A 229,240-nucleotide genomic window follows, 5' to 3' on the forward strand; every position below is an offset into this window, starting at 1 on the left:
CTTCTTGGCCAGGTCGTCGAACTTGGCCTTGTTGCTCTTCAACTGGGCCAGCAGGTCGTTGGCGGTCTTTTCGTCTTCGACCAGGATGTGACGGACCTTGTATTCCATCTTGCCGGCCTGTTCTTTCTTGATCTTCTCGTACTCGGCCGTGACCTTGGCGTCCGACACCGGGTGCTTGGCCAGGTAATCGGCCATCAGGGCGCGAACCAGGATGCCTTGGCGGGCCAGTTCGATTTCGGTCTGGACGTCGGCCTGCTTGGCGATGCCGCCGGCTTCGGCGGCTTGCACGAAGACCTGGCGGTTGATCATTTCCTGCTTGACCTGTTCGCGCAGTTGGGGCGAATCGGTGGCACCCTGGCTGACCAGCAGCTTGACGAATTGATCCAGGCTCTTCTGCGAAATGGCCTTGCCATTGACGGTGGCGACGTTCTGGGCGAAGGCGGGCACGGCGATGACGCAGGCGGCGGCCAGCATGACGATGCGTTTCATGAATATCCTTTTTACTTTCTATTTGGGAGCCTGGGCATCTAGCGCAAGCGCATGAATCGGATAGGGGATCAAATCTTGTAAATGATGATACACCAGCCGATGTCGCGCCACGGGGTTCAGTCCTGTAAAGCAGGACGCCACGATGTGAACGCGATAATGGCCGGCGCCGTTTTTACTGCCTTCGTGACCGGCATGCAAATGCGAGTCGTCCTGGATGTCCAGGGAAAGCGGTTCCAGGACGGCCAGGCGCTCCCGGATCAGAGTGATGCGGTCGGAGGTTTCTGACATGGCGTTGAGCGTAAAAGTTCCGGCGCGCGCGGCGCGCCATGGGAAGGGGAGGCCGGGCGCCTGGCCCGGCCGCGGACGTCAGGCCTTGGGCGGAGGGGCCGCGCCGTCGTCGGCCTGGATGTGCTTGCCCAGCCAGATCGACTGACCGATGACGAAGACGATCATCAGGCCCATCAGGCCAAAAGCCTTGAAGCTGACCCACTGGGATTCGGTGAAGTGCCCTGAAAACGCCACGTACAGATTGATGGCGCCGGCGAACAGGAAGAAGCCGGCCCAGATCAGGTTGAGCTTGTCCCAGGCGGCATCGGGCAACTGGATCTGCTTTTCCATCAGGCGGCGGATCAGGTTGCGGCCGAACAGCAGGCGCGCGAACACCAGCGCGCCGCCGAACAGCCAGTACAGCACCGTCGGCTTCCATTTGATGAAGACATCGCTGTGCAGCCAGATGGTGGCGCCGCCGAACACCAGGATCACGGTCAGGTTGATCCAGTGCATCGCCTCGGTGGCGCGGCCGGTGACCTTGAGCCAGACGATCTGCAGCACCGCCGCCGCCATGGCCACGCCGGTCGCCACGAAGATGTCGGTGAAGCGGTAGGCCAGGAAGAACAGGAACAGCGGAAAGAGGTCGAACAGGAACTTCTTCATTCTTCTATGGGTTCGAACGTCATCGACAGGGAATTGATGCAGTAGCGCAGGCCGGTGGGCTCGGGGCCGTCGGGGAAGACGTGGCCCAGGTGCGCGTCGCAGACGTTGCACAGCACCTCGGTGCGCACCATGCCGTGCGAGGTGTCGCGTTCCTCGCGCACCCGTTCCGGGTCGAGCGCCTGGAAATAGCTGGGCCAGCCACAGCCGGCGTCGAACTTGGTGTCCGACGCGAACAGCGCGGTGCCACAGCCCACGCAGCGATAGATGCCCGGGGTGAAGGTATTCCAGTAACGCCCGGTGAATGCCCGTTCGGTACCCTTTTCGCGGGTGACGACGTATTCTTCCGGGGACAGCTGGGCCCGCCATTCGGCGTCGGTTTTGCGTACTTTGTCCATATCAGCTCTTGGAGTCCCGATGCCCGAAATGGTTCGGGCATAATCCCGCCCCATGTTAATCGAGTTTGACCAGGCGATTGTATCGACGCCCCAGGCGGAAGTGTTGCGCGGGGTGAGCCTGGCGCTGGGCGGGCGCCGGGTCGGCATCGTCGGCCCGAATGGCGCCGGCAAGAGCACACTGGCGCGGCTGGTCAACGGGCTGGTGCTGCCGACCTCCGGCAGCGTGCGGGTTGGCGGCCTGGATACGCGGCATGAATTGAAGGCGGTGCGCCGCCAGGTCGGTTTCGTATTCCAGAACCCCGAGAACCAGATCGTTTTTCCCATCGTGCGCGAGGACCTGGCGTTCGGCCTGAAGCACCTGGAACCCGACCGCGCGCGGCGCGAGGCCCGCATCGAGGCCGAGCTGGCCGCCCTGGGCGTGGCGCACCTGGCGGACCGCAGCAGCCACACCCTGTCCGGCGGCGAGCGTCAATTGGTGGCGCTGGCGGCGGTGCTGGTGATGCGGCCCGGGCTGGTGGTGTTCGACGAACCCACCACCCAACTGGACCTGCGCAACCGCAACCGCGTGCGTGACGCCATCGCGGCCATGCCGCAGGATGCCATTGTGGTCAGCCACGACCTGGCGCTGCTGGAAGACTTCGAACGGGTGTTGGTGGTTCAGGACGGCGCCATTGCCGCCGACGATGCGCCAGCCGCCGCGCTGCGCTGGTACCGGGACCACTGCGCGTGATCGACCCCCTGTACCTTCCCGGCGACTCGCCGCTGCACCGGCTGCCCGCCGGCCTGAAACTGCTGGCGCTGGCCGCGGCCGGCGCCGGGCTGTTCCTGGTGCGCGATCCCCGTATCCTGGCGGCCGTCTGCGCGCTTGCCGGCCTGCTGCTGTGGAGCGCTGGCGCATCGCCGGGCGGCGTCTGGCGCCAGGTGCGCGGCCTGGCCTGGGTGCTGCTGGCCGTGGGCGCGTTCACGGCCTGGTTCCAGGGCTGGCTGGAGGCGCTGGCGGTACTCTTGCGCATCGCCGCGATGGTCGGATTGGCGTTGGCGGTGACGCTGTCGACCCGCAGTTCCGACCTGATCGCCGTGTGCGAACGCGCGCTGACGCCGTTGCAGCGCATCGGCCTGCTGGACGCCGGCAAGGTATCGCTGGCGTTGGCGCTGGCCCTGCGCTTCGTGCCGGAGATCTGGCGCAATTTCCACGAGATCCGCGAGGCCCAGGCGGCACGCGGATTGGGGGCCAACCCGGTGGCGTTGATCGTGCCGCTGGTGGTGCTGACGCTGAAGCGGGCGCAGGAAGTGGCCGAGGCCATCGACGCCCGCAGCCTGTGACTTGCTTGCGACGTCGTTCCTGATTCCCTGTTCCCTTAGATAGAAAGGGCATTGCCATGAAATCCAACAATACTGTGCTGGTGGCGCTGTTCGCCGCGCTGATCGTGGTGCTGAGCCTGATGCCGCCGATTCCGCTGCCGGGCATTCCCGTGCCGATCACGCTGCAGACGCTGGGCGTGATGCTGGCCGGGGCCATGCTGGGGCCGGGCCGCGGTGCGCTGGCCTGCCTGTTGTACATGGCGCTGGCGGCCATCGGCCTGCCGGTGCTGCCGGGCGGCCGGGGCGGTCTGGGGGCGTTCTTCGGGCCCACGGGCGGCTTCCTGGTGGGAATGGTGGCCGGCGCGTTCGTCACCGGCTGGCTGGCGCGGCGCCTGGCGGGCCGGGCGCCGGGCTTTGGCGGCCAGTTGGCCGGCTGCGTCATCGCCTGCGTCATCGGCGGCATCGTGGTGGTCTACGCCTGCGGCGTGCCGTGGCTGGCGGCGGTCACGCAGATCGGACTGGCCAAGGCCGCGACGGCGGTGGTGGTGTTCGTGCCCGGCGACCTGATCAAGGCCGCACTGGCGGCGTGGGTGGCGGCGCGGGTCGAACGAGTCTGGCCGCTGCGTGACCGCTGAGCGCGGCGCGGCGTTGGCGGCCCAAGGGAATCCCCCAACTGACGCCCGTGGGGCTTTCAAGTACAAGTTCGCCATTAACGAATGCATTTGCTGAATTGTGGTTGCCGTAGCACATCAGGGATTTACCGTAGTTGCGCCAAGTCATCTGATACTGTTTTAACCCTATAATATTTTTTTCTGTATAACTTTAACTAGGCTCGCTTCCGCCTCGACCGGGGCACAAAAGAGCCACCACAGGAGACAAAACATGCGCAAGCACTTCGGCTTGTCCGCGGCCGCCGCCGCCGTTGCCCTGACCCTGCCGCTGCTGGCCAGCGCCCAGGTCAAGGTGGGCGTCACGGTGTCCAGCACCGGCCCCGCCGCGTCGCTGGGCATCCCCGAGCGCAACACCGTTGCGCTGCTGCCCAAGGAAGTGGCCGGCCAGAAGATCGAATGGATCGTCCTGGACGACGCCACCGATACGACCCAGGCCGTCAAGAACTCGCGCAAGCTGGCGTCCGACGACAAGGTTGACGTGCTGATCGGCACCTCGGTCACGCCGGGCTCGCTGGCCATGGTGGACGTGGCCGCCGAAGCCAAGGTGCCGATGATCAGCGTGGCCGCCAGCGCCAAGATCGTCGAACCCGTGGACGACAAGCGCCGCTGGGTCTTCAAGACCCCGCAGAACGACGCGCTGATGGCCGGCGCCCTGGCTGACGCCATGGCCAAGTCCAAGGTCAAGACGCTGGGCTTCATCGGCTTTGCCGACGCCTACGGCGACGGCTGGCTGGACGTGATGCAGAAGGCCGCCAAGGCCAAGGGCATCGAGATCGTCGCCATCGAAAAATACGGCCGCACCGACACCAGCGTGACGGGCCAGGTGCTCAAGCTGGTCGGCGCCAAGCCCGACGCCATCCTGATCGCCGGCGCCGGCACCCCGTCGGCGCTGCCGCAAAAGGAATTGAAGGCCCGCAACTACGGCGGCACCATCTACCAGACCCACGGCGCCGCCAACAACGACGTGCTGCGCGTCTGCGGCAAGGACTGCGACGGCATGTACCTGCCGGCCGGCCCGCTGCTGGTCGCGGCCCAACTGCCCGACAGCAACCCGGTCAAGAAGTCGGCCCTGGCCTACGTCGAGACCTACGAGAAGGCCAACGGCGCCGGTTCGACCAACACCTTCGGCGGCCACATGTGGGATGCCGGCCAACTGGTGGTGGCGGCCTTGCCCGCGGCCCTGAAGACCGGCGCCAAGCCGGGCACGCCGGAGTTCCGCGCCGCCATGCGCGACGCCCTGGAAAACGTCAAGGACCTGGCCGCCTCGCAAGGCGTGTTCAACATGTCGCCGACGGACCACGCCGGTTTCGATGAGCGCTCGCGCGTCATCGTCAAGGTCGAAGGCGGCAAGTGGGTCTACCAGCCCGGCCTGTAATTCCCCTGGATTGCCCGATCCAAGGGCGCTCCTCGGGGCGCCCAAGCAATGCTTCGCACCGGCCTTTCCGGCCGGTGTGTCGTATCAGTGTTCCGGGCGGGGTCGGAACACCAAGAATCAATAAGGTTGTTAGATGGATTCCTCAATTGCGCTGATTCTGCTGCAAGACGGTATCGTCAACGGCGCCATCTATGCCCTGCTGGGCATGGCGCTGGTGCTGGTGTTCGCCGTTACGCGCGTCATATTCATTCCCCAGGGCGAGTTCGTGGCGTTCGGCGCCCTGACGCTCGCGATGCTGGTGGATGGCAAGGTGCCTGGCACCGCCTATCTCTTGCCGCTGCTGGGCGCCGTGTGCCTGGCGCTCGAACTGCTGCGCGCGCTGCGCACCCGCAGCGCGGCAGGCCTGCCCAAGGCGCTGCTGACCTGTCTCGTCGTGCCGCTCGCGCTGCTGTGGCTGACGGTCACCTACACCGCCGCCGGCAATTCCCTGTGGCTCAACATGCTGTTGACGCTGCTGCTGGTGATCCCGATGGGCCCGATGGTCTATCGCATCGTCTACCAGCCGCTGGCCGAGGCCACCGTGCTGGTGCTGCTGATCGTGTCGGTGGCGGTGCACTTCGCGCTGACCGGCCTGGCCCTGGTGTTTTTCGGCGCCGAAGGCTGGCGCACGCCCGCGTTCGTGAGCGGCCAGGTCGACCTGGGCTTCACCACCTGGTCGGCGCAGAGCCTGTTCGTGGTCGCGACCTGCGCGCTGCTGATCATCGCGCTGTGGCTGTTCTTCGGCAAGACGCTGTACGGCCGTGCGTTGCGCGCCACCGCCGTCAACCGCCGCGGCGCGCGCCTGGTGGGCATCAGCACCACCATGTCGGGCAGCCTGACCTTCACGCTGGCCACCGCCATCGGCGCCATGTCCGGCATGCTGATCGCGCCCATCACCACGGTCTACTACGACACGGGCTTCCTGATCGGCCTGAAGGGCTTTGTCGGCGCCATCATCGGCGGTTTGGCCAGCTACCCCGTGGCGGCCGCCGGCTCGCTGCTGGTGGGCGTGCTGGAATCGTTCTCGTCCTTCTGGGCCAGCGCCTACAAGGAAGTGATCGTCTTCACCTTGATTATCCCGGTTCTGGTCTGGCGTTCGTTCAGCACCCATCACGTGGACGAAGAGGAGTAAACGCCATGAACCGCATTCTGCTTGCCGTCTTCATCGTCGTCCTGGCGGGGCTGCCGCTCTTGCCTGTCACGCCCGAGTTCTGGGTGACGCAATTGAACTACATCGGGCTGGCCAGCCTGGTGGTGCTGGGGCTGGTGCTGCTGACCGGCGTCGGCGGCCTGACCTCGTTCGGCCAGGCCGCGTTCGTCGGCCTGGGCGCGTACACCACCGCCTATCTGACCACGCAATACGATGTGTCGCCGTGGCTGGCGCTGCCCGCCGGCCTGATCCTGACCGCCGTGGTGGCGTACCTGCTGGGCGCGATCACGCTGCGCCTGTCGGGCCACTACCTGCCGCTGGGCACCATCGCCTGGGGCCTGTCGCTGTACTTCCTGTTCGGCAACCTGGACTGGCTGGGCAAGCATGACGGCATCGCCGGCATCGAGCCCATCAGCATCTTCGGCATGTCGCTGGCCAGCGGCCGCCACATCTACTACCTGATCTGGGTGTTCGTGCTGCTGGCGCTGTGGGCGACCCGCAACCTGCTGAACTCGCGTCCGGGCCGCGCCATCCGCGCGCTCAAGAGCGGCGCCGGCATGGCCGAGTCGATGGGCGTGAACACGGCCGCCTACAAGGTCGTGATCTTCGTCTGGGCCGCGCTGCTGGCCTGCGTCTCGGGCTGGCTCTACGCGCACATGCAGCGCGCCGTCAGCCCCAGCCCGTTCGGCATCAACTACGGCATCGAGTACCTGTTCATGGCCGTGGTCGGCGGCGCCGGCTACGTCTGGGGCGCGCTGCTCGGCTCCAGCGTCATCCTGGTGCTCAAGGACCAGCTGCAGAACCTGCTGCCCAAGCTGTTGGACACCAACGCCAACTTCGAGATGATCGTCTTCGGCGTGCTGCTGATCCTGATGCTGCAATACGCCCGCAACGGCCTCTGGCCGATCCTGGCGGGCTGGTGGGGCAGCCTCACCGGCGCCGATGGCTCGCGCCGCAACCTGGCCCCGCCCAAGCCGGCGCCGGCGCTGCCGCTGCGCGCGCGGCCGCAAGCCGGGCAGGTGGTGCTGGAAGTGGATGCCATCCGCAAGGAATTCGGCGGCCTGGTCGCCGTCAACGACATCAGCTTCAAGGTCCGCTCGGGCGAGATCATGGGCCTGATCGGCCCCAACGGCGCCGGCAAGAGCACCACCTTCAACCTGATCAGCGGTGTGCTGCCAGTGACGCGTGGCAAGGTCACCTTCATGGGCGAGCGCATCGACAGCCGCTCGGCGCGCGAGATCGCCAAGCTGGGCGTGGGCCGCACCTTCCAGCACGTGCAGTTGCTGCCGGGCATGACGGTGCTGGAAAACGTCGCGCTGGGCGCGCACTTGCGTTCCGACGTGGGCGTGTGGGCGGGCGCGCTGCACACCGACCGCGCGCGCGAAGCGCAACTGCTGCACGAGGCCGCCGAGCAGATCAAGCGCGTCGGCCTGGGCGAATACCTTTACGAGCAGGCGGGCAACCTGGCGCTGGGCCAGCAACGCATCCTGGAAATCGCGCGGGCCCTGGCCAGCGACCCGGTGCTGCTGTTGCTGGACGAGCCGGCCGCCGGCCTGCGCTACAAGGAAAAGCAAGACCTGGCGCGCGTGCTCGAACAGTTGCGCGCCGAGGGCATGAGCATTCTGCTGGTTGAACACGACATGGATTTTGTGATGCGCCTGACCAACCACCTGGTGGTGATGGATTTCGGCACCAAGCTGGCCGAAGGCGTGCCGGCCGAGGTGCAACAGAACCCGGCGGTGCTGGAGGCCTATCTGGGCGGCATCGACGACGACCTGCCCGAGGCCGACCAGGCCAAGCCGGTGTCCGCGGGAGGCGTGCAATGACTTCCTCCAAACCCGTTCTCGAAGTCAGCAACCTGTCGGCCCGCTATGGCAAGGTCGGCGCGCTGGCCGGCGCCACGCTGACGGTTCCGGCCGGCAGCATCGTTACGGTGATCGGCGCCAACGGCGCCGGCAAGTCGACCATGCTGAACGCCATGATGGGATCCCTGCCGCAGACCGGCCATGCGGCCGGCAGCGTGCAGTACGCCGGTACCGACGTGTCGGGCTGGCCGGTCGAGCGCCGCGTCGCCGCCGGCATGTCGCTGGTGCCGGAGCGGCGCGAGCTGTTCGGCAGCATGTCGGTGGAAGACAACCTGCTGCTGGGCGGCTTTCGCCGCTACCGCGCCCGCGAAAGCGGCTGGCGCGATACGCTCAACGAGGTCTTCGACCTGTTCCCGCGCCTGCGCGAACGCCGCGCCCAGCAGGCCGGTACGCTGTCGGGCGGTGAGCGTCAGATGCTGGCGGTCGGCCGCGCGTTGATGGCCAAGCCGGCGCTGCTGATGCTGGACGAACCCAGCCTGGGCCTGGCGCCGCGCATCGTGCGCGAGATCTTCCACATCATCGCGCGCCTGCGCGAGACCGGCGTGGCGATCCTGCTGGTGGAGCAGAACGCGCGCGCGGCGTTGCAGGTGGCCGACTACGGCTACGTGCTCGAAACCGGCGAAGTCATCCTGCATGGCCCCGCACGCGAGCTGGCCGGCGATCCCAAGGTGATCGAGAGCTATCTCGGCCTGGGCAAGGGCGCCGATCAGGCCGAAGCCTGATCGATGCGGCGAGGCGGGCGCGTCAGTCCGCCTCGCGTTCGAACACCGCGACCACGCGGAAGCGTTCGCACACCAGCAGCATATCCGGCGCGTAGCCGCCATTGCGGTCGAAATAGGCGATGTGCTCCGATCGCCAGGCCTCGTAGGGGCCTTCGCCCTCGGCCACGGCAAAGGCCTCGTCCACGTCGTCGAAACGCTGGATCACGACGCTGAGCGTCTCGATGGCGCAGGCCGGGCGGCCGCGGCCGTCCAGCGCCACGTCGCGCCGGCCCGGCTCGGGCACCGGTTCCTTCTCGTCGAAATCGCGCAGCGCGCCACAGGTGGCGGTCTTGGCGCCGGACAGCACCAGCGCCAGCAGTTGATCGGCCAATTCGGGCGAGTCGCCGAACCGGAAGGTCACCGCGTTTTCGTAGGGGGCGGGCGGTTTCACGCTACTGGCATCCATTGCAGGATCAGTTCCTGGCCCATCGCGGGGTCGGAAGTCGAGGGGGCGCCGGTCTCGATGCGCCCGGCCAGGCGTTGGACGGAACCGGGCGCGTCGTCGGCGCGCACGCTGAAGTCGTACCACCCGCCGCTGGCGGCCAGGTTCCACGCCACGGTGGCGCTCAGGCCCGGCGCCAGCGCCGGTTCATGGTGGCCGGCATAGCCATAAGCGTTGGCCTCGACCTGGAAGCCGCGCGCCCGTTCGCCAGGATTGCGCAGCGTCAGGCGCAGCGTCGGGCCGGCGGCGTCACAGGCGGCCTCGACCGCCAGGGGCGCGGGGTCGGCGCGCAGCCGGCCGGCGAGGTGGCGATGAAAGCCGTTGGGGCCCAGCACCCACAGATCGTAGCGCCCGTCGTCGCCTGTCGCCTGCCAGGCATCCTCCAGGTGCTTGCCGGCTTCGACGGTGTAGCGGCGCGGGCCGTCCTCCAGGCGCAGGCGGTCATAGACGTGCAGCACGGCGCCGGCGCTGCCGGTATTGTCGAAACGCAACAAGACCTGGTCGCCCGTCACGCGGGCCCGCGCCGCCAAGGCGTAGGGCAGCGGACGCGACGGGCGCGTGCCGGCCGCCTGCCGCGCCAGCGCGGGCCGCTCGGGCGCGGGCGGCGTGACGGTGCCGGGCAGCGCGGCGGCCCGCGCCGCGCGCGTGGCGGTGGCCGGCAGGCCACGGGTCAGGTCGGCCTCATCGGGCGTGGCGAAATCGAAGATCGAGGTCAGGTCGCCACAGACCGCGCGGCGCCATGGCGAAATGTTGGGCTCGGCCACGCCGAAGCGGCGCTCGACGAAGCGCAGCACCGAGGTGTGGTCGAACACTTCCGAGTTGACCCAGCCGCCCTTGGTCCAGGGCGACAACACGTACATCGGCACGCGCGGCCCCAGGCCGTAGACGCCGTGCAGGTGCGCGGCCGTGTCGTCCTTTTCGGTGCCGGTGACAATCTCGTGGTACTCGCCCGTGGTGTCCACGGTCGACGCGCCCGCCAGCCGGCCGTCGCGGCCGCGCGAGGGCGGGGCGGGCGGCGGCATGTGGTCGAAGAAGCCATCGTTCTCGTCGAACATCAGCAGCAGAACGGTCTTGCTCCAGACCTCGGGATTGGCGGTCAGCGCGTCCAGCACGCGCGCGGTGTAGTCCGCGCCCTGCGCCGGGCTGGAGGGGCTGGGGTGCTCGGAGCCGGCCTTGGTGGCGCAGATCCATGACACCTGCGGCAAAGTGCCATCGAGCACGTCCTGGCGCAGCCCGTCCAGGCCGCGGGTGGTCAGCGCCTTGTCCTTGAGCGCGGCCAGCGCGCCGGGCACGCCGTGATAGGCGTCGCGGTAGGCCTTGAAGCCGGCGGTCGGGTTGAGCGAGTAGTTGTCCGCCATGTCCTGGTAGATGCGCCAGCGGATGCCGGCGCGTTCCAGGCGTTCGGGGTAGGTGGTCCAGGTGTAGGCGCCGGCCGGATCGCCGCCGCCCAGCTTGTTGTAGGTGTTGCCCAGCGCCGGGCCGTGACCGCGCCCCAGGCCGTCGTTGGTGCCGCTCCAGACGAACAGGCGGTTGGTGTTGGTGCCGCCGGTGAACGAGCAATGGTAGGCGTCGCACACGGTAAAGGCGCGCGCCATGGCGTACTGGAACGGCATGTCCGCTTCGGTGTAGTACGCCATCGAATGATTCTTCTTGGCGGCCGGCCACTGGCCCATGCGGCCGGCGTCCCAGGCGTCCTGGGCGTTGGACCAGGTGTGCGGCGTGCTGGCCACGCGCATGGCCTCGTAAGCCGCGCCGGTGTCGAGCCGGAACGGCAGCACGCTGCGCGGCGCGCCCTCGTCGGGGCGGCCGTTGTATTGCGCCCAGACCGTGCGGCGCTCGAAATCGGGGCTGGCGGGCACCGGGATGGGAAAGCGGTCGCCGAAGCCGCGCACCCCGGCCAATCCGCCGAAGTAGTGGTCGAACGACCGGTTTTCCTGCATGAAGATGACGATGTGCTCGACATCTTCGATGCTGCCCTTGCGGCGGTTGGCGGGTATCGCCAGCGCGCGGCGGATGGAGGCGGGCAGCAGCGCCAGGGCGCTGCCGGCGCCGGCGATCGCGGCGCCGCCGCGCAGGAACTCGCGTCGGGAATGCATTGGGTTTCCTTGCGGGGTGTCCTTGTCACGCGGCGCGGTCCCGGCCGGGGCCGCGCATTCCATGGCGCCGGGGGCGCTTATTGCTTGCGCGTGCTTTCGGCGTAGTCCATGTACAGCTTGTGGGCGCGGCGCGCCAGCGGGCCGTATTCCAGCTTGCGGTCCTCGACGCGGTTCACGTGCACCACCTTGCCGTAGTTACCGGACGAGAACACCTCATCGGCGGCCTCGATGTCGGCGCGCGTCAGGCTGCGCTCCTGCACTTGCACGCCATCGGCCTTGAGCAGCGCCAGCACGCGGCGGCGCGTGATGCCGTTCAGGAAGGTGCCGTTGTCCACCGGGGTCGAGACCACCCCATCCTTGGCGATCCACAGGTTGCTGGAGGCGAACTCGGCGATGTTGCCGGCGCCGTCCAGCATGATGGCGTTGTCGAAGCCCTTGTCCATCGCCTCGCGGATGGCGCGCTGGCCGTTGGGATACAGGCACGAGGCCTTGGCGTCGGTCGGCGCCATGTTGGGCCAGGAGCGCGCGAAGCTGGAGAAGCAGGCGGAAAAGCCTTGTTCGCCCGGCATCGGCACCTTGAACACGTGCAGCACGAACTGGGTCTTGTCGGCATCGGGCAGCAGGAAGCCGTCGGCGCAGAAAAACATGGGCTTGATGTAGAGCTCGCTGCCTTCGGGGAACTTGGCCACCGCCTGCAGGCACAGCGCCTGGATTTCCTGCCACGTGATCTGCGGCTTCATCAGCATCTTTTCGGCCGAGCGCACCACGCGCTGGCAGTGCAGGTCCAGGTCGGGCGTCAGGCCGCGGAACGCGCGCGCGCCGTCGAAGACCATGCTGGCCATCCAGAAGGCGTGGTCGGCGGGGCCGAGCAGTTTGGGGTTTTCGGTGGTCCAGTGACCGTTGTGCCAGAACAGGGCGTCCATGGTGAGTCTTCCTTGCGGGGTATCGGATTGGCGCGCTGTTGGCGCCGAAACGTCAGGATACATGAGGCACGGGCTGCTTCACTCGCGGTCCAGCGCCGCCTGCACCCGGTCGGCCGCATCGGCCGGCATCCATTGCCGCCATACGGGGCCGTATTGCTTGAGGAAGTAGCGGGCCGCTTCCTCCGGTTCCTTGCCTTCGGTTTCCAGCCAGCCGAGCGTGGCGTCGATTGCGTCGCGGGGGATGGCGAGCCGGGCCAGAAACGCGGTCAATTGCGGCGCCTCCTTGGCGAAGGCGCTGTTGACGCCGGTGACCACCGGGTTGGGTTTGAATTCGGTGGCCACGGGCTTGGCGCACTTGGGGTCGGTCAGGCAGGTATAGGCGGCCGGGTCGAAGGCCGGCAGTTCCAGCTTGACCAGGTCGAGCGCGCCCACCAGCGCGGTGGGCGTCCAGTAGTAGAAGACGATGTCGCGCTGGCGCTTGTAGGCCGACAGGATGGCGGCCTTCTGCGCGGCGCCCGAGCCGGGCGCGAACAGGTTGTAGTCGCGCTCCAGGCCCAGTGCGCGCAGCAGATTGTCGTTCAAGGTGCCACAGGCCCAGCCGGCCGGGCAGCCATAGATGCGGCCGCGGCCCGGATCCTCGGGATCGGCGAAAACCTGCTTGAAGCGCGCCAGGTCCGCCGCCGATTTCAGGCCGGGATGACGCTGCGCGGTATAGCGCGGCACGTACCAGCCTTCGCCGGCGTCGTAGACATGGCCCAGGCCCTGCACGCGGCCGCTGGCCAGCGCCTTCTTCCAGGCCACCTCGATCTGCCCCGGCCACACCTCCGGCGTGACGTCGACATCGCCGCGTTGCAGGGCGGCCAGCATCGGCAGCGTTTCGCCGATCTCGACACTGGTCTTGCAGCCGTAGCCATGTTCCATCACATAGCGTTCGATACCCGCGAGGACCAGGTTGGATTCCCAGTTCAGGCCGCTGAAGCGGACCGGGCGGTCGACTTCGCAGACCGGCTTGGCGGCGTGCGCCGCGGCCGGCGCGAGCAGGGCGGCGGCCAGGGCCAGGACACCGCGGAAAGCGGCAAGCGTGGGCTTCTTGCGCATGGGAGAGCACCTTTCGGGTTGCGTGCCGGCCATTGTAAAGGCGTGGCCTACCATGCAATCGGGGCCGCGCGCGGCGGCCCCGAGGGTCGGGTGGCGATGCGGCCGGCGGCCGCGCGGATCAGGCGCGCGCCGCGCGCCGCTTCTCGATCAGCGCGCTGATCTCGCCGACGATGCCGCGGCGGAACGCCAGCACGCAGATCACGAAGATCAGGCCGATCACAATGGTCACCGACTCGCCCAGGCGCAGGAACCAGTCGACGCCGGTCAGGCTGGCCATCATCTGGCCGAAATCGCCGACCTTGTTCTCCAGCAGCACCACGATGAAGGCGCCCAGGATCGGGCCGGTCAGCGTGCCGAGCCCGCCGATCAGCGTCATCAGGATCACCAGGCCCGACATCTGCCAGGTCGCGTCCGACAGCGTCGCCGACACGAACACCAGCGTCTTGGTGGCGCCCGCCAGGCCGGCGATGGCGGCCGACAGCACGAAGGCCAGCAGTTTGAAGCGGTCGACGTCGTAGCCCAGCGAGATCGCGCGCGGCTCGTTCTCGCGCAGCGCCTGCAGCACCTGGCCGAAGGGCGAGTGCACCGTGCGCCAGATGATGAAGTAGCCGATGATGAACACGCCCATCACCAGGTAGTACAAGTTCAGGTCTTTCGACAGGTCGATGATGCCCAGCAGCGTGCCGCGCGGCACGCTCTGCAGGCCGTCTTCGCCGCCGGTGAACTTGGCCTGCAGGAAGAAGAAGAACACCATCTGTGCCAGCGCTAGCGTGATCATGGCGAAGTAGATGCCGCTGCGGCGGATCGCCAGCGCGCCCATCGCCAGGCCCAGCAGCGCGGCCACCGCCACGCCGAACAGCAGCCCGATCTCGGTCGGCACGCCCCACACCTTGAGCGCATGGCCGGCCGCGTAGGCGGCGCTGCCCAGGAAGGCGGCGTGGCCGAACGACAGCAGGCCGGTAAAGCCCAGCAGCAGGTTGAAGGCGCAGGCGAACAGGGCATAGCACATGATCTTCATGGCGAAGATCGGATACACCCCGACGAAAGGAAGAATGGCCACCACGATGGCCAACACCGCATAGCCCAGGAATTGACGATTCATTTCTCTTTTCCGAACAGCCCGGCCGGGCGGAGCAACAGGACAATGGCCATGATGATGAAGACGACCGTGCTGGACGCCTCGGGCCAGAACACCTTGGTCAGGCCTTCGATCACGCCCAGGCCCAGGCCGGTGACGATGGCGCCCATGATGGAGCCCATGCCGCCGATCACGACCACCGCGAACACCACGATGATGAGGTTGGACCCCATCAGCGGCGAGATCTGCAGCACCGGCGCGGCCAGCACGCCGGCAAAGCCGGCCAGCGCCACGCCGAAGCCGTAAGTCAGCGTGATCATGCGGGGCACGTTGACGCCGAAGGCCTCGACCAGGCGCGGATTTTCGGTGCCGGCGCGCAGCAGGGCGCCCAGGCGCGTGCGTTCGATGACGAACCAGGTCGCCAGGCACACCACCACCGACGCCGCCACCACCCAGCCGCGATAGTTGGGCAGCACCATGAAGCCCAGGTTGGTGGCGCCGCGCAGCGCCTCGGGCGTGGGATAGGGTTGGCCCGATACCCCGTAGAAGCTGCGGAACAGGCCTTCGATCAGCAGTGTCAGGCCGAAGGTCAGCAGCAGCCCGTAGAGGTGATCGAGCTTGTAGAGGTGCTTGAGCAGCAGTTTTTCAATGAGGATGCCGAACAGCCCGACCACCAGCGGCGCCAGGATCAGCATGACCCAGTAGTTCAACCCCAGGTACGACAGGCCCATCCAGGCGATGAAGGCGCCCAGCATGTAAAGCGCGCCGTGCGCGAAGTTGATGACGTTCAGCAGTCCGAAGATAACCGCCAGGCCGAGCGACAGCATGGCATAGAACGAACCGTTGACCAGTCCCAGCAGCAACTGGCCGAACAAGGCCTGTATGGGGATGCCGAAAATATCAGTCATCTTGTGAAAATCCTGCGCGTACGAAGGGAGGCGGGCAAATTCAGGACGCGACCCGGCCGCGCCGGCCTGGTCGCATCAAGGGGTCGCATCGACGGAAATTACTTCTTGACCAGCTTGCAGGTCGACTCGGACAGCTTGGTGTAGACCTCGTCGCCCGGCAGCGTGGCGACCACCTTGTAGTAGTCCCACGGGCCCTTCGATTCGGCCGGCGTCTTCACCTGCATCAGGTACATGTCGTGGATCATGCGGCCGTCTTCGCGCACATAGCCGCCCTGGGTGAAGAAGTCGTTGATCTTGTTCGACTTCATCCACTTCATGAGGGTGTCGGCATCGTCGGTGCCGGTGGCCTTCACGCCGTTCAGGTAGAACGTGACCGACGAATAGTCGCCCGCCTGCAGCATGGACGGCTTGCGGCCGACCTTGGCCTCGAACTTCTTGGCCCAGGCGCGCGAGGCGTCGGATTGATCCCAGTACCAGCCGTCGGTCAGGTACATGCCCTTGGTCGCTTCCAGGCCGAGCGAGTGCACGTCGTTGATGAACACCAGCAGGCCGGCCATCTTCATCGTCTGGGTCACGCCGAATTCATTGGCGGCCTTGATCGAATTGATGGTGTCGCCGCCCGCGTTCGCCAGGCCCAGGATCTGCGCCTTGGACGCCTGCGCCTGCAGCAGGAAGGAGGAGAAATCGGAGGCGCCCAGCGGTGCCCGCACCTGGCCCTTGACCTCGCCGCCGGCGGCCTTGACCACGGCCATCGTGTCGCGTTCGAGGGCGTGGCCGAAAGCATAGTCGGCCGTCAGGAAGAACCAGCTCTTGCCGCCGTCTTTCACCACCGCCGAGCCGGTGCCGCGCGCCAGCGCCACGGTATCGTAGGCGTAGTGGACGGTGTAGGGCGAACACTGGGCGTTGGTCAGGTCGGAAGCGCCCGCGCCGATGGCGATGAAGGGCTTCTTCTTTTCCGCCGCCACGGCCGCCATGGCCAGGCTGGTGGCCGAGTTGGTGCCGGCGATGATGACGTCGACCTTCTGCTGGTCGAACCATTCGCGGGCGCGGGCCGAGGCCACGTCCGCCTTGTTCTGGTGGTCGGCCGACAGCACTTCGATCTTCTTGCCGTTGACCGCGCCGCCGAAATCCTCGATCGCCATGCGGATCGCTTCCAGACCGGCCTTGCCGTCGATGTCGGAGTAGACGCCCGACATGTCGGTGATGAACCCGATGCGGATGACATCGTCGGAGATGCCTTGTGCCTGGGCGGGGGCCCCGGCAAATCCCAGGCCCGCCATGGTCAGTGCAGCAGTGATGGTGTGCAGCTTCATGGGATGACTCCTCTTCCCTTTGGTATATGGGATGCCGGGAAACCGGCGGGTGACAGGTTGTTTTAGACGCCCAGCAATTCGTTGAGCGTGTCCTGTTTTTCTGAAAGTTCGGCGGCTTCGAAATGCTCGACGATCTGGCCGTGCTCCATGACGTAGAAGCGATCGGCCAGCGGCGCCGCGAAGCGGAAATTCTGTTCCACCATGACGATGGTGTAGCCACGCTGCTTGAGCGCGGTGATCATGCGGGCCAGCGCCTGCACGATCACCGGCGCCAGGCCCTCGGAGATCTCGTCCAGCAGCAGCAGGTTGGCGCCGGTGCGCAGGATGCGGGCCACCGCCAGCATCTGTTGTTCACCGCCCGACAGGCGCGTGCCGGGCGAATGGCGGCGTTCCTGCAGGTTGGGGAACATGTCGTAGATTTCGGTCAGGGACATGCCACCGCCGAGCGAACCCACCACGGGCGGCAGCAGCAGGTTCTCTTCGCACGACAGGCTGGCGAAGATGCCGCGTTCCTCGGGGCAATAGCCCACGCCCAGGTGAGCGATCTTGTAGGTCGGCAGGTCGATGGCCTCGGTGCCGTGGATACGCACGGAACCCTTGCGGGAACCGGTCAGGCCGAGGATGGCCCGCAGCGTGGTGGTGCGGCCGGCGCCATTGCGGCCCAGCAGCGTGACGACCTCGCCTTGCCCCACGCGCATATCCACGCCGTGCAGGATATGCGATTCCCCGTACCAGGCCTGCAGGCCCGAGATTTCCAGTGCCGGGGTACTCATGCGTGCGCTCCTTGCAGTTCGCCGTCGGTGGTGCCCATGTAGGCCTGCATCACGGCGGGATGGCGGGACACTTCGGCGTAGTTGCCCTCCGCCAGCACCGCGCCGCGCGCCAGCACGGTGATGGTGTTGGCGATGGAGGACACCACGTTCATGTTGTGTTCCACCATCAGGATGGTGCGGCCGGCGCTGACGCGCTTGATCAACTGCGTGACGCGATCCACGTCTTCGTGGCCCATGCCCTGCGTGGGTTCGTCCAGCAGCATCAGCTCGGGTTCCATCGCCAGCGTGGTGGCGATCTCGAGCGCGCGTTTGCGGCCGTACGGCAGGTTCACCGTGGTTTCATTGGCGAACGCGCCCAGGTCGACCTGTTCGAGCAGGGCGCGGGCCGGTTCATCGAGCGCGGCCAGGCGCTTGGTGCTCTGCCAGAAATGGAACGACAGCCCGGTCTTGCGTTGCAGACCGATGCGCACGTTTTCAAGCACGGTCAGGTGCGGGAACACCGCCGAAATCTGGAACGAACGGATCACCCCGCGCCGCGCGATCTGCGCGGGACGCTCGCCGGTGATGTCGATGCCGTTGAACTTGATGGTTCCCGAAGTGGGGGAAAGAAACTTGGTGAGCAGGTTGAAGCACGTGGTCTTGCCGGCGCCGTTCGGCCCGATCAAGGCGTGAATCTGCCCCCGCTTGATACGCAAATCGACCCCATTGACCGCGACAAAACCGCGGAATTCCTTGGTGAGGCCTTTTGTCTCCAGGATCGTGTCGTCCATGTCCGCTGTACCGGCGTTGTATTTATTTGGACTCTGCCCGGCGTGCTGCGCAGGCCCCCGCGAGGGGTAAGGAAAATCATGGAAATGCCATGTTTTCTATAAGAGTTGCCGGCGAGTATGCGCACCTCTGAATCAAAATTCCATGAGGGTTTGTCATAGGTTTTGCGGTGCGGAAAGGTGAATTGTCGGATAGCGGACAATTCGCATGGCGGCTGGACGAAAGCCCTATGCCGACACGCAATGCGTTGCAGCAAATCGGTATCGATTGCCATCAGTGCGTCAGCGTGGCGGGCATCGGGGAAAACCCGGTTTTTTCCGCCGCGCGAACGAACATTATGTATAAATTCGCCGCGCCCGGCGCGTGTCTCAGGCCGGCGTTTTATCTTTGAATTCGCACAGATCCGAAATACCGCATTGCGGGCATTTCGGTTTGCGCGCCACGCACACATAACGGCCTTGCAGAATCAGCCAGTGATGCGCGTCCTGCATATATTCGCGCGGCACGAACTTCTCCAGTTTCCGCTCGACTTCCAGAACGTTTTTGCCGGGGGCCAGTCCGGTGCGGTTCGAGACCCGGAAGATATGCGTGTCGACTGCCATCGTGGGCTGGCCGAAGGCCGTGTTCAACACCACGTTGGCGGTCTTGCGGCCGACACCGGGCAGCGCTTCCAGCGCCTCGCGGGTCTGCGGCACTTCGCCGCCGTATTGCTCGATCAGGATGCGGCAGGTGGCGATGGCGTTCTTGGCCTTGGTGCGGTACAGGCCGATGGTCTTGATGTAGTCGGCCAGGCCTGCCTCGCCCAGGTCCAGCAGCGCTTGCGGCGTGCCATATCGCGGGAAGAACTTGCGGGTGGCGATGTTGACCGACTTGTCGGTGGCCTGCGCCGACAGCAGCACCGCGATCAATAGTTGGAACGGCGTGTCGTATTCCAGTTCGGTGGTCGGGTGCGGGTTGGCCGCTTGCAGGCGGGCGAAGATCTCTCGGCGTTTGGCGGCGTTCATGGGCGCGGGGTATTCCGACGGGCGCGGGCTCGCGCCAGCGCGGATTCAATGGCGGCGCGCTTGCGGTCTTCGCTTTGCGCATCATCGGTGACGACAGGCGTGGGCGCGGCGTCGGGCTCTGGGGCCATCAGGCGGGCGTTGGCGGCGGCCAGGCGCTCGACACGCGCCTGATGGCGGCGATGCCGCTGGCGGCCGGCATCGGCGTCGGCAGCGGTCCAGGCGCGGCCGGCGGGTACCATCTGGATGCAATCGACCGGGCAGGGCGCCACGCACAGGTCGCAGCCGGTGCACCAGTCGGGCAGCACGGTGTGCATGTGTTTGTTGGCGCCGACGATGGCATCGACCGGACAGGCCTGGATGCACAGCGTACAGCCGATGCAGTGCGCCTCGTCGATGCGGGCCACCAGCAGCGGGCCGGGCGCGCCGCGGCTCGTATCGAGGGGCAGCGCGGGGGTCTGCAGCAGCGCGGCCAGCGCGGCGATGCCTTCTTCGCCGCCCGGTGGGCAGCGGTTGATCGGGGCGGCGCCGGCGGCGATGGCCTCGGCATAGGGCCGGCAGCCGTCATAGCCGCATTTGGTGCATTGCGTCTGGGGCAGCAGTGCATCGATGCGGTCGGCGAGGGAGCGACAGGACATGGCGTACAGTGAAAAGCGTCAGGCGCCGCGCGGGCGCGAAGCCGGGCGTGCCCGCTCGGGCAGGAAAATGAACGGGGCCGCTCGGGCAGGAAAGTGAACGGGGCCGCTCGGGCCCCGTGGACTACGGTTCGGGAAGGGCCAATGGCCCTAGGCCGACTGCCGGATGAATTCCGCGATTTTAGGACAGATCATTTCGCGCCAGCGGCGGCCCGAGAAAATCCCGTAGTGGCCGCAATTGGGGGCGGTGTAATGCATCTTGCGGTCGGCCGGGATGTTCTTGCACAGCTTGATGGCCGCGCGCGTCTGGCCCTGGCCGGAGATATCGTCCAGCTCGCCCTCGATGGTGAACAGCGCCACCTTCTTGATGTCGGCCGGGCGCACCCGTTGGCCGTCGACTTCCCAGGTGCCGTTGGGCAGCGCGAATTCCTGGAACACCATGCGGATGGTGTCCAGGTAGAACTCGGCCGGCATGTCCAGCACCGCGTTGTATTCATCGTAGAAGCGGCGGTGGGCCTCGGCGTCGCTGTCGTCGCCGCGCAGCAGATCCAGGTAGAAGTCGTAATGCGACTTCATATGGCGGTCGGGATTCATCGCCATGAAGCCGGCATGCTGCAGGAAGCCCGGATAGACCTTGCGGCCGGACCCCGGATAGCGCGGCGGCACCGGGTGGATGACCTGGTTCTCGAACCACGAATAAGGCTTGGTGGTGGCCAGGCGGTTCACCTGCGTGGGCGACTGGCGTGGATCGATCGGGCCGCCCATCATGACCATGCTGCGCGGCTGGCGCGGATCGTTGGCCGAGGCCATCAGCGACACGGCGGCCAGCACCGGCACGGTGGGCTGGCAGACGGAGATCACGTGCACATCCGGCCCCAGGTGGCGGATGAAATCCTGCACATAGCGCACGTAGTCGTTCAGGTGGAACGGGCCGGCCGACAGCGGCACCATGCGCGCGTCGACCCAGTCGGTGACATAGACGTCATGGCCGGGCAGCAGGGCGCGCACCGTATCGCGCAGCAGGGTGGCGTGGTGGCCGGACAGCGGCGCGACCAGCAGCACCTTGGGATCGTCCTGCGGGGCCTGGCGCACGTCGCGGTGGAAGTGCACCAGGCGGCAGAAGGGCTTGTCCAGCACGATCGATTCGGTGACACGCACCGACTTGCCGCTGATTTCCGTGGCGGGCAGGTTCCAGGCGGGCTTCTGGTATTCCTTGCCGATGCGCGTCATCAGCTCGTATCCCGCGGCCATCTGGCGCGAGATCGGGGTGTAGGCAAGGGGGCTGTAGGGGCTGGAGAACAGCTGGGAACCGGCATCCGTGAATGCAGCGAACGGAGTCAGGAAGGCGCGCTGCATTTCGTGCAATTGGTACAGCATTGGGGGAGTCCTTCTGGGTCGTGCGTGTGCCCCGATTATTGCGCCGGGGAGTAACGGTATTTCCAATTTGTCTGACGAAAGCGCCTGAAAACCGGATTTTGTGTTGCAAAAATGCGACCCGTCATCCCTTGGGCACCAGTTTAGGGCGCAATCCGCGGCGATGGGGGGAGGAAAACGGCGGATTTTTGCACTAAGCCGGACGGGCCGGAGGCCCATCCGGAGAGGGGCGGCGGCTCACCAGTAGTTTTCCACTGCCAGATTGCCGGGGATGCCGCGGCGGCCCGGCTTGAAGCCGCGTTCGCCCAGCAGCTTGCGGGCGTCGGCCAGCATGTCCGGATTGCCGCAGAGCATGATCTTGGCGTGCTCCGGGTCCAGGGGCAGGCCCGCCAGGCGTTCCAGCCCGCCGTCGGCGATCAGGGTGGTCAGGCGCGCCTGCGGCATGCCGGGCAGGGCCTCGCGGGTGGCGATGGGCAGGTACATCAGCTTGTCCGGCTCGGCCGCGAACCGCTCGGCCAGGGACGGATCATTGCGCCAGCCTTCGATTTCCTCGCGATAGGCCAGCTCCGCCGCGGTGCGCACGCCGTGCACCAGGACGATGCGGCGATAGGCGCGCCAAACGGCCGGGTCGCGCAGGATCGACAGGTAGGCCGACAGGCCCGTGCCGGAGGCCAGCAGCCAGAGGTCACCGCCGGGCGCGAAGCGTTCCAGTGTCAGGAAGCCGTAGGGCGCTTTTTCGACGTACAGGGCGTCGCCCGGCTGCAGCCGCGCCATGCGCGGGCTGAACAGCCCCTCGGGGACCACGATGGAATAGAACTCCAGCCAGGGCTGGTGCGGGGCCGACACCATCGAATAGGCGCGCCACAGCGTGGGCGGGCCGGCGGGATCCTCGGCGCCCGGCAGACCGACGCGGGCGAACTGGCCCGGCTGGAAGGCATACGCGTCGTCGCGCGTGACGCGCACCGAGAACAGCTTGTCGGGTACCCAGGTATGGACGTGGGTGACGGTCTGGCGCGTGTATTTGGAATCGTCGGTCATCGGCACATCGCGCGGCGCGGGCCGGGGACGGCCGCGCGCTCGCGGATCATTTTTCCAGGTATTGCAGCTTGCCCTGCTTGCCGTTCCATTCGTCGGCGTCGGGCAGCGGCTTCTTGGCGCGGCTGATGCTGGCGAACTCGGGCGAGAGTTCGGCGTTCAGGGCGATGAAGTTGAGTTGGTCCTGCGGCACGTCTTCCTCGGCGTAGATGGCGTTGGCCGGGCATTCGGGGATGCACACGGCACAGTCGATGCACTCGTCGGGGTCGATCACCAGAAAGTTCGGACCCTCACGAAAACAGTCCACCGGGCATACGTCGACGCAATCGGTGTACTTGCACTTGATACAGTTTTCGGTGACAACGTGGGTCATTCTCAGGAACTCCGGGCAGGCGGCATTGTGTCTTGTTGGGCGAATTTTACCCAATGCGCGGCCGATACGTCGCCAATACCCTGTTGACATCGTGGCGCATTGGGGGTTTGCCGTGCCTCGCTATGCTATGGTGTCGCGAAACGATACGCGTAATCATGATAATCACCTCGCTGCTCGACACCGACCTGTATAAATTCAGCATGATGCAGGTGGTGCTGCATCAATTCCCCGCTGCCCAGGTCGAGTACCGTTACAAATGCCGGACACCGGGGGTCGACTTGCGCCCCTACCTGGACGAAATCCGCGAAGAAGTGCACCAGCTTTGCCAGTTGCGCTTCACCGAGGACGAACTTAAATATCTGGGTGGCTTGCGTTTCATCAAAAGCGACTTCGTCGATTTCCTCGAACTGTTCCACCTGCCCGAACGCTGCATCAGCATCCGCGAAGGCGAGGGGCCGGGCGAGATCAGCATCGAGGTCAAGGGCCCCTGGCTGCACACCATCCTGTTCGAGATCCCGGTGCTGGCCATCGTCAACGAGGTCTACTTCCGCAACACGCGCAAGAACCCGGACTGGGCGGAAGGCCGCAAGCGCCTGCAATCGAAGATGCACCTGGTGCTGGACGATCCGGCGCTGGCCGATTTCCGCGTGGCCGAATACGGCACCCGCCGCCGCTTCTCCAAGGTCTGGCACGAAGAGATCGTGTCGACCATGAAGGCGCAGATGGGGCCGCACTTCGCCGGCACCAGCAATGTGCTGCTGGCCAAGCAGCACGAAGTCCTGCCGTTGGGCACCATGGGCCACGAATACCTGCAGGCCTGCCAGGCGCTGGGTCCGCGGCTGCGCGATTCGCAGGTGTACGCGCTGGAGGTGTGGGCCAAGGAATACCGCGGTGACCTCGGCATCGCGCTTTCCGACGTCTATGGCATGGACGCCTTTCTGCGCGATTTCGACATGTATTTCTGCAAACTGTTCGACGGCGCGCGGCATGATTCAGGCGATCCCTTCGTCTGGGGCGAGCGGCTGCTCGAACACTACCGCAAGAACCGCGTTGACCCGCGCGCCAAGACGCTGGTGTTCTCGGATTCGCTGACCTTCCCGCGCGCCATCGAACTGGCGCGCCAGTTTGCCGGGCGCTGCAAGGTGTCGTTCGGCATCGGCACCAACCTCACCAACGATCTGGGCCACGAGCCGCTGCAGATCGTCATGAAGATGGTTCGCTGCAATGGCCAGCCGGTGGCCAAGGTGTCGGATGCGCCCGAAAAGACCATGTGCGACGATCCGGCCTACCTGGCCTATCTGCGCCAGGTGTTCCAGTTGCCGCCCGCCTGACACCGCGGCAGGGTAAAGTTCGCCATTCTTCGTATTGTTCCAACCCGTCAACTCGTCATTAGGGGAATATTCATGAGCAGCATCAAGCGCTTCCACGTCGCCAAGCGCCTGTCGGACATGGCCGTCTACAACGGCGTCGCGTACCTGGCGGGCCAGGTGCCGGACGATGCCACGCTGGACATCACCGGCCAGACCGAGCAAGTGCTCGCGACGATCGACCGCCTGCTGGCCGAAGCCGGCACCGACAAGACCAAGATCCTGATGGCCCAGATCTACGTGGCCAACATGAAGGAATTCGACGGCATGAACAAGGCCTGGGACGCCTGGGTCGCCGACGGCAACTCGCCCCCGCGCGCCACCGTCGAGGCCCGCCTGGCCAATCCCGATTACAAGGTCGAGATCGTCGTCACCGCCGCCGTCGCCTGAACGCCGCATGCACGATGAAAGCCCTCCGGCACGCCGGAGGGCTTTTTTGTTTCCGGGCGTCCGTCGCGGCCGGCACTGGCGCTAACCCGTCGTCAGCAACAGGCCGGCCAGCAGGCCGCCGGCCTCTTCGCAGCGCGCCAGTTCGTCTGCCGCCACGATCTTGGGGGCGGCGATCTGTCCGGGCGTCTGCGCGCCCAGGTTGACGATCAGCGGCGGCATCACGGCGCGCAGGCGCCAGCCAATGCAGATGCGTTCCACCTGGCGCGCCGCGCCGGCGCCGTCGCTGCCGGCGCTGATCAGGCAGGCGTACGGCCGTCCGGGGATGCGGTCGAGCGCGCCGTAGTAGCAACGGTCGAAGAATTCCTTCATTTCGCCGCTCAGGCTGGCCAGGTTTTCCGGCGCGCAGAACAGGAAAGCGTCGCTGCCCAGCATCTCGTCCACCCCGGCGTCCGCGGCGCGGCGCAGGGTCACTGTCAGGTCGTCGGGCTGTTCCAGCAGCGCGGCCGCCGCGATGGCGCCGCGGGCGGCGGCCTCGGCCATCTGGCGGGCCGCGCCGGTGCGCGAATGCCACACGATCAGCAGCCGTTTCATGGGTAGCGCGCCAGGGTGTCCTGGCGATAGTAGGCCCGCAACAGGCCAAACCATTCGGGCAGGGCCTGGGCCATGGGGTAGGGATCGACGAAGAAGTGTTCGGAGCTGACGGCGAAGAACTCAGCTTCGTCGGTGGCGGCATACGGATCCAGCGGCAACTGGCCGTACCAGGCGTCGGCCTGCGCGCTTTCCGGGTCCACATCGTGGGGAATGGCCGCCTCCACCGCGTCCACCGCGGCGATGAAGCGGTCCAGGCTGTCGTCCAGGATGCGGCGCCACTCGCGCGGCTTGAGGTCGCCGTGGGCCGCCAGCGACGGCATGCCGTCGGCTAGGCCCGACTGCAGGTCGAGTTTGTGCGCGAATTCGTGGATCACCACGTTGAAGCCGCCCTCGGACAACTGCGTGTCTTCCCATGACAGGATCAAGGGGCCGCCTTCCCAGGCCTCGCCGGCGGCGTCTTCCAGGTACTCGTGCATTACGCCGTCTTCGTCCATCTGCCTGCGCGGGATGCGAAAGCCGGCCGGATAGACGATGATCTCGTCCCAGCCCTCGTACAGCGTGGGCGTCAGGTTCAGGATCGGCAGGCTGGCCTGGGCGGCGATCGACAGCCGCATGAAGTCGGTTACCTCCAGACCGCGCGCGCCGTTGATGGTCTTGCTGGCCAGCAGCCAGGCCGCGCGCGCCAGCAACTGCGCGGATTCCGTGGCGTCCAGCGCCGCCAGGAAGGGATGGGCGTCCAGCACCTGCCGCCAGAGGGCGGGGGCGATCCGGGCCTGCATCTGCGCCACCTCGGCGGCGCGCGCTCCCCGGCCCTTGAGCCAGCGCAACATAAGCTTGGGTTCCTTGTATATGTGCCTGGCACCAGCCAGGGTTTTCAGCGTTGATTCCTAGTGTAGAGTGTCGGAATCTTCGATTACCGTTCCGCACGACGTTCGCGATGTCCGCCCCGCCCGTACCTGATGCGCCTTCGCCTTTCGACGCTTCCTGGCGACAGGAGGCGGGCGCGGGCCTCGACGCCGGCGGCCTTGCGCTTATCGACCAGGCGGTGGCCTGGTCGGTTCCCCGTTTCGAGGGCCAGCAGGCCCTGACGGGCGAACCGCTGGCTTCGCACGGCGCCGGCGTGGCGCGGATCCTGGCGGGCCTGCACACCGACGCCGCCACGCGCGCCGCGGCCCTGCTGGCGGCCTTGCCCACCGACCTGACCGCGCCGGCCCCCGCGCTGCGCAACGACCCGATCGCCACCGCTTTCGGCGCCGAGGTGGCCCGCCTGGTGCAGGGCACGCGCGCCCTGCTGCGCCTGGGCGTGGTGGCGCGCCAGGCCAGCGACGCCGAGGCGGAAACCGGCTCGCAGAAGGAAATGCAGCGCAAGATGCTGCTGGCCATGGCGGCCGACCTGCGTATCGTGCTGATGCGCCTGGCTTCGCGCCTGCGCACCCTGCGCTGGCATGCCGAAAGCAAGACGCCCTGTTCGACCGCCTTCGCCCGCGAAACCCTGGATCTGTACGCGCCGCTGGCCAACCGCCTGGGCATCTGGCAGATCAAGTGGGAAATGGAAGACCTGGCGTTCCGCTTCCTGGAGCCCGACCGCTACAAGCAGATCGCCCGCCTGCTCGAGGAAAAGCGGGTCGAGCGCGAGGCCTTCATCGCTGGCGCCATCGAGCGCCTGCAGACGGCGCTGGCCAAGCACGGCATCGAGGCCGAGGTCAGCGGCCGGCCCAAGCACATCTACAGCATCTGGAACAAGATGCGGATCAAGCGGCTCGACTTCTCGCAGATGTACGACCTGCGCGCCCTGCGCATCATCGTCGAGGACGTGCGCGCGTGTTACATGGCGCTGGGCATGGTGCACGAAATGTGGACGCCGCTGTCCGACGAGTTCGACGATTACATCTCGCGGCCCAAGCCCAATGGCTACCGCTCGCTGCACACGGTGGTGGCCGACGACGATGGCCGGCCGTTCGAGGTACAGATACGTACCCGCGAGATGCATCAGTTCGCCGAGTACGGCATGGCCGCCCACTGGCGCTACAAGGAGGCCGGCGCCAAGGGCGGGCAGGTGGCCGCCTCTAGCGAATACGACCGGCAACTGGCCTGGATGCGCCAGTTGCTGGCCTGGAACAGCGACGTCGAGGCGGGCGAGGCGCCCGCCGCCGACAAACCCGAAGGCACCCGATCCGCCGCCGGCAAGTCCGGGCCGGGCAAAAGCCGCCATGCGGCCGTCGCGCCCGCGCCGACGGATGAGCGCATCTATGTGCTGACGCCGCAGGCCCGCGTGATCGAGTTGCCGGCCGGCGCGACGCCGGTCGATTTCGCCTATCACCTGCATACCGACCTGGGCCACCGCTGCCGGGGGGCGCGCGTCGACGGCCAGATGGTGCCGCTGCAGACGCGCCTGGCCACCGGCCAGACGGTCGAGATCATCTCGGCCAAGTCCGGCGGCCCGTCGCGCGACTGGCTCAATCCGCAATTGGGCTTCCTGGCCAGTCCGCGGGCCCGCGCCAAGGTGCGCATGTGGTTCAACGCCATTGAACTGCAACAGCGCATCACACAGGGCCAGGCGCTGGTCGAAAAGGAACTGCAGCGGCTGGGCAAGACCGCCATCAACCTCGAACAGTTGGCGCAGAACCTGGGTTTCGCCCGCGCGGATGACCTGTATGTGGCCGCCGCCAAGGAAGAGTTCAGCCTGCGCCAGATCGACGCCGTGTTCCAGCAGCCGGCGCCCGCCGTCGAGCCGCAGCCGGCCGCCCTGCGCCACGCCAGCGCCGGCAGCGCCGAGAAAAGCGGCAAGAGCGGGGTGCTGGTGGTGGGCGTGGACTCGCTGCTGACGCAACTGGCGCGCTGCTGCCGTCCGGCGCCGCCCGACGCGATCGCCGGCTTCGTGACGCGCGGGCGCGGCGTGTCGATCCACCGCAGCGACTGCCACAGCTACCTGGCGCTGGCCGCGCGCGAACCCGAGCGCGTGATCGAGGTGGCCTGGGGCGAGACCCCGGCCGACACCTTCTATCCGGTCGACATCAGTGTGCGCGCGCACGACCGCCCGGGCCTGCTGCGCGACCTGTCCGAAGTGTTCGCGCGGCTGCGCCTGAACGTGGTGGGCGTGAACACCCAGAGCCGTCAGTCGCTGGCCCATATGGTGTTCACGGTGGAGGTGCGCGGCGGTGAATCGCTGGCTCGCGCGCTGGATGCGCTGGCCGAAGTGCCGGGCGTGTCGTCGGCGGTGCGCCGCTAGCCGGGCACGCTCTGGAGCAGACCGCGCGGGGTAGGGCCGCGTTGGCGCGACTTCCCGGGCCGTGGCGGCCCGGGATGCTGCCGGCCGATCTCAGTGGTCCAGGTTCTCGTGGGCGCGTTCGCGCATGAAGAACGACGCCACCAGCCCCAGCGCCACGCCAAACATGACGTAATAGGCCGGCGCCATCGGCGAGCCGGTGGTCTTGATCAGCCAGGTCACGATGAATTGCGCGAAACCGCCGAAGATCATCACCGCCACGTTATAGGCCAGCGACAGGCCCACCGAGCGCACCCGCGCCGGGAACAGCTCCGCCATGACGGTGCTGAACACCCCGAAGAAGGCCGACACGAAGAAGCACACCACGATCTGCACGGTCAGCAGGCGGCCGATCGACGGCGCATCTGACAGCCAGTAGTACAGCGGATACAGCACCACCAGGTAGCCGATCAGCGAGCCGATCACGATGGGGCGGCGGCCGGCACGGTCGGACCAGGCGCCCATGAACGGCGTCAGCAGCACCATCAGCGCCGCGCCCGCCATCTGCACCAGGAAGGTCTGGTTCAGCGGCAGTTTCAGAATCTGGGTCGAGTAGGTCACCAGGTAGGTGAAGGTGATGTAGATCGACACCGTCGCCGTCACCACCAGGCCCACGCCGATCAACGTCTCGCGGGTGTGGGTGCGGACCATCTCGGCCAGGCTCAGGCGCTGCACCTCGCCGCGCGCGGCGGCCTGGCGCTCGTCTTCCTTCATCTGCTTGAAGGCGTCGGTTTCGTCGATGTTGCGGCGAATATAGATGGCGATCGGCACAATCACCAGGCCGAAGGCGAACGGCAGGCGCCAGGCCCAGGCCGCGATCTGCTCTTGCGTGAAGAACTCGGTGATCAGCGTGCCGCAGGCCGCGCCGATCAGCAGCGCCAGCATCTGGCCGGCCATCTGCCACGAGCCGTAGAAGCCGCGCTTGCCATTGGGCGCCATCTCGATCAGCAGGGCGGTCGAGGTGCCGAACTCGCCGCCGGCCGAGAAGCCCTGCAGCAGCCGCGCGATCAGGATGAAGATGGGCGCCAGGATGCCGGCGGCGTGATAGGTGGGCGCCACGGTGATCAGGGCGATGGACACCGCCATCAGCGAGGTCACCAGCACCATGGCCGACTTGCGGCCCTTCTTGTCGCCGTACAGGCCCAGGATGATGCCGCCCACCGGACGCATGAAGAAGCCGACGCCGAAGATCGCCGTGGTCATCAGGATGGCGTTCAGTTCGCTGCCCGGAACACTGGGATCGGTCGGAAAGAACAGTTTCGAGATGATCGGCGTCATGAACGCGAACACCAGGAAGTCATACCATTCGAGGGCATTGCCGATCACTGCCGCCACGATATTGCGCGTGGGAACTGCTTTGTGCTGCACGGTTTCTCCTTGGGGGGCTTGCTGCTTGAAGGCCGTCATTCTAGGCCCAGGCGCGGCTCGCGTCCGGCCCGCGGCGCAGGACGCGGACGCGTCCTGGCTTTACACTCCTGCTTTTCCCCGAGAGAGTTGCTACATGAACGCGCGCACCTGGCTGGAGACGCTGGTCGGTTTCGACACCACCAGCCGAAATTCCAATCTTGCCCTCATCGAGACCGTCCGCGACTGGCTCAAGGGCCAGGGCGTCGAGGCGTGGCTGGCGCACAATCCCGAGCGCACCAAGGCCAACCTCTTCGCCACCCTGCCGGCCCAGGACGGCAACTCGCAGGGCGGTATCGTCCTGTCCGGCCACACCGACGTGGTGCCGGTCGATGGCCAGGACTGGAGCACCGATCCGTTCAAGCTGGTCGAAAAGGACGGTCTGCTGTATGGCCGCGGCAGCTGCGACATGAAGGGTTTCATTGCCGGCTCGCTGGCGCTGGTGCCGGAATTCCTGGCCATGCCGCGCAAGAAGCCGATCCACCTGGCGTTCTCGTACGACGAGGAAGTCGGCTGCGCCGGCGCCCCATACATGCTGGCCGACCTGCTCGACCGCGGCATCCGCCCCGAGGGCTGCGTGGTGGGCGAACCCACCGGCATGCAGGTGGTGGTGGCGCACAAGGGCATCAACCTGTTCCGCTGCAAGGTGCACGGCAAGGCGGCGCACTCGTCGCTGACCCCGCGCGGCTGCAACGCCATCGAATACGCCGCCCGCCTGATCTGCCGCATCCGCGATCTGGCCGACAGCTTCAAGGCCAACGGCCCCTACGACCGGTTCTACGACGTGCCGTTCTCGACCATGACGACCAACCAGATCCGCGGCGGCATCGCGGTCAACACCATTCCCGAGCTGTGCGAATTCACCTATGAATTCCGCAACCTGCCGGGCATGCAGCCCGACCAGATCCAGGCCGAAGTCGAAAAATACGTGCGCGATGAGCTCCTGCCGCGCATGCAGGCCGAATTCGACGGCGCCCGCATCGAGATCGAGACCGGCGCCGCCGCGCCGGCCCTGGAAGCGTCCGAAGAGGCCGCCATCACCCAATTGGTGCGCGCCCTGACCGAGGACCGCGCCACCCGCAAGGTCGCCTACGGCACCGAGGCCGGCCTGTTCCAGGGCATCGGCATCCCCACCGTGGTCTGCGGCCCCGGCCACATCGAGCAGGCGCACAAGCCTAACGAGTTCGTCGCGCTCGACCAACTGGCCGCCTGCGAGACCTTCCTGCGCCGCATGGGGCAGTCGCTCTGACGCCCGGGCGTGGCGCCGGCGGGGCAGGGGACGCCGTCCCCGCCCGCGACCGGCGTCAGGTAAAATGACGGGTTGCAAACCGGATTCGCGGACGGCAGAGGCCGGCCGTGATACCGGGGGAGATGCTTGGTGAAACCTTACGATTTTCCGGATGCCCTGGGCCATTTCGGCCCTTATGGCGGTGTTTTCGTGGCGGAAACGCTGATGCACGCGCTCGACGAGCTGCGCGCGGCCTATGATCGCTATCGTGTCGATCCCGCCTTCCTGGAAGAGTTCAACTACGAACTCAAGCATTTCGTCGGCCGCCCCAGCCCGGTCTATCACGCCCGCCGCTGGTCCGACCAACTGGGCGGCGCGCAGATCTGGTTCAAGCGCGAAGACCTCAACCACACCGGCGCCCACAAGATCAACAACTGCATCGGCCAGGCGCTCCTGGCCAAGCGCATGGGCAAGCCGCGCGTCATCGCCGAGACCGGTGCCGGCCAGCACGGCGTGGCCACGGCCACGGTGGCGGCCCGCTACGGCATGGAATGCGTGGTCTACATGGGCAGCGAAGACGTGCGCCGTCAGGCTTCCAACGTCTATCGCATGAAGCTGCTGGGCGCCACGGTGGTGCCGGTCTCGTCCGGCTCGCGCACCCTGAAGGACGCGCTCAACGAAGCCATGCGCGACTGGGTCACCAACATCGAGAACACCTTCTACATCATCGGCACGGTGGCGGGGCCAGACCCCTATCCGCGCATGGTGCGCGATTTCCAGACCGTCATCGGCAACGAATGCCTGACGCAGATGCCCGAGGCCATCGGCCGCCAGCCCGACTACGTCGTGGCCGCGGTCGGCGGCGGCTCCAACGCCATGGGCATCTTCCACCCCTACATCCCCTACGAGAACGTGCGCCTGATCGGCGTCGAAGCCGCCGGCGAGGGCATGGACAGCGGCAAGCATGCCGCGTCGCTGGCCGCCGGCCGGGTCGGCGTGCTGCACGGCAACCGCACCTACGTCATGCAGGACGCCGACGGCCAGGTCCAGGAAACGCACTCGGTCTCGGCCGGGCTGGACTACCCCGGCGTCGGTCCCGAGCACGCCTGGCTCAAGGACTCCGGCCGCGCCGAATACGTCGGCATCACCGACGACGAAGCCCTCAAGGCCTTCCACGATTGCTGCCGCATCGAAGGCATCATGCCGGCGCTGGAGTCGTCGCATGCCATCGCCCAGGCCGTGAAGATGGCTCCCACGCTGCCGCGCGACGCCGTGATCCTGGTCAATCTGTCGGGCCGCGGCGACAAGGACATGCATACCGTCGCCGAACGTGCCGGTATCGAGCTCTAACATGACGACAACCCGTTCCGATCGCATTGCCGCCGCCTTCGGGCGCACCGCCGAATCCGGCCGTGCCGCGGCCCTCATTCCCTACATCGCCGCCGGCGATCCGTCGCCTCAGACCACCGTGCCCCTGATGCACGCCCTGGTCGAAGCCGGCGCCGACGTCATCGAATTGGGCGTGCCATTCTCCGATCCCATGGCCGACGGCCCGGTGATCCAGCGCGCCGCCGAGCGCGCCATCGCCCAGGGCGTGGGGCTGGGCCGTGTGCTCGATCTGGTGGCCGAGTTCCGCCAGCGCGATACGGCCACCCCCGTGGTGCTGATGGGCTACGCCAACCCGATCGAGCGCATGGGACAGGCCGAGTTCGCCCGGCGCGCCGAAGTCGCGGGCGTGGACGGCGTGCTGGTGGTCGACTATCCGCCCGAAGAAGTGGTCGAGTTCGCCGGCACCCTCAGCCGCCACGGCATCGCCCCGATCTTCCTGCTGGCCCCCACCTCGACCGAAGCGCGTATCCAGGCCGTGGCCCACGTGGCCCGCGGATATGTCTACTACGTGTCGCTCAAGGGTGTGACGGGCGCCGGCTCGCTCAACACCGACGACGTCGCCGAACGCGTGGCGGTGATACGCCGGCACGTGCGCGACATCCCGGTCGGCGTGGGCTTCGGTATCCGCGACGCGGAAAGCGCGCAGCGCGTGGCCCGCGTGGCCGACGCGGTCGTGATCGGCAGCAAACTGATTGAAACCATGGAGCAGGCGGTGGCGAACGCCCCCGCCGCCCAGCAAACCGACGCCGCAGTCGCCGCCGCCAGCGGCTGGCTGCGCACCATCCGGCAGGCGCTGGATCAAGTAAAACGACCGAGCGTGCCGGCCTGAACGGCCTGGCGCGACTTCCTTACGGGATGAAAAAACAATGAGCTGGATCGAAAAACTCCTGCCGCCTCGCATCAACAAAACCAGCGACAGCGGCGCCCGCCGCGTGCCCGAAGGCCTGTGGGTGAAATGCCCGTCGTGCGAAACGGTGCTGTACAGCGAAGACCTGGCGGCCAACCTGCACGTCTGCCCCAAGTGCGATCACCACATGCGCATCGGGGCCCGCGCCCGCATCGATTCGCTGCTCGACATGGAAGGCCGGGTCGAGATCGGCCAGAGCACGCGGTCGGTCGACTCGCTCAAGTTCAAGGACACCCGCAAGTATCCCGAGCGCCTGGCCGAGGCCGTCAAGCAGACCGGCGAGACCGACGCGCTGGTGGTGGTCAGCGGCTCCATCCGTGGCGTGCCCGCGACGCTGGCCTGCTTCGAATTCGAATTCATGGGCGGCTCCATGGGCTCGGTGGTCGGCGAGCGCTTCGCGCGTGGCGCCCAGGCCGCGCTCGACAACAAGACGCCTTTCATCTGTGTCGCCGCCTCGGGTGGCGCGCGCATGCAGGAAAGCCTGCTGTCGCTGATGCAGATGGCCAAGACCAACGCCATGCTGACGCGTCTGTCGGCCGCTGGCCTGCCCTTCATCAGCGTGCTGACCGATCCCACCATGGGCGGTGTGTCCGCCAGCTTCGCCTTCATGGGCGACGTGGTGATCGCCGAGCCCAAGGCCTTGATCGGCTTCGCTGGCCCGCGCGTGATCGAACAGACCGTGCGTGAGAAGCTGCCGGAAGGTTTCCAGCGCGCCGAGTTCCTGCTGCAGAAGGGCGCCATCGACATGGTGGTGGATCGCCGCCAGTTGCGCGAGGAAATCGCCCGTTTGCTGGCCCTGCTGACCAACCAGCCCGCCGACGTCGTCACCGCCGCCTGATCCAGCCTTCCCGGCCTCTGTCCGGGGCCATGAAAAAGCCGCCGCGCACTTGTGCCGGCGGCTTTTTCATGGCCCCGGTTTTCAGCGCCGTGGCAGCGTCATTTTCAGGCGCTGGCGGAACAGTGTTTTTCATGATTTTTGTTGCCTTATTGCGACATGTTGCGAGCCTTCTGGCCCGGTTTTTGCTATGTTCTGTAGTACTGGATAACACTCGCGCGTTGCCGCGAGATGTCATCCCAACAAAATACGGAGTTGCTCCCAATGCAGTCGACGAAGAAGAAAATGCTTGTCCGCCTTGCCGGTTTGGCCCTCGCCGGAGCCGCCACCCTCGCCAGCGCCCAGTCGTCCGAGGGTACCCAGGGCGGGGTGAGCCTGCACTATGGCGTGGGCGACCACTATCAGCGCTTCACCTTGAACTACGAAACGCCCTCGGTCTGGACCTATCAGTTCGGTGGCAACTGGGGCCGCCTGGATCTCACCCCCGAACTCGGCGTGTCGTACTGGCAGGCCAACGGCGACCGCTCGCCCAGCAGCGTGTGGCAACTGAATGCGATCCCGATGTTCCGTTGGTGGACCGGCGAGCGCTTCTACCTCGAAGCCGGTATCGGTGCCACCGTGTTCTCGCGCACGCGCTTCGCCAACGAGAACATCAGCACCGCCTTCCAGTTCGGCGACCACGTCGGCCTGGGTTTTCTGCTGACCCCGAACAACCGCATCGGCCTGCGCTACTCGCACTTCTCCAATGCCAGCATCAAGCGCCCGAATCCGGGCCTGGATACGGTGCAATTGACCTATACGTACCAGTTCTGATCGCCGCGCGGTCCGGCCTGACGAAAACCCTCGGCGACGAGGGTTTTTTTTTGGCCCCGGCCCGCGCCAGTCCCCGGCGAGGGCCACGGCAGGCGCAAAAAAAGCCCCCATCGGACGATGGGGGCTTCTGCTTGCGCGGCTTGCCTCAGTGGCGGGTTTCGACCTGAACCAGCGGTTCATTCGAGACCGGAGCCACCGGCTTGCGTTCGCGGCCCAGGCGGACCGGCGTGTGCGCGGCGGCGATGCGCAGTTGCGTCTGCGCGTGGCGCTCGGGGTCGGTTTCCACCCACTGCAGGCCAGCGGCGTTGACCACATCGTGCAAGGCCTGGGCCTTGGCCGAGGGGGCCGTTGCCGGCACCACGATGGGCTGGGCGCTGGCCGGTGCCGTTTCCGCCGGCATGGCCGGCGTCGCCACCGGGGCCGGGACGGCCTGCGGTTCGACCGGCGCTGCCGTCACGGCCGGTGCAATCACCGGTTCGACCGTGGCGGCTTCCACCGGTGCCACGGCGGGCACGGCCGGCTCGGAAACCTGGCTGGCGGGTTCGACGGCCACCGGCGCGGTCGCTTCGGCAGCCGCGGTGTGGACGGGTTGCGGGGCTTGCGGCTCGAACGAGGCGACCGGTGCCTGCTCAGCCTGAACCGCGGCCGGCACGGCGTCAGCCTGGACGGTTTCGGTCTGTTGCACAGGCGCTTCGGCTTGCGTTGCGGCGGGTTCGGCCACAGCGGCGACCGGCGCGGGCGCGGCGGTCACGTTCTCGGCCTGTTCGCCGGCGTCGTCCTCGGCGCCGTCTTCCAACGGCTCGTCGCTGCCTGCCACGCCGGCCTCGTCCGGGCTGCGGCGGCCACGGCGGCTGCGGCGGCGGCGGCGCTTGCGTTCCGGATCGGCGCCGGCCTCGGCGCCTTCGGCGGCGGGCACGCCATCGGCGATCTGGTCGATGGCCTCGGCGGGTTCGGCCTGGGCATCGGCGGGCTGGCGGGCGGCTTCAGGCAGCGCCGTGGCGACGGACTGGGCCAGCGCGGCCACCATGCTTTCCTGCTCGCTCATCGGCGCGTCGGCCTGGCCTTCCTCACGGCGGTTGCGGCCACGGCCACGACGGCGGTTGCGGCTGGCGCCGGCGTCATCGCCGACCGCTTCCGGCGTGTTGTCGGGACGGTTCGAAGCTTGCGCGGCCTGCACGGTCTGATCGCGTTCGCCACGTTCGTTGCGGTTGTTGCGTTCGCCACGTTCCTGGCGTTCGCCGCGCTCGCCTTCGGGGCGACGGTTGCCTCGGATGTGGTGACGGCCGCCTTCGCCGCCCTCGGCACCTTCCGTGCGCGATTCGCCGCGACGGTTGCGGTTGCGATCCGAGCCATGGCGTTCGCCGCGGCGTTCCTGGCCATCGTGGCGGCCCTTGCCGCGCGAGGGAGCCGCGGCGCGCTTGGCGCCCGCGTCCTCCTGGGCGGCGGCAGGCGCGGCCTGGGTGGCCTCGGCGTTGCCGGTCAACCAGCCGAACAGGCGCTTGAGCAGGCCGGGACGGCTCGCTTGCGCCGGGACGGCCGGGGCGGCGGGCGCCGGGGTGGGCGTCGATACCGGGGCCGGCTGCGAGGGCGTGATGCCCTTGACCAGGGCTTCGGGACGGGCCTTGATCTCGCTTTCGCGCGGCTGCCAGGGGGCGTCCGTGGCCGGGGCCTCGACCAGCTCGAAACTGGTCTTGACTTCTTCCAGGCGCGGATCGTCGTGGCGCAGGCGCTCGATATGATGGTGCGGGGTTTCCAGGTGCTTGTTGGGGATCAGCACCAGGTTGACCTTCAGGCGGGCTTCCATCTTGGTGATGTCGGCGCGCTTTTCGTTAAGCAGGTAGGTCGCCACGTCGACCGGCACCTGGGCGTGAACCGCCGCGGTGTTTTCCTTCATGGCTTCTTCCTGCAGCAGGCGCAGGACGTGCAGGGCGCTGGATTCGGCGTCGCGGATCACGCCGGTGCCGTTGCAACGCGGGCAGGTGATGTGCGAGCCTTCGTTCAGGGCCGGACGCAGGCGCTGGCGCGACAGCTCCATCAGGCCGAAGCGCGAGATCTTGCCCATCTGCACGCGGGCGCGGTCGAAATGGAGGGCATCACGCAGGCGCTGTTCGACGGCGCGCTGGTTCTTGCTGTCTTCCATGTCGATGAAGTCGATCACGATCAGGCCGCCCAGGTCGCGCAAGCGCAGTTGGCGGGCCACTTCGTCGGCGGCTTCCGAGTTGGTCCGCAGGGCGGTTTCCTCGATGTCGGCGCCGCGGGTCGAGCGCGCCGAGTTAACGTCCACCGACACCAGCGCTTCGGTGTGGTCGATGACAATGGCGCCGCCCGAGGGCAGCGTCACCGTGCGCGAGTAGGCCGTTTCGATCTGGTGTTCGATCTGGAAGCGCGAGAACAGCGGGATGTCATCGCGGTAGCGTTTGACGCGCTGAACGTTGTCCGGCATCACCACGCTCATGAACGCGGTGGCCTGGTCGGCGATTTCGTCCGTGTCGATCAGGATTTCACCGATCTCGGGCGAGAAGTAATCGCGGATGGCGCGGATGACCAGGCTGGATTCGAGATAGATCAGGATCGGCGCGGAGTTGTCGCGCGCGGCGCCGTCGATGGCGGTCCAGAGTTGCAACAGGTACGACAAGTCCCATTGCAGTTCTTCGACGTTGCGGCCGATGCCCGCGGTGCGGGCGATGATGCTCATGCCCTGGGGCAGCTCGAGCTGCTCCATCGTGTCGCGCAGTTCCTGGCGGTCCTCGCCCTCGACGCGGCGCGAAACGCCACCGCCACGGGGGTTGTTGGGCATCAGCACCAGGTAGCGGCCAGCCAGCGAGATGAACGTGGTCAGGGCGGCGCCCTTGTTGCCGCGCTCTTCCTTTTCGACCTGGACGATCAGTTCCTGGCCTTCGCGCAGGGCGTCCTGGATGCGGGCGGTGCGGACGTCGACGCCTTCCTTGAAGAAGCTGCGGGCCACTTCCTTGAAGGGAAGAAAGCCGTGGCGGTCTTCGCCGTAGTTGACGAAGCAAGCTTCAAGGCCGGGCTCGATCCGGGTGATGACACCTTTGTAGATGTTGCCTTTGCGTTGTTCGCGGCCGGCAGTCTCGATGTCTAGGTCGATGAGTTTTTGCCCATCGACGATCGCGACGCGTAATTCTTCCTGGTGCGTCGCATTGAACAGCATGCGCTTCATGAGAGGGTTTCTCCGTTGTCATGACGCGCCGATATCGGCGCGTGACCTCGGGCCACTCGGGCTGCGGCTGAAGCGGGCAAGAAGATGCGGACCGTACCTGGGCGGCGCCCAGGCGTATCCGCCGCGGGTCAGGCGGGCACGTCGTGCCGTGGGGCACGGGGTTCTTTCAGCAGGAGGGTCAGCTTCACTGAATGTGGTTTGACGGAAATGTGCTGTGAACGGCAGTTGCGGTCGGATTGGTTGCCTACACGCAGCTGGTGCTTTAAATATGCGACGATTCTTGCAGTGCTTCAAGCCGCTTGCGGCAGGCAACGGACCTGCTGGGACAGCGGGCAAGATGAATGCCACACCACTATCCGGCAGGGCGCGGTTGCGCCGGCGACCAAATGACCCAGGGGTTGAATGAGCAGGCAGTACAATGGCGGCCCACGCGCTCGACGGAGTTGCGTTCTTGAGTTGCATCTCTACGCCAGCGGCTGATTCAGCCCCTTAAGGCTGTCCCGATTATATGTCGCTTTCCGCAATGCGCAAAGAAACTTCCTCCCCTATGGCCCCCCCCTCCGTCCGCATGGTGGAAGTGGGCGCCGAGCACGCCGGCCAGCGCCTGGACAATTACCTGATGCGCCTGTGCAAGGGTGTCCCCAAAACCCATATCTACAAGGCCATTCGCGGCGGCGAAGTCCGGGTGAACAAGGGACGTATCCCGGTCGATTACCGGGTCGCGGAAGGCGACATGGTGCGGATTCCGCCGCTGCGCCTGCCCGATCCGGGCAAGCCCAAGCCGGTGCCGGCCGCCGAATTCCCGGTGGTGTTCGAGGACGACGCGATGCTGGTGGTGGATAAGCCGGCCGGTGTGGCGGTGCATGGCGGCAGCGGCGTGTCCTTCGGTGTCATCGAGCAACTGCGCGCCGCCCGTCCCGAGGCCAAGTTCCTGGAACTGGTGCACCGGCTCGACCGCGAGACCTCCGGCCTGCTCATGGTGGCCAAGAAGCGCAGCGCGCTGCTGGCCCTGCACGCCATGCTGCGCGAGGGGCGCAGCGACAAGCACTACTATGCGCTGGTCGAGGGCGACTGGGTCAACGATCGCCAGCACATCAAGCTGTCGCTGTCCAAGTGGACCACCCAGTCGGGCGAGCGCCGCGTCAAGGTCGATCCCGACGGCCAGACCGCCCACACCATCATTACGCTCAAGCAGCGCTTCGGCCGTTACAGCCTGGTGGACGCCGAGTTGCGCACCGGCCGTACCCACCAGATCCGCGTGCATCTGGCGGCCAGCGGCTTTCCCATCGTCGGCGACGACAAGTACGGTCACGACGAGGTGCGGGCCGAGTTCTCCCGCATGGGTTTTGGCCGCATGTTCCTGCACGCTCACCAATTGACCCTGAACCATCCGCTGACGGGCGAATCGATGACGCTGACGGCCGAGTTGCCGCCCGCGTGCCGGAAAATACTCAAACAACTGGAGTCGGTCTGATATGTCGTATTCGCTGGTCGTGTTTGACTGGGACGGAACCCTGATGGATTCCACGCACAGCATCGTGGCCGCCATCCAGGGCGCCTGCCGTGACCTGGAGCTGCCGGTGCCCTCGGCCTCCGACGCCAGCTGGGTGATCGGCCTGTCGCTGGAAAGCGCCCTGCGCCGCGCGGTGCCGCAACTGACCCAGGCCATGCTGCCGCGCTTCCTCGAGCGTTACCGCACCCACTACCTGCTGCGCGATCCCGAACTGCGCCTGTTCGATGGTATTCCCGAGCTGTTGACCGAGCTGGCCGAGCGCGATGTGCGCCTGGCGGTGGCCACCGGCAAGAGCCGCGTCGGCCTTACCCGCGCCCTGGCCGCGACCGGCCTGGGCCCCATGTTCGATGCCACCCGCACCGCCGACGAGACCTTCAGCAAGCCGCACCCGGCCATGCTGCACGAGCTGATGAGCGAGCTGGACGTCGACCCCGCCCGCGTGGTGATGGTCGGCGATACCTCGCACGACCTGCAGATGGCCGCCAACGCCGGCGTGCATGGCCTGGGTGTGACCTATGGCGCGCATACCCTGAAGGAACTCGAAGGTTGTGGCCCGCAAGCCATCCTGGACAGTGTGCCGCGCGTGCGCGAATGGCTGCTTGGCCGGATCCTCACGGCGGCCGCCTGAGTCGTTTGTGGCGGCCGAGTCGGACGTATTCGCGGGAACGCCCGAGGCCTGCCACGGTCTATCGCTGATCACCGCCGGCGTGGTCGGCGGAATATGATGGGGCCGCGAAACGTCCACCGTTCAGGCAGGGTGCAGTGCCGCGGTGCCGCGCCGGCCCCCAGGAGAATCCCATGCTCATACGCAAGCCCCAAGACATCGTCCCTTCCGACATCACCCCCGAGGCGGTCTGGCGCTCGCGCCGCGACCTGATCCTGCGCGCGGGCGTGGCGGCGGCCGGCCTGGGACTGCCGGGCTGGGCGGCGCGCAGCGCCTTCGCCCAGGGCGGAGCCGCCGGCGTCCTGGCCGGCCAGCCCAGTCCGGCCCTCAGCGTCATGGACAAGCAAACGTCGTTTGCTGATATTACGTCCTACAACAACTACTACGAATTCGGCGTCGACAAGGGCGAGCCGGCGTCCAATGCCGGCAAGCTGCAGACCCGGCCCTGGACGGTCAGCGTCGAAGGCGAGGTCGGCAAGCCGCGCACCTTCGATATCGACGAACTGCTCAAGCTGGCGCCGATGGAAGAGCGCGTCTACCGGCTGCGCTGCGTCGAGGGCTGGTCCATGGTCATTCCATGGGTCGGCTACTCGCTGTCGGCGCTGCTCAAGCAGGTCGAGCCCACCGGCAATGCCAAATACGTGGAATTCGTCACCGCCGTGCAACGCGAAAACATGCCGGGGGTGCGCGCCGCCATCCTCGACTGGCCGTACGTCGAGGGCCTGCGGCTGGACGAGGCCATGCATCCGCTGGCGATGCTGGTGTTCGGCGTCTATGGCAAGGTGCTGCCCAACCAGAATGGCGCGCCCCTGCGGCTGGCCGTGCCCTGGAAGTACGGGTTCAAGTCGGGCAAGTCACTGGTCAAGATCCGCCTGGTGGAAAAGCAGCCGGTATCTTCGTGGATCAAGGCCGCGCCGCAGGAATACGGCTTCTATGCCAACGTCAATCCGGCCGTGCCGCACCCGCGCTGGAGCCAGGCCACCGAGCGGCGCATCGGCGAGGATGGCTTGTTCTCGCCCAAGCGCAAGACCCTGATGTTCAACGGTTATGCCGAGCAGGTCGCGTCGCTCTACCAGGGCATGGACCTGAAGGCCAACTATTGAAGCCGCCCATGGCTGAAGGGGTGGCCGCGTCCGCGGCGCGCAAGTCGCAGTGGTCGGCGCGGGCCGTCGGGCGCGCCAAGCCCGGGTTGTTCCTGCTGGGCCTGGCGCCCTTCGCCCGCTGGCTCTGGCTGGGTTTCAACAACGGCCTGAGCGCCAATCCGGTGGAGTTCCTGACGCGCTCCTCGGGCACCTGGACGCTGGTGTGCCTGCTCGTGACCCTGGCGATCACGCCCTTGCGGCGCCTGACCGGGCAGCCGGCGCTGGTGCGCCTGCGCCGTATGTGCGGCCTGTTCGCTTTTTTCTATGGCGCCATGCACTTCATGGCCTGGGTCTGGTGGGACAGAGGGTTCGATCCTGCCGCCATGCTGCAGGATATCGGCGAGCGGCCCTTCATCGCCGTGGGGTTCGCCGCGTTCGTGCTGATGACGGCGCTGGCGGCCACTTCCACCCAGTGGGCCATGCGCCGGATGGGGCGGCGCTGGCAGCAACTGCACCGCGCCATCTACGCGATCGGCCTGCTGGCAGTGCTGCATTATTGGTGGCACAAGGCGGGCAAGAACGACTTGTCGCAGCCGATTCTTTACGCCGCCGTGCTGGCGCTGCTGCTGGGCTGGCGGCTGGCCGCCTGGTGGCGCCGCCGCCCGCGATGATGCCTGCGCGCGGCCCTGGCACCGCGACGACCGGCGCAGGCTGGTGGCCGCCCTACAGCATGGCCAGCATGATCGCCGCCGTCTCCGCGTCCGGCTGGCCGTCGTGCAGGGCGGGGCGATAGTGCATCTGGAACGCCGCCAGCACATTGAGGGTGGCGCGATCCAGCGTGCCATGCTGCGGGCTGGTGTAGCCCAGGCGTTGCAACTGCTGCTGGAACCAGGCGACGTCCGGCGTACCCTGGGTCTGCAGGCGCGCCAGGTGCGCGGCGGCGCCGGCCTCGTCATACCAGCGGCCGATGCCGGCAGCGGCCAGTTGCTTCCACGGGAACAGGGGGCCGGGGTCGACTTTGCGCTGGGGCGCGATGTCGCTGTGGCCCACCACGTTCTCGGGCGCGATGCCGTTGCGCTGGATGACGTCGCGCAACAGGATCGTCAGTGTGCGGATCTGCCGGTCGCCATAAGCGTGCCAGCGCGGTTTGCCGTCGTCGCCGTCGGTCCAGCCCGGGTTGACGATCTCGATGCCGATGGAGGTGCTGTTCATGGCGTTCAGGCCATACCAGGCGCTTTCGCCGGCATGCCAGGCGGCGCGGGTCTCGTCGACCAGCCGGTAAGCGCGGCCGGGCGAGTCGATCAGGTAGTGGGCGCTCACCTTGCCCTGTGACAGCAGCTTCATCGACAGCGCATCGTCGGCCGAGGTGTAGTGCAGAACCACGAAGCGCACCCGGCTGCTCTGGCTGACCGCGGTGATGGAAGTGTCCAGATTCAGGCCGGCCGGGCCGCGCTGGGCGCACCCGGCCAGGGCCGCGAGGGCCAGGAAAACGGCGGCAGATCGGATCATGGTCAGCGCGCCAGGTACAGGAACAGGGTCGGCATCTTGTCCAGCTGCGGGGCGGGCTGCTTTTTCCAGTCGGCAATGGTGCGCGTGACGATCCATTCGTCGGCGGTGGTCAGCGCGCGGGCGACGCACAGCTTGGTGTCGCCCTTCAGGCTGGCCAGCAGCGTGGCGAACATGGCAGCGTTGCGGTAGGGGGTCTCGATCAGCAACTGCGTCTGATTGTGCCGTGCGGAGTGCTGTTCCCAGGCCTTCAGTTGCTTGGCGCGCTCGCCGGCATCCACCGGCGCGTAGCCGTGGAAGGCGAAGCGCTGGCCGTCCAGTCCGCTGGCCATCAGGCCCAGCAGAATGGAGGAGGGGCCGACCCATGGCTTGACGGTCAGGCCCAGTCGATGGGCGGCGTCCACCACCTTGGCGCCGGGGTCTGCGACCGCCGGGCAGCCGGCCTCGGACACCAGGCCGATCTCGGCGCCCTGGCGCACGGGTTCGAGCCAGGCGTTGATCTGGGCCGCGTCGGTCTTGTCGGTGAGCGTGTGGACGGTGATTTCCTGCAGCGGCCGGCTGGTGCCGATCAGCTTGAGGAAGGCGCGCGCCGTTTTGGCGTTCTCGGCGATGTAGGTATCCAGGCCGCCGGCCAGCGCGCGCACGTCGGCGGGCAGCCAGCGGTCGGGGGCGGCTTCGCCCAGGCCGACGGGAATCAGGTGCAGCGCGCCGCTCATGCGGGCGCTCCCGGGGCGTCCAGGGGATCCAGGCCGAAGCCGGCCAGCATGCCGGTCAGGGCGATCAGCGGCAGGCCGATGATGGCGGTCGGGTCGTCGCTCTGGATGCTTTCCATCAGGGCGATGCCCAGGCTTTCCGCCTTGGCGCTGCCTGCGGTATCGTAGGGTTCCTCGGCGCGCAGGTAGGCGTCGATGGCGCGGTCGGACAGCCGCCGGAAGCGGCAGCGGGTGACGATGTCGGCTTGTTCCACCCGTTGGCCATCAGTGACCGCCAACGCGCTGTGAAATTCCACGATCTGTCCCGAAAGTGCGCGCAATTGCGCCTGGGCTCGCGTAAAATCCCCCGGCTTGCCTATGGGTTGGCCATCCACCGTGGCCACTTGGTCAGAGCCGATGACGACGCTGCCCGGATGCCCGTCGGCCACCGCCATGGCCTTGGCCACGGACAGGCGCAGCGCCAGCGCCGCGGGCGATTCGCCCGGTTGTGGCGTTTCGTCCACATCTGGCGAAATCGCGATGAAGGGCAGGCGCAGGCGGCTGAGCAATTCTTTGCGGTAGCGCGAGCTGGAAGCGAGGATCAGGCTGGGTTGTGAGGGCATTCGATATTTGACGCTGGGACGTAAGTCACGGTATTATCTAACGTTTTGCGGCGTTTTTGCAGGGCAGCATGCTCTTACGGATATAAGGAACCTTGCGAGGAACCTTATGTAGTGCAGGGGCAGAGTGCCCGCGAAATTGCAAGGACAGATCATCAAGCCCATCGACGCATTCGCATTCGCCCATTCGGGCAAGGAAGCGCAAGGCACCATACCTCTTGTGCGGTTGACGCGCGCGGTTGACGGGCTTCCCGAGCAGCCGGCGGGTGATGCCGGGCTCGTGACGTGGTCCGTGCGCGGAGAAATGGGCAAGACCGGGCTGCTGCATGGTCAGCCGCTGCTGCGCATTCATGTGCGGGCGAATCCGGTCGTGGTGTGTCAGCGGTGCAATGAGCCGTTCGCCTACCCGGTGGACAGCGAGGTTCTGCTGCAGCTGGTCAAGTCCGAAGCCGACCTCGATGACGGCAGTTCCCATGGCGATCACGCCGCGGGTTTTGACGACGAGGACGAGGATGGCGGGGACGGCGGCGAGGCGGCAAGCGCAGGAAATGGTTTTGTGTCCAACCAGCCTGAAAAGGTGGTGGGTTCGCATCACTTCGATCTGTTGGCCCAGATCGAAGATGAGCTCATTCTGAGCGTTCCGTATGTGCCCAAGCATGATGTATGCCCGGGCGCGCAGGCCAATGCCGGCGAAGCTCCTCCCGAGGAGCCCGCTGTCAAGCGTCCGTCGCCGTTTGCGGTGCTGGAACAACTGAAGCACAAAGATTGAGATCAACATCGGGCCGCATCGCGTACAATGCGCCCCGTTTCTAGGAGTCATCATGGCCGTTCAACAAAACAAGAAGTCCCCGTCCAAGCGCGGTATGCACCGCTCGCACGATTTTCTGGTGAATCCGTCGACGGCGATCGAGCCCACCACGGGCGAAACGCACCTGCGTCACCACATCAGCCCCAACGGCTTCTACCGTGGCCGCAAGGTCCTGAAGACCAAGGCCGACGAATAAGGCCCCCGGGCCGAACTCGTACTCGGACCATTTCGGCTGAGCGCTGATACCTGGCACCCGTGATACGCATCGCCATAGACTGTATGGGCGGAGACTTCGGTCTGCCCGTCACGATTCCGGCTGCGATCGAGTTCGCCCGGCAATTTCCGGATACCCGGCTATTGCTGGTCGGGCTTCCCGACGCCATCGAAGCGGCGCTCTCCGAGCACCGCGGCGTACCGCTTGATCGCTTCGAGATCGTGCCGGCTTCCGAAGTCGTCACCATGGACGACCCGGTCGAGGTCGCCCTGCGCCGCAAGAAAGATTCCTCCATGCGCCTGGCCGCCCAGTCCGTCAAGGACGGGCGCGCCGACGCCTGCGTTTCGGCGGGCAATACCGGCGCCTGGATGGCCATCTCGCGTTATGTGCTCAAGACGCTGGACGGCATCGACCGTCCCGCGATCGCCACGTCCATTCCGAACCAGACGGGCCGCGCCACCACGGTGCTGGACCTGGGCGCGAACGTCGACTGCACGGCCGAGCACCTGCTGCAATTCGCCATCATGGGCGCCGCGCTGTCGCAGGCGGTGGACCATCGCGACAATCCCACGGTGGGCTTGCTCAACATTGGCGAGGAAGTCATCAAGGGCAACGAGGTCGTCAAGGAAGCCGCCGAGCTCCTGCGCGCCAGCCCCTTGAACTTCTACGGCAACGTCGAAGGCAATGACATTTTCAAGGGCACGGTCGACGTTGTTGTCTGCGACGGTTTCGTCGGCAACGTCGTGCTCAAATCCGTGGAAGGCCTGGCCAAGATGTTGTCCAGCGTCATCCGCGAAGAGTTCAAACGCAATCTGATCACGCTGCTGGTCGGTGCGCTGGCCAAGCCGGTGCTCAATCGCCTGCGCAACCGCGTCGACAATCGCCGCTACAACGGCGCGGCGTTGCTGGGGCTGCGCGGCGTGGTCATCAAGAGCCACGGCTCGGCCGACGCCTATGCCTTCGGCTTCGCGCTGCAACGGGCGCGCGAGGCCGTGGTGAGTAAACTGCTGGAGCGCACCGCTCAGACGGTGGCGCAGATCAACCAGCGCGTACAGTCCGCCTCGGGCGCTTCGGCGCTCGAACCGGGCGCGGCTGGAGACACCGCTTGATGGATACCACAATGAAATATTCCGTGATCGCGGGCACCGGCAGCTTCCTGCCGGAACGCGTGGTTTCGAATGACGCCCTGGCGGCGGAACTGGCGACGCGCGATATCGCCACGTCCGACGAGTGGATCGTCGAGCGCACGGGCATCCGCCAGCGCCATCTGGCCGAACGCGGCGTGACCACCAGCCAATTGGCCACCGAGGCCGCGCGCCGCGCGCTGGCCGATGCCGGCGTCGATGCTGCCGAGATCGACATGATCGTGCTGGCTACCTCCACGCCCGATTTCGTCTTCCCCAGCACCGCCTGCCTGGTGCAGGCCAACCTGGGCGCCAAGGGCTCCGCGGCCTTCGACGTGCAGGCCGTTTGCAGTGGTTTCGTCTACGCTCTGAGCACCGCCGACAGCTTCATCCGTGCCGGCCGCGCGCGTTGCGCGCTGGTCATTGGCGCGGAAGTTTTCTCGCGCATCCTCGACTGGAATGACCGCAGCACCTGCGTGCTGTTCGGCGACGGCGCCGGCGCGGTGGTGCTGAAGGCTTCCGACAAGCCCGGTATCCTGGCCGCGCAGTTGCATGCCGATGGCAGCCAGATGAAGATCCTCAGCGCCGCCGGCAACGTCGCCTATGGCGATGTCACGGGCGATCCGTTCCTGCGCATGGATGGCCAGGCGGTGTTCAAGCAGGCCGTCACGGTGCTGGACCGCTCGGCGCGCGATACCTGCGCCGAAGCCGGCATCGATATCAGCGAGGTCGACTGGCTGATTCCGCACCAGGCCAACGTGCGCATCCTGAATTTCCTGGCGCGCAAGCTAGCCGTGCCGGTCGAGAAGGTCGTCATCACGGTCGACAGCCACGCCAATACCTCGGCGGCCAGCGTGCCGCTGGCGCTGGATGCCGCGCGTCGCGATGGCCGCGTCAAGCCCGGTCAACTGGTGCTGATGCAGGGTGTGGGCGGCGGGTTCACCTGGGGTTCGGTGCTGGCCCGCATGTAAGGACCGGGTCGGCCGGGGTGCGGCACGCCGCGCCCGCCTGGCCGGCAAGTCCGACCTTCCACAGACTCAGAATCAATCCACACGGTCAAACATGAAAATCGCTTTTGTCTTTCCTGGCCAGGGTTCCCAGGCGGTCGGCATGCTGGATGCCTGGTCCGACGTCGCCGCCGTGACCGATACCGTGGCGCGCGCCTCGCAGGCGCTGGGCCAGGATCTCGGCGCCTTGATCGCGCAAGGGCCCACCGAACAGCTCAACCTGACCACCAACACCCAGCCCGCCATGTTGACGGCCGGCGCCGCGTTCTTCGCGGCCTGGCGCGCGGCGGGCGGCCGTAATCCCGATGTTGTCGCCGGCCATAGCCTGGGCGAATACGCCGCGCTGACGGCCGCCGGCTCGCTGGCGCTCGAAGATGCCGTGCGCCTGGTGCGCGTGCGCGCCGATGCCATGCAGGCCGCCGTGCCGGTCGGCACCGGCGCCATGGCCGCCATCCTCGGCCTGGACGATGATGCCGTGCGCGCTGCCTGCGCCTCGGCGGCCCAGGGCGAAGTGGTCGAAGCCGTCAACTTCAACGCGCCGGCCCAGGTCGTGATCGCTGGCCACAAGGGCGCGGTCGAGCGGGCCTGCGAGCTGGCCAAGGCCGCCGGCGCCAAGCGCGCGCTGCTGCTGCCGGTGTCCGCGCCGTTCCATTCCAGCCTGCTCAAGCCCGCCGCCGACGTGCTGGCCGGCGCCCTGGCGGCGGTGACGGTGTCATCGCCCCAGATGCCGGTCATCAACAACGTCGACGTGGCTGCGCCGGTCGAGCCCGCGGCGATCCGGGATGCGCTGGTGCGCCAGGCATGGCATCCTGTGCGTTGGGTCGAAACGTTGCGCGCCATGAAGGCGCAGGGCGTCACGCACGTCATCGAATGCGGTCCCGGCAAGGTGCTGACCGGCCTGACCAAGCGTATCGACCCCGAACTCACCGGCCTGGCCATTACGGATCCGGCTTCCCTCGAGGCCGCGCTGGCCGCGGTCAACGGAAATTAAGACCATGGAAAACACCTCGATCGAACTGCAGGGCAAGACCGCCCTGGTGACGGGCGCGACGCGTGGCATTGGCCGTGCCATCGCCCAGGAACTGGCCGCGCGCGGCGCGCTGGTGGTCGGCACCGCCACGTCCGAAGCCGGCGCCGCCGCCATCACCGAGGCGCTGGCGCCGTTTGGCGGCCGCGGCGTGGTGCTGGACGTGACCAATGCCGAAGCCTGTGACGCCCTGATCGACGCGCTCGGCAAGGAAGGCGGTGGTCCGCACATCCTCGTCAATAATGCAGGCATCACCCGCGATACGCTGGCAATGCGCATGAAAGACGAGGACTGGTCCGCGGTGATCGATACCAACCTGGCATCGGTTTTCCGCCTGTCGCGCGCCGTGCTGCGCAACATGATGAAGGCCCGTTGGGGACGTATCATCAACGTCACCTCGGTGGTGGGTTCGAGCGGCAATCCCGGCCAGGCCAACTACGCCGCCGCCAAGGCAGGCGTTGCCGGCATGTCGCGGGCGCTGGCGCGCGAGCTGGGCAGCCGCAACATCACCGTCAACTGCGTCGCTCCTGGCTTCATCGATACCGACATGACGCGCGCCCTGGGCGAAGCCCAGACCGCGGCCCTGCTGCAGCAGATTCCGCTGGGCCGCCTGGGTTCGCCGGCGGATATCGCCCATGCGGTGGCCTTTTTGTCCGGCCCGCAGGCGGGTTACATTACCGGCACCACCCTGCACGTCAACGGCGGGATGTACATGCAATAAGTCACGAAACGCGCGGGCGGCCCAGGCCGCCGCGCCGCTGCCGGGCAATCGGCGCGGCACCGCGCGGTTCATCCGGAAACGCCGCATATCGGCACTCCTGCGCCGCGATGGCGACAGATCAAGGTGTGCGGTGTTATTTTTGTCACGGCCTGGCGTTTGCAGTACTCTGCGCTTGGCTATAATTCGCGGGATTTTTCCCATTTGGAGATCTGCATGGAAAGCATCGAACAGCGCGTCAAGAAGATCGTCGCTGAACAACTTGGCGTCAACGAAGCCGAGATCAAGAACGAATCCTCCTTCCTTGACGACCTCGGTGCCGATTCGCTCGACATGGTCGAACTGGTCATGGCGCTCGAAGACGAATTCGAGACCGAGATCCCCGACGAAGAGGCCGAAAAGATCACGACCGTGCAACAAGCGATTGATTACATCAATTCGAACGGTAAGCAGTAAGCTCAGCCTATATCTTTCCGGTTGCTCCGAACGCGATTTCGGCGCCGACCGGGAACCAGGGCGGTTTCAGGAATTTGCCGTGTGGTCCACGCGCGGGAAGGGCAGTGATGCCCGACCCGCTGTTGCGTGTGCCGCACGCGCAGCGCATCCCGAAAGCCGCCTTTCTTTTGTCTGTTTGAGGAGTCATCCGTGAAGCGACGAGTCGTCATCACTGGCCTTGGTATCGTGTCGCCTGTCGGCAACGACCTGACCACCGCTTGGGACAATATCGTCAACGGACGTTCTGGCATCAGCCGCATCACCCGTTTCGATCCCTCGGCCATCACCACGCACATTGCCGGCGAAGTCAAGGACTTCGACATCAGCGCCTATATCTCGGCCAAGGAAGCCCGCCAGATGGATACCTTCATCCATTACGGCCTGGCTGCCGGGATGCAGGCCTGGCGCGACAGCGGCCTGGAAGTCACCGAAGCCAACGCCGAGCGCATCGGCGTGATCGTCGGCTCGGGCATCGGCGGCCTGCCGCGCATCGAGGAAACCCAGGTCGAATACATGGCCAAGGGACCGCGGCGCATCTCGCCGTTCTTCGTGCCGGGTTCGCTGATCAACCTGATCTCCGGTCATCTGTCCATCACCTATGGCATGAAGGGGCCCAGCTACGCCGTCGTGTCGGCCTGCACCACGGGCCTGCACTGCATCGGTGACGCGGCCCGCCTGATCGAGTACGGCGACGCCGACGTCATGCTGGCCGGTGGCGCCGAATCGACCGTGTCGCCGCTGGGTATCGGCGGCTTTGCCGCGATGCGCGCGCTGTCGACCCGCAACGATGATCCTCAAACGGCTTCGCGTCCCTGGGACCGCGACCGCGATGGTTTCGTGCTGGGCGAGGGCGCCGGCGTGCTGGTGCTGGAAGAATACGAACACGCCAAGAAGCGCGGCGCGCGCATCTACGGCGAATTCGCGGGCTACGGCATGAGTTCCGACGCGCACCACATCACCGCGCCCGACAAGGACGGTCCGCGTCGCGGCGTCCTCAACGCGCTGCGCAACGGCGGTCTGAACCTGGAAGACGTCCAGTACGTCAATGCGCACGGCACCTCGACGCCCCTGGGCGATAAGAACGAAACCGAGGCCTTGAAGCTGGCTTTCGGCGACCACGCCAAGAAGCTGGTGGTGAACTCGACCAAGTCCATGACCGGCCACCTGCTCGGCGCGGCCGGCGGCATCGAGGCCGTGTTCACGACCCTGGCGGTCTACAACCAGGTTTCGCCTCCCACCATCAACATCTTCAACCAGGATCCGGAGTGCGACCTGGACTACTGCGCCAACGAAGCGCGGCAGATGAAGATCGATGTCGGCCTGTCCAACTCGTTCGGTTTCGGCGGCACCAACGGCTCGATGGCCGTTCGCCGGATCTGATTTGGAAGGCCCGGGCCAGGGGCGCTGGACGTTTCGCGTGCCTGTCTTGCGGCCGCGTGGCGTTGCGGCGCTGTCCGGCCTGGGGTTGGCCGCCGCGGCGGCCAGCCTTGCGACCGCGGTTGCCTGGCTCGGCGCGGCCTGGGCGGCGCTGGTCGCGCTGGCCGCGCTGCTGTTGGCCGCCGGGCTGTTACACTTGGCCCGTCACAGCCTGTCCCCGGTATCCGCCTTGCGCACCGCGGCCGGCGCCGCCTGCTGGCAGGTGCGCCTGCCGGACGGCTGGCGGGACGCGGCGCTGCTCGATCAGCGGCGCGGCCCGGCGTGGCTCACGCTCACCCTGCAGCTCTTGCCCTCCGGGAGTATGGCCTTTAACGACCACCATGTAACTTTCACCGTCTGGCAACGGACGTTGCGACCCGACTGCTGGCGGCGCCTGTGCCTGCTGGCAGGCGCGGCGCGGCGCGCGTCCCCGGCGGTTCGCCTGCGGGAGGCCACATGAGCGAGCGCGAAGTCGACGCCGAGCTCGTCGCGCGCGTCCAGCGGGGCGACAAGAAGGCGTTCGATCTGCTGGTGCTCAAGTACCAGCGCAAGATCCTGCGCCTGCTGGCCCGCATGATCCGGGATCCCGCCGAAATCGAGGACGTGGCCCAGGAAGCGTTCATCAAGGCCTATCGGGCCTTGCCCCAGTTCCGGGGCGAGAGCGCGTTCTACACCTGGTTGTATCGTATCGCCATCAATACGGCCCGAAATTGGCTCGCCTCCCAGGGGCGACGGCCGAGCGCGCCCAATGCGATAGAAACGGAAGACGGTGAAACTTTTAACGAAACCGACAACCTAACCGATATAAGCACGCCGGAGTCCATGGTCGCCAGCCGCGAGATCGCCGAGACGGTGAACGCGGCCATCGAAGAGTTGCCCGAGGAATTGCGCACCGCAATCGTCCTGCGTGAAATCGAAGGTATGAGTTACGAAGACATCGCCCAGAGCATGGACTGCCCCATTGGTACGGTGCGCTCCCGCATTTTCCGTGCGCGAGAAGCCATCGCTACCAAGTTGCGTCCATTGCTGGGCACCGATGCCGAGCGTCGCTGGTAAGGAGTGGCAGTCATGCAGACTACAGCAGCCAAGTCCGTCGCTTCTTCCGAAGCCGCCTGGGAGGAATCCGTTTCCGCCTGGATGGACGGGGAAGAAGCCGACGATATTCTCCCCGGCCTGTTGACCCGCGAAGGGCGGCAGACCTGGGATACCTATCATCTGATCGGCGATGCCTTGCGCAACGCGGATCTGGCGCTGACGCCCAGCGCGAATTTCCACGCCCGCCTGTCGCGGGCGCTGGACGCCGAGCTGCCGATCGTGGCGGCGCCGCGGCGCCGCTCGCCGCTGCGTCTGGGGCTGTCGGGCCTGGCGGTGGCGGCGGCTGTCGCCACGGTGGCGTGGGTGGCCCAGCCGTACCTGGCGGGCGGCTCCCCCGGCACCCAGACCCGCGTGCTGGCCGATGCCAGCGTCAGCGCTGGCGCCGATACGTCGGGCCTGAGCGACTACCTGGAGGCCCATCGCCAGATGGCTGGCCCCAGCGCGGTGCGTCAGGTGTCCTTCGACGTCGGGGCGGGGCGCTGATGGCCCTGGTGCTTCCGACCCGTTGGCCGGTGCTGGGACGGGCTGCCTCGTGGCAGGCCCACCGCGCCGGCTGGTTCGCCGCTACGCTCCTGACCGCATTTCTGGCCGCGCACGATCCCGCGCGCGCCGCCGACACCGCGCCCGCGCCGCAGGGCGATGACGTGGTTCAACTGCTCTCGCGCATTCAGCAGGCGGCGCGCAAGCAGGACTATTCCGGCGTTTTCATGTACCAGCAGGGCGAGATGATCCAGTCCTCGCGCCTGGTGCACGTCCTGGACGGCACCGGCGAGCGCGAGCGCCTCGAGATCCTCGACGGCCAGCCGCGCGAGTACCTGCGCCACAACGAAGACGTGCAGTGCCTGATCCCCGAGCGCAAGACCGTGCTGCTCGAACGCCGCCGCGGGGACCGCTTCCCCGGCCTGTTGCTGGGCGATCCGGCCAACCTGACCGAGCACTACAAGATCCGCACCGAGCCGGCGCTGCACCGCGTGGCCGGCCGCGAGTGCCGGTTGATCACTATCGAGCCGCTGGACAAGTTGCGCTATGGCTATCGCCTCTGTGCCGATGTCGAAACCAATCTGCTGCTCAAGGCCCAGACCCTCAACGCCGCCCGCGGCGTGGTCGAGCAAGTCTCGTTCACCTCGTTGCGCCTGGGGGCCGAGGTCGATCCCAAGTCGCTGGCTTCGCGTTGGAACACGCGCGACTGGAAGGTACTTGAACCCGCCATGAAACCGGTCGACCTGGGCGCGCTGGGCTGGCGCATCCCGGCGCCCAAGGGTTTTGTCGTGGTCATGCAGGTGGCGCGCTCGATGGGGCGCGGCGCGACCGTCAACCAGATGGTGCTGTCCGACGGCCTGGCGGCGATCTCGGTCTTCATCGAACCCTACGACAGCCAACGCGGCCACCATCCGCCCCCTGGCGCGGCGCAACGTGGATCGATTACCGTCTATGGCACCCGTATCGCCGATTACTGGCTGACGGCCGTGGGCGAAGTGCCCGTGGCGACGCTGGAACAATTGGCGGAAGCGACAGAATACGTACCCGTGGCGAACGCTCCGGCGGCCGGCTCGAAATGATGCGCGGCCTCTGCGGCAAGAAGTGATTTCGGAGCAATATATGAAAGCAATGATGGTGTCGAACCCCGCCCTGCGCCGCTTCCTGGCGGCCGCGACGGCGGGGCTCCTGATGTCGGCCGCCCTGGCGCCTGTCTCGCAGGCGCAGACGCTGGCGGCCGACAAGCCCACCCCCACGGTGGCGCTGCCTGACTTCACCAGCATCATCGAAAAGGCCGACCCCGCGGTCGTCAACATCCGCACCACGGCCACCGTGCCGATCCGCGGCGTCGGTCCCGGCGGCAACGATCCGGCGGAACTGTTCCGCTGGTTCTTCGGCCCGGACTTCCAGCCGCCCGGCCAGGCGCCCGGTCCGCGCCAGCGGCCGCAGCCGCAGCAGCCGGAGGAACGCACCGTGCCGCGCGGGGTCGGTTCGGGCTTTTTCATCTCCGACGACGGCTACATCATGACCAACAATCACGTGGTCAGTGATGCAACCGACATCTACGTGACGCTTACCGACGGCCGTGAGTTCAAGGCCAAGGTCGTCGGCACCGACGAGCGCACCGACGTGGCCCTGATCAAGATCGACGCCAAGGACATGACGCCGCTGGTCATCGGTGATCCCAAGAAGCTGAAGAAAGGCCAGTGGGTGCTGGCCATCGGCTCGCCGTTCGGCCTGGATTCCACCGTTACGTCGGGCATTGTCAGCGCCATCGGCCGCGATACCGGCGAATACCTGCCTTTCATCCAGACGGACGTGGCGGTCAACCCGGGCAATTCGGGCGGTCCGCTGATCAACCTGGCCGGGGAGGTCGTGGGTATCAACTCCCAGATCATCTCGCGCAGCGGCGGTTTCATGGGTATTTCCCTGGCCATTCCGATCGACGAAGCGATGCGTGTGGTGGACCAGTTGCGTGCCACCGGCAAGGTTACACGCGGCCGTGTCGGCGTGCAGATCGGCGAAGTGGGCAAGGACGTGGCCGAGGCCATCGGTTTGCCCAAGGCCGAAGGCGCCCTGGTCAGCAGCGTCGAGGTCGATGGGCCGGCCGAGCAGGCCGGCGTGCAGCCGGGCGACGTGATCCTGACTTTCAACAAGGAACCGATCAAGCGCTGGTCCGATCTGCCCCGTATCGTCGGCGAGACCAAGCCGGGCACGCGCGCCGACATGGAAGTGTGGCGCAAGGGCAAGAAGCTGACCCTGGCGGTCAAGGTGGGCGAGATTCCCGTCGACAAGGCGGCACCGGGCAAGAAGGGCGCGCCGCCCGCGCCGGAAGTGACCAATGCGCTGGGCCTGGGCGTGGTCGACGTGCCCGCCGATGTGCAGAAGAAGCTGCGCATCAAGGGCGGCGTACAGGTCAAGGTCGCCGAGGGCGCCGCGGCCAAGGCCGGCCTGCAGGAAGGCGACATTGTGTTGGCCCTGAACGACACCGACGTCACCGGCGCCAAGCAGTTCGCCGAGCTGGTTGGCAAGCTGGACAAGGGCCGCGCGGTCGGCCTGCTGGTGCGGCGCGGCGAGCAGACCCAGTGGGTGGCGGTGCCCGCCAGCAAATAAGGCCCAAGACCGGCTAAAATGGCTGGTTGCCGCAAGAGGGGGCGCCTGGCGCCCCCTCGTTTTTGCCCGGACCACCGCCACAGGCCGCTCTGCGCGAGCCCGGCGGCAGGCGTTCCGGCCGAGTGGCCCAAACCCCGTCAGCCGTGCCTACCCTGGTGGCGGCGTCTTGCGGCAGTTTGCCGAATGTTCCGTCCCTTTTAAACTCAAGCATGCAGCATATTCGCAACTTCTCCATCATTGCCCACATCGATCATGGCAAATCGACCCTGGCCGATCGCCTGATCCAGCGCTGCGGCGGGTTGGCGGATCGCGAGATGTCGGCCCAGGTGCTCGACTCCATGGAGATCGAGCGCGAGCGCGGCATTACCATCAAGGCCCAGACGGCTGCCCTGCACTACAAGGCGCAGGACGGCAAGATCTACAACCTGAACCTGATCGACACCCCGGGGCACGTCGACTTCTCGTACGAAGTCAGCCGCTCGCTGTCGGCCTGCGAAGGCGCGCTGTTGGTGGTCGACGCCTCGCAGGGCGTCGAGGCCCAGACCGTGGCCAACTGCTACACCGCGATCGAGCTGGGCGTGGAAGTGCTGCCGGTACTGAACAAGATGGACCTGCCGCAGGCCGATCCGGAAGGCGCGCGCCAGGAAGTGGAAGACGTGATCGGCATCGACGCCTCGCAGGCGGTGCTGGCCAGTGCCAAGACCGGCATGGGCATCGACGAGATCCTCGAAGCCATCGTCGCGCGCGTGCCGCAGCCCAAGGGCGATCCCGACGCGCCGCTGCAGGCGCTGATCATCGACTCGTGGTTCGACAACTACGTTGGCGTGGTCATGCTGGTGCGCATCGTCAACGGCGTGCTCAAGCCCAAGGACAAGATCCTGCTGATGGCCTCCGGCGCCACTCACCTGTGCGAGCAGACCGGCGTGTTCACGCCCAAATCGCAGCAGCGTCCGCATTTGTCGGCGGGCGAGGTGGGCTTCATCATCGCCGGCATCAAGCAGCTCGAGGACGCCAAGGTCGGTGACACCGTCACGCTCGCGTCCAAGCCGGCCGCCGAGCCGCTGCCCGGCTTCAAGGAAGTCAAGCCGCAGGTGTTCGCCGGGCTCTATCCGGTGGAGAGCTCCGAATACGACCAACTGCGCGATTCGCTCGAAAAACTCAAGCTGAACGACGCCGCGCTGATGTTCGAACCCGAAGTGTCGCAGGCGCTGGGCTTCGGCTTTCGCTGCGGTTTCCTCGGCCTGCTGCACATGGAAATCGTGCAGGAGCGCCTGGAGCGCGAGTTCGACATGGACATCATCACCACCGCGCCGTCGGTGGTGTACGAAGTCGAGCAGCGCGACGGCTCGGTGATCACCGTCGAAAGCCCGTCGCGCATGCCGGAAATCGGCAAGATCGCCGACATTCGCGAGCCGATCGTGAAGGTCACGCTGTTCATGCCGCAGGACTACGTCGGCCCCGTGATGACGCTGTGCAACAACAAGCGCGGCGTGCAGATCAACATGAGCTATCACGGCCGCCAGGTGCACCTGGTGTACGAGATCCCGCTGGCCGAGATCGTGCTGGACTTCTTCGACAAGCTCAAGTCGGTGTCGCGCGGCTACGCCTCGATGGACTACGAGTTCCTCGAATACCGCTCGGCCGACGTGGTGCGCGTGGACTTGCTGATCAACAACGACCGCGTCGATGCGCTGGCCGTGATCGTCCACCGCAGCAATGCGCGCCATCGCGCCCGCGACGTGGTGACGCGCATGCGCGGCCTGATCCCGCGCCAGATGTTCGACGTGGTGATCCAGGCCGCCATCGGCGCGGAGATCATCGCCCGCGAGAACGTCAAGGCGCTGCGCAAGAACGTGCTGGCCAAGTGCTATGGCGGCGACATCTCGCGCAAGAAGAAGCTGCTGGAAAAGCAGAAGGCCGGCAAGAAGCGCATGAAGCAGGTCGGCACGGTGGAAATTCCGCAAGAGGCCTTCCTGGCCATCCTGCAGGTGGAAGATAAATAGAACCCGAGAAGGCGGTTAGCTGATGAGTTGGAACTTTGCCCTGATCCTGTTTGTTCTGCTGGTGCTGACCGGCATTATCTGGGCGCTCGAACTGGCCGTGTTCCGGCGCAGCCGCGAGCGCCGGGCGCAAGAGGCGATGGTGCAGTACGACGCGGCGCTGATCGGCGATTCGCAAGAGGCCGAGCGCCTGCGGCGCGAGGCCGGCGACAAGGCCCGCCGCGTGCCGTGGTGGATCGAATACGCGGTCAGCTTCTTCCCGGTGATTCTGTTCGTGTTCGTGCTGCGTTCGTTCGTGGTGGAGCCGTTCCGCATTCCGTCGGGATCGATGCTGCCGACGCTGCAATCGGGTGACCTGATCCTGGTGAACAAGTTCAGCTACGGCCTGCGCCTGCCGGTGATCGACAAGAAGGTCGTGGACATCGGCAAGCCCCAGCGCGGCGACGTGTTCGTGTTCCGCTACCCCGTGGATCCGGATGTCGACTACATCAAGCGCGTGGTCGGCCTGCCGGGCGACGAGGTGGCGTACATCGACAAGAAGCTCTATGTGAACGGGCAATTGGTGCCGCATGTGCGCGACGGCGACTATTTCGAGCCCGATCGTGTCTCGTATATCGCACAATATAAAGAGAAATTGGGCGAAGTTAGCCACAATATCCTGCTTGATGAGAGCCGGCCGCAGGAATATCGTCCGCAGTACCAATTTCCCAACCTCGGGAACTGCCAATATTCCCGCGATGGGGTACGCTGCAAGGTACCCGAGGGCCAATACTTCGCCATGGGCGATAATCGGGACAACAGTGCCGACAGCCGATACTGGGGTTTCGTGCCGGAATCCAATATCGTCGGGAAGGCTTTCTTCATCTGGATGAATTTCAGCGATCTCAGCCGCATCGGCCGGTTCAACTGATTATGTCGCTAGCCACGCTAGAAAACCGGCTGGATCACCACTTCGGTGATCCAGCATTGCTTGAACAGGCGCTGACCCATCGCAGCCATGGCGCGCGCCATAACGAGCGCCTGGAATTCCTTGGGGATTCCGTGCTCAACTTCGTCGTCGCCGCGATGCTGTTCGAGCGCTACGCAAAGATCGACGAAGGCGACCTGTCGCGCCTGCGCGCCAACCTGGTCAAGCAGGCGTCCCTGGCGGACATCGCCCAGCGGCTGGAACTGTCGCAATACCTGCGCCTGGGCGAAGGCGAATTGAAGAGCGGCGGTTTCCGTCGTCCCTCGATCCTGGCCGACACCGTCGAGGCGCTGTTCGGCGCCGTTTTCCTGGACGCTGGTTTCGATGCCGCCCGCCGTGTGATCGTGCGCCAGTACCAGCCGGTGCTGGCTTCGGTCGATCCCAAGACCCTGGGCAAGGACGCCAAGACCTTGCTGCAGGAATTCCTGCAGGGCCGCAAGCTGGCCTTGCCCGTGTACACCGTGGTCGCCACGCATGGCGCGGCCCACAGCCAGCAATTCGAGGTCGAATGCGCCATTCCGGCGCTCGAGATCAAGGTTACCGCGCCCGGTGCCAGCCGCCGCGCCGCCGAGCAGTCGGCGGCCAAGCTGGCGTTGGAGGCGGCGCAGGCCATCAGCCCGGCGGCCAAGGCCGCCCGCAAGTCGGGCAAGGCGCGCAAGACCGCACAGTTGTCGCTGCCCGTGGCAGTGTCCCAAGAGACTAAATGAGCGATACCCCTTTCCGTACCGGTTTCGTGGCCATCGTCGGCCGCCCCAATGTGGGCAAATCCACGCTGACGAACGCACTGATCGGTTCCAAGATTTCCATCGTGTCGCGCAAGGCGCAAACCACGCGCCACCGCATCCATGGGGTGCTGACGCGCGACCACGAGCAGTTCGTGTTCGTCGATACGCCGGGCTTCCAGACGCGCCATGGCGGCGCCATGAACCGCATGATGAATCGCGTCGTGACGCAGGCGCTGGCCGACGTCGACGTGGTGGTGCATGTGGTCGAGGCCGGCAAGTGGTCGGAGGGCGATGCCAAGCTGCTGCCGCTGCTGCCGGCGCCGGAGCGCACCATCCTGGTCGTCAGCAAGATCGACGCGCTCAAGAACCGCGACGAGTTGTTCGCCTTCGTCTCGAAGATCATGGCGTTGCATCCGTTCGGCGCCGTGGTGCCGGTCAGCGCCACCAAGAACCAGCAGCTCGACCAACTGCTGCAGGAAATCGCCGCGCGGCTGCCCGAAGGCGAGCCGATGTTCGAGGAAGACACCCTGACCGACCGGCCGATGCGCTTCATCGCCGCGGAACTGGTGCGCGAGAAGATCTTCCGCCTGGTCGGCGACGAACTGCCCTACGGCTGTACGGTCGTGATCGAGCAGTGGGAAGAGACCGACAAGGGCGCGCGCATCGCCGCCTGCGTCGTGGTGGAGCGCGACAGCCACAAGCCGATCCTGCTGGGCACTGGCGGCATGCACATGAAGCGCATCGCCTCCGAGGCGCGGCAGGACATCGCCAAGCTGCTGGACAAGCCGGTGCACCTGGAGATCTACATCAAGGTGCGCAAGGGCTGGTCCGACCGCGAGAGTGCGCTGCGCGACCTGGGTTATGAGTAGACGGGCGCCTCGCGTCCAGGATCGCCCGGGATACATGCTCCACGCCACGGCGTGGCGCGAGACGTCCCTCATCGTGCAGACCTTCTCGCGCGACCATGGCTGTGTCGCCATGGTCGCCAAGGGCGCCAAGCGCCCTTATTCCGTGCTGCGCCCGGTGCTGTCGGCGTTCCAGCCGCTGCTGCTGTCCTGGACCGGCAATGGCGAGGTCAAGACCCTGACCCGCGCCGAGATCATGGGGGTGCGCGCCTTGAACGGCACGGCGCTGATGTCGGCCTGGTACATGAATGAACTGTTGCTGCGCCTGTTGCCACGCGAGGATGCCCATCCGTTGCTGTTCGACGCCTATGACATGGCCTTGCAGCAGTTGTCCGGCGGCACGCGGGCGGCCGGCGCGTTGCGCCGTTTCGAATGGACGCTGCTGCGCGAGACCGGCTATGGCGTCGATGAGGCCGAGCCCGACTTCGACGATCCCGTGATCGAGCCCGCCCTGCGGCGCGACCTGCGCGAGCGGCTGGCCGAAAACCTGGCGGGCCGGCCCCTGGCCACGCGCCGGGTGCTGATGGACCTGCAGCGCATCTGAACCCGCGGCGCGCCCGGCCATGACCTTCACGCTCAAACAGGTCGAGACCTTCCGCACCGTCTACGAAACGGAAAGCGTGACCGCCGCGGCGCGCCGGCTGGACGTCTCGCCCGCCACCGTCAGCGCCACGCTGGCCGCGCTGGAGGCCGCCATTGAACTGCGCCTGTTCGAGCGGGTGCGCCAGCGCATGCAGCGCACGCCCGAGGCGACGCTGCTGTACGAGGAAATCCGCCGCCTGAACGTGGGCCTGGAAACGCTGGGCCGCAAGATCCGCGCCATCCGTGGCGCGGCGCAGCCGCGCCTGCGCATTGGCTGTATCCATGCCTACAGCGGGGCGATCGTCAGCGACACGATCGCGCGTTTTCGCCAGCGCTATCCCGACACGCCCCTGTATCTGCAGATCCGCGATTCGAATACCCTGCGCGACATGGTGGTGTCGGGCGAACTGGACCTGGCCGCGGTGGCCGACGAGTCCGAACTCGAAGGCCTGCGCGGGCACCGGCTGGCGAGCCTGCGGGCGGTGGTGGTGTTTCCTGACGGGCATCCGCTGGCGCGGCTGCAGCAGGTCAGCCTGGCGCAACTGGCCCAGGCTGATGTGATCGCGCTCAATGCCGAGGACGCTTCGCGCCAGCGGCTGGACGCGCTGCTGCTGCAAGCCGGGCTGGGGCTGAAGGTAGTCATCGAAACGCCGTATTCAAGCACGGTGTGCCAACTGGCGCTGGCGGGCCACGGCGTCGGCGTCGCCAATCCCGCCACCGCCGTGGGCCTGGAGGCCGCGGGCCTGTGCCACCGGCCGCTGGCGGCGCCGGTGCATTTCGAATGTCACATGATCGTGCACGGCAGCCGGCCGTTGTCCGAGGCCGGCAAGTTCTGGGCGACCTGCCTGCGCGCGGCGCTGGCGCCGCTGGTGGAACGCTACGGTATCAAACGCGGCTGAGGCCGGGCGCAGGGGCGGATCGTGGCTGCGCGCAACGCATGCCGCTAACCGCGGCGGCCGTCCGACGTCAGGATCAACACTACCGACGATTCGGCATCCAGTTGGCCACCGCGCCGCAACCGCGTGACCGCCGCCAGCGCGGCCGCCGATGACAGCTCGGTGGCCAGCCCCATGCGTTCCAGGCGTTGTTGGGCTTGGGCGGCGGCGGCGTCGGAGATCTCGACCGGCGAACCGCCCGAGCGCCTCAGGGCCTCCAGCGATTGCAGTGTGACGGTGCCGCCGGCGATCGAGTACTGATCGGTCGAGCCTTCCCATTGGCCGCGCGCATCGCCGGCGCTGCGCGCGCGCGACAGTCGGGCAAACGGCTCGACCGCGTGCAACCGGGGCAGGCGCGGGATGCGGCCGGCGCGCAGCAAGTGTTGCCAGCCCAACAGGATCCCCCACAGCAGGTCGCCGCGCGCGGTCGGCACCACGATGTCGGTCGGCAGGCCACAGACCGAGAGGATTTCCTGGGCAATGGGCTTGTAGCCTTCGACGCCGTACGGATGCGTGCCCACTGGGGGATTCAGGTAGTTGGTGCCGGCAAAGGCGCCTTGGTTGCGGCACAGGTCCGCCACGTGCGGCCAGCGCGCCAGGCTGTCCTCGAACGTGGTGAGGCGGGCGCCGAAGCGCTGCATGGCTTCGCGTTGCAGGGGCGGGCAGTTGCGCGTGATGGCGATGTTGGCCTGCAGGCCGGCGGCGGCGCAATAGGCCGCCAGCGATACCCCGGCATTGCCGCTGGAGGCGGCGGCCACGCGGGTGGCGCCGGCCAGCCGCGCCCGCGATACGAGTTGCGCCGCCATGCGGTCTTTGTGGCTGCCGGTGGGGTTGGCGCTTTCGCACTTGAGCCACAGTTGTCCGATGCCCTCGGCCTGGGCCAGGGTGCCGGCCTGCAGGCAGGGCGTGTCGCCCTCGCCGAGCGTGACCGGGTGCCATACCGGCAGCTCCATGGTATCGCCCGGCGCCGGGTCGTAGTGGCATTCCAGCGAGGCCGGATGGCCAGCCGCGAGACAGTGCGGACAGCCTTCGGGGTAATCGGCGGGCGGCAGCAGGGCTTCGCAGCGCAGGCAGCGCAGGCCGGACAAGCGGGGGTTCATCTGCATGAGTCAGTACAACGAGGCGAGGGAGTCCAAGGGGAGGGCGGGGGCGACTTGCAGCAGGCAGTCGCCATCGTCGCTGCGGGCGATGGCGCGCAGACAGACGACGGTGCCAGCCTGCGGGCTGGCGAGATCGCGCACGGGCTGATCGGGGCGCGCGGGCTCGATCAATTGACCGATGTGCTGGCCGGCGATGACCGTCTGGCCCAGTTCGACGGCGGGCACGAAGACGCCGCGCTCGCGCGCGCGCAGGGTGGCGACAGAGGGGTGCAGGTCATGCAGTGAGGGGCTTGCGCTGGCCTGGCGTGGCGGGGCGGCCGGCAGCAGGCCAAGTTCGGCCAGGCAGCCGAGCAGGCCATCGCGGCAGCGCTGCACCAGCGCGAGAGAGGTCTCGCGGCCGCCGCCGATCTCGGCGCTCAGTCGCAGCACGCCCAGGCGGCTGGCGGCGGCCGGCAGGGAGCCGCTTTCGGTGCCGCGAAAGAACACGCATTGCGGCAAGCCGAAGGCGCGCGCCAACGCCGGCAGGCGTGCATCGAGCGCGTCGTCGCCGTAGCGCGTGATCACCGACGAGGGCAGGTAGCGCAATGAGGCGCCGCCGCTATGCACATCCACCATAGCCTGGATGCGTGGCAGCAGCCGCGCTTGCAGTGCCGCGGCCACGCTTTCGGTGTAGCCGCGCACCGGCGCGCCGAGGAAGGCGCGATTGAGGTTGCCGTCATCCGAGGGCGACAGGCGGGTGCCGGCCAGCGAGGCTTCGGCGTTGGCCGCGGGCAGCAGGTAGACCGTGCCGCGTTGCAGTATCCCGGGCAGCAGTTGCCACAGTTGCAGGATAGCGGCCTGGCCTTCCCATTCGTCGCCATGTACGCCGGCCAGCAGCGCCACGGCGGGGCCGGGGCCGGCGTCGATCTTCAGCACCGGCACCGTGACATGCCGATAGGCCGAGGCATTGGTGGCCGCGACGCAGGTGAAATCCTCGCGGCTTATCTTGGCCATGAAGCGTCTCCGGCGCGCGAATCGACAGCGGTCAGTCCAGCGTGGTGCCGGCTGCCTTGATGATGTTTTCCCATTTGGGCTTTTCCTTCTGAATCTGGGCCTTGACGTCGTCGGGCGTGCCGCCCAGCGGCTCCTGGGAGCGGCTGCGCAGTTCGCGGGCGACGGCTTCCGACCGCAACGCCGTGTTCATGGCCGCATTGAGCCGCGCGATCACCGCGGGCGGGGTGCCGGCCGGCGCCACCAGCGCGCTCCAGGCCGATTGCTCGTAGTCGGGATAGCCTTGTTCGGCCACGGTCGGCACGTCCGGATTGGAGGCGGCGCGGCGCTTGGTGGTCACCGCCAGCGCGCGCAGACGGCCATCCTTCAGGTTGCCGATGAGGGGCGGCAGGTTTTCCATCATCGCGTCCACGTGGCCGCCCAGCAGGTCGGCCAGTTGGGCCGCGGTGGCCTTGTAGGGGATCTGGCGCACGGCGGCGCCGGTCTGCGCAATGAACAGTTTGACGCCGACCTCGCTGGTCGTGCCGGGGTCGGCCGAGGTCATGGTCAGGCGGTCGGGCTGGGCGCGGCTGGCGTCGATAAAGCTCTTGAGGTCGCGGTAGGGCGAGGCGGCATTGACGACGATGACATTGGGCGTCTCGGCCACCAGGCCGACAGGCGCGATGTCGCGGTCCAGGTCGTAGAGTTGTTGCTTGAAGAGGTAGCGATGCAGCACCAGCGTGCCGACGTGGGCGTAGCCGATGGTGTAGCCGTCGGCGGCCGCGCGCACCAGGGCCTGCGTGCCGATGCGGCCGCCGGCGCCGACACGGTTTTCCACCACCACGGCCTGGCCCAGTACCCGCCCCATCTCCTGGCCGATGAGGCGCGCGGTGATGTCGGCGTTGCCGCCGGCGGCGGCGGGCACGATCAGCGTGATTGGGCGCTCCGGGTAGTCGGCCAGCGCGGGCGGCGCGGTCAGGCAGAGCAACAGGGCGGCAAGGCTGGCGGTGCGTGTCATGGCGATTCCCGGGACGTTGAGGGCTGCGCTATTGTGCGGCGGCCACGTCGGAAAGCCGTTTGGTTTGATTAGATGGATGTTTGAAAAAATCTAAGAATTTGGGGGCGGCTGGCGATCCGCGCGGCGGCCCAGTCCATAGCCGAGCGCCGCGGCCGCCAGGGCGCACAGCGCGCCGAGCATGGCGATCAGCGCCACGCCGTGGCCGAGCGTATCGACGCCGGCCTTGACCCAGCCGCTGGCCGCGTCGCCGGCGCGATAGACCACGGTATCGATGACGTTCTTGGTCTTGTACTTGTCCTCGGGCGAGACGGCGGTGAACAGCATCTCGCGCCCCGGTTTGACCAGGGCGTATTCCCCTACCCGGCGCAGGATCATGGCGCCGGCCAGCACGGCGAATACGGGATAGAGCGCCAGCGCCAGGAAGGCCAGCGCCATCGCCAGTGGCACCGCCGCCAGCAGGAAGCGCACCCCAAGGCGGGCCGCCAGGCGGCTGGTGAGGAACAGTTGCGACAACAGCGACAGGGCCTGGACGGTGAAGTCCAGCGCGGCGAACACACGAATGCGCTGGGCCGTGTCGGTGAACGCGCCTGCCACCAGTCGCGCCTGCTCCATGTAGAGAAAAGTGCTCAGGGTGGCCAGCAGCAGCACCAGGACGGCGATGCCCAGCAGGAAGGGCGACTGGAATATGCGCGCCAGGCCGGCCAGCATGGCGCCGCGAATCGGCGCCGCCAGTTCGGCGGTCTCGGCCTCGGGGCGGGTGGTGGCGCGCCAGCGCAGCAGCCAGCGTTTGAGGGGCAGTGTCGCCGTCAGCAACAGGGCCGACAGCAGCAGCAGGCCCGCGGGGCCCAGCGCGGCGGCCAGCAGGCCGCCCAGCAGCGGCCCGCACAGGCCGCCAGCGCTGGCGCCGGCGGCGATGAAAGCGAACAGGCGCTTGGCCGAGTCCATACGGAACACGTCAGCCATCAGGCTCCAGCCGAGCGAGACCACGACCAGATTGAAGACCGACAGCCAGACATAGAAGCTGCGCGCGGCCCAGACGCTGTCCGGCCGCCAGTGGAACAGCGCGGCGTAGCCGGCCATGGCGAGGGCGAAGGCGGCATAGGCGCAGGTCACCAGCGTGCCACGCGCGACCCGCGCCGACAGCCAGCCGAACAGCGGCACCACCGCCAGCATGGCGAAGAAGGTGGCGGTGAAGAGCCATTGCAACTGGTCGAGGCCGGCCTGGATGCCCAGGGTCTCGCGGATCGGCCGCAGCATGAAGTAGCCGCAGAACAGGAAGAAAAAGAAGGCGCAGCCACAGGCGCCGGCCGCCAGTTCCGCGGCCTGGATTCCCAGCGCTTGCGCCACCCGGTGGCGCCAGGGGGCGGCGGCGCGCATGGCGTCAGTCCAGCAGGGCGGCAATGCGCTCGCGCAGGCCCGCATCGGGCTGGGGGCCGAAGCCGGCGCGCGCGTTGTCCGTCATGTTGGCGGGCTTGGAGGTGGCGGGGATGACGGCGGTGACGGCCGGATGGCCGATGATGAACTTGAGAAACAACTGGGCCCACGAGGTGCAGCCGATTTCCGCCGCCAGCGCGGGCAGCGGCCGGCCCTTGATCTGGCGAAACAGCGCGCCGTCCTGGAACGGCCGGTTGATGAGCACCGCGACGCCGTTGGCCTGGCAGGCCGGCAGCAGGCGTTTTTCGGCGTTGCGGGCGCCGACCGACAGATTGATCTGCACGAAGTCGGGTTTCTCGCGCTCGACCAGTTCGGTGAGTTCGTCGTGGGCGTGATCGGTGTAGTGGGTGATGCCGGTGTAGCGCGTCAGGCCCTGCCGCTTCAGGTCGCGCAACAACGCCAGTTGGTTGTGGGTATCGATCAGGTTGTGCACCTGGATCAGATCGAGCTTGTCCGTGCGCAGCGCGCGCAGGGATTGCTCGATCTGGCGCCTGGCCGCCTCGTGACCCTGGACGCTGATCTTGGTGGCCAGGAACACCAGTGGACGCCGGCTCGGCTCGCGCGCCAGCAGCGCCCCGGTGACGGCTTCCGCCTGGCCGTAGCTGGGGGCGGTATCGATCAGCGAGCCGCGCCCGTCCAGCAGCGCGTCCACCACCTGCGCCAGCGGCGCCAGCGCGGCCGCGTCGGACGGCGATACGTTGAAAGTGTCGGCCGTGCCGAGCCCGACCACCGGCAGCATTTCGCCGGTTGACCAGATGGGGCGGGCCAGCATCGGCTGCCGCGTGGTCAGCGCCCTTGCCGCCCACGGCTGGGCCAGCACGGAAGCGCCGGCGGCGGCTTGCAGGAATCGGCGGCGGTCGGGCATGGTTCGCTCCAATGAAAAAGGGCCTGCATGTGTGTCATGCAGGCCCTTGCGACGGTAGCGCGGCGCGCGCTTATTCGCGGTTGCCGCCGAAGATGCCCAGCAGCATCAGCAGGTTCGAGAAGACGTTGTAGACGTCCAGGTAAATGGCCAGCGTGGCGGACACGTAGTTGGTCTCGCCGCCGTTCACGACGCGCTGCAGGTCGACCAGCATGAACGCCGAGAAGATCACGATGGCCAGCACCGAGATGGTCAGCATCAGCGCGGGCAGTTGCAGGAAGATGTTGGCCAGGGCCGCGACCAGGATGACGACGGCGCCGATGAACAGGAACTTCTGCAGGCCGGACAGGTCGCGCTTGATCGTGGTGGCCAGCGTGGCCATGGTGCCGAACACGATGGCGGTGCCACCGAAGGCCGTCATGACCAGTTGCGAGCCGTTGCTAAAGCCCATCACGAAGCCGAGCAGGCGCGACAGCATCACGCCCATGAAGAATGTGAAGGCGAGCAGCAAGACCACGCCGAGCGAGTTGTTCTTGTTTTTCTCGATGGCGAACATCATGCCGAAGGCGCCCACCAGGAACACGATGGCGGACAGGCCGGGGCTGGCGCCCATGACACGATTGATGCCGGTGTACAGGCCGACGGCCGCGCCCAGCACGGTCGGGATCAGCGAGAGCGCCAGAAGCCAATAGGTGTTGCGCAGCACTTTGTTGCGCACGACCTCGCCCGGCGCGCCGGCGAGGGCGCCGGAACGGTTAAAGGGGGACGGACGATATTCGTTCATGGAGGACTCCTGTGTACGGCAGAAATTGATTTGCCTAGAAGGCTTAGATGCCAAGGATACCTTACAGTTCCCTGAAGAATCCAGTTTTCGAAGGAATTAACGCATCGGTCGGATCCTCTTGAGCCCGCCGTATGACGCCGTTATGGGGACACTTGCGCCGGTTTCAACCTGGTCTGACGTCGCGCAGCACCCGGGCGACGATGCGGGGCAGTTCCTCGTCCATGCGCGCCTGGATCTGGGTGATGGCGTCGGCCAGGGCGGCGCGCATCACCTGCTCGACTTCCGCCTGCAGGCGGGCGGCCAGGATCGCGGGCGGCGGCATGTCGCACGGCGTCGCCGTGGCGGCGTCCGTGTGCAGCGGCGCGCCAAGGTCGTCGACAGGCGCCGTGAGCAACGGGAAATCGTCGTCGCCGGCCGCGGCCGTCAGCACGGGAATGTCATCCTGCGCGACTTCCGTCAGCAGGGGAAAGCCGTCGTTCGGGGTGCCGCCGGCCGGGGGGGCGGGCGGCGACAGCGTCGGTTCGGCCCGCTGGGTCAGCGTTGGAATGCCAGGATCGGATGGGGGGTGGGGCATGGGGGCTCCCGAGGGTCGAGATGGCGCTGCCCGGGGCGGCGCGAGGGTGCATGAAGGGGGTCAGGCGCCCGACTGGCGCTGGCTCAGGTCGTGGCTGTGCGGCGTGTGGCCAGCGCCCTGGTAGACGCGCCAGCGCTGGCGCGCGGCCTGCTTGTCGGCGGGATCGTCGGAGACGATCTCGAGCAGGCGCTCGAAGGCGTCGAAACCGGGCGGGCAGGCGTCGTCGAGATTGAGCAGCCAGGGCTGCGGCTGGCCGTCGACGATGGCGGCCTGGGCCGCCTGCCATGGGTCGCCAGCGGTCAGGATGACGGGGGTTTCGGCCGCCAGCGGATCGTTGGCCAGGACGTGCGGGACGAACGAGGTGTCGTCGAAGGCCCACAGCAGGCGATCAAAGGCCGCCAGGCGCGATCCTTCATTACAGTACACCACCAGCCGCTGTCCCGCCAGGTAGCGCTTGCGCACTACCTGGCAGGCCACGCGCAAGCGGTCGGGCGCGCCGAAAGCGAAGTCGATGCGCGTCATGCCGGTTTCCGTGCGTGGCGGGTCAAGCCTGGTCCAACAGGAATTGCATCAGCAGCGGCACCGGGCGGCCCGTGGCGCCCTTGTCCTTGCCGCTCTTCCAGGCGGTGCCGGCGATGTCCAGGTGGGCCCAGCGGTACGACTTGGTGAAGCGCGACAGGAAGCAGGCGGCCGTGACGGCGCCGGCCGGGGGGCCGCCGATGTTGGCCAGGTCGGCAAAGTTGGACTTGAGCTGCTCCTGGTAGGCGTCGTCCATCGGCATGCGCCAGGCGCTGTCCAGGGCCTGGCGGCCGGCGGACGACAGGGCCTCGGCCAGCGCGTCGTCCTTGGTGAACAGGCCGGTGTTGACGTGGCCCAGGGCCACCACGCAGGCGCCGGTCAGGGTGGCGATGTCGATGACGGTGGACGGCTTGAAGCGCTCGGCGTAGGTCAGCGCATCGCACAGCACCAGGCGGCCTTCGGCGTCGGTGTTGAGGATCTCGATGGTCAGGCCGGCCATGCTGGTGACCACGTCGCCGGGCTTGTTGGCCTTGCCGCTAGGCAGGTTTTCGCAGGCCGGAATCAGGCCGATCACGTCCAGCGGCAGTTCCAGTTCGGCCAGGGCGCGGAACGAGCCGAGCACGCTGGCGGCGCCGCACATGTCGTACTTCATTTCGTCCATGGTGGCGGCGGGCTTGAGCGAGATGCCGCCGGCGTCGAAGGTGATGCCCTTGCCGACCAGCACGATGGGGCCGTCGGACGCCTTGGCGCCTTTCTTGGCGGGCTTGCCGGCATGGCGCAGGACGATGAAGCGCAGCGCTTCCTCGGAGCCGCGCGCCACCGACAGGAACGAGCCCATGCCCAGCGCCTCGACCTGCTTGCGGTCCATGACCTCGACCTTGATCGACTTGAATTCGCGCGCCAGGCGCTTGGCGGTGTCGCCCAGGTAAGTGGGCGTGCAGATGTTGCCCGGCAGGTTGCCCAGGGTACGGGTCAGTTCCATGCCGTTGGCGATGGCGGCGCCTTCGCGCAGGCCCTTCTGGGCCTGCGCGGCGTCGGCACGCTCGACGACCTGCACGATTTTCTTGAGCTTGGGACGGGCGTCGCGGTCCGGCTTGCCGAAGCTGGCATCGTAGTGATAGGTGGCGTTGCCGGCGGCGATGGCGGCGCTGCGGGCGCGGGCGATGACGGCCACGTCGGCGATCGGGTTGGCGACCAGTGTGGACACGCCTTCGGTCAGTTGGGCGGCGACGCACGCGGCGGCAAAGGCCTGTTCGGCCGAGGCGTGGGCGCGGGCCGAGTATTCGTCCTGCTTGCCCAGGCCCACCAGCACCACGCGCTGGGCCGAGACACCCGGCAGGGTACGCAGCACCAGGGTGGAACCGGCGCGGCCGCGGAACTCGTTCTTGACGACGGCGCGCACGGCGCCATTGGAGGCGCGGTCGATCAGGTCGGCGGCGGGGCTCAACACGCCGTCGGCGTAGACCCCGACCGCCAGCGCGGCGGTTTTGATCTGGTGCAGGGAAGCGGAGGTCTGTGTGCTAAATTCCATGAGGGTTTCCCGTGTGCGTCTGTATGATGCGGTCGATTATCCCGCATATTCTCCCATGTCTCTATTCAAACGCTCTGTCGTCAGCGAGATCACCAGTCACGCTGGCGTCGTCTTTTCCACGTTGCTCATCGTCTGGCTCAGCGTGTTGCTGGTGCGCCTGCTCGGTGAGGCCGCGGGCGGCAACATCGGGGCGGACGTCGTGCTCGTGCTGGCCGCGCTGTCCACCATCACGGCCCTGCCGACCATCCTGGCGGTGTCGGTGTTCATCGCGGTGCTCACCACGGTCACGCGCAATTACCGCGAATCCGAGATGGTGGTGTGGTTCGCCAGCGGCCTGTCGCTGGCCGACTGGCTCAAGCCGGTGCTGCGGGTGGCCATTCCCGTGGCCATCGCGGTGGCTGGCCTGACCCTGGTGGCCGCGCCCTGGGCCTATCGCCAGATCGGTGAATACCACGAACGCTTCGAACAGCGCTCCGACCTGTCCAAGGTCACGGCGGGCCAGTTCGCGGAATCGGCGGGCGGCAACCGTGTGTTCTTCGCCGAGGATCCGGCCAAGCCCACTGACGAGCTGGGCAACGTGTTCGCGCGCGAAATCGGGCCCGAATGGCTCAGCGTCCTTACCGCCAGCAGCGCCCACAGCGAAACCCTGCCCAACGGCGACCGTTTCCTGGTGCTGGGCGAGGGCCACCGCTACGACCTGAAGCCGGGCACGCCCGAGATCCGCCTGGTGCACTTCGACAAGTACGGGCTGCGCCTGGAGAGCAAGGGCGGCGACGATCCCGTCGCCGAGGCCCGCGCGGCCGCCGAACGTTCGTCCAAGGCCCGCACCACGCCGCAACTGATGGCCGACAACACCAGCAGCAGTTGGTCGCAAGTGATGTGGCGCATTTCGCTGCCGCTGGCCGCGCTCAACCTGGCGTTGCTGGCGATCCCGCTGGGCGCGGTCAACCCGCGCCTGGGCCGCTCCGGTGACCTGCTCATCGCTGGCCTGGTGGGCCTGCTGTACATGAACCTGATCAACCTGTCGCGCGCCTGGATCTCCAATGGCAAGCTCAGCTTCGGGGTCGGCACGGTGGCGATCCACGTCATCGTCGCCATGTTCACGGCCTTCCTGCTGATGCGCCGCCTGCGGGTCAAGGCGCCCAAGAACAGCTGAGGGGCGCCTGACGGCGCCGGGCGCCGCCACGTAGCGGCCGGCCAGGCGCCCACCGGTCGGATCCGATCCGGGGGCGCCGCCGTGTCGCCGGGATCCGTTGCCGCGCGGCCGTCCTTTACGGCAGGTATTTCATCGTGCCGCGCTTGCCGGCCAGCAGGTCGGCATTCCTGAGCACCGACTTGCGGATGAATTCCCACAGCACCGTCACGCGCTTGAGCTTGCGCAGGTCCTCGTGGCAGTACATCCAGAACGAGCGCGTGATCTTCATTTCGTTTTCCAGCACCGGCTTGAGCCGCGGATCCTGCGCCGCGATGAAGCAGGGCAGGATGGCCAGCGACTGGCCTTGCAGCGCCGCATGGTACTGCGCCACCACGCTGGTGCTGCGCAACACCACGCGGCTGGCCGGCAGCAGATCCTCCAGGTAGCGCAGCCGTTCGCTGAACAGCAGTTCGTCGACATAGCCGATGAAGCTGTGGCTGGCCAGGTCGGCGCGGTCACGGATCGGCGGGTGCCGCGCCAGATACCCGGGGGTGCCGTACAGGCGCAGCGTGTAGTCGCACAGTTTGCTGCAGACATACGGGCCGCGCTGGGGGCGTTCGATGGTGATGGCCAGGTCGGCCTCGCGCTTGGACAGGCTGACGAAACGCGGCACCGGCAGGATGTCCAGCGTGATATGGGGGTAGCGGCGCTGGAAGTCGGCCGCCAGCGGCGTCAGCACGTAGCTGCCGAAGCCCTCGGTGGCGCCGATGCGCAGGTGGCCGGAGAGGGCCTGGCCGATCCCCGACAACGTCTCGCGGGCGCTGTGTACCGTGCTTTCCATCTGCTCGGCGTGCACGAACAGGCGTTGGCCGTCCTCGGTCAGCACGAAACCGGCGCTGCGCGATTTCTCGAACAGCAGGGTGTCGAGTTCGGTCTCCAGCGCGCGGATGCGCCGTGACACGGTGGTGTGTTCGACCCCGAGCTTGCGCGCCGCGGCGCTGACGCGCTGGGTCCGCGCGACCTCCAGGAAGTACCGCAGACTGTCCCAATCCAGCACGTTTTTCGCCTCTGATACGGTTGTGCATTGATGCACAAGGAATGTGCATTTCTGGTGTTGCTTGTTGATTTTCACACATCTACACTGGGTCGGCAGCCCTGGGGGGAATGCTCCGGGAGCCGCGGGCCGCGAAGACGGCGCCATAACGCATAAAACTCAGGAGACAAATCCATGGAATTGCACGCACGCGGGCTGGCCGCAGGCTTGTGTCTGGGCGCAGCGCTGTTGGGCCAGGCGTACGCGGCGGATAAACCGCCCGTGAAGATCGGCATCCTGACCGACATGTCGGGCACCTACGCCGGCATGGGCGGGCCGGGTTCGGTGGCGGCGGCGCAACTGGCCATCGACGATTGCCTGGCCGCGGAATGCAAGGGCATGAAGATCGAGCTGGTGTCGGCCGACAACCAGAACAAGGCCGACGTGGGGGCGGCCAAGGCGCGCGAATGGTTCGACCGCGACGGTGTCACCGCCATCGCCGACCTGACCAATTCGGCCGTGGCGCTGGCGGTGCAGGGCATCGCGCGTGAGAAAAACAAGGTGGTGATGTTCTCCGGCCCGGCCACTACGGCGTTGACCAACAAGGAGTGTTCGCCGGTCGGCTTCCACTGGATGTTCGACACCTATTCGCAGTCGGCCGGCGGCGCCAAGGCCACGGTCAGGGCGGGCGGCAAGTCCTGGTACTTCATCACCGTCGACTACGCTTTCGGCCATTCGCTCGAGGCCGACACGGCCAAGGCGGTCAAGGCGCTGGGCGGCACCGTCGCCGGCAGCGTGCGCCATCCGTTGAACGCGCCTGACTTCGCATCCTATCTGCTGCAGGCGCAAAGCTCGAAAGCGCAGGTGGTGGCACTGGCCAATGGCGGCCAGGACACGGTCAACGCGGTCAAGCAGGCGCGCGAGTTCGGCATCGTGGCCGGCGGCCAGCGTCTGGTGTCGCTGCTGATTTTCCTGTCCGACCTGCGCGCGCTGGGGCTGGAAAGCGCCCAGGGCCTGTCGTACGTGGATGGTTTCTACTGGGATTACGACGACGCCACGCGCCAGTGGTCGACGCGCTTCGAGAAGGCCTTCCGCGGCCTGAAGCCGACCATGACGCAGGCCGGCGTGTATTCCAGCGTGCTGCATTACCTGCGGTCGGTGGCGGCGGCCGGCAGCACCGACGGCAAGGTGGTGGCCGACAAGATGCGCGCGCTGCCAATCAAGGACCCCATCATGCGCAATGCCTCGATCCGTCCCGACGGCCGCGTGATCCACGACATGTATCTGTACGAAGTGAAGAAGCCGTCCGAGTCCAAGGGCGGCTGGGACTATTCCAAGCTGGTGGCCACCATCCCGGCGGCCGAGGCCTTCCAGCCGCTGGCCGATTCGGCCTGCCCGCTGGTGCAGAAGTAAGGCGTGGCGCGCCGCCGGGGCTGCCCGGCGGCGGGCGCGCGAGATCCAAGAACGCGGAGTCCATCCGCATCGACTATGCAGTGTGAGGAGCATCAAATGAGTGAAGTCCCCCGCGTTCCGCTATTGATCGGCGGCAAGCTCGTGCAGTCCAAGACCACCGAATGGCGCGACGTGATCAACCCCGCCACCCAGGAAGTCGTGGCCAAGGTGCCGTTCGCCACGCGCGCGGAACTGGACGAGGCCATCGCCAATTCCAAGGAAGCCTTCAAGACCTGGCGCAACAGCGGCCAGGGCGCGCGCATGCGCGTCATGTTGAAGTTCCAGGAATTGCTGCGCGCCAACACCGCCAAGCTGGCCGAGATGATCACCCGCGAGCATGGCAAGACCTTGCCGGATGCCGAAGGCGAAGTCGGCCGCGGCCTGGAAGTGGTCGAGCACGCCTGCTCCATCGCCAACCTGCAGCTGGGCGAGTACGCCGAGAACGCCGCGTCCGGCATCGACGTCTACACCCTGATCCAGCCGCTGGGCGTGTGCGCCGGCATCACCGCCTTCAACTTCCCGGTGATGCTGCCGTGCTTCATGTTCCCGATCGCGGTGGCTTGCGGCAACACCTTCGTGCTCAAGCCGTCCGAGCAGGATCCGACTGCGTCGCTGTTCCTGGCCCAGTTGGCGCTGGAAGCCGGCCTGCCGCCGGGCGTGCTGAACGTGGTGCACGGCGGTCCGGACATTGCCAACGGCCTGTGCGAGCATCCGGACATCAAGGCGGTGTCGTTCATCGGTTCGACCCGCGTCGGCACCGAGATCTACAACCGCGCCTCGGCCGCCGGCAAGCGCTGCCAGTCGATGATGGGCGCCAAGAACCACTGCGTGATCCTGCCTGACGCCGATCCGGAAGTGGCGCTGAATCAACTGGTGGGCGCGGCCTTCGGCGCCGCCGGCCAGCGTTGCATGGCCTCGTCGGTGGCGGTGCTGGTGGGCGAGGCGCGCAACTGGCTGCCCGATTTCGTTGAGCGTGCCAAGAAGCTCAAGGTCAATTCGGGCATGGATCGCACCGCCGACCTCGGCCCGCTGGTGTCGCCGAACGCCAAGAAGCGCGTCGAAAGCCTGATCCAGAAGGGCGTGGACGAAGGCGCCAAGCTGCTGCTGGACGGCCGCAACCTGAAGGTCGCCGGCTTCGAGCAGGGCAACTTCGTCGGCCCCACGGTGTTCGAGGGCGTGACCGAGAACATGACCATCTATACCGAGGAAATCTTCGGGCCGGTGTTGTGCGTCGTCGGCGTGGAGACGCTGGAGGAGGCGGTCGAGTTCGTCAACCGCAATCCCAACGGCAACGGGGTCGCCTTGTTCACGCAGGACGGCGGCGCGGCGCGCTACTTCCAGAACAACATCGACGTGGGCCAGGTTGGCATCAACGTGCCGATCCCGGTGCCGGTGGCATGGTTCAGCTTCACCGGTTCGCGCGGCTCCAAGTTGGGCGACCTGGGCCCGAATGGCAAGCAGGCGGTGCAGTTCTGGACCCAGACCAAGACCGTCACGGCGCGCTGGTCGGCCCATGCCAAGACCGTGAACACCACGATCTCGATGCGCTGAAAAAGGGACGCCTCGGCCTAAGCTTATATCAATAAGTCATATAACGAGGCGTCCTTATTACTTATAATTGGCCCGTCTATCAGGGGCCAATTCATGAACCTGCAGCAATTTCGTTTTGTGCGCGAAACCATCCGGCGCGACTTCAACCTGACCGAAGCCGCCCGGATGCTCTACACCTCCCAGCCGGGGGTGTCCAAGGCCATCATCGAGTTCGAGGACGAGCTCGGGATCAAGATCTTCGAACGCCATGGCAAGCGCATCAAGGGGCTGACCAAGCCCGGTCTGGCGGTGTCGCAGGTGATCGACCGCATCATGCGGGAGGTCGACAACCTGAAGAAGGTCAGCGACGAGTTCGCGCGCCGCGATGAGGGCGGACTGGTGATCGCCTGCACCCATACCCAGGCGCGCTATCTGCTGCCGCGCGTGATTCCGGCGTTCCGCAAGCAGTTCCCCAAGGTGCACCTGTCGCTGGCCGAAGGCAGCCCCGCGCAGTTGGCCGAAATGGTGCTGCACGAGCAGGCCGACCTGGCATTGGCGACCGAATCGCTGGCGCTGACGCCCGGTCTGGCGACCCTGCCGGTCTACGCCTGGGAGCATACCGTGGTGGTGCGGCCCGACCATCCGCTGGCCGAGCTGACTTCCAGCGCCGCCAAGCGTCTGTCGCTGGCGCAACTGGCCGAATTCCCCATCGTGACTTATGACCGTGCCTTCACTGGCCGCAGCACGATCGACGAGGTTTTTGCCAACCAGGGAATCCATCCGGACATTGTCCTGGAAGCCATCGATGCCGATGTGATCAAGACCTATGTGGACGTGGGCCTGGGTATCGGCATCATCGCCGGCGTGGCCTATGATCCGCGCCGCGATTCGAACCTGGTGGGGCTGCCCGTGGGGCACCTGTTCGGCACCCACACTACGCGGGTGGGCGTCAAAGCCGGGGTGTTCCTGCGCGACTACGTATACACGTTCCTGGAAATGCTGGCGCCGTCGCTGACCCGCGCGGTCGTGACCGACGCCGTGCAGGGGACGCCGAAGTAAGCGTTGCCCAGGACAAGGCGCCCAGTGTATCCAAGGCGGTTCCTCATCCGGGGAACCGCCTTTTTTCTGGCCGCGCCGCCGCGGCATGAAAAAGCGGCGGATGCGGGAGGGGGGCGGGAGGGCGTCTCGCTATCCCTTTCGATCAGCTCATAAAAATTATTAAATAAGAACCGCTCTCATTTGGGTTGACTAAAAAATAGGAATCATTATCATTACATACAGTCTCAACGACCCAGTGAGGTTCAACATGACGGCAGGATTGAGTGCAGTGGTAGTGGGCGCCGACAGGCTCGGCAACATCCCGGATCTGCTCAAAGGACACAATATTTCGATCACGCACCACATCAGTGGCCGTGACCCCTCGCACCAGAAGAAGACGTTGCAACTGCCCTCGGGCACCCAACTGGTCATCCTGTTGACCGACTTTCTCGGTCATAACGTCATGAAGACCTTCCGCAACGCGGCGCAGCGCGGTGGCATCCGTGTCGTGGCTTGTCGCCGTTCGGTGTGCAGCATGCAGCAGGCCCTGCAACAATGCGGCCTGTGCGCAGGCGCCGCCGGAGCCGCGGTTCACTGAAAACCTGCCGAGCTGCCGCCAACACTGAAAACTGGGGAGGCCGCAAGGCCTGCGGCCCCGGGCCGCGAAGAGGAATGAAAAATGCCGCCGGACGGGAGCGTCCGGCGGCATTTCGCTTTCTGAATCGGGGCGGGGCGTGGATCGTGCCGTTCGGGCGATGGCGCCGGGTGGGACGGTCGGCCAGAATCGGGGATCAGTTGGCCGCGCGGGCCGTGGCCACCAGGCTGGTGTCGATGCGGCGGGCGCCGTTGTAACGCTTGGACCAGTAAGCCATGGTCATGTTCTCGACACGCACCACGCCGCCGGAGCTGGGCGAGTGGACGAAGCGGTCGTCGCCCAGGTAGATGCCAACGTGGGAAAAGCGGCGGCCCATGGTGTTAAAGAAAACCAGGTCGCCGGCCTTGAGTTCGTCCTTGGTGATGGAAACGCCCTGCTGCGCGATTTCGGCGGCGTTGCGCGGCAGCTTCAGCCCGAGCGAGCGCTCGGCGGTGTAGGCGACCAGGCCGCTGCAATCGAAACCGGTGTCCGGGGAATTGCCCCCGAAGCGGTAGCGGATGCCGAGGTAGTTCAGGGCCTCGCTGACCATGGCGTTGTCGCTGCCGACACCGCTGTGGCTGCGTTGGCGTTCGCGTTTGAATTTCTGTACCACCAGCATGCCGATGGGGTCATCGGCGGTGGCGACCCATTCCGTCTCGTAGGGATCGATCTCGGAACTATAGGCGGTGGATTTTTGATGACTGCTTGCACAACCCGCCAGACCCGCGACACATGCCACCAGCGCCAGCAAACGCGCGCCGCGGTTTGCCTGGCCAGAGGGTGAATTCAGTCGCGCGCTTTTGGAGTGTCGATGCATTCGCCTGGGAAGGTTGCCGCCTTTTTCGCTTTTTTCGGGTAATAAAGCGTCAAAAACGCTAAAAAACACCTGAATGGCTGGAAAAAGCAGCGAACCAACAGTTATGTTGTCTACAACTTGGAGGGGGGATTCTACCAAACTTTTAAGACTGGTTCGTTACTGTAACCAGCCCGGCACCCGTGCGGCGTAGGCGCGCGGCAGAATTTTTGACCTGCGGCAAGCCTGGTGCAAGGTTTGCCCACCAAAATGACCGGAAGATTCAAAAAGAAAGCAATCGGCCTTAAGGCGTATGCACGATAACAGGAGACCAAAATGCAAAAAACCAGGGATTTCCATTACCGCTCGGTTCACGACCGCGACGCCTTCTGGCGCGAGCAGGCCGACCGGGTGCACTGGGAAACGCCGTTCGAGTCTGTCCTGGATTTTTCCCGGCCGCCGTTCGCCAAGTGGTTCGTGGGTGGGCGCACCAACCTCTGTTACAACGCCGTCGACCGCTGGCTGCCGACTCAGGCCGACAAGCCCGCGCTGATCTGGGTTTCGACCGAGGTCGAGCGTGAGCGGGTCTACACCCGCCAGGAGGTCTATGAGGAGGTGAACGCGGCCGCCGCCATGTTGCAGGCCTTGGGGGTGGGGCGCGGCGATCGCGTGTTGTTGTACATGCCAATGGTGCCCGAGGCGGTCTTCACCATGCTGGCCTGCGCGCGCATCGGCGCGGTGCACTCGGTGGTGTTCGGCGGTTTTGCCTCGGTCAACCTGGCGCAGCGCATCGACGATGCCGCGCCCAAGGTGGTCGTGTGCACGGATGGTGGTTCGCGCGCGGGCAAGGTGGTGCCCTACAAACCCTTGCTGGACCGCGCACTGACGCTGTGCGGCAAGCCGCCGGCCTCGGTGGTGGTGTTCGATCGCGGCCTGGCGCCGTTCGAGCCGGTGCCGGGCCGCGATCTGGACTACGCTACCCTGCGTGCCGCCCAGCGCGGCGCCCGCGTGCCGGTAACCTGGCTGGAGTCGTCCGAGCCCAGCTATATCCTGTACACGTCCGGCACCACCGGCAAGCCCAAGGGCGTGCAGCGCGACACCGGCGGCTACGCCGTGGCGCTGGCGTCTTCGATGGAATACCTGTTCAACGGCCGGGCCGGCGATACGTTCTTTTGCACCAGCGACATCGGCTGGGTCGTGGGGCACTCCTATATTGTGTATGGCCCGCTGATCGGCGGGCAGGCGACGGTGCTGTACGAAGGCACGCCGGTGCGGCCGGACGGCGCCATCCTGTGGAAGCTGGTGGAGCAGTTCGGCGTCAACACGCTGTTCTCGGCGCCGACGGCGGTGCGGGTGCTCAAGCGCCAGGACCCGGCCCTGCTGCAAAAGCACGACCTGTCCTCGCTGCGAGCGGTATACCTGGCGGGCGAGCCGCTGGACGAGCCGACCGCGCAGTGGATTTCGGCGGGGCTGGGCAAGCCGATCATCGACAATTACTGGCAGACCGAGTCCGGCTGGCCGATCCTGTCGGCCCAACCGGGCGTGGAAAACGTGCCGACCCGTTTCGGCAGTCCGTCGTTCCCGGTCTATGGCTTTGACGCGCGCATCGTGAGCGAGTCCAGCGGCGCGGACCTGGGGCCCGACCAGAAGGGCGTGGTGGCTATCGTGCCGCCGCTGCCGCCGGGCGCCATGTCGACCATCTGGGGCGATGACGAGCGCTTCGTGCAGACCTATTTCACGGCGATCCCCGGCCGCCAGGTGTATTCCACCTTCGACTGGGGGCTGGTCGACAAGGACGGCTACTGGTTCATCCTGGGGCGCACCGACGACGTGATCAACGTCGCCGGCCACCGCCTGGGCACGCGCGAGATCGAGGAGTCGGTCAACAGCCACAGCGGTATCGCCGAGTGCGCGGTGGTGGGCGTGGCCGATGCGCTCAAGGGGCAGGCGGCGATGGCGTTCGCTGTGCTGAAGAATCCCGCTGCGGCCGAGACGCCGGAAGGCGCAAAGCGGCTGGAAGCGGATATCATGCGGCTGGTGGAAGATCAGCTGGGCGCGGTGGCGCGGCCGGCCCGGATCCGGTTCGTGGGCGCCTTGCCCAAGACCCGCTCGGGCAAGGTGCTGCGCCGCGCCATTGTCGCCGTGTGCGAAGGCCGCGATCCCGGCGACCTGACCACCATCGAAGATCCCACCGCCCTCGAACAGATCAAGGAGTCGCTGCAATGAACACCAAGCCCGTGCTGAACGCCGAAGACGTCAAGAAAATCCTGGCCGCGGCCGAAGCACACGCCCTGCAGAACAAGTGGGCCGTCACCATCGCCGTGTCGGACGATGGCGGCCACCTGCTGGGCATGCTGCGACTGGATGACGCCGCGCCCATCTCCGCGCATATCGCGCCGGCCAAGGCCAAGACCGCGGCGCTGGGCCGCCGTGAATCGCGCGTCTACGAAGAGATCATCAACAACGGCCGCTATTCGTTCCTGTCGGCGCCGTTGATCGAAGGCATGCTGGAAGGCGGCGTGCCGATCGTTGCCAGCGGCCACGTGGTGGGCGCGGTTGGCGTGTCGGGCGTGAAGTCGACCGAAGACGCCCAGATCGCCCAGGCCGGCATCGCCGCGCTGGGCCTGTGAGCCAGGACGCGCCGCGGCAGGCGCCCGCCGACGGCGCGGTGGACAAGAGTCCGCTGAACCCCGGCGTGGCCAAGCGCGAAGTCTGGGCCTGGGCCATGTACGACTTCGCCAATTCGGGCTACACCACCGTGATCCTCACGGCGGTGTTCAGCACCTATTTCGTCGGCGTGGTCGGCGGCCGCGCGCCGTGGGCCACGCTGGCCTGGACCGCAGCGTTGTCGCTGTCCTATCTGCTCATCATGTTGACCATGCCCACGCTGGGCGCGCGCGCCGATGCCCGCGCCGGCAAGCGGCGGTTGCTCTACAGCAGCACCATCGGCTGCGTGGCCGCCACCCTGGTGCTGACGCAGGCTGGGCCGGGCGACGTCTGGCTGGCGCTGGCCGCCATCGTCATCTCCAATTACTGCTATTGCGTGGGTGAGTCCGTGGTGGCGGCGTTCCTGCCCGAGCTGGCCAGGCCCTCGGCCTTGGGCCGGGTGTCGGGCTGGGGCTGGAGCTTTGGCTACTGCGGCGGCATGCTGACACTGGGGCTGTCGCTGGTGGTGGTCAAGCTGGCCGAGGCCGAGGGTCTGGATGCCGAGCACTTCGTGCCGCGCGTCATCCTGGTGACCTGTGCGGTGTTCGCGCTGGCGGCGTTGCCCTCGTTCTTTTTGCTGCGCGAGCGCGCGCGGCCTTCTGGCCAGCCGCGGGCGGCGCTGGCGATGCTCAAGCGGCTGGCCTACGCCTGGCGCGAGACCGGGCTGCACTTTCCCGAGTTCCGGCGGCTGCTGATGTGCATTGCCTGTTACCAGGCCGGCATCTCGGTGGTGATCACGCTGGCGGCGGTGTACGCCTCCGAGGTCATGGGTTTCACCACGCCGCAGATCATGCTGCTGGTGTTTACCGTGAACATTGGCGCGGCGGCGGGCGCGTTCTCGTTCGGCTATGTGCAGGATCGCATCGGCCACAAGCCGGCGCTGGCGATCACTCTGTGCGGCTGGATCCTGATGGTGCTGGTGGCCTACGCCGCCGTGACGGCGCCGGTGTTCTGGGTGGCCGCGACGCTGGCCGGGCTGTGCATGGGCACGACCCAGAGCGCGGGCCGCGCCATGACCGGCGCGCTGGCGCCGGCCGGGCGCCTGGCGGAGTTTTTTTCGCTGTGGACGTTCGCGGTGCAACTGGCCGCGGTCATCGGGCCGCTGACCTATGGCCTGGTGACCTGGGCCACGCATGGCAACCACCGCCTGGCCATCCTGGTGACCGGGCTGTTCTTCGTCGGCGGGCTGGCCCTGCTGTCGCGCGTGGACATGGCGCGCGGCCTGGCGCGCCGCGCCGCCTGAGGGCGCGTGCGGTCGCCGCAACTGATATTCTTATGAAGTCCCGGACATCGCCGCACCGCCTGGTGGCGTCGGCGCTGCCCGGCGGGTTGCGTATTGCGCTGTCGGTTGTCGATGCCGTTGCCGCCAAGATTGGCGCACCTTACGCAAAATACGGGCTTATGGCCCGTATTTTGCGTAAGGTGCCCGTAAGAGCGCGGCGATACGGTTGCGAGTGGGCAGTCAGATATAAAAGCGGCATCAACAACAGAATCACAGATTGGAGACAAGATCATGTCGAATGCTATTGAGTCCGTACTGGTGGAAACCCGGGTGTTCCCGCCGCCCGAGCGCGCGGCGCGGGGCGCCGCGATTCCCAGCATGGACGCGTACAACGCGCTGTGCGCGCAGGTCGAGAAGGATTTCGACGGCTTCTGGGCCGGCCAGGCCCGCGACAACCTGCAGTGGACCAAGCCGTTCACCGAGGTGCTGGACGAATCCAATGCGCCGTTCTACCGCTGGTTCGGCGACGGCGAGCTGAACGTCTCGGCCAACTGCCTGGACGTGCACCTGACCAATGGCAATGCCGACAAGACCGCGATCATCTTCGAAACCGATGACGGCAAGGTCACCAAGGTCAGCTACCGCGAACTGCTGGCGCGCGTGTGCCGCTTCGCCAATGGCATCGCCAAGCTGGGCTACAAGAAGGGCGACCGCGCCATCATCTACATGCCCATGTCGATCGAGGCCGTGGTGGCGATGCAGGCCTGCGCCCGTCTGGGCGTGACGCACTCGGTGGTGTTCGGCGGCTTCTCGGCCAAGAGCCTGCAGGAGCGCATCGTCGACGTCGGCGCCTCGCTGGTCATCACCGCCGACGAGCAGGTGCGCGGCGGCAAGACCATCCCGCTCAAGCCGGCGGTGGAAGACGCCATCGCCATGGGCGGCTGCGACGCCGTCAAGCGCGTCATCGTCTATCGCCGCACCGGCGGCAAGGTCGCCTGGAACGAAGGCCGCGACCTCTGGATGCACGACGTCGAAGCGGGCCAGGCCGACACCTGCGAACCGGTGCCGGTCAACGCCGAGCATCCGCTGTTCATCCTGTACACCTCCGGTTCCACCGGCAAGCCCAAGGGCGTGCAGCACTCGTCCGCCGGCTACCTGCTGTGGGCGCTGCTGACCGTCAAGTGGACCTTCGACGCGCGCAAGGACGATGTCTACTGGTGCACGGCCGACGTGGGCTGGGTCACCGGCCACACCTACATCACCTACGGCCCGCTGGCCGCCGGCCTGACCCAGGTGGTGTTCGAAGGCGTGCCGACGTTCCCCAACGCCGGCCGCTTCTGGGACATGATCGCGCGCCACAAGGTCACCACCTTCTATACCGCGCCGACCGCGATCCGTTCTCTGATCAAGGCCGCCGAGGCCGCGCCCGAGACCCATCCGTCCAAGTACGACCTGGACAGCCTGCGCATCATCGGCACGGTGGGCGAGCCCATCAACCCCGAGGCCTGGATGTGGTATCACAAGAACGTCGGCCGCGAGCGCTGCCCGATCGTCGATACCTGGTGGCAGACCGAGACCGGCGGCCACATGATCACGCCGCTGCCGGGCGCCACGCCGACCAAGCCGGGCTCGTGCACGCTGCCGCTGCCGGGCATCGCCGCGGCCATCGTCGATGAAACCGGCGGCGACGTCGACCAGGGCAATGGCGGTTTCCTGGTGATCAAGCGTCCGTGGCCGGCGATGATCCGCAACATCTGGGGCGATCCGGAGCGCTTCAAGAAGAGCTACTTCCCGCCGGAACTGCGGGGTTATTACCTGGCGGGCGATGGCGCGCAGCGCGACGCGGACGGCTATTTCTGGATCATGGGCCGTATTGACGATGTGCTCAATGTGTCGGGCCACCGGCTAGGCACGATGGAAGTGGAATCGGCGCTGGTCGCGCACGAACTGGTGGCCGAGGCCGCCGTGGTCGGCCGTCCCGACGACACCACCGGCGAGGCCGTGGTGGCCTTCGTGGTGCTCAAGAGCGCCCGCCCCGAAGGCGCCGAGGCGCAGGCCATCGCCAAGACGCTGCGCGATTGGGTCGCCAAGGAAATCGGCCCCATCGCCAAGCCCAAGGACATCCGCTTCGGCGACAACCTGCCCAAGACCCGCTCCGGCAAGATCATGCGCCGCCTGCTGCGCGTGGTGGCCAAGGGCGAGGAAGTGACGCAGGACGTGTCGACGCTGGAAAACCCCGCCATCCTGGAACAGTTGTCCAAGCCGTTGTAAGCGCGGCGTGCCGTCCGTCTCGCGGACGGCATCGACAGATCCCATGACGACGGGAGCATAATGCGAGGTGCCCATGCCGGTCTGCCGGCATGGGCATCGTCTTTTTCCCGTTCACTCTTTTCCACCGGAGACGCCGCCGTGAGCCGCAGCAGTTTCGATCGCGCGGGGCTTGCCCTGATGTTCAGCACCATCCTCGTTTGGGCGGGCAGCTGGATCGCGATGAAGCTGATCGTGCCGTACGTCGGCCCCTTCGATTTCGTGGCGCTGCGCTACGTCACCGGCGCGCTGGTGCTGTTCGCGCTGGCCGCCGTCACCCGGCGGCCGCTGGGCCTGCCGTCGTGGCGGTTGACCTTGCTGATCGGCCTGACCCAGACCGCCGGTTTCCAGGGGTTCGTGCAGACCGCGCTGGTGTCTGGCGGCGTTGGCAAGGTGTCGTTGATGGCCTACACCATGCCGTTCTGGGTGGTGCTGTTCGCGTGGGGATTGCTGGGGGAGCGGCCGACGGCGCGCCACGCCGTCGGCATCGGCCTGGCCGCGATCGGCTTGGTGTTGTTCATCGAACCCTGGCACGGTGTGGGCGAGCTGCGGCCAGTGTTGCTGGGGCTGGGCAGCGGCCTGTGCTGGGGCGTGGGCACGGTGCTGGCCAAGCGTATGTTCGATCGTCACGCGCCCGACGTGATGACGTTCACGGCCTGGCAGATGCTGTTCGGCGGGCTGGTGATGACGCCGGTCGCGTGGCTGGTGCCGCAGATCCCGGCGCAGTGGGGCTGGCAGTTGTGGAGCGGCATGATCTATATCGTCCTGATCGCCACGGCCGCCGGCTGGCTGTTGTGGCTGCAGGTGGTGCGGCGCGTGCCGGCATCGATCGCCGGCCTGTCCAGCCTGGGCGTGCCGGTGGTGGCCATGCTGATGGCGTGGGCGGTGCTGTCCGAACGTCCGTCGCCGGTCGAGCTGGGCGGCATGGCCCTGATCTTGGCCGGCATTTTTGTCGTGAGCCGCGCGGCGCCTGCCGCGCGCGGGCTGAGCGGCCCGCTTACCGGATTTTATTTTCCTTCAAGGAAGCTTCATGATCGATTTGCGCAGCGATACCGTCACCCGGCCGTCCCCGGCCATGTTGCAGGCCATGATCAGCGCGCCGCTGGGCGACGATGTGATGGGGGATGATCCCACCGTCAACCGCTTGCAGGAAGTGGTGGCCGAACGCGCGGGCAAGGCCGCCGGGCTGTTCTTCCCCTCGGGCACGCAGAGCAATCTGGCTGGGCTGATGGCGCATTGTGAACGCGGCGACGAATACCTGGTGGGCCAGCAGGCGCATACCTACAAGTACGAAGGCGGCGGCGCGGCAGTGCTGGGCAGCATCCAGCCCCAGCCTATCGAGCATGCCGAGGATGGCTCCCTGCCGCTGGAAAAGCTGTCGGCGGCGCTCAAGCCCGAAGGCGATCCGCATTTTGCCCGCACCCGCTTGCTGGCCCTGGAGAATACCTTCCACGGCAAGCTGATCCCGGCCGACTACGTGCGCGCCGCCACCGACTGGGCCCGCGCGCACGGGTTGGCCACGCACCTGGACGGCGCGCGCGTGTTCAACGCCGCCGTGGCCAGCGGCAAGCCGCTGGCCGAGATGTGCGCGCCGTTCGATTCGGTGTCGATCTGCTTTTCCAAAGGCCTGGGCGCGCCGGTCGGTTCGGTGCTGGCGGGCAGCGCCGAGCTGATCGCGCGTGCGCGCCGCTGGCGCAAGGTGCTGGGCGGCGGACTGCGCCAAGCCGGCGTGCTGGCGGCGGCCTGCCTGTATGCGTTGGAACACAACGTCGAGCGGCTGGCCGAAGACCACGCCAATGCGCGCCTGTTGGCCGAAGGGCTGCGCGGTATCGCCGGCGTGCGGGTACTGAGCCAGGATACCAACATGGTGTTCGCGCAATTCGAGCCGGCACGTTGCGATGCCTTGACCGCGGCGCTGGCGGCCGACGGCATTCTCATGCGCGCGGTCTATGGCGGTCCGACGCGCGTGGTGACGCACCTGGATCTGTCCAGCGCCGACGTGCGTCGGGTGATCGAGGCCGTGGCGCGTCACCTGGCCTGACGTCCCGCGCCGCGGTGCTCGCGGGTCTGGGGCGGATGAACGCCGGCGCGCGCAGGCTGGCGGGCCGATACCCGCTCAGCCATGGCGCGCCCGGCTGTCGCCCGGTGCCTCGTCACGCTCGCGCAGGCCGTAATCGCGCAGCACCTGCGCGACGCGCAGGCGATAGTTGGCGAACACGCCGCCCCTGCCCGCTTCCTGCGCCCGGCGATGCGATTCCAGCCCGCGCCAGCGTTTGACGGCGTCTTCGTCGCGCCAGAACGACAGCGACAGCAGCTTGCCCGGGTTCGTCAGGCTCTGGAAGCGCTCGACGCAGATGAAGCCGTCGATGGTCTTGAGTTCGTCGATCAGGCCGGCGGCGATGTGCAGATAGGCGGCCGGGTCGCCATGGGTGGGTTCGACTTCGAATATCACGGCGATCATGGGGTGGGCTCCTCGGCGAAATCAAATTGGGGAATGCGGGCATTGGGCAGGTGGCGGTAGCGATGGCGCGCCGCCAGGGCGATGCTGTCGACGCCGGTTTGCAGCAGATGCCGCAGCGCGGCCGCCGCATGATGGCGCGCCGCGTCGCGGCCGGGGCAGGCGTGGTCCAGGGCGCCGAAGGGCCAATGCGCTTCGGGTTGCGCCGTGGCAGCGGCGGCCAGCACCAGCAGCACGGTGGCACCGGCCTCGATGCGCTGGCCGCGCAGGTCGATGGGGCCGGCCAGGAAGCGGCGGGTGTTGTGGATGGGCGGATCGTGCCGCAGCGTCGCGTCGATCAGCTCGCGGGCCTGCGCCCGTGTCAGCTCGCCCGCCAGGCCCAGGCGGCCGGCTCGCACCAGGGCATTGCCCAGCAGGCCGGCGCCGGCTTCGCATGACTGGAACAGCAGGCCCGCCAGGTTGGCGGCAAGCAGCGCCGGATCGAGACCGGCCCGTTCTCCCCTGGCGCGCAGTTCGCGCCAGGCCGGGCCGGCGGCCAGGTCGTGCAGGTGGGCGCCGAGCCGCGCCTGCAAGCGCTCGGCGGCCGCGTGTCCGGCCGAAATGGACGCAGCGGCGGCGGCCGGCGGCAGGGCCGCGAGGAAGGCGCCGATGTCGCGCGCGCAGTCGGCGGCCACGGCGCCGGGCAGGCCGATGGAACAGGCTTGCGCGAAAGCGGGCGCGGCGTACGGATAGCGGTCGATGGCGCTGGCCGACCCCGTGCCCGCCGCCAGTGCCGACCAGTCGGGCGAAGGGGACAGCGGCGCCTGTCGTGCCAGGAATTCGCTGAACAACGCTTTGAGGCAGGCTTGTCGCGGACCGTCGGTCATTCTCAGGAAGCGGCCGAACAGCAGGCCCGCAGGCCCGTTGGCGATACCTTTGGGCGCCGGTTCGGCCAAGGGGCGCACGCGGGCGGCGGGATGCCGCATGATCGACAGGATCGTGCCGGGATCGCTGGCAACCCAGAGCCCCAGCCGGGCATCCCGGTACAGCGGCCGGTCGCGGGCCAGCGCGGCGTAATAAGAGTAGGGGTCGGCGTGGGTGACCGCCTGCAGCGGATCGAGCGGGAAGGGCGTTGGCATGGCGGCGCGGCGGCGGATCGGAGGGACGGCCAGTATCGCCGTGTCGGGCCCTCGACGATTCGGCCGTGGCCGAACTATGCCTGCGTGGTGTTCGCCAGCAGCGCCGCGTAGCCGGCGCGCGAATCCGACCATTGCAACGCCAGGCCGCTGGCGCGCAGGCGGGCGTTGCTGAGTTTCTTGCTGCCTACTCCCGCCGGCGCGGGGCCTTCGCCCGGCGCCGGCGCGCCGATCATCCGCGCCAGTGCGGCGTAGAGCTCATGCAGCGGCAGCGGCGTGTCGTCGCAGCCGATGTAGACCGGCAACGCGTCGGACAGCAAGGCCACGTGGGTGATGGCGGCCGCGGCGTCGTCGATGTGGATGCGGTTGGCCCAGTGCGGCGGTTCGACCGGCGCCTTGGCCACGCCCGCGCGCAGCCGTTCGATCAGTTGCAGGCGGCCGGGACCGTAGAGGCCGGCGAACCGCAGGGTGGTATGCGGGATCGCGCGCGCGGCGAGCGCCGCTTCGGCGTCGAGCAGGATGCGGCCGTTGAAGCCTTGCGGCGCGGGCGGCGTGTCTTCGTCGACCCAGCCGCCGCGATGTTCGCCATATACCGCGCTGGAGGACACGAACACGATGCGCGCGACCCGGCGCGTGTCGAGCGCATCCAGCACGTGGTTCAGGCCGTCGACGAAGACGGCGCGATAAGCGGCGGGATCGCGCGCGCCGGCGGTGGCGACATGGATTACGCGGGTGATGCCGGCCGGCAGGGCTGGCAGGCTCTCGGGGCGGGTGATGTCGCCTTGCAGCCAGTGAATGCCGCTGGCGTCGTCCGCCGGCGGGTGACGCCGCACTGCGTAGACGGTGTCGCCGCGCGCCAGCAGGCGGCGCGCGGCACGCTGGCCGAGATCGCCGCAGCCGATGAAGAGCACGCGTTCAGTCATGGCCGGCGGTGTCCGTCACATGCCGCTGTAGACCGGCCCTTCGCCGCCTTGCGGCGCCACCCAGACGATGTTCTGGGTCGGGTCCTTGATGTCGCAGGTCTTGCAGTGCACGCAGTTCTGCGCGTTGATCTGCAAGCGATCGTCGCCGTGATCGTCCTTGACGAACTCGTAGACGCCGGCCGGACAGTAGCGCGATTCCGGGCCGCCGTACTTGGCCAGGTTGACCTGCACCGGCACCGAGGGATCCTTCAGCGTCAGGTGGACGGGTTCGTTCTCGTCGTGGTTGGTGTTGGAGATGAACACCGAGCTGAGCTTGTCGAAGGTCAGCTTGCCGTCGGGCTTGGGATAGTCGATGCGCGCGCACTGCGAGGCCGGCTGCAGGCAGGCGTGGTCCGGCTTGCTGTGGCGCAGGGTCCAGGGCATCTTGCCCTTGAACACCAGTTGCTCGATGCCGGTCATCAGCGTGGCCACGGTGCGGCCCTTCTTGAACCACTGCTTGAAGTTGCGCGCCTTGTTCAGTTCGGCGTGCAGCCAGGAATTCTTGAAGGCTTCCGGATACGCGGCCAGTTCGTCCTGGCGGCGGTCGGCCACCAGCGCGTCGAAAGCGGCCTCGGCGGCCAGCTTGCCGGACTTGATGGCGGCGTGGCTGCCCTTGATGCGCGAGGCATTGAGGAAGCCGGCCTCACAGCCGACCAGTACGCCGCCGGGGAACGCCAGCTTGGGCAGCGACAGCAGGCCGCCCGCGGCAATGGCGCGCGCGCCATAGGCGATGCGCTTGCCGCCTTCGAAGGTGCCGCGGATGGCGGGGTGCGTCTTGTAGCGCTGGAACTCGTCGAACGGCGACAGCCAAGGGTTGGCGTAGTCCAGGCCGACGATCAGGCCCACCGCGACCAGGTTGTTGTCCAGGTGATAGAGGAACGAACCGCCGTAGGTGTCGGCATCGAGCGGCCAGCCGGCGGTGTGGATCACCAGGCCGGGCTTGGACTGGGCCGGGTCGACCTCCCACATTTCCTTGATGCCGATGCCATAGGCTTGCGGATCGCGGCCGTCGTCGAGCTTGTAGCGTTCGATCAACTGGCGGCCGAGCTGGCCGCGCGCGCCTTCGGCGAACACCGTGTAGCGCGCATGCAGTTCCATGCCGGGCTGGTAGTGAGCGGTGTGGCTGCCATCGCGGGCCACGCCCATGTCGCCGGTGGCCACGCCGCGCACGGCGCCGTTGTCGTCGTACAGCACTTCGACCGCGGCAAAGCCCGGGAAGATCTCGACGCCCAGCGCCTCGGCCTGTTCGCCCAGCCATTTGACGACGTCGCCCAGCCGGACGATGTAGTTGCCCTCGTTGTGGAAACAGGGCGGCAGCAGCCAGTTGGGCGTGGCGCGCGCGCCGTTCTCGGACAGGAACAGGAACTTGTCCTGCGTCACGGGCACGTTCAGCGGGGCGCCCTTGGCTTTCCAGTCGGGGATGAGTTCGGTCAGCGCCAGCGGATCCATGACGGCGCCGGACAGGATGTGGGCGCCCAGCTCGGCGCCTTTTTCCAGCACGCAGACGCCGATTTCCTGGTTTTTCTCGGCGGCCAGCTGCTTCAGACGGATAGCGGTGGCCAGACCGGCGGGACCCCCGCCAACCACGACCACGTCATATTCCATCGACTCGCGTTCAGACATTGCAAAGCTCCCCGTATGTATTCCATGTATGGCTGGAAGTATTATCGGCGATTGTATTGCAGCCGGAGACCTTGCACGTCTTCGTATTTCTTTTAGCCATCAGGAGCAATTGGTGAACCCGGACACTCTGTCTGCGCGGACGCTGGCGGTGGGCGATACCCACCAGGTGGAATTGCCTTTGCGTTGGGGCGATTCCGACGCCTTGAACCATCTCAACAACACGCTGTATTTCCGGCTCATGGAAGAGGCGCGGATGCGGATCCTGTACGACGCCGGTTTCGAATTGCCGGCCGACGACGGCGCCATTCTGGCCCACGCGTCCTGCGATTTCCTGCGTCCCCTGACCTATCCGGCGACCGTGCGGGTGACGCACAAGGTGACGCGCATCGGCCGCTCCAGCGCCGAATTCGAGTTGCTGCTCGAAAAGGTCGGCGATGACGGCGGCCCCTATGCCCGGGGTCGCAACGTGCTGGTGTGGATGGATTACGTGGCCAATACGTCCGCCCCGTGGCCGCCCGACGTGCTGGCGAAGATGGCCACGCAGTTCCGGCCGGCCGCGTAGCCGGCGGGCCGTCCGACTTCGACGCGCGGTTTGAAACTGCGCGCGCATTTGCCGGCCATGCCGTTAAAATCCCGGACAAAACCACAATAGAAATACGAGGGCGCGCCACCCACGGCGCCGCGAACCAGCAGGCATCGGGCCACGCCGCGATGCCGCCGGGCCGCGGAACCGGCAGCCGCGCCCCAAGGAAAAACAGGGTTCGCCCAGGGCTGTCGGCCCCCACGCGGGGCCGACGATCCGGCGGGCGGGCTCTCTTTAGTTCGACCTTAACTAGGAGTTGGAGCGATGGACAAGGTTTATGCAAGCGCCCAGGAGGCGCTGGCAGGCATCGTCAAGGACGGTCAGATGATCGCCGTGGGCGGTTTCGGCCTTTGCGGTATTCCCGAAGCCCTGATCGCCGCGCTGCGCGATTCGGGCGTCAAGGACCTCACCTGCATCAGCAACAATGCGGGCGTCGACGGCTTCGGCCTGGGCCAGCTGCTCAATACGCGCCAGGTGCGCAAGATGATCGCGTCCTACGTGGGCGAGAACAAGGAATTCGAGCGCCAGTACCTGTCGGGCGAACTCGAACTCGAATTCACGCCGCAGGGCACGCTGGCCGAGAAGCTGCGCGCCGGCGGCGCCGGCATCCCGGCGTTCTTCACCCGCACCGGCGTGGGCACCATCGTCGCCGACGGCAAGGAAATCCGCGAATTCGACGGCCACCAATACGTGATGGAACGCTCGCTGGTGCCGGATGTGTCGCTGGTCAAGGCGCACATCGCCGACCGCAGCGGCAACCTGGTGTTCCGCAAGACGGCGCGCAACTTCAACCCGAACGTGGCCATGGCCGGCAAGTTCACCGTGGTCGAGGTCGAAGAGATCGTCGACACCGGCAGCCTGGATCCCGACCAGATCCACCTGCCCGGCATCTACGTGCACCGGATCGTGCTGAACGCCAATCCGGAAAAGCGCATCGAACAACGCACCACTCGCCCGGCCTAAGGAGAACACGACATGGCATGGTCCCGCGATGAAATGGCGGCGCGCGCCGCGCGCGAGCTGCAAGACGGTTTTTACGTGAACCTGGGTATCGGCCTGCCGACCCTGGTGGCCAACCACGTGCCCAAGGGCGTCGAAGTCTGGCTGCAATCCGAAAACGGCCTGCTGGGCATCGGCCCGTTCCCGACCGACGCCGAGGTCGACGCCGATCTGATCAACGCCGGCAAGCAGACGGTCACGACGCTGCCGGGCTCGTCGATCTTCTCGTCGGCCGACTCGTTCGCGATGATCCGCGGCGGCAAGATCAACCTGGCCATCCTGGGCGCGATGCAGGTGTCCGAGAAGGGCGACCTGGCCAACTGGATGATCCCCGGCAAGATGGTCAAGGGCATGGGCGGCGCGATGGATCTGGTGGCCGGCGTCGGCCGCGTGGTCGTGCTGATGGAACACGTGGCCAAGAAGAAGGACGGCACCGAGGACATCAAGCTGCTGCCCGAGTGCAACCTGCCGCTGACCGGCGTGGGCGTGGTCGACCTGATCATTACCGACCTGGGCGTGATGGAAGTCACCGACAACGGCTTGAAGCTGCTGGAAACGGCGCCCGGCGTGACGGTGGACGAGATCCAGTCCAAGACGCTCGCCAGGCTGGACGTGTCGGCGGTCAAGCAGGCCTGATCGACGTCAGCAAGGAAAACGCCCCGCAACGGGGCGTTTTTCATTCCGGCGCGGAACGCAGAACGCCCCTTCGCTGGGCGTTCTTGCGTTTGGGGGCTCAATCAATCGCGGCGGCCGTTTCGCGCCGCGGGTGAGGGCGCGCGCCCGGCAAGGCGATCAGGCCGATTCCCGCAGCAGCATGCCGACGTGCGGAATGCCGTCCTCGATGTATTCGTCGGTGACCGGCACGAAGCCGTGGCCTCCGTAGTATTTCTTGAGCCGGGCCTGCGCGCCCAGGTAGACCGGCTCGCCCGGCCAAAGCCGCGCCACTTCGTCCTTGGCGCGGCGCATCAGTTCATGGCCCAGGCCGGTGCCGCGCGCGGCCGGCGCGGTGATGACGCGGCCGATGACGGCCTGGCCGTCATTCAGAGCCGGTTCGAGCAGGCGGCAATAGGCCAGCAACGCACCGTTTTCCCAGGCCATCAGATGTTCCGTCCGCCCCTGCAAGTCCTTGCCGTCCATGTCGAGGAAGACGCATTGCTGTTCGACCACGAAGACTTCCGAGCGCAGGCGCAGGATCGCATAGAGCTCGGCCAGGGTCAGTTCGGCATGGGGTTTGCAGGTCCAGGCGGGCATTCGAGAGCGTCCGAAAAAGGGGAAGCGGGCAAGGGCGATTAGCGTACCTCAAACCGGCCCCGTTTCTTTTAGAGCACTGTTACATAGATTCACGGGTATACCCTTAGTATGAAAATGAATTTTCTTATCTAAAATTTGCGTGTAAACAGATTTACACAATCCCCCGCTACGCTTGCCTCCCTCTTTCGATGACCAAGGCCACCCTCACGATCGCTGATCGGATCGCCCGGGCCCAGCCCGCGCTGAGCCGCAACCAGCACAAAATGGCCGAGTACGTCCTGGCGCACCAGTTCCGCGTCGCCACCATGACGATTGATGAATTCGCGGCGGCGACGGGGGTGTCGGTGGCCACCGCCAACCGCTTCGCGCGCGCGCTGGATCTGCCGGGCTATCCGCAATTCCGCGCCGAGCTGGCGCGCGGCTTCGAAGCCGCGCTGGAACCGGTCGAGAAGCTGCGCACCGAACTGGCGCATTCGGCCAGCGCGGTGCAGATCTTCGCCGCCACGCTCGAAGAAGACATCCGCAACGCCCAGCGCAACCTGCAGAGCCTGGATGCCACCGCCTGTGAGCAGGCGGTCGACGCCATCCTGGCCGCCGACCGCGTCTTCATCATCGGCTTCGGCGCCAGCGGCTTCCTGGCCGGCATGCTGCAGCGCGGCCTGTGCATGCATCTGCATTCGGTCGAGTCGCTGGCCGGCCCCGGCGGCGTCTCGCACGCGGCGCGCCAGATGTCGCGCATGACCAGCAAGGATCTGGTGATCGCTATCGGCTTTCCGCGCTATCTGGCCGACACCGTGACCCTGGCGGGCGCCGCCAAGCAGGCTGGCGTGCCGGTGCTGGTGCTGACCGACAAGCCCACCTCGCCCCTGGCGCCGACGGCGTCGGTGGTGCTGTATGCGGTGTCCACGCGCCAGTTGATCCCCAATTCCGAAACCGCCGCGCTGGGGCTGATCGAAGCCCTGTCGGCGGCGGTGGCCTATCGGGCCAAGAATTCCGTCGCGGCCGCCGCTGGGGTGACCCAGTCCGTGATGCCGTGGCTCATCCATGGAGTAGGTAAACGATGATTCAACCCGTGATCGCGATTCACGGTGGCGCCGGCGCGATGTCGCGCGCGGCCATGTCGCCCGAGAAAGAGCAGGAATACCTGAGCGCGCTGGAATCCATCCTGACCGCCGGCCAGGCCGTGCTGGCCCGTGGCGGCAGCGCGCTGGACGCCGTCACCGAAGCGGTGCGCCTGTTGGAAGACTGTCCGCTGTTCAACGCCGGTCACGGCGCCGTGTTCACCAGCGCCGGCACCCATGAACTGGACGCCGCCATCATGGACGGCGCCACGCTGCGCTCGGGCGCCATCGCCAACGTCCATTGCGTGCGCAACCCGGTGTTGGCGGCGCGCGCGGTCATGGAAACCAGCAAACACGTGCTGTTCGTGGGCGAGGGCGCTGAGGCTTTCGCCCGGGACGCCGGCCTGGAAATCGTCGACCCGTCGTATTTCTCCACCGAGGCGCGCCGCGAGCAATTGCTGCGCGTGCAGCGCGAAACGCCGGAGGCGGCGGTGCTGGACCACGACGGCCAGGCCATGGTCGCGCGCGGCCAGCCGGCGCCGGCCGATCCGCTCGATGCCGACAAGAAGTTCGGCACCGTGGGCGCGGTGGCGGTGGACGCGCAGGGCAACCTGGCCGCGGCCACGTCCACCGGCGGCATCACCAACAAGCAGGTTGGTCGCGTCGGCGACGCGCCGTTGATCGGCGCCGGCACCTATGCCAGCAACCAGACCTGCGCCGTGTCCACGACCGGCACGGGCGAGATGTTCATCCGCATGGTGGCCGCCTACGACGTGGCGGCCCAGATGGAGTATTGCGGCGCGTCGCTGGAAACGGCGGCCAACCGCGTCGTGATGGAAAAACTGCCCACCATCGGCGGCAAGGGCGGCCTGGTGGCCGTCGACGCCCAGGGCAATGTGGCCTTGCCGTTCAACACGGAAGGCATGTACCGGGGTTACGCCCGCGTAGGCGAGAAGCCGGTAACCGCCATCTACCGATGAGCGGCGGCGGTTTGGATCAGTAGGTTTATTTTGGGAATGAGAAGAGATGGTTGATCGCGCAAACAGCCTGGCGCTGCCGGATAACCGCGTGGTCCAGGTCGACGACCTGACGGTGCGCTTCGTGGGTTCGGAGCGCACGGTCGAAGCCGTGCGCAACCTGTCGTTCCATGTGGACCGGGGCGAGACCCTGGCCATCGTGGGCGAGTCGGGTTCGGGCAAGTCGGTGACGTCGCTGGCGCTGATGCGCCTGGTGGAACATGGCGGCGGCCGCATCGCCCAGGGCAGCATGGCCCTGCGCCGGCGCAACGGTTCCGTGATCGACCTGGTCGGCGCCAGCCAGCGCACCATGCGCAACGTGCGCGGCGCCGACATGGCCATGATCTTCCAGGAGCCGATGACCTCCTTGAATCCGGTGTTCACGGCCGGCGACCAGATCGCCGAGTCGATCCGCGAGCACCAGGGCATGGACGCCGCGGCCGCGCGCGCCGAGGCCCTGCGCATGCTCGAACAGGTGCGCATCCCGGAAGCCAGGTCGGTGCTGGACCGCTACCCGCATCAGCTTTCGGGCGGCATGCGCCAGCGCGTCATGATCGCCATGGCGCTGGCCTGCAAGCCGGCGTTGCTGATCGCCGACGAACCCACCACCGCGCTGGACGTCACCATCCAGGCGCAGATCCTGCAACTGATCCGCCAACTGCAGGAAGAGATGCACATGGGCGTGGTATTCATCACCCACGACATGGGCGTGGTGGCCGAAGTGGCCGACCGCGTGCTGGTGATGTATCGCGGCGACAAGGTCGAGGAAGGCCCGTCGGCGTCGGTGTTTGCCACGCCGCGGCACGCTTATACCCGCGCGCTGCTGTCGGCCGTGCCGAAGCTGGGCGCGATGCAGGGCACCGATCTGCCGGCGCGCTTCCCGCTGCTGCAGGTGGACGGCAAGGCGCAGCCGGTGGCCGAGCCTGGCGCCGTCAGCACCCAGGAAGTGCCGGCCGCGCGCCGCGAGCCGATCCTGAGCGTGCGCAATCTGGTGACGCGTTTCGACCTGCGCGGCGGCATCCTGAGCCGCGTGCAGCGCCGCGTGCATGCGGTGGAGAAGGTCAGCTTCGACCTGTATCCCGGCGAAACACTGTCGCTGGTGGGCGAATCCGGTTGTGGCAAGTCCACCACCGGCCGTTCGCTGCTGCGCCTGGTCGATAGCCAGGGCGGCGAAATCCGCTTCGGCGGGCGCGACATCGTGCGCCTGAAGACCTCCGAGCTGCAGGCTCTGCGCCGCGACATCCAGTTCGTGTTCCAGGATCCGTTCGCCTCGCTGGATCCGCGTGTCACCGTCGGTTTCTCGATCATGGAACCGTTGCTGGTGCACGGCGTGGCCAAGGGCAAGGAGGCCGAACGCCGCGTGGCCGAACTGCTCGAACGCGTCGGCCTGCCGCCCGAAATGGCGCAGCGCTACCCGCATGAATTCTCCGGCGGCCAGCGCCAGCGCATCTGCATCGCGCGCGCCCTGGCGCTCAATCCCAAGGTCGTGATCGCGGACGAATCGGTGTCGGCGCTGGACGTGTCGATCCAGGCCCAGATCGTCAACCTGCTGATCGACCTGCAGCGCGACATGGGCATCTCGTTCCTGTTCATCTCGCACGACATGGCCGTGGTCGAGCGCGTCAGCCACCGCGTGGCGGTGATGTACCTGGGGCAGATCGTCGAGATCGGCCCGCGCCGCGCCATCTTCGAAAACCCGCAGCACCCGTACACCAAGAAGCTGATGGCCGCCGTGCCGATCGCCGATCCGGCGCGCCGCCACATGAAGCGCACCTTGCTGTCCGACGAAATCCCCAGCCCGATCCGCAGGCTCGGCGACGAGCCGGTGGTGCAGCCGCTGGTGCAGGTTGGAACCGATCACTTCGTCGCCCGCCATGCGGTCGGCGGAGCGTATTGAGTCTGTTGTCGTACTTGTTTTTCTTCCACCAAACCCCCTAATTCCGTACAGGAACCAGGAGTTGCAATGATGAAAGTTCTGCGCCCCACCAAGTTGATGGCCGCCGCCGCGGTGGCCTTCGGCGTGCTCACCTCGCCGCTGGCGCATGCTGCCAAGGACGTGACGTTTGCCGTCTCCATCGCGCTGGAAACGCTCGACCCGTACAACACCAACAGCACGCTGAACCAGGCGGCCGGCAAGGCCTACTACGAAGGCCTGTTCGAATTCGACAAGGATCTGAAGGTCCAGAAGGTGCTGGCCACCGACTACTCCGTCAGCGAAGACGGCCTGGTGTACACCTTCAAGCTGCGCGACGGCGTCAAGTTCCACGACGGCACCCCGTTCAACGCCGAAGCCGTCAAGATCAACTTCGACCGCCCGGCCAATCCGGACAACCGCCTGTCGCGCTACATCCAGTTCAGCGTCATCGACAAGACCGAAGTGGTCGACCCGCTGACCGTCAAGATCACCCTGAAGAAGCCGTTCTCGGCCTTCATCAACGCGCTGGCCCACCCGGCCGCCATGATGATCTCGCCGGCCGCGCTGGCCAAGTACGGCAAGGAAATCGGCTTTCACCCGGTCGGCACCGGCCCGTTCGAATTCGTCGAATGGAAGCCCGCCGAATACCTGAAGGTCAAGAAGTTCGACGGCTACTGGAAGAAGGGCTACCCCAAGATCGACACCCTGACGTTCCGCACCGTCACCGACAACAACACCCGCGCCGCCGTGGTGCAGACCGGCGAAGCGCAGTTCGCCTTCCCGGTGCCGTTCGAGCAGGCCGCCGTGCTGTCCAAGAACGACAAGCTGGACGTGGTCGACCACAAGAACTCGATCATGGCCCGCTACCTGTCGATGAACGTGCAGCAAAAGCCGTTCGACAACGTCAAGGTGCGCGAAGCCATCAACTACGCCATCAACAAGGAAGCCCTGGCCAAGGTCGCTTTCTCGGGCTATGCCACCGTCGTCGACGGCGTCGTGCCGCAAGGCGTGGACTTCGCCCACAAGACCGGCCCGTGGCCGTACGACATCAAGAAGGCCAAGGCCCTGCTGGCCGAAGCCGGCTACCCCAACGGCTTCGAAAGCCAGCTCTGGTCCGCCTACAACGACGGCACCTCGGTGAAGGTGGTGCAGTTCCTGCAGCAGCAACTGGCGCAGGTCGGCATCAAGGTGTCGGTGGAAGTGCTGGAATCGGGCCAGCGCGTGCAGCGCGTGCAGCAGGTGCAAAAGCCCGAGGACGCCAAGGTCCGCATGTACTACGCGGGCTGGTCGTCCTCGACCGGCGAAGCCGACTGGGGCCTGCGTCCGCTGCTGACCACCGCCGCGTTCCCGCCGGTGCTCAACAACGTGTCGTACTACTCGAACAAGTCGGTTGACGACGGCATCCAGCAAGCCCTGGCCACGACCGACCGCGCCAAGAAGACCGAGATCTACAAGAACGTTCAGGAAACCATCTGGAAGGACGCCCCCTGGGCCTTCCTGGTGACCCAGAACAACCTGTACGTCAAGTCGAAGAACCTGTCGGGCGTGTACGTGGAGCCGGACACCTCGTTCTGGTTCGGCGACATCGACCTGAAGCAGTAAACCAAGCAGTAACTCTCGGGGCCTTCGGGCCCTTGTAAGGCCACATACGGCGGGGACGCGGTGTCCCCGCCGATGTTGCAGGAATTTCAATGCTGACCTACATCGTCAAACGTCTTTTGGGCATGATCCCCACGCTGCTGCTGGTGGCCGTGGTCGTGTTCCTGTTTGTGCACATGCTTCCGGGCGACCCGGCACGACTGGCCGCGGGCCAGGAGGCCGACCAGCAGACCGTCGAACTGGTGCGCAAGGAACTGGGCCTGGATCTGCCCCTGCCGCAGCAGTTCGTGCGCTACTTCAGCCATATGCTGCAGGGCGACCTGGGCACCTCGCTGCGCACCAAGCGTCCCGTCTCGACCGAAATCGCCGACCGCTTCATGCCCACGCTATGGCTGACGATCGCCAGCATGGTCTGGTCCGTCACCTTCGGCATGATCATCGGGATCGTGTCGGCCGTGTGGCGCAACCGCTGGCCCGACCGCCTGGGCATGACGCTGGCGGTGTCCGGCATCTCGTTCCCCGCGTTCGCGCTGGGCATGATGCTGATGCAGATTTTCTCCGTGAACCTGGGCTGGCTGCCGACCGTGGGCGCCTCCAGCTGGAAACACTACATCCTGCCGTCCATCACGTTGGGCGCGGCCGTGGCCGCGGTGATGGCGCGCTTCACCCGCGCTTCTTTCGTCGAAGTGGTGCAGGAAGACTTCGTGCGCACCGCCCGTGCCAAGGGCCTGAGCGAGCGCCGCGTGGTCATCAAGCACGCGCTGCGCAACGCGCTGATTCCGGTCGTCACCATGATGGGCCTGCAGTTCGGCTTCCTGCTGGGCGGCTCGATCGTGGTCGAGACGGTGTTCAACTGGCCCGGCCTCGGCCGCCTGCTGGTCGACGCCGTGACCCAACGCGACTATCCGGTGATCCAGGGCCTGGTGCTGCTGTTCTCGCTGGAATTCATCCTGATCAACCTGATTGTCGACGTGCTCTATGGCGTCATCAATCCCAGCATCCGTTACAAGTGAGGCGGCCATGAGCAATACGACACCCGCCGCGACCGTTGCCCCCGCCGCGCCCAAAAACGACGTGCGCACGCCCGCCACCGAGTTCTGGCGCAAGTTCAAGAAGCAGAAGCTGGCCGTGGGCGCCGGCCTGTTCGTCCTGCTGCTGGTCGTGGTGGCGATCCTCGCCCCCTGGATCGTGCCGTTCGACCCGGAGAACTTCTTCGACTACGACGCGCTGAACGCCGGTCCGTCCTGGACCCACTGGCTGGGCGTGGATTCGCTTGGCCGCGACATCTTCAGCCGCATCATCATGGGCGCGCGCATCTCGCTGGCCGCCGGTTTCCTGTCCGTCGCCATGGGCGCCATCGTCGGCACCTTCATGGGCCTGATGGCCGGCTACTACGAAGGCTGGTGGGAACGCATTACGATGCGCGTTTCCGATGTGCTGCTGGCGTTCCCCGGCATGCTGCTGGCGATCGGCGTGGTCGCGATCCTGGGTTCGAGCATGGTCAACGTGATCGTGGCCGTGGCCGTGTTCAGCGTGCCGGCGTTCGCCCGCCTGGTGCGCGGCAATACGCTGTCGATCAAGCAGATGACCTACGTCGAAGCGGTCAAGAGCGTGGGCGCGTCCGACTGGACCATCATCATGCGCCACATCCTGCCTGGCACGATCTCGCCGATCGTGGTGTACGGCACGATGCGCATCGGCACCTCGATCATCACCGCGGCCAGCCTGTCGTTCCTGGGCATGGGCGCCTCGCCCCCCACGCCGGAGTGGGGCGCGATGCTGAACGAGGCGCGCGCCGACATGGTGATCGCCCCGCACGTGGCGATCTTCCCGGCGCTGGCGATCTTCCTGACGGTGCTGGCGTTCAACCTGCTGGGCGACGGCCTGCGCGACGCGCTCGATCCCAAGATCGATCGCAAGTAAGCGTCAGGTGGATGATGACCGCCGCGCCGGCCGCCCCTCTTGCGGCCCGGCGCGCGGCATCGGTTCCCTTGCCGCCGCCCGCGACCGGGCGCCCGCCTCGCGGCGAGCGCCACGGCCGCGCGGGACGGCGGCATTCTGCATTCTGGAGCGTGGCGACACGCAGCGACAAGCATGGACAAACGAGTGCTCGACCAACCCCGCATCGGCAAGCTGGAAGCCGGCCCGCTGGACTCGATCTGCGACGTGGGCGACATCAGCGTCGGCCATAGCACGCTGGACGACGGCGCGCTGCAGACCGGTGTGACCGTGGTGCGGCCGCACGGCGGCAATCTGTTCCTGGACAAGGTGCCGGCCGCCGCGACGGTGCTGAACGGCTTCGGCAAAAGCACCGGCCTGGTTCAGGTGCAGGAGCTGGGCGTGCTGGAAACGCCGATCGCGCTGACCAACACCTTCGGCGTAGGCACCGTGGCCAACGCCCAGATCCGCGCGGCCATTGCCGCCAATCCCGAGATAGGGCGCGGCCTGGCCACCGTCAATCCGCTGGTGTTCGAGTGCAACGACGGTTATCTCAACGACATCCAGGCCATGGCGGTGGCGGAATCCCACTACGCCGAGGCGCTGGCCGCCGCCGGCAAGCGCATGGCGCAGGGCGCGGTCGGCGCCGGCCGCGGCATGTCGTGCTTTTCGTTCAAGGGTGGCATCGGCTCGGCCTCGCGCGTGGCGGCGATCCAGCCGGGGCTGCGCCACACCGTGGGCGCATTGGTTTTGGCCAATTTCGGCCGTCTGCCGAATCTGACGGTGGCCGGCAGGCCGTTCGGCCGGCGGCTGGCCGATCAACTGGACCGCGGTCTGGCGCAGGCCGGCGAGAACGCGGCCATCGTGCCGGAGAAGGGCTCCATCATCCTGCTGGTGGCGACCGACGCGCCGCTGGACGCGCGCCAGTTGCGGCGCCTGTCGCTGCGCGGCGGCGCTGGCCTGGCGCGCACCGGCTCGGTGTTCGGCCATGGCAGCGGCGATATCGCGCTGGCGTTTTCCACCGCCTACACGGTGCCGCAACAGGCCGAGCGGCCGATGCCGTCGATCGCCATGCTGCACGAAACCCGCATCGATCCGCTGTTCGAGGCGGCGGCCGAGGCTTGCGAACAGGCCATCATCGCCGCGCTGTGGCAGGCCGAAGGCGTGCGCGGCCGCGATGGCCACTACCGCGCCGCCATCCGCGACGCCGCGCCCGACTGGCGTCAATGGCTGGCGGACACCGAATTCTGAATCCCACGAAGGCACTCCCCATGAAGATCCTGATTTCCACCGATATCGAAGGCGTCGCCGGCGTCTTCCACGCCGAACAAGTGCGAGCCGGCAACGGCGAATACGAGCGCGCCCGCGCCTGGATGACGGCCGAGGCCAACGCGGCCGTGCAGGGCGCCATTGCCGGCGGCGCCGAAGCGGTCCTGGTCAACGATTCGCACGGGGGCTTTCGCAACCTGCTGCCGGACGGCCTGGATGAGCGCGCCCGCCTGGTGCTGGGCAAGCCGCGCTACCTGGGCATGATGGGCGGGCTGGAGGAGGGCTGCGACGCGGTCTTCATGATCGGCTACCACTCGCGCTCGCAGGGCCGCGGCATCCTGGCGCACACCATCAACAGCTTCGCCTTTGCGCGCGTCTTCATCAACGGCATGGAGCTGGGCGAGGCCGGCCTGTACGGCGCGCTGGCCGGCGAGATGGGCGTGCCCGTCATCCTGGCCAGCGGCGACGACGTGTTCATCGCCGAGACCAGCGACCTGTTTCCCGGCGCGCAATGGGTGCAGACCAAGGTTGCGCACGGCCAGGGCAGCGGCGTGACGCTGTCGCCGGCGGCCTCGCGCCGCGCCATCGCGGCCGCCGCCGAGACGGCCGTGCGCAACCTGAAGGAAGCGGCCGGGCGGGCGGGCGCCGGTTCGGCGGTTCCGTTCCGCATCCCCGCCCCTATAGAATGCCGGTTGCAGACGCAGTCGTCGGCACTGGCCGACCTGTTCTGCATGTGGCCCACGCTCGAACGCGTGGACGGCGTGACGCTGCGGTTCACCACGGACAGCATGCAGGCCGCCATCCGCACGCTCAACAGCCTGGCCGCCATGTCCTTCATGTTGCGCTAAGGAAATCCATGTCCAGCACCGACACCCGTATTGCCCAACTGCGCCAGGCCATGCGCCGCCGTGGCCTGTCCGCCTATATCGTGCCGTCCTCGGATCCGCACTTGTCCGAATACCTGCCGGCGCGCTGGCAGGGGCGGCGCTGGCTCTCGGGCTTCACCGGTTCGGTGGGTACGCTGGTGGTGACGGCCGATTTCGCCGGCCTCTGGGTCGACAGCCGCTATTGGGTGCAGGCCGAGGCGCAACTGGCCGGCACCGGCGTGCAGTTGATGAAGATCGCCGTCGCCACCACGCCGGGTCATGTGGACTGGCTGGCCGCCAACACCCGGGCAGGCGACGTCATCGGTGTCGACGGCCAGGTGCTGGGCCTGGCCGCGTTCCGCGCGTTGTCGGCGGCCGCCGCCACGTCGGGCGCGACGCTGGAAATCCGCGCCGACCTGCTCGACGATATCTGGACGGATCGCGCCGGCCTGCCGCAGGCCGCGATCTACGAACACGTGGCGCCGCAGGCCTGTGTCGCGCGCGCCGACAAGCTGGCCCAGGTGCGCGCCGCCATGCGCGCCCACGGCGCCGATGTGCATTTCATCAGCACGCTCGACGACATCGCCTGGCTGTTCAACCTGCGCGGCGCCGACGTCGACTACAACCCGGTGTTCGTCGGCCACGCGCTGATCGGCCTGGACCACGCCACGCTGTTCGTGGCCGACGGCAAGATCGACGCCGCCTTGCGCGCCACGCTGGCCGCCGACGGCGTCGAGGTGGCCGACTACGCCCAGGCCGCCGACGCGCTGGCTTCGCTCGAACTGGATCAGAAACTGCTGATCGACCCGGCCCGCGTCACCTGCGGCGTGTTCCATGCGATGGATCCGGCCGTGCCGCGCGTCGAGGCCATCAACCCGTCGACGCTGATCAAGTCGCGCAAGACCGATGCCGAACTGGCCAACGTGCGCCAGGCCATGGCGCAGGACGGCGCCGCGCTGTGCGAATTCTTCGCCTGGTTCGAAGGCGCGCTGGGCAACGAGCGTATCACCGAGCTGACCATCGACGAGCGCATCACCGCCGCCCGCACGCGTCGCCCCGGCTACGTCTGCCCCAGCTTCGCCACCATCGCCGGCTTCAACGCCAACGGCGCCATGCCGCACTACCGCGCCACGGCCGAGTCGCACGCCGTCATCGAGGGCGACGGCCTGCTGCTGATCGACTCCGGCGGCCAGTACCTGGGCGGCACCACCGATATCACCCGCGTGGTCGCGGTGGGCACGCTCAGCGCCGACCAGAAGGTCGACTTCACGCTGGTGCTCAAGGGCATGATCGCGCTGTCGCGCGCCGCGTTCCCGCGCGGCACGCCGTCGCCGATGCTGGACGCCATCGCGCGCGCCCCGATCTGGGAAGGCGGCGCGGAATACGGCCACGGCACCGGCCACGGCGTGGGCTATTTCCTGAACGTGCACGAAGGCCCGCAGGTCATCTCCTACCGCGCCGCTCCCGGCCCGCACACGGCGATGGAGCCGGGCATGATCACCTCCAACGAGCCGGGCATCTACCGTCCGGGCCGCTGGGGCGTGCGCATCGAGAACCTGGTGGCCAACCGCGCCTGGCTGACGTCCGAGCTGGGCGAGTTCCTGTGCTTCGAGACGCTGACGCTGTGCCCGATCGACACGCGCTGCATCGAGCCGTCGCTGTTGCGCGCCGACGAGATCGCCTGGCTCAACGACTATCACCGGACGGTGTTCGAGCGCTTGTCGCCGTTGGTGGACGGGGACGCCCTGGCCTGGCTGGAGCGCCGTACCGCGGCGATCTGAAAGCCGCCTCCGGCAAAGAAAAAAGGCCCTCGGGCCTTTTTTCTTTGCATGCACACCGTGAACCAGCCGCGCTGCGAGGTGCTCAGGCCGAGGCGACGGCCGGTGGCGTCTCGCGCCGCCGGTAGAGCAGTCGGGCACCGGCGTAGCAGCCCAGCGCCAGCAAGGCGCCGTAGACCAGCAGCGACACCACCGACGTGCTGTATGACGCGGCGACGCGCGTGAGCTGGCTCCAGGTCATGCTCCAGAGGACCAGCAGGGCCAGGCCGACGCCCAGCACCTGGGTCAGCCAGAATGCGAACGTGCCGTGGGCGATGGCGCGGCCCATGCCCGCCTTGCCCAGCGTGCGCGGCAGGCTCTTGAGACAGACCCACGCCGCCAGCGCCAGGATGATCGCGGGCAGCACCCAGTAGCCCAGGGCATAATCCAGCAGTTCCCCCGACCGCACATAGGTCATGAAGTACGCGCCCAGCATCAGCGCGACATGCAATTGCCAGAGCAACAACGTCAGCGCGGCGATCCAGGCGGCATGGCGCGGCCGATAGGGCGGGGCGCCCGCCCCGGCGGCGGGCGTGACGCTCCAGGCCGCGATGCGCACGGCCAGCCAGCCGCTGGCGATCGTCATCAGGATGCCGCACAGCTTGAGCGGCAACGCCATCAGGATCACGCGGGCCGGGCCGTAATAGCCGAAGGCGTTGTTCACCCATTCCTGGTGAGTGAAGACGAATGAATAGAATGCGTGCTGCAGCAAAGCCTGCGCGGCCGAAATCAGCACGAACAACACCAGCGAGACCGCCAGCAGCACCGCCGTCATCCGGCCTGGGCGGTCGACGCCGGCCGCATCGCGCCGGCGCAGCCAGCGCTGGGTGGCGCCCCAGGTGGTCAGGCCGATGAGCAGGCTGCCGGCGATCACCTGCACCACCGTGGTCGCCACCATCTCGGGTCGCGCGTACGCCTCGCGCAATTGCGCGGCCAGCGGCGAGGCCGACAGCAGATAGGCCTGGAGCAGGGCCGCGCCCAGCAACTGCAGGCCGATGGCGGCGATGGTCAGGCGCCAGGCCAGGGCGCTCGGGCGGTCGGTCGGGGTATTCATCGGCGGCGGTGCTCCGGGGACGATCCAAAATCGGGGACGACCATAGCACGAAGCCGCAAGGCGAGACATTTCGGCGTTGCGGATGAGTGCAGCCAAATGTTACGCCTGGCCGCTAGGGGAAAACCCAGACAAGTTCCGCCTCCCGGCTATAATCCAAATTTCCCGCACGCGCCCGCTCGTCCCGGGCGCTTATTACGATGACCAAATACGTATTTGTCACCGGCGGAGTGGTGTCTTCCCTGGGCAAGGGCATCGCCGCTGCGTCGCTTGCCGCCATCCTCGAGTCGCGTGGTCTGCAGGTCACCATGCTCAAGCTCGACCCCTACATCAACGTCGATCCGGGCACCATGAGCCCGTTCCAGCATGGTGAGGTGTTCGTCACCGAAGACGGCGCCGAAACCGACCTGGACCTGGGCCACTACGAGCGTTTCGTGTCCGCCCGCATGCACAAGGTGAACAATTTCACCACCGGGCAGATCTACGAATCGGTGCTGCGCAAGGAGCGCCGTGGCGACTACCTGGGCAAGACCGTCCAGGTCATCCCGCACATCACCAACGAGATCCAGGACTTCATCGCCCGTGGCGCTGACGCCGCCTGGAACGGCAACACCGACGTCGCCATCGTCGAGATCGGCGGCACCGTGGGCGACATCGAATCGCTGCCCTTCCTGGAAGCCGCGCGCCAGATGAGCCTGCGCATGGGCCGCAACAATGCCGCCTTCGTGCACCTGACGCTGGTGCCGTTCATCGCGTCCGCCGGCGAGCTCAAGACCAAGCCGACCCAGCATTCCGTGCAGAAGCTGCGCGAAATCGGCATCTACCCGAACGCGCTGCTGTGCCGCGCCGACCGTCCCATCCCGGACGACGAACGCGCCAAGATCTCGATGTTCTCCAACGTCCCCCTGGATGCCGTCATCTCGGTGTGGGACGCCGACTCGATCTACAAGATTCCGGCCATGCTGCACAAGCAGGGCGTGGACAACATCGTCTGCGAAGCGCTGGGACTGACTCCGCCGCCGGCCGACCTGTCCATGTGGGACAACCTGGTCTACGCGCTGGAACACCCCGAGCACGAGCTCACCATCGGCATGGTCGGCAAGTACGTCGACCTGACCGAATCGTACAAGTCGCTGACCGAAGCCCTGGTGCACGCCGGCATCCACACGCGCTCGAAGATCAACATCGAGTACATCGATTCCGAAGACATCGAAACCCGTGGCACCGATCAGCTCAAGCACCTGGACGCGATCCTGGTGCCGGGCGGCTTTGGCAAGCGCGGCACCGAAGGCAAGATCGCCGCGATCCGCTACGCCCGTGAAAACGGCGTGCCCTATCTGGGCATCTGCCTGGGCATGCAACTGGCCGTGATCGAATTCGCGCGCCACGTGGCCGGCCTGGGCGGCGCCAATAGCACCGAGTTCGATCCGTCCGCGCCGCACCCCGTGGTGGCCCTGATCACCGAATGGATGGACCGCGAAGGCAAGGTCGAAAAGCGCGACAACTCGTCCGACCTGGGGGGCACCATGCGCAAGGGCGCGCAGCGCGTGCCGATCAAGCCGGGCACCCGCGCCCAGTCGATCTACGGCGACGAGGTCAACGAGCGCCATCGCCACCGCTACGAAGTCAACAACGTCTACGTGCCGCGCCTGGAAGAGGCCGGCATGGTGATCAGCGCGCGCACCCCGACCGAGAACCTGCCGGAAATCATGGAACTGCCCGACCATCCCTGGTTCGTTGGCGTCCAGTTCCACCCGGAGTTCACGTCCACCCCGCGCGATGGCCACCCGCTGTTCTCCAGCTACATCCGCGCCGCCATCGAGCAGAAGGCTCGCCGCGGGCAGGGGGCGTAATGGGGGTCGGCGGCGCCGAGCCGCGCATCCGCGCTGCCCGGGCCGCCGGTCTTGTTCCCGCCTTCGCTCCTGGCGGACAATGCGCCGTGGCCTCGCGCCACGGCGCTGCTTTCGGATACAACCACTTAGCATCGGACAGGCACGGCCCGGCCGTGTTGCGCGACACTGCCCGTGTCATGCGGTCCGGCGCCGCGACCCCATCAACGCCACTGCCCTGAAGGAACCCCATGAGTGCCTATCTCATCGCCGACGTCACCGTGACCAAGCCCGCGCAGTACGAGGATTACAAGCGTCTGTCCACGCTCGCCATGCGCGCGTACGATGCCAAGATCCTGGTGCGCGGCGGCGAATCCCGGCACCTCGAGGGACGTGAGCCCGGCCGCACCGTCGTCATGGAATTTCCGTCCATGGCCGCGGCCCAGGCCTTCTACGACTCCTGGCAGTACCGCCGCGCCCGCAATGCCCGTGAAGGCGCGGCCGTGATGAATATGTTTATCGTTCAGGGAATGTAAAGTCATGAGTGCAATTGTCGATATCATCGGCCGCGAGATCCTGGATTCGCGCGGCAACCCGACCGTCGAATGTGACGTGTTGCTGGAATCCGGCGCCATGGGCCGCGCCGCCGTGCCGTCGGGCGCGTCCACCGGCGCCCGCGAAGCCATCGAGCTGCGCGACGGCGACAAGGGCCGCTACCTCGGCAAGGGCGTGCTGCGCGCGGTCGAGAACCTCAATACCGAAATCTCGGAAGCGCTGATGGGCCTGGATGCCCAGGAGCAGACCTTCGTCGATCGCACCCTGATCGAGCTGGACGGCACCGAGTCCAAGGAACGCCTGGGCGCCAACGCCATCCTGGCCGCCTCGATGGCCGTGGCCCGCGCCGCCGCCGACGAATCCGGCCTGTCGCTGTACCGCTACTTCGGCGGCAGCGGCCCGATGAGCATGCCGGTGCCGATGATGAACGTCATCAACGGCGGCGCGCACGCCAACAACACCCTCGACCTGCAGGAACTGATGATCCTGCCGGTGGGGGCGGGCAGCTTCCGCGAAGCCCTGCGCTGGGGCGCCGAAGTCTTCCACATGCTCAAGAAGCTGATCCATGGCCAGGGCATGTCCACCGCGGTGGGCGATGAGGGCGGTTTCGCCCCCAACGTGGCCAGCCACGAAGCCGCCATCCAGCTGATCCTGAAGGCCATCACCGAAGCCGGCTACGAGCCGGGCACGCAGATCGCGCTGGGCCTGGACTGCGCCAGCTCCGAGTTCTACCGCGACGGCAAGTACACCCTGGCCGGCGAAGGCGGCATTTCGCTGTCCTCGCAGGAATTCACCAACCTGCTGGCCACCTGGTGCGACAAGTACCCGATCATCTCGATCGAGGACGGCATGGCCGAAAACGACTGGGAAGGCTGGAAGCTGCTGACCGACCAGCTCGGCAAGAAGGTGCAGTTGGTGGGCGACGACCTGTTCGTCACCAACACCAAGATCCTGCGCGAAGGCATCCAGAAGGGCGTGGCCAACTCGATCCTCATCAAGATCAACCAGATCGGCACCCTGACCGAGACCTTCGCCGCCATCGAAATGGCCAAGCGCGCCGGCTACACCGCCGTCGTCTCGCACCGTTCGGGCGAAACCGAGGACTCGACCATCGCCGATATCGCCGTGGCCACCAACGCCATGCAGATCAAGACCGGCTCGCTGTCGCGCTCGGACCGCATGGCCAAGTACAACCAGTTGCTGCGCATCGAGGAAGAACTGGCCGAAGTCGCGTCGTATCCTGGCCTGGAAGCCTTCTACAACTTGCGTTAATGTAAGCGGGCCGCGGCACGCGCCGCGGCCTTGTTAGCGCCACGACTGCTGAGGGTTCCTGCGTATGCGCCTGTTGTTCCTGGTGCTGTTCGTGCTGGTCGGCCTGATCCAATACCCCCTCTGGCTGGGTAAGGGCGGCTGGTTCAAGGTCTGGGATCTGCAACGCCAGGTGGCGGCGCAGCGCGAGACCAACGACGGCCTGCGCGCGCGCAATGCGGCGCTGGAAGCCGAAGTCCGCGACCTGGAAAACGGCTCCGGAGCCATCGAGGAACGGGCCCGTGGCGAACTGGGCATGATGCGCGAGGGCGAGGTCTTCGTGCATATCCTGCCCCAGAACACCCAGCCGCCCGCGGGCGGCGCCTCGCTGGCCACCGAAGCCGCCACCCGGCCGGCCTCCACCCGAGCCAGCGCACCGGCCGCTTCCCCGCCCAAGCCGGCCGCTCGGCCCGCCAATGCCCGCCCCGCCAGCGGCAACACCCCGGGCAACGCCAGCCCCCGTCACTGATCTTGTCCCAGCGCGCCCATTCCTGGGCAATGCAACCGGCGGCAGACGCCTGGCACCATCCCGGCCGGATACGGCCTGGCAGGGGGGCTGTCGCGCGCATGCGCGTGCATTTCCATCTCGAGTTCCATGCCGATCGGCGCCAGGCCGTGGACGCCGGCGTGTCCCGCATAGCTGCCGTCCGCCGTGGCCAGGGCCGCCAGCAGCACCCGTAGCGGCGCCAGCAGGGGGCGGTAAAGGTATGTCAGCCGCAACGCAAGCGTGTCGTTCGCGGGCGCGGCAGCCGCCGCCCCGCGCGCGGGGCGCAGGATTTCGATGCGCCATGGCGTGGTTCCCATCAGCATCGCGCCGCGGTCGAGATCGCTGGCCTGCCGCCGGCGGGCTCCCGCCGTGCCCCCGGGACCGGCATACAGCGGCAGCAGCCCCCGCAGGAAGGCGGCCCGCATGCGGGCCGGGTCGGCGTGCCCGGTGCTGCCGGCGCGTGCGGCTTGTACCAGGGCCAGATGGGCCATCTGCCGGGTGAACTGCCAGCGCGCGGTCTCGACTGCCAGCAACGCCAGCAGCAGCGCCATGGCGGCGGCGAGGGTGAATTCGATGGCGGCGGCGCCGCGTTGCAAGCGGCGCTGGCGCGGGGCGCGAAAAAAAGCGGTCATGCCGGCCAGTGTGGCGCGGGCATCACCGCCTGTCGATGCGTACAAGCCGAGGGTAGCCCCCCGGCCCAGGTTCAATGCACGGTGGGTGGCGTGTTGCCGTTGGCCGGCTGGCCGCCGGTGAACAGCGCGGCGCAATCGACCGCGTCGAAGGCATAGGGTTTGCCGCAGAAGTCGCAGGCCACGTCGACCTGGCCGCGCTCGGCCAGGATGTCGTTGACTTCGGCCTCACCCAGCGAGCGCAGCATGTTGGCCACGCGTTCACGGGAGCAGGGACAGTGCCAGCGCACCGGCTGCGGGTCGAAGGCCACCAGGGTCTCTTCCCAGTAAAGCCGGTGGATCAGGGTGTCGATCTCGGTGGCCAGCAGCTCGTCGTGCTTGAGCGTGGCGGCCAGCGCGATGGCGCGGTCCCAGGTCTCGGCGGCAGCCTGTTCGGTCAGGACAGGGCTGTCCGAGCCGCCGTGGTAAGGCAGGCGCTGGATCAGCAGGCCGGCGGCGTGGCCGGCATCGGCGGCCAGCCACAGGCGCGTGTCGAGCTGTTCCGAGGCCTTCATGTAGTGCTGTAGCGCCTCGGCGACGGTTTCGCCCTCGAGCGGCACGATGCCCTGATAGGCCTGCTGGCCGGGCACCTTGTGCTTGGGATCCAGCACCACGATGAAACGGCCGTTGCCGCCGGGATTCAGCAGGCTTTGCATGTCGCCGGCGGCCGGCACCTCGTGGCCCTCGCGCACCTTGACGGTGGCGCGCAGGCTGAGGTCGGAGCGGCATTCCACCACCAGCAGGGCGATCGGGCCGTCGCCCTGGATCTGCAGCACCAGCGAGCCGTCGAACTTGATATTGGCGGCCAACAGGGTGGAGGCCGCCACCAGTTCGCCCAGCAGGTGGGTGATGGCAGGCGGGTAGTCGTGGTTGGCCTGGACGGCCTTCCAGGTATCCGTGAGGCGCACCGCTTGGACGCGGACGCTGCGGTCTTCGAGGAGGTATTTTTTAAGCTGATCGGTCATGGCGGAATGTTAGCCGATCAGGCGGCCGATTCCCCCTGACGGCGGCAGGGGTTCAGGGATCTGCCCGGGGGCGCCGTCAGGCCAGCCGCTTCAGGGCCGTCTTGTAGTGTTGGCCGCGCGCCACGTAATGAGCGGTGTTCTTGTGCAGATTGGCGATTTCCTCGGCCGACAGCTCGCGCACGATCTTGCCGATGCCGATGACCAGGGAATTGTCCGGGATCACCCGGTCTTCCGGGATGATGGCGCCGGCGCCGATCAGGCAATTGCGGCCGATCACGGCGTTGTTCAGCACGATGGCCTGCATGCCCACCAGCGCGCCTTCGTGGATGGTGCAGCCGTGCAGCATGGCCTGGTGGCCCACGGTGACGTTCGGGCCGATGGTCATGGGACAGCCCGCGTCGACATGCAGCACGCTGCCTTCCTGGATATTGGTGCCCTGGCGGATCAGGATGGCGTCGTTGTCGCCGCGGATCGAGACGTGCGACCAGATGCTGACGCCGGCTTCCAGCGTGACGTTGCCGATGATGTCGGCGCTGTCGGCCACGTAGGCGGCGGGGTCGATGCGGGGGATGAGGTCGTCGAGCTGGTAAATGGGCATGCCCTGTCTCCGGATACGGCGGCGGGTCGTGGCGGACCCGCCCGCGTCATTGGGGCCTGGCCGCCCGCGCGCGTTCTTCTTCGCGCAGGCGCAGGATACGACGCTGGATTTTACCGGTGGTGGTCATGGGCAATTCTTCGACGAACTCGATTTCCTTGGGGTACTCGTAGGGCGCCAGGCGTTCGCGCACATGTTCCTGCAGGTTCTCGATGATGTCGTTGCGGTCGCGCTGGGCGAATTCGGGCGTCAGCACTACGTAGGCCTTGACCACCGCGCCCCGCTCGGCATCGGGCTTGGGCACCACCGCGGCATTGGCCACCGCCGGATGTCCGACCAGGCAGTTTTCGATCTCGCCCGGGCCGATGCGGTAGCCGGACGACTTGAACACGTCGTCGGCGCGGCCCGCATACCAGAGGTAGCCGTCGGCGTCGATCCGCGCCAGGTCGCCCGTCAGGCACCAGTCGCCCTTGAACTTGGCCTGGGTGGCGGCCTCGTTGCGCCAGTAGCCCAGGAACAGCACCGGATCCGGATAGCCGTGGATGTCGTAACGGTTGACAGCGATCTCGCCGGTCTCGCCGGCCTTCACCGGCTGGCCGGCGTCGTCCACCACCGCGACCTGATGCCCGGGGTAGGGCCGCCCCATGCTGCCCGGCCGGGCGGGCCAGCGTTTCTGGCTGTTGCCCACCACGTAGTTCATTTCGGTCTGGCCGAACATCTCGTTGGGGGTGACCCCCAGCGCCGACCGGCACCATTCGAACACCGTCTCGCCGACGCTTTCGCCGGCGCTCATGACCGCGCGCAGCGCCAATTGATAGCGGCCGCGCGGCTCCGGCACTTCCTTCATCATCATCTTGAGCGCGGTCGGGAACAGGAAGGTGTTGGTGACCTGGTAGCGCTCCATCAGCTCGAACGCGCGTTCGACCGAAAAGCGGCCGCGGGTGCCGACGATGGGATGGCCGAAATACAGCGTGGGCAGCAGCGCGTCCATCATGCCGCCGGTCCAGGCCCAGTCGGCGGGCGACCAGAACACATCGGCCGGCCGTGGGAACCAGTCCTGCGAGGCGACGAATCCCGGCAGGTTGCCGATCAGCGCGCTGTGCGGCAGCAGGGCGCCCTTGGGCGCGCCGGTGGTGCCGGAGGTATAGAGCAGGATGGCCGGATCCGACGAGCGCGTCGGCACCGCCTTGAACTCGCTCGGTTGGCGCGCCAGCAGGCTGCGCCAGGGCAGGACGCGTTCATCGGCGAAGCCGATGCCGATGATCTGTTGCAAGTTGGGGCAGTGGTCGCTGACGGCCAGCAGATTGGCGCTGGAGGCATGGTCGACAATGGCGACCCGGGTCTCGGAATCGCACAAGCGGTTTTGCAGCGCTTCGGGGCCGAACAGGGCCGACAACGGCAGCACCACCGCGCCCACGCTGTAGATCGCCATGTGCGCGACCACGGTCTCCGGGCGTTGTCCCAAAACCACACCGACCCGGTCGCCGCGGCCCACGCCCATCTTCACCAAGCCATTGGCCAGCTGATTGGCGGCCTCGGCCAGCCGCGCATAGGTCCAGACCTCGCGGTTGCCGGCTTCATCTTCGTAGTAGATGGCGATGCGCCGCGCATCCGGACTACTGGATGCCCAGCGGTGGCAGCACGCTTCCGCGATGTTGAACTGGGTGGGAACCAGCCAGCGGAATGTTTGGTAGAGCACCTGATATTGGTCGTTCATGGCCCTATGTTGTGAGCATGTTGCAGCGTGAACGGGTCAGTTTTTGCCCGTTGCCCCAATTGCAAGCATGACCTAGAGGGCCGTGAACTGCAATATCCCCGTTGCGTAACGGGGACGTATACGGGTTATCACGGGTGTTTGCCCTGGCGGCGCAGCGCCGACGGCAGCGCCGGCAGGGACAGCGAGCGCGGCTTGCGCGGCGTCGGATCGGTCTGACGCTCGGCCTGGATCGCGGCCCAGTCCAGCAATTGCAGCTGGCCGTCATGGGTCTCGGCCAGGGCCGACAGGCTTTCGACCCAGTCGCCGTCGTTGCAATAGAGGATGCCGCCGACGTCACGCAGCTCGGCTTTGTGGATATGGCCGCAGACCACGCCGTCCAGGCCGCGGCGGCGCGCTTCGCCTGCCAGCGCCTCTTCGAAGTCGGTGATGAACGACACGGCGTTCTTGACCTTGTGCTTGAGGTACTGCGACAGCGACCAGTAGTGCAGTCCCAGGCGGTGGCGCAGGCGGTTGAAATGGTGGTTGAGCCACAGCGCCAATTGGTAGAGGCCATCGCCCAGGTGCGCCAGCCAGCGGCTGTGCTGGATCACGCCGTCGAACTGGTCGCCGTGCAGCACCAGCAGGCGCAGGCCCTTGGCGGTCACGTGCACGTCTTCGTCCAGGATCTCGATGTCGCCGAAGGCGTAGCCGGCGAACTCGCGCGCGAACTCGTCATGGTTGCCGGGGATGAACACCACCCGGGTGCCGTTGCGCGCCTTGCGCAGGATGCGCTGGATCACGTCGTTGTGGGCGCGCGGCCAGTGCCAGTGTTTGCGCAACTGCCAGCCGTCGACGATGTCGCCGACCAGATAGAGCGTATCCGAGTCGTTGTGCTCAAGGAAATCCAGCAGGAATTCGGCCTTGCACCCGGCGGTGCCCAGGTGAATATCGGAAATCCAGAGAGCGCGCCAGTGCGTGGGGCGGATTTCGTTCACGGTGCTATCCATGGGGGCGGTCGTCATGCCTGGGAATGAGACCACCCCGCGATGACCGTGACATGAAAAAAAAGTGACGCGGTTGTGACGGCCGCGCGCTCGATGGCGGCGGCCGGCAGACGCCGGGCGCTCAGCCGCGCAGATGGCCCAGCATGTCGTGCACGTCGTGCGCCATGATGGCCAGCACGCAGACCAGGCCCAGGTAGGCGCAGGTGTAGGTCAGCTTGCTTTCCAGCGAGGTGCCGTAATAGGCCTGGTTTTCGGGCAAGGACGGGTCGTACTTGAAGGCCCGGACAACGTTGGGAAAGGCCAGCACCGCCACCAGGATCAGAATCGGACTGGGACGCCAGAAGAACAGCGCCACCAGCACCGGCACGCCCACCAGCCAGATGCGTGGCGACAGTACCGCGGTGATGCGCCCGCCGTCGAAGGGCGAGAGCGGGATCAGGTTGAACAGGTTGATGAAGAAGCCCGCATAGGACAGCGCCAGCAGCAGGTCGCTGCCGCTGCTGCGCGCCGCGAAGTAGCAGGCCAGCGCGGCCACCGTGCCCGCCAACGGGCCGCCCAGGCCGACATAGGCTTCGGTGTCGGCGTCATGCGGCATGTCCTTGAGCTGGATCCAGGCGCCCACGAACGGGATGAAGACGGGCGCGCCCACCTCCAGCCCGCGTTGGCGCGCGGCGACGTAGTGGCCCAGTTCGTGGATCAGCAGCAACAGCACGAATCCAGCCGCGTAGCGCCAGCCGAAGACGAAGGCGTACGCGGCCACCGACAGCAGCATCGTGCCGCCGGTGGCAAGCAGCTTGCCGAACTTCAGGCCAGAGAACAGCAGTAGCAGCAGCTTCATCGCTCAGGGCTGTTGCTGTTCGGCCTTCTTGCCACGGAAGCGCTTCCACAGGCCGCCGCCCAGCGCCGCGGCGGCCAGGATGCCGACCTTGGCGAATTTGGCCAGGAACGCGGCGATCACGGCGAACAGGCCCAGCTTCTTGGCGGCCACGCCCGCCACCAGCGCGGCCAGGCCGTACTCGGCAACCTTGTCGGTGGACGCGTTGAAGTCGGCGTAGCGCTTGCCTTCGACGTATTTCAGGTTGTCCAGCAGCGTCAGTACCGCGGTCTTGTCCTTCGGCACCAGGTTTTTCTGGGTGATCAGATCCAGCGTGATGTAGCCGTCGCGGCCCAGCGCGTAGGTGTTGTAGTTGACGGTGGGGTTGTCGTTGGCCGCTTCGCCCTTGTGCTTGACGGCGACCGACCAGACCAGGCGCTGGGTGTTGCTGTCGTACTTCGGTGATTCGACCCAACCGTCCATCACCAGCTCGGGAAAGCCCCGTTTCTTGCGTTCGACGTTGGATTCCTCGGTGCCCTCGCGCAGGCTGTCCAGCAGTTCGTTGACGTTCCAGTTCTTGGCGTCGTCGTCCTTAATGTAGCCGGCCTTGTCGAAATTGACGGTGATGACCCAGTCGTCATCGTCGCTCTTGGGCATCACCACGCCCAGCAGCGAGGGATCCTTGCCGTTGCCGTAGGCCGCCATCAGGCGGTCGGCCTGGGCGCGTGGCACGAAGAACATCGACTCCGGCAGGTGCACCACCGCCTGGTCGCCCAGCTTGACGTCGGCCGGGCCCTCCTGGGCGGCCGCATAGGCGGCCTTCATGGCGGCCTCGATTTCCTGCTGCGCGGCGGCATTCTGGGCCGAGGCGGCGAAAGGCAACAACAACAGGGCACTGGCGGCGGCCAGCGACAGGCGGGAAAGGAAAGCGCGCATGATAATCATTGGAGCGTCTGTGAAAGGGGCCCCATTGTCTTTGCGCGCGACTTTCAACTTTCTGAAAGCCAGCCCCCAATTCGCCGCACGATTTTGCCAGTTGTAAGCAGGTGTGTTCAGCGCCCGTTCAGCCATGCGAGGCTGCGCCGTTCAACGGTTTTTCTTGCGCTGCGGCGCATTGCGCAGGCGGGTGCCGAGCAGGCGGTCGTGCAGGAACTGGCCGTCCGGGTCGAACCACGACCAGATGAAGATCGTGAACGGCGCGGCCACGATGAACATGTCCATCGAGGGCCAACCGGTGGCGCTGGCGGCGGCCCAGACCACGGCGGCCCCGGCCAGCACCAGGGGCCAGGCCAGCACGTAGCGCAGGATCAGGCGCGCGGTGGACGGCGGGTTGCCGTCGCGATCGACCAGGCGGATGTTCCAGGTCTTCATCGGCAGCGTCTGGCCGCGGCGGCGCCAGCACAGCACGAAGTAGGCGCCGATCGCCACGAACAGCCAGGCCTGGCGGAGGGGCCGCAATTCCAGGGCGTTGCGGCTCTGGGTCAGGGTGTCCATCAGGTAGCCCGCCAGGAAGACCACGCCGAACAGCAGCACGGCTTCGTACATCATGCAGGCGAACCGGCGCAGCCGGTTGGGGGTCTGGTCGAGGGAGGCGTCGGTCATGGGCCGGTATTATCCGACAAAGCGGCTCCCCGGTGGGTTGGCGGTTTCCTGGCGCCGGCCACAAAAAAAACCCGCCGGTAAGGGCGGGTCTATAAAAGGGGCTATGCAGCCCCCAAGGGGAAATCGTTCAGGCCCTCGGGCCTGGGATCCGGCTTCAGGCGGCGGAGTGCGCGTTCTTGGCGCTCGTCTTGCCAGCCAGGGCACGGATGCCGTGGGCCAGCTTACGCAGGCCTGCGGCCAACGCACGCATGGGGTGCGGGCGGAACTGTTCTTCAATGGCCTGGAGCATCAGTTGACGCTCGAGTTCGTCGGTCAGGCGGATGGTGTTGTTCGGGTTGATCACAATAGCCTCCACGGGCTTGCACAGTTGTTTAGCTACTAGGGATAACCCGAATTATAGGGTTAACCCTGAAACTGTGCAAGCGCTTGGTGCGTATCGGCGACACCCTGGTGCTGATGATGCCCCAAATCGGCGCTGCGGGGCACCATAAGCAAAGATACGGAGGCGATGTTGCTGCGCTTTTACAACGCGCGGCCAGTGGGAAAACGGAGGGCGCCCGGGGAAGTCCGCCCGGGCGCGGGCCGCGTGTCAGGCGTCGCGGTAGCCGGCGGCGACCAGCTCGAAGCCGAACAGGCGGCAGTCCAGCGCGCCATTGTGCAGCGGCACGCGGCGCTTGGGCTTGAGGCGCATCTGGTTGGGCAGGGTGAGGTCGCTGGTGATGACGTGCAATTGCCAGCCAGCGAAATTACGCTTCAGGCAGGCGGCCCAGTCGCGCCAGAGATTGGCGTCCTGCTCGGTCGCCATGCGTTCGCCGTAAGGCGGGTTGGTGACGATCCAGCCATGGTCGGCGGGCGCCTGCACCTCGCGCGCATCGCCCACCTCGAAGCGAATGGTGTCGGCGGTGAGCCAGGCCCGTTCCGCATTGTTGCGGGCGAACTCGATGGCCTGGGGATCCTGGTCGTAGCCGACCAGCGGCGTCTCCAGTTGCGGCAGGATGCGTGCGCGGGCGTCGTCCTTGAGGTCGCGCCAGCGGTAGGCGTCGTGACCGCGCAGGCGTTCGAAACCGAAGGGGCGCGAGATGCCGGGAGGCACGCCCAGGGCGATCCAGGCGGCTTCGATCAGGATGGTGCCGGATCCGCAGAACGGATCGAGCAGCGGCGCGGCGGGGTCCCAGCCCGCCAGCGCCAGCATGCCGGCGGCCAGGTTCTCACGCAGCGGCGCGTCGCCCTTGTCCAGGCGCCAGCCGCGCTTGAACAGCGATTCGCCCGACGTATCCAGGTACAGGGTCGCGGTGTGGCCGGTCAGGAACAGGTGCACGCGCGCGTCGGGCCGCACGGTGTCGATACTGGGCCGTTCGCCTTCCAGCTCGCGCAGACGGTCGCAGATGCCGTCCTTGGCGCGCAGGTTGCAATACTGCAGGCTCTGCACCGGGCTCTTGATCGCCGAGGTGTCCACGCGCAGGGTCTGTTCGGCGCCGAACCAGCGTTCCCAGGGCGTGTCGCGGGCGAGCTCCAGGATGTCGTCTTCGTGCGAGATCTCGGCGTGGGCGACCTGCACCAGAATGCGGGTGGCCAGGCGCGAATACAGGTTGGCGCGCTGCACGCCGGCCCAGTCGGCGGTGAACGAACAGCCGGCGCGGCCGGCTTCGGCATCGTCATAGCCCAGGGCCTGCATTTCGGCCGTGAGGGCTTCTTCCAGGCCTTGCGGACACGGAGCGAAGACCTTGAAGCGTTCGGCCTGGCGCGGTTCGCGCGGGCGGCGCTCGCGGATCTCGACGCGGGGCGCGTGCTGGCGGGCGTCCTCGTGGCCGCGGGCAGGCGCGGCCGCGATCGGGGCGTCGTCGTAATCGGGCTCGGGCGCGAAGTCGGGCGCGGGGCCGTCGTCCTCGAACGGATCGTAGAAGCGGCCGGCGGGCGTGGCCGGCGCGATGTACTGGTCGTCCAGGCGCGGCGCACGCTGCGGGGCGCGGCCCGCGCGCGGGTTGTCGCTGCCTGGGCCACCGCCACGGCGCGGGTTGGCGCCGCGCGGGCCCTCGCTTGGGCGGGGGCTGTCACTGCGCGCGCCATCGCCATGACGGGCAGCAGCGCCGCGCGGGCCGTCGCCACGGCGCGGACCGCCGCCGCGGGGCCCTTCGCCCCGGCCGCCCTCGGCCGGCTTGCGCGCTGCGCGCGCGGCGGCGGCCTGGCGCTGCTGGTAGCCTTCGGGGTCCTTCTGGCGCTCGAGGTTTTCCTTGGTGCGCTCGTTCTGGGCGACCAGGCGCGCGCGCGCGCCGGTGCGCACGCGCTTGGGCGCGGCTTCGGCGTGCGCGTCGCGCGCGGTTTTCTTGATCGTCAGCGTCTTGCGCGGGCGGTCCTGTTCATCAGAGGACATACGAATCCTGGCGAATGTGCAGAGGTAGGGGGTATCAGAAGGGTTTGACGACGACCAGCGCCACCACCACCAAGAGCAGCAAGACGGGAACTTCGTTGAACCAGCGATAGAACTTGTGCGAACGGGTGTTCTTGCCCTGTTCGAATTTTCGCAGCATGACGCCACAGGCGTGATGGTAGCCGATGACGAGCAGGACGAAAAAGAGCTTGGCGTGCATCCAGCCGTTGCCGGGACCGACCCCGATGCCGTAGCCCAGGTACAGCCACATGCCCAGCACCACGGCGACGACCGCCAGGATGGTGGTGAAGCGGTAGAGGCGGCGCGCCATGCCGAGGAGGGTGACCTGCACGGCCGCATCCGATTGCTGGGCCAGGTTCACGAAGATGCGGGGCAAATAGAACAGGCCGGCGAACCAGGAGGCGATGAAGACGATGTGGAAGGTTTTTACCCAGAGCATGGACATGGTGGGGGCGGTCTTTGTTTTCTTGGGGAAGGGAGATTGTAATGGGCGGGTGGTTCTTCGTAGGTCGCCCGCCACCGCGACGGGCTACGGGTTTCGAGAAATGGTGCGCTGCCAGACCGGTGGGGTTCTGGAGAGGTTTGCGGGGCCCGTCAAGACCGGCCGCGCGGGCGGCCGGTCTTGACTTACGCGGTGGTTTGCGTCGGGAGGGGGGGGCGCTGCGCGCTGGCGGGGAGGTAGTTGCTTGGTGTGCAGTCGCGAGGAAGGGAGAAGCGCGGCCCCGGACGGTTTTGCCGTGACGGGGCCGTGAGCAGCTTGTCGCTTCGGATCAGATCCGCGCTTGTCGCCTTAGATCACATATAGGTCGACGTACTCGTGCACCGGCATCGCTTCCAGTTTCTGCTGATCCAGCGAGGCTTCCAGGATGCGGGCCTGTTGGCGGGCGGGGAAGATGCGGGCCAGGTTGGTGCGGAATTTCGCTTCCAGCAGGGGGATGCCGTCGGCGCGGCGGCGCTTGTGGCCGATGGGGTATTCGCAGACGACCTCGTCGAGCTGGGTGCCGTCGGTGAACCTGACGGTGAGGGCGTTGGCGATGGAGCGCTTGTCGGGGTCGTGGTAGTCGCGGGTGTAGGCCGGGTCCTCGACGCAGGTGATCTTGTCGCGCAGGGCGTCGATGCGCGGGTCGGCGGCGACGTCGTCCTCGTAGTCGGCGGCGGTGAGGCGGCCGAACAGGAGCGGGACGGCGACCATGTACTGGATGCAGTGGTCGCGGTCGGCGGGGTTGTTCAGCGGGCCTTGCTTGTCGATGATGCGGATGCACGCCTCGTGGGTGCGGATGGTGATGCCGGCGATGTCGTCGGCGGACTTGCCGAGCGCCTTCAGGCGGTCATGGATCTGCATGGCGCATTCCACCGCGGTCTGCGCATGGAATTCCGCCGGGAACGAGATCTTGAACAGCACGTTTTCCATGACGTAGCTGCCGTAGGGGCGCTGGAACCTGAACGGCTGGCCCTTGAACAGCACGTCGTAGAAGCCCCAGGTCTTGGCGGACAGCACCGAGGGGTAGCCCATTTCGCCGGTGCGGGCGATCAGCGCCAGGCGCACGGCGCGGCTGGTGGCGTCGCCCGCGGCCCAGCTCTTGCGGCTGCCGGTGTTGGGGGCGTGGCGGTAGGTGCGCAGGCTCTGGCCGTCGACCCAGGCCAGCGAGACGGCGTTGATGACTTCGTCGCGACTCAGCCCCAGCATCTGCGCCACCACGGCGGTGGAAGCCACCTTGACCAGCACCACGTGGTCCAGGCCGACCTTGTTGAAGGCGTTTTCCAGCGCGATGCAGCCCTGGATCTCGTGCGCCTTGATCATGCCGGTCAGCACGGCGCGCATCGTCAGCGGCGGCTTGCCGGCGGCGACGGCGGTGCGCGACAGCCAGTCGGCGGTGGCCAGGATGCCGCCCAGGTTGTCGGACGGGTGGCCCCATTCGGCGGCCAGCCAGGTGTCGTTGAAATCGAGCCAGCGGATCATCGCGCCGATGTTGAACGCGGCTTGCACCGGATCGAGCTGGAATTGGGTGCCGGGCACCTTGGCGCCGTGCGGCACGATGGTGCCGGGGACGACAGGGCCCAGCAGCTTGCGGCACGCCGGGTATTGCAGCGCTTCCAGGCCGCAGCCCAGGGTGTCGATCAGGCAGTTGCGGGCGGTCTCGTAGGCCAGGCCGCTCTGGATTTCATAGTTCAGTACGTAGTCGGCGATATCGACCAGGACCTGGTCGGGCTCGGGACGGACGTTGGCGATCGGGGCTGACATTGGGTACCTCTCCTGAGTGAATACAGGCGGCACGGGGCCCGCGCGGCGCGGGGTGTGGCAGCGGCGGGCCCATGTCGTCGTCCTACTTGCGCTTGTCGAGCGGCACGAACTTCTGATCTTCCGGGCCGACGTAGTTGGCGGTCGGGCGGATGATCTTGTTGTCGACGCGCTGCTCGATGATGTGGGCCGACCAGCCCGCGGTGCGCGCGATCACGAACAGCGGGGTGAACATGGCGGTGGGCACGCCCATCATGTGGTAGCTCACGGCCGAGAACCAGTCCAGGTTGGGGAACATCTTCTTGATGTCCCACATGACCGTCTCCAGGCGCTCGGCGATGTCGAACATCTTGGTGCTGCCGGCCTTCTTGGACAGCTTCCTGGCCACTTCCTTGATGACCTTGTTGCGCGGGTCGGACACGGTGTAGACCGGGTGGCCGAAGCCGATGATGACTTCCTTGGCCTCGACGCGGCGGCGGATGTCGGCCTCGGCTTCGTCGGGCGTCTCGTAGCGCTTCTGCACGTCGAAGGCGACCTCGTTGGCGCCGCCGTGCTTGGGGCCGCGCAGCGCGCCAATGGCGCCGGTGATGGCCGAGTACATGTCCGAGCCGGTGCCGGCGATGACGCGGGCGGTGAAGGTGGAGGCGTTGAACTCGTGCTCGGCGTACAGGTTCAGCGAAATGTGCATCGCCTTGACCCATTCGTCGCTGGGCTTCTCGCCGTGCAGCAGGTGCAGGAAGTGGCCGCCGATGCTGTCATCGTCGGTCTGCACGTCGATCACGCGGCCGTTGTGGCTGTAGTGATACCAGTACAGCAGGGCCGAGCCCAGGTTGGCCATCAGGCGGTCGGCGATGTCGCGCGCGCCGGGCAGGTTGTGGTCGTCCTTCTCGGGCAGCACGCAACCCAGCACCGAGACGGCCGTGCGCATCACGTCCATCGGGTGGCTGGCGGCCGGCAGCGCCTCGAGCGCGTCTTGCAGCTGCACCGGCAGGCCGCGCAGGGCGCGCAGCTTTTCCTTGTAGGCCTTCAGTTCGGCCTTGTTGGGCAGCTTGCCGTGCACCAGCAGGTGGGCGATTTCCTCGAATTCGCTGGTGTGGGCGATGTCCAGGATGTCATAGCCGCGGTAGTGCAGGTCGTTGCCGCTGCGGCCGACCGTGCACAGCGCGGTGTTGCCAGCGACCACGCCGGACAGCGCGACCGATTTCTTGGGCTTGAAGCCGGCCTTTTCTTCCGGCTTGGCGTTCGGGGTGGCGTCCGTCTTGGCTGCTTGCTTCTTGGGAGCCGTGCTCATGTCTCTACTCCTTTCCTTTCGCGGTGGTCGATGCAATGGGGAAGCATGGCGCCGCGGGATCGCCGCGGCGTCGGATGGGGGCGGCTGCGGTCAGCCCTTGCCCTTCTGGAACAGGGCATCCAGTCTCGATTCGAATTCGTGGTAGCCGATGCGGTCGTACAGTTCCTCGCGCGTCTGCATCAGGTCGACCACGTTCTTCTGGTGGCCATCGCGGCGGATCGCGGTGTAGACCGCCTCGGCGGCCTTGTTCATGGCGCGGAAGGCCGACAGCGGGTAGAGCACCATGCCCACGCCCACGCTCTTGAGCTCTTCCACCGAGAACAGCGGCGTCTTGCCGAATTCGGTGATGTTGGCCAGCACCGGCACCTTCACGGCCTTGACGAAGCGGTCGTAGGTGGGCAGGTCGTAGGCGGCCTCGGCGAAGATGGCGTCGGCGCCGGCTTCGACGCAGGCCAGCGCGCGCTCGATGGCGGCGTCCACGCCGTGCGAGGCGATGGCGTCGGTGCGCGCGATCAGGTAGAAGTCGCTGTCGGTGCGGGCGTCGGCCGCGGCCTTGACGCGGTCGGCCATTTCCTCGGTGCCGACGATTTCCTTGCCGGGGCGGTGGCCGCAGCGCTTGGCGCCGACCTGATCCTCGATGTGGCAGGCGGCGGCGCCGAACTTGATCAGGCTCTTGACCGTGCGGGCGATGTTGAACGCCGAGGGGCCGAAGCCCGTGTCGATGTCGACCAGCAGCGGCACGTCGCAGACGTCGGTGATGCGGCGCACGTCGGTCAGCACGTCGTCCATGGTGTTGATGCCCAGGTCGGGCAGGCCCAGCGAGCCCGCCGCCACGCCGCCCCCCGACAGGTAGATGGCGCGGTAGCCGGCGCGCTTGGCCAGCAGGGCGTGGTTGGCGTTGATGGCGCCGATGATCTGCAACGGGGTTTCTTCGGCGAGCGCGCGGCGGAACAGGGCGCCTGCGGATTCGGGTCTGGACATGGGAGTCTCCGTTATAGGGGCCGGGTGTCGTGACGTCGCCCCGGCTGGGATGTCAGGTCTTGCGGGTCCGCGGCGGGCCGGATCGGGATCCGGCCCCTGGCCATGACCTTACCGCGGTCGCGGCGCGTAAATCTGTCCCCTTCGCGACAATTCCTTGCGCGCTCGCAAAGGGACAGGTTTGCGTGCCGCGGGCGGCGCATCCGCGGATGCGCCGCCCGCTTGCGAATTGGGCCCGCGTCAACGGGCCCAATTCTGCGTGATGACTGCTTACTTCAGCAGGTCCTTGACGCCGTCGCGCTCTTCCAGGAGCTCTTTCAGCGTGAAGTCCAGGCGCTCGCGCGAGAAGGCGTCGATTTCCAGGCCTTCGACGCGCTTGTATTCGCCGTTTTCGGTGGTGACCGGCACGCCGTAGATGATGCCTTCGGGGATACCGTAGGAACCATCCGAGGGAACGCCCATGGTGACCCATTTGCCGTTGCTGCCCAGCACCCAGTCACGCACGTGGTCGATGGCGGCGTTGGCGGCCGAGGCGGCCGACGACAGGCCACGGGCCTCGATGATGGCGGCGCCGCGCTTGCCCACGGTGGGGATGAAGGTTTCGCGGTTCCAGGCGTCGTCGTTGATCAGCTTGGCCAGCGATTCGCCGCCGACGGTGGCGAAGCGGTAGTCGGGGTACATGGTGGGCGAGTGGTTGCCCCACACGACCAGCTTCTCGATGTCGGCCACGGCCTTGCCCGACTTGGCGGCCAGTTGCGACAGGGCGCGGTTGTGGTCCAGGCGCAGCATGGCGGTGAAGTTCTTGGCGGGCAGGTCCGGCGCCGACTTCATGGCGATGTAGGCGTTGGTGTTGGCGGGGTTGCCCACGACCAGCACCTTGACGTTGCGGCTGGCGACGTCGTTCAGGGCCTTGCCCTGCGCCGTGAAGATCTGCGCGTTGACGGACAGCAAGTCCTTGCGCTCCATGCCCGGGCCGCGCGGGCGGGCGCCCACCAGCAGGGCCACGTCGGCGTCCTTGAAAGCGGTGCGCGGATCGCTGTGCGCGGTGACTTCCTGCAGCAGCGGGAAGGCGCAGTCATCCAGTTCCATGATGACGCCCTTCAGGGCCTTTTGCGCTTTTTCGTCGGGGATTTCAAGCAGTTGCAGAATGACGGGCTGATCTTTGCCCAGCATTTCGCCGGAGGCGATGCGGAACAGCAGTGCGTAACCGATTTGGCCGGCGGCGCCGGTGACGGCGACACGCAAGGCAGGCTTAGACATGGACGTTCTCCGTAATGGTGTGGCGAGAAAATAATCTCACCAATCAGTGTAATCCGTTGACTGGCGAAGACGGGCCGCGCGCGAGGGGGCGCAGGTGTCGCCGGACAGCCAGGAATCCTAGAACTAATTCACGGGTGCGTCAATTGATCTTATATCTTATATAAGACATAAGACGTTGGACAGTGTTACCCCCGATATGCCACAATAGAGCGTTTGTTCGAATGCGCCGCAGCGCCGCCGGCTGCGCGCCTGTAATCAGGCCAGAAAACCGGCCCCGCCGCAGCGCAAGCGAATGGAAACCGCATCGTTTGCGCTGTCTTTCCATTCTCCGGATGAACCTGACGCTTCCAAGACGATCCATGGCAGACCCCCGGCCCGAAACTCCCCTACGCACTCGCGCCGCCCGTCCAGCGGGCGAGGGGGCCGCTTTCAGTCCGTTGTATCGCCAGATCAAGGATCTGCTCGTCCAGAGCCTGGATCGCGGCGAATGGAAGCCCGGTGAACTCATCCCCAGCGAAATCGATCTGGCCGCCCGTTTCCAGGTGAGCCAGGGCACGGTGCGCAAGGCGGTCGATGAGCTGGCCGCCGAACACCTGCTGCTGCGCCGCCAGGGCAAGGGCACCTTCGTCGCCACCCACCATGAAGCCCGCGTGCGCTACCGTTTCCTGCGCCTGGCCCCCGATGAAGAGGGCCTGGCCGTGCGCGCGGAAAGCCGCATCCTGGAATGCCGCCGCCTGCGCGCGCCGGCCGAGATCGCGCGCGCCCTCGATCTGCGGGCTGGCGAAACGGTGATTTCCATCCGCCGGCTGTTGTGCATGGGACAGGTGCCCACCGTCCTGGACGATATCTGGCTGCCGGGATCCATCTTCCGCGGTCTCACCTTCGAGCTGCTGAGCGCCAACAAGGCGCCGCTCTATGGCCTGTTTGAATCCGAGTTCGGCGTCAGCATGGTGCGCGCGGACGAAAAGCTGCGCGCGGTGGCCGCGCCGGCCGAAGTCTGTACGCTGCTTAATGTTGCCGCCGGCACGCCGTTGTTGCAGGTGGATCGTGTGTCGTACACCTATGGTGACCGCCCCATGGAAATTCGGAGGGGCTTGTACTTGACCGATCGATATCACTACCGCAATAGTCTGAATTGATGAGCTTTTTACCTACGATTTGATACCAACCCGATCTCTGGGCGAAAATACCGTGCTTGCCCGCAAGGGCCACGGCATTAGCGCCGTCACGATTCCCTAGTTCCGAAACACCGAGGCCGTCATGTCCGACACCGCTGCCAAGCCACGTCCGCAGTTTCGCAATATTGGGCTTGCCCAAGTTGCGTTCTCCTATCGCCTGCCCCTGGCCGGCAAGCTGTCCATCCTGCACCGCATCAGCGGCATATTGCTGTTCCTCTGTCTGCCCTTGGTCATTCTGCCGCTGTTCGCGGCTAGCGTGGCCTCGCCGCAGACCTTCGCGGCCGTCGCCGCGTATGCCGGCAACCCGATCGTCAAGCTCGTCCTCCTGGTCCTGATCTGGGGCTACCTGCATCACTTCTGTGCGGGCATCCGCTACCTGCTGCTGGATCTGCACCTGGGTATCGACAAGCTGTCGGCCAAGAAGAGCGCCGGCGTGGTTTTCGGTGTCAGCCTGGCGCTGACCCTGGTGTTCGCCCTCAAACTGTTCGGAGTGCTGTAAATGGCCGCCGCTAAAAACTACGGACCCAAGCGCCTGGTCGTTGGCGCCCACTATGGCGTCATCGATTTCATCATCCAGCGCATCACCGCCGTCATCATGGCCGTGTACACGCTGGTGCTGCTCATCGGCATCCTTTTGATGCCGGCCTTCACCTACGAATCGTGGCACGCGCTGTTCACGTTCTACGTGGGCGTTCTTCCGGTCGGCCAGATCCTGGCGACCCTCGCTTTCTTTGCGTTGGCCTGGCATGCCTGGATTGGCGTGCGCGACATCTGGATGGACTACGTCAAGCCGGTGGGCCTGCGCCTGCTGCTGCAAGTGCTGACGATCCTCTGGTTGGTCGGTTCGGTCGTTTACTTCGCGCAAATCCTCTGGAGCATCTAAGCCGTGGTCTCTGTCATGAAATCCTTGCCGCGCCGCCAGTTTGATGTGGTGGTCGTTGGCGCCGGCGGAGCCGGCATGCGTTGTTCGCTGCAACTGTCCCAAGCGGGCCTGTCCGTTGCGGTGCTGTCCAAAGTGTTCCCCACGCGTTCGCACACCGTGGCCGCGCAAGGCGGCGTCAGCGCCTCGCTGGGCAACATGAGCGAAGACAACTGGTACTGGCACATGTACGACACCGTCAAGGGGTCGGACTGGCTGGGCGACCAGGACGCCATCGAATTCATGTGCCGCGAAGCCCCGAACGCCGTGTACGAGCTGGAACACTTCGGCATGCCGTTCGACCGCAACCCCGACGGCACCATCTACCAGCGTCCGTTCGGCGGCCACACCGCCAACTTCGGCGAAAAGCCGGTCCAGCGCGCCTGTGCCGCTGCCGACCGTACCGGCCACGCGCTGCTGCACACGCTGTACCAGCGCAACGTCGCCGCCCGCACCCAGTTCTTCGTCGAATGGATGGCGCTGGATCTGCTGCGCAACGAAGCCGGCGACGTCGTGGGCGTGACCGCCCTCGAAATGGAAACCGGCGAGATCTACATCCTGGAAGCCAAGACCACGGTGCTGGCCACCGGCGGCGCCGGCCGTATCTGGGCCGCTTCCACCAACGCCTTCATCAACACCGGTGACGGCCTGGGCATGGCCGCTCGCGCGGGCATCCCGCTGCAGGACATGGAATTCTGGCAGTTCCACCCGACCGGCGTGGCCGGCGCGGGCGTGCTGATCACCGAAGGCGTGCGCGGCGAAGGCGGCATCCTGCTGAACAAGGACGGCGAGCGTTTCATGGAACGCTACGCGCCCACGCTGAAGGATCTGGCCCCGCGTGACTTCGTGTCGCGCTCGATGGACCAGGAAATCAAGGAAGGCCGCGGCTGCGGTCCGGACGGCAGCTACGTGGTGCTCAAGCTCGACCACCTGGGCGCCGACGTCATCAACAAGCGCCTGCCCTCGATCCGCGAAATCGCCATCAAGTTCGGCAACGTCGACCCGATCAAGGAACCGATCCCCGTCGTGCCGACCATCCACTACCAGATGGGCGGCATCCCGGCGAACTACCACGGCCAGGTGCTGACGCGCGAAAACGGCGAGAACAAGATCGTCAACGGCCTGTACGCCATCGGCGAGTGCGCCGCGGTGTCGGTGCACGGCGCCAACCGCCTGGGCACCAACTCGCTGCTGGACCTGATCGTGTTCGGCCGCGCCACCGGCAACCACATCGTCAATTCGCATCCGGAACGCCAGCACGCGCACCAGCCCGTGCCGCAGCAAGCCGTCGAATTCTCGATGGACCGCATCAACAAGCTGGAATCGCGCACCTCGGGCGAAAAGACCCAGGACATCGGCAACGCCATCCGCTTCTCGATGCAGCGCCACTGCGGCGTGTTCCGCACGCTGGAGCTGCTGAACGAAGGCGTGACCCAGATCGAAGACCTGGCCAAGCAAGCCGACAACATCTACTTCAAGGACAAGTCCAAGGTGTTCAACACCGCGCGCGTCGAGGCGCTGGAACTGGCCAACATGACCGAAGTGGCCCGCGCCACCATCAAGTCGGCCGCCAACCGCACCGAAAGCCGCGGCGCCCACGCGCTGGACGACCACCCGACCCGCGACGACGAGAACTGGCTCAAGCACACGCTGTGGTATTCCGAAGGCAGCCGCCTGGATTACAAGCCCGTGCAGATGAAGCCGCTGACGGTCGAGTCCTTCCCGCCCAAGGCGCGTACCTTCTAAGTCCGGATAGAGCCTACTATGAGCACCAAGAGAATCGTCAAGTTCGAAATCTACCGCTACGATCCGGACAAGGACGAGCGCCCGTACATGCAGAAGCTGGAAGTCGAACTCCAGCCCACCGACAAGATGCTGCTCGATGCGCTGGTGCGCATCAAGAACGACGTCGATGACAGCCTGGCCCTGCGCCGCTCGTGCCGTGAAGGCGTGTGCGGTTCGGACGCCATGAACATCAACGGCAAGAACGGCCTGGCCTGCACGACCAACCTGCGCGAGCTGAAGGAACCGATCGTGCTGCGCCCGCTGCCGGGCCTGCCCGTGATCCGCGACCTGATCGTGGACATGACGCACTTCTTCAATCAGTACCACTCGATCCGCCCGTACCTCATCAACGACACGCCGCCGCCCGAGAAAGAGCGCCTGCAGTCGCCCGAGGCGCGCGAAGAGCTGGACGGTCTGTACGAGTGCATCCTGTGCGCGTGCTGTTCCACTTCCTGCCCGTCGTTCTGGTGGAATCCGGACAAGTTCGTCGGCCCGGCCGGCCTGCTGCAAGCCTACCGCTTCATCGCCGACAGCCGCGACGAAGCCACCGGCAGCCGTCTGGACAACCTGGAAGATCCGTACCGCCTGTTCCGTTGCCACACCATCATGAACTGCGTCGATGTCTGTCCCAAGGGACTGAACCCGACCAAGGCGATTGGCAAGATCAAGGAACTGATGGTCCGTCGCACGGTCTAGTAGTTTGGCGTATTTAAGGTGTAATGATGAGCAGGCTTACTGAACTGGAACGGGCGCGTCTGCGTTGGCGGGCGCGCCGGGGCCTGCTCGAAAACGACTTGATCATCACCCGGTATCTCGACGCCTACGAGGCCGAGCTTACCGACGATGACGTGACGGCATTGACGCAGCTCTTCGAGTTGGGAGACAACGATCTTCTCGACCTGCTGCTGGCGCGCAAGGAGCTCGAGGGCGCGCTCGACACGCCCCGGCTCCGCGGCATCATCGGCCAGATGCGGTCGCTCTGATTAATTGAGAGGAAAAAACATGAACCTGTCTGATAAAAAAGCCACTCTGTCCTTTTCGGACGGCAGCGCACCCATTGAGTTCCCTGTCTACAAGGGCACGGTCGGTCCGGATGTGATCGACATCCGCAAGCTGTACGGCCAGACGGGCATGTTCACGTTCGACCCCGGCTTCATGTCGACGGCGGCGTGCGAATCGGGCATCACCTACATCGACGGCGACAAGGGCGAGCTGCTGTACCGCGGCTACCCCATCGAACAACTGGCCGTCAATTGCGACTTCATGGACATCTGCTACCTGATCCTGAACGGCGAACTGCCGAACCAGGCACAGAAGTCCGACTTCGATTCGCAAGTGACCCATCACACGATGGTCAACGAGCAACTGCATTTCTTCCTGCGCGGCTTCCGTCGCGACGCCCACCCGATGGCCGTCCTGACGGGCCTGGTGGGCGCGCTGTCGGCGTTCTATCACGACTCGACCGACATCACGAATCCGCAACACCGCCACATCTCGGCGATCCGCCTGATCGCCAAGATGCCGACGCTGGTCGCGATGGCGTACAAGTATTCGCAAGGCCAACCGTTCATCTACCCGCAGAACGACCTGTCCTACACGGGCAACTTCCTGCGCATGATGTTCGGCACGCCGTGCGAAGAGTACAAGGTCAACGAAGTCGTCGAGCGCGCGCTCGACCGCATCTTCATCCTGCACGCCGACCACGAACAGAACGCCTCGACCTCCACCGTGCGTCTGTGCGGTTCGTCGGGCACCAACCCCTTCGCCGCCATCTCGGCCGGCGTGGCTTGCCTGTGGGGCCCGGCCCACGGCGGCGCCAACGAAGCTTGCCTGCAGATGCTCGAAGAACTGCAAGCCAACGGCGGCATCGCCAAGGTCGGCGAGTTCATGGAGAAGGTCAAGGACAAGAACTCGGGCGTGCGCCTGATGGGCTTTGGCCACCGCGTCTACAAGAACTACGACCCGCGCGCCAAGCTGATGCAGGAAACCTGCAAGGAAGTGCTGGCCGCCCTGGGTCTGGAAAACGACCCGCTGTTCAAGCTGGCCATGGAACTGGAACGCATCGCCCTGGAAGATCCGTACTTCGTGCAGCGCAAGCTGTACCCGAACGTGGACTTCTACTCGGGTATCGTCCAGCGCGCCATCGGCATCCCGACCTCGCTGTTCACGGCCATCTTCGCGCTGGCCCGCACGGTGGGCTGGATCGCCCAGTGGAACGAAATGCTGTCGGATCCCGATTACAAGATCGGCCGTCCGCGCCAGCTGTTCACCGGTTCGGTCACGCGCGACGTGCCGCCGATGGACAAGCGTTGATCCGCTGCCTGGCCTGACCAAGAAACCGCCTGCGGGCGGTTTTTTGTTGCCTGCTCGCCGCGCCGGTCATCGCGTCGTCGCGGCGGGGTGATTTGGCGTTTATCATCCCTGCCATGATTCCGATAGCGTTGCCCTCGGCGGGCTTCTACATTTTCGTTTCCCTGGGGTTTCTTGCCGGCCTGGTGCTGCTCGGCTGGGCGCTGGCGCTGGTTGCCAGCGGGGGCGCGCGCCGCACGGTTCGCAAGTACTGGAAGACCTCCAGTCTGCTGTTCGTGGTGCTGGTGATTCCCTTCGCCTTCTATGCCTGGGTCCAGACGGTCATCTGGCAGATCGAGCGGGAAGGCGCCCGCCGCGAGGCCGCCCGCAACGTCACCCTGGCGGCGGCGACGACGGTCGGGGGCGTTGCCATGCCCGCCGGCACGCGCCTAAAGTTGCAGGACGAAGGCCAGCTTGAGACTTATGTCGAGGCCGAGTTTCCGCGGCCGGTGGCCATGTACGGCGTGCAGGCGCTGCGCGCGCAGCGCTATCTTGATGCCGACTACGACAGCGAGACCTACGCGCTGCGCGGCCGCCACCCGCGCAACGTGTTGCTGCGCGGCGCGGGCAGCCAGCCGGTGCGGGGCTGGCAGTGCGATGCCACTCAGGATATCGAATTCGACGTGGCACGCGATGGCGCCATGAAGATGCTGAACAAGTGCGTGCTGGGCCGGGGCAACCGGGTCGGGGATCTGGAGCTGGCGCCCGGTTCCATCGTCTATGAATCCAGCGGCACCGTCTACACCGATGGCTCGCGCGATCCGGATCGATGGCGCATCGAGGTCAAGGACCCGGTCGCGGTCAAGCTGTTCGGCCTGCCATTGAGTGAGCCGCGCCTTTACCTGGATGACCAGCGGCGCCTGTTGCGGGTGAGCGATGCGGAGCTGGCCTGCCCGACGCGCCTGGGTGGCGTGAGTTATGCCGCTGGCACGCAGGTGCAGACGATGCGGCGCGGCCGCGAACCGTTTCCGGGCGTGCTGGTGTTGAGTCCGTGGAATGGCCAGGTCGCCACGCGCGACGGCCAGGCCGACGTGCCGGAGGGCATGTCGGTGATGCAGACGCTGGATGGCAAGGTCGTCGACGTGGTCAGGAACGATACGGTGGGGGTGTTTCACTTCGCCACGATCACCGTGGGCGACGAGGTGCCCGAGCCGACCCGCGCGCGCTGTCCGTGAGGCGCGCGGGCCGTCCGCCGCCTGCCGCCTAGGCGCCGATGCCGCGCGCCATCAGCACGGCGAACAACGGCAGAAAGATGAACAGGTGCGATTCGACCATCACCCAGCGGCGCGCGCGCTTGATCTGCGCGGCGTCCGGCACGAAGGCGGGTTGCTGGCGCGCCTGCTTCGCCCAACGCAGGAAGGCCAGCGTGGGCGGGGCCGAACAGAGGCCGATGATGACGAACAGCGTGATCTTGGCGTGGAACCAGGGGTTGCCCATGTAGAAGGCGGCGCCCTTGATGCCAAGGGTCAGGCGCAGCACGCCGGTGACCAGCACCAGGATCGCGCTGATCAGATAGAGGCGGTCGTAGATCACCAGGCGCTTGAGCGTGGCTGGCGTCAGGTCGGGGCGCAGCAGCACCGCTTCAGCGGTCAGCACCACCACCAGCACGAAGATGGCCAGGAAGTGAAACCAGGCCAGGAAGGCGTCGAGCAGCATGGGGTCGGACTCCAGTGGGAAAGGGGCTGGCAAGAAGGTCAGCCCAGTTTTTACCATCCGGCCGACGTTGCGTACCAGCGCGGCCATCAAGCCGGCAAAAAAAGGACGCCCCGCGGGGCGTCCTGGACTTGCCGATCAGCGCAATGTGATCAACGGCGCTGCTTGGCGGCTTCGGCGGCTTCCTGCTGCGCGTCGACCACGGCCAGGGCGGTCATGTTGACGATGCGGCGCACGGTGGCGCTGGTCGTCAGGATATGCACCGGGCGCGCGGCGCCCAGCAGGATCGGGCCCATCGCGACGCCATTGCTGCCGGTCATCTTCAGCATGTTGTAGGTGATGTTGCCGGTGTCCAGCGTCGGCATGACCAGCAGGTTGGCGCGGCCCTTCAGGGTGCTGTCGGGGTAGGCCAGCACGCGGATCTTTTCCGACAGGGCGGCATCGGCGTGCATTTCGCCGTCCACTTCCAGGTCGGGCGCGCGGTCTTGCACCAGCTGGCGCGCGGCGGCCATCTTGCGCGAGGATTCCGTGACGCGGCTGCCGAAGTTCGAGTGCGACAGCAGGGCGATCTTGGGCACCACGCCGAAACGCAGCATCTCGTCGGCGGCCTGGATGGTGATGTTGGCGACTTCCTCGGCCGACGGGTTTTCGTTGACGTGGGTGTCGGTGACGAACAGCGTCTGGTCGGGCAGCATCAGCACGTTCAGGGCGGCGTAGGTCTGGCCTTCCTTCTTGCCGATGATTTCGTCGATGTACTTGAGCTGGTTGTCGTACTTGCTGGCCACGCCGCACAGCAGCGCGTCGGCATCGCCACGGCGCAGCAGCATCGCGCCGATCAGCGTGTTGTGCTTGCGGATCATCGCCTTGGCGATGGCCGGCGTCACGCCTTCACGGCCCTTGAGCTGGTAGTACGCGTTCCAGGTTTCGTTGAAGCGGCTGTCGTCTTCGGGATCCACGATCTCGAAGTGCTGGCCGGCGATGAGGCGCAGGCCAGCCTTCTGGATGCGCATCTCGATGACGGCGGGACGGCCGATCAGGATCGGGAACGCCAGCTTCTCGTCGGCAACGGTCTGCACGGCGCGCAGGACGCGCTCGTCTTCGCCGTCGGCGTAGATGACGCGCTTGGGCGCCTTCTTGGCCTGGGCGAACAGCGGGCGCATCAGCTGGCCCGAGTGGTACACGAAGCCCATCAGCTTCTGGCGGTAGGCTTCGATGTCCTCGATGGGACGGGCGGCAACGCCGGAGTCGGCGGCGGCCTGCGCGACGGCCGGCGCGATCTGGACGATCAGGCGCGGGTCGAACGGCTTGGGGATGATGTACTCGGGACCGAACGACAGTTCCTGGCCAGCGTAGGCGCGGGCCACTTCATCGTTCTGCTCGGCCTGGGCGAGTTCGGCGATGGCCTTGACGCACGCCAGCTTCATTTCCTCGGTGATGCGCGAAGCGCCGGCATCCATGGCGCCGCGGAAGATGAACGGGAAGCACAGCACGTTGTTGACCTGGTTCGGATAGTCCGAACGGCCGGTGGCGATGATGCAGTCGGGGCGGGCGGCCTTGGCGACTTCCGGGCGGATTTCCGGTTCCGGGTTGGCCAGCGCCAGGATCAGTGGGCGGTCGGCCATGGTCTTGACCATGTCGGCGGTCAGCACGCCGGCGGTCGAGCAGCCCAGGAACACGTCGGCGCCGTTGACCACGTCGGCCAGCGTGCGCGCGTCGGTCTTTTGCGCGTAGCGCTTCTTGTTGGCTTCCATGTTTTCATCGCGGCCGTCCCAGATCACGCCGCGCGAGTCCACCACGTAGATGTGCTCGCGCTTGACGCCCAGGTGCACCAGCAGATCCAGGCAGGCGATGGCGGCGGCGCCGGCGCCCGAGCAGGCCAGCTTGACCGTGCCGATGTCCTTGCCCACGACCTTCAGGCCGTTGAGGATGGCGGCCGACGAGATGATGGCGGTGCCGTGCTGATCGTCGTGGAAGACGGGGATCTTCATGCGCTCGCGCAGCTTCTTCTCGATGTAGAAGCACTCGGGCGCCTTGATGTCTTCCAGGTTGACGCCGCCGAGCGTGGGCTCGAGCGCGGCGATGATGTCGACCAGTTTGTCGGGGTCGTTCTCGGCCAGTTCGATGTCGAACACGTCGATGCCGGCGAACTTCTTGAACAGGCAGCCCTTGCCTTCCATGACCGGCTTGGCGGCCAGCGGGCCGATGTTGCCCAGGCCCAGCACGGCGGTGCCGTTGGTGATCACGCCCACCAGATTGCCGCGCGAGGTGTACTTGGACGCGGCGTCATCGCCCTGGTCGAAGATGGCCATGCAGGCGGCGGCCACGCCGGGCGAGTACGCCAGCGACAGGTCGTCCTGGTTGGCGAGGGGCTTGGTCGGGGTGACCGAGATTTTGCCGGGGGTGGGATAGGCGTGGTAATCCAACGCCAATTTGGTGAGGGTTTCGTCCATGGGATATAGCCTTTGCGGCGCTAACTGTAGGTAAAAAACGGAAAGCAAAAAGCGGGCTCGCGGCCCGCCGTATTCTTTGGGAAATGCTTAGGGAACACCCGTATTTCAACAGAAAGCGGCGCGGATTGGTTGCTGCAGCGCAGCGATCGTCCGATTTTGATCAAGCGGGCGCGTCTTGGCCTGGCCGGCATAGCGCTGGAAAAAGCCTCGCGACAGGAGGCTTTTCCCTTTGCTTTCAGGGTGTTATTGCGCCCAGGGCGGCACGGCGCGGGCCATGGCCCCGAGTTTGCGCCGCAAGCCTTCCGTCTGCTCTTGCCGGCCCAGGCTGTCGAGGGCGTGGAGCACGATCCAGTCGGCGCTGACTTCGAAGAAGTCGCGCAGCCGGGCCCGGGTGTCGCTGCGGCCGAAGCCGTCGGTGCCCAGCGTGCGGTAGGGCGCGGGCACCCAGGCGCGAATCTGTTCGGGCACCGCGCGCACGTAGTCGGTCACGGCCACCACCGGCGCGTCGCTGCCGCCCAGGCAGGTGCGCACCCAGTCCGCGTCAGGCGCCGTGGGCAGGCCGAGCGCGCGGGCGCGTTCGGCCTCGCGGCCGTCGCGCGCCAGTTCCGAGAAGCTGGTCACGCTCCAGACCTCGGCGTCCACGCCGTATTCGGCGTGCAGCCGCTGGGCCGCCGTTTCGGCTTCGCGCAGCATGGGGCCGGCGCCCAGCAGGCGCACCGCCGCCTGCTGGCGGGCCGGGCGCAGGCGGTACATGCCGCGCAGGATGCCTTGGGCGGCCACGCCGTCCGCCGGCAGGTCGGGCTGCGCCAGATTCTCGTTGGTGACGGTGAGGTAGAAGAACTCGTCGCGTTGCTCGTCCAGCATGCGGCGCATGCCGTATTCGACGATGACGGCGACCTCGTAGGCATAGGCCGGATCGTAGGCGCGGCAGTTGGGCACGGCCGCGGCCATGATGTGGCTGGAGCCGTCCTGGTGTTGCAGGCCTTCGCCGCCCAGCGTGGTGCGGCCGGAGGTGGCGCCGATGAGAAAGCCGCGCGTGCGCTGGTCGGCCGCGGCCCAGATCAGGTCGCCGATGCGTTGGAAGCCGAACATCGAGTAATAGATGTAGAACGGCAGCATCGGCAGGCCGTTGACCGAGTAGCTGGTGCCGGCCGCGGTCCACGACGAGATCGCGCCGGCCTCGGTGATGCCTTCTTCCAGGATCTGGCCGTCGCGCGCTTCGCGGTAGTACAGCACCGAGCCGATGTCCTCGGGTTCGTACAACTGGCCTTGCGCCGAATAGATGCCGATCTGGCGGAACAGGTTGGCCATGCCGAAGGTGCGGGCCTCGTCGGCCACGATGGGCACGATACGCGGGCCGACCTGCGGGTCTTTCAGCAGCGCCGTCAGCATGCGCACGATGGCCATGGTGGACGACATCTCCTTGCCGTCGGCGGCCAGCGCGAAGCGCGCCCATTGCTCGACCGCCGGCGGCGCCAGGCGCGGCGCCTGGGTCTGGCGCCGTGGGATGTGTCCGCCCAGGGCGGCGCGGCGCGCCTGCAGGTGGCGCAATTCGGCGCTGTCCTCGGCCGGGCGGTAGAACTTGAGCGCCAGGCAGTCGGCGTCGGAGATCGGCAGGGCGAAGCGGTCGCGGAACGCCAGCAGCGCTTCGTCGTCCAGCTTCTTCTGCTGGTGGGTGGTCATCTTGCCCTGGCCGGCCGTGCCCATGCCAAAGCCCTTCTTGGTCTGCGCCAGGATCACGGTGGGCTGGCCGCGATGATTGGCGGCGCGGTGATAGGCGGCATGGATCTTGACCATATCGTGGCCGCCACGATGCAGGCGGTCGATGGCCTCGTCGCTCCAGTCGGCCACCAGCGCCGCCAGCTCGGGATTCTGGTTAAAGAAATGGGCCCGGTTGAAGGCGCCGTCGTTGGCGGCGAAGGTCTGGAACTGGCCATCCACCGTGTTGGCGAAAGCGCGCGCCAGGGCGCCGGTGGCGTCGCGGCGCAGCAGCGCGTCCCAGTCGCTGCCCCAGACCAGCTTGATGACGTTCCAGCCGGCGCCGGCATACAGGGTTTCGAGTTCGTCGATGATGCGGCCGTTGCCGCGCACCGGGCCGTCCAGGCGTTGCAGGTTGCAGTTGACCACGAACACCAGGTTGTCGAGCTTCTCGCGCGCGGCCAGCGTCAGCGCGGCGATCGATTCGGGCTCGTCCATCTCGCCGTCGCCGAAGATGCCCCAGACCTTGCGGTCACTGGCGGGAGCCAGCGAACGGTGCTCCAGATAGCGCATGAAGCGCGCCTGATAGATGGCGTTGATGGGGCCGATGCCCATCGAGCCGGTGGGAAATTGCCAGAAATCCGGCATCAGCCAGGGGTGCGGATACGACGACAGCCCGCGCAGGCCGCGCGATGTGGCGGTGATCTCCTGGCGGAAGTGGGCCAGGTCGTCCTCGCTCAGGAACCCCTCCAGGTAGGCGCGGGCGTAGACGCCGGGCGCGGAGTGCGGCTGCATGTAGACCAGGTCGCCCGGGCCGTCGGCGGTACTGGCGCGGAAGAAATGGTTGAAGCCGACCTCGAACAGGTCGGCGGCCGAGGCGTAGCTGGCGATGTGTCCGCCCAGCTCGCCGTGGGCCTGGTTGGCGCGCACCACCATGGCCAGCGCATTCCAGCGGTTGATGCGGGCGATGCGTTCCTCGACCGCCAGGTTGCCGGGGAAGGGCGGTTCCTGCTCGGCCGGAATCGTGTTCAGGTAGGCGGTGCGGGTCTGGCTGTTGGCGCGCAGGCCCAGCGTGGCGGCGTATCCGAGCAGGTTGTCCAGCACATAGCCCGCCCGCGCGGCGCCGGCGGCCTGCACCAGGGATTGCAGGCCGTCGCGCCATTCGGCGGTTTCGGCGGGGTCGGTATCGTGCCGGGGCTCCGGCCCGGCGGAGGAATGGCTGGCGTCGCACATGATGGATTTGTCTCCTTGTTGCGCCATGCTAGTCCTGTCGCCGGGGCATGAGTGATCAAAATGCCGGGGGGAAATCCAGGTTTTCAGCATAATCTTTTGCTGATTTTGGTATGAGCGGCAGGATGTGCCGCCGCAGGCCACTTACCTGTGGTGACCACCTGCTGGACGCCAAGGCGCTAGAATTCGCGCTTCACAAAAAGCAATCCGGCAACCAGCAGGGCGGCAACGTCCTGACGGCCGGGGCCGTCCCGCCCCCGGGCGGGCTCGCGTCCCGGCCAGTAAAGGGAGACTTCAATGACTCAACCCTCCAGCGTCCCGGCAGAAGTCACGCTACCGGAGCTTACGTTCCGCGGCGTGCTGCTGGGCGCGGTGATCACCATCATCTTCACCGCCTCCAACGTATTCCTGGGGCTCAAGGTCGGCCTGACCTTTTCGTCGGCGATCCCGGCGGCGGTGATTTCCATGTCGGTGTTGCGGCTGTTCAAGGACGCCAACATCCTCGAAAACAACATGGTGCAGACGCAGGCCTCGGCGGCCGGCACGCTGTCTTCCATCATTTTCATCCTGCCCGCCCTGGTCATGATGGGCCACTGGCAGGGCTTTCCGTTCTGGCAGACCCTGGGCATCTGCGCCGCCGGCGGCATGCTGGGTGTGATGTTCACGATTCCGCTGCGCCACGTCATGGTGGTGCAGAGCGACCTGCCGTATCCGGAAGGCGTGGCGGCGGCCGAGATCCTGCGGGTCGGCAGCGCCGAGCGCGCCCAGGATGCGGCCGGGCAGACTGACCGGGCGCCGGCCAAGCCGGCCGCCACGGGCATGGGCGACATCGTCAGCGGCGGCGTGGTGGCGGCGGCGGTCAGCTTCGCGGCCAGCGGCCTGCGGGTGCTGGGCGACAGCGTCAGCGGCTGGTTCTCACTGGGCGGCGCGGTGTTCCGGCTGCCCATGGGATTCTCGCTGGCGCTGCTCGGCGCCGGCTACCTGATCGGCATCGTGGCCGGCCTGGCCATGCTGACCGGGTTGGTGATCTCGTGGGGCATCGCGGTGCCGATCCTGACCTCGATGGCCGAGATTCCCGCCGGCATGTCGCTGGCGAAGTTCGCCACCGGGCTGTGGTCGTCGCAGGTGCGCTTTATCGGCGCGGGCGTGATCGGCGTGGGCGCCATCTGGACGCTGGCGACGCTGTTTCTGCCCATGGCGCGCGGTGTCAAGGCCTCGTTCTCGGCGCTTACCCGGGCCGGCGCGGCGCGCGCGGGCAAGGCCCCGCGCACCGAGCGCGATCTGTCGGCCGGCTGGATCTCGGTCGTCACGCTGTTGCTGGTGGCGGTGCTGGTGATTACGTTCCAGGTGTTCCTGGCGGACGCGCCGCTGTCGGCCGCGGCCATCTGGAAACTGGTGGCCTACGCGGTGCTGTTCGCCTTCGTGTTCGGTTTTCTGGTGGCGGCGGCCTGCGGCTACATGGCCGGCCTGGTGGGCTCGTCGACCAGCCCGATCTCGGGCGTGGGCATCGTTGCCATCGTGCTGGTGTCGCTGCTGATGCTGGCGCTCGGCGGCGAACTGCTGGCGGTGCAGAACGGCGTGCAGATGACGATCGCGCTGGCCATCTTCAGCACCTCGGCGGTGGTGGCGGTGGCGTCGATCTCGAACGACAACCTGCAGGACCTGAAGACCGGCTGGCTGGTGGGCGCGACGCCCTGGCGCCAGCAGGTGGCGCTGCTGATCGGCTGCGTGGTCGGCGCGGCCGTGATCTCGCCGGTGCTGGAACTGCTGTACAACGCCTACGGCTTCGCCGACGCCATGCCACGCGAAGGCATGGACGCGGCGCAGGCGCTGTCGGCGCCGCAGGCCACGCTGATGCTGGCGATCGCGCGCGGCATCTTCACCCACCAGTTGAACTGGACCATGATCCTGATCGGCATGGCGGTGGGCGTGGGCCTGATCGTGCTGGACGAAATCCTCAAGCGCACTTGCAAGGTGGCACGCATCCCGGTGCTGGCGGTGGGCATCGGCATCTACCTGCCGCCGACCGTGGCGGCGCCGATCGTGGTCGGCGCGCTGTTGGCCTGGCTGCTGGAACGGGCGCTGCGCCGCCGTGCCGCGGCCGCCGGCAAGGAGTACGAATCGTTCGCCGAAGCCGCCAATCGGCGCGGCGTGCTGATCGCGTCTGGCCTGATCGTGGGCGAGAGCCTGGTGGGCGTGGTGATGGCGGCCATCATCGGCGCCGCCGACACCGATGCGCCGCTGGCGATCGCGGGCGAGGAATTCGCGCGCGCCGCCTCGTTCCTGGGGCTGGCGGTGTTCGCGCTGGTGGCGGCGCTGTTCTGGCGCCGGGTGATGCGCCTGGCGTAGCGCCGCGGCGCATCGATCAAAAGGGCATGGCGCGTGGGCGCCATGCCCTTTTTCATGCCGCTTGCAGCAGGTCGGCCAGGGTGCGGGCGATGACCTTGGTGGCGCGCCGCAGGTCTTCCAGCACGACGCGCTCGTCGTTGCGCTTGGCGTGGGATTCCAGCACGGTGCGCGGGCCGGCGCCATAGATCACGCCGGGGATGCCGGCCTCGGCATACAGGCGCACGTCGGTATAGAGTGGCGTGCCCATGGCGGGGATGGGTTCGCCGAACAGTGCCTGGCCGTGCTTGCGGATGGCGTCGACCAGCGGCTGGTTGCCGGGCAGCGGGCGCATGGCGTTGGCCAGCAGCAGGCGCTTGATCTCCACGCGGATGCCGGGCGAGGCGGCGGCGTCTTCGATGATGCGGCGGATGTCGGCCTCGACCTCGGCCGCGTTCTCTTCCGGGATCATGCGGCGGTCGAGCTTGAACACCACCTTGCCCGGCACCACATTGGTGTTGGTGCCACCCTCGATGCGGCCGATGTTCAGGTAGGGGTGGCTGATGCCCTCGACCCGAGAGGTGATCTCGCGATAGCGCGCGTTCTGCGCATACAGCGCGTTCATGATGGCGACCGCGCCCTGCAGCGCGTCCACGCCGGTGTCCGGAATGGCGGCGTGCGCCATCTTGCCGTGCACCGTGACCTCCAACTGCAGGCAGCCGTTGTGCGCCGTCACGACTTCATAGCTGAAGCCCGCGGCGATCAGCAGGTCGGGTCTGGTCAGTCCCTGGCGCAGCAGCCAGCCGGGGCCGAGCAGGCCGCCGAATTCCTCGTCGTAAGTGAAGTGCAGCTCAACCGCGCCCTGGCCCGGCCGGGCCTCCGCCTCCAAGGCGCGCAGCGCGAAGGTGAAGCTGGCGAAGTCGCTCTTGCTGACGGCGGCGGCGCGGCCGTAGAGGCAGCCGTCCACGATCTCGGCGCCGTAGGGATCGTGTTCCCAGCCATCGCCCGGCGGCACCACGTCGCCGTGGGCATTGAGCGCGATGCGCCGGCCGCCGGCGCCGTACTCGCGGCGCACGATCAAATTGGTGATGGATTCCATGCCGTAGGCGCGCACTTCGTCGGCGGGCACGGGGTGGGACTCGGCCGTCAGGCCGAAGCCCCGCAGCAGTTCGGCGGTGCGCACCGCATGCGGGGCGTTGTTGCCCGGCGGCGTGTCGGTGGGCACGCGCACCAGTTCCTGCAGGAAGCGCACCTCTTCATCGAAATGGGCATCCACCCAGGCGTCGAGTCGGGTGTAGTCGGTCATGGTTCAGCTCGTTGCTTCGTTGGCGAGATCGTCGAGCAGCCGCTGCATCGCCAGTGCGGCCAGCTGCATGTCGTGGTTGGTGGTGGATTCGAGCGGGTTGTGGCTGATGCCGGCGTTCTGCCCGCGCACGAACAGCATGGCCTGGGGCATGATTTCGTGCAGCTTCATGGCGTCGTGGCCGGCGCCGCTGGGCATGCGGTGGACCGGCACGCCCAACGCCTGCACCGCGCGTTCCCAGCGTTGCTGCCAGGCCGGCGCGCTGGGCGCGGCGGCGGCGCGCATGGTTTCCTCGAGCGTGTAGCGCAAGCCGCGGCGCCGGCAGATCGCTTCCAGCTCGGCCAGCACGTCGGCGGCCAGCGCATCGCGCTGCGCGTCACTGGGCGCGCGCAGGTCGAGACTGAGGCGGCACTCGCCAGGCACCACGTTGATCGAACCGTTGGGGACTTCCAGCATGCCGACGGTGCCGACCGAGTCGCCGTCGCGCGCGGCGCGGCCTTCGACGAACACGATCAGTTCGGCCGCGGCCACGGCGGCATCGCGGCGCCGGTCCATCGGCGTGGTGCCGGCGTGGCAGGCGGTGCCGTGGAGCCGCGCCCGATAGCGCACGCAACCGTTGATGGAGGTGACCACGCCCAGCGGTAGGCCGATTTCGTTGAGCACCGGGCCCTGTTCGATATGTACCTCGACAAAACCCAGGTAGCGGGCCGGGTCGCGCTTGAGCTTGGGGATGTCGTCGATGCACAGCCCCGCGTGCGCCATGGCTTCCCGCATGCTGATGCCGTCGGCGTCCTTCTGTTCCAGCCAGCGCGGCTGGAAGTCGCCGATCAGCGCGCCGGAACCGAGGAAGGTGGCCGGATAGCGTTGGCCTTCTTCTTCGGAGAAACCGATCACTTCGATCGCGTAGGGCAGCCGCCGGCCCTGGCGCTGCAGCGCGCGCACGCAGGCCATCGGCACGAAGATGCCGAGGCGGCCATCATATTTGCCGGCATTGCGCACCGTATCGTAGTGGCTGCCGCTCATCAGGATGGGCGCGTCGGCGCGGGCCGCGTGGTAGCGGCCGACCACGTTGCCGACCGCGTCGATGCCGACTTCGTCGAAGCCGCAATCGCGCATCCAGTGCGAGATGCGCTGGGCGCAGGCACGGTGCGCGTCGGTCAGGTAGGTGACGGTGAGCTGGCCGTTCTCGGCATAGCCGGGGTCGCTGTGCGCGCTGAGTTTTTCCTGCCAGTCCCAGATGTCATTGCCCAGGTCAGGCTCGACGCCGAAGCGCTCGTGCAGCCGCACTTCGGCGTCGCGGTGCAACTGGCGCAGGGCCTCGCGGCGCTCGTCGTCCGGCGGGTTGTGACGGCGGCGTTCGAGGGCCTGGATCACCTGCCCGCCTTGCAGGCCGGTGCCGCGCGGGCCGTAGTGCGACAGGATGAAGGGAAAGCCGAAGCGCGCGGCATAGTCGGCGGCCAGCGCGCCGGCTTCCGTCTGTGCGTCGAGCAGGTCGGTGGATTGGGCGCGCAGCAACGCCAATTGCGTGGCGGCATCGGCGTCGTCCACCGCGCGCTGCAAGGCCAGTTGCAGTTGGGCCACGCTGTGCATCGGCCGCGCCCGCACGGCCTGTTGCGCGGCCCAGGGCGCGCGCGGATACAGATCGGCCAGCATGGCGGCCGCGGCTTGCGGCGCGGCGTCGTTGAATTGGGCGAGGGTATGGGCCATGGTTGCGCCGTTCAGGGAGCGGGTTGATAGGGATGGCGCGCCTGCCAGTGCCGGGCGATGTCCAGCCGGCGGCAGACCCAGACGCGGTCGTGGCGCGCGATGTGATCCAGGAAGCGTTGCAGCGCGACGATGCGGCCCGGCCGGCCCAGCAGGCGGCAATGCATGCCGATGCTGAGCATCTTGGGCGCCTCGTCGCCTTCGGCGTAGAGCGCGTCGAAACTGTCCTTCAGATACTGGAAGAACGGATCGGCGTGCGAATAACCCTGCGGCAGGGCGAAGCGCATGTCGTTGCAGTCCAGGGTGTAGGGCACGATCAGGTGCGGCGTCACGCTGCCGTCGCTTTTTTGCACCCGCATCCAGAAGGGCAGATCGTCGCCGTAGTAGTCGCTGTCGTATTCGAAGCCGCCGTAGTCCGCCACCAGGCGGCGGGTGCGCGGGCTGTCGCGGCCGGTGTACCAGCCCAGCGGGCGGGCGCCGGTCAGTTGCGTGATGGCCTCCATGCCCAGGCGCATGTGCTCGCGTTCGGTGGCTTCGTCCGCGTTCTGATAATGCACCCAGCGCCAGCCGTGGCAGGCGATCTCGTGATCCAGTTCGACCAGCGCCGCGGCCAGTTCCGGGTGGCGTTGCAGCGCCATGCCGACGGCGAACACCGTCAACGGCAGGCCGCGCTTTTCGAATTCGCGCAGGATGCGCCAGACGCCCACGCGCGAGCCGTATTCGTAGATGCCTTCCATGCTCAGGTGGCGCTCGGGATAGCTGGCCGGATTGAACATTTCCGACAGGAACTGTTCGGAACCGGCGTCGCCATGCAGCACGCAGTTTTCGCCGCCTTCCTCATAATTGAGCACGAACTGCACCGCGATGCGGGCGCCGCCGGGCCATTGCGCATGCGGCGGGTTGCGGCCATAGCCGATCAGGTCGCGCGGGTACGGGCGGGTGGTGTCGTAGGTGCTCATGGCTGGACGGGCGTGGACATCGTGCATGACACGATAAGGTAAACCGTCCTTTCTGTATACAATTTATGTACATCATTAGTAATGACCCTGATACGCCCGGCCCGGCCGGCGCTAGAGAAAAAGGCCCTGCCGGCAGCGGGTGTGCCGGCAGGGCCTTCGAGGTGCCCGGCGCGCCGGACGGCTCAGCGCAGGTCGCCGCAGGGCCAGCCGCTGGCGCCGTAGCCGCCGTCAGCCGTTGCGGTAGAGAAAGCTGTAGGCGTTGATCGCCGGCACCCCCCCGAGATGCGCGTACAGCACCCGGGAGCCCGCGGGGATCTCCCCGCGTCGCACGATGTCCATCATGCCCTGCATCGATTTTCCTTCGTAGACCGGGTCGGTCATCATTCCTTCGAGCCGCGCGCACAGGCGGATGGCCTCGTTGGTCTCGGCCGAGGGCAGGCCATAGGCCGGATAGGCGTAGCGCGTGTCCAGCACCACGTCGCTGTCGCTGATGGGGCGCTGCAAACCCACCATGTCGGCGGTGCGGCGCGCGATGCGCAGGATCTGCGCGCGGGTCTGGTCGGGCGTGGCCGAGGCGTCGATGCCGATCACGCGGTCGGCGCGGCTGTCGGCGGCAAAGCCCACCACCATGCCGGCCTGCGTGCTGCCGGTGACGGCGCAGACCACGATGTAGTCGAACCTGAAGCCCAGGTCGGCCTCCTGGCGCCGCACTTCCTCGGCGAAGCCTACATAGCCCAGCCCGCCCAGCTCATGGTCGGAAGCGCCGGCCGGAATCGCATAGGGCTTGCCGCCGCGCTTGCGCACGTCTTCCAGCGCCTCTTCCCAACTGCGGCGAAAACCGATGTCGAAGCCTTGATCCACCAGGCGCACGTCGGCGCCCATCAACCGGCTCATCATGATGTTGCCGACCCGGTCGTACACGGCGTCCGAGTAGTCCACCCAATTCTCCTGCACCAACACGCAGGCCAGGCCAAGCTTGGCAGCCACGGCCGCCACCATGCGGGTGTGGTTGGACTGGATGCCGCCGATGGTGACCAGCGTGTCGCAACCCTGTTCCAGCGCCTGCGGAATCAGGTATTCCAGTTTGCGCAGCTTGTTGCCGCCAAAAGCCAGGCCGCTGTTGCAGTCCTCGCGCTTGGCGTAGATCTCGACCTTGCCGCCCAAGTGGGCGGAGAGGCGTTCGAGCTTCTCGATGGGCGTGTCGCCGAAGGTCAGGCGATGGCGGGGAAAGCGTTGCAGATCCATGCGGGCTCCTGAGGGGAAAGGTCCGGGCGGATGGCGCCGCGGATGGAAAAATCATAGGAACCCGCTGGATTTTTGGTCAATTGCGTATTTGTTCGGTTTTTTCCATTTTAATTCATATGAAATTTTATTTTTAGAATTAATATTGATAATTAAAAAACAAAAACCAAATTATATTTTATAGGGACGCATTGAATGGCCGCCATCGCCGGGCTGGATCGCATCGACCGCCAGATCCTGCGCCTGTTGCAGCAGGACGCCCAGATCACCAACCTGGATCTGAGCGCGCGCGTCCATCTCAGTCCTGCCGCCTGCCTGCGGCGGGTGGAAAAACTCAAGGCCGAGGGCATCATCAAAAAGACGGTGGCGCTGCTCGAACCGGCCGAGGTCGAGATGGCCACGCTGGTGATCGTCGGCGTGGTGCTGGATCGCTCCACGCCGGAGTCCTTCACCGACTTCGAAGCGGCCGCGCGCGGCATCAGCGGTTGCCTCGAATGCCATCTGGTGGCGGGCGAGTTCGACTACTTCCTGATGCTGCGCATCCGCGACCTGGAACGCTTCAACAAATTGCACGCGGGCGAGATCATCAAGCTGCCCGGGGTGCGCCAGATCCGCACTTTTTTCGTGTTGAAAGAGATCCTGTCGACCACCGAACTGCCGCTGTGACGAGGCAATTGCGCAACAACCGGTGCGCGGGGCAAAAAAAATGCCGCATTGCGGCATTTTTCGTTGGCGGAACTTGCGGGCGTGTAGACGGCGTAATTGCAGGGGTTGCGCGGACATTCCAACACCGCATGAAGCCATTCCGCTTGCGCTTTTGCGTCACGCAATCGCAAGAAGACGCCCGTAAACTCAAAGGGTTATACTTTCATCCATACGGCTTTCAAGGCTTGTACGCGCCTTCTGCCCCTGCTATCCGCTAAACGGGAAGCCCGTGTCGCGGAAGGTTTTCCTGCATCGTAATCGAGTGAAGCACTCGTAAAGGTGAAGCGATTATGTCTTCGGAAATAGAATCCCTATCCACGTCTTACCTGTTTGGGGGCAACGCGCCCTACGTCGAGGAGCTTTACGAAGCCTATCTCGACAACCCCGGTTCGGTACCTGACAACTGGCGCGAATACTTCGACCAGTTGCAGCATGCGCCCGCCACCGACGGCCAGGAATCCACCCGCGACCAGGCTCACGCGCCCATCGTCGAATCGTTCGCCCAGCGCGCCAAGGCCAATGCCTTCGTGCAACGCGCCGCCGAGCCCGACCTGAGCGTCGCCTCCAAGCAAGTCTCGGTGCAATCGCTGATCGCCGCCTACCGCTCGCTCGGCTCGCGCTGGGCCGACCTCGATCCGCTCAAGCGCCAGGAACGTCCGCCGATCCCCGAACTCGATCCGGCCTTCTACGGCCTGACCGAAGCCGATCTGGACCAGACCTACTCGGCCACCAACACCTACTTCACGACCGCCAGCACCATGACGCTGCGCGACATCCTGAAGGCGCTGCGCGACACCTACTGCCGCAGCATCGGTGCCGAATTCACGCACATCTCCGATCCCGCCGCCAAGCGCTGGATCCAGGAACGCCTGGAAACCACGCTGGGCGCGCCCGTCTATTCGGTCGAAGAAAAGCGCCACATCCTGCAGCAACTGACCGAGTCCGAAGGCCTCGAACGCTTCCTGCACACCAAGTACGTCGGCCAGAAGCGCTTCTCGCTGGAAGGCGGCGAAAGCTTCATCGCCTCGATGGACGAAGTGGTGAACCACGCCGGTGAAAACGGCGTCCAGGAAATCGTGGTCGGCATGGCCCACCGCGGCCGCCTGAACCTGCTCGTGAACATCATGGGCAAGATGCCCGGCGACCTGTTCGCCGAGTTCGAAGGCAAGCACGCCGAAGGCCTGACCGACGGCGACGTGAAGTACCACAACGGCTTCTCGAGCGACCTGTCGACCCGTGGCGGTCCGGTGCACCTGTCGCTGGCGTTCAACCCGTCCCACCTGGAAATCGTCAACCCCGTGGTCGAAGGCAGCGCGCGCGCCCGCCAGGAACGCCGCGGCGACACCGAAGGCAAGCAAGTGCTGCCGGTGCTGGTGCACGGTGACGCGGCCTTCGCCGGCCAGGGCGTGGTGATGGAAACCCTGAACCTGGCCCAGACCCGCGGCTACGGCACGGGCGGCACGCTGCACATCGTCATCAACAACCAGATCGGCTTCACCACGTCCGACCCGCGCGACTCGCGTTCGACGCTGTATTGCACCGACGTGGTCAAGATGATCGAAGCCCCGGTCTTCCACGTCAACGGCGACGATCCCGAAGCCGTGGTGTTCGTGACCAAGCTGGCCCTGGACTACCGCCTGCAGTTCCGCCACGACGTCGTCGTGGACATCGTCTGCTTCCGCAAGCTGGGCCACAACGAGCAGGACACCCCGTCGCTGACGCAGCCCCTGATGTACAAGCGCATCGGCCACCACCCCGGCACGCGCAAGCTGTACGCCGACAAGCTGACCACGCAGGGCGTGCTGGCCGAAGGCGAAGCCGACCAACTGGTCAAGGACTACCGCCAGCTCATGGAAGACGGCCAGCGCACCATCGAACCGGTGCTGACCGACTACAAGAGCAAGTACGCCATCGACTGGTCGCCGTTCCTGGGCGCCAAGTGGACCGACCAGGCCGACACCGCCGTGCCGCTGGCCGAGCTCAAGCGCATCGGCGAGCGCATCACCACGGTGCCGGAAGGCTTCACGGTGCACCCGCTGGTCGCCAAGCTGCTGAACGACCGCCGCGCCATGGCCAAGGGTGAGATGAACCTGGACTGGGGCATGGGCGAACACCTCGCCTTCGCCACCCTGGTGTCGTCGGGCTATGCCATTCGCATCACCGGCCAGGACTCGGGCCGTGGCACGTTCACGCACCGCCACGCCGTGCTGCACGACCAGAACCGCGAACGCTGGAATGACGGCACCTACATTCCGCTGCAGAACGTCTCGGAAGGCCAGGCCCCGTTCACCGTGATCGACTCGGTGCTGTCCGAAGAGGCCGTGCTGGGCTTCGAATACGGCTATTCCAGCGCCGAACCCAACACGCTGACCATCTGGGAAGGCCAGTTCGGTGACTTCGTCAACGGCGCGCAAGTCGTGATCGACCAGTTCATCAGCTCCGGCGAAGCCAAGTGGGGCCGCCAGTCGGGCCTGACCCTGATGCTGCCGCACGGCTACGAAGGCCAGGGTCCCGAGCACTCGTCGGGCCGCATCGAGCGCTTCCTGCAACTGTGCGCCGACAACAACATGCAAGTGATCCAGCCGACCTCGGCCGCGCAGATCTTCCATGTGCTGCGCCGCCAGATGATCCGCCCGTTCCGCAAGCCGCTGGTGCTGTTCACGCCCAAGTCGCTGCTGCGCAACAAGGACGCCGGCTCGCCCCTGACCGAACTGGCCGGTGGCAGCTTCCGCCCGGTGATCGGCGAGGTCGACGAGGCCATCGACGCCGCCAAGGTCAAGCGCGTGCTGGCTTGCTCGGGCAAGGTCTACTACGATCTGGTCAATGCCCGCCGTGAACGTGGCGCCGACAACGTCGCCATCATCCGTGTCGAGCAGCTGTACCCGTTCGCGCACAAGGCCTTCGAGGCCGAACTGCGCAAGTACCCGAAGGCAACCGAAGTGATCTGGGTCCAGGACGAGCCGCAGAACCAGGGCCCGTGGTTCTACGTTCAGCATCACGTGTACGAGAACATGGTCGAAGGCCAGAAGCTGGGCTATGCCGGCCGCGCCGCGTCGGCATCGCCGGCCGTGGGCTACCTGGCCAAGCACCAGGAGCAGCAAAAGGCGCTCATCGAAGCGGCTTTCGCGCCCAAGTTCAAGGCCATGCTGACCAAGTAACCAACCCGATGCACGCGCGGCGCGCGGCAAAGTCACGGAACCCTGTTTCGAACTTTGCCCGCGCCGCGCGGTCCAGAACACACCCTTTACGGAATAAACAAAATGGCTATCACTGACGTCGTCGTCCCCCAACTCTCCGAATCCGTTTCCGAAGCGACCCTGCTGACCTGGAAGAAGCAGCCCGGCGCTGCCGTCGAAGCGGACGAAATCCTGATCGAAGTCGAAACCGACAAGGTCGTGCTGGAAGTGCCCGCGCCCGCTTCGGGCGTGCTGGCTGAAATCGTCAAGGGCGATGGCAGCACCGTGACCTCGGGCGAAGTCCTGGCCCGTATCGACACCGCCGGCAAGGCCGCCGCCACCGCGGCCACCGCCCCCGCCGCCGAAGCGCCCAAGGCCGCCGCCCAAGCCGCCGCCGCTCCGGCCGCGCCCGCTTCGACCGCCGCCGCCGGCGTGGCTTCGCCCGCCGCCGCCAAGATCCTCGCCGAAAAGGGCGTGGACGCCGCCAGCGTCGCCGGCACCGGCCGTGACGGCCGTGTCACCAAGGGCGACGCCCTGAACGCCAGCGCCCCCGCTGCCAAGGCCGCCGCCGCCCCGGCCCCGACCACGCTGTCGCTGGACGGCCGTCCCGAACAGCGCGTGCCGATGAGCCGCCTGCGCGCCCGTATCGCCGAGCGCCTGCTGCAGTCGCAACAGGAAAACGCGATCCTGACCACGTTCAACGAAGTGAACATGCAAGCGGTCATCGATCTGCGCAACAAGTACAAGGACAAGTTCGAGAAGGAACACGGCATCAAGCTGGGCTTCATGTCGTTCTTCGTCAAGGCCGCCGTGGCCGCGCTGAAGAAGTTCCCGCTGATCAACGCCTCGATCGACGGCAAGGACATCATCTACCACGGCTACTTCGACATCGGTATCGCTGTCGGCAGCCCGCGTGGCCTGGTGGTGCCGATCCTGCGCAACGCCGACCAGCTGTCGATCGCCGACATCGAGAAGACCATTGCCGACTTCGGCCGCCGCGCCGCTGACGGCAAGCTGGGCATCGAAGAGATGACCGGCGGCACGTTCTCGATCTCCAACGGCGGCGTGTTCGGCTCGATGCTGTCGACCCCGATCATCAACCCGCCGCAATCGGCCATCCTGGGCGTGCACGCCACGAAGGATCGCGCCGTCGTCGAAAACGGCCAGATCGTCATCCGCCCGATGAACTACCTGGCCCTGTCCTACGACCACCGCATCATCGACGGCCGCGAAGCCGTGCTGGGCCTGGTCGCCATGAAGGACGCCCTGGAAGATCCGCAGCGTCTGTTGCTGGACCTGTAATCTCGGCGCCCTGAGCCCGGCGCCGCCGCGGCCTTCGGGCCGGCGGCGCCCGGCCGGTCCCACGGGCCGGCACGCGCGGGCCGGGGCGAGTTTCACTCCCTCCTCATTCGCGAGAACACTATGTCCAAACAATTCGACGTCGTCGTCATCGGCGCGGGCCCTGGCGGCTACATCGCCGCCATCCGCGCCGCGCAGCTCGGCATGTCGGTGGCCTGCATCGACGCCTGGCAGAACGGCCAGGGCGGCCCGGCCCCCGGCGGTACTTGCACCAACGTCGGTTGCATCCCCTCCAAGGCGCTGCTGCAATCGTCCGAACATTTTGAGCAAGCCAACCACCACTTCGCCGAGCACGGCATCGAAGTCAAGGGCGTGAGCCTGAAGCTCGACACGCTGATCGGCCGCAAGAACACGGTGGTCAAGCAGAACAACGACGGCATCCTGTACCTGTTCAAGAAGAACAAGGTCACCTTCTTCCATGGCAAGGGCGCCTTCGCCGGCCAGGTCGAGGGCGGCTGGGCCATCAAGGTCACCGGCACCGCCGAGGAAGACCTGGTTGCCAAGCACGTGGTGGTCGCCACCGGTTCGTCGGCGCGCGAGCTGCCCGGCCTGCCGTTCGATGAAAAGGTCGTGCTGTCCAACGACGGCGCGCTCAACATCGGCGCCGTGCCGAAGACGCTGGGCGTGATCGGCGCCGGCGTGATCGGCCTGGAAATGGGCAGCGTGTGGCGCCGCCTGGGGGCGGAGGTCACCATCCTGGAAGCGATGCCGGAATTCCTGGCCGCTGCCGACCAGCAAGTGGCCAAGGAAGCCCTGAAGGCCTTCACCAAACAAGGCCTGAACATCCAGATGGGCGTCAAGATCGGCGAGATCAAGGCGACCGCCAAGTCGGTGACCGTGCCTTACGTCGATGCCAAGGGCGCCGAGCAGAAGCTGGTGGTGGACAAGCTGATCGTCTCGATCGGCCGCGTGCCCTACACCGGCGGCCTGAACGCCGATGCCGTGGGCCTGAAGCTCGACGAGCGCGGCTTCATCGCCGTGGATGGCGATTGCAAGACCAACCTGCCCAACGTCTGGGCGGTGGGCGACGTGGTGCGCGGCCCGATGCTGGCGCACAAGGCCGAAGAAGAAGGCGTGGCGGTTGCCGAGCGCATCGCCGGCCAGCACGGCCACGTCAACTTCGACACCGTGCCGTGGGTCATCTACACCTCGCCGGAAATCGCCTGGGTCGGCAAGACCGAGCAACAGCTCAAGGCCGAGGGCCGCGAGTACAAGGCCGGCAGCTTCCCGTTCCTGGCCAACGGCCGCGCCCGCGCGCTGGGTGACACCACCGGCTTTGCCAAGGTTATCGCCGACGCCAAGACCGACGAAGTCCTGGGCGTGCACATCGTGGGCCCGATGGCCTCGGAGCTGATCTCGGAAGCCGTGACCATCATGGAATTCCGTGGCGCCGCCGAAGACATCGCCCGCATCTGCCACGCGCACCCGACGCTGTCGGAAGCCGTGAAGGAAGCCGCCCTGGCCGTCGACAAGCGCGCCTTGAACTTCTGATCCGCCACGTTGCGGCTCTGCCAAAGGGGCGGGTTTTCGGACCCGCCCTTTTTTCATCTGTCTGTGTCATCTCCATGAACGTCCGCGAATACTACGAACACGCCCTGGCCGAACGCGGCTACAAGCCCGACCAAGCCCAGAAGAAGGCGATCGACCGGCTGCAGCGCTATTACGACGAGTGGGTCAAGTTCAAGGCGATGCGCTCGAACGCGCTCAAGAAGCTGCTGAACCGGCCCGGTGTGCCGCGTGGCGTGTACCTGTGGGGCGGGGTGGGGCGCGGCAAGAGCTTCCTGATGGACGCCTTCTACGCCACCGTGCCGGTGGTGCGCAAGACGCGCCTGCACTTCCATGAGTTCATGCGCGGCGTGCACCGCGAGCTCGAAGAAGTGAAGGGCATGCAGGATCCGCTGGACGAAGTGGCCCGGCGCGTGGCCAAGCGCTACCGCCTGATCTGTTTCGATGAATTCCACGTGTCGGACGTGGCGGACGCGATGATCCTGCACCGCCTGCTGTTCAAACTGTTCGAGTACGGCACCTCGTTCGTGATGACATCGAACTACGAACCGTCGACGCTGTATCCCGATGGCCTGCACCGCGACCGCGTGCTGCCGGCGATCGAACTGATCCAGGCACGCATGGACGTAATGAACGTGGATGCCGGCATCGACTACCGCCGCCGTTCGCTCGAGCAGGTGCAGTGTTACCACACGCCGCTGGACGAGCACGCGCAGCAGGCCCTGCAGCACGCGTTCGAGAGCCTGGCCGATACGCCGCCGCAGGAACCGCTGTTGCACATCGAGCACCGCGAGATCCGCGCGCAGGCGCTGGCAGGGTCGGTGGTGTGGTTCGACTTCGCCACGCTTTGCGGCGGCCCGCGCTCCCAGAACGACTACCTGGAACTGGCCAACCGGTTCCATGCGGTGATCCTGTCCGGCGTGCCGCGCATGGGGCCGCGCCAGGCGTCCGAGGCGCGCCGCTTCACTTGGCTGATCGACGTGTTCTACGACCACCGCGTCAAGCTGATCATGTCGGCCGAATGCGAGCCGGAAGAAATCTATACCGAAGGCGCGCTGGCCAACGAGTTCCACCGCACGGTGTCGCGCATCCTCGAAATGCAGTCGCGCGAATATCTGGAATCCGAGCGCCGCCTGACCGCGACGTTGTAGTTATGCCGCAAGCGTGCGCCCGTGGGGCGGGCGCGGCGCCAACTGCGCCAAATGCATTGGTAATGCAAGTCATTATCAATTAAGATTCGAAGACCTCAGGTTCCGCGCCGCAGTCTTCCCGTGTCTTCCCCTTTGCTTTCGTCCCCGGCCTCATGCGCCGATGCTTGCGCCACGCAGGTCGACGGCCTGTACCGGGACCATCGGCCATGGCTGTTCGGGTGGCTGCGCCGCAAGCTGGGCTGTGCGCATCGCGCCGAGGATCTGGCGCAAGACGTCTTCGTGCGCGTCCTGCAGGGCCGCAAGACGGTGCGCGCCGGCGAGGCGAGGGCGCTGTTGACCACCATCGCCAAGGGCCTGGTGATCGATCATCAGCGCCACGCGGCGCTCGAACATGCCTACCTGGCCTATCTGGCCGCTTTGCCCGAGGCCCACGCGCCGTCGCCAGAGACGCAGGTCCAGCAGATGCAGGCCCTGATGCAGCTCGACCGCCTGCTCGACAGCCTGCCATCCAGGGCGCGCGCGGCCTTCCTGCTGTCGCAACTGGACGGCCTGACCTATCCCGAGATCGCGCAGCGGCTGGGCGTTTCGCTCAGTTCCGTGCAGCAATACATGGTGCGCGCGATGTCGGCCTGTTATGCCGCGCTTCATGACTAGCGCCGCCGCCCCTGCCGATGCAGTGGTGCGCCAGGCGATCGCGTGGTGGGTGCGCCTGCAGTCGGGGCTGGCCGATGGCGGTGAGCGCGAGGCCTGCCACGCCTGGCTGGCGCAGGATCCGGCGCACCGCGAGGCCTGGGCGCGGCTGGAGTCGATCGGCCGCGATGCGCGCCGCGTGCCGGCGGCGCTGGCGCATGCGGCGCTCGAAAGCCCTGCCATGCCGGGCCGCCGCGCGGTTCTGCGCAATGTGCTGACGCTGGCCGGCGTGGGCGTGGCGGGCTGGGCTGGCTACCGTCATGCGCCGTGGCAGCGCCTGGCCGCCGATCTCAGCACCGGCATCGGCGAACGCCGCGCGGTGGCGGTGGCCGACGGCCTGCGCATCACCCTGAACAGTGACAGCGCGCTGCGGTTGCGCCTGCAGGGCAGCGCGCGCGGCATCCATCTGCTGCGCGGTGAAATCCTGGTCAGCGCGCAGCCGCGGCCGGGCGCCGCGCCCGTGCGCGTGGACACCGGCCACGGCGTGGTGCTGGCCGGGAGCGCGCGCTTCGACGTGCGCCGCACGCCTCAGGGGGCGCGGCTGGGTGTGTATGAAGGCAGCGTCGCATTGCTGCGCGATGGCCAGGCGACCCAAGCGGCCGGCGCGGGCGAGCGCCTGAGCTACGGCGGCCTGGACGGCGTCGAGCGGCAGGTGGCCGATCCGGATCGGCTGGCCTGGATCGACGGCCTGGTGGTGGCCAAGGACTGGCGCCTGGATCATTTCGCCGATCACCTGGCGCGCCAGCGGGTCGGCGTGATCCGCGTGGATCCGGCCGTGGCCGGCCTGCGGCTGTCGGGCGTTTTTCCGCTGGATGATGCCGAGCGCGCGCTCAAGGCGCTGGAGCCCGCGCTACCCATCACAGTGACGCGTCATACCCGGTACTGGCTGCAGGTCGATCCCCGCATGGGCTGACCGTTACAAATTTTCCGGGCACTGCATTGCAGGTTTTCCTTCCTGGTACGGAAAGGCGGAGATAGAGACCAACGTACAGGGAGTTTTCGTGTCCGCTTCATCTTGCCCGCGCCCGCGCGCCCCCTTGACTGCCGCCCGCCTGGCCGTGCTGGCCGCGATTGGCGCCGGCGCCTGGCTGGCCGCCGTCCCCGCCGCCTGGGCGCAAGCGTCGCCTGGCGCGGCCCAGGCCCCGCGCCGCTATCAGATCGCCCCCGGCCCGCTGGGCGACGCGCTGACCCAGTTCGCGCGTAGCGCGGGCGTGGTGCTGTCGTTCGATCCGGCCCAGGTGCGCGGCCTGCGTTCCTCCGGCCTGGACGGCGCCTACCCCGTGGGTGCCGGCTTTGCCCGCCTCCTGGCGGGCAGCGGCCTGCAGGCGCGGGCGCAGGCCGGCAACACCTGGACGCTGGTGGCGGCGCCGCCCGCGGCCGCCGGCGATGCGCTCACGCTGGCGCCGGTGACGGTGTCGGCCAATTCCCTGAGCGCGCAGGCGCCGACGGTCGGTTACGTGGCCGGCGCCAGCGTCAGCGCCACCAAGACCGACACGCCGCTGATCGAGACGCCGCAATCGGTGTCGGTGGTCACTCGCGAGCAGATCGCCGAGCAGGGCGCGCAGACGCTGAATCAGGTGCTGCGCTACACGCCCGGGGTCGCGACCGAAACGCGCGGCGCCACCGCCACGCGGCTCGATCAGTTCAGCGTGCGCGGCTTTTCCGCATCCACCTACCTGGACGGCCTGCGCGTGTTCGGCGGACGCGACGCCTTGCCGCAGGTCGACGCCTACCGCCTGGAACGCGTGGACGTGCTGAAAGGGCCGGCCTCGGTGATGTACGGGCAGGGCGGCCCCGGCGGGGTGGTCAACCAGATCAGCAAGCGGCCGTTGGAAGAGGCCCTGCGCGAAGTCGAGTTGCAGGTCGGCAACTATGACTACCGGCGCGCCAATTTCGACTTCGGCGGCCCGTTGGACGCGGACGGCAAGTACCTGTACCGGCTGGTCGGCGCGGGCTACATGGCCGATGGCCAGATCGATCACACCAAGGAGCGCCGCTACTTCGTTGCCCCGGCCTTCACCTGGAAACCCAACGGCGATACGTCGCTGACCGTGCTGACGAATTTCCAACGCGACCCCGACATGGGCTCCTATGGCGCGGTGCCGCCGATGCGCTCGCTGCTGTCGGCGCCGGATGGCATCCGCCTGCGCCCGAGCTATTACGACGGCGACGCCAATTTCGAGAAGAGCGACCGCAAGAGCTATTCGCTCGGTTATGTGCTGGAGCACCGCTTCAACGATACCTTCAAGGCCTCGCAAAGCCTGCGCTGGACCCATTCCGACGCCAAGTACCGCAGCATCTACGGCGCGTCCAGCCGCTTCTATGGCTATACCGACAACCGCTACCTGTACCAGCAACGCGCCGCGATCGCGACCGATGTCGAGGTCGGCGCGCTGACCCTCGACAATAATTTGCAGGCGCGTTTCGATACGGGCGCCTTCGGCCACACCGTGTTGCTTGGCCTGGACTATCAGCACGTCAAGACCGACACCCTCTCGGGCTTTGGCAGCGCACCCGCGCTCGACGTGATGCATCCGGACAACCACCAGGACATCCCGGTGCCGGCGTTTTCCACCGATGCCACCACCACGCAGTACCAGACCGGCCTGTACTTCCAGGACCAGATCAAGATCGACCGGCTCTCGGTGCTGCTGGGCGGACGCTACGACTGGTCGCGCAACATCGGCGAAAGCACCGCCATCGCCAACGGCCGCGTCACGCCCTCGGCGTTGCGGGCCCAGGCTTTTAGCGGCCGTTTTGGCGTGATCTACAACTTCGACAATGGCGTGGCGCCGTACTTCAGCTATGCCGAATCGTTCGAGCCGCAGTCGGGCACCGGTTGGAACAACGCGCCCTTCAAGCCGATCGAGGGCAGCCAGTACGAAGTCGGCATCAAGTACCAGCCGCCCGGCAGCGCAACCATGCTGTCGGTGGCGGCCTTCGATATCCGCCGCGAGAACATGCTCACCACCGACCCGGATCCGGCCCACTTGTGCGGCACATCCAACGCGCGATGCCAGATCCAGGCAGGTGAGCTACGCACGCAGGGCATTGAACTGGAGGCCAAGACCGAGCCGCTGCGTGGCCTGACGCTGCTGGCGGGCTATTCGCTGCTGGACAACGCCTATTCCAAGGCCAACCCCGGCACCACGGGCTTGAACCTCAAGGGCAAGGCGCCGGTGGGCGTGCCATCGCAGCAGGCCTCGGCCTGGGCCCGCTACCAGTTGCAGGGTGGGCCGCTGGCCGGCCTGGGCGTGGGAGGGGGGGTGCGCTACCTCGGTTCGTCTTACGGAGATGAAGCCAACACCATGAAGGTGCCGTCGGTGACGCTGTTCGACCTGATGCTGGACTACGACCTGGGCCGCGTGTCGCCGTCGCTCAAGGGCATGCAGGTGGCGTTGAATGTGCAGAACCTGTTCGACAAGGAATACATCGCTTCTTGCTCGGGCGATTCGTGGTGCTGGTATGGCTACCAGCGCTCGATCAAGGCCAGTCTGCGCTATCGCTGGTAGCAGGGGGGGGGGCGGCGGCGTGCCCGCGGCGGGGTCGTGGACATGCTGGCAGGAAAAGTCTTGCATCGTAGTGAGAATGGTTATAATTCAGATCCGACTTACGCCGGGCCTGCCGCGGGGCGGTCCGGTGCGGCGTTCACAACAGGAAAATCGACAATGAAATTCGCAAGGACTTTGGCAGCCGTCGCGCTGCTGGGCTGCGCCGGCGCGGCGCAGGCGCACTTCGTCTGGCTCGAGCGGGCCGGTCACGGACCGGCAAAAGCCTACTTCGGCGAATGGGCGGACGATCTGCGTGAAAAGCGCGACGGCCTGCTGGGCAAGGTGCTGGTGGCGCCGGTCGTGACCGGCGCCGACGGCAAGGCGCTCAAAGCCTCGGCCGAGGGCGCGGATTTCGTCGAGTTCGCCGCCGCCGGCAAGGGCGATGTGCGCCTGTCGCAGCCGATCCAGTTCAAGGAAACGCTGGTGCGTTACAACGCCAAGGCAGGCCGCGAAGATACGCAGGGCAAGCTCGACCTGGAGCTGGTGCCTGCCGCCGCTGGCAGCAACACCTTCGTGCTGCAGTTCCAGGGCAAGCCGCTGGCCAAGACCGAGGTCACCGTGTTCGGCCCGCCCAAGTGGGAAAAGCGGTTGCGCAGCGACGAGAACGGCCGCGTCGAGATCACCACCCCGTGGCCGGGCCAGTACGTGCTGGAAGCCGCCCATGTCGAGGACAAGGCCGGCGAGGCCGACGGCAAGGCCTATAACAAGATCCGCTACGTCTCCACCCTGACCTTCCACGTGACCAAGTGAAAGCTCCCGCAGCCGGCGCAGGCATGATGCGCTACCGTCTGGCCGTGGCCTCGCGGGCCCTGGCCGCCATCCTCGGCGGCTACGGCCTGGCCTCGGCGGCCGCGGCCTGCCTGGCCGTGTGGCTGCCCCTGCAGCGCGCCGACGCCGTCGTCACGGCGCAGTTGTTCGCCTTCGTGGTCTACACCTGTGGCGTCATCTGGGTGTTCGCCACCCGCAACGCCTGGCGCGCCTGGGCCGGCATTCTGCTGCCGGCGGCGCTGTTTGGCGGTCTGTTCCTGGCCGGCCGCATGATGGGGGGCGCATGAAACCCAGTACCGGAAAAGCGCAAGGCGAAGAGGGCCTGCGTCAATCCATGTCGTGGTTGCACACCTGGTCGGGGTTGATCTTCGGCTGGGTGCTGTTCGCGATGTTCCTGACCGGCACGCTGTCGTTCTTCCGTCCCGAGATCACGCGCTGGATGCAGCCCGAGATCCAGGCGCAGGCCGCGCCCACGCTCGAATCCGTGGCCATGGCGCAGCGCTACCTGACCGAGCACGCGGCCGATGCCAAGCGGTGGTTCATCACGCCGCCGACCGGGCGCGAGCCGCTGATCCAGTTGCTATACCAGGTGCCCAAGCCGAAGCCGGGCGAGCGCGGCTTCGTGCGCGCCAAGCTCGACCCCCAGACCGGCCAAGCCGTCGAGGGCCGCGAGACGCGCGGCGGCGACTTCTTCTACCGCTTCCACTTCGAACTCGAGACGGCCTTTCCGTGGGGGCGCTGGCTTGCCAGCATCGCCGGCATGTTCATGCTGGTGGCCATCATCAGCGGCATCATCACGCACAAGAAGATCTTCGCCGACTTCTTCACTTTCCGGCCGAAGAAAGGCGGGCAACGCGCCTGGATGGACGGCCACAACGCCTTGTCGGTGCTGGGGCTGCCGTTTCATCTGATGATCACGTTCAGCGGCCTGGTGCTGTTCGCGAGCATGTTGATGCCGGCAGGCATCCTGGCGGTCTACGAAAACCCGCGCCAGTACTCCGATGACGTGTTCGCGTCCTTCAAGGTCACACCGCCGCGCAACGAGCCTGCGCCGCTGGTGGCGCTGGCGCCGCTGGTGCAGCAGGTCGAGCAGCGGTGGCATGGCCGGGTCGGCCGTGTCACGGTGAACAACCCCGGCGATGCCGGCGCCACCGTCACCCTGACGCGCGATGCGGCTGACGGGGTTTCCTATGGCCGGCTCGCGCCCTATGCGCGGTTCGACGGCGTCACCGGCGCCTTCCAGGAAGGGCAGGACGAGTTGAGCCCCGCCGTGCGCACCGCAGGCGTGATCGTCGGCCTGCACCTGGGTCTGTTCGCCGAGCCGCTGTTGCGCTGGTTCTATTTCCTGGTCAGCCTGGCGGGCACCGGCATGGTCGGTTCCGGCCTGGTGCTGTGGATCGCCAAGCGGCGCCAGAAGGCGCGTCCCGGGGCGCGCGAGGCGTTCTCGCTGCGGCTGGTCGACGGTTTGAACGCCGGCACCATCGCCGGCCTGTTCATCGCGGTGGCCGCGTTCTTCTGGGCCAACCGCTTGGTGCCGGCCGACCTGCCGGGCCGCCAGCTGTGGGAAGTGCGGGCGTTCTTCGCCGCCTGGGGGCTGTCGCTGGTGTACGCGTTCCTGTTCCACAAGCGCAAGTGGGGCGACCTGCTGACGGTCGCCGCCGCGTCGCTGGCGCTGCTGCCCGTGGTCAACGCCTTGACCACTTCGCGCCACCTCGGCGTATCGCTGTCGGCGGGCGATTGGGTCATGGCGGGATTCGATCTGACCTGCCTGGCCGGCGCGCTGCTGCTGGGCTGGATGGCCCGCAAGGCCGTCCGGGCGCGCAAGGCGCCGGCCAAGGGCGGTGCCAGGGCGCCCGCCCGGACGCGGGTCGCAACGCCCGTCGCCGAGACCGCCGCGTCCGCCCCGGCCCAGGCGCGGACCCGTCCCGCCGCCGCGCCTGAGCTGGCACCGTCGCATTCTCCTTCCGAAGCCGCTTATGAACCGAGGTGATACGCCATGACGCTTGCCGCCTTCTGCCTGGCCTACGCGGGGTTCAGCGCCTTGTGCCTGGGCATGGACCGTCACTACGAAGACCTGTTCGACCGCGCGCTGCCACGCCGCCATCGCGTGCCCTTGCGGGCTTTCGGCTGGCTGGCGCTGGCCCTGTCGCTGTGCGCCTCGGCCGCGGTCTGGGGCTGGAGCTACGGCACGGTCGAATGGATCGGCATCCTCAGCATTGCCGGCCTGCTGCTGATCTGGTTCCTGACCTTTCGGCCGCGCGCCGCGCTCTTGGCCGGCGGGCTGTGCGCGGCGGCCGCGCCGCTGCTGGCCGTCCTGTAACCGCGCCCGCTGCCTGGCCGGCCTGGCATGCGCCCGGCGCGGGCCCTCGGCCGCCCGCCAGGCGCCACGCGCGGCACGTTACACTGGGTGTTTCATCAAGCAAACGGCTTCATCGTCCATGAATACCCGCGTCCTCACTGGCATTACCACCTCCGGAACCCCTCACCTAGGCAACTACGCCGGCGCGATCCGCCCGGCGGTTCAGGCCAGCACACAACCGGGTGTCGACGCGTTTTTCTTCCTGGCCGATTACCACGCGCTGATCAAGTGTGACGACCCGGCCCGCGTGGCCCGTTCGCGGCTGGAAATCGCCGCCACCTGGCTCGCGGTGGGGCTCGATCCCGAACGCGTGACCTTCTACCGCCAGTCGGACATCCCCGAGATCCCCGAACTGAGCTGGCTGCTGACCTGCGTCACCGCCAAGGGCCTGATGAACCGCGCGCATGCCTACAAGGCCTCGGTCGACCAGAACACGGCCAAGGGCGTGGACCCCGATGACGGCGTGACCATGGGCCTGTTCTCGTACCCCATCCTGATGGCGGCGGACATCGTCATGTTCAACGCCAACAAGGTGCCGGTGGGCCGCGACCAGATCCAGCACCTGGAAATGGCGCGCGACATCGCCCAGCGCTTCAACCACCTGTACGGCCGCGACTATTTCACGTTGCCCGAAGTCGCCATCGAAGAAGATGTCGCCACCTTGCCAGGCCTGGACGGCCGCAAGATGTCCAAGAGCTACAACAACACCATCCCGCTGTTCGAGGGCGGCGCCAAGGCGCTGCGCGCCTCGATCATGCGCATCGTCACCGACTCGCGTGAACCCGGCGAACCCAAGGATGCCGAGGGGTCGCACCTGTACACCATCTACCGCGCCTTCGCCACGCACGAGCAGGCCGCGGCATTCCGCAAGCAGCTCGAGGAAGGCCTGGGCTGGGGCGAGGCCAAGCAGGCCCTCTACGATCACCTGGAGAACCTGCTGGCGCCCATGCGCGAACGCTACTTCGAGCTGATGGCCAACCCCGGCCGCATCGAGGATGTGCTGCAAGCGGGCGCGGCCAAGGCGCGCGAGCTGGCGGTGCCGATGATGCGCGAGCTGCGCGAGGCCGTGGGCCTGCGCAACCTGAACGCGCAGGCGCCGGGCAAGCAGGCGCCCGTCAAGAAGGAAAAAGGCAAGGGCGCGCGCTTCGTCAGCTTCCGCGATGAAGAGGGTGGCTTCCGCTTCCGCCTGTTGGCCGCCGATGGCGAGGAACTGCTGCTGTCGCAGCGCTTTGCCGATCCGAAGGAAGCCGGTGCGCTGATGCGCCGCCTGCAGTCGGAGGCGCCCGAGGCATTGTTGCAAGTCACCGCCCAGGGCGTGGCGGCGATGCTCGATGGCGTGACCGTGGCGACAGCGCCCACCGGCGCCCAGGGCGACGCGCAGGCGCAACTGGCCAAGGCAAGCGAGGCGCTGGCCTCGATGTCGCAGGAGTGACATGGGGCGGGCGGCGCGCGTTGGAGATGATGCGGCCGTCGCGCGCCTGATGATGGGCGCCTCTGCCTTGCGTGTCCGACCGCGCTGATCTTTTATTATTTGGACACAATTCGATTTTTTCTCTTTTTTTGCGGTAAGGCTTGAGAGATCGGAATGAAGGGGAGTGACCGCGGGAAGGCCCTGGTTGAATGACAACCGGCGCCTGAGGCGCCGGTTGGGGGGGCTTCCTGGTGTTTGCTGGCGGCCCCGGGGGGATCCGCCAGGGGATCAACGCTTGAGCTTGGCGAAAGCATCCGCCATGGCGCTGTTCAGCGCGCCACCGCCACCGCCGCTGTTGCCACGGCCGCTGTCGCCCTGCGGCCGACGGCCAGGACGGTCGCCGCCCTTGGGGGCGTCGGCGCCGCGACGGGCCGGCACGGCGGCGTCGTTCATGCGCATGGTCAGGGCCACGCGCTTGCGCGCCACGTCCACTTCCAACACCTTGACGCTGACGGTCTGGCCCACGCGCACCACGTCGCGCGGATCCTTCACGAACTTCTCGGCCAGCGCCGAAATGTGGACCAGGCCGTCCTGGTGCACGCCGATGTCGACGAACGCGCCGAAGTTGGCGACGTTGGTCACCACGCCTTCGAGCACCATGCCCGGATACAGATCGTTGAGCGTCTCGACGCCTTCCTTGAACTGCGCGGTCTTGAACTCGGGGCGCGGGTCGCGGCCGGGCTTTTCCAATTCGGCGAAGATGTCGCGCACCGTTGGCAGGCCAAAGCGCTCGTCCGTGAAATCGGACGGCGATACGCCCTTGAGCGCGTCACGCTGGCCGATGATCTGTTTCACCTCGGCCTTGATCCGGGCCACGATGCGCTCGACCACCGGATAGGCTTCCGGGTGCACCGACGAGGCATCCAGCGGGTTGTCGCCGTTGGGGATGCGCAGGAAGCCGGCCGCTTGCTCGAAAGCCTTGTCGCCGAAGCGCGGCACCTTGCGCAGCTGTTCACGGGTGGGGAAGGCGCCATGCTCATCGCGCCAGGCGACGATGTTCTTGGCCAGCAGCGAGTTCAGGCCCGACACGCGCGCCAGCAGCGCGGCGGAGGCCGTGTTGACATCGACGCCGACCGCGTTCACGCAATCCTCGACCACCGCGTCCAGCGACCGCGCCAGCTCGCGCTGGTTGACGTCGTGCTGGTATTGGCCGACGCCGATGGCCTTGGGATCGATCTTGACGAGTTCGGCCAGCGGGTCCTGCAGGCGGCGCGCGATCGACACCGCGCCGCGCAGCGTGACGTCGAGGTCGGGGAATTCTTGCGCGGCGGCCTCGGACGCCGAATACACCGACGCGCCGGCTTCGGACACCACCACGCGCGTCACCTTCAGGTCGGGGAAGCGTTCCTGCATGTCGCCCACCAGCTTCTCGCTTTCGCGCGACGCGGTGCCGTTGCCGATGGCGATCAGGTCGACCTTGTGGCGCGCCACCAGCGCGGCCAGGGTGTTGATGGTGCCGTCACGGTCGCGGCGCGGTTCGAACGGGTAGACGGTGGTGGTGTCGACCACCTTGCCGGTGCGGTCGATCACGGCCACCTTGCAGCCCGTGCGGATGCCGGGGTCCAGGCCCAGCACGGCCTTCGGGCCGGCCGGCGCGGCCAGCAGCAGATCCTTCAGGTTGGCGGCGAACACGCGGATCGCTTCGGCCTCGGCGGTTTCGCGCAGGCGGCCGATCAGCTCGCTTTCGAAGGCTGTCACCAGTTTGACGCGCCAGGTCCAGCGGCACACTTCGCCCAGCCAGCGCGCACGCGGCGAGGCGTCCAGCGCGAACAGGCCGTTGCCCAGCTTGAGGAAGCTGGCGATGCGCGCCACGCACGGGTGCGGCGTCTGCGCTTCGAGTTCGGCTTCCAGGCCCAGGCGGATCTCCAGCACGCCTTGCTGGCGGCCGCGCAGCAGCGCCAGGATACGGTGCGACGGCAGCGTGCGCAGCGGCTCGTTGAAGTCGAACCAGTCGCGGAAGTTGGCGCCTTCGGTTTCCTTGCCGTCGACCATCTTGGAGTACAGATAGCCGGTGGCCCAGAGGTGCTCGCGCATGTCGGCCAGCAGGTCGGCGTTTTCAGCGTAGCGCTCGGCCAGGATGTCGCGGGCGCCATCCAGCGCCGCCTTGGCGTCGTTGATCGAGGCTTCGGGATTCAGGTATTGCGCGGCCAGCGCGGCCGGATCGCAGGCGGTGTCGGCCAGGATGGCGTCGGCCAGCGGCTCCAGGCCCGCCTCGCGGGCGATCTGGGCGCGGGTGCGGCGCTTGGGCTTGTAGGGCGCGTACAGGTCTTCCAGGCGCTGCTTGGTGTCGGCGGCGGCGATTTCCTGCTGCAGTTCGGGCGTCAGCTTGCCTTGCTGCGAGATCGATTCGAGGATCGCGCCGCGGCGTTCTTCGAGTTCGCGCAGATAGCCCAGGCGCACTTCCAGATTGCGCAGGACGGTGTCGTCCAGGCCGCCGGTGGCTTCCTTGCGGTAGCGCGCGATGAACGGCACGGTGGCGCCGTCATCGAGCAGTTCCACCGCGGCGGCGATCTGGGAGGCGCGGGCGCCGAGCTCGGTCGCGAGCTGGGCCACGATACGGGCATTGTCGACGCCGGCGGCGACGTTCGTGATAACGGAAGTTTCAGACATCTCGATACGACGGCAAAAAGGAAAAACAAGGGGCGGATTGTGCCATAAGCCGTTGTTACAGAACGTGCCAGGCGGGATGCATCCGTCCCCATGGGGTGCGCCGTTTGCGACGCGGTCGGCGGAAAAGCACGGCGCCAGCGGGTATCATTTGATCCTTTCCCACCCTATCAGGGCCTGGCGCCCCCGCCGTCGATCCGCGCGGTCGATCGCGACGCCCGGCTGTTTCCATGCTGGACCTGGACATCTCCGAATTCTTCGCCGAGGACGGCCCGCTCGCGTCGGCCTTGCCCGGCTACAAGCCGCGCCCTTCCCAAGTGGAACTGGCCCAGGCCATCGGCCAAGCCATCCAGGATCGCGCCACGCTGGTGGCCGAGGCCGGCACCGGCATCGGCAAGACCTGGGCCTATCTTGTACCCGCCTTCATCCAGGGCGGCAAGGTGCTGATCTCCACCGGCACCCGCACCCTGCAGGACCAGTTGTTCACGCGCGACCTGCCGCGCGTGCGGGCGGCGCTGGCCGCGCCGGTGACGGCCGCCTTGCTCAAGGGCCGCGGCAATTACGTCTGTCATTACCATCTTGACCGCCTGCAAGGCGACGAGCGCGCGCTGAAATCGCGTGCCGAAATCCAGCAACTGCGCCAGATCCAGGTGTTCGCCGGCATTTCCAAGACGGGTGATCGTGGCGATCTGGCGCAGGTGCCCGAAGACGCCGACATCTGGCAGCGCGTCACCTCGACCCGCGAGAACTGCCTGGGCCAGGAATGCCCGCGCATCCGCGACTGCTTCGTGGTCAAGGCGCGCCGCCAGGCCCAGGAGGCTGACGTGGTGGTGGTCAACCATGCGCTGTTCATGGCCGACCTGGTGTTGCGCGAAGAGGGCGTCACCGACCTGCTGCCCGAGGCCGACACCGTCATCTTCGACGAAGCCCACCAGTTGCCCGATACCGCCACGCGCTTTCTGGGCAGCAGCGTGTCGACCCATCAATTGCTGGACTTCGGCCGCGCGTTGGAGGCCGCCGGCCTGGCGTATGCGCGCGAAGCCACCAAATGGAGCGACGTGGCGCGGCACGTGGAAACGGCGGCGCGCGAGTTGCGCCTGGTCTGTGCGCCGCTGGACCGCATGCCGGGCCGCAAGGCAACCTTCGAGGCCATTCCCAATCCCGAGGAATTCGATGCCGCGCTGGCGGTGCTGCGCGAGGCGGTGGACATCGCCACCAACGCGCTGGGCGCCGTGGCCGAGCGCCATCCCGATCTGGTGGCGGCCGCGCGCAGCGGCGCCGAGATCGCCGTGCGTCTGAAGCGCTGGGCCACGCCGGCGCGCGACGCCTCCGTGGTCGACGACGAGGGTTGGGGCCGTGACGACCACGCGCCCGAACCGCCGGCGGCCCTGGGCGATGGCCTGTCGACGCCGGTCGCCATTCTCGAAGGCGCGGCGGCGGCCGCCGAATGGGCCGGACCGGCGGTGCGCTGGGTCGAGCATGGTCAGCACCATGTGCGCCTGCACTCCGCGCCGCTGTCGGTGGCGCAGGCCTTCTCCAAATACCGCAAGCCGGGCCAGGCCTGGATCATGACGTCGGCCACCTTGTCGGTGAACGGCGAGTTCACCCATTTCACCGGCCAGTTGGGGCTGGATCGCGCGCGCACCGGCAAGTGGGAGTCGCCCTTCGATTATCCCGAACAGGCGTTGCTGTTCGTGCCGCGCGGCATGCCCGAACCGCAATCGCCGCAGTTCCTGGACCGCTTCGTGCAGACGCTGCTGCCGCTGCTGCAGGCCAGCCCGGGGGGCACGCTGGTGCTGTGCACGACGCTGCGCGCCGTGGACAAGGTCGCCAATCTGTTGGCCGATGCCTTCGATGACGCTGGCCATGACTGGCCGCTGCTCAAGCAGGGCGAAGGCACGCGCCGCGACCTGCTCGACCGCTTTTGCAAGCTGACCCACCCGGTGCTGGTGGGCAGCGCCAGCTTCTGGGAAGGCATCGACCTGCCCGGCGATGTGCTGACGCTGGTGGCAATCGACAAGCTGCCGTTCGCGCCGCCCGACGACCCCGTGATCGAGGCGCGCCTGCGGGCCTGCCGTGCCCAGGGCGGCAATCCCTTCTCCGAATACCAGTTGCCCGAGGCCGCCATCTCGCTCAAGCAGGGGGCCGGCCGCCTGATCCGCACGGAGTCCGACTGGGGCGTGCTGATGGTGGGCGACGCGCGCCTGGTCGAAAAGCCCTATGGCAAGCGCCTCTGGCGCGGCCTGCCGCCGTTCGCGCGCACACGTGAACTCGAGGAAGTGCTGGCGTTCTACCGCCGCAAGCAGGCATAGGGCGCCGCCAGCGGGCTTGATGCGGGCAAAAAAAAACCCTTCGATCGCTCGAAGGGTTTTTTCCCATGCCGTGGCCGGTCAGGTCAGTTGAACGGATTCCACCAGCTCTTGTCGGCCTTCAGGCCCTTGCTCTTGAACACGCTGTTGGGGAAGTTCTTGTCCAGCACGCGCTCCGAGTCGTTCTTGAGTTCGGTCATGCCGAGCTTGTCGTACGAGGCGACCATGATGTAGAGGGCTTCCTCGGTGGCCGGCGCGCCTTCGAAGTCGGTGATGACCGTCTGCGCCCGGTTGGCCGCCGCGACGTAGGCGCCGCGTTCGAAGTAGTAGCGGGCCACGTGCACTTCGTTCATGGCGATGGTGTTGACCAGCCAGGCGACACGCTTTTCGGCGTCCGGGGTGTACTTGCTGTCCGGATAGCGCTTGATCAGCTCGTTGAACGCGTCGTAGGACGCGCGCAGACCCTTGGGGTCGCGCTCGGCGGGATCCTGGCCGGTGATGCTGCTCATGAAGGCGCTGGCCGGGGTGAAGTTGATCAGGCCCTTCAGGTACAGCGCGTAATCGGTGCCCGGATGGTTGGGGTAGAGCTGCTGGAAGCGGTCGATCGCGGCCAGCGCCTGTTCGTTTTCGCCGTCCTTCCAGTTGACGTAGGCCAATTCGAGCAGGGCTTGCTGGGCATAGACGCCGAAGGGGTAGCGGCTTTCGATGGCGGTCAGGCGCTCGCGCGCCTCCTTCCAGCCTCCCGAGGAGATTTCGGCCTTGGCGTCGGCGTAGAGCTGTTCGGCGCTCCAGTTGGCGGTCTTATCGTATTTGCTGTTGGTCGAGCCGCAACCGGCGATCGCGATGACGGCAAATAGCGCGATAACCACGCGCAAGACCGACCCGCTTCGGGAGGCGGGGTTCGAGGGAGCTGCGGGGTGGTGAATCACGAGAATCGTATCCTTGGTGGTAGCATGGCAGGCTGATTATATGATTTGTCTCCATGTCCGCTACAGCCTTCAGCGCAGATCTCGTTTCCGACGATGAACTCCTGGACTTTTCCGATGGTCATTCCGGCGAAAACCCAGGGGGAAAATCGCACGGCGGGTCGCTTGAAAACGCGCAACTTGTAACGGTGCCCGCGGGCACCCGGGCCGACCGGCTCGACAAGGTGCTGGCCGGGCTGTTGCCAGACCATTCCCGCAGCCGCCTGCAAGGCTGGATCGAGGCCGGCAACGTGCACGTCAACGGCGCGCCGGGCAAGGTGCGCCAGACGGTCGGGCCGGGCGACGAGATCACCGTCTGGGCCCAGCCCGCGCCTGAAACCCTGGCATTCGCGCCCGAACCCATCGACTTCCCGGTCGTGGAAGAAAGCGCCGACTGGATCGTGGTGAACAAGCCCGCCGGCCTGGTGGTGCATCCGGGCGCCGGCAACTGGAGCGGCACGCTGCTCAACGGCCTGCTGCACCGCTATCCGGAACTGGCCCAGGTGGCGCGCGCGGGCATCGTTCACCGGCTGGACAAGGATACCTCCGGTCTGATGGTGGTGGCGCGCAACGAGATCGCCCAGACCCACCTGGTGCGCCAATTGCAGGCCCGCAGCATGGGCCGCGAATACGTGGCGCTGGCGCACGGCTGGCTGGCCGCCGCCGGCAAGGTCGACCGCCCGATCGGCCGCGATCCGCGCGTGCCGGTGCGCATGAGCGTCGAGCGTCCGGTGGCGCCCAAGCCCGCCGTCACCCACTATGCCCCCGCGCGGCGCGGCCAGGTCGATCCCGGCGGCCGCGTCAGCGAGGTGGTCTGTCGCCTTGAGACCGGCCGTACCCACCAGATCCGGGTGCACCTGGCCAGCCTGGGACACCCGCTGCTCGCCGACACCCTCTATGGCGGCAAGAACATCGCTGGCGCGCAGCGGCAGATGCTGCATGCCCGCGCCTTGCATTTCGACGATCCGGGCGGGCGGGGCGAGGTCCGTTGCGTCGCGCCGGTGCCGGCCGACATGACCCAGGTCCAGGAAGCGATCGCATGGAACGCGTGATGCAAGGCTTGCCCGTGGTGACCGGCCCGGTCTGGGCCGGCGTCAATTATTTCTGTACCACCCGGGCCGGTGGCGTGGGCCTGCCCCCGCACGACACCTTCAACCTCGGCCGCCGCGCCGGCGATGATCCCGACGCCGTGGCCGAGAACCGCCGCCGGTTGCGCGCGGCGCTGCCGGCCGAGCCCCTGTGGCTGCGCCAGGTACACGGCAGCGAGGTGGTTGACGCCGACGCCGCCGACCTGCCGGACGAACCCGCGCTGGACGCCAGCGTCACCGCGCGCCCGGGCCGGGTGCTGGCCGTGATGGTAGCCGACTGCCTGCCGGTGGTCATGGCCGACGCCGACGGCCGGGTCCTGGGCGCGGCGCACGCCGGCTGGCGCGGCCTGTCCGGCGGCGTGCTGGAACACACGCTGGCGGCGATGCGCGCCAAGGCGCCGCGGGCCACGGCCTGGCGCGCCTGGGTCGGCCCCGGCATCGGGCCGGCCGCCTTCGAGGTCGGGCGCGATGTGCTGGACGCCTTCCTCGCCGACGATGCCGCCGCCGAACGCTATTTCCGGCCGCGGCCCGGCGCGCCGGGCAAATGGCTGGCCGACCTGGCCGGCCTGGCCGAATTCCGCCTGCGCCGCGCCGGGGTGCAGGAGGTCACCCTGAGCCGTCTGTGCACGGTGTCGGACGCGGCGCGCTTCTTTTCCTACCGCCGCGACGGCGAGACTGGCCGGATGGCTTTGCTGGCCTGGCTGGATCCGGATTGATCCAGCGCAAGACGGCCGCATGCGCCTGCCTTGCCTCATTGAATACCCGCATTGACAGCCCTTAACCCGACATGCAACATCAATCGGGAAGTCTCGATAACAAGGTGTCGAAGTGAATGCCAATCTCTCCGCTTCAGGGCCCCATCCGGTGAGCGTGGCTCCGGACGTCCTGGCCGACATCCAGGCTGAGTTCTCGCGCGAGTGGCAGCGGCTGTGCGACGATGCCCGCCGTGGCGCGCTGGCGCCGCCGGCCGACCGCCGTTTTGCCGGCGAGGCCTGGGCCGCCAATGGCCAGCATCTGCTGATGGCGCATACCTACCTGCTGTCATCCCGTGCCATGGCGCGCATGGTCGACGCGGCCCAGGTCAGCGAACCGATGCGCGACCGGCTGCGCTTTTCGATCATGCAGTGGGTCGACGCGCTGTCGCCGTCGAACTTCCTGGCGCTCAATCCCGATGCCCAGCAGTCCATTGTCGAAAGCGCCGGCCGCGCCCTGAACGAAGGGCTGGCCAACCTGCTTGGCGACGTCAAGAAGGGCCGCATCACCCAGACCGACGAGACCCAGTTCGAGATCGGCCGCAACGTGGCGGTGACCCCCGGCGACGTGGTGTTCGAAAATGCGCTGTTCCAGCTGATCCAGTACCAGCCCGCGAGCGCCACGGTGCACGAGCGGCCGCTGGTGATCGTGCCGCCGAACATCAACAAGTTCTACATCCTCGATCTGCAGCCCGAGAACTCGTTCGTGCGCCATGCGGTCGAGCAGGGCTTCACGGTGTTCCTGATGTCGTGGCGCAATCCGCTGGCCAGCGATACCGATGGCATCGATCGCGCCACCTGGTCCGACTATCTCGACGATGCCGTGTTGCGGGCCCTGCGCGTGGCCAGCGACATCACCGGCCAGCCGCAGGTCAACGCCCTCGGTTTCTGCGTCGGCGGCACCATGCTGGCCTCGGCGCTGGCGCTGGCCGAAGCGCGCGGCGAGCATCCGGTGGCGGCGCTGACGCTGCTGACCTCGTTGCTCGATTTCCATGACACCGGCATCCTCAGCGTCTTCGTCGACGAGGCTCACGCGCTGCTGCGCGACCATCAACTGGGCAACGGCGGGCTGATGCCCGGGCGTGACCTGGCCACCACCTTCTCGTTCCTGCGGCCCAACGAACTGGTCTGGAACTACGTCGTCGGCAACTACCTGAAGGGCCAGAAGCCGCCGCCCTTCGACCTGCTGTTCTGGAATGGCGACAGCACCAACCTGCCGGGCCCGTTCTTTTCCTGGTACTTCCGCAATACCTATCTCGAAAATAACCTCAAGGTGCCCGGTCGCGCCCAGGCCGCCGGTTTGCCGCTGGACCTGACGCGCCTGTCGATGCCGGCGTATATTTTCGGTTCGCGCGAAGACCATATCGTGCCGTGGGTGTCGGCCTACGCGTCCACCCAGCTGCTGCGCGGCCCGCAGCGTTTCGTGTTGGGCGCGTCGGGCCATATTGCCGGCGTGGTGAATCCGCCGGCCAAGAAGCGCCGCAGCTACTGGGTGGCCGACAATCTCGGCGGCGCCGGCCGGCCCCTGCCGGGCGATCCCAACGCCTGGCTGGCCCAGGCCCAGGAAAAGCCGGGCAGTTGGTGGCCCGATTGGGCCGCCTGGCTGGCGGGGCATGCCGGCAAGCAGGTCAAGGCACGTGCAAAATCAGGTAACGCCCGGTACCGGCCGATAGAACCGGCGCCGGGCAGGTATGTAAAGGTCAGGGCAGCCTGAAGCCGCGCATGCGGTGGGCCCAGGCCAATAAGAAGTCAATCAACGAGGCGTCCGTCGCACACAGGAGGAAGTCCAATGAGCGGAAAACTGGCTTACGTTACAGGCGGGATGGGCGGGATCGGCACCTCTATTTGCCAACGCCTGGCCAAAGAAGGCTTTCGCGTGGTGGCAGGCTGCGGCCCGAGCCGCAATTACCAGCAATGGCTGGATGAGCAGGCGGCGCAGGGATATACCTTCCATGCGTCGGTCGGCAACGTGTCCGACTGGGATTCCACCGTGGCCGCCTTCGAGCGCGTCAAGGCGGAGCTCGGGCCGGTCGATGTGCTGGTCAACAACGCGGGCATCACCCGCGACGGCCTGTTCCGCAAGATGACGGCCGACGATTGGCGCGCGGTCATCGACACCAATCTGAACAGTCTGTTCAACGTGACCAAGCAGGTCATCGACGGCATGGTCGAGCGCCAGTGGGGGCGCATCATCAACATCAGCTCGGTGAACGGTCAGAAGGGCCAGTTCGGCCAGACCAACTACTCCACGGCCAAGGCCGGCATCCATGGCTTCACCATGGCGCTGGCGCAGGAAGTCGCCAGCAAGGGCGTCACCGTCAACACCATCTCGCCCGGCTACATCGGCACCGACATGGTGCGCGCCATCCGGCCGGACGTGCTGGAGAAGATCGTGGCCACGATTCCGGTGCGACGCCTGGGCACCCCCGAGGAAATCGCGTCGATGACGGCGTGGCTGGCTTCAGATGAATCCGGCTTTTCCACCGGGGCGGATTTCTCGCTCAACGGCGGCCTGCACATGGGCTGACGCATCGCGGGCCGCCCGGCGGGCGACCCTTCCGCGCCGCGGTGCCTCGGGGAGACGGCGCCGCGGCATTACACTTCACCCTATTCGAAGTCTTAGAGATCGCCCGATCCGGGGACAACCATGACGCAAGCACAAACCGGCGCCAGCCTGCGCCTGATTAAAAAATACCCCAACCGTCGTCTGTACGACACCCGGACCAGCACCTACATCACCCTGGCGGATGTCAAGCAACTGGTTCTGGCCAATGAGGAATTCCAGGTGGTCGACGCCAAGAGCGCCGAAGACCTCACGCGCAGCATCCTGCTGCAGATCATTCTCGAAGAAGAGAGCGGCGGCATGCCCATGTTCTCGTCGAACATGTTGTCGCAGATCATCCGTTTCTATGGCCACGCGATGCAGGGCATCATGGGCTCTTACCTGGAAAAGAACATCCAGGCCTTCATGGAGATCCAGCAGCGCATGGCCGAGCAGTCCAAGGGCCTGTATGGCAGTCAGTTCGGCCCCGAAGCCTGGGCCCAGTTCATGAACGTGCAGACGCCGATGCTGCAGAACATGATGAACAACTACATCGACCAGAGCAAAAATCTGTTCGTGCAGATGCAGGACCAGATGCAGGATCAGACGCGCGCCATGTTCTCGAATTTCCCGTTCAACCCGGGGAGTTCGCAGGGCGGCGGACGCAAGTCGTAAAAAGGACGGGCCGCGGCGGCGCCGCGGACCCCGCCTTTGCTCAGCCGGCGTGGCATTGCCCGCCGGCTTTTGTTTTGTTTGATGGGACGCAACGTTCCTCAAATAGCAGACGAATCTGATTCAGGGATATGTCAGATTTTTTCGTTACATTAATGCAAACGGTTCTTGTTTATGTTTTTAGAATCCGTCGTTTCAATCGAGCTTCGAGGATGACCCCATGATGAAGAAAGCCTTGGCCCTGGCCATTGTCGCTTTGAGCATGTCCGCCGCCCAAGCGGCCGAATACCCGATCGGCAAGCCCGTGGAAAAGGGCGGCATGGAAATTGGCGCGGTCTACCTGCAGCCGATCGAAATGGATCCGCCGGGCATGATGCGCCCCGCCAAGGATTCCGACATCCACCTCGAAGCCGACATCCACGCCACGGCCGGCAATCCCACCGGCTTCCCCGAAGGCGAATGGATGCCCTACCTGGTCGTGAAATACGAAATCCAGAAGGTCGGCAGCCAGAACGTGCAGAAGGGCACCTTCATGCCCATGGTCGCCAACGACGGCCCGCACTACGGCGAGAACATCAAGCTCGAAGGCCCGGGCAAGTACAAGCTGAAGTACACCATCCTGCCGCCGACCGCCGACAAGATGAGCCATTTCGGCCGTCACATCGACAAGGAAACCGGCGTGGGCGACTGGTTCCAGCCGTTCGACCTCGAATATGAATTCGTCTATGCCGGCACCGGCAAGAAGGGCGGCTACTGATCGTGCGTAGCATGCGTCTCCTGCGTCACCTTTGCGCCGCGCTGCTGATCAGCGTGGCGGGTCTGGCCGGCATGGCGCCCGCGCAGGCGGACGAACTGCCCACGTTCACGCTGACGTTCAAGCCCAACGGCACCTTTGAACCGGCCACGCTGGAAGTCCCGGCCGGCCGGTTCAAGATCGAACTGATCAACGAAAGCAACGAACCGGTCGAATTCGAAAGCATCCCGCTGCGCAAGGAAAAGGTGCTGGGCCCCGGGGTCAAGTCTTTCGTGGTCATCACCATCTCGCGTCCGGGCGAGTATCCCTTCTTCGATGATTTTCACCAGTCGGTGAAGGGCACGCTGGTCGTCAAGCCCAAGGAATAGGCAGTCGCATTACATGGAACAGGTTCTTTTCATCGTCTGGCGCGAAAGCGTCGAAGCCATGCTGGTGGTGGGCATCTTGTACACCTGGCTGCGCTCGACACCGGAAGGCAAACGCGGACTGAAGTATCTGTGGGGCGGCGTGGGCGCGGGCCTGGCGCTGGCGATCGCGCTGGCGCTGGTGCTGCTGGGCGTGTCGACCTGGCTCAGCGACGAAGGCCAGGAATGGTTCCAGGCCATCATGTCGCTGGCGGCGTGCGCGCTGGTGGTACAGATGGTCGTGTGGATGAAAAAGCACGGCCGCACCCTCAAGGGCGAACTCGAAAGCGGCGCCCGGTCGTCGGTGGCCAACGACAACTGGTGGGGGCTGTTCGTGCTGGTGGCCATCGCCGTGGCCCGCGAAGGCAGCGAAACCGTGGTGTTCCTGTACGGCACCGTGGCGGCGGGCGAGGGCGGCAACAACATGCTGATGCTGGCGCTGGCCGGCGTGGCCGGTTTCGTGGTGGCCCTGCTGACCTTCTGGCTGCTGCAGCTGGGCGGCAAGCTCATCACCTGGCGTCGCTTTTTCCGCGTGACCGAAATCCTGCTGCTGTTGCTGGCCGGTTCGCTGCTGGTGGGCGGGCTGGATCACCTGATTTCGCTGGATGTCTTGCCGACCATTGTCGATCCGGTCTGGGACAGCTCCTGGCTGCTGAGCGACAGCACCGGTATCGGTAAGGTTCTGGCTGATTTTGCTGGCTACCGCGCCTTGCCGGCCCTGATCTCGGTATTGTTGTGGGTTGCGTACTGGATCGTGGTGTGGGCGCTGCTGCGCTGGGTGGGCGGCAGGCCCGCGCCCGTGGCGGCGCGTGCCGCATCCTGATCGATGTTTCAGGTACGCAAGGCGACGCTTTTACCGGACTGAATTAATGAAGGTTTGACCATGGCAGCTGCACTCGGGAGGGCGACCTCCCGTATCGCCGACTTTCTCCGAGACCATGCCCCTCTGTTGCGCAAGCTGCAGTGGGGCATTGTTGCGATATACGCTTTCCTCCTGATCGTGCCGGCCCTCATGCCGTTGCCGGACAATTCGGCCTCGGTGTTCAACAACCTGACCATCATTGCGCAGTTCGCGTTCTGGGGCGTGTGGTGGCCGTTCGTGCTGGTCTCCATGCCCATTCTCGGACGGGCCTGGTGTGGCTGGTTCTGTCCGGAGGGCATGCTCACCGAGTGGGCCAGCGAACGCGGCCAGGGGCATGCCATTCCCAAGTGGATGCGCTGGGGCGGTTGGCCGTTCGTGGCCTTCGCTCTGACCACGATCTACGGGCAGCTCGTCAGTGTGTACCAGTACCCGCTGGCGGTGCTGGCGGTGCTGGGCGGCTCCACCGTGGCCGCCATGATCGTCGGTTGGCGCTATGGCCGCAGCAAGCGGGTCTGGTGCAAGTACCTGTGCCCGGTCAACGGCGTGTTCAATCTGTTGGCCAAGCTGGCGCCGTGGCACTTCAAGGTCGACGAGGAAAAGTGGCGCCACCCGGTCATCCGCATCGAACCCATCAACTGTGCGCCGCTGGTGCCCTTGCGACACATGAAGGGCGCCGGCGACTGTCACGTGTGCGGCCGTTGCAGCGGCTATCGCGGCGCCATCGCGCTGACGCCGCGGTCGCCCGAGGAAGAAGTGGTCAGCGTCACCGATGGCGAACCCTGGCAGACCGCGCTGCTGTGCTTCGGCCTGATGGGCATCGCCATGGGCGCCTTCCTCTGGAGCGCCAGCCCCTGGTACGTGGCGGCCAAGCAATGGGCCGCGACCTGGCTGGTCGAGCACGACATCATGTGGCCGCTGCTGGACAACGCGCCGTGGTTCATCCTGACGCATTATCCGGAAGTGAACGACAGCTTCTCGTGGCTCGATGGCGCGGGCATCCTGATGTTCGTGGTCGGCGCCACGGTGTGCGTGGGCGGCGCCACGTTCCTGTCGCTATGGATTGCCGACCGGTTGGCGCCCGCCGCGCCGGTGGCCGGCCAGCAAGCGGCCGGCTGGTTCCGTCCGGGCCTGCATAAGCTGGCCCAGGGGCTGATTCCCTCGGCCGGCATCGGTGTGTTCCTGGGGCTGTCGGCCACCACCATCAATCTGCTCAAGCACGAAGGCGTGCGCGCCGCGTGGGCGGCGCCGGTGCGCTTCACCCTGCTGACGCTGGCGGTGCTGTGGACACTGCGGCTGTTCGCGCGCCTGTTGAACCAGCGCCCCGTCGGCCTGTTCCGCAAGACCGCGGCCTGGCTGGTGTTGGCGGCAGGGCTTGTGCCTTTCTGTTGGTCCTGGGTGCTGTTTTTCGCCATCTGGTGATGGTCGCGCGCTGACGCGAAAACCGACGACGCGGGCGCGTCGTTGCGCGCGGGAAATGTCGTCCGCCATTTCCTGCGGGCAGCGGGCAGCGCTTGAATTTGTACGACCATTTAACAATTACGTGCCCCGGTAATTCGTTGCTACTCTGGCTCCGCGCAATCAAGGAGCAGAGATGCAGTGCAGTCGTCGCGGTGGGCTGTTGTTCTTGCAGGGGCCAGGGCTGCTGGTTCTCGCCACCGCCATTGCACCTGTTTTCGCCGCCTCGGGGCTTGAGACGCCGGCGTCGCCCGCAACCGTCATCGATGCTCGCGAGCAACTGCGCCAACAAGAGCGCGAGCGCGCCCTGCAACAGCAGAATACCCCGCGGGTTGACGAGCATCTTCCCCGTCCTGAAGTCTCCCCATCCGATTATCCCGCCGACGACAGTCCCTGCTTCGTCATCAAGGCCCTGCGGCTGACCGGCGATTCGGCCGCCGGTTTTCAATGGGCGCTCGATGCTGCCGCGGGCGCAAATGGCCGCTGCCTGGGCGGTGGGGGCATCATGGTGGCGATCAACAAGGTGCAGAACGCCATTCTGGCCAAAGGTTATGTCACGACGCGGGTGCTGGCGCAGGAACAGGATCTGACCCGAGGCCTGCTGACATTGACGCTGGTGCCCGGCCGCGTTGGCGACATCCGCTTCGACGAGCCGGTCTCGTGGCGCGGCCGCTTATGGAATGCCATCCCGGCGTCGCCGGGCGATATTCTCAATCTGCGCGATATCGAGCAGGGCCTGGAAAATCTCAAGCGCGCGCCCAGCGCGGCCGCCGATATCCGGATCGCGCCGGGACAGCGCGGCGCCACCAGCGACCTGCTGGTGAGCTGGCACGAAAGCCGGCCGATACGGCTGAGTCTCGGCCTGGACGATAGCGGTTCGCACAGCACCGGGCGTTACCTGGGGTCCGCCACCCTGGCCGTGGACGCCCCCTTCGCGCACAACGATCTTTTCTACGCCAACGTCGGCAGGGATCTGTTCCCGCAAGACACGCTCGGCAGCCGTTCCCATGCCTTGAACTACGTGTTCCCGCTCGGTTACTGGGCCTACAGCGTCAATTACAGCAATTACGCCTATCACCAGAACATCCCCAGCGCCAGCGAGCTGCTCAGATACAGCGGCAAGAGCGCGAGCCTTCAGGTCTCCGTGTCGCGGCTGGTGTATCGCGACCAGGCGCACAAGACCACGCTCAACCTGCGCGCGTACCGCAAATATTCCACCAACGCGGTCAATGAGATTGACATCGGGCAACAGCGGCGTCGCACCGCCGGGTGGGAGCTTGGCGTCACCCAGCGAAGTTATCTGGGCAGCGCCACGCTGGACGCGAACCTGGCCTGGCGGCACGGCACCGGCGCATTCGGCGCCCAGCCCGCGCCCGAGGAGGCTTCCCGCAGCGGGAGCGCCCGTGGCGGTGTGTTGTCGGGCGACATCAGCGTCAACCAACCCTTTGTCTGGGGAACGCAGCCTTGGCGATATCTGGCGGCTGTCCGGGGCCAGTGGAGTCCGGACGCGCTGACGCCCCAGGAGCGCATGGCCATTGCCGGCCGTTATACGGTGCGCGGCTTTGACGGCGAGCAGACGCTGTCCGGCGAGAACGGACTGCTCTGGCGTAACGAACTGGCCTGGAATGGGTTGTCGCACAGCGCCGCGCTGTATGTGGCCGTGGACTATGGGCGGGTGGGCGGCCAGGGGGCCCGGTACCTGGTCGGGCGTCAGTTGGCGGGCGGGGCCTTGGGGCTGCGCGGCGTGCTCTGGGACAAACTGGGCTACGACTTGTTCGCCGGCGCGCCGATCCACAAGCCGCACGCGTTCCGCACCTCGGCCATGACCCTCGGATTCAGCCTGAATCTGGAAATCTGATACCGCCTTCCAAAGACCGCGTTCATGCAACACCGCCACCGCTTCGCTCTCATCCTGCGCGCCATCCGGTTGCTGGGCTTGATCATGGTTGCCGCGCCGGCGGTGGCGGGCGGAATCGTCGCCGATGGCGCGGCGCCCGCCGGGCAGCGTCCCGCAGTGATCTCGACGCGCAACGGGTTGCCGCAAGTCAACATTGCCGCGCCCGATCCGTCCCGGGTGTCGCACAACCGGTACGTCCAGTTCGACGTCGATCGGAAAGGCGTGATTCTCAACAATTCGGCGGCCATGACCTCGACCAGGCTGGCCGGGATGATCCAGGGCAATCCCAACCTCGATCCGAATGGCGCCTCGGCGCGGGTCATCCTCAATGAGGTCAACAGCAGCAATCCCAGCCAGTTGCGCGGATTCATGGAGGTTGCGGGCGACAAGGCGCAGGTCATCGTGGCCAATCCGTCGGGCATCCTGTGCGACGGTTGCGGCGCGATCAATGCGGGGCGCATGACGCTGAGCACCGGCAGTCCGCAGCGCAACGCCGACGGCAGCCTGGCGGGCTTCCGGGTCGAGCGGGGTGTCGTGCGCATCGAAGGCGGCGGCCTGAATGGCGATCCGCGCCATGACACCGCCTATGTGGACATCCTGGCGCGCGCGGTCGAAGTAAACGCCGGCGTCTGGGCCAGACAAGCCGTGTCGGTGATAGCGGGGCGCAACCGCGTCAGCGCCGATGCGAAAACGGTCGTGCCGCTGGGCCCTGAAGCCATGAAGCCGGAACTGGCGATAGACATGGGCCAACTGGGCGGCATGTACAGCGGCCATATCCGCATGGTTGGCACTGAGGCCGGAGTGGGCGTGCGCAATCAGGGCGGGCATCTGCAGGCGTCGGGAACGCTGACGGTCAGCAGCGAAGGCAGGCTCAGTTGGCTATCCGGTTCCACCGAGGCAGTGACCCAGGCGGGCGGTGATATTTCCCTGGCCGCGCGGGACGGCCTGGAGCATCACGGCAAGCTGTATGGCGGCGGCGCGCTGTCGGTCGCAAGCCGGACCGGGAACATCGAACAATCCGGCACGCTGGCGGCCGCGGGTGACGTCCGGCTGACGGCCGCGCAAGGCATCCAGAGCCGTGGCAACCTGCTGGCCGGCAGCGACATCAACAGCTCGCTGACTCGGATGGCGGACCTGGTATTGACCAGCCAGGGGGAAGTGCGGGCCAGCGGCAATCTGCTGAGCCGGAAATCAATCGACATAAAGGGCAACCGCATCGACCTGAGCCAGGGCACGCTTGCGGCAGACCAATTGCGGATCCACGCGCAGGACGGCGAGATCGCGCTGCGGCAGACCACGATCGACAGCCGCCGGCTGGCGTTGGGCACGACCGGGGTCATCGACGCGCAACAAGCGAAGGTCCGCGCCGGCAGCTGGCAGGTCGGTGGCAACAGCCTGTTCAACCGGGCCGCCGTCTGGACCCAGGTGGAAGACGGAGAAAGCCGCTTCGCCTTGACGGGGGCGTTGGACAACAGCGACGGCGTGATCGAAGCCCGCCAATTGGAGCTGGATGCCGGCTCCCTGGGCAACCGACAGGGACGCCTGGTGATGCTCGGCGACACCGCCTCAAGTGGGCGCATCGCTGGCCTGCTGGATAACCGCGGCGGCGAACTGGGCGGCAATGGTGACCTGGCGCTGAGCGCCGGGCGCATGGATAACCGGTCGGGCACGATCTCCAGCCGGGAGTCGCTGGACGTCATGTCAGGCGGTGATTTCCATAACCGCGAAGGCACGCTTCGGGTGGGCAAGGCGCTGAAATTGAATGCTCAGGGCGTGTTCGACAATGCCAGCGGAATGATTGCCGCTGCGCAGGTCGATGTGACGGCGCAACGCGTCCGCAATCGGCAAGGGCAGCTGATTGGCCAGGGCGACCTGCGCCTGGCGGCGCGACAGGAGCTGGATAACGCGCAGGGCTGGCTCGAAGCCGGGCGGACACTGTCGATCCAGGCAGGCGGCCATTGGGATAACCGCGACGCGACTGCCCTGGGAGGCGAGCAGGTCCAGGTGATGGCGGACGGGCTCGATAACACCGCCGGAAGGCTGCAATCGGGCGGCGACCTGCGTCTCGATACCTCCCACGAGCTCGTCAACCGGCGGGGCGTCCTGATGGCCGGGCAATCGCTGGCCTGGCAGGGTGGCGCGGCGAGCCAGCTCGACAACGGCGCGGGCTCCCTGCAAAGCGGCGGCGCCATGTCGTTGACGGGAGGGGCGCTGCGCAATCTCCATCAGGGCGTCGTCCTGAGCCAGCAGGCGTTGTCGTTGACGCTGGACGGAACGCTGGACAACCAGGGCGGCATACTGACTGGCCACGGCAATACGGCGGTTCGCGCCGGGCAGCTGCGCAATGCGCAAGGCAGTATCCAGTCGCTGGCCAGCCTGGATCTCTGGCTCGCTGGCACGTTGGACAACGGCGATGGCCGTATTTTCAGCCGCGAAAGCCAGCAGTTGCATGCGCAGGACATCCTCAATACGCAAGGATGGATGGGCAGCCAGGGGGATTGGTCCGCCGTCGGTGGCGCGTTCGGCAACCGGGACGGCTCGATACAGACGCTGGGCGACGCCACCCTTGCCGCGAGTACTCTGGACAACGGCAAGGGCGCGCTGCGGTCGGCCGCAAATCTGACGCTGCGCGTTGCGCAGGACATCGATAACCAGGCCGGCGACATCAATGCCGGGCGGCGGCTGGACGTGCAAGGCGCCGAGGCGGGCGCGCGCGCCGGCGCCATCAACAACGCCGCGGGGCGGATATCGACCGGCGCCGGATTGACACTGGCCGCGCAAGGCCTGGACAACACGGGGCAAGGCCTGATTCACAGCGAGCGCTACCTGCGGCTCGACCTGCGCGAATCGCTGGATAACCGCGGCGGTCAGGTGCAGAGCGGCGAGGCCTTGCAACTCGATGCGGGACAGTTGCTGAACGAAGGCGGCGCGATCGACAGCCAGCGCGAGCTTGATCTACGCATTGCCGGACGATTGGCCAATGACCGCGGAGCCGTGCGCAGCAATGGTGATCAGCGGATCGTTGCCGCCCAGGTCGGAAATGGGGCTGGCGCGTTCAGCAGCCGGGGCGCGTTGGCCGTGGCCGCGGACCAGCTGACCAACGCTGATGGAATGCTCATCAGCCTGGCTGCGGCCGACTATCGCGTCGCCACGCTGGATAATCGGCAAGGCAAGGTGCATAGCGGCGGTGCCCTGACGCTGAACAGCGCGCAATTGGACAATCAGGCCGGCCAGCTGGTTGCCACCGGCACATTCCTGCTGAATGCGGCGCGGTTGGACAACAGCGAGCGCGGCAACATCACCAGCCAGGATCGGCTGAACATCACGGCGGATTGGTTGAACAACCGTGACGGCGGCCTGTTGCTGGGGGCAACCCATATCGGCGTGGCGGCCCGCTCGCTGGACAACACGGCGGGACGTTTGCAGAGCGTCGGCAGTCTCACGCTGTCAGGGCTGGCGAGCCTGGACAATCGACAGGGCAGCATCCAGGCCAACGGGCCGCTGCGGATCCAGGCGGACCAAGCGGATTCGTTTTCCGCGCTGTTCCTGTTCAACCAGGACGGGTCGGTGGAAAGCGCTGGCACGCTGGCCATCGATGCCCATACCCTGGACAACCGGGCGGGCACCCTGCGCAGCCAGGACGCGCTGTCCCTTTCGATAGGGCAGGACTACACGCATCAAGCCGGTGACACGATCAGCAGCAATGCGCGGGTCGCGCTTGCCGTGGATGGCGCGTTGACCAACCGGGCCGAATGGCTGCTGCCGAGCGATCTGGTCGTGCGCGCCACGCACCTGACCAACCAGGGTTCCCTGGCGGCCAAACGCTTGCAAGTGGCGACGGGCGTCTTGCGCAACCAGGGGCGCTTGGAAGCCGATCGCATGGCGCTCGATGTCGATACGCTGGACAACGCCGCGAGCGTGATGGGCGATGACGTCGTCGTGCGTGGCCGCGTGATCGACAACCATGGCCGCGATGGCGTGGTGGCCGCGACGCAACAACTGTCGTTGCAGGCGCGCGAACGATTGAGCAATCGGGACGGCGGCCTGCTGTATAGCGGCGGCGCGCTGAACCTGGGCAGCGGCGATCTGCTGGAGAACCGTGCAAGCGTCGTTGAAGCCGATGGCGACGTGGCGATCGAAGCCAAGCGCCTGGAGAATCTGCGCGAAGGCCTGATGATCGCCCGGGATGCGCAGGCAGATCCCGCCACCAAATGGCAACGCTACAACTACTACTGGCGTTCCTACGGCTCCAAGGTCAACCCCGACCTGAGCAGCGTGGCACCGACCACGCAACGCCTGACGTTCCAGGACCAGGATGCCGCCAGAAGCAGCCCGTACGGCACCCTGTTGGCGATCGATGCGCCGGCCAAACGCGCACAACTGCGCGTCCGCAACCGGTGGGGGACGCTGACCGACCTGTGGGTCAACTATCTGGCGTTGTTGCCTGGCGCGGATGGCAGCTATGCCATGACCTTCTACGAGACGCGCGGGCATCGGCAGAACCTCGTGCCGACGCCGTATCAAAACACCGTCTGGCGCGAGTCCGACTGGGGGCGCCTGGAGCAGTGGGATCCGGAAAGGCACATCGATATTGCCGCCGCGCCCTTCGTGACCGACTACAGCAATTTCCGCGAGCGCACCGTCACCAGCACCGTTACGCGCGACAGCCTGGTCTCCGAAGGCACGGGCGCCCGCATCCTGGCGGGCGGCGACATGGCGTTGCGCATCGCCGACCGCCTGCTGAACGACGCCAGCGTCATCACCGCAAACGGCAACCTCGATATCGCCGACGAGGGCGAGGTCGACAACCGCGGGTATTCGGTGAACGAGCGGCGCCAGGAAATCATTGTCGATCATTACGACAAAGAAGCGATGCACTGGTATCCCACCTTCAACCGTGACGTCACCACCGCATTGAGCACCGTCGATGGCGTCATCAGCGGCAATGGCAACGTCACCATCCGCGGCGCCAGCATCACCAACACCACCGTGGCCCAAGCGCGGATCAGCGATGTGGCCGCCGCGTTCGAGGCGGTGCAGGCCGAACGCGCCGAATGGCAGCGCAACCCGCTGGCGGTCGCGGTGCCGGACGCGGACCGCATCGGCGGCCATACGCAATTGGCGGTCGACCGTCCGCTCCTGCCCGCCGAGCAGGCGTTGACGCAGAAGCGGCATTTGAGCCGCGTGGCGACCTCGATCCCGGATAACGGCCTGTTCCGTCAGTCCGCGGCCCCGGACAGTCCATACCTGGTCGTGACCGATGACCGCTTCACCAGCCGCGGCAGATTCATCAGCAGTGATTATCTGTTGAAGCAGGTCGGATTCGACCCGGCGCGGGCGCACAAGCGCCTTGGGGATGGCTTCTACGAACAGCGCCTGGTGCGGGAACAGGTGCTGCAATTGACCGGACGGCCGTCCGTGCGCGGTGAAAGCGCGATGGATCAGTACCAGGCGTTGATGGCCAGTGGCGCAAAAGCGGCGCAAGACCTGCAACTGGTGCCAGGCGTGGCCTTGACGCCGGCGCAGATCGCGGCGCTACAGCAGGATATTGTGTGGATGGTGAGCGAATCAGTCGATACCGCCACCGGTCCGCAGACCGTATGGGTACCCAAGGTCTACCTGGCCGCATCCACGCTGCGGCTCACTGGCGATGGCGCGCTGGTTGGCGGCGGCGCCCTGCGGCTGTCGGCAGGCAGCGTCGATAACGCGGGCAATCTCTTCGCCGACCGGGCGCTCGGCATCGAAGCGGACCGCTTCCTGCATCGTGGCGGTGACATCAAGTCTGACCGCATCGACATACGCGCGGATCACCTGGCGATCAGCAGCAACCTGCAGGATGCGCTGCGCCAGGCCAGCATGAGCGCCAGCGACATTGCCTTGAGCGGCGGTGACATCCGTTTGCGGGGCGCCAGGTTGGACGCCGCGCACGACTTGAACCTGAACGCGCGTGACGGCCTGGACATCGGCGTCGCGCAGAGCCGCCACACTGCCAGCGTCGACGTGATTTCCGGCGCCATGGGCAACCGCACCCGTTCGGGCATGGAAACCGCCGGCCAGCGAATGGCGCAAGTCAGCGGTGAATGGCAGCAGTCGCAGGGCAGCACCCTGAACGCGGGCAACAACGTCAGCGTGACGGCGGGGCGGGATCTGGTCCTGCAGGGCAGCCAGGTCGCCGCAGGTGGCTCGACGCGCTTGCAGGCCGGGGGCGATGTGCGGTTGTCGGCGGCCTCCGCCACCAACACGACCCGGCTCAAAGCCGGCAGCAGCACGTCTTCGGTCGACAACCTGCGGGAAGAGCAGCGGTTGAGCCTGGCGAGCGTGAGCGGCGATCAAGGAGTGACGGTACTGGCGGGCAACGCCGCCGTGCTGGAAGGCGCGCAGGTCGACAGTCGGCAGGGGCACATAAGCCTGGAGGCCAACGAGGTCTCTGTCGGCAGCGCGCGTCGGCGGGTGACTGATCAGGACGTCGAGCATACGCGCGACGGCAAGACCAAAGGCTGGCGCGAGATGGAATCCTCGCGCAATGAGGCCACCGGCAGCACGCTCAGTAGCCAGGACGGCATGACGATCGTCGCCCGCACTGGCGATATCGCCGTGACGGGCAGCACGCTGCACAGCGAGCAGGGGGGCCTCGCCCTGCAGGCGCGGCAGGATGTGCGGATCGTCAGCAGCAGCGAGAGCGAGACGCGGCAGTCGCGGGAACACGCCGAGAAAAAGGGCTTCCTGCGCAAAAGCAGCAGCGATACGGTCAAGGACGACCGCATGACGCGCGAGGTCGGCAGCATGCTGAGCGGCGATCGGGTCAGCATCGTGGCGGGCAATGACCTGACAGTGACCGGTTCGGCCATTGTCGGCGACCGCGACGTCAATCTGCGCGCGGGGCGCGACGTCGATATTTCAGCGGCCACCGACACCGAATCCCACTACCTGCTGGAAAAGCAGAAAAAGAGCGGGTTGCTGGACAGCGGCGGCATCGGCTTCACCATCGGCAGCCAATCCTCGCGTCACCAGGTGGACGAGCAGGGCGTCATCCAGAGCCAGAACGCCAGTACGGTAGGCAGCACCCAGGGCAGCGTGGCCCTCACCGCGGAAAACCGCGTGCATATCGGCGGCGCCGACCTGGTGGCGGGCAAAGACCTCGACATCACTGGCGACAGCGTGCGCATCGATCCGGGCTATGACCAGCGCACCCGCCGCGAGACCTTCGAATCGAAACAAAGCGGCCTGACCGTCGCGTTGTCGGGGACGGTGGGCAGCGCGCTCAATACCGCGGTCAGCACGGCGCGGCAGGCCAGGGAAGAAAGCGACGGGCGGTTGCGGACGCTGCAGGGCGCCAAAGCGGCGCTGTCCGGCGTCCAGGCGGCGCAGGCGTTCGAGCGCGACGACCTGCAGACGCAAGCCGCCGACGCAAAAAATACCGCGGCAGGCCTGAGCGCGGGCGACAAGGATGCGGCGCAGGGGGCAACCAACACAATCGGCGTCAGTATTTCCTATGGCAGCCAGTCGTCCAAACGCGAAACGCGCAGCGAGAGCCGGCGCGCGCAGGGCAGCACGCTGAATGCGGGGCGGGATATCTCGATCGCCGCCACCGGCACGGGCAAGGAGGCCGGCAGCGGCGATGTCGTGTTGGCCGGCTCTCAGGTCAAGGCCGGAGGGGATGTGCTGCTTTCGGCCGGCCGCGATATTGAATTGCTGTCGGCGCAGAACGTCGAGCGCACCGACGGCAGTAGCAGCAGCCACGGCGGCAATGTCGGCATTGGCATCGGCGCGGGCGCCGGGGGCTACGGCATCAACGTGTCGGCCGGCGTCAATGCCGGCAAAGGCAGCGAAAAAGGACGTGGACTGACCCATACCGAGACCACCCTGGACGCGGGCGGCACGGTGACGTTGGCCAGCGGCCGGGACACGCTGCTCAAGGGCGCGCAGGTCGGCGGTGAATACATCGAGGTCAACGCCGACCGCAATCTGACGCTGCAGAGCGAGCAGGACAGCGACCATTATTCCGCGCGCCAGCGCAACATCAGCGCGGGAGGCAGCTTCAGCTTCGGCTCGATGAGCGGCTCGGCGAATATCAGCGCCAGCCAGGACAAACTGCGCAGCGACTTCGAGTCGGTCAAGGAGCAGACGGGCCTGTTCGCGGGCCGGGGCGGCTACGACATCAACGTGGGCCGTCACACCCAGCTGGATGGCGCGGCGATCGCGAGCACGGCCCGCCGGGACGAGAACCGGTTGGACACCGGCACGCTGGGCTGGCGCGACATCGACAACCGGGCGGACTTCCAGGCGCAGCACAGTGGCGGCTCGATGGGCACCGGCGGGCCGGTGGGCAAGGACCTGCTGGCCAATGCGGCCGGCGGCATGCTGTCCGGCGCCAACCGCAGCGGACATGCGTCGGGCACCACCCAGGCGGCGGTGAGCGAAGGCGATCTGCGCGTGCGCGACCTGGCCGATCAACGCCAGGACCTGGCGGCCTTGAGCCGCGACGCGGCGCACGCAAACGAGGGCAGCATCAGCCCGATCTTCGACAAGGAGAAAGAGCAGAACCGCCTCAGGCAGGCGCAGCTGATCGGCGAGCTCGGCAGCCAGGCGATGGACGTCATCCGCACGCAGGGCGATATCGCGGGCCTGAAGGCGCAGACCGACCCGAAGGCGCTGGCCGAAGCCAAGGCGCAGTTGGGCAAGGAGGGCCGGCTCTACACCAATGCGGACGTGATGGACCGTGCCCATGCCAATGCCATGAAGCAATACGGCACCGGCAGCGACCTGCAAAAAGCGGCGCAGGCGGTGACGGGCGCGCTGACGGCACTGGCGGGCGACAACCTGGCCGGCGCCTTGAGCAGCGGCGCCGCGCCGTACCTGGCGGCCGAGATCAAGCGGCGGGTGGGCGAGGACAATCCGGCGGCCAACGCGATGGCGCATGCGGTGCTGGGCGCGGCGACGGCGCGGTTGAACGGTCAATCGGCGCTGGCCGGCGGGTTGGGCGCGGGCGGTGGCGAACTGGCGGCGCGGATGATCGCGGGGCAGCTGTTTCCGGGTAAAGCCCCCGATGCGCTGAGCGAAACTGAGAAGCAGCAGATAAGCGCGCTGAGCCAGGTGGCGGCGGGGATTGTGGGTGGTGTCGCCACGGGGGATGTGGCTGGCGGCGTGACTGGCGCGCAGGCGGGCAGGAGTGCGGTCGAGAATAACTTTTTAGATGTTGCTCAGTTGGAAGACTTCGCGCATCGGGCGAAGGTCGGCACAGGGGAAGAACGCCAAAAAGTCATTCGGGACATGGTGGATACCAATGTCCGCCAGCAGGAAGAGATAAAGGAAGTTTGCACCACATCACCTCAGCAATGCCAGCAACGATATGGCTATTTGCTTGACGAGTGGGAGTTGCTCGACGACACGATAAAAAGGCTGGCGAAGGACAAGTCGCTGCCTGACGATTTTCGCGACTATATGCCGGCGGTGTATATGTCGGACGTGGAGGCGGGAGGGATAGTTGCCGAGCACGGCTGGACCAAGCGTTTTGAAGCCATGGGGTTTGATGCCGATACGGCACGGGTGATGGCTGCGACGCTGCCGGCGGTGGCTAGTGGTGTGGGTGGGGGAAAAGGAGGTAAGTTAGGAGGGAAGGGAGCAGCATCCAAGCAAACTACCCATTTCAATAAAGAGCCCGATCGATATAAGCCAAATAAGGATGCCGTTGAAAATATGACGGCAATTTTCGAGCGGCCTGGTTTTGGTGGTGAAATAAAAAATAATTCACGAAGAACAAGTCAACATTATAACGGGATGACTTTTTATAAAGCTAATGATGATATTGGTGGTTATATAAAAAAAGGTGATAATTTCTATTTGGATAAGAGGCATAAGGACCATATTGAGGTATTTGATAGGCACGGGAATTTTAAGGTGGTTCTGAATTTGGATGGTTCTATTAACGATTCAAAAACTATGGCGGCGAAAGGGAGAAAGTTGAAATGAATGGCATAGACAAAATAAAGTATTTGCTGCCGCGTTTGTATGGATCGTTGTGTTCTGATCAAAAATGGTCGGATATGGACTGGTACCTGAATTACAAGCAGAATTTAGATGAAGAATTAAGAAAAGAAACCACTAGTCTTCAAATATGGATAAACATCTTGCATGAGGCTTTGCAGGAAAAAGATCTGGTTGCAGCTATGGTCGCCATAGTTCGGGTTAGAGTTTATTTGCTAAGCCTTTATGGATTTTTTCATAACATTGTTGAAGATGTGGGTAGAGTGAATTCAATAATTCCACGATTGAGCGGTGCCGTGGAGGCTTGCGAGGTTTCGAGTGCTTCTAACTCCTCAGATGATTTTTTCTCAAATGGATTAAATTTTAATATAATGAAAAAAATAATCCCCGCCTTGATTTCTTTGTCGGTCAGTGAGCGTCGGTTTTCAATGGGCGGGTGGGGGGTAGATTGTGTGTCGAATTTGGATGAAATATTTTCTGGTGATATAAAGAGTTTGCTCATAAACCTAGAACTTGTTGAGAAATCGATGCGAACGAACGATTGGGTAGCAGTGAGGTACGCACTCGAAAGGGTGCAATCCTCCGCTCAGCTCCTTTCAGATTTCTTTAAGAGAATCTTTGATGATATAGAAAAGGCAGGGTGGCCTGATGATAAGCCGCTAGCTGATATTCCAGAAGATTATGAAATGCCGGCACGCTACAACCATGCTGGAAGCTAATAAAAAAGCCCTGCTGTAGGTGGTAGGCGCGCTTTGAAGCCATGGGGTTCGATGTCGGTGCGGCATGGGCGATGGCTGCGACTTGAAAAATTCCATGAAAGGTGGCGTATTGCTTCATGGCATTGGCATGGGCACGGTCCATCACGTCCGCTTGGGTGTAGAGCCGGCCCTCCTTGCCCAACTGCGCCTTGGCTTCGGCCTGTGCCTTCGGGTCGGTCTGCGCCTTCAGGCCCGCGATGTCGCCCTGCGTGCGGATGACGTCCATCGCCTGGCTGCCGAGCTCGCCGATCAGCTGCGCCTGCCTGAGGCGGTTCTGTTCTTTTTTCTTGTTGAAGATCGGGCTGATGCTGCCGTCGTTCGCGTGCGCCGCGTCACGGTCACTCACATCCCAGCTTCAGCACACTATCCGCGGCAGATGATATTGACCACCCATGTCTTTCTCGTCGCCACTTATCAATTGACGCCGGCCCAATATGGAGGTCTCTCCCCCCCCTCAAGAAATCACTCCTTTCTCGAATAGACAAAACCATCCAACCAATCCAAGTCCTTCTGTTTTTTCTCACTAAAAACCACCTCATCCCTAACCTCTTTAATATCGTAGTTGGATGATGTGTTTGCCAAAATAAGAGTAACAACCTCATCTATACTTTCATAATCAGATTCTTCCGCCTCCCTATCAAGATAATATCTCAATGTCATCACCCTCTCTTTATCAAACCCAACGACAACAGCCCTTATTGATGGATATATCTCACCAAGCAGTGCTTTAGATACCCACAGATACAACCAATCCGGTATGCATTTCATAATATCGACACCCTCAATATTGAATCGGACTTACAGGGCTATATGAGTGCTATTTTTTCCATCGTGAATTACTCCATAATTTGTCAGTTTTCCCTTATAAATTCCTACAGGTTTCCCAAAATCGACAATAGGTTGATTTCTGGGATTAATTCTTATTATTTTATATTTACCTGAATGAACCCCGTTTAGCAACCTCTGAGGATCAATCCCTTCCAGTAGGGGAGAACGCCTTGGATCATAATTATTACGGCCCGAAACATGTTTATCTTGCTGCCCCGTATGAATTTTTTTGGAAATACCTTCTGGCACAGGCAATGCTTTAGGTCGCGCATTCCTTTTATAAAAGTTCTTGGCAATCTGCACAAGATCTTTACTTAACCCTCCCAAAGAGGCTACCGCTGCCTGATTTTCAGGATCCGATGCAAATTCTACAAACCTCATCCACGACTTAGAAGTTGTATTTATCAAAATCAAATCTTGATTGTTGGCATCCCGAACATAGGCTTTCGCCTCATCCATGCTCATGGAGCCATATAACCAACCGGGCCTTTCCGTAGTTGCTATTCCACCCTTAATTAACTCCTTGTAATAGGCTTCACACGTGAGCGGGATTTCTTCGCAAACCGCTTTTAACCTTTCCTTATTATCCTCACTGAGCTTTCTATATCTATCACGGACAGAATCACAACCACCATTTTCTGCGCAGACTTGCAGTTCCTTATCGAACAGGAGCGCTTCATCCGCATTGAGGTAATTATTCTCGACCGCGTTCCTGCCCGCCTGCGGGCCAGTCACGCCGCCAGCCGCATCCCCCGTGGCGAGGCCGCCCACAATCCCCGCCGCCACCTGGCTCAGCGCACTGATCTGCTGCTTTTCGGTTTCGCTCAGCGCGTCGGGGGCTTTACCCGGAAACAGCTGCCGCGCGATCATCCGCGCCGCCAGTTCGCCACCGCCCGCGCCCAACCCGCCGGCCAGCGCCGATTGACCGTTCAACCGCGCCGTCGCCGCGCCCAGCACCGCATGCGCCATCGCGTTGGCCGCCGGATTGTCCTCGCCCACCCGCCGCTTGATCTCGGCCGCCAGGTACGGCGCGGCGCCGCTGCTCAAGGCGCCGGCCAGGTTGTCGCCCGGGATCAGTGATGTTGAGGAGGTTTCTGCGGCTGATTATTTGAAAAAGCTGCGGGGTAGAAGCAGTATATTGGAGATGTTTATTGCACTTGACTTGGTCAATAATCATTGATTTATGTTGAGTCGGGGTGAAGGCAGCGCGTGGGCGCACCTTCCGAGCCGAGAGAGGTGGTCAGTACTGTGCTGTTCCACACCAAGTGTGTGTCATCGAAGGGGCAGTGTTTTCGGGAAAACACCCCTGATGCGTTGGGCGGAAAAAACGATCAGACCAGGCAGCACTGGGAGCGTCTCTTGGCCGGCCCATTGCGATAAAGTAACGACCTTCCTCCCCACGGCAACCTCCCTCCCGCCCATGGCCATCTACGCATTCCGTCTCCTAAACGTCTTCGCTTCCAGCACCTTCACCGGCAATCCCCTCTGTGTATTCGAAGACGCGCGTGGCATGGACGATGCCACCATGCGCGAGCTGGCGGCACAGTTCAATCTTTCCGAAACCACTTTCATCCTGCCGTCCGACGTGGCCGATGCGCGGGTGCGCATCTTCACGCCCGGTTTCGAGATGGGGTTCGCGGGCCATCCCACCATCGGCACGTCGCAAGTGGTGCGCGACCTGCTCAAGTCTGGCGATGCGTTGACGCTGGAATTCAAGGCCGGCGTCGTGCCCGTGACGGCGCAGGGTGACGCCTGGACTTTCACCGCGCCTTGCCCGAATGGCGTGCGCACGGCCGCGCCGACCCTGCAGGCCGCCGACATTGCCGGGCTGATGGGGCTGGGCGTGGATGACCTGGCGGATGATCCGATCTGGGTGGATACGGGCGCGGACCAGCTACTGGTGCCGCTGAAGAACGTCGATGCGTTGCGGCGGGCCAGCCCGGATGCCGGGCAGCTGGATCGCTGGCAGGCCAACAGCCTGGGGCGCAAGGTCTGCTATCTATTCGCCTTCGACCAGAACCGCCGGCAGGACGGGCGCGATGTCGTGGTGACGCGTTATTTCTATGCCAAGCCCGGCGGCGGGGTGCAGGAAGATGCCGGGACCGGCTCGGCCTGCGCCAATCTGGGCGGCTGGCTGCGGCACCGGCAGCATGCGCTGCCCGCCAGTTTCCTGGTGGAGCAGGGCGACCAGATGGGCCGTGCCTGCCGCCTGCTGCTGGACGTTCAGGCCGATGGCCGCATTCAGGTGGGCGGCCGCGCGTTGGAGATTGGTCGCGGCACGGTGGACGTTTGAACCCGCGCCCCAATGAATAACGGCGCCTGTGTGAGCACAGGCGCCGTTGTTCATTGCGTGACCATCAAAGCCCGGCGGCTTACTTCTTGTTCTTGGCCGGGTCGACCTTGATGTTGTTCATCACTTGCTTGACGCCCTCGACGCCGCGCGCCACGGTGGCGGCGTGGTCGGCTTCGGCGGCGGTGCCGACGGTGCCGGTCAGCTTGGCCACGCCATCGGTGGTTTCAACGGCAATGTCCAGCGCGCTCAATTGCTTGTCGGCCACAAAGGCGGCCTTGACCTTGGTGGTCACGGTCGCGTCGGAGGCGTATTCGCCCACGGATTGCTTGGGCTTGCCGTCATCGGCGGCAAAGGCCATGGAAGTGAAGACAGCGCCCGTACCCAGTGCGGCGGCGGCGATCAGCTTGCGAAATTCCATAGTTGTGCTCCTTGTGTATGTGGTTTTCAGCGCGTTCAGGACGCAACGGCTAAGCGAAAGTTCTTTGGGTGCGATGTTCTTCTTCTATTTCTTGCGGAATGCGCCGCCCAGAATGGACAGCAGCGCCAGGACCAGGAAGACGAAGAACAGGATCTTGGCGATACCCGCGGCCCCGGCGGCGATGCCGCCGAAGCCCAGGACTGCCGCGATGATCGCAATGACGAAAAAAACAACGGCGTAGTGCAACATGTCGGCTTCTCCTGGTGGCGAGGGGATCAGGGGTTGCGATCAAAGAAATCGCGCACTTCCTTTTCCGCTTGATCCTTGGTCTTGCCGTAGCGCTCCTGGATCAGGCCAGCGAGGCGCTCGGCGTTGCCTTCCGTACGGGTCAACTCGTCGTCGGTGAGTTCACCCCAGGCCGCCTTGGCCTTACCGGTCAGTTGCTTCCACTTGCCAGCGATGATGTCGTTATTCATGGTGACCTCTCTTCGTTATGGCGGATACGGCGGCTTATGGCCTATAAGCGTTTGCATTCGCGGTTGAGTTGGGCACTGATCAGCTTGAGTTCAAGGTACAGGTCGGCCGCGAGCCGTGTCAAAGGACGCTGTGGGTAAATGTAACTGCCGGGGTCGGGGCAAATCGCGGCTCCTGCGACGGCGGGTAGCGCAGGCGTACCAAGAGCGGGAGTTACATCTGAGCAACGTCTTGAGCCGTTTTGAGCGAGGCTGGTAACGGGAACTACACGTCATGGCGCGCTGAAGTCGCGCGGCAGCAGGGTGGCCCGCGCGGTGGTGGCAAGGTAGTCGCGACGCAGTAGTCGGCGCATGGGCCAGCGCGAAGCTGGTTGCGGTGCCGGCACAAAAGCAAACGGGGCGCTCGCGCGCCCCGTTTGGCATTCGATCCCGCCGTTGGCGTCAGGCTTCGCGGATGCGTCGGGCGATGTGTTCCAACGCCGCTTCCACCTGGTCCACCAGGATCAGGCAGAGGTCGCCGGCGCCCAGGCGGGCCAGGGCGGTGTCGATCGCCAGAAACTCGCCATGGATTTCCTCGATGTGGCGGGTGCGGCTGGCGTTGACCAGGCCTTGCTGCAACAAGGCCAGCACTTCGCCGTCGGCGCGGCCGCGTTGGCATTGATCCTGGTACAGCAGCACGTCGTCGAAGGCTTCGCCGAGAATCTCGGTCTGCATGCGGATGTCTTCGTCGCGCCGGTCGCCGGCGCCGCTGATGACCACCGAGCGGCGCTTGGCGGGCATGGCGTCGACCGCGCGCACCAGCGCCAGGATGGCATCCGGGTTGTGGCCGTAGTCGGCGATGACGGTGGCGCCGCGATAGTCGAACACGTTGAAGCGGCCGGGCGCGGTCTGGGCGTCGTTGACGAACGTGGCCAGGCCGCGGCGGATGATGTTCCAGTCCAGATGCAGCGCCCAGGCCGCGGCGATCGAGGCCATGGCGTTTTCGACCTGGAACACGATGGTGCCGTTGCGCGTAAGCGGAATCTCGGCCAGCGGGAAGCGGGTTTCCTCGGCGCCCTGCGCGGCGACGATGGCGTCGCCGTCGCGGTAGACCACGCGCAGGCCCTGGGCGCGGTGCGTGGCCATGACCGGGTGGTTGCGATCCTCGGCGAAGTAGGTGATCGAGCCAGGGCAACTGTGGGCCATTTCCGCCACGATGGGATCGGCCGCGTTGAGCACGGCGGTGCCGCTCGGGTGCACATGCTGCACGATCACGCGCTTGACCACGGCCAGATCCTCGACGGTGCTGATGTAGCCCAGCCCGAGGTGGTCGCCCATGCCGATGTTGGTGACGATGGCGACATTGCAACGGTCGAACGCCAGCCCTTCGCGCAGGATGCCGCCGCGCGCGGTCTCGAAGACGGCGGCGTCGACATCCGGGTGCATCAGCACGCTGCGGGCGCTGCGCGGGCCGCTGCAGTCGCCGGTGTCGATACGCAGGTTGTCGACGTAGACGCCGTCGGAGTTGGTCATGCCGACGCGGTTGCCGGCCACGCCCAGGATGTGCGCGGTCAGGCGCACGGTGGTGGTCTTGCCGTTGGTGCCGGCGACCGCCACCAGCGGAATGCGGCCGTCCTCGCCATCGGCGAACATGTTGGCGATGATGGCTTCGCCAACGGCGCGGCCCTTGCCGAACGACGGGTTCAGGTGCATGCGCAGGCCGGGCGCGGCGTTGACTTCGACCACGCCGCCGTTCTGCTCTTCGAGCGGGAACTGCACGCTTTCGGCCACCACGTCGACGCCGCAGATGTCCAGGCCGATCATGCGGGCGGCGGAGACCGCGCGCGCCGCCATCTCGGGATGCACTTCATCGGTGACGTCGGTGGCCGAGCCGCCGGTGCTGAGGTTGGCGTTGTTGCGCAGGAAGATCAGGGTGCCCGGGGCCGGCACCGAGTCGGCGTCGAAGCCCTGCTTTTTCAGCGTGGCCAGCGCGATGTCGTCGAAACGGATCTTGGTCAGCGAGGTGGCGTGGCCGTCGCCGCGCAGCGGGTCGGCGTTGACCTGGTCGACCAGTTGGCGGATGGTGTGCACGCCGTCGCCGGTGACCTGCGGTGGATCGCGGCGCGAGGCGGCCACCAGCGCGCCGCCCACCACCAGCAGGCGGAAGTCGTGGCCGGGAATATAGCGTTCGACGATGACTTCGGAGCTGATTTCCGCGGCCGCTTCGAAGGCCTGGATCACGCGCTCGCGTGTTTCGATGTTGACCGCCACGCCGCGCCCCTGGCTGCCGTCGCGCGGCTTGACCACCACCGGGCCGCCCAGTTCCTGGGCCGCGGCCCAGGCGTCTTCGGCGGTGGTGACCGAGCGGCCCAGCGGCACGGGCACCCCGGCGGCGTCCAGCAGCATCTTGGTCAGGTCCTTGTCCTGCGCGATCGATTCGGAGATGGCGCTGGTCAGGTCGGTTTCGGCGGCCTGGATGCGGCGCTGCTTGCTGCCCCAGCCGAACTGCACCATGCTGCCTTGCGTCAGGCGGCGGTACGGAATGTTGCGGGCGGTGGCGGCGTTGACGATGGCGCCGGTGCTCGGGCCCAGGCGCACGTCTTCGTCCAGTTCGCGCAGGCGCTTCAAGGCATCGGCCAGATCGAACGGCGTGTCGTCCAGCGCGGCCTGCACCAATTGCTGGGCCAGGTCCATGGCGAGGCGGCCGACTTCTTCCTCGCTGTATTCCACCACCACCTGGAATACGCCCGGTTCGATGGTGGACGAGGCGCGGCCGAAGGTGACGGGGCAGCCGGCGTGGGCCTGCAGCGTCAACGCCACGATCTGCAGCACGTGCGCGATCGACACCGCGCCCTGGTGGCCTTCGGGGCGCAGCAGGCCGGTCTGCGGCAGGCGCGCGCGCAGGCGGGCTTCGAAGTCGGGCAAGTTGTCGATCGAGCATTCGGCGTCGGCGCACGACACGATGGCTTCGATCGCCGTGTTCTTGCTCCACAGGTTGGGGCCGCGCAGCGCTCGGATACGGGAAACTTCCATGGCAGGTATTCCTGTCTAGCTGAGGCGCGCCGCGGCAATGTGCGCGGCGCGCGCAATGATGTCAGTGTTGCTGGATCCAGCGGCGGACGAGATCGATGGTGGGGCCGGAGAAGGCTTCGTCGGATTGCAGCAGCACGAAGTCGCCGGCGGCGATGCCGGAAAGCTGGCTTTCGATGGCCTTGCCGTGGTCCGGCTCGTCCAGGATCTGTTTGACGCGGTTGCCTTGTTCCAGGCCCTGGCGCAGCAGCGCGCGCGCCTGGCCGGCGGGGCGCTTGCTGGTGACGGTGGTGTCGTCGTACAGCACCACGCGGTCAAAGGCATCGCCCAGCAGTTTGCCCTGTTCGATCAGATCCACGTCGCGGCGGTCGGCGCCGGCCGAGTACACGGCGGCGCGGGTGGCCGCGGGGAATTGGTCGATGGCGGCGATGAGCGGACGCAGGGCCGAGGCGTTGTGGACGTCGTCCACCACCACGGTGCTGCCGTTGCGCTCGAACAGCGTGAACTGCCAGGGCGCGTCGGCCTGGTCGATGTCGAAGGTCTCGATGCCGGCGCGGATCAGTTCGACCGGAATGTCCAGCGCCCAGGCGGCGCCGACGGCGGCCAGCACATTCTCGACCTGGAAGGCGACGCGGCCGCCATGCGTGAGCGGGATCGCCGCGACATCGGCCAGGCGTTCCTCGCGCGCCCCTTGCGCCAGTACGATGGCGCCGTCGCGCACGAACACGGCGCGGCCGTCCTGCTGCAAGTGGGCGGTGATGGCGGGCAGGGCCGGGTCGATGCCGAAGAAGATCACCGCGCCGTCGGACAGTTCGGCCATTTCCACCACGCGCGGGTCGCGCGCGTTGAGCACGGCGGCGCCGGTGGGCAACACCACGTCGACCTGGGTGCGGAACACGTTGAACATGCGTTCCGTTTCGTTGATGTCGAAGTCGCCGAGGTGGTCGGCGTCGTCGATGTTGGTCACCACGCCGACCAGACAGCGGTCGTACGCCAGGCCCTGGCCCAGGATCACGCCGCTGTCGTTCTCGATGACGGCGGCGTCGACGTTGCGGTTCATCAGCACGCGGGTGCCGGACGCGAAATCGGCGCGGTCGCCCTTTTGCACCAGGCGGCGGTCGAGGTACAGGCCCTCGCTGCAGGCCAGGCCGGTGCGCTTGCCCGACAGGTGCAGCAGGCGCGCGACCAGGCGCGCGACCACGGTCTTGCCGTTGGTGCCGGTGACGCCGACGATGGGGATGCGGCCGGCGTCGCCTTCAGGAAACAGGTGGTCGACGATGGCGCGGCCCACGGGGCGCGCAGGGCCGTCGGCCGGCTTCAGGTGCATCAGCAGGCCGGGGCCGGCGTTGACTTCGACAATGGCGCCGCGCTGTTCGTCGAGCGGACGCGAGATGTCCTCGGCTACCAGGTCGACGCCGGCGATGTCCAGGCCGACCACGCGGGCCGCCAGGGTCACGGTGGCGGCGACACTGGGGTGCACGCGGTCGGTGACGTCGAAGGCGACGTTGCCGCTGCGCTGCACCAGCACGCGCTGGCCGTCTGCCGGCACGCTGTCTTCCGATAGACCCTGGCGGGCGATTTCGAGACGCGCGGCCGAATCCAGGCGCACCGGGTTGAGCGGGTGGTTCTCGGTGCGGCCGCGGCGCGGATCGGTGTTGATCTGGCTGTCGATCAGGTCGGCGATGGTGGATTTGCCGTCGCCCGTGACCCAGGCCGGCTCGCCGGCGGCGGCGGCCACCATGCGGTTGCCCACCACCAGCAGGCGGTGTTCGTTGCCCAGCACGAAGCGTTCGACGATGACGCCGCTGCCTTCGTCGACCGCGACGCGGTAGGCGGAAACCACTTCCTCGCGGGTGGTCAGGTTGGTGAACACGCCGCGGCCGTGGTTGCCGTCGTACGGCTTGACCACCACCGGCAGGCCGATGTCCTCGGCGGCCGACCAGGCGTCGTCCTCGCTGTCGACCAGGCGCCCTTCGGGCACCGGCACGCCGCAGGTCGAGAGCAGTTCCTTGGTCAGGTCCTTGTCGCGCGAGATGCCTTCGGCGATGGCGCTGGTGCGGTCGGTCTCGGCCGTCCAGATGCGGCGCTGGCGCGAGCCGTAGCCGAATTGCACCAGGTTGCCTTCGAACAGGCGGATGTAGGGAATGTCGCGGTCATCGGCGGCATCGACGATGCAGGCGGTGCTGGGCCCCAGGCAATGCTTGTCGATCAGCCGGCGCAGGCGTGCCACGGCCGCGTCCACGTCGAACGGGCGGTCTTCGATGGCGGCCATGACCAAGTCGCGCCCTTCGTTCAGGGCGGCGCGGGTCACCTGTTCCTGCCAGGCGCGCACGACAACTTTGTAGACCCCGCGGGTGGAGGTTTCCCGGGCCTTGCCGAATCCGCCGCGCAGGCCGGCCAGGTTCTGCAATTCCAGGGTGACATGTTCGAGAATGTGGCCGGGCCAGGTGCCTTCCTTGACGCGGGACAGGAAGCCGCCGCGCACGCCCGGGCTGCAACGGTGCTCGATCAGGGTCGGCAGCCAGGCGGTCAGGCGCTCGTAGAAGCCGGGGATCGTGTTGGAGGGGTAGTCCTCCAGCTCGCCGATATCCACCCACGCTTCGAGTACCGGACGGTACGTCCAAATGTTCGGGCCGCGCAAAGCCACGACATCGAGAAATTCAATGTCTTTCTTTTTCATGTTTTAATTTACTTGAGAAGCAGGTTGGCACGCGCGGACGCCCCTATGCAAGACCGCGAATTTATTGGGGTTGCGCCTTAAGAATAATGCCAACGAGTGGGGGATCCCAGATATTCCTAATTAGAAAAATCGGCTGATACTATACGACGCCTTCCAAGGCGTGAACTCGTTGTGTTGTAAGGAAGGGACACGTTTCCAGCCTGGGGCCGGAAAGCCGTTGCCGCCTTGTAGGGCAGAGTCTTGGCCCGGTATGCGTTCCAATGAAAAAACCACATCTGCTGTCCGGCCTAGCCGAAGCCTTTCCTGCCCGCTGGCGGGATGAATTCCGCGCAGAACTGGCGGAGGGCGAAACCCTGCTGGCCTGGCTCGAAATAGACCTGGATCAGCGGCTGAAGTTCCGCCCAGGACTGGTCGCCGTGACCGACCGCCGCCTGATCGCGCGCAATCCGGCCGATACCGGTTGGGAATCCTGGCTTTATGCGCCCCAACTGTCCCTGAATCTTTCCGACCACGCCGGCGCGGCCGTGCTGGAGTTGCACGACGACCGTGCCCGCCTGGGCATCTGGCGCTTCACCCTGGCGTGCAACCCGGCCGCCTTGCGGCTGCTGGGTCAGTTCGAGGCGCAGCAGGCGATCCGCCTGTCCGGCCACCAGGAAGCGGCACCGGGCGAGCGCCAGTGCACCATCTGTAATAACGTCATTCCCGCCGGGCAGGATGAGTGTCCCTCCTGCAACCAGGAACAGGCCTCGCCGTCGACCACCTGGGCGCTGCTGCGCCTGTGGCGGTTCGCGCGGCCCTACCGCCTGCCGTTGCTGGCCGGTTTCCTGCTGACCTTGATGGGCACGGCGGCGGCGCTGGTGCCGCCTTACCTGACCATGCCGCTGATGGACGACGTGCTGATTCCGTTCCAGAACGGCGCGCCCATCGACTACAGCAAGGTCCGCCTGTACCTGGGCGGGCTGCTGGGTTCGGCCTTCCTGGCCTGGGGGCTGGGCTGGGCCCGCACCTATATCCTGGCCTGGGTCAGCGAGCGCATCGGCGCGGATCTGCGCACCACCACCTATGAACATCTGCAGCAGCTGTCGCTGGAGTATTTCGGCGGCAAGCGCACCGGCGACCTGATTTCCCGCATCGGCAGCGAGACCGACCGCATCTGCGTGTTCCTGTCGCTGCACTTGCTGGACTTCGCCAACGATATCCTGATGATCGCCATGACCGCCGCGATCCTGGTGTCGATCAATCCGTGGCTGGCGCTGGTCACGCTGGTGCCGCTGCCGTTCATCATCTGGATGATTCACGCCGTGCGCGACCGGCTGCGCCATGGCTTCGAGAAGGTCGACCGCATCTGGTCGGAGATCACCAATGTGCTGGCCGACACCATTCCCGGCATCCGCGTGGTCAAGGCTTTTGCCCAGGAAAAGCGCGAAGTGGCGCGGTTCCGCGAGGCCAACAACCGCAACCTGGAAGTGAATGACCGCGTCAACACCACCTGGTCGCTGTTCTCGCCCACGGTCACGCTGCTGACCGAGGTCGGTTTGTTGGTGGTGTGGATCTTCGGCATCTGGCAGGTTTCGCAGAAACAGATCACGGTGGGGGTGCTGGCGGCGTTCCTGGCCTATATCGGGCGCTTCTACACGCGCCTGGATTCGATGAGCCGCATCGTTTCGGTGACGCAAAAGGCCGCCGCCGGCGCCAAACGCATTTTCGATATCCTGGACCATGTTTCGAGCGTGCCGGAGCCGCAGAATCCCGCCAAGCTGCCGCATATCAACGGCCGCATCGAATTGCGCGATGTCGGCTTTCGCTATGGCAACCGCCAGGTCATCCGGGGCCTGGATCTGAGCATCGCGCCGGGCGAGATGATCGGGCTGGTGGGGCACAGCGGCTCGGGCAAGAGCACGCTGATCAACCTGATCTGCCGGTTTTATGACGTGTCGGAAGGCGCGATCCTGGTGGACGGGGTCGATATCCGTTCGGTGCGCGTGGCCGACTATCGCCGCAATATCGGGCTGGTGCTGCAAGAACCCTTCCTGTTCTTCGGCACCATCGCCGAGAACATCGCCTACGGCAAACCGGACGCCACCCGCGACGAAATCGTGGCCGCAGCCCGCGCCGCCCATGCGCACGAGTTCATCCTGCGCCTGCCGCATGGCTACGATTCGCTGGTGGGCGAACGCGGCCAGGCGCTGTCCGGCGGCGAACGCCAGCGCATCTCGATCGCGCGCGCGCTGCTGATCGACCCGCGCATCCTGATCCTGGACGAAGCCACCTCGTCGGTTGACACCACCACCGAGAAGGAAATCCAGAAGGCGCTGGACAACCTGGTGCGCGGCCGCACCACCATCGCCATCGCCCACCGCCTGAGCACCTTGCGCAAGGCTGACAGGCTGGTGGTGCTGGATCGTGGCCAGATCGTCGAGCAGGGGCCGCACGAGGAACTGATGGCGCGCGAAGGCGCCTACTACCGGCTGTACCAGGCGCAGGCGCGTCAGAACGAGGCGGATGCGCAGTCCTCTGGCAGCGAAGACATGGCCGCCGTGGCCTGAGCGAGATAACCGTCATGACGCTTCCCGTTTTTCAGCTGCGACGCAATGCGTTCGGGCGTTTGGTGTTCCAGGGTGCCGACGGCGTCGCGCACGAGGGCGTGATCCCCGTACGGGCCTTTCCGATCAGCGAGGCCGACCGCGGGCTGTCGTTGGTGACCGGCGACGGCCGCGAGTTGTTGTGGATCGAACGCCTGGCCGATGTGCCCGCGGCCGAACGCGCCCTGATCGAAGAGGAACTGGCCGGCCGCGAGTTCATGCCGGAGATCCGCAAGCTGGTCAGCGTGTCCACCTTTGCCACGCCCAGCGTGTGGAACGTGGAAACCGACAAGGGGCCGACCCGTTTCACGTTGCGCGGCGAAGAGGACATCCGGCGCCTGAGCCAGCAAACGCTGCTGATCGCCGACAGCCACGGCATTTTCTATCTGGTGCGCGATGTGCCGTCGCTGGACAAGCACAGCCGCAAATTGCTGGACCGCTTCCTCTGAGGTTCAGCCCGGCCCGGCGCGCTTGAACGGCGTGTGGGCTTCCAGTTCGCCCAGGTAGTCATCGACCGCGGCGGTTTCCTCATCGAGAAAATGCTGGATCGCGGCCGCGAAACGCGCGTCGGCGACCCAGTGCGCCGACCAGGTGGGCGTGGGCAGCAAACCGCGCGCCATCTTGTGTTCGCCTTGCGCGCCGCCCTCGAAACGCGCCAGGCCCTGGGCGATGCAATAGGCGATGGCCTGCAGGTAGCAGGTCTCGAAATGCAGTCCCGGCACGTATTCCGTCGCGCCCCAGTAGCGGCCATACAGCGTGTCGCCGCCGGCCAGGTTCAGGGCCGCGGCCACCGGCCGGCCGTCGCGCTCGGCCAGGATCAGCACGAAGGCGTCGGGCTGGTCGCGGTAGGCGCGCAGGAAGAACTCGCGGCTCAGGTAGGGCGGATTGCCGTGGTTGAAGTAGGTGTGGCAGTAGCACTGGTAGAAGAAATCCAGGTCGGCGGCGGCGATCTGCGCGCCGCGCAGCCAGCGGAACGCCAGCCCGGCCTGCGCCACTTTCTTGCGGTCCTGGCGGATCTTCTTGCGCTTGTCGTGGCTCATGCTGGCCAGGAAGGCATCGAAGTCGGCGTAGCCCGGATTGGTCCAGTGGAACTGCACGCTTTCGCGCACCATGAATCCGGCCTCGCGCAGGGCGCGCAGGTCCGCGGCGGCGGGAAACAGCAAGTGCAGCGACGATACCTGGATCTCTTCGGCGAAGGCGACCAGCCCGCGCACCAGGGTGTCGCGGTCCGCGTCATCGGCGGCCAGCAGGCGCGGACCCGAGACCGGCGTGAACGGCACCGCCGCCAGCAGCTTGGGGTAGTAGCGCAGGCCGTGGCGCTCGAAAGCGTCGGCCCAGGCATAGTCGAACACATATTCGCCGCGCGAATGCGATTTCAGGTAGAGCGGCACGGCGCCGGCCAGCGCGTCGCCGCGCCACAGCAACAGGTAGTGCGGCGACCAGCCGGTGCGCGGCGCGGCGCAGCCGGTGTCGTGCAGGGCATGCAGGAACGCGTGGCGCAGGAACGGCTGGTCGCCGGCCAGCGCGTCCCACTGGCGGGCGTCCACGCGGGACAGGTTGGTCTCGATGGTCAGGCGTAGCGGCGAATCCATGGACGAATGATAAAGTCTTCGCTGGCGCGTGGCGCACGGCGCCTGACGCGTGCGCAGGGTTATTGTCTTTGTCTTTGTCTTTGTCTTGCGGGCGGCGTGGCGTCGCCGCGCACCGGAATTCCTCATGGATAGCAATTCGATCCTTTCCCCGGGCGGGGATGGCCCGCGCGCCAGCGACGCGGCCTGTCTGCGGGCGCAGGCGCTGCAGGCGCTGGCCGCGAGCGGCTGGGCGGACAAGCTGGCGCGGGTACGCGCCATCGGCGACGATGCGCCGCTGGATCGCGCGCGGCGCTACGTTGCGTCGGCCACGCTGCCGGGCCGGCCCGCCACGCCCGTGCTGGTGTCGCCGGCCGAAGTGCCGCAGCGTTCCATGGCCACCCTGGAGGGCCGCGCGGCGCTGCTGCACGCGCTGGCGCACATCGAGTTCAATGCGGTGAACCTGGCGCTGGACATCCTCTGGCGCTTCGCCGGCATGCCGGACGCGTTCTACCGCGACTGGCTGCGCGTGGCGCGCGAAGAGGCCGGCCATTTCGAATTGCTGAACCAGCGCCTGGCGGATCTGGGTTACGCGTATGGCGATTTTCCCGGCCACAACGGCCTGTGGGAAATGGCCGAGCGCACCTGTGACGATCTGCTGGCGCGGCTGGCGCTGGTGCCGCGCACGCTGGAGGCGCGCGGTCTGGACGCCTCGCCGCTGATCCGCAACAAGCTGGCGGGAGCCGGGGATGCGCAGAGCGCGGCAATCGTCGATCTCATCCTGCGCGACGAGATCGGCCATGTGGCGATCGGCAACCATTGGTACAAGCAGCTTTGCGCCGAGCAGGGCAGGGAGCCCGTTGCCTGCTATGCCGAACTGGCCGCGCGCTACCGCGCGCCGCGCTTGCGCGGGCCTTTCAACCTGCCGGCGCGGCGCGCCGCCGGATTCGACGAGGCCGAGCTGGCCGCGCTGCAGGCGGACTGAGGACACAGGCGCATGGATATCGTCATCGACGCATTGCTGACGGGCGCGGTGCGCCCGCTGGGGGACTCCGGCCGCGATAGCGGCATCGACAAGCATCCGGTGGCCGGGCCGCTGTGGCTCGGCCCGGAAGGGCTGCGTGGCGACGCGCAGGCAGACCGGCGCTTTCATGGCGGCCCCGAAAAGGCGCTGCATCATTACGCGCGGGAACATTATCCAGACTGGCTGCGCGAACTGGGCGAGCGAGCCGTGCTGCGCGCGCCGGGCGCGTTCGGCGAAAACCTCTCCACCACCGGCATGACCGAGCACGACGTCTGCGTGGGCGACGTCTATGCGGCGGGCGAGGCGTTGATCCAGGTGTCGCAGGCGCGCCAGCCGTGTTGGAAGCTGAACCACCGTTTCGGGCACGCCGGCATGTCGGCGCGGGTTCAGGCCAGCGGCAAGACCGGCTGGTACTACCGCGTGCTGCGCGAGGGCTGGCTGGCGCCGGGCGCGACACTGGCGCTGCGTGACCGACCCCATCCGCAATGGACGCTGGCCCGCGTCCAGGACATTCTCAACCGCCGGGTGCTGGACGTGCCCACGCTGACCGAGCTGGCCGCGCTGCCGGCGTTGTCGCCCAACTGGCGCGCACTGTTCGAAAAGCGCGCCCGCCTGGGCCTGGTCGAAGACTGGCAACCGCGCCTGCAAGGCGAGGCGCCCGATCCCTCCGCAGGAACGCCCACGACATGAAAACCCGCTACGCCGCGTCCCTGGCCGCGCTTGCCTTGACCTTGTCTCCCGCCGCCCAGGGCGCCGACAGCTTCGCGGCCTGCCTGGCCGGTCTGCGCGCGCCGGCGGCCAAGGCCGGCGTGTCCGGCGCCACGTTCGACACGCACACCGCCTCTCTCGCGCCCGACATGGCGGTGATCGACCTGCTCGATGCCCAACCCGAATTCAAGACGCCGATCTGGGACTACATGGCGGCCCTGGTCGACGACGAGCGTGTCGCCGATGGCAAGGACGGCATGGCGCGCTGGCGCGCCGAACTCGATCGCGCCGCCGCGCGCTACGGCGTGGATCCGGCCACCATCGCGGCGGTGTGGGGCGTCGAAAGCAATTATGGTCGTACCCTGGGCGGGCGGCCCTTGTTGACGTCGTTGTCGACGCTGTCGTGTTTCGGCCGGCGGCAGGCGTATTTCCGTGGCGAGTTCTACGCCACGCTCAAGATCATCCAGGACGAGCATATCGACCCCGACAGGCTCAAGGGATCGTGGGCCGGGGCCTTCGGCCAGACCCAGTTCATGCCGTCGACCTATCTGCGGCTGGCGGTGGATTTCGACGGCGACGGCCGGCGCGATCTGGTCGACAGTGTGCCGGACGCGCTCGCCTCCACCGCCAATTTCCTCAAGCGCGCCGGCTGGAGCGGCGGCCTGGACTGGGGTTACGAGGTCAGGCTGCCCGCGGCGATGAGCACCGCCGGCGCCGGCCGCAAGAATAAGCATCCGCTGGGGTTCTGGCGCGGCCAGGGCGTGACACGCGCGGACGGCTCGCCGTTGCCGCCGGGCCAGACCCCGGCGGGCCTGCTGCTGCCGGCCGGGCCGAACGGGCCGGCCTTCCTGGTGACGCGCAACTTCGATGCGCTGTACGCGTACAACGCGGCCGAGAGCTACGCGCTGGCGATCGCGCACCTGTCCGACCGCCTGCGGGGCGGGGCGCCGCTGGCGCAGGCCTGGCCGACCGACGACCCTGGCCTGTCGCGCGCCGAGCGGCGCGAGCTGCAGCGGCTCCTGATCGCCCGCGGCTATGAACTGGGCGAACCCGATGGCATGATCGGTGCACGTACCCGCGAGGCCCTGCGCGCGGCGCAGCCCGCCCTGGGCCTGCCCGCCGATGGCCGTGCCGGCCAGAAGGCGTTGCGGGCCCTGCGGCGAGCGGACTGAGGCGGTGGCAGGCGCTTGCCAAAGGACAAGTTTTGCAAAGATCGGCGGCGCGGCCCGTTGCATGACCGAATGCGCCGCGCCGTGGGCCTATACTGGATTTCCGATTTTCCTGGAGTACGGCGATGAGTCTATTGGATACCTTGGCCTCGATGGCCGGCGGCGGCCAGCAAGGCGGCTCGGCCGCGTTGTTGCCGGCCCTGATCGAACAATTGAACAAATACCCGGGCGGTCTGTCCGGCCTGATCGCCAGCTTCCAGCAAGGCGGGCTGGGCGAGATCATCGCGTCGTGGATCGGCCAGGGCCAGAACCTGCCGGTCAGCGCCGACCAGCTCGGCCGGGTGCTGGATCCGGGCGTGGTCGAGGAACTGGCGGCCAAGACCGGCCAGGACACCGGTTCGGTGCTGGGTGCGCTGTCCGCGCTGCTGCCGCAGTTGGTGGACAAAGTCACCCCCGATGGCGCGGTCCAGCCGGGCCAGTCCTTCAACCCGAGCGACCTGCTGGCCTCGCTGTCGGGCCTGTTCGGCAATCGCGGCTGATTCCGCCACACGGGTTCTGTCCTGACGCGCCCGCGGCTTTCCTCCCCGACGCGCCGCCGCCTGTTGCAGGCGGCGGCGCTGGGCGCGCTCGCGCCGCTGGCGGCCTGCGCGCCGCCGATCTCGCTGAACGCGACCTTCCTGCAACTCTGGCTCAGCCACCTCGACCTGACGCGCGCGCAATGGCGCCAACGCTTTGCCGTCTACCGGCGGCTGGGTTGCCGCGAGGTCTTCCTGCAGTGGGCCGGCCTGGAGGGCGGGCGGCCGGATGACTGGATGGCGCCCCAGCCGATGCTGGAGGCCATCTTCGACGAGGCTGACCGCAACGGCCTGGGGGTGCATGTGGGCCTGCCCTACGACCAGCGCTGGTGGAATATGCTGGCCGCGCCCGACGATGCGGCGCTGGCCGCCTACCTGGATCACACCCGTGAGCGGGGCGTGGCCTACATGCGCGCCGCCGCCTGGCCCCGGCGCCGCAATTTCCGTGGCTGGTACGTGCCTTACGAACTTGAGCAGTACAACTGGGCCCGGCCCGAACGCCAGGCGCTCCTGGCGCCATGGCTGGGCGCCTTCACCCAGGCCTCGCTGGCGAGCTGCCATCGTGTTCCGTCGGTGTCGACCTATCACAGCCGGCTCGGTGGCAATGGTTCCTTGATGCAGTTGTGGTCGCGGATACTGGACGAGGTGCGCATCCATCCGATGATCCAGGACGGGGTGGGCGTGGCGGGCCTGGCCAATTATCGGGCGCTGGAACCGCTGCACGACATGCTGCTCAAGCGCCGCGCCGCGTTCGACCTGGTCATGGAGCTGTTCGAGGAGCTGCCGTCGGGGAGCACGGACGGCACCACGTTCAAGGCCCGTTCGGCCGATTTCAGCCGGGTCCGGCAGCAGTGGGACGTGGCCCGCGGCTATGGCGCCAAGCGCATCGTGGCGTTCGCGGTCGACCCCTGGGTGATCGGCGACACGCCCGAGGCGCGCGCGCTGATGGCCGCCTGGATGGCGGCGCGCGCCTGACAGCGGGCGGCTTCAGGCAAAGCCGCGGCCGATGATCTCCCGCATGATTTCGCTGGTGCCGCCGAACAGGCGCAGCGCGCGCGCGTCCGCCCAGGCGCGGCCGATGCCATATTCGGCCATGTAGCCATAGCCGCCATATAGCTGTAGCAGCTCGTCCAGGATCGCGCCTTGCATTTCCGTGGCGTTGAGCTTGGCGATGGCCGCGCGCGTGGCGTCGAGTTCGCCGGCCATGTGCCGTTCCAGGCAGTCGTCCAGGAACACGCGCAGCATGGTGCTCTGGGCGCGCGCGCTGGCCAGCTTGAAGCGTGAGTTTTGGTAGTCGATGACGCGACGGCCAAAGACCTTGCGGTTGCGGGTGTATTCGGCGGCTTCCTCGATCATGCCTTCGAGCGAGGCGCCGGCGCGCAGCGCGATCGCAAGCCGTTCGCGCGCCAGTTCCTGCGTCAGGTAGCCGAAGGCGCCGTTTTCCTGTCCCAGCAGGCAATCGGCTGGCACCCGCACGTCATCGAAATACAGTTCGCAGGTGTCCTGGCAGTGCTGGCCGATCTTGCTCAACGGCAAGCCCTTGGTGTAGCCGGGCAAGTTCTCTTCGACGCAGAACAGCGACAGGCCGCGCGCGCCCAGGTCGGGATCGGTACTGGCCAGCACGATGGCCAGGCCGGCATTGACGCCGTTGGTGATGAACGTCTTCTGGCCGCTCAGCACATAGTGTGCACCGTCGCGACGGGCGCGGGTCCGCACCGCTTTCAGGTCGCTGCCCGCGCCGGGCTCGGTCAAGGCAATGGCGCCGATCACCTCGCCGCGCGTCATGGCCGGCAGCCAGCGTGCCTTTTGCGCGGTCGTGCCGAAGGCATCCAGGTAGGGCGCCACCATGTCCGAGTGGATCGAAAACCCGATGCCGAGATAATTCGCGCGCGCCAGTTCCTCGATGACGACCGCCGCATGGCCGAAATCGCCGCCCAGGCCGTAGGGCTCGGGCAATGCGCAATTCAGCAGTCCTTCCTCGCCGGCCCGGCGCCACAGCGCACGCGGCACAATGCCCGCCCGTTCCCATTCGGCATAGTGAGGCGCGATCTCCGCCGCGATGAAGCGCCGGACCTGGTCGCGCAACAGTTCGTGGTCGTCCCGGAATACGCGGCGCATGCGGCCTCCTTACTTGGTATAGGGATCCGTGGCGCTGCTCTGGCCGTGCAGGATGGGGGCGGTGGCGCTGCCGGTGAGGAACAGGCTGTAGTGGTCGCCCGGTTGCAGGGCCGGCAGGGCCAGCGAGGGCGAGACCACCGTGCCGCAGCCCGCCGCCAGCGTAGCGCTGACCGGGTTGATGGCGCGCGCCGCCGCCGCGCCCGGCTTGACGTCCTGGAACAGCGTGGGGCCGGCCGGACTGACTTCGAGCCTGGCGCCGGGGCAATCGGCCGCCAGGTTGTAGAAGCGCAGCTCGGCCTTGAGCGCGTCCTGCGCGCCATTGCTGTCGTCGATCGCCACATAGGTCAGGTTGACGCCGTCGCGGCGCACCACCAGGGTGGTGAAGGTGTCGGGCTTGACCTGCACGCTGGCCGCCGGCCTGCCGTCAAGCAGCAGGTTGAACGGCTGGTTGCCCTTGACGATGGCATAGGTGCTGGCGGGCCGGGTCGGGCTGATCTCCTGCGACGGGCCGTTGGCAATCTGCACGCGTACCGGGCCGGTCTCGGGATTGACGACGCGCACGAACGACGAGCCCGCGGGCGGGCGCGCGGCATAGAGCTGCGCCAGCACGCCCTCGGCGTGCGCGGCGCCCCCGGCAATGGCCAACGCCAGCGCCAGGGCGGGGAAGGGAATGCGACGGGTCATGCTTGCGGCTCCGGTTTCTTGCTCAGGCGGGCGTCGAGATACATGCGTTCGAGCTGCTTGCGATCCGCCTTGTCGGTGCTGGTCGTCGGGAAGCGGTGGCACGCCACCAGTTCGGAAGGGATCATGTAAGGAGGCAACTTGCGCCCCAGCGCGGCCTTCCAGCCTTGCAGCGCCGCCGGCAGCGGCTGCAGGCCCGCGGGGCCGGCCTCGGCGGGTTCGACGAACCCGATCAGACGGATGATAGCGCCATCGGGCCGCCGCAGCGCGACCGTGGCGCCGGCGCGCGCACCGGGCAGGGCGGCGATGGCGGCGTCGATCTCGGCCAGTTCGATGCGGTAGCCGTGCAGCTTGATCTGATCGTCGACGCGGCCGCGGAACGTCACCAGGCCGCGCGCGTCGATCTCGCCCAGGTCGCCGCTGCGGTAGCCGCGCTTGCCGTTGCGCCTGAACATGCGCGAGGCGTTCAGGTCGGGGCGGTTGAGGTAGCCGCGCATGACGTGGTCGCCGGCAATGCTGATCTCGCCGTTCTCGATGAAGACCTCGGCATAGGGTTTGGCGCGGCCGATGGGGAAGGGATTGGGCGCCTGGGCGCGCAGGGCCGGATCGATCTCGACCCAGGTGGTCGAGCAGGTGGCCTCGGTGGGCCCATACGAGTTGATGATGCGCACGTCGGGAAAGCGTTGCCACAGTTCTTCGGCCAGCGCCGGTGTCAGCGACTCGGCGCCGAATACGAAGACCCGCAGTTGTGGCAGATGGGCGTGGTCGAAGTCCGGGTTGAACAACTGCTGGCGCACGAACGACGGGGTCGAGGCCCAGACATTGACGCCGGTCTCGGCCAGGTAGCGCACGAAGCCGTCGCGCTGCGCGATGGTCTCGCGCGGGCACAGCACGCAGGCGCCGCCCAGCTCCAGCGCGCCGACCCAGTTGAACAGCGAGAAGTCGAAGCTGAACAGCATCTGATCCATGAATGCCGGCGCCGCGCCCAGGTCGAGGCAGTCGCGGATCCAGCCGGCGAAGAGGCTGACGCTTTCGCGTCCGATCTGCACGCCCTTGGGGTCGCCGGTGCTGCCCGAGGTGAACATGATGTAGGCCAGGTCGGCCTCGGCCAGCGGCGCGGGGCTGGCGCAGCCCGTGCGGAAGGTGCCGGCCTGGGCGTCATAGCGCAACCCGGCGCGCACCAGCTCGCCGATGCGGGCAATGCGTTCGGGCGGGTTGATGACGTCCACGGGCACGAACGGCACCCGCAGCCGCAGGCAGCCCAGGATCGCCACCAGGAAGGCGGCTTCCTTGTGGCCGGATATCACCAGCGGCACGCCGGCCGTGACGCCGGCCCGCAAGGCCTGCTGTTCCCAGGCCTGGGTGGCGGCCCGCAACGCGCCCCAGGAGAGCGCGCCGCGCGCGTCGACCACTGCGACGGCATCGGCGCCCACGCCGGTCTCGGCGAAATCGCAGGCGTTGAAATCGAAACGCATGATGCAGCCCCCAAGTAAGGCGTCAGACGCGGGCGTGCTCCGCGATGAACGCCGCCAGCGTGTGCACCGATTCCAGGTGGACGTCGATCTCGGTGGGCGGGATCTTGCAGCCGAACTGGCGCTCCACCGCCAGCGCCACATCGACGGCGGCCAGCGAGTCGACCAGCCCTGATTCGATCAGCAGGGTGTCGGAATCGACCTTGGTGAGGATAATGCCTTCGATCAGCTCGGCGACCTTGGCTTCGATGTCGTTGATGTCCATGACGTACTCCGCGACCGCGCCGCGGTCAGAATTGGAAATAGAGGAACCGGGTTTCCTTGTGCAGGTTCACCAGGCAGAAAAACAGCAGGGTCAGCATCACGGCCAGCCAGGCCAGGTTGGGGCGCCAGCGCAGCCAGGGCGACGGCGCTTCCTGCTGCCTGAACAGCGCTGGCGAGTAGCGGCCCAGGATCTGGTGCGCGTTCGGCGCGAACCAGGCGATACCCAGCAGCGTCACAGCATAGATCAGCTGCAGGTGATGGCCGACCAGCACGCGCCAGGCGTCCCCCCAGGCCAGGCCACCGACATGGGCGGCCAGATCCAGCGTTTCCATGCCGCGCAGCCCGATCATGCCCTGCATCAGCAGCATGGCGTCGCCCACGCCATGGGCGCGGAAGAAGGCCTGCGCCACCAGTACCGCGACGAAAGTCAGCAGCACGCAGGCGGCGCGCACGATCATGCCCTGGTTGCGCGCGGCCGCGGGCTTGCGGCCGACCACGAAGATGCGCCAGGCGTGGTTCACCGACAGGTACAGGGCGTGCAGCAGGCCGAACACCAGGAATTGGAAGCCGGCGCCGTGCCAGACGCCGGCCAGCGCCATCGTGAACAGCGTTGGCGTGACGATGCTGGCCAGGAAGCCGCCGGCCGTGGCCACGCCCTGGGCGCCGACCGGCAGGTTGCGGTCGGTGCGCCACTTCGACACGGCCATCGCCACGGGATAGTAGAGATAGGCAGTCAGGTAGCGCGTCAGCGTCATGTGCCAACGCGCCCAGAACTCGATGATGCTGCCGGCCTTGTAAGGCGAGTTGAAGTTCAGCGGGAAGCGGATGCCGAACATCTTGGCCAGGCCCAGCGCCATGTCCGAATAGCCGGAGAAGTCGAAGTACAGTTGCAACGCGTAGCACAGGCTGGCGCCCCACGCGCCCCAGAACTGCAGCTCGCCCGGCGCGGCGAAGCCGGCGTCGGCATAGGGCGCGATGCCATCGGCCAGCAGTACCTTCTTGGCCAGCCCGATCACGAACAGCATGCCGCCCACCGACAGGTTCTCGGCCTTGAAGCGGTAATTCTGGGGCTGCGCGAACTGCGGCATCATCTCCTTGTGATGCAGGATCGGGCCGGCGATCAGGTGCGGGAAGAAGGTCACGAACAACACATAACTGAGCAGGCTGCGCTCTTTCACCACGCCCGCGCGGCAATCCAGCAGATAGCCGATCTGGGTGAAGGTGAAGAACGAAATGCCCAGGGGCAGGACGATCGAGTCCATGGTCGAGCCGCTCATGCCCAGGTCGTTCAGGAAGTTGAGCAGCGTGGCGAAGTACTTGTAGTGGAACAGCAGCGCCAGGTCGGCGCCCACGCCCAGGCCCGCGATCAGGCCCTGGAGCTTTGGCCGCGCCGCCGTGCGCAGGATCAGCAGGCTGACCCCGAAGTTGAAGGCGATCGAACCCGCCAGCAGCAGCACGAATTGCGGATTCCACCAGCCGTAGAACACCAAGGACGTCAGGCACAGCCATAGCGCCGCCAGCCGCAGGTTGAAGCGGCCCGCGCCGTAGTAAACCGCCAGCGTGACGGGCAGGAAGATCAGCAGGAACAGGTACGAGTTAAATAGCATCTTGGGTCAGGGCAAACGGGCCAGCACGGCTTTTTCGTCATCGGTCAGCGGCAGCGACAGCGCCATTTCCGAAAACTCCCAGATCACCAGCTTCAGGCTCTTGGGCCATTGCTCGCGCTGCTTGAGCGCCACCAGCAAGGCTCCGGAAAACTGTCCGCCATCCAGGCTCAGGTTCCATACCTCGCGGCCCAGCCCCATGCCCAGCCGCTCGGCGAAATTGCTGCGGCGGCCGTTGGAACTGCCGGCCAGCAGCACTTGCACCGGCGGTGTGTCGTCCAGCAGGCCGCCGCTGCGCACCGGCTCGATTTTCCGCGGCGCGGCCAGATCCAGCTCGGGACGCCAGCCGGGCCGCGCCTGTTCCAGCCCGGCCAGCACGATCAGGTCGCCCATGCGCGGTTGCGGCGGGCCGGCCGGGTCTTCCTTGAAGGCCTGGGTGCCCGGGCCGCCCAGCAACGGCAGGGCGGCCTGGGCCACGCGCGCCGCCGCGGCCTGAGCGCCGCTCGCATTCAGGTGCACGTCGGTGCGGAAGTAGCGCGGCGCCTCGGACCGCGCCAGCGCCTCGCGCAGGTCGACGAACGGCACCCCCTGCGCCCGCAGGGCGGCCTGCCAGTCGTCCAGCGTGCGCCGCATGGGCAACGATACGGTCTGGCCGCACAGATGATCGGCTTCGATGCGCGATTTGTCGGGCACGGCCACCACCAGCACCTGCACCTGCCGCTGACGCAGTTCCGCCACCCAATGGCGCATCAGGCGCAGGCGTTCGTCGAACACGTGTACCCCGGGCCGCGGCCGCAGTCCGTCGCGATAGAACAGCCATTGCGGGCAGCCCATGGCGACCTGGTCGCCCAGGTCGCCGAACGCGCGGTAGCGGATCGCGGCATTCCAGGTGTTGAGCGCGTCCTGCGCAGGCAGGCGCAGCGACTGGTTCAGCGCGGTGCCCGCGGCGCCGTTCATCCAGGCCGTGGGCGCGATGTCCGCGGCGCTCAACCTGGCTTGCGCCAGGCACCACGCGCCCCAGCCCAGACCGAGCGCCAGCAGCACGCCGATCACGATGGCGTTGCGCCGATGGCCGGCCTCCGGCGGCGCAGTCTTGTCCGGTTGCGCCACGGCGCTACTGCCCCACCGCCGCCTTCATGCGGCCGCGCCAGGCGTCGGCGGTCATGATGGAGGCGTTGTCCCACAACCCCTTGGCATCCGGGCCCTGCGCGTAGGTGGGCTCGAACATCTGCCACACCAGCACCTGCGGCTTGTTCTGCTTGAAGGCGGGCGATTCCAGGTATTCGAGCAGCATGATCCAGTGGCCAACGTTGCCGGGTTTCCAATTCACCGAAACCGGACGGTCCAGCAGGTTGGACAGTTTTTGGGGAAAGCCAAAGTAGGGCTGCACCATGCTGTGACCGGTCACGTGAACCGGGGCCGGCGCGTCGTCGATCAGGCTCTGGTTGTCGGCCTGGCGGCGCACGGCGAAGGTTTCGCGTCCGGCCTGCTTGCGCTGGTCGGGCGTCAGGAACAGTTCGGCCAGATCGCCATAGCGGCGTTCATTGACCATGCTGCCCAGCGCCATGCCGGTGCCCGGCTTGCCCGCCAGGGTCTTCACGTCTTGTTTGATGCGCTGTGCCAGGGCCTCGGCGGTGGCGTCGGCGGCCGCCTGGGTCCAGTGCTGGTCGGTGCGGTAGAACACCTCCTGCCCGCCGTCCTTCACGCGGCGCAGCACGGCTTCGTCGTCGATGGTGGAGATGCCGGCGGCCTTGAGCTTGTCCTGGATGGTCTGATAGCGCTTCTTGACCTCGGCGCTCAGCGCCGTGCCGTCCGGCAGCTTGTCCTGGTAGAACAGGGTCTTGTCGGGCAGCACCAGCACTTCGAGTTGGACGCCCTTGGCGGCGAGCGCGTCGCGGGTCTCGCGTACCAGTTGGGTCGCGGCGTCGATGCCGCGTGTGTCCACCTGGGTCAGGCTGCCCCAGCCGGGAAACAGCCAATTTTCCTTGCCCTGGATGACGATGGACGAAGCCTGCTGCGCCTGCGAGGCGCCGGCGGCCAGCGCCAGCAGCGCAGCGCACAGGGCCGACGCCAGGCGCGGGCGGCGGGACAGGAACGGGGTCGGGGTAGTCATGCTCATGGACTCCTTCGTGAATATGTGTCGGCGCGACTCAGTAGGACAGGGTCAGATTGATGAACAGGCCCTTGGCGCGATCGGCCTGGCCGCCACCGATGTTGAAGCGGTATTGGGTGGTCAGGTCCAGGTAGGATCGCGGCGCGTTGTAGTGGTCTTCGCGGAACCAGTAGCGCAGGTTGAAGCCGGGGCCGGCGCCCATCGACCACGATGAGCCGTCGCCCAGCTGGGAATACGAGTCCGAGCCGCCGATGTCCAGGCCGGCCATGCGGTTCTTGTTCCAGAGCCAGTCGATGCCCACCACCGCGTAGGGGAAAAACACCAGGCGCTCGCTGATCGAATCCATCCGGTAGCTGCGGCCCACGCGCAGTTCGCCGGCGCCGAAGGCCTGGTCGCGCTTGATCTTGCCGGAGGTCTGGTCGGTATCGGCGCCGGTGGAATTGTTGCGCTTCCACAGGCGCGCGGACATGTCCTGCCAGGAATAGCCCGCCTGCACATAGCCCTCCATGGTGAACCAGTCGGGGCGGTCGATGCGTAGCGTGGTGCCTTCGTACAGGCCATAGGTGACGTAGGCGAGCCAGCCGCCGCTGCCGGCGTCGGCCTTGTAGTAGGCGGTCTGATTGCTGCGGTTCAGGCTGCAACGCAGGTCCGCCGGCGCCGGGCTGAACGAGCCCTTGCGCGTCGCGGTGCCCAGGTTGAACTGGCGTTCCAGGCCGAAGGTCAGGCCGACCTCGGTGGACGGCGTGAAGCGCATGCCCAGCGATCCCACGGTGGTGGGAATGCCGGAAATGCCCTGGTTCGCGGTCTCGGCCACGTCGATGGTGCCGCCGCAGGGGTCCGAGACCGTCTGGCTGGCGGTCTTGCCGCCCTTGTTGTACAGCGTGTTGGACAGCCGTCCATACAGCTCGAACGTGCGCGTCGACGAATTGAGGAAGTCCGATGGCCGCCAGAAGATCTCGGCGGTGCTGAACACCGCGTCCCCGGGCACCGTGATCGCCGCGCCGCCCAGTCCCGAAGAGGCCGGCCGCGCGCCACGGTAGCCGGTCGAGACGTAGCCGCCCCATTCGCGCGACAGCCCGGCGATGCCGCTGCGGGTGTCGAAGCGCTGCTGTGGCGTCAATTCCAGCCTGCCGGCGTCGGCCTCGTCGATGGCCTGCTTCAGTTTCTCCACCGCGCCGCGCTTGTCGCCGACGCCGGACAACGCATAGCCTTCATCCAGGATGACAGTGGGCGGCGCCTTGCCGGTGGCGCGGGCGGCCTGGAAATCCTGCAACGCCAGCCTGGGCTGGCCCATGCGTTGGTGCAGGTAGCCGCGCTGCATCAGCAGGGCAGGGTCATCGGGTTGCGCGGCCAGCGCCTCGCCCATGCGTTTCTCGGCTTCGGCCAGTTGCGCCGCGTTGCCCGCGGCCAGCGCGGTGGTCAGCAGGCGCTGCCGTTCCTTGTTGGCGGGATCCTGCTCCACGGCCTTGCGCGCCTGGGCGATGGCTTCCTGGTAGTCTTGGCGCGCGTAGGCGGCATAGGCCAGCGCGGCCGGACCGCCGCTGCCGGCGGCGTCGGACGGCAGCAGTTCGCAAGAGGTACCGTAAGGCGTGTCGCGGCAATCCTGCAGGGGCGGGGGGTAGTTCGCCAGCGTCAACGTGGCCGGCACCGTCGGCGCCGCGCGCGCCCGCTTCAGGCGTGCCATGGCGGCCTCGTCCTTGTTGCCGAGCGGTTCCAGCAACGCCAGCGCGCGTTTGGCCTCGCCCCCGGCAAGGGCGGCGTCGGCCGCGATCAGGCGCACGTTGCGGCGCTGGTCGTCGTCCAGCCAGTCCTGCTTGAGCGCCGCGTCGAAGTCGCCGTTGGCCAGCTCGGTCTTGCCCTGGCGTTGGCGCAGGTAGGCGCGCATCACCAGCGCCACCGTGTTCTCGTCGTCCTGCTTGAGCGCATCGGTGGCGGCGTCCTCGGCGGCGGCCAACTGGTTGTCCAGCATCAGCGCGGTCATCAGCAGCAGGCGATGGCTGGCGCTGTCCGGCGCCAGTGCCACGGCCTGGCGCGCCAGCGGCACCGCGTCGCCGGGGCGGTTGGCGATCAGCGCCTGATAGCCCTGCTCGGCGGGCTGGATCGCCAAGCGGCGCTTCATGGTGGCGCGGCGCGCGGTCAGGTCGTCCCTGTTGGGGGCGCCCAGCGCGATGGCCGTGTCGGCCGCGGCCTCGGCCTGGGCATATTTGCCCTGGGCTTGCAGCGCGTCCAGCCACAGTAGCGCCCACGCGCCCTGTTTGGGGTCGATGCGGAAAGCCTGCTCGGCGCCGCGCTGCGCGGCAGGGTAGTCGCCGCGGTTGTAGTCGGCGTAGGCGCGCGTGGCGATCGGGAATCCACGGCGGTAGGCGGCGGTGGTGGCGGGCGCGCCGGCGCCGGCCGCGGCCGGCGGGGCGCTGCGCGGCCGCAGGTTGGCGCGCGCCTGGCGCAAGGCGGGCGTATCGAGGCCGCTCTTGATGGCATCGGCGGCGGCCTTGTCGGCCTCTTGCAGCTTGCCCTGCTTTTGCAGCGCGTAGATCAGCAGCAGACGCAAGCGCTCGACGTCCGGGCGCAGAGCAATGGCCGATTCCGCCTGCCGCTGCGCCTGCGCGTAGTTGCCGGCGTCGTAACTCCTGTAGCCCTCGTCGGCGAGCTGGTAGGCGGCGCCCTCCAGCGGCGCTGGCGCGGCGCGCGGCGCTGACTGGGCGATGGCGGGCCCGGATTGGCCGGCGCAGGCCAGCGCGGCGGACAGCAGCAGCGAACGGGTCAATGGCTTCATGGGGACGCGGGTTTGTCTGCGGCGTGCGTCGGCGCGGTGTCGGCCTGCCCGCCCTGCTGGAAATGGATGGCTTCTTTCAGCGTGCCTTCATCGAGCCAGCCCTGCTCCATCAGGATTTCGCCCAGCGGCCGCTTGTCGCGCGACTGGATCTCGAGCGCGCGCGCCAGCTTGTCCTCGTCGATGGCTTGCCACGACAACAGCAGTTCTCCCAGCCGCTGGCGTTGTTGCGCCAACTGGTCGGTGGAGGGAAAGTCGTGCATGGTCTTGTCCCAGGCCAGCCGCTTGCCGGTGATCAGGTGGCCGATGAACAGCTTCCAGGCGCGCGCCGCCGCCATGGCGTTGATGAAGTTGCCCACGATCATGCGCGGTATCGACAGCAGCGCGTGCTCCCAGCCATACATGCGGCCGACGAAATAGCTGCGCTGCACCACCCGCAGCAGCAGCGCCACCGCGTTGATCCACATCAGCGTCACCAGCCAGCCGCCGGGCCGGAAGTACGACGGGTAGTACACCGTCCACCAGCCGAACAGGTCGGCCAGGTAGAACACGAAGAAATTGGCCAGCAGCAGGTAGGCCAGGATCGCGATGAACGACGTCACCAGGCCCTTGCGATCGCGGAACAACAGGTATCTGGTGGCCAGCGAGCCGGTCCAGCCCACCTGTTGCCAGCCCTGCAAGCCGATGCCCAGCGTCCAGCGTGCCTTCTGCCGGTAGGCGGTGCGGAAGGTGTTGGGGAAATACTCCCGCACCCCCAGCGGCATGTGGAGGCTGGATACCTTTTCCTTGCCCAGCCCGAACCAGGCGCGGCGCCGCGTCACGTATTCCACGCCGAACTTGCCGAAGATCTGCCGCATGCCGCGCTGCGCCAGCCGCGCGCCGATGTCGTAGTCCTCGGTCAAGGTGTCGGTGTTGAAGGGCTGGTTATTGGTCTCGGCCGCCAGCTCGACTAGCGCCCTGCGCGAAAAACAGGTGCCCACGCCGGCCGAGGGCACCATCTTCGACAGGCTCTCGCGCACCACCAGGTCCTTGGTGTGCCATTCGGCGAACTCGTCCATGTAGGTGCCGGCCACCAGTTCGTACCAATGGCGCTCCAGCGACGTCACCGGCAACTGGATGAAATCGATGCGCGGCAGCAGGTAGTTGTAGTACTTCAGCTCCAGCGGGTGCAGCACGTCTTCGCTGTCGTGCAGGATGACGCCGGCGAACGGCACCGGCTGCCTGGCGTCCTGGGCGAAGATGGCCTGCACGATCCAGTTCAGGCAGTCGGCCTTGCAGGTCGGGCCGTCGTGCGGCACTTCCACCCGGATCAGTTGGCGGTAGCGCCGCCGCATGCGCTCGACTTCCTTGATGGTGCGCTCATCGTTCTGGTAGGTGCCGGCGAAGATCATGTAGTTTTTGTATTCGAGCGTCGACACCATCGTCTCCAGCATCGAGGCGATGACGTCATACTCCAGCCAGGCGGGCACCATGATCGCCAGCGGCTGTTCTTCCTTCTCGCGCAACTGCGCGGCCGTCAGCGGCGCATAGCGGCGCTTGATCGTCAGCGCGCGCCGCAGTTCGCGCACCCAGTACCAGCCGTCGATGAACAGGTCATCCAGGCTCGAAAGCAGGATGATCACGCCAACGACGGCGGTCACGATCTCAAGGCCGCGGTAGTAGTCGGCGATGAGATAGGGCCAGTAAAGCGAGGACATGGGCGGCCGGATCCGGGTTTACTTGTTTGCCTTGTTCTTCCCGCGGCCGACGCGCATGGCGATAATCAGGATCAGCAGCAGCACCAGCAGGCCGACGCTCACCGCGGGCACGCTCCACGAGATGTAGCGGCGCCATTCGAAGAAGGCGCTTTCCCCGGCGCCGGGCGGGTGGCTGGCGTCGGGATTGCCACTGTCGATCCAGGCCACCGGGCCGGCGGCGCCGATCAGCGCGATGTTGCCGCGGTTCAACACGAACGGCGCATCCAGCATGCCGGCGTTCTGGCCCAGCGTATGCCACAGCACGCCGTCCTGGCCGCTGGCGCGGACGACCTCTGCCGTACTCAGGTGATCCAGTCCGGAGATATCCAGCCAGGTGGTGGTCTTGCCTCCCACGCGCAGTTGCTTGCGGTCGGTGACGGTCACCGTCGGTGTGGCGCCATCGACCGGCACCTCCATTGCCAGGAACGGGCGCGCCGGTTTGACGGACTGGCCGTTGGCGACCACCGACAGTTCGGCCCGGGTGGTGGAAATGCCGCTGGCCGCGGCGATGCCGATCAGGCGCTTGAGGTTGTCGGGCGCGCTTGCCAGATAACCGTCCGGCACGATCACTTGCGGCGTGCCGGCCAGCAGCGGCAGCAGACCGACGAAGGTGCCGTCCGGCTCGGCCGGTTCGGGTTTCACGTAGCTGGTCGGCAGCACGTTGACCGGATAGCCCTGCGGGATTTCGTTGCAGTCGACCGAGACCGGCTGGCGCTGGAACGTGACGCGCACCGCATTGGTGACGCCCAGCGCGTAGCCCGGCACGCGCGCGCTCAGGCGCTCGGGACGGCCGTCGGCGTTCAATTGCTTGGCCGCCAACAGAATGCCGTTCCAGAAGACCGAGGCCACCGGCCGCGTGGACGAGGCACCGGGCGCGGCCGCCACATCCATGACCAGCTCTCCCGGCATGCGGCCGTCGGCCGATATCGCGGCCAGGGGGAACGTCGTGGTCCAGTCGCCGCTGGCAACCACGTTGAAACTGTTGGGCGAGCCGCCCAGCGCCGTCAGGCGCAGGCCGCCGTCCTTGAAGGTCTCCGGCGGCATTGCCGTCTTGACCTGCACCTGGCGCGTTACCAGGATGCGGCGCCAGGCTGTGTCGAAGGCGCCCGCGCCTTGCGCGCCGGCATCGGCGGCCAGCGCGATCACGGCTTGCCGCCCCATCGCGGCCAGGCGGATTTCCTTGGATTGCAGGTCGGCGGCGGCCAGGGGCACGCGCCGCTCGCGCCAGGACGTGAACGCCGCCGCGGCATCGGCGTCGCTGGCCAGTTGCGATTGCAGGGCGTCCAGCGCTTCGTTCAACCTGGCGCGTAGCGCGGCGTCGGCGATCACTACGTCGCCGGCGACGGCGGGCGCGCCCATCACCAGCAATGCCCCGATTTCGGCGGGATTGGCGATCTTGTGGGTGCCATTGTCCCGCAGTGCGGCGAAGGCCGGGATCTGCGCCAGCCCCGGCGGCGTCTGCAGGCCGCGCGTGTCGATCTGGTCGCCCACCGAGGGGAAGGCGCGAACCGCGACGCGCTTGCCGGCGCGTTCCAGCGCCACGCCTACACGCCAGGCGCTGTCGAAGGCCGCTTGGTCGAGCTTGGCGCCACTCACGATCAGGGTCGGCTTGCCGGGCAGGGTGCCCCAGGCATCATCCAGGTTGCCGATGGCCGAGGCGTCGTAACGGTAGGTCAGGCGTGTGCGCGGCGAGATCGTCAGCGCGTTGGCGGTGGCGCGGTTGCTTTCGCAGTGGCGCAGCGCGATCTCCGACTGCCAATCCACGCCCACGCGCAGGAAACCGGTCTCGCGGCGGCGCGGATCCACCGTGTAGCCTTGCGCGATGCTGCCGTCGCCGTCGGCGATGCGTTGCGCATTCAGCGGTACGCCGTCGGCCCACAGCGCCAGGCTGGTGCGGCCGGGTTCGCCCTTGGTGTACTTGGCGTCGAAATTCAGCGTGGCGTCGGCGATCGGCACGCCACGCGGCACCGGCAGATAGAACTCCTGGCGCGCATCGCTGTTGCTCAGTACCACCGGCTCACTGATCCCCAGGTCCGCCAGCGTGGTGTTGCGCGTGACCCAATCGTCGCCTTGCAGTTGCCGCAGCGCGTCGCCGGCCGGGCTGGCCATCGCGCCCAGCGGCAGCAGCAGGCCGGCGGCCATGAGCGCGCGGCAGAGCACCTGGACGACGGGAAGGGAAGGGGGGAGTGGCATGGGGGCTCCAGGCAGGAAATTCAGGGCGAAGGGCATCAGGCCGCTGTGCCGGCGGCCGTTCCGTAGGGATCGAACTCCGAGACGGGCCGGCCGCACAGCGCGTCGACGATACGCGCGCTGGCCTTGCCGTCCCCGTAGGGATTGATGCGGCGCGAAAACGCAGCGTGCAGCGCGGAGTCATCCAGCAGCCGGTTGACTTCGGTGACGATGCGCCGCGTATCGGTGCCCACCAATGCCACCGTACCGGCCTGCACGGCTTCCGGGCGCTCGGTGACATCGCGCATCACCAGCACCGGCTTGCCCAGATATGGCGCTTCCTCCTGTACCCCGCCGGAATCGGTCAGGATGAGGTGCGCACGCTGCATGAACCAGACGAAGTCCAGGTAGTCCAGCGGATCGATCAGGTGGACGCGCTCCAGGCCGGCCAGGTCGGTCATCACGACATCGCGCACCTGCGGGTTCAGGTGCACGGGATAGACGATCTGCAGATCCTCGCGGCGGGCCAGCTCGGCCAGCGCCGCACAGATGTTCTTGAAACCGCCGCCGAAGCTCTCGCGCCGGTGACCGGTGACCAGCATCAGCCGGCGGCGCGGATCGAGCCAGTCGTAGCGGGTGGCCAATTCGCGCGCCAGCGGCCCTTCGGGTGCCAGCTTGGCGCAGGTCAGGGCCAGGGCGTCGATGACGGTGTTGCCGGTTACGGTGATACGGCCGGCCAGGTGCTCGCGCAGCAGATTGGCGCGCGATTGAGCGGTCGGCGCGAACAGCCAGTCGCCGATCGCGTCGACCACGCGACGGTTCATTTCTTCGGGGAAGGGCATCGCCAGATTGCCGGTGCGCAGGCCCGCTTCGACGTGGCCGATGCGGATGCGCCGATGGAACGCGGCCAGCGCACAGGCCGAGGCGGTGCTGGTATCGCCGTGCACCAGCACGTAGTCCGGCTGTTCGGTTTCCAGCACCTCGTCGACCCGGCTGATCAGGCGCGCGTACAGGCCGTTCAAGGTCTGGTTCGGCACCATGATGTCCAGATCGTGTTGCGCGCGCAGATCGAACAGCGCCAGCACCTGATCCAACATCTGGCGATGCTGGCCGGTCACACAGACCACGCAGCCGAGCTGGGACTCATGCTGCAAGGCGGCAACCAGGGGGGCCATTTTGATGGCTTCGGGACGCGTTCCGAATATGCAAAGTATCTTCATCGCAATCGAGTGGCCCCGGCCGGTGGCATTTTCTTGCGTTTATTATGTCTTGAGAGCATTCGTAATATGTGACGGAGTATTTCCCCAGATGCCGAATGGCTTGCAATAGTTCGCCAGATTGTCCTGACGACGTTGAAAGCGACCCGCGTCAAAGGGCATAAATGGGGTCGCATCAGGTTTCATTCACCTTTCAGATGTGTGGTGAGGGGCGTTCGGAATGGTTTCGTTTAGTTACTAATAACCCGGGATAATGCTTTGGAAATAATTCAAAAAATATTCCCTCAGCGCCTGCCGGGCGTATCAAATTTCTAAATGGTTTGCCATCTTTGAATGATGAAAAGCCGTGGAGGGTGGCTTGACCTTGCAGTGACTGCAGGCTTTTTCTTCACGGGATGGCGTGATCGGCTCGCCACGCCAACCGGCGCGCCCGTCTTGGATTTATTTTGAAAGCGCCGTTGGAAGCCCGCCACAGTCCGGCCCCTGTCGCGCCCGCTGCGCGGGGAGGCGCATGAGCGGGAACCTATCGATTGCGCGCAAAAAAAATGGCCGACCCGTCAAGGTCGGCCATTTGGCGCTACAGCGGAAATTTGGTGGAGCCGGGGGGAATTGAACCCCCGTCCGCAAGCCCTCCGCAACCAGTTCTACATGCGTAGTCGATTTATTTGGTTTTAACCCTGGACTTAGCCAACCGACAGGCCGGACCAGAGCGATTCACGTAATTTAAATTTGAACCGTGTGACCCCAGTGCAAACCGATTCCTTGTGAATGTCGCTGCTGCGGTTCGAGGGTTGCCCCCCTAGGAAGTTGCCTTCCTCCGCCTGACCCAAGGACAGATCAGTGCAGCGGCTCACCGCTTAAGCGGCGAGAGCGAAACGCTCGTCGTTGGCGTTTGTAGTGTTCCAGTGGTTTAACGAGCGTACTGGTGCTCGGCATGCCCTGAGTTGTTTCGCGACCCACGTCGAATCCGGATCGGCCCCAAGAACTTCCTATTGTACTGTTAAACGCGATAGTCCGCTGTATTTCCGCGCCTGCCCGCCTAAGCGTGGCGCCCACGCCTCAGCGCGGCTCAGGCGTTGACGCAGGCCGCCTTGGCGCCGGGCCGCGCGCGCGAAGCCGCCATCAGCACGAACGCCAGGCCCACCGATATCGCCACGATGATCGCCGCCGCCCAGCCCAGCGACGCCAGGCCGTATTGGTCGATCACGTGACCGCCCACCACCGCGCCCAGCCCAATGCCGATGTTGGCGCCAGAGATGTTGAGCGAGGCGGCGAAGGCGGGCGCTTCGGGGGCGGACTTCATCAACCGCACGTGGCAGACGATGAACAGCGCCGCCTGCGCGATGCCCCAGGCCGTCAGGACGATGGCGAGCAGCCCGTGCGACTGCATCACGGGTGCCACGAACGCCAGGCCGGCGGCCATCAGCGCGGAGAACAAGGCAGTGGCACCCAGCGGGCTGCGGTCGACCATGCGGCCCCCCAGGGTGTTGCCGATCAGCCCGACGGCGCCAAACGCCATCATGGTCCAGCCGACGATCTGGCCGTTGAAGCCGGCCAGCCGTTCCAGCATGTCCGCCAGATAGGTATAAGCGGTGAACATGCCGGTGAACACCAGCAGCGACAACAACACATGACCACCCACGATGGGATTGCGCAGGATGCGCAGTTGCGTCACCAGCTTTACGCTCTCGGCGCGGATGCGGGTGCGGGGAAAGGCCAGCAGCAGCAACAGCGCCTTGGCGAACGCCACCGCCGACAGCACGCCGAAGGCCGCGCGCCAGCCAAAGGCGTCGGAAATCAGCACGCCGATGGGAATGCCGAACACCGTGGCGGCGACGATGCCGAACGCCACCATCGAGATGGCGCGCCCGGCGCGGGCCGGGCCCACCAGTTCCACCGCGGTGGCGCTGGCCAGCGACCAGAACACCGGTAAGGCCAGCGCCGGCACGAAGCGGGCCACCGCCATCACCCAGATGTTCGGCGCCGCGGCCGCCAGGGCGTTGGACAGGCCGAACAGCACCAGCACGCTGATGAACAGGCGCTTGCGTTCGATATTGGCCATCAACGCGGTCAGCAACGGGCCGGTGGCGGCCACGGTAAAGGCGAACAGCGACACCAGCAGGCCGGCCTGGGACACCGTCACGTCGAGGTCGCGGGCCAGGCTGGGCAGCAGGCCGACGATCAGGAATTCAGTGGTCAGGATGGTGAAACCAGCGGCCGACAGTAACAGAATGGGCAAAAGCATGGGCAATTCCAGGTGCGCGCGAAGCCTTGCGGCAACGCGCGGTGAGCGGATCAAGGGTCTAAAAGGTCAGGGTTGCGCGCCGGGGAGACATCGGCGCGCGGGCGCAAGAGGGTGGCAAACCGTCGATGCGCAACGAGAATTGCCGTGCGGGCGCGGCCGCGCGGCGCCCGGTGTCGGCCGGGAAAGGCAATCGGGAGGGCCCCGGATTGCCTTGCATGGAACGTACTTTAGTTCACCCGTGCAGTGGGATAAACCCGTCTGCGCCGGATAAATTGTTCGGCCGGCGCCACTAATCCAGCTACTGAGCCAGCCACTGAGCCAGCCACTGAGCCGACCGAACCGCTGTCATCCCGGCGCGTGGCCGCCGCCACGGGCGGGCGGCCGCGCGCGGCTGGCGGCAGATCAGCGCAGGTCGCGCGGCAGCAACGGCTGGATCGCCGGCCACAGCTCGGCCGGCGTGTTGGCGCAGGTCTCGGCTTCCCAGGCGCTGATGTTGTCTTCTTCGCCGACGTAGCCGTAGGCGGCCGCGACCGCCGGCATGCCAGCGGCGTGCGCCGCCTGGATGTCGCGCAGGTCGTCGCCGACATAGACGCAGCGGTCGGTGCCAAAGCCGGCCTCGCGCGCGGCGTGCTGCAGCGGCAGCGGGTGCGGCTTGGCGTGGGCGGTGGTGTCGCCGCAGACCAGCACGGCGCTGTCGCGGGTCAAGTTCAGGTGCTCGACGATCGGCAGCGTCAGGTAGGTGACTTTGTTGGTCACGATGCCCCAGGCCAGGCCGCGTTGGCGGATGTCGGCCAGCAGCGCCTCGATGCCGGGAAACAGCTTGCTATGGACGGTCGAACTGGCGGCGTAATCTTCCAGGAACTGCAGTCGGGTCGGTTCGTATTCGTCATCGCCCGGGTTCAAGCCGAGCGCGACGCGCAGCAGGCCGCGTGCCCCCTGCGAAGCAACCGGGCGCAGTGTCTCGTAGGGCAGGGGAGCCAGTCCGCGGCGGGTGCGCTGCTGGTTGGCGGCAGCGGCCAGATCGGGGGCGGTGTCGGCCAGCGTGCCGTCGAAGTCGAACAGGATCAGGGCGCTCATTTGCGGGTAGCCATCAGGTAGTTGACCGAGGTGTCGGATGTCAGCGAGTAGATCTGGGTGATCGGGTTGTATTCCATGCCGCGCATGCCGACCGGCTCCAGGCCGGCGCCCCGGGCGGCGGCGGCCAACTCGCTCGGCTTGATGAACATGTCGTAGGTGTGGGTGCCGCGCGGCAGCAGGCGCAGCACGTATTCGGCGCCGATGATGGCGAACAGAAACGACTTCGGGTTGCGGTTCAGGGTCGAGAAGAAGACCCAGCCGCCCGGCTTGGTCAGCGCCGCGCAGGCGCGCACGATGGACGCCGGATCCGGCACGTGTTCCAGCATTTCCATGCAGGTCACCACGTCGTACTGGCCGGGCTGCTCGGCCGCCAACTGTTCCACCGGCACCTTGCGGTATTCGACTTTCACGCCCGATTCCAGCCCGTGCAGCTTGGCGATCTTGAGCGACTTGTCGGCCAGGTCGATGCCGGTGACGTCGGCGCCGGCGCGAGCCATGGCTTCGGACAGGATGCCGCCGCCGCAGCCCACGTCCAGCACCTTCCTGCCGGCCAGGCTGCCCACGCTTTCCTGGATCCATTCCAGGCGCAGGGGATTGATGGCGTGCAGGGGCTTGAACTCGCTTTCGGGATCCCACCAGCGGCTGGCCAGCGCGCCGAACTTGTCCAGTTCGGCCTGGTCGGCATTGACGGTGGCTTGGGCGGTGTCGGAGGTGTGGGAGTTCATGGGCGGTCCAGCATAAGGCGGCACTCTAAATATAGAGAGGGACGGCGGCGCCGGTGGGCGCCGGGGTGATTGCACCGCATTGGTGCAAGCCAGGCGAAAAAAAGGGCCTCGCTATGCGAGGCCCCTTATTGTAGCTAGTCCGGCAATTACTTGCGGCTACCCACGATTTCGATTTCAACGCGACGGTTTTGGGCGCGGCCTTCCTTCGTCTTGTTGGAAGCGATCGGGTTCTTCTTACCCTTGCCTTCCGTGTAGATACGGTTGGGATCGATGCCCTTGCTGACCAGGTAAGCCTTGACCGAAGCGGCACGACGCTCGGACAGCTTCTGGTTGTAGGCGTCCGTACCGATCGAGTCGGTGTGGCCGACGGCGATGATGGTTTCCAGCTCGATACCGCGAGCTTGCTGGGCGACTTGGTCGAGCAGCTGACGGCCTTCGGGCTTCAGGGTCGACTTGTCGAAGTCGAAGAACGTGTCAGCGTTGAACACGACCTTGGCCGCCATCGGGGCCGGCTTCGCCTTCTGCTGTTGAGCGACCGGAACGCCGTCGCAACCGGGGATGCCGGTGGCCGGGGTCCAGAACGCATCGCGCCAGCACAGTTCGTTCGTACCGTTCTTCCAAACGTTACCGAACGGATTGCGCCAGTTGTCCACCGTCTGCGGATAGGACTGGGCCGAGGCTACACCCGAGGCCGTGACGGCGGCGAAGGCGAGCGCCAGAGCGAATTTGGAGGGTTTGTTCATGTTTCTCCTCGTTGAGCTTGAAGCTGGATAAGTGACTCGCAGCGAACCCCCGCCGCATATCAGGAAAACGGGGCCAGTATAGCAACGCCAAGAGCTGGTTCAAAGGAATAGCTACTGGGTTTCCTGCGTGCTGGAAACAATCTTAAGGCATTTGGGGGGCTTTGGCTTCCCTGGACAGGCGCATTAATGCTGGATATGACGTTTTCGGCACTCCTGCCGTTTCCCATGTTGGTTTTTGACAACAGGGCCGCGGGGCGCGGGTGGGCTTGGCCGGGCGGCGTTTCCGATCGATCCGTCGCGGTGCGCTTGCGGCGCCTTCCGGCGGCCCATCGGACCGGTCCCCCAATCGAATGATAGAATTTCCTGTTTACCCGGCCCGGGTTCCTCCTTACACGATTCTGTCGTTATATATATGGATTCCTTTGCCAAGGAGACGCTTCCGGTATCGCTGGAAGAAGAGATGCGCCGCAGTTACCTCGATTACGCGATGAGCGTGATCGTCGGTCGGGCGCTACCGGATGTGCGGGACGGCTTGAAGCCCGTCCACCGGCGCGTGCTCTACGCGATGCACGAGCTGAACAACGACTGGAACCGCGCCTATAAGAAGTCCGCGCGTATCGTCGGGGACGTCATCGGTAAGTACCACCCCCACGGCGACCAGTCCGTCTACGACACCATCGTCCGCATGGCGCAGGATTTCTCCATGCGCTACATGCTGGTCGACGGCCAGGGCAACTTCGGCTCCATCGACGGCGACAACGCCGCGGCGATGCGTTACACCGAAATCCGCCTGGCCAAGATCGCCCACGAGTTGCTGGCGGACATCGACCAGGAAACGGTCGACTTCGGCCCCAACTACGACGGCAGCGAACAAGAACCGCTGCTGCTGCCCTCGCGCCTGCCGAACCTGCTGGTCAACGGCAGCTCGGGCATCGCGGTCGGCATGGCCACCAACATTCCGCCGCACAACCTCCAGGAAGTGGTCGACGGCTGCCTGTACTGCCTGCGCAATCCCGCGTGCTCGGTCGATGAACTCATGGAGATCATCCCGGCCCCGGACTTCCCCACGGGCGGCGTCATCTACGGCATGTCCGGCGTGCGCGAAGGCTATCGCACCGGTCGCGGCCGCGTCATCATGCGCGCCAAGACCCACTTCGAAGACATGGAAAAGGGCAATCGCCAGGCCATCGTGGTCGACGCGAT

Annotated in this window: 198 protein-coding genes, 1 other RNA gene and 1 pseudogene (2 of these 200 cut by a window edge); 109 read left to right on the forward strand and 91 right to left on the reverse strand. The window is 66.5% G+C overall.

Annotated elements, in window-relative coordinates:
* The 4 genes from ACN6O8_RS00495 to msrB all read right to left on the reverse strand — a co-directional run.
* Positions 1-489, reverse strand: the 5' portion of a protein-coding gene (locus ACN6O8_RS00495) for a foldase protein PrsA (RefSeq protein ID WP_427989140.1). 288 nt of this gene lie to the left of the window's left edge; only the first 489 of its 777 coding nucleotides appear in the window; the start codon lies at positions 487-489; its stop codon lies off the left edge, out of view.
* 18 nt (positions 490-507) lie between these two features.
* Positions 508-777, reverse strand: coding sequence for a BolA family protein (locus ACN6O8_RS00500; RefSeq protein WP_427989141.1), 270 nt, complete (start codon positions 775-777; stop codon positions 508-510).
* A gap of 78 nt (positions 778-855) precedes the next feature.
* On the reverse strand, positions 856-1,422 hold the full coding sequence (locus tag ACN6O8_RS00505) for a septation protein A (protein ID WP_427989142.1): 567 nt from the start codon (positions 1,420-1,422) through the stop codon (positions 856-858).
* Positions 1,419-1,817 carry a peptide-methionine (R)-S-oxide reductase MsrB gene (gene msrB, locus ACN6O8_RS00510; protein WP_427989143.1) on the reverse strand — a complete coding sequence of 133 codons (399 nt, stop codon included), beginning with the start codon at positions 1,815-1,817 and terminating at the stop codon, positions 1,419-1,421. The genes ACN6O8_RS00505 and msrB overlap by 4 nt, the downstream gene beginning before the upstream one ends.
* A 52-nt stretch (positions 1,818-1,869) precedes the next feature.
* On the opposite strand from msrB, the gene ACN6O8_RS00515 reads away from it, so the two are divergent.
* The 7 genes from ACN6O8_RS00515 (at position 1,870) to ACN6O8_RS00545 (ending at position 8,941) form a co-directional block, all read left to right on the forward strand.
* On the forward strand, positions 1,870-2,547 hold the full coding sequence (locus tag ACN6O8_RS00515) for an energy-coupling factor ABC transporter ATP-binding protein (protein WP_427989144.1): 678 nt from the start codon (positions 1,870-1,872) through the stop codon (positions 2,545-2,547).
* Positions 2,544-3,140: an energy-coupling factor transporter transmembrane component T family protein gene (locus tag ACN6O8_RS00520; protein ID WP_427989145.1), complete on the forward strand. Its 597-nt coding sequence runs from the start codon at positions 2,544-2,546 to the stop codon at positions 3,138-3,140. The genes ACN6O8_RS00515 and ACN6O8_RS00520 overlap by 4 nt, the downstream gene beginning before the upstream one ends.
* 56 nt (positions 3,141-3,196) lie before the next feature.
* Positions 3,197-3,754, forward strand: coding sequence for a biotin transporter BioY (locus ACN6O8_RS00525; protein WP_427989146.1), 558 nt, complete (start codon positions 3,197-3,199; stop codon positions 3,752-3,754).
* A gap of 247 nt (positions 3,755-4,001) precedes the next feature.
* The gene (locus ACN6O8_RS00530) at positions 4,002-5,165 is read left to right on the forward strand and encodes an ABC transporter substrate-binding protein (protein WP_427989147.1); all 1,164 of its coding nucleotides are present in this window, start codon (positions 4,002-4,004) and stop codon (positions 5,163-5,165) included.
* Positions 5,166-5,298: 133 nt separating this feature from the next.
* On the forward strand, positions 5,299-6,336 hold the full coding sequence (locus tag ACN6O8_RS00535; protein ID WP_427989148.1) for a branched-chain amino acid ABC transporter permease: 1,038 nt from the start codon (positions 5,299-5,301) through the stop codon (positions 6,334-6,336).
* Between the two features lie 5 nt (positions 6,337-6,341).
* A complete protein-coding gene (locus ACN6O8_RS00540) occupies positions 6,342-8,180 on the forward strand; it encodes an ABC transporter permease subunit (RefSeq protein WP_006389248.1) in 1,839 nt (612 codons plus the stop codon).
* Positions 8,177-8,941: an ABC transporter ATP-binding protein gene (locus tag ACN6O8_RS00545; RefSeq protein ID WP_427989149.1), complete on the forward strand. Its 765-nt coding sequence runs from the start codon at positions 8,177-8,179 to the stop codon at positions 8,939-8,941. The genes ACN6O8_RS00540 and ACN6O8_RS00545 overlap by 4 nt, the downstream gene beginning before the upstream one ends.
* Positions 8,942-8,963: 22 nt before the next feature.
* Here the strand turns inward: ACN6O8_RS00545 and ACN6O8_RS00550 are convergent, their stop codons facing one another.
* From ACN6O8_RS00550 to fdxA, 14 genes are all read right to left on the reverse strand, one after another.
* Positions 8,964-9,371, reverse strand: coding sequence for an ASCH domain-containing protein (locus ACN6O8_RS00550; protein WP_427989150.1), 408 nt, complete (start codon positions 9,369-9,371; stop codon positions 8,964-8,966).
* Positions 9,368-11,518, reverse strand: coding sequence for a phosphocholine-specific phospholipase C (locus ACN6O8_RS00555; RefSeq protein WP_427989151.1), 2,151 nt, complete (start codon positions 11,516-11,518; stop codon positions 9,368-9,370). Before ACN6O8_RS00555 ends, ACN6O8_RS00550 begins: the two co-directional genes overlap by 4 nt.
* A gap of 77 nt (positions 11,519-11,595) precedes the next feature.
* On the reverse strand, positions 11,596-12,441 hold the full coding sequence (locus ACN6O8_RS00560) for a branched-chain amino acid aminotransferase (RefSeq protein WP_427989152.1): 846 nt from the start codon (positions 12,439-12,441) through the stop codon (positions 11,596-11,598).
* A gap of 78 nt (positions 12,442-12,519) precedes the next feature.
* A complete protein-coding gene (locus ACN6O8_RS00565; RefSeq protein ID WP_427989153.1) occupies positions 12,520-13,539 on the reverse strand; it encodes an ABC transporter substrate-binding protein in 1,020 nt (339 codons plus the stop codon).
* A 118-nt stretch (positions 13,540-13,657) separates the two neighbouring features.
* Positions 13,658-14,641 carry a branched-chain amino acid ABC transporter permease gene (locus ACN6O8_RS00570; RefSeq protein WP_427989154.1) on the reverse strand — a complete coding sequence of 328 codons (984 nt, stop codon included), beginning with the start codon at positions 14,639-14,641 and terminating at the stop codon, positions 13,658-13,660.
* Positions 14,638-15,525 (reverse strand): branched-chain amino acid ABC transporter permease, encoded by an 888-nt coding sequence (locus ACN6O8_RS00575; protein ID WP_427989155.1) that lies wholly within the window; start codon positions 15,523-15,525, stop codon positions 14,638-14,640. The genes ACN6O8_RS00570 and ACN6O8_RS00575 overlap by 4 nt, the downstream gene beginning before the upstream one ends.
* 98 nt (positions 15,526-15,623) lie before the next feature.
* Positions 15,624-16,838, reverse strand: a complete 1,215-nt coding sequence (locus ACN6O8_RS00580) for an ABC transporter substrate-binding protein (RefSeq protein WP_427989156.1) — start codon at positions 16,836-16,838, stop codon at positions 15,624-15,626.
* 62 nt (positions 16,839-16,900) lie between these two features.
* Positions 16,901-17,611, reverse strand: coding sequence for an ABC transporter ATP-binding protein (locus tag ACN6O8_RS00585; protein ID WP_427989157.1), 711 nt, complete (start codon positions 17,609-17,611; stop codon positions 16,901-16,903).
* The gene (locus ACN6O8_RS00590; protein WP_427989158.1) at positions 17,608-18,381 is read right to left on the reverse strand and encodes an ABC transporter ATP-binding protein; all 774 of its coding nucleotides are present in this window, start codon (positions 18,379-18,381) and stop codon (positions 17,608-17,610) included. The genes ACN6O8_RS00585 and ACN6O8_RS00590 overlap by 4 nt, the downstream gene beginning before the upstream one ends.
* Positions 18,382-18,747: 366 nt before the next feature.
* Positions 18,748-19,383, reverse strand: a complete 636-nt coding sequence (gene nth, locus ACN6O8_RS00595) for an endonuclease III (protein ID WP_427989159.1) — start codon at positions 19,381-19,383, stop codon at positions 18,748-18,750.
* On the reverse strand, positions 19,380-20,018 hold the full coding sequence (gene rsxB / locus ACN6O8_RS00600) for an electron transport complex subunit RsxB (protein ID WP_427989160.1): 639 nt from the start codon (positions 20,016-20,018) through the stop codon (positions 19,380-19,382). Before rsxB ends, nth begins: the two co-directional genes overlap by 4 nt.
* A gap of 147 nt (positions 20,019-20,165) precedes the next feature.
* Positions 20,166-21,392, reverse strand: coding sequence for a polyhydroxyalkanoate depolymerase (locus ACN6O8_RS00605; RefSeq protein WP_427989161.1), 1,227 nt, complete (start codon positions 21,390-21,392; stop codon positions 20,166-20,168).
* A 234-nt stretch (positions 21,393-21,626) separates the two neighbouring features.
* The gene (locus ACN6O8_RS00610) at positions 21,627-22,427 is read right to left on the reverse strand and encodes a ferredoxin--NADP reductase (RefSeq protein ID WP_427989162.1); all 801 of its coding nucleotides are present in this window, start codon (positions 22,425-22,427) and stop codon (positions 21,627-21,629) included.
* Between the two features lie 46 nt (positions 22,428-22,473).
* Positions 22,474-22,797, reverse strand: a complete 324-nt coding sequence (fdxA, locus tag ACN6O8_RS00615) for a ferredoxin FdxA (RefSeq protein ID WP_427989163.1) — start codon at positions 22,795-22,797, stop codon at positions 22,474-22,476.
* 155 nt (positions 22,798-22,952) lie between these two features.
* Between fdxA and pncB the strand changes: the two genes are divergently transcribed.
* Together pncB and ACN6O8_RS00625 are read left to right on the forward strand one after the other, a co-directional pair.
* Positions 22,953-24,128 carry a nicotinate phosphoribosyltransferase gene (gene pncB, locus ACN6O8_RS00620; protein ID WP_427989164.1) on the forward strand — a complete coding sequence of 392 codons (1,176 nt, stop codon included), beginning with the start codon at positions 22,953-22,955 and terminating at the stop codon, positions 24,126-24,128.
* 72 nt (positions 24,129-24,200) lie between these two features.
* Positions 24,201-24,554: a RidA family protein gene (locus ACN6O8_RS00625; protein WP_427989165.1), complete on the forward strand. Its 354-nt coding sequence runs from the start codon at positions 24,201-24,203 to the stop codon at positions 24,552-24,554.
* A gap of 81 nt (positions 24,555-24,635) precedes the next feature.
* Here the strand turns inward: ACN6O8_RS00625 and ACN6O8_RS00630 are convergent, their stop codons facing one another.
* Both ACN6O8_RS00630 and ACN6O8_RS00635 read right to left on the reverse strand, forming a co-directional pair.
* Positions 24,636-25,145: a flavodoxin family protein gene (locus tag ACN6O8_RS00630; protein ID WP_427989166.1), complete on the reverse strand. Its 510-nt coding sequence runs from the start codon at positions 25,143-25,145 to the stop codon at positions 24,636-24,638.
* A complete protein-coding gene (locus ACN6O8_RS00635; RefSeq protein WP_427989167.1) occupies positions 25,142-25,975 on the reverse strand; it encodes a zinc-dependent peptidase in 834 nt (277 codons plus the stop codon). The genes ACN6O8_RS00630 and ACN6O8_RS00635 overlap by 4 nt, the downstream gene beginning before the upstream one ends.
* 107 nt (positions 25,976-26,082) lie before the next feature.
* On the opposite strand from ACN6O8_RS00635, the gene ACN6O8_RS00640 reads away from it, so the two are divergent.
* A complete protein-coding gene (locus ACN6O8_RS00640; RefSeq protein WP_427989168.1) occupies positions 26,083-28,374 on the forward strand; it encodes a RelA/SpoT family protein in 2,292 nt (763 codons plus the stop codon).
* A gap of 90 nt (positions 28,375-28,464) precedes the next feature.
* Here the strand turns inward: ACN6O8_RS00640 and ACN6O8_RS00645 are convergent, their stop codons facing one another.
* Complete coding sequence (locus tag ACN6O8_RS00645) at positions 28,465-29,778, reverse strand: MFS transporter (RefSeq protein ID WP_427989169.1); 1,314 nt, start codon at positions 29,776-29,778, stop codon at positions 28,465-28,467.
* Between the two features lie 133 nt (positions 29,779-29,911).
* Here ACN6O8_RS00645 and argE point away from each other — a divergent pair, with 133 nt between their 5' ends.
* The 5 genes from argE to ACN6O8_RS00670 all read left to right on the forward strand — a co-directional run bounded on the left by argE (position 29,912) and on the right by ACN6O8_RS00670 (position 34,986).
* Positions 29,912-31,063 carry an acetylornithine deacetylase gene (gene argE / locus ACN6O8_RS00650; protein WP_427989170.1) on the forward strand — a complete coding sequence of 384 codons (1,152 nt, stop codon included), beginning with the start codon at positions 29,912-29,914 and terminating at the stop codon, positions 31,061-31,063.
* A 129-nt stretch (positions 31,064-31,192) separates the two neighbouring features.
* The gene (gene trpB, locus ACN6O8_RS00655) at positions 31,193-32,392 is read left to right on the forward strand and encodes a tryptophan synthase subunit beta (RefSeq protein ID WP_427989171.1); all 1,200 of its coding nucleotides are present in this window, start codon (positions 31,193-31,195) and stop codon (positions 32,390-32,392) included.
* Position 32,393: 1 nt separating this feature from the next.
* Complete coding sequence (gene trpA / locus ACN6O8_RS00660; RefSeq protein ID WP_427989172.1) at positions 32,394-33,260, forward strand: tryptophan synthase subunit alpha; 867 nt, start codon at positions 32,394-32,396, stop codon at positions 33,258-33,260.
* 37 nt (positions 33,261-33,297) lie between these two features.
* Positions 33,298-34,176, forward strand: a complete 879-nt coding sequence (gene accD / locus ACN6O8_RS00665) for an acetyl-CoA carboxylase, carboxyltransferase subunit beta (protein WP_049072142.1) — start codon at positions 33,298-33,300, stop codon at positions 34,174-34,176.
* A gap of 261 nt (positions 34,177-34,437) precedes the next feature.
* Positions 34,438-34,986 (forward strand): acyloxyacyl hydrolase, encoded by a 549-nt coding sequence (locus ACN6O8_RS00670; protein ID WP_427989173.1) that lies wholly within the window; start codon positions 34,438-34,440, stop codon positions 34,984-34,986.
* 145 nt (positions 34,987-35,131) lie between these two features.
* On the opposite strand, the gene ACN6O8_RS00675 is transcribed toward ACN6O8_RS00670, so the two are convergent.
* Positions 35,132-38,167: an Rne/Rng family ribonuclease gene (locus ACN6O8_RS00675; protein ID WP_427989174.1), complete on the reverse strand. Its 3,036-nt coding sequence runs from the start codon at positions 38,165-38,167 to the stop codon at positions 35,132-35,134.
* Between the two features lie 508 nt (positions 38,168-38,675).
* Between ACN6O8_RS00675 and ACN6O8_RS00680 the strand changes: the two genes are divergently transcribed.
* The 4 genes from ACN6O8_RS00680 (at position 38,676) to msrQ (ending at position 42,097) form a co-directional block, all read left to right on the forward strand.
* On the forward strand, positions 38,676-39,641 hold the full coding sequence (locus ACN6O8_RS00680; RefSeq protein WP_427989175.1) for an RluA family pseudouridine synthase: 966 nt from the start codon (positions 38,676-38,678) through the stop codon (positions 39,639-39,641).
* A gap of 1 nt (position 39,642) precedes the next feature.
* Positions 39,643-40,308: an HAD family hydrolase gene (locus ACN6O8_RS00685; RefSeq protein WP_427989176.1), complete on the forward strand. Its 666-nt coding sequence runs from the start codon at positions 39,643-39,645 to the stop codon at positions 40,306-40,308.
* Positions 40,309-40,478: 170 nt separating this feature from the next.
* Positions 40,479-41,447, forward strand: a complete 969-nt coding sequence (msrP, locus tag ACN6O8_RS00690; protein WP_427989177.1) for a protein-methionine-sulfoxide reductase catalytic subunit MsrP — start codon at positions 40,479-40,481, stop codon at positions 41,445-41,447.
* An 8-nt stretch (positions 41,448-41,455) separates the two neighbouring features.
* Positions 41,456-42,097 carry a protein-methionine-sulfoxide reductase heme-binding subunit MsrQ gene (gene msrQ, locus ACN6O8_RS00695; RefSeq protein WP_427989178.1) on the forward strand — a complete coding sequence of 214 codons (642 nt, stop codon included), beginning with the start codon at positions 41,456-41,458 and terminating at the stop codon, positions 42,095-42,097.
* 52 nt (positions 42,098-42,149) lie between these two features.
* Here the strand turns inward: msrQ and ACN6O8_RS00700 are convergent, their stop codons facing one another.
* The 3 genes from ACN6O8_RS00700 to ACN6O8_RS00710 are packed head-to-tail and all read right to left on the reverse strand — an operon-like array spanning position 42,150 to position 44,247.
* On the reverse strand, positions 42,150-42,941 hold the full coding sequence (locus ACN6O8_RS00700) for an N-acetylmuramoyl-L-alanine amidase (RefSeq protein WP_427989580.1): 792 nt from the start codon (positions 42,939-42,941) through the stop codon (positions 42,150-42,152).
* Positions 42,938-43,648 carry an SAM-dependent methyltransferase gene (locus ACN6O8_RS00705; RefSeq protein ID WP_427989179.1) on the reverse strand — a complete coding sequence of 237 codons (711 nt, stop codon included), beginning with the start codon at positions 43,646-43,648 and terminating at the stop codon, positions 42,938-42,940. The genes ACN6O8_RS00700 and ACN6O8_RS00705 overlap by 4 nt, the downstream gene beginning before the upstream one ends.
* Positions 43,645-44,247: a Maf-like protein gene (locus ACN6O8_RS00710; protein ID WP_427989180.1), complete on the reverse strand. Its 603-nt coding sequence runs from the start codon at positions 44,245-44,247 to the stop codon at positions 43,645-43,647. Before ACN6O8_RS00710 ends, ACN6O8_RS00705 begins: the two co-directional genes overlap by 4 nt.
* Positions 44,248-44,371: 124 nt before the next feature.
* On the opposite strand from ACN6O8_RS00710, the gene ACN6O8_RS00715 reads away from it, so the two are divergent.
* The 19 genes from ACN6O8_RS00715 to ACN6O8_RS00805 all read left to right on the forward strand — a co-directional run bounded on the left by ACN6O8_RS00715 (position 44,372) and on the right by ACN6O8_RS00805 (position 61,316).
* Positions 44,372-45,013 (forward strand): YceD family protein, encoded by a 642-nt coding sequence (locus ACN6O8_RS00715; protein ID WP_427989181.1) that lies wholly within the window; start codon positions 44,372-44,374, stop codon positions 45,011-45,013.
* Between the two features lie 52 nt (positions 45,014-45,065).
* Complete coding sequence (rpmF, locus tag ACN6O8_RS00720; RefSeq protein WP_006389284.1) at positions 45,066-45,248, forward strand: 50S ribosomal protein L32; 183 nt, start codon at positions 45,066-45,068, stop codon at positions 45,246-45,248.
* 59 nt (positions 45,249-45,307) lie between these two features.
* Complete coding sequence (plsX, locus tag ACN6O8_RS00725) at positions 45,308-46,375, forward strand: phosphate acyltransferase PlsX (protein ID WP_427989182.1); 1,068 nt, start codon at positions 45,308-45,310, stop codon at positions 46,373-46,375.
* The gene (locus ACN6O8_RS00730; RefSeq protein ID WP_427989581.1) at positions 46,375-47,361 is read left to right on the forward strand and encodes a beta-ketoacyl-ACP synthase III; all 987 of its coding nucleotides are present in this window, start codon (positions 46,375-46,377) and stop codon (positions 47,359-47,361) included. Before plsX ends, ACN6O8_RS00730 begins: the two co-directional genes overlap by 1 nt.
* Before the next feature lie 91 nt (positions 47,362-47,452).
* A complete protein-coding gene (gene fabD, locus ACN6O8_RS00735) occupies positions 47,453-48,388 on the forward strand; it encodes an ACP S-malonyltransferase (protein ID WP_427989183.1) in 936 nt (311 codons plus the stop codon).
* Positions 48,389-48,392: 4 nt separating this feature from the next.
* The gene (fabG, locus tag ACN6O8_RS00740; RefSeq protein WP_427989184.1) at positions 48,393-49,145 is read left to right on the forward strand and encodes a 3-oxoacyl-ACP reductase FabG; all 753 of its coding nucleotides are present in this window, start codon (positions 48,393-48,395) and stop codon (positions 49,143-49,145) included.
* Positions 49,146-49,358: 213 nt separating this feature from the next.
* Positions 49,359-49,598 carry an acyl carrier protein gene (gene acpP / locus ACN6O8_RS00745; protein ID WP_005012191.1) on the forward strand — a complete coding sequence of 80 codons (240 nt, stop codon included), beginning with the start codon at positions 49,359-49,361 and terminating at the stop codon, positions 49,596-49,598.
* A gap of 189 nt (positions 49,599-49,787) precedes the next feature.
* Positions 49,788-51,017, forward strand: coding sequence for a beta-ketoacyl-ACP synthase II (fabF, locus tag ACN6O8_RS00750; protein WP_427989185.1), 1,230 nt, complete (start codon positions 49,788-49,790; stop codon positions 51,015-51,017).
* 1 nt (position 51,018) lies between these two features.
* The gene (locus ACN6O8_RS00755) at positions 51,019-51,513 is read left to right on the forward strand and encodes a hypothetical protein (RefSeq protein ID WP_427989186.1); all 495 of its coding nucleotides are present in this window, start codon (positions 51,019-51,021) and stop codon (positions 51,511-51,513) included.
* Positions 51,510-52,109 (forward strand): RNA polymerase sigma factor RpoE, encoded by a 600-nt coding sequence (rpoE, locus tag ACN6O8_RS00760; protein WP_006389292.1) that lies wholly within the window; start codon positions 51,510-51,512, stop codon positions 52,107-52,109. The genes ACN6O8_RS00755 and rpoE overlap by 4 nt, the downstream gene beginning before the upstream one ends.
* A 12-nt stretch (positions 52,110-52,121) precedes the next feature.
* On the forward strand, positions 52,122-52,631 hold the full coding sequence (locus ACN6O8_RS00765) for a sigma-E factor negative regulatory protein (RefSeq protein ID WP_427989187.1): 510 nt from the start codon (positions 52,122-52,124) through the stop codon (positions 52,629-52,631).
* Positions 52,631-53,707, forward strand: coding sequence for a MucB/RseB C-terminal domain-containing protein (locus ACN6O8_RS00770; RefSeq protein WP_427989188.1), 1,077 nt, complete (start codon positions 52,631-52,633; stop codon positions 53,705-53,707). The genes ACN6O8_RS00765 and ACN6O8_RS00770 overlap by 1 nt, the downstream gene beginning before the upstream one ends.
* A gap of 40 nt (positions 53,708-53,747) precedes the next feature.
* Entirely contained in the window at positions 53,748-55,238 is a 1,491-nt protein-coding gene (locus tag ACN6O8_RS00775; RefSeq protein WP_427989189.1) for a DegQ family serine endoprotease, read from the forward strand.
* 209 nt (positions 55,239-55,447) lie between these two features.
* Positions 55,448-57,241, forward strand: coding sequence for a translation elongation factor 4 (gene lepA, locus ACN6O8_RS00780; protein WP_427989190.1), 1,794 nt, complete (start codon positions 55,448-55,450; stop codon positions 57,239-57,241).
* A 22-nt stretch (positions 57,242-57,263) separates the two neighbouring features.
* On the forward strand, positions 57,264-58,148 hold the full coding sequence (gene lepB / locus ACN6O8_RS00785; RefSeq protein WP_427989191.1) for a signal peptidase I: 885 nt from the start codon (positions 57,264-57,266) through the stop codon (positions 58,146-58,148).
* Between the two features lie 2 nt (positions 58,149-58,150).
* The gene (rnc, locus tag ACN6O8_RS00790; RefSeq protein ID WP_427989192.1) at positions 58,151-58,912 is read left to right on the forward strand and encodes a ribonuclease III; all 762 of its coding nucleotides are present in this window, start codon (positions 58,151-58,153) and stop codon (positions 58,910-58,912) included.
* A complete protein-coding gene (era, locus tag ACN6O8_RS00795; RefSeq protein ID WP_006393488.1) occupies positions 58,909-59,799 on the forward strand; it encodes a GTPase Era in 891 nt (296 codons plus the stop codon). The genes rnc and era overlap by 4 nt, the downstream gene beginning before the upstream one ends.
* Positions 59,792-60,379, forward strand: coding sequence for a DNA repair protein RecO (gene recO / locus ACN6O8_RS00800; protein WP_026382568.1), 588 nt, complete (start codon positions 59,792-59,794; stop codon positions 60,377-60,379). The genes era and recO overlap by 8 nt, the downstream gene beginning before the upstream one ends.
* Positions 60,380-60,398: 19 nt before the next feature.
* Positions 60,399-61,316, forward strand: a complete 918-nt coding sequence (locus ACN6O8_RS00805; RefSeq protein WP_427989193.1) for a LysR substrate-binding domain-containing protein — start codon at positions 60,399-60,401, stop codon at positions 61,314-61,316.
* 44 nt (positions 61,317-61,360) lie between these two features.
* Here ACN6O8_RS00805 and ACN6O8_RS00810 read toward each other — a convergent pair whose 3' ends face one another.
* The 9 genes from ACN6O8_RS00810 to ACN6O8_RS00850 all read right to left on the reverse strand — a co-directional run bounded on the left by ACN6O8_RS00810 (position 61,361) and on the right by ACN6O8_RS00850 (position 70,143).
* Complete coding sequence (locus ACN6O8_RS00810; RefSeq protein ID WP_427989194.1) at positions 61,361-62,458, reverse strand: pyridoxal-phosphate dependent enzyme; 1,098 nt, start codon at positions 62,456-62,458, stop codon at positions 61,361-61,363.
* A gap of 3 nt (positions 62,459-62,461) precedes the next feature.
* Complete coding sequence (locus tag ACN6O8_RS00815; protein ID WP_427989195.1) at positions 62,462-63,445, reverse strand: succinylglutamate desuccinylase; 984 nt, start codon at positions 63,443-63,445, stop codon at positions 62,462-62,464.
* Positions 63,446-63,476: 31 nt separating this feature from the next.
* Positions 63,477-64,439, reverse strand: a complete 963-nt coding sequence (locus ACN6O8_RS00820; protein WP_427989197.1) for a Bug family tripartite tricarboxylate transporter substrate binding protein — start codon at positions 64,437-64,439, stop codon at positions 63,477-63,479.
* 90 nt (positions 64,440-64,529) lie between these two features.
* Positions 64,530-65,816, reverse strand: coding sequence for an NTP/NDP exchange transporter (locus tag ACN6O8_RS00825; protein WP_427989198.1), 1,287 nt, complete (start codon positions 65,814-65,816; stop codon positions 64,530-64,532).
* A 4-nt stretch (positions 65,817-65,820) separates the two neighbouring features.
* Positions 65,821-66,738: an aldo/keto reductase gene (locus ACN6O8_RS00830; RefSeq protein ID WP_427989199.1), complete on the reverse strand. Its 918-nt coding sequence runs from the start codon at positions 66,736-66,738 to the stop codon at positions 65,821-65,823.
* Positions 66,739-66,808: 70 nt separating this feature from the next.
* Entirely contained in the window at positions 66,809-67,519 is a 711-nt protein-coding gene (locus ACN6O8_RS00835) for a Bax inhibitor-1/YccA family protein (protein ID WP_006389307.1), read from the reverse strand.
* A gap of 163 nt (positions 67,520-67,682) precedes the next feature.
* On the reverse strand, positions 67,683-68,093 hold the full coding sequence (locus tag ACN6O8_RS00840; protein ID WP_427989200.1) for a hypothetical protein: 411 nt from the start codon (positions 68,091-68,093) through the stop codon (positions 67,683-67,685).
* A 60-nt stretch (positions 68,094-68,153) separates the two neighbouring features.
* Positions 68,154-68,615, reverse strand: a complete 462-nt coding sequence (locus tag ACN6O8_RS00845; RefSeq protein WP_427989201.1) for a DNA polymerase III subunit chi — start codon at positions 68,613-68,615, stop codon at positions 68,154-68,156.
* A gap of 22 nt (positions 68,616-68,637) precedes the next feature.
* Positions 68,638-70,143: a leucyl aminopeptidase gene (locus tag ACN6O8_RS00850; protein ID WP_427989202.1), complete on the reverse strand. Its 1,506-nt coding sequence runs from the start codon at positions 70,141-70,143 to the stop codon at positions 68,638-68,640.
* A 55-nt stretch (positions 70,144-70,198) separates the two neighbouring features.
* Here ACN6O8_RS00850 and lptF point away from each other — a divergent pair, with 55 nt between their 5' ends.
* A complete protein-coding gene (lptF, locus tag ACN6O8_RS00855) occupies positions 70,199-71,299 on the forward strand; it encodes an LPS export ABC transporter permease LptF (RefSeq protein ID WP_427989203.1) in 1,101 nt (366 codons plus the stop codon).
* Positions 71,300-71,414: 115 nt separating this feature from the next.
* Here the strand turns inward: lptF and ACN6O8_RS00860 are convergent, their stop codons facing one another.
* A complete protein-coding gene (locus ACN6O8_RS00860; RefSeq protein ID WP_427989204.1) occupies positions 71,415-72,335 on the reverse strand; it encodes a LysR family transcriptional regulator in 921 nt (306 codons plus the stop codon).
* Positions 72,336-72,506: 171 nt separating this feature from the next.
* Between ACN6O8_RS00860 and ACN6O8_RS00865 the strand changes: the two genes are divergently transcribed.
* The 4 genes from ACN6O8_RS00865 (at position 72,507) to ACN6O8_RS00880 (ending at position 76,929) form a co-directional block, all read left to right on the forward strand.
* Complete coding sequence (locus ACN6O8_RS00865) at positions 72,507-73,724, forward strand: ABC transporter substrate-binding protein (protein ID WP_427989205.1); 1,218 nt, start codon at positions 72,507-72,509, stop codon at positions 73,722-73,724.
* A gap of 96 nt (positions 73,725-73,820) precedes the next feature.
* The gene (locus ACN6O8_RS00870) at positions 73,821-75,314 is read left to right on the forward strand and encodes a CoA-acylating methylmalonate-semialdehyde dehydrogenase (protein ID WP_427989206.1); all 1,494 of its coding nucleotides are present in this window, start codon (positions 73,821-73,823) and stop codon (positions 75,312-75,314) included.
* 93 nt (positions 75,315-75,407) lie between these two features.
* The gene (locus tag ACN6O8_RS00875) at positions 75,408-76,352 is read left to right on the forward strand and encodes a CysB family HTH-type transcriptional regulator (RefSeq protein WP_427989207.1); all 945 of its coding nucleotides are present in this window, start codon (positions 75,408-75,410) and stop codon (positions 76,350-76,352) included.
* Between the two features lie 247 nt (positions 76,353-76,599).
* Entirely contained in the window at positions 76,600-76,929 is a 330-nt protein-coding gene (locus tag ACN6O8_RS00880; RefSeq protein ID WP_006389316.1) for a DUF2325 domain-containing protein, read from the forward strand.
* A 193-nt stretch (positions 76,930-77,122) separates the two neighbouring features.
* Here ACN6O8_RS00880 and ACN6O8_RS00885 read toward each other — a convergent pair whose 3' ends face one another.
* On the reverse strand, positions 77,123-77,782 hold the full coding sequence (locus ACN6O8_RS00885) for a C40 family peptidase (protein ID WP_427989208.1): 660 nt from the start codon (positions 77,780-77,782) through the stop codon (positions 77,123-77,125).
* Positions 77,783-78,094: 312 nt separating this feature from the next.
* Between ACN6O8_RS00885 and ACN6O8_RS00890 the strand changes: the two genes are divergently transcribed.
* The 6 genes and pseudogenes from ACN6O8_RS00890 to ltaE all read left to right on the forward strand — a co-directional run bounded on the left by ACN6O8_RS00890 (position 78,095) and on the right by ltaE (position 86,034).
* Positions 78,095-79,984, forward strand: a complete 1,890-nt coding sequence (locus tag ACN6O8_RS00890; protein WP_427989209.1) for a propionate--CoA ligase — start codon at positions 78,095-78,097, stop codon at positions 79,982-79,984.
* Positions 79,981-80,388, forward strand: a complete 408-nt coding sequence (locus ACN6O8_RS00895) for a heme-binding protein (protein WP_427989210.1) — start codon at positions 79,981-79,983, stop codon at positions 80,386-80,388. Before ACN6O8_RS00890 ends, ACN6O8_RS00895 begins: the two co-directional genes overlap by 4 nt.
* The gene (locus tag ACN6O8_RS00900) at positions 80,385-81,707 is read left to right on the forward strand and encodes an MFS transporter (protein WP_427989211.1); all 1,323 of its coding nucleotides are present in this window, start codon (positions 80,385-80,387) and stop codon (positions 81,705-81,707) included. Before ACN6O8_RS00895 ends, ACN6O8_RS00900 begins: the two co-directional genes overlap by 4 nt.
* A 270-nt stretch (positions 81,708-81,977) precedes the next feature.
* Complete coding sequence (acs, locus tag ACN6O8_RS00905; RefSeq protein WP_427989212.1) at positions 81,978-83,957, forward strand: acetate--CoA ligase; 1,980 nt, start codon at positions 81,978-81,980, stop codon at positions 83,955-83,957.
* 138 nt (positions 83,958-84,095) lie between these two features.
* Positions 84,096-84,983, forward strand: a pseudogene (locus ACN6O8_RS00910) (DMT family transporter); the annotation flags it as partial.
* Between the two features lie 40 nt (positions 84,984-85,023).
* Complete coding sequence (gene ltaE, locus ACN6O8_RS00915; protein WP_427989213.1) at positions 85,024-86,034, forward strand: low-specificity L-threonine aldolase; 1,011 nt, start codon at positions 85,024-85,026, stop codon at positions 86,032-86,034.
* A gap of 75 nt (positions 86,035-86,109) precedes the next feature.
* Here the strand turns inward: ltaE and ACN6O8_RS00920 are convergent, their stop codons facing one another.
* From ACN6O8_RS00920 to ACN6O8_RS00935, 4 genes are all read right to left on the reverse strand, one after another.
* Complete coding sequence (locus ACN6O8_RS00920) at positions 86,110-86,454, reverse strand: antibiotic biosynthesis monooxygenase family protein (RefSeq protein WP_427989214.1); 345 nt, start codon at positions 86,452-86,454, stop codon at positions 86,110-86,112.
* Positions 86,451-87,569 (reverse strand): cytochrome, encoded by a 1,119-nt coding sequence (locus tag ACN6O8_RS00925; RefSeq protein WP_427989215.1) that lies wholly within the window; start codon positions 87,567-87,569, stop codon positions 86,451-86,453. Before ACN6O8_RS00925 ends, ACN6O8_RS00920 begins: the two co-directional genes overlap by 4 nt.
* A 74-nt stretch (positions 87,570-87,643) precedes the next feature.
* On the reverse strand, positions 87,644-88,489 hold the full coding sequence (locus ACN6O8_RS00930; RefSeq protein WP_427989216.1) for an NAD-dependent epimerase/dehydratase family protein: 846 nt from the start codon (positions 88,487-88,489) through the stop codon (positions 87,644-87,646).
* 15 nt (positions 88,490-88,504) lie between these two features.
* Positions 88,505-90,151 carry an electron transfer flavoprotein-ubiquinone oxidoreductase gene (locus tag ACN6O8_RS00935; protein WP_427989217.1) on the reverse strand — a complete coding sequence of 549 codons (1,647 nt, stop codon included), beginning with the start codon at positions 90,149-90,151 and terminating at the stop codon, positions 88,505-88,507.
* Between the two features lie 112 nt (positions 90,152-90,263).
* On the opposite strand from ACN6O8_RS00935, the gene ACN6O8_RS00940 reads away from it, so the two are divergent.
* From ACN6O8_RS00940 to ACN6O8_RS00950, 3 genes are all read left to right on the forward strand, one after another.
* Entirely contained in the window at positions 90,264-90,713 is a 450-nt protein-coding gene (locus tag ACN6O8_RS00940) for an acyl-CoA thioesterase (RefSeq protein ID WP_427989218.1), read from the forward strand.
* A 285-nt stretch (positions 90,714-90,998) separates the two neighbouring features.
* Entirely contained in the window at positions 90,999-91,697 is a 699-nt protein-coding gene (locus ACN6O8_RS00945; protein ID WP_427989219.1) for a CoA transferase subunit A, read from the forward strand.
* A gap of 12 nt (positions 91,698-91,709) precedes the next feature.
* Positions 91,710-92,369, forward strand: coding sequence for a CoA transferase subunit B (locus ACN6O8_RS00950; protein WP_427989220.1), 660 nt, complete (start codon positions 91,710-91,712; stop codon positions 92,367-92,369).
* A gap of 156 nt (positions 92,370-92,525) precedes the next feature.
* On the opposite strand, the gene ACN6O8_RS00955 is transcribed toward ACN6O8_RS00950, so the two are convergent.
* Positions 92,526-92,984: a GNAT family N-acetyltransferase gene (locus ACN6O8_RS00955; RefSeq protein ID WP_427989221.1), complete on the reverse strand. Its 459-nt coding sequence runs from the start codon at positions 92,982-92,984 to the stop codon at positions 92,526-92,528.
* A 188-nt stretch (positions 92,985-93,172) separates the two neighbouring features.
* Between ACN6O8_RS00955 and ACN6O8_RS00960 the strand changes: the two genes are divergently transcribed.
* The 9 genes from ACN6O8_RS00960 to ACN6O8_RS01000 all read left to right on the forward strand — a co-directional run bounded on the left by ACN6O8_RS00960 (position 93,173) and on the right by ACN6O8_RS01000 (position 104,429).
* On the forward strand, positions 93,173-94,048 hold the full coding sequence (locus ACN6O8_RS00960; RefSeq protein WP_427989222.1) for a MurR/RpiR family transcriptional regulator: 876 nt from the start codon (positions 93,173-93,175) through the stop codon (positions 94,046-94,048).
* Positions 94,045-95,025 carry an isoaspartyl peptidase/L-asparaginase family protein gene (locus tag ACN6O8_RS00965; RefSeq protein ID WP_427989223.1) on the forward strand — a complete coding sequence of 327 codons (981 nt, stop codon included), beginning with the start codon at positions 94,045-94,047 and terminating at the stop codon, positions 95,023-95,025. The genes ACN6O8_RS00960 and ACN6O8_RS00965 overlap by 4 nt, the downstream gene beginning before the upstream one ends.
* A 46-nt stretch (positions 95,026-95,071) precedes the next feature.
* Positions 95,072-96,958, forward strand: a complete 1,887-nt coding sequence (locus ACN6O8_RS00970) for a dipeptide ABC transporter ATP-binding protein (protein WP_427989224.1) — start codon at positions 95,072-95,074, stop codon at positions 96,956-96,958.
* Positions 96,959-97,024: 66 nt separating this feature from the next.
* Positions 97,025-98,578 (forward strand): glutathione ABC transporter substrate-binding protein GsiB, encoded by a 1,554-nt coding sequence (gene gsiB / locus ACN6O8_RS00975; protein WP_427989225.1) that lies wholly within the window; start codon positions 97,025-97,027, stop codon positions 98,576-98,578.
* Positions 98,579-98,667: 89 nt separating this feature from the next.
* Positions 98,668-99,588 (forward strand): glutathione ABC transporter permease GsiC, encoded by a 921-nt coding sequence (gsiC, locus tag ACN6O8_RS00980; protein WP_006389337.1) that lies wholly within the window; start codon positions 98,668-98,670, stop codon positions 99,586-99,588.
* A 7-nt stretch (positions 99,589-99,595) separates the two neighbouring features.
* A complete protein-coding gene (gsiD, locus tag ACN6O8_RS00985) occupies positions 99,596-100,498 on the forward strand; it encodes a glutathione ABC transporter permease GsiD (protein ID WP_427989226.1) in 903 nt (300 codons plus the stop codon).
* A 171-nt stretch (positions 100,499-100,669) separates the two neighbouring features.
* On the forward strand, positions 100,670-101,764 hold the full coding sequence (locus ACN6O8_RS00990; RefSeq protein ID WP_427989227.1) for a P1 family peptidase: 1,095 nt from the start codon (positions 100,670-100,672) through the stop codon (positions 101,762-101,764).
* 20 nt (positions 101,765-101,784) lie between these two features.
* On the forward strand, positions 101,785-102,630 hold the full coding sequence (locus ACN6O8_RS00995) for a M55 family metallopeptidase (protein ID WP_427989228.1): 846 nt from the start codon (positions 101,785-101,787) through the stop codon (positions 102,628-102,630).
* 8 nt (positions 102,631-102,638) lie between these two features.
* Positions 102,639-104,429 (forward strand): aminopeptidase P family protein, encoded by a 1,791-nt coding sequence (locus tag ACN6O8_RS01000; protein ID WP_427989229.1) that lies wholly within the window; start codon positions 102,639-102,641, stop codon positions 104,427-104,429.
* Between the two features lie 82 nt (positions 104,430-104,511).
* Here the strand turns inward: ACN6O8_RS01000 and ACN6O8_RS01005 are convergent, their stop codons facing one another.
* Complete coding sequence (locus ACN6O8_RS01005; protein ID WP_427989230.1) at positions 104,512-105,519, reverse strand: hypothetical protein; 1,008 nt, start codon at positions 105,517-105,519, stop codon at positions 104,512-104,514.
* A 197-nt stretch (positions 105,520-105,716) separates the two neighbouring features.
* Between ACN6O8_RS01005 and ACN6O8_RS01010 the strand changes: the two genes are divergently transcribed.
* The 4 genes from ACN6O8_RS01010 (at position 105,717) to ftsB (ending at position 109,677) form a co-directional block, all read left to right on the forward strand.
* Complete coding sequence (locus ACN6O8_RS01010; protein WP_427989231.1) at positions 105,717-107,369, forward strand: CTP synthase; 1,653 nt, start codon at positions 105,717-105,719, stop codon at positions 107,367-107,369.
* Between the two features lie 227 nt (positions 107,370-107,596).
* Positions 107,597-107,881 (forward strand): DUF1330 domain-containing protein, encoded by a 285-nt coding sequence (locus tag ACN6O8_RS01015; RefSeq protein WP_006389344.1) that lies wholly within the window; start codon positions 107,597-107,599, stop codon positions 107,879-107,881.
* 4 nt (positions 107,882-107,885) lie between these two features.
* Entirely contained in the window at positions 107,886-109,172 is a 1,287-nt protein-coding gene (eno, locus tag ACN6O8_RS01020; RefSeq protein WP_006389345.1) for a phosphopyruvate hydratase, read from the forward strand.
* 64 nt (positions 109,173-109,236) lie between these two features.
* Positions 109,237-109,677 carry a cell division protein FtsB gene (gene ftsB / locus ACN6O8_RS01025; RefSeq protein ID WP_427989232.1) on the forward strand — a complete coding sequence of 147 codons (441 nt, stop codon included), beginning with the start codon at positions 109,237-109,239 and terminating at the stop codon, positions 109,675-109,677.
* Here the strand turns inward: ftsB and ACN6O8_RS01030 are convergent.
* The 15 genes from ACN6O8_RS01030 to ACN6O8_RS01100 form a co-directional block, all read right to left on the reverse strand.
* Positions 109,671-110,327 carry a TadE/TadG family type IV pilus assembly protein gene (locus tag ACN6O8_RS01030; RefSeq protein WP_427989234.1) on the reverse strand — a complete coding sequence of 219 codons (657 nt, stop codon included), beginning with the start codon at positions 110,325-110,327 and terminating at the stop codon, positions 109,671-109,673. The genes ftsB and ACN6O8_RS01030 overlap by 7 nt on opposite strands.
* Positions 110,328-110,398: 71 nt before the next feature.
* Entirely contained in the window at positions 110,399-111,328 is a 930-nt protein-coding gene (gene hslO / locus ACN6O8_RS01035) for an Hsp33 family molecular chaperone HslO (protein WP_427989235.1), read from the reverse strand.
* A gap of 76 nt (positions 111,329-111,404) precedes the next feature.
* Complete coding sequence (locus ACN6O8_RS01040) at positions 111,405-111,926, reverse strand: gamma carbonic anhydrase family protein (RefSeq protein ID WP_427989236.1); 522 nt, start codon at positions 111,924-111,926, stop codon at positions 111,405-111,407.
* A gap of 46 nt (positions 111,927-111,972) precedes the next feature.
* A complete protein-coding gene (locus ACN6O8_RS01045; RefSeq protein ID WP_427989237.1) occupies positions 111,973-113,640 on the reverse strand; it encodes an acyl-CoA synthetase in 1,668 nt (555 codons plus the stop codon).
* Between the two features lie 128 nt (positions 113,641-113,768).
* A complete protein-coding gene (locus ACN6O8_RS01050; protein ID WP_427989238.1) occupies positions 113,769-114,641 on the reverse strand; it encodes a UDP-2,3-diacylglucosamine diphosphatase in 873 nt (290 codons plus the stop codon).
* Between the two features lie 103 nt (positions 114,642-114,744).
* Positions 114,745-115,461 (reverse strand): site-2 protease family protein, encoded by a 717-nt coding sequence (locus ACN6O8_RS01055; protein WP_427989239.1) that lies wholly within the window; start codon positions 115,459-115,461, stop codon positions 114,745-114,747.
* Between the two features lie 3 nt (positions 115,462-115,464).
* Entirely contained in the window at positions 115,465-116,373 is a 909-nt protein-coding gene (locus ACN6O8_RS01060; protein WP_427989240.1) for a DUF2167 domain-containing protein, read from the reverse strand.
* A 150-nt stretch (positions 116,374-116,523) separates the two neighbouring features.
* Positions 116,524-117,039 carry an RDD family protein gene (locus ACN6O8_RS01065; protein WP_427989241.1) on the reverse strand — a complete coding sequence of 172 codons (516 nt, stop codon included), beginning with the start codon at positions 117,037-117,039 and terminating at the stop codon, positions 116,524-116,526.
* A gap of 154 nt (positions 117,040-117,193) precedes the next feature.
* Positions 117,194-117,382 (reverse strand): hypothetical protein, encoded by a 189-nt coding sequence (locus tag ACN6O8_RS01070; RefSeq protein WP_006389355.1) that lies wholly within the window; start codon positions 117,380-117,382, stop codon positions 117,194-117,196.
* 246 nt (positions 117,383-117,628) lie between these two features.
* Positions 117,629-119,410, reverse strand: a complete 1,782-nt coding sequence (locus ACN6O8_RS01075) for a THUMP domain-containing class I SAM-dependent RNA methyltransferase (protein ID WP_427989242.1) — start codon at positions 119,408-119,410, stop codon at positions 117,629-117,631.
* A 34-nt stretch (positions 119,411-119,444) separates the two neighbouring features.
* Complete coding sequence (locus tag ACN6O8_RS01080; protein WP_427989243.1) at positions 119,445-119,873, reverse strand: CopD family protein; 429 nt, start codon at positions 119,871-119,873, stop codon at positions 119,445-119,447.
* 345 nt (positions 119,874-120,218) lie between these two features.
* On the reverse strand, positions 120,219-121,670 hold the full coding sequence (locus ACN6O8_RS01085; protein WP_427989244.1) for a bifunctional 2-methylcitrate dehydratase/aconitate hydratase: 1,452 nt from the start codon (positions 121,668-121,670) through the stop codon (positions 120,219-120,221).
* Between the two features lie 82 nt (positions 121,671-121,752).
* Positions 121,753-122,958 carry a bifunctional 2-methylcitrate synthase/citrate synthase gene (prpC, locus tag ACN6O8_RS01090; protein WP_427989245.1) on the reverse strand — a complete coding sequence of 402 codons (1,206 nt, stop codon included), beginning with the start codon at positions 122,956-122,958 and terminating at the stop codon, positions 121,753-121,755.
* Positions 122,959-123,048: 90 nt separating this feature from the next.
* Positions 123,049-123,939 carry a methylisocitrate lyase gene (gene prpB / locus ACN6O8_RS01095; RefSeq protein ID WP_427989246.1) on the reverse strand — a complete coding sequence of 297 codons (891 nt, stop codon included), beginning with the start codon at positions 123,937-123,939 and terminating at the stop codon, positions 123,049-123,051.
* 267 nt (positions 123,940-124,206) lie between these two features.
* The gene (locus ACN6O8_RS01100) at positions 124,207-125,196 is read right to left on the reverse strand and encodes a malate dehydrogenase (RefSeq protein ID WP_427989247.1); all 990 of its coding nucleotides are present in this window, start codon (positions 125,194-125,196) and stop codon (positions 124,207-124,209) included.
* 359 nt (positions 125,197-125,555) lie between these two features.
* On the opposite strand from ACN6O8_RS01100, the gene ACN6O8_RS01105 reads away from it, so the two are divergent.
* The 8 genes from ACN6O8_RS01105 to ACN6O8_RS01140 all read left to right on the forward strand — a co-directional run bounded on the left by ACN6O8_RS01105 (position 125,556) and on the right by ACN6O8_RS01140 (position 132,602).
* Entirely contained in the window at positions 125,556-126,335 is a 780-nt protein-coding gene (locus tag ACN6O8_RS01105) for a GntR family transcriptional regulator (RefSeq protein ID WP_427989248.1), read from the forward strand.
* A gap of 121 nt (positions 126,336-126,456) precedes the next feature.
* Positions 126,457-126,873 (forward strand): succinate dehydrogenase, cytochrome b556 subunit, encoded by a 417-nt coding sequence (gene sdhC, locus ACN6O8_RS01110; RefSeq protein WP_006389362.1) that lies wholly within the window; start codon positions 126,457-126,459, stop codon positions 126,871-126,873.
* On the forward strand, positions 126,874-127,257 hold the full coding sequence (gene sdhD / locus ACN6O8_RS01115; protein ID WP_427989249.1) for a succinate dehydrogenase, hydrophobic membrane anchor protein: 384 nt from the start codon (positions 126,874-126,876) through the stop codon (positions 127,255-127,257).
* Between the two features lie 15 nt (positions 127,258-127,272).
* On the forward strand, positions 127,273-129,039 hold the full coding sequence (gene sdhA, locus ACN6O8_RS01120) for a succinate dehydrogenase flavoprotein subunit (RefSeq protein ID WP_208025194.1): 1,767 nt from the start codon (positions 127,273-127,275) through the stop codon (positions 129,037-129,039).
* An 18-nt stretch (positions 129,040-129,057) separates the two neighbouring features.
* Complete coding sequence (locus ACN6O8_RS01125; RefSeq protein WP_024068140.1) at positions 129,058-129,774, forward strand: succinate dehydrogenase iron-sulfur subunit; 717 nt, start codon at positions 129,058-129,060, stop codon at positions 129,772-129,774.
* A 26-nt stretch (positions 129,775-129,800) separates the two neighbouring features.
* Positions 129,801-130,061, forward strand: coding sequence for a succinate dehydrogenase assembly factor 2 (locus ACN6O8_RS01130; RefSeq protein WP_049077540.1), 261 nt, complete (start codon positions 129,801-129,803; stop codon positions 130,059-130,061).
* A gap of 19 nt (positions 130,062-130,080) precedes the next feature.
* On the forward strand, positions 130,081-131,391 hold the full coding sequence (locus ACN6O8_RS01135; RefSeq protein ID WP_427989250.1) for a citrate synthase: 1,311 nt from the start codon (positions 130,081-130,083) through the stop codon (positions 131,389-131,391).
* Between the two features lie 113 nt (positions 131,392-131,504).
* On the forward strand, positions 131,505-132,602 hold the full coding sequence (locus tag ACN6O8_RS01140; protein WP_427989251.1) for a hypothetical protein: 1,098 nt from the start codon (positions 131,505-131,507) through the stop codon (positions 132,600-132,602).
* A 28-nt stretch (positions 132,603-132,630) separates the two neighbouring features.
* On the opposite strand, the gene ACN6O8_RS01145 is transcribed toward ACN6O8_RS01140, so the two are convergent.
* The 3 genes from ACN6O8_RS01145 to mdeB all read right to left on the reverse strand — a co-directional run bounded on the left by ACN6O8_RS01145 (position 132,631) and on the right by mdeB (position 138,461).
* On the reverse strand, positions 132,631-133,083 hold the full coding sequence (locus ACN6O8_RS01145) for a DUF2214 family protein (protein ID WP_427989252.1): 453 nt from the start codon (positions 133,081-133,083) through the stop codon (positions 132,631-132,633).
* A gap of 149 nt (positions 133,084-133,232) precedes the next feature.
* Positions 133,233-135,530: an NADP-dependent malic enzyme gene (locus ACN6O8_RS01150; protein ID WP_427989253.1), complete on the reverse strand. Its 2,298-nt coding sequence runs from the start codon at positions 135,528-135,530 to the stop codon at positions 133,233-133,235.
* Between the two features lie 243 nt (positions 135,531-135,773).
* On the reverse strand, positions 135,774-138,461 hold the full coding sequence (gene mdeB / locus ACN6O8_RS01155) for an alpha-ketoglutarate dehydrogenase (protein ID WP_427989582.1): 2,688 nt from the start codon (positions 138,459-138,461) through the stop codon (positions 135,774-135,776).
* A gap of 294 nt (positions 138,462-138,755) precedes the next feature.
* On the opposite strand from mdeB, the gene ACN6O8_RS01160 reads away from it, so the two are divergent.
* Positions 138,756-140,807, forward strand: coding sequence for an OPT family oligopeptide transporter (locus ACN6O8_RS01160; protein ID WP_427989254.1), 2,052 nt, complete (start codon positions 138,756-138,758; stop codon positions 140,805-140,807).
* 52 nt (positions 140,808-140,859) lie between these two features.
* Here the strand turns inward: ACN6O8_RS01160 and ACN6O8_RS01165 are convergent, their stop codons facing one another.
* From ACN6O8_RS01165 to ACN6O8_RS01180, 4 genes are all read right to left on the reverse strand, one after another.
* Positions 140,860-142,089, reverse strand: coding sequence for a M20 family metallopeptidase (locus ACN6O8_RS01165; RefSeq protein WP_427989255.1), 1,230 nt, complete (start codon positions 142,087-142,089; stop codon positions 140,860-140,862).
* A 3-nt stretch (positions 142,090-142,092) separates the two neighbouring features.
* Positions 142,093-143,793, reverse strand: a complete 1,701-nt coding sequence (locus ACN6O8_RS01170; protein ID WP_427989256.1) for a hydantoinase/carbamoylase family amidase — start codon at positions 143,791-143,793, stop codon at positions 142,093-142,095.
* An 11-nt stretch (positions 143,794-143,804) separates the two neighbouring features.
* A complete protein-coding gene (puuE, locus tag ACN6O8_RS01175; protein ID WP_427989257.1) occupies positions 143,805-144,749 on the reverse strand; it encodes an allantoinase PuuE in 945 nt (314 codons plus the stop codon).
* A gap of 228 nt (positions 144,750-144,977) precedes the next feature.
* Positions 144,978-145,994 (reverse strand): 1-aminocyclopropane-1-carboxylate deaminase, encoded by a 1,017-nt coding sequence (locus tag ACN6O8_RS01180; protein ID WP_427989258.1) that lies wholly within the window; start codon positions 145,992-145,994, stop codon positions 144,978-144,980.
* Positions 145,995-146,186: 192 nt separating this feature from the next.
* Here ACN6O8_RS01180 and ACN6O8_RS01185 point away from each other — a divergent pair, with 192 nt between their 5' ends.
* From ACN6O8_RS01185 to ACN6O8_RS01245, 13 genes are all read left to right on the forward strand, one after another.
* Positions 146,187-146,657, forward strand: coding sequence for an Lrp/AsnC family transcriptional regulator (locus tag ACN6O8_RS01185; protein ID WP_054486860.1), 471 nt, complete (start codon positions 146,187-146,189; stop codon positions 146,655-146,657).
* A gap of 329 nt (positions 146,658-146,986) precedes the next feature.
* Positions 146,987-149,854 carry a 2-oxoglutarate dehydrogenase E1 component gene (locus ACN6O8_RS01190; RefSeq protein WP_427989259.1) on the forward strand — a complete coding sequence of 956 codons (2,868 nt, stop codon included), beginning with the start codon at positions 146,987-146,989 and terminating at the stop codon, positions 149,852-149,854.
* 102 nt (positions 149,855-149,956) lie between these two features.
* A complete protein-coding gene (gene odhB, locus ACN6O8_RS01195; RefSeq protein ID WP_427989260.1) occupies positions 149,957-151,174 on the forward strand; it encodes a 2-oxoglutarate dehydrogenase complex dihydrolipoyllysine-residue succinyltransferase in 1,218 nt (405 codons plus the stop codon).
* A 120-nt stretch (positions 151,175-151,294) separates the two neighbouring features.
* Positions 151,295-152,722 carry a dihydrolipoyl dehydrogenase gene (gene lpdA, locus ACN6O8_RS01200; protein ID WP_427989261.1) on the forward strand — a complete coding sequence of 476 codons (1,428 nt, stop codon included), beginning with the start codon at positions 151,295-151,297 and terminating at the stop codon, positions 152,720-152,722.
* Between the two features lie 74 nt (positions 152,723-152,796).
* Entirely contained in the window at positions 152,797-153,888 is a 1,092-nt protein-coding gene (gene zapE / locus ACN6O8_RS01205) for a cell division protein ZapE (protein ID WP_427989262.1), read from the forward strand.
* A 120-nt stretch (positions 153,889-154,008) separates the two neighbouring features.
* Positions 154,009-154,542 (forward strand): sigma-70 family RNA polymerase sigma factor, encoded by a 534-nt coding sequence (locus tag ACN6O8_RS01210; RefSeq protein WP_427989263.1) that lies wholly within the window; start codon positions 154,009-154,011, stop codon positions 154,540-154,542.
* Entirely contained in the window at positions 154,535-155,491 is a 957-nt protein-coding gene (locus tag ACN6O8_RS01215) for a FecR domain-containing protein (RefSeq protein ID WP_427989264.1), read from the forward strand. The genes ACN6O8_RS01210 and ACN6O8_RS01215 overlap by 8 nt, the downstream gene beginning before the upstream one ends.
* Before the next feature lie 88 nt (positions 155,492-155,579).
* A complete protein-coding gene (locus tag ACN6O8_RS01220) occupies positions 155,580-158,090 on the forward strand; it encodes a TonB-dependent siderophore receptor (protein WP_427989265.1) in 2,511 nt (836 codons plus the stop codon).
* A 156-nt stretch (positions 158,091-158,246) separates the two neighbouring features.
* Positions 158,247-158,879, forward strand: a complete 633-nt coding sequence (locus tag ACN6O8_RS01225; protein ID WP_427989266.1) for a DUF4198 domain-containing protein — start codon at positions 158,247-158,249, stop codon at positions 158,877-158,879.
* A gap of 23 nt (positions 158,880-158,902) precedes the next feature.
* Entirely contained in the window at positions 158,903-159,184 is a 282-nt protein-coding gene (locus ACN6O8_RS01230; protein ID WP_427989267.1) for a DUF3649 domain-containing protein, read from the forward strand.
* Positions 159,181-160,887: a PepSY domain-containing protein gene (locus ACN6O8_RS01235; protein WP_427989268.1), complete on the forward strand. Its 1,707-nt coding sequence runs from the start codon at positions 159,181-159,183 to the stop codon at positions 160,885-160,887. The genes ACN6O8_RS01230 and ACN6O8_RS01235 overlap by 4 nt, the downstream gene beginning before the upstream one ends.
* Positions 160,888-160,893: 6 nt before the next feature.
* Positions 160,894-161,217, forward strand: a complete 324-nt coding sequence (locus tag ACN6O8_RS01240; RefSeq protein WP_427989269.1) for a DUF3325 domain-containing protein — start codon at positions 160,894-160,896, stop codon at positions 161,215-161,217.
* A 118-nt stretch (positions 161,218-161,335) separates the two neighbouring features.
* Positions 161,336-162,688 carry a tryptophan--tRNA ligase gene (locus ACN6O8_RS01245; protein ID WP_427989270.1) on the forward strand — a complete coding sequence of 451 codons (1,353 nt, stop codon included), beginning with the start codon at positions 161,336-161,338 and terminating at the stop codon, positions 162,686-162,688.
* A gap of 267 nt (positions 162,689-162,955) precedes the next feature.
* On the opposite strand, the gene tex is transcribed toward ACN6O8_RS01245, so the two are convergent.
* On the reverse strand, positions 162,956-165,337 hold the full coding sequence (gene tex, locus ACN6O8_RS01250; protein ID WP_427989271.1) for an RNA-binding transcriptional accessory protein Tex: 2,382 nt from the start codon (positions 165,335-165,337) through the stop codon (positions 162,956-162,958).
* Positions 165,338-165,564: 227 nt separating this feature from the next.
* Between tex and ACN6O8_RS01255 the strand changes: the two genes are divergently transcribed.
* Positions 165,565-167,646: an ATP-dependent DNA helicase gene (locus tag ACN6O8_RS01255; protein WP_427989272.1), complete on the forward strand. Its 2,082-nt coding sequence runs from the start codon at positions 165,565-165,567 to the stop codon at positions 167,644-167,646.
* An 83-nt stretch (positions 167,647-167,729) separates the two neighbouring features.
* On the opposite strand, the gene ACN6O8_RS01260 is transcribed toward ACN6O8_RS01255, so the two are convergent.
* Positions 167,730-168,518, reverse strand: a complete 789-nt coding sequence (locus tag ACN6O8_RS01260; RefSeq protein WP_427989583.1) for an outer membrane protein assembly factor BamD — start codon at positions 168,516-168,518, stop codon at positions 167,730-167,732.
* Positions 168,519-168,625: 107 nt separating this feature from the next.
* On the opposite strand from ACN6O8_RS01260, the gene ACN6O8_RS01265 reads away from it, so the two are divergent.
* The 12 genes from ACN6O8_RS01265 to ACN6O8_RS01320 all read left to right on the forward strand — a co-directional run bounded on the left by ACN6O8_RS01265 (position 168,626) and on the right by ACN6O8_RS01320 (position 189,737).
* Positions 168,626-169,660, forward strand: a complete 1,035-nt coding sequence (locus ACN6O8_RS01265) for an RluA family pseudouridine synthase (RefSeq protein ID WP_427989273.1) — start codon at positions 168,626-168,628, stop codon at positions 169,658-169,660.
* Entirely contained in the window at positions 169,648-170,412 is a 765-nt protein-coding gene (pgeF, locus tag ACN6O8_RS01270; protein WP_427989275.1) for a peptidoglycan editing factor PgeF, read from the forward strand. Before ACN6O8_RS01265 ends, pgeF begins: the two co-directional genes overlap by 13 nt.
* 112 nt (positions 170,413-170,524) lie before the next feature.
* Complete coding sequence (gene phaC / locus ACN6O8_RS01275) at positions 170,525-172,162, forward strand: class I poly(R)-hydroxyalkanoic acid synthase (protein WP_427989276.1); 1,638 nt, start codon at positions 170,525-170,527, stop codon at positions 172,160-172,162.
* A 75-nt stretch (positions 172,163-172,237) separates the two neighbouring features.
* Positions 172,238-172,975, forward strand: a complete 738-nt coding sequence (locus ACN6O8_RS01280) for a 3-ketoacyl-ACP reductase (protein ID WP_427989277.1) — start codon at positions 172,238-172,240, stop codon at positions 172,973-172,975.
* Between the two features lie 120 nt (positions 172,976-173,095).
* Complete coding sequence (gene phaR, locus ACN6O8_RS01285; protein ID WP_427989278.1) at positions 173,096-173,665, forward strand: polyhydroxyalkanoate synthesis repressor PhaR; 570 nt, start codon at positions 173,096-173,098, stop codon at positions 173,663-173,665.
* A gap of 217 nt (positions 173,666-173,882) precedes the next feature.
* On the forward strand, positions 173,883-174,419 hold the full coding sequence (locus ACN6O8_RS01290) for an iron transporter (protein WP_427989279.1): 537 nt from the start codon (positions 173,883-173,885) through the stop codon (positions 174,417-174,419).
* An 11-nt stretch (positions 174,420-174,430) separates the two neighbouring features.
* Positions 174,431-174,784 carry a cupredoxin domain-containing protein gene (locus ACN6O8_RS01295; protein ID WP_427989280.1) on the forward strand — a complete coding sequence of 118 codons (354 nt, stop codon included), beginning with the start codon at positions 174,431-174,433 and terminating at the stop codon, positions 174,782-174,784.
* Positions 174,785-174,797: 13 nt separating this feature from the next.
* Positions 174,798-175,643: an FTR1 family iron permease gene (locus ACN6O8_RS01300; RefSeq protein ID WP_427989281.1), complete on the forward strand. Its 846-nt coding sequence runs from the start codon at positions 174,798-174,800 to the stop codon at positions 175,641-175,643.
* Positions 175,644-175,703: 60 nt separating this feature from the next.
* Positions 175,704-177,101, forward strand: coding sequence for a 4Fe-4S binding protein (locus ACN6O8_RS01305; RefSeq protein ID WP_427989282.1), 1,398 nt, complete (start codon positions 175,704-175,706; stop codon positions 177,099-177,101).
* Positions 177,102-177,273: 172 nt separating this feature from the next.
* Positions 177,274-178,995, forward strand: a complete 1,722-nt coding sequence (locus ACN6O8_RS01310) for a ShlB/FhaC/HecB family hemolysin secretion/activation protein (RefSeq protein WP_427989283.1) — start codon at positions 177,274-177,276, stop codon at positions 178,993-178,995.
* A gap of 24 nt (positions 178,996-179,019) precedes the next feature.
* On the forward strand, positions 179,020-189,003 hold the full coding sequence (locus ACN6O8_RS01315; RefSeq protein ID WP_427989284.1) for a hemagglutinin repeat-containing protein: 9,984 nt from the start codon (positions 179,020-179,022) through the stop codon (positions 189,001-189,003).
* Positions 189,000-189,737 (forward strand): hypothetical protein, encoded by a 738-nt coding sequence (locus tag ACN6O8_RS01320; protein ID WP_427989285.1) that lies wholly within the window; start codon positions 189,000-189,002, stop codon positions 189,735-189,737. The genes ACN6O8_RS01315 and ACN6O8_RS01320 overlap by 4 nt, the downstream gene beginning before the upstream one ends.
* On the opposite strand, the gene ACN6O8_RS01325 is transcribed toward ACN6O8_RS01320, so the two are convergent.
* The 3 genes from ACN6O8_RS01325 to ACN6O8_RS01335 form a co-directional block, all read right to left on the reverse strand.
* Positions 189,625-190,122, reverse strand: a complete 498-nt coding sequence (locus ACN6O8_RS01325) for a hypothetical protein (protein WP_427989286.1) — start codon at positions 190,120-190,122, stop codon at positions 189,625-189,627. The two genes, ACN6O8_RS01320 and ACN6O8_RS01325, sit on opposite strands and share 113 nt — an antisense overlap.
* 116 nt (positions 190,123-190,238) lie before the next feature.
* On the reverse strand, positions 190,239-190,544 hold the full coding sequence (locus ACN6O8_RS01330; RefSeq protein WP_427989287.1) for a colicin: 306 nt from the start codon (positions 190,542-190,544) through the stop codon (positions 190,239-190,241).
* A gap of 30 nt (positions 190,545-190,574) precedes the next feature.
* The gene (locus tag ACN6O8_RS01335) at positions 190,575-191,651 is read right to left on the reverse strand and encodes a VENN motif pre-toxin domain-containing protein (RefSeq protein ID WP_427989288.1); all 1,077 of its coding nucleotides are present in this window, start codon (positions 191,649-191,651) and stop codon (positions 190,575-190,577) included.
* A 373-nt stretch (positions 191,652-192,024) separates the two neighbouring features.
* On the opposite strand from ACN6O8_RS01335, the gene ACN6O8_RS01340 reads away from it, so the two are divergent.
* Complete coding sequence (locus ACN6O8_RS01340; protein WP_427989290.1) at positions 192,025-192,897, forward strand: PhzF family phenazine biosynthesis protein; 873 nt, start codon at positions 192,025-192,027, stop codon at positions 192,895-192,897.
* Between the two features lie 79 nt (positions 192,898-192,976).
* Here ACN6O8_RS01340 and ACN6O8_RS01345 read toward each other — a convergent pair whose 3' ends face one another.
* The 5 genes from ACN6O8_RS01345 to cphA (ACN6O8_RS01365) form a co-directional block, all read right to left on the reverse strand.
* Positions 192,977-193,315 carry a BON domain-containing protein gene (locus ACN6O8_RS01345; RefSeq protein ID WP_427989291.1) on the reverse strand — a complete coding sequence of 113 codons (339 nt, stop codon included), beginning with the start codon at positions 193,313-193,315 and terminating at the stop codon, positions 192,977-192,979.
* An 84-nt stretch (positions 193,316-193,399) separates the two neighbouring features.
* Complete coding sequence (locus ACN6O8_RS01350) at positions 193,400-193,564, reverse strand: DUF1328 domain-containing protein (RefSeq protein ID WP_006389411.1); 165 nt, start codon at positions 193,562-193,564, stop codon at positions 193,400-193,402.
* A 26-nt stretch (positions 193,565-193,590) separates the two neighbouring features.
* Positions 193,591-193,791 (reverse strand): CsbD family protein, encoded by a 201-nt coding sequence (locus tag ACN6O8_RS01355; protein WP_427989292.1) that lies wholly within the window; start codon positions 193,789-193,791, stop codon positions 193,591-193,593.
* A 438-nt stretch (positions 193,792-194,229) separates the two neighbouring features.
* The gene (cphA, locus tag ACN6O8_RS01360; protein WP_427989293.1) at positions 194,230-196,800 is read right to left on the reverse strand and encodes a cyanophycin synthetase; all 2,571 of its coding nucleotides are present in this window, start codon (positions 196,798-196,800) and stop codon (positions 194,230-194,232) included.
* A gap of 61 nt (positions 196,801-196,861) precedes the next feature.
* Positions 196,862-199,477, reverse strand: coding sequence for a cyanophycin synthetase (gene cphA / locus ACN6O8_RS01365; RefSeq protein WP_427989294.1), 2,616 nt, complete (start codon positions 199,475-199,477; stop codon positions 196,862-196,864).
* Positions 199,478-199,737: 260 nt separating this feature from the next.
* On the opposite strand from cphA (ACN6O8_RS01365), the gene ACN6O8_RS01370 reads away from it, so the two are divergent.
* Together ACN6O8_RS01370 and ACN6O8_RS01375 are read left to right on the forward strand one after the other, a co-directional pair.
* Positions 199,738-202,023, forward strand: a complete 2,286-nt coding sequence (locus ACN6O8_RS01370) for an ABC transporter ATP-binding protein (RefSeq protein ID WP_427989295.1) — start codon at positions 199,738-199,740, stop codon at positions 202,021-202,023.
* A 14-nt stretch (positions 202,024-202,037) separates the two neighbouring features.
* A complete protein-coding gene (locus tag ACN6O8_RS01375; RefSeq protein WP_427989296.1) occupies positions 202,038-202,508 on the forward strand; it encodes a DUF1854 domain-containing protein in 471 nt (156 codons plus the stop codon).
* A gap of 3 nt (positions 202,509-202,511) precedes the next feature.
* Here ACN6O8_RS01375 and ACN6O8_RS01380 read toward each other — a convergent pair whose 3' ends face one another.
* Positions 202,512-203,651 (reverse strand): GNAT family N-acetyltransferase, encoded by a 1,140-nt coding sequence (locus ACN6O8_RS01380; protein WP_427989297.1) that lies wholly within the window; start codon positions 203,649-203,651, stop codon positions 202,512-202,514.
* A 124-nt stretch (positions 203,652-203,775) separates the two neighbouring features.
* On the opposite strand from ACN6O8_RS01380, the gene ACN6O8_RS01385 reads away from it, so the two are divergent.
* From ACN6O8_RS01385 to ACN6O8_RS01405, 5 genes are all read left to right on the forward strand, one after another.
* Positions 203,776-204,612 carry a ferritin-like domain-containing protein gene (locus ACN6O8_RS01385; RefSeq protein ID WP_427989298.1) on the forward strand — a complete coding sequence of 279 codons (837 nt, stop codon included), beginning with the start codon at positions 203,776-203,778 and terminating at the stop codon, positions 204,610-204,612.
* A 12-nt stretch (positions 204,613-204,624) separates the two neighbouring features.
* Positions 204,625-205,341 carry an MOSC domain-containing protein gene (locus ACN6O8_RS01390; protein ID WP_427989299.1) on the forward strand — a complete coding sequence of 239 codons (717 nt, stop codon included), beginning with the start codon at positions 204,625-204,627 and terminating at the stop codon, positions 205,339-205,341.
* Positions 205,338-206,531 carry a lytic murein transglycosylase gene (locus tag ACN6O8_RS01395; RefSeq protein WP_427989300.1) on the forward strand — a complete coding sequence of 398 codons (1,194 nt, stop codon included), beginning with the start codon at positions 205,338-205,340 and terminating at the stop codon, positions 206,529-206,531. Before ACN6O8_RS01390 ends, ACN6O8_RS01395 begins: the two co-directional genes overlap by 4 nt.
* Before the next feature lie 122 nt (positions 206,532-206,653).
* The gene (locus tag ACN6O8_RS01400) at positions 206,654-207,067 is read left to right on the forward strand and encodes a YidB family protein (protein ID WP_427989301.1); all 414 of its coding nucleotides are present in this window, start codon (positions 206,654-206,656) and stop codon (positions 207,065-207,067) included.
* 63 nt (positions 207,068-207,130) lie between these two features.
* Positions 207,131-208,078, forward strand: coding sequence for a DUF4434 domain-containing protein (locus ACN6O8_RS01405; RefSeq protein WP_427989302.1), 948 nt, complete (start codon positions 207,131-207,133; stop codon positions 208,076-208,078).
* A gap of 12 nt (positions 208,079-208,090) precedes the next feature.
* Here ACN6O8_RS01405 and ACN6O8_RS01410 read toward each other — a convergent pair whose 3' ends face one another.
* The 16 genes from ACN6O8_RS01410 to ompA form a co-directional block, all read right to left on the reverse strand.
* The gene (locus tag ACN6O8_RS01410) at positions 208,091-209,221 is read right to left on the reverse strand and encodes an acyl-CoA dehydrogenase family protein (protein ID WP_427989303.1); all 1,131 of its coding nucleotides are present in this window, start codon (positions 209,219-209,221) and stop codon (positions 208,091-208,093) included.
* A 9-nt stretch (positions 209,222-209,230) separates the two neighbouring features.
* Positions 209,231-209,905: an alginate O-acetyltransferase AlgF gene (locus tag ACN6O8_RS01415; RefSeq protein ID WP_427989304.1), complete on the reverse strand. Its 675-nt coding sequence runs from the start codon at positions 209,903-209,905 to the stop codon at positions 209,231-209,233.
* On the reverse strand, positions 209,902-211,377 hold the full coding sequence (locus ACN6O8_RS01420; RefSeq protein WP_427989305.1) for an AMP-binding protein: 1,476 nt from the start codon (positions 211,375-211,377) through the stop codon (positions 209,902-209,904). The genes ACN6O8_RS01415 and ACN6O8_RS01420 overlap by 4 nt, the downstream gene beginning before the upstream one ends.
* Positions 211,378-211,399: 22 nt before the next feature.
* Complete coding sequence (locus tag ACN6O8_RS01425; protein ID WP_427989306.1) at positions 211,400-211,639, reverse strand: acyl carrier protein; 240 nt, start codon at positions 211,637-211,639, stop codon at positions 211,400-211,402.
* A gap of 25 nt (positions 211,640-211,664) precedes the next feature.
* Positions 211,665-213,245, reverse strand: a complete 1,581-nt coding sequence (locus tag ACN6O8_RS01430) for an MBOAT family O-acyltransferase (RefSeq protein ID WP_427989307.1) — start codon at positions 213,243-213,245, stop codon at positions 211,665-211,667.
* A 6-nt stretch (positions 213,246-213,251) separates the two neighbouring features.
* Positions 213,252-214,352, reverse strand: a complete 1,101-nt coding sequence (locus ACN6O8_RS01435; RefSeq protein ID WP_427989308.1) for an alginate O-acetyltransferase AlgX-related protein — start codon at positions 214,350-214,352, stop codon at positions 213,252-213,254.
* A gap of 4 nt (positions 214,353-214,356) precedes the next feature.
* Positions 214,357-215,355, reverse strand: coding sequence for an alginate O-acetyltransferase AlgX-related protein (locus ACN6O8_RS01440; protein ID WP_427989309.1), 999 nt, complete (start codon positions 215,353-215,355; stop codon positions 214,357-214,359).
* 37 nt (positions 215,356-215,392) lie between these two features.
* On the reverse strand, positions 215,393-218,128 hold the full coding sequence (locus ACN6O8_RS01445; RefSeq protein ID WP_427989310.1) for an NfrA family protein: 2,736 nt from the start codon (positions 218,126-218,128) through the stop codon (positions 215,393-215,395).
* Positions 218,125-219,822, reverse strand: a complete 1,698-nt coding sequence (locus ACN6O8_RS01450) for a glycosyl transferase family protein (RefSeq protein WP_427989311.1) — start codon at positions 219,820-219,822, stop codon at positions 218,125-218,127. Before ACN6O8_RS01450 ends, ACN6O8_RS01445 begins: the two co-directional genes overlap by 4 nt.
* Before the next feature lie 18 nt (positions 219,823-219,840).
* On the reverse strand, positions 219,841-222,054 hold the full coding sequence (locus ACN6O8_RS01455) for a hypothetical protein (protein ID WP_427989312.1): 2,214 nt from the start codon (positions 222,052-222,054) through the stop codon (positions 219,841-219,843).
* A gap of 35 nt (positions 222,055-222,089) precedes the next feature.
* On the reverse strand, positions 222,090-223,250 hold the full coding sequence (gene wecB / locus ACN6O8_RS01460) for a non-hydrolyzing UDP-N-acetylglucosamine 2-epimerase (protein ID WP_427989313.1): 1,161 nt from the start codon (positions 223,248-223,250) through the stop codon (positions 222,090-222,092).
* A 588-nt stretch (positions 223,251-223,838) separates the two neighbouring features.
* Positions 223,839-224,227, reverse strand: a transfer-messenger RNA (tmRNA) gene (gene ssrA / locus ACN6O8_RS01465).
* An 89-nt stretch (positions 224,228-224,316) separates the two neighbouring features.
* Positions 224,317-225,492, reverse strand: a complete 1,176-nt coding sequence (locus ACN6O8_RS01470; protein WP_427989314.1) for an MFS transporter — start codon at positions 225,490-225,492, stop codon at positions 224,317-224,319.
* 402 nt (positions 225,493-225,894) lie between these two features.
* Positions 225,895-226,569 carry an HAD-IA family hydrolase gene (locus tag ACN6O8_RS01475; RefSeq protein WP_427989315.1) on the reverse strand — a complete coding sequence of 225 codons (675 nt, stop codon included), beginning with the start codon at positions 226,567-226,569 and terminating at the stop codon, positions 225,895-225,897.
* Complete coding sequence (gene ubiG / locus ACN6O8_RS01480; RefSeq protein ID WP_427989316.1) at positions 226,566-227,294, reverse strand: bifunctional 2-polyprenyl-6-hydroxyphenol methylase/3-demethylubiquinol 3-O-methyltransferase UbiG; 729 nt, start codon at positions 227,292-227,294, stop codon at positions 226,566-226,568. The genes ACN6O8_RS01475 and ubiG overlap by 4 nt, the downstream gene beginning before the upstream one ends.
* A gap of 146 nt (positions 227,295-227,440) precedes the next feature.
* A complete protein-coding gene (gene ompA, locus ACN6O8_RS01485) occupies positions 227,441-228,037 on the reverse strand; it encodes an outer membrane protein OmpA (RefSeq protein WP_427989317.1) in 597 nt (198 codons plus the stop codon).
* Between the two features lie 412 nt (positions 228,038-228,449).
* Between ompA and gyrA the strand changes: the two genes are divergently transcribed.
* Positions 228,450-229,240, forward strand: the beginning of a protein-coding gene (gyrA, locus tag ACN6O8_RS01490; RefSeq protein WP_427989318.1) for a DNA gyrase subunit A. It continues 1,867 nt past the right edge of the window; only the first 791 of its 2,658 coding nucleotides appear in the window; its start codon is at positions 228,450-228,452; the stop codon falls past the right edge of the window.

This window comes from Achromobacter sp., from assembly GCF_050285565.1.
Lineage (GTDB): Bacteria > Pseudomonadota > Gammaproteobacteria > Burkholderiales > Burkholderiaceae_B > Achromobacter.

Excerpts from the sequence above, each read along its gene's own strand:
- ACN6O8_RS00840 (WP_427989200.1), bottom strand. The coding sequence starts at position 68,093 with ATGCCCCACCCCCCATCCGATCCTGGCATTCCAACGCTGACCCAGCGG.
- prpB (WP_427989246.1), bottom strand. The coding sequence starts at position 123,939 with ATGTCCAGACCCGAATCCGCAGGCGCCCTGTTCCGCCGCGCGCTCGCC.
- ACN6O8_RS00810 (WP_427989194.1), bottom strand. The coding sequence starts at position 62,458 with ATGCAGATGAACCCCCGCTTGTCCGGCCTGCGCTGCCTGCGCTGCGAA.
- ACN6O8_RS00730 (WP_427989581.1), top strand. The coding sequence starts at position 46,375 with ATGGATACCACAATGAAATATTCCGTGATCGCGGGCACCGGCAGCTTC.
- fabG (WP_427989184.1), top strand. The coding sequence starts at position 48,393 with ATGGAAAACACCTCGATCGAACTGCAGGGCAAGACCGCCCTGGTGACG.
- ACN6O8_RS00930 (WP_427989216.1), bottom strand. The coding sequence starts at position 88,489 with ATGACTGAACGCGTGCTCTTCATCGGCTGCGGCGATCTCGGCCAGCGT.
- ACN6O8_RS01315 (WP_427989284.1), top strand. The coding sequence starts at position 179,020 with ATGCAACACCGCCACCGCTTCGCTCTCATCCTGCGCGCCATCCGGTTG.
- ACN6O8_RS00575 (WP_427989155.1), bottom strand. The coding sequence starts at position 15,525 with ATGACTGATATTTTCGGCATCCCCATACAGGCCTTGTTCGGCCAGTTG.
- ACN6O8_RS01240 (WP_427989269.1), top strand. The coding sequence starts at position 160,894 with ATGACGCTTGCCGCCTTCTGCCTGGCCTACGCGGGGTTCAGCGCCTTG.
- ACN6O8_RS01010 (WP_427989231.1), top strand. The coding sequence starts at position 105,717 with ATGACCAAATACGTATTTGTCACCGGCGGAGTGGTGTCTTCCCTGGGC.
- cphA (WP_427989293.1), bottom strand. The coding sequence starts at position 196,800 with ATGGAAGTTTCCCGTATCCGAGCGCTGCGCGGCCCCAACCTGTGGAGC.
- ubiG (WP_427989316.1), bottom strand. The coding sequence starts at position 227,294 with ATGAACTCCCACACCTCCGACACCGCCCAAGCCACCGTCAATGCCGAC.
- ACN6O8_RS01000 (WP_427989229.1), top strand. The coding sequence starts at position 102,639 with ATGTCCAGCACCGACACCCGTATTGCCCAACTGCGCCAGGCCATGCGC.
- ACN6O8_RS01375 (WP_427989296.1), top strand. The coding sequence starts at position 202,038 with ATGACGCTTCCCGTTTTTCAGCTGCGACGCAATGCGTTCGGGCGTTTG.
- ACN6O8_RS01130 (WP_049077540.1), top strand. The coding sequence starts at position 129,801 with ATGAGCAGGCTTACTGAACTGGAACGGGCGCGTCTGCGTTGGCGGGCG.
- gsiD (WP_427989226.1), top strand. The coding sequence starts at position 99,596 with ATGAGCAATACGACACCCGCCGCGACCGTTGCCCCCGCCGCGCCCAAA.
- ACN6O8_RS01430 (WP_427989307.1), bottom strand. The coding sequence starts at position 213,245 with ATGCTATTTAACTCGTACCTGTTCCTGCTGATCTTCCTGCCCGTCACG.
- ACN6O8_RS00505 (WP_427989142.1), bottom strand. The coding sequence starts at position 1,422 with ATGAAGAAGTTCCTGTTCGACCTCTTTCCGCTGTTCCTGTTCTTCCTG.
- ACN6O8_RS01160 (WP_427989254.1), top strand. The coding sequence starts at position 138,756 with ATGACTCAACCCTCCAGCGTCCCGGCAGAAGTCACGCTACCGGAGCTT.
- rpoE (WP_006389292.1), top strand. The coding sequence starts at position 51,510 with ATGAGCGAGCGCGAAGTCGACGCCGAGCTCGTCGCGCGCGTCCAGCGG.
- ACN6O8_RS01080 (WP_427989243.1), bottom strand. The coding sequence starts at position 119,873 with ATGTCCATGCTCTGGGTAAAAACCTTCCACATCGTCTTCATCGCCTCC.
- ACN6O8_RS00765 (WP_427989187.1), top strand. The coding sequence starts at position 52,122 with ATGCAGACTACAGCAGCCAAGTCCGTCGCTTCTTCCGAAGCCGCCTGG.
- ACN6O8_RS01100 (WP_427989247.1), bottom strand. The coding sequence starts at position 125,196 with ATGTCTAAGCCTGCCTTGCGTGTCGCCGTCACCGGCGCCGCCGGCCAA.
- ACN6O8_RS01370 (WP_427989295.1), top strand. The coding sequence starts at position 199,738 with ATGAAAAAACCACATCTGCTGTCCGGCCTAGCCGAAGCCTTTCCTGCC.
- ACN6O8_RS01420 (WP_427989305.1), bottom strand. The coding sequence starts at position 211,377 with ATGCGTTTCGATTTCAACGCCTGCGATTTCGCCGAGACCGGCGTGGGC.
- ACN6O8_RS01440 (WP_427989309.1), bottom strand. The coding sequence starts at position 215,355 with ATGACTACCCCGACCCCGTTCCTGTCCCGCCGCCCGCGCCTGGCGTCG.
- fabD (WP_427989183.1), top strand. The coding sequence starts at position 47,453 with ATGAAAATCGCTTTTGTCTTTCCTGGCCAGGGTTCCCAGGCGGTCGGC.
- ACN6O8_RS00845 (WP_427989201.1), bottom strand. The coding sequence starts at position 68,615 with ATGACGCGCATCGACTTCGCTTTCGGCGCGCCCGACCGCTTGCGCGTG.
- ACN6O8_RS01340 (WP_427989290.1), top strand. The coding sequence starts at position 192,025 with ATGGCCATCTACGCATTCCGTCTCCTAAACGTCTTCGCTTCCAGCACC.
- ACN6O8_RS01225 (WP_427989266.1), top strand. The coding sequence starts at position 158,247 with ATGAAATTCGCAAGGACTTTGGCAGCCGTCGCGCTGCTGGGCTGCGCC.
- cphA (WP_427989294.1), bottom strand. The coding sequence starts at position 199,477 with ATGAAAAAGAAAGACATTGAATTTCTCGATGTCGTGGCTTTGCGCGGC.
- ACN6O8_RS00565 (WP_427989153.1), bottom strand. The coding sequence starts at position 13,539 with ATGCGCAAGAAGCCCACGCTTGCCGCTTTCCGCGGTGTCCTGGCCCTG.
- ACN6O8_RS01300 (WP_427989281.1), top strand. The coding sequence starts at position 174,798 with ATGGAACAGGTTCTTTTCATCGTCTGGCGCGAAAGCGTCGAAGCCATG.
- ACN6O8_RS01105 (WP_427989248.1), top strand. The coding sequence starts at position 125,556 with ATGGCAGACCCCCGGCCCGAAACTCCCCTACGCACTCGCGCCGCCCGT.
- phaR (WP_427989278.1), top strand. The coding sequence starts at position 173,096 with ATGACGCAAGCACAAACCGGCGCCAGCCTGCGCCTGATTAAAAAATAC.
- ACN6O8_RS00555 (WP_427989151.1), bottom strand. The coding sequence starts at position 11,518 with ATGCATTCCCGACGCGAGTTCCTGCGCGGCGGCGCCGCGATCGCCGGC.
- ACN6O8_RS00895 (WP_427989210.1), top strand. The coding sequence starts at position 79,981 with ATGAACACCAAGCCCGTGCTGAACGCCGAAGACGTCAAGAAAATCCTG.
- ACN6O8_RS01390 (WP_427989299.1), top strand. The coding sequence starts at position 204,625 with ATGGATATCGTCATCGACGCATTGCTGACGGGCGCGGTGCGCCCGCTG.
- ACN6O8_RS01410 (WP_427989303.1), bottom strand. The coding sequence starts at position 209,221 with ATGCGCCGCGTATTCCGGGACGACCACGAACTGTTGCGCGACCAGGTC.
- ACN6O8_RS00605 (WP_427989161.1), bottom strand. The coding sequence starts at position 21,392 with ATGCTGTACCAATTGCACGAAATGCAGCGCGCCTTCCTGACTCCGTTC.
- era (WP_006393488.1), top strand. The coding sequence starts at position 58,909 with ATGAGCGATACCCCTTTCCGTACCGGTTTCGTGGCCATCGTCGGCCGC.
- ACN6O8_RS00705 (WP_427989179.1), bottom strand. The coding sequence starts at position 43,648 with ATGAGCGGCGCGCTGCACCTGATTCCCGTCGGCCTGGGCGAAGCCGCC.
- ACN6O8_RS00935 (WP_427989217.1), bottom strand. The coding sequence starts at position 90,151 with ATGTCTGAACGCGAGTCGATGGAATATGACGTGGTCGTGGTTGGCGGG.
- ACN6O8_RS01030 (WP_427989234.1), bottom strand. The coding sequence starts at position 110,327 with ATGACCGCTTTTTTTCGCGCCCCGCGCCAGCGCCGCTTGCAACGCGGC.
- ACN6O8_RS01265 (WP_427989273.1), top strand. The coding sequence starts at position 168,626 with ATGTCCGCTACAGCCTTCAGCGCAGATCTCGTTTCCGACGATGAACTC.
- sdhA (WP_208025194.1), top strand. The coding sequence starts at position 127,273 with ATGAAATCCTTGCCGCGCCGCCAGTTTGATGTGGTGGTCGTTGGCGCC.
- rsxB (WP_427989160.1), bottom strand. The coding sequence starts at position 20,018 with ATGTCCTGTCGCTCCCTCGCCGACCGCATCGATGCACTGCTGCCCCAG.
- ACN6O8_RS01305 (WP_427989282.1), top strand. The coding sequence starts at position 175,704 with ATGGCAGCTGCACTCGGGAGGGCGACCTCCCGTATCGCCGACTTTCTC.
- ACN6O8_RS00540 (WP_006389248.1), top strand. The coding sequence starts at position 6,342 with ATGAACCGCATTCTGCTTGCCGTCTTCATCGTCGTCCTGGCGGGGCTG.
- ftsB (WP_427989232.1), top strand. The coding sequence starts at position 109,237 with ATGCGCCTGTTGTTCCTGGTGCTGTTCGTGCTGGTCGGCCTGATCCAA.
- ACN6O8_RS01150 (WP_427989253.1), bottom strand. The coding sequence starts at position 135,530 with ATGGACGAAACCCTCACCAAATTGGCGTTGGATTACCACGCCTATCCC.
- ACN6O8_RS01015 (WP_006389344.1), top strand. The coding sequence starts at position 107,597 with ATGAGTGCCTATCTCATCGCCGACGTCACCGTGACCAAGCCCGCGCAG.
- ACN6O8_RS00630 (WP_427989166.1), bottom strand. The coding sequence starts at position 25,145 with ATGAAACGGCTGCTGATCGTGTGGCATTCGCGCACCGGCGCGGCCCGC.
- lpdA (WP_427989261.1), top strand. The coding sequence starts at position 151,295 with ATGTCCAAACAATTCGACGTCGTCGTCATCGGCGCGGGCCCTGGCGGC.
- ACN6O8_RS00835 (WP_006389307.1), bottom strand. The coding sequence starts at position 67,519 with ATGAACGAATATCGTCCGTCCCCCTTTAACCGTTCCGGCGCCCTCGCC.
- ACN6O8_RS00675 (WP_427989174.1), bottom strand. The coding sequence starts at position 38,167 with ATGAAGCGCATGCTGTTCAATGCGACGCACCAGGAAGAATTACGCGTC.
- rnc (WP_427989192.1), top strand. The coding sequence starts at position 58,151 with ATGTCGCTAGCCACGCTAGAAAACCGGCTGGATCACCACTTCGGTGAT.
- ACN6O8_RS01425 (WP_427989306.1), bottom strand. The coding sequence starts at position 211,639 with ATGGACATCAACGACATCGAAGCCAAGGTCGCCGAGCTGATCGAAGGC.
- ACN6O8_RS01005 (WP_427989230.1), bottom strand. The coding sequence starts at position 105,519 with ATGAATACCCCGACCGACCGCCCGAGCGCCCTGGCCTGGCGCCTGACC.
- ACN6O8_RS01450 (WP_427989311.1), bottom strand. The coding sequence starts at position 219,822 with ATGTCCTCGCTTTACTGGCCCTATCTCATCGCCGACTACTACCGCGGC.
- ACN6O8_RS01330 (WP_427989287.1), bottom strand. The coding sequence starts at position 190,544 with ATGAAATGCATACCGGATTGGTTGTATCTGTGGGTATCTAAAGCACTG.
- ACN6O8_RS00825 (WP_427989198.1), bottom strand. The coding sequence starts at position 65,816 with ATGCGCGCCGCCGCCCCCTGGCGCCACCGGGTGGCGCAAGCGCTGGGA.
- ACN6O8_RS01170 (WP_427989256.1), bottom strand. The coding sequence starts at position 143,793 with ATGGCCCATACCCTCGCCCAATTCAACGACGCCGCGCCGCAAGCCGCG.
- ACN6O8_RS01055 (WP_427989239.1), bottom strand. The coding sequence starts at position 115,461 with ATGAAGCTGCTGCTACTGCTGTTCTCTGGCCTGAAGTTCGGCAAGCTG.
- ACN6O8_RS01380 (WP_427989297.1), bottom strand. The coding sequence starts at position 203,651 with ATGGATTCGCCGCTACGCCTGACCATCGAGACCAACCTGTCCCGCGTG.
- lepB (WP_427989191.1), top strand. The coding sequence starts at position 57,264 with ATGAGTTGGAACTTTGCCCTGATCCTGTTTGTTCTGCTGGTGCTGACC.
- ACN6O8_RS00880 (WP_006389316.1), top strand. The coding sequence starts at position 76,600 with ATGACGGCAGGATTGAGTGCAGTGGTAGTGGGCGCCGACAGGCTCGGC.
- lptF (WP_427989203.1), top strand. The coding sequence starts at position 70,199 with ATGTCTCTATTCAAACGCTCTGTCGTCAGCGAGATCACCAGTCACGCT.
- ACN6O8_RS00525 (WP_427989146.1), top strand. The coding sequence starts at position 3,197 with ATGAAATCCAACAATACTGTGCTGGTGGCGCTGTTCGCCGCGCTGATC.
- sdhD (WP_427989249.1), top strand. The coding sequence starts at position 126,874 with ATGGCCGCCGCTAAAAACTACGGACCCAAGCGCCTGGTCGTTGGCGCC.
- ACN6O8_RS00500 (WP_427989141.1), bottom strand. The coding sequence starts at position 777 with ATGTCAGAAACCTCCGACCGCATCACTCTGATCCGGGAGCGCCTGGCC.
- ACN6O8_RS00950 (WP_427989220.1), top strand. The coding sequence starts at position 91,710 with ATGGCATGGTCCCGCGATGAAATGGCGGCGCGCGCCGCGCGCGAGCTG.
- ACN6O8_RS00560 (WP_427989152.1), bottom strand. The coding sequence starts at position 12,441 with ATGGACGCCCTGTTCTGGCACAACGGTCACTGGACCACCGAAAACCCC.
- mdeB (WP_427989582.1), bottom strand. The coding sequence starts at position 138,461 with ATGTGCGACGCCAGCCATTCCTCCGCCGGGCCGGAGCCCCGGCACGAT.
- ACN6O8_RS01320 (WP_427989285.1), top strand. The coding sequence starts at position 189,000 with ATGAATGGCATAGACAAAATAAAGTATTTGCTGCCGCGTTTGTATGGA.
- gsiC (WP_006389337.1), top strand. The coding sequence starts at position 98,668 with ATGCTGACCTACATCGTCAAACGTCTTTTGGGCATGATCCCCACGCTG.
- ACN6O8_RS01470 (WP_427989314.1), bottom strand. The coding sequence starts at position 225,492 with ATGCTTTTGCCCATTCTGTTACTGTCGGCCGCTGGTTTCACCATCCTG.
- ACN6O8_RS01040 (WP_427989236.1), bottom strand. The coding sequence starts at position 111,926 with ATGCCCATTTACCAGCTCGACGACCTCATCCCCCGCATCGACCCCGCC.
- ompA (WP_427989317.1), bottom strand. The coding sequence starts at position 228,037 with ATGAACAAACCCTCCAAATTCGCTCTGGCGCTCGCCTTCGCCGCCGTC.
- ACN6O8_RS00590 (WP_427989158.1), bottom strand. The coding sequence starts at position 18,381 with ATGGACGACACGATCCTGGAGACAAAAGGCCTCACCAAGGAATTCCGC.
- msrQ (WP_427989178.1), top strand. The coding sequence starts at position 41,456 with ATGGCTGAAGGGGTGGCCGCGTCCGCGGCGCGCAAGTCGCAGTGGTCG.
- ACN6O8_RS01050 (WP_427989238.1), bottom strand. The coding sequence starts at position 114,641 with ATGACGACCGCCCCCATGGATAGCACCGTGAACGAAATCCGCCCCACG.
- ACN6O8_RS01280 (WP_427989277.1), top strand. The coding sequence starts at position 172,238 with ATGAGCGGAAAACTGGCTTACGTTACAGGCGGGATGGGCGGGATCGGC.
- rpmF (WP_006389284.1), top strand. The coding sequence starts at position 45,066 with ATGGCCGTTCAACAAAACAAGAAGTCCCCGTCCAAGCGCGGTATGCAC.
- ACN6O8_RS00865 (WP_427989205.1), top strand. The coding sequence starts at position 72,507 with ATGGAATTGCACGCACGCGGGCTGGCCGCAGGCTTGTGTCTGGGCGCA.
- ACN6O8_RS01085 (WP_427989244.1), bottom strand. The coding sequence starts at position 121,670 with ATGTCAGCCCCGATCGCCAACGTCCGTCCCGAGCCCGACCAGGTCCTG.
- ACN6O8_RS00640 (WP_427989168.1), top strand. The coding sequence starts at position 26,083 with ATGTCCGCCCCGCCCGTACCTGATGCGCCTTCGCCTTTCGACGCTTCC.
- ACN6O8_RS01355 (WP_427989292.1), bottom strand. The coding sequence starts at position 193,791 with ATGAATAACGACATCATCGCTGGCAAGTGGAAGCAACTGACCGGTAAG.
- prpC (WP_427989245.1), bottom strand. The coding sequence starts at position 122,958 with ATGAGCACGGCTCCCAAGAAGCAAGCAGCCAAGACGGACGCCACCCCG.
- ACN6O8_RS01245 (WP_427989270.1), top strand. The coding sequence starts at position 161,336 with ATGAATACCCGCGTCCTCACTGGCATTACCACCTCCGGAACCCCTCAC.
- ACN6O8_RS01475 (WP_427989315.1), bottom strand. The coding sequence starts at position 226,569 with ATGAGCGCCCTGATCCTGTTCGACTTCGACGGCACGCTGGCCGACACC.
- ACN6O8_RS01350 (WP_006389411.1), bottom strand. The coding sequence starts at position 193,564 with ATGTTGCACTACGCCGTTGTTTTTTTCGTCATTGCGATCATCGCGGCA.
- ACN6O8_RS01310 (WP_427989283.1), top strand. The coding sequence starts at position 177,274 with ATGCAGTGCAGTCGTCGCGGTGGGCTGTTGTTCTTGCAGGGGCCAGGG.
- acpP (WP_005012191.1), top strand. The coding sequence starts at position 49,359 with ATGGAAAGCATCGAACAGCGCGTCAAGAAGATCGTCGCTGAACAACTT.
- ACN6O8_RS01400 (WP_427989301.1), top strand. The coding sequence starts at position 206,654 with ATGAGTCTATTGGATACCTTGGCCTCGATGGCCGGCGGCGGCCAGCAA.
- ACN6O8_RS01185 (WP_054486860.1), top strand. The coding sequence starts at position 146,187 with ATGGCCGCCATCGCCGGGCTGGATCGCATCGACCGCCAGATCCTGCGC.
- ACN6O8_RS01455 (WP_427989312.1), bottom strand. The coding sequence starts at position 222,054 with ATGCCACTCCCCCCTTCCCTTCCCGTCGTCCAGGTGCTCTGCCGCGCG.
- sdhC (WP_006389362.1), top strand. The coding sequence starts at position 126,457 with ATGTCCGACACCGCTGCCAAGCCACGTCCGCAGTTTCGCAATATTGGG.
- ACN6O8_RS01125 (WP_024068140.1), top strand. The coding sequence starts at position 129,058 with ATGAGCACCAAGAGAATCGTCAAGTTCGAAATCTACCGCTACGATCCG.
- ACN6O8_RS00515 (WP_427989144.1), top strand. The coding sequence starts at position 1,870 with ATGTTAATCGAGTTTGACCAGGCGATTGTATCGACGCCCCAGGCGGAA.
- ACN6O8_RS01060 (WP_427989240.1), bottom strand. The coding sequence starts at position 116,373 with ATGCGCGCTTTCCTTTCCCGCCTGTCGCTGGCCGCCGCCAGTGCCCTG.
- ACN6O8_RS01445 (WP_427989310.1), bottom strand. The coding sequence starts at position 218,128 with ATGAAGCCATTGACCCGTTCGCTGCTGCTGTCCGCCGCGCTGGCCTGC.
- acs (WP_427989212.1), top strand. The coding sequence starts at position 81,978 with ATGTCGAATGCTATTGAGTCCGTACTGGTGGAAACCCGGGTGTTCCCG.
- msrB (WP_427989143.1), bottom strand. The coding sequence starts at position 1,817 with ATGGACAAAGTACGCAAAACCGACGCCGAATGGCGGGCCCAGCTGTCC.
- ACN6O8_RS00535 (WP_427989148.1), top strand. The coding sequence starts at position 5,299 with ATGGATTCCTCAATTGCGCTGATTCTGCTGCAAGACGGTATCGTCAAC.
- ACN6O8_RS01075 (WP_427989242.1), bottom strand. The coding sequence starts at position 119,410 with ATGTCCTCTGATGAACAGGACCGCCCGCGCAAGACGCTGACGATCAAG.
- ACN6O8_RS01180 (WP_427989258.1), bottom strand. The coding sequence starts at position 145,994 with ATGGATCTGCAACGCTTTCCCCGCCATCGCCTGACCTTCGGCGACACG.
- zapE (WP_427989262.1), top strand. The coding sequence starts at position 152,797 with ATGAACGTCCGCGAATACTACGAACACGCCCTGGCCGAACGCGGCTAC.
- ACN6O8_RS00710 (WP_427989180.1), bottom strand. The coding sequence starts at position 44,247 with ATGCCCTCACAACCCAGCCTGATCCTCGCTTCCAGCTCGCGCTACCGC.
- ACN6O8_RS01295 (WP_427989280.1), top strand. The coding sequence starts at position 174,431 with ATGCGTCTCCTGCGTCACCTTTGCGCCGCGCTGCTGATCAGCGTGGCG.
- ACN6O8_RS00830 (WP_427989199.1), bottom strand. The coding sequence starts at position 66,738 with ATGCCCGACCGCCGCCGATTCCTGCAAGCCGCCGCCGGCGCTTCCGTG.
- pgeF (WP_427989275.1), top strand. The coding sequence starts at position 169,648 with ATGGAACGCGTGATGCAAGGCTTGCCCGTGGTGACCGGCCCGGTCTGG.
- ACN6O8_RS00990 (WP_427989227.1), top strand. The coding sequence starts at position 100,670 with ATGGACAAACGAGTGCTCGACCAACCCCGCATCGGCAAGCTGGAAGCC.
- ACN6O8_RS00680 (WP_427989175.1), top strand. The coding sequence starts at position 38,676 with ATGTCGCTTTCCGCAATGCGCAAAGAAACTTCCTCCCCTATGGCCCCC.
- ACN6O8_RS00670 (WP_427989173.1), top strand. The coding sequence starts at position 34,438 with ATGCAGTCGACGAAGAAGAAAATGCTTGTCCGCCTTGCCGGTTTGGCC.
- wecB (WP_427989313.1), bottom strand. The coding sequence starts at position 223,250 with ATGAAGATACTTTGCATATTCGGAACGCGTCCCGAAGCCATCAAAATG.
- ACN6O8_RS00610 (WP_427989162.1), bottom strand. The coding sequence starts at position 22,427 with ATGACCGACGATTCCAAATACACGCGCCAGACCGTCACCCACGTCCAT.
- ACN6O8_RS00870 (WP_427989206.1), top strand. The coding sequence starts at position 73,821 with ATGAGTGAAGTCCCCCGCGTTCCGCTATTGATCGGCGGCAAGCTCGTG.
- ACN6O8_RS00960 (WP_427989222.1), top strand. The coding sequence starts at position 93,173 with ATGACCAAGGCCACCCTCACGATCGCTGATCGGATCGCCCGGGCCCAG.
- accD (WP_049072142.1), top strand. The coding sequence starts at position 33,298 with ATGAGCTGGATCGAAAAACTCCTGCCGCCTCGCATCAACAAAACCAGC.
- ACN6O8_RS01145 (WP_427989252.1), bottom strand. The coding sequence starts at position 133,083 with ATGCTGCTCGACGCCTTCCTGGCCTGGTTTCACTTCCTGGCCATCTTC.
- ACN6O8_RS00820 (WP_427989197.1), bottom strand. The coding sequence starts at position 64,439 with ATGACACGCACCGCCAGCCTTGCCGCCCTGTTGCTCTGCCTGACCGCG.
- trpA (WP_427989172.1), top strand. The coding sequence starts at position 32,394 with ATGACGACAACCCGTTCCGATCGCATTGCCGCCGCCTTCGGGCGCACC.
- ACN6O8_RS01415 (WP_427989304.1), bottom strand. The coding sequence starts at position 209,905 with ATGACCCGTCGCATTCCCTTCCCCGCCCTGGCGCTGGCGTTGGCCATT.
- ACN6O8_RS01395 (WP_427989300.1), top strand. The coding sequence starts at position 205,338 with ATGAAAACCCGCTACGCCGCGTCCCTGGCCGCGCTTGCCTTGACCTTG.
- ACN6O8_RS01290 (WP_427989279.1), top strand. The coding sequence starts at position 173,883 with ATGATGAAGAAAGCCTTGGCCCTGGCCATTGTCGCTTTGAGCATGTCC.
- ACN6O8_RS00890 (WP_427989209.1), top strand. The coding sequence starts at position 78,095 with ATGCAAAAAACCAGGGATTTCCATTACCGCTCGGTTCACGACCGCGAC.
- ACN6O8_RS01140 (WP_427989251.1), top strand. The coding sequence starts at position 131,505 with ATGATTCCGATAGCGTTGCCCTCGGCGGGCTTCTACATTTTCGTTTCC.
- ACN6O8_RS00770 (WP_427989188.1), top strand. The coding sequence starts at position 52,631 with ATGGCCCTGGTGCTTCCGACCCGTTGGCCGGTGCTGGGACGGGCTGCC.
- ACN6O8_RS01165 (WP_427989255.1), bottom strand. The coding sequence starts at position 142,089 with ATGACCGACTACACCCGACTCGACGCCTGGGTGGATGCCCATTTCGAT.
- ACN6O8_RS00955 (WP_427989221.1), bottom strand. The coding sequence starts at position 92,984 with ATGCCCGCCTGGACCTGCAAACCCCATGCCGAACTGACCCTGGCCGAG.
- ACN6O8_RS01255 (WP_427989272.1), top strand. The coding sequence starts at position 165,565 with ATGCTGGACCTGGACATCTCCGAATTCTTCGCCGAGGACGGCCCGCTC.
- gsiB (WP_427989225.1), top strand. The coding sequence starts at position 97,025 with ATGATGAAAGTTCTGCGCCCCACCAAGTTGATGGCCGCCGCCGCGGTG.
- ACN6O8_RS01345 (WP_427989291.1), bottom strand. The coding sequence starts at position 193,315 with ATGGAATTTCGCAAGCTGATCGCCGCCGCCGCACTGGGTACGGGCGCT.
- ACN6O8_RS00850 (WP_427989202.1), bottom strand. The coding sequence starts at position 70,143 with ATGGAATTTAGCACACAGACCTCCGCTTCCCTGCACCAGATCAAAACC.
- fdxA (WP_427989163.1), bottom strand. The coding sequence starts at position 22,797 with ATGACCCACGTTGTCACCGAAAACTGTATCAAGTGCAAGTACACCGAT.
- ACN6O8_RS00775 (WP_427989189.1), top strand. The coding sequence starts at position 53,748 with ATGAAAGCAATGATGGTGTCGAACCCCGCCCTGCGCCGCTTCCTGGCG.
- ACN6O8_RS00965 (WP_427989223.1), top strand. The coding sequence starts at position 94,045 with ATGATTCAACCCGTGATCGCGATTCACGGTGGCGCCGGCGCGATGTCG.
- nth (WP_427989159.1), bottom strand. The coding sequence starts at position 19,383 with ATGAACGCCGCCAAACGCCGAGAGATCTTCGCCCGCCTGCAAGCGGCC.
- lepA (WP_427989190.1), top strand. The coding sequence starts at position 55,448 with ATGCAGCATATTCGCAACTTCTCCATCATTGCCCACATCGATCATGGC.
- ACN6O8_RS00530 (WP_427989147.1), top strand. The coding sequence starts at position 4,002 with ATGCGCAAGCACTTCGGCTTGTCCGCGGCCGCCGCCGCCGTTGCCCTG.
- ACN6O8_RS01135 (WP_427989250.1), top strand. The coding sequence starts at position 130,081 with ATGAACCTGTCTGATAAAAAAGCCACTCTGTCCTTTTCGGACGGCAGC.
- ACN6O8_RS01190 (WP_427989259.1), top strand. The coding sequence starts at position 146,987 with ATGTCTTCGGAAATAGAATCCCTATCCACGTCTTACCTGTTTGGGGGC.
- ACN6O8_RS00945 (WP_427989219.1), top strand. The coding sequence starts at position 90,999 with ATGGACAAGGTTTATGCAAGCGCCCAGGAGGCGCTGGCAGGCATCGTC.
- odhB (WP_427989260.1), top strand. The coding sequence starts at position 149,957 with ATGGCTATCACTGACGTCGTCGTCCCCCAACTCTCCGAATCCGTTTCC.
- puuE (WP_427989257.1), bottom strand. The coding sequence starts at position 144,749 with ATGAGCACCTACGACACCACCCGCCCGTACCCGCGCGACCTGATCGGC.
- ACN6O8_RS00805 (WP_427989193.1), top strand. The coding sequence starts at position 60,399 with ATGACCTTCACGCTCAAACAGGTCGAGACCTTCCGCACCGTCTACGAA.
- ACN6O8_RS00925 (WP_427989215.1), bottom strand. The coding sequence starts at position 87,569 with ATGCCAACGCCCTTCCCGCTCGATCCGCTGCAGGCGGTCACCCACGCC.
- ACN6O8_RS00920 (WP_427989214.1), bottom strand. The coding sequence starts at position 86,454 with ATGATCGCCGTGATATTCGAAGTCGAACCCACCCATGGCGACCCGGCC.
- ACN6O8_RS00625 (WP_427989165.1), top strand. The coding sequence starts at position 24,201 with ATGAGCAGCATCAAGCGCTTCCACGTCGCCAAGCGCCTGTCGGACATG.
- ACN6O8_RS01235 (WP_427989268.1), top strand. The coding sequence starts at position 159,181 with ATGAAACCCAGTACCGGAAAAGCGCAAGGCGAAGAGGGCCTGCGTCAA.
- ACN6O8_RS01385 (WP_427989298.1), top strand. The coding sequence starts at position 203,776 with ATGGATAGCAATTCGATCCTTTCCCCGGGCGGGGATGGCCCGCGCGCC.
- ACN6O8_RS01230 (WP_427989267.1), top strand. The coding sequence starts at position 158,903 with ATGATGCGCTACCGTCTGGCCGTGGCCTCGCGGGCCCTGGCCGCCATC.
- argE (WP_427989170.1), top strand. The coding sequence starts at position 29,912 with ATGAACGCGCGCACCTGGCTGGAGACGCTGGTCGGTTTCGACACCACC.
- hslO (WP_427989235.1), bottom strand. The coding sequence starts at position 111,328 with ATGACCGATCAGCTTAAAAAATACCTCCTCGAAGACCGCAGCGTCCGC.
- ACN6O8_RS00995 (WP_427989228.1), top strand. The coding sequence starts at position 101,785 with ATGAAGATCCTGATTTCCACCGATATCGAAGGCGTCGCCGGCGTCTTC.
- ltaE (WP_427989213.1), top strand. The coding sequence starts at position 85,024 with ATGATCGATTTGCGCAGCGATACCGTCACCCGGCCGTCCCCGGCCATG.
- ACN6O8_RS00685 (WP_427989176.1), top strand. The coding sequence starts at position 39,643 with ATGTCGTATTCGCTGGTCGTGTTTGACTGGGACGGAACCCTGATGGAT.
- ACN6O8_RS00545 (WP_427989149.1), top strand. The coding sequence starts at position 8,177 with ATGACTTCCTCCAAACCCGTTCTCGAAGTCAGCAACCTGTCGGCCCGC.
- ACN6O8_RS00585 (WP_427989157.1), bottom strand. The coding sequence starts at position 17,611 with ATGAGTACCCCGGCACTGGAAATCTCGGGCCTGCAGGCCTGGTACGGG.
- ACN6O8_RS00970 (WP_427989224.1), top strand. The coding sequence starts at position 95,072 with ATGGTTGATCGCGCAAACAGCCTGGCGCTGCCGGATAACCGCGTGGTC.
- ACN6O8_RS01065 (WP_427989241.1), bottom strand. The coding sequence starts at position 117,039 with ATGACCGACGCCTCCCTCGACCAGACCCCCAACCGGCTGCGCCGGTTC.
- tex (WP_427989271.1), bottom strand. The coding sequence starts at position 165,337 with ATGTCTGAAACTTCCGTTATCACGAACGTCGCCGCCGGCGTCGACAAT.
- ACN6O8_RS00635 (WP_427989167.1), bottom strand. The coding sequence starts at position 25,975 with ATGTTGCGCTGGCTCAAGGGCCGGGGAGCGCGCGCCGCCGAGGTGGCG.
- ACN6O8_RS00570 (WP_427989154.1), bottom strand. The coding sequence starts at position 14,641 with ATGAATCGTCAATTCCTGGGCTATGCGGTGTTGGCCATCGTGGTGGCC.
- ACN6O8_RS01045 (WP_427989237.1), bottom strand. The coding sequence starts at position 113,640 with ATGAACGACCAATATCAGGTGCTCTACCAAACATTCCGCTGGCTGGTT.
- ACN6O8_RS00885 (WP_427989208.1), bottom strand. The coding sequence starts at position 77,782 with ATGCATCGACACTCCAAAAGCGCGCGACTGAATTCACCCTCTGGCCAG.
- msrP (WP_427989177.1), top strand. The coding sequence starts at position 40,479 with ATGCTCATACGCAAGCCCCAAGACATCGTCCCTTCCGACATCACCCCC.
- ACN6O8_RS00815 (WP_427989195.1), bottom strand. The coding sequence starts at position 63,445 with ATGGCCAAGATAAGCCGCGAGGATTTCACCTGCGTCGCGGCCACCAAT.
- ACN6O8_RS01215 (WP_427989264.1), top strand. The coding sequence starts at position 154,535 with ATGACTAGCGCCGCCGCCCCTGCCGATGCAGTGGTGCGCCAGGCGATC.
- ACN6O8_RS00580 (WP_427989156.1), bottom strand. The coding sequence starts at position 16,838 with ATGAAGCTGCACACCATCACTGCTGCACTGACCATGGCGGGCCTGGGA.
- ACN6O8_RS00875 (WP_427989207.1), top strand. The coding sequence starts at position 75,408 with ATGAACCTGCAGCAATTTCGTTTTGTGCGCGAAACCATCCGGCGCGAC.
- eno (WP_006389345.1), top strand. The coding sequence starts at position 107,886 with ATGAGTGCAATTGTCGATATCATCGGCCGCGAGATCCTGGATTCGCGC.
- recO (WP_026382568.1), top strand. The coding sequence starts at position 59,792 with ATGAGTAGACGGGCGCCTCGCGTCCAGGATCGCCCGGGATACATGCTC.
- pncB (WP_427989164.1), top strand. The coding sequence starts at position 22,953 with ATGATAATCACCTCGCTGCTCGACACCGACCTGTATAAATTCAGCATG.